Annotated in this window: 203 protein-coding genes, 2 tRNA genes and 3 pseudogenes (2 of these 208 cut by a window edge); 107 read left to right on the forward strand and 101 right to left on the reverse strand. The window is 66.5% G+C overall.

Annotation, left to right across the window (positions count from 1 at the left end):
- Positions 1–312, forward strand: the 3' portion of a protein-coding gene (locus tag ACQ5DX_RS11330) for a 2'-5' RNA ligase family protein (protein WP_430332706.1). Its footprint begins 216 nt before the window's first position; the window shows 312 of its 528 coding nt (coding positions 217–528); its start codon lies off the left edge, out of view; its stop codon occupies positions 310–312.
- Positions 313–427: 115 nt separating this feature from the next.
- Complete coding sequence (trxA, locus tag ACQ5DX_RS11335) at positions 428–799, forward strand: thioredoxin (protein ID WP_430332707.1); 372 nt, start codon at positions 428–430, stop codon at positions 797–799.
- 47 nt (positions 800–846) lie between these two features.
- On the opposite strand, the gene polA is transcribed toward trxA, so the two are convergent.
- Together polA and ACQ5DX_RS11345 are read right to left on the reverse strand one after the other, a co-directional pair.
- Positions 847–3,585 (reverse strand): DNA polymerase I, encoded by a 2,739-nt coding sequence (gene polA, locus ACQ5DX_RS11340; RefSeq protein ID WP_430332708.1) that lies wholly within the window; start codon positions 3,583–3,585, stop codon positions 847–849.
- An 81-nt stretch (positions 3,586–3,666) separates the two neighbouring features.
- On the reverse strand, positions 3,667–4,287 hold the full coding sequence (locus tag ACQ5DX_RS11345) for an ANTAR domain-containing response regulator (RefSeq protein ID WP_430332709.1): 621 nt from the start codon (positions 4,285–4,287) through the stop codon (positions 3,667–3,669).
- Positions 4,288–4,392: 105 nt separating this feature from the next.
- Between ACQ5DX_RS11345 and ACQ5DX_RS11350 the strand changes: the two genes are divergently transcribed.
- Positions 4,393–4,469 (forward strand) — tRNA-Leu (locus ACQ5DX_RS11350).
- 82 nt (positions 4,470–4,551) lie between these two features.
- Here ACQ5DX_RS11350 and ACQ5DX_RS11355 read toward each other — a convergent pair.
- A complete protein-coding gene (locus ACQ5DX_RS11355) occupies positions 4,552–5,853 on the reverse strand; it encodes a tyrosine-type recombinase/integrase (RefSeq protein WP_430332710.1) in 1,302 nt (433 codons plus the stop codon).
- A gap of 233 nt (positions 5,854–6,086) precedes the next feature.
- Between ACQ5DX_RS11355 and ACQ5DX_RS11360 the strand changes: the two genes are divergently transcribed.
- The 4 genes from ACQ5DX_RS11360 (at position 6,087) to ACQ5DX_RS11375 (ending at position 9,659) form a co-directional block, all read left to right on the forward strand.
- Complete coding sequence (locus tag ACQ5DX_RS11360; protein ID WP_430332711.1) at positions 6,087–6,344, forward strand: hypothetical protein; 258 nt, start codon at positions 6,087–6,089, stop codon at positions 6,342–6,344.
- Positions 6,345–6,594: 250 nt separating this feature from the next.
- Entirely contained in the window at positions 6,595–8,175 is a 1,581-nt protein-coding gene (locus ACQ5DX_RS11365) for an AAA family ATPase (protein ID WP_430332712.1), read from the forward strand.
- A gap of 252 nt (positions 8,176–8,427) precedes the next feature.
- Positions 8,428–9,444, forward strand: coding sequence for a hypothetical protein (locus tag ACQ5DX_RS11370; RefSeq protein WP_430332713.1), 1,017 nt, complete (start codon positions 8,428–8,430; stop codon positions 9,442–9,444).
- Positions 9,441–9,659 (forward strand): hypothetical protein, encoded by a 219-nt coding sequence (locus ACQ5DX_RS11375; RefSeq protein WP_430332714.1) that lies wholly within the window; start codon positions 9,441–9,443, stop codon positions 9,657–9,659. Before ACQ5DX_RS11370 ends, ACQ5DX_RS11375 begins: the two co-directional genes overlap by 4 nt.
- A 632-nt stretch (positions 9,660–10,291) precedes the next feature.
- Here the strand turns inward: ACQ5DX_RS11375 and ACQ5DX_RS11380 are convergent.
- The 6 genes from ACQ5DX_RS11380 to ACQ5DX_RS11405 form a co-directional block, all read right to left on the reverse strand.
- On the reverse strand, positions 10,292–12,751 hold the full coding sequence (locus ACQ5DX_RS11380) for a DEAD/DEAH box helicase (RefSeq protein WP_430332715.1): 2,460 nt from the start codon (positions 12,749–12,751) through the stop codon (positions 10,292–10,294).
- Positions 12,752–12,843: 92 nt separating this feature from the next.
- Entirely contained in the window at positions 12,844–13,836 is a 993-nt protein-coding gene (locus tag ACQ5DX_RS11385) for a HamA C-terminal domain-containing protein (RefSeq protein ID WP_430332716.1), read from the reverse strand.
- Between the two features lie 979 nt (positions 13,837–14,815).
- Complete coding sequence (locus tag ACQ5DX_RS11390) at positions 14,816–15,307, reverse strand: DUF6301 family protein (protein ID WP_430332717.1); 492 nt, start codon at positions 15,305–15,307, stop codon at positions 14,816–14,818.
- Between the two features lie 199 nt (positions 15,308–15,506).
- Positions 15,507–16,013 (reverse strand): DUF6301 family protein, encoded by a 507-nt coding sequence (locus ACQ5DX_RS11395; protein ID WP_430335630.1) that lies wholly within the window; start codon positions 16,011–16,013, stop codon positions 15,507–15,509.
- Positions 16,003–16,254: an integrase core domain-containing protein gene (locus tag ACQ5DX_RS11400; RefSeq protein ID WP_430332718.1), complete on the reverse strand. Its 252-nt coding sequence runs from the start codon at positions 16,252–16,254 to the stop codon at positions 16,003–16,005. Before ACQ5DX_RS11400 ends, ACQ5DX_RS11395 begins: the two co-directional genes overlap by 11 nt.
- A gap of 116 nt (positions 16,255–16,370) precedes the next feature.
- Positions 16,371–16,700, reverse strand: a complete 330-nt coding sequence (locus tag ACQ5DX_RS11405) for a transposase (RefSeq protein ID WP_430332719.1) — start codon at positions 16,698–16,700, stop codon at positions 16,371–16,373.
- Positions 16,701–17,321: 621 nt separating this feature from the next.
- Between ACQ5DX_RS11405 and ACQ5DX_RS11410 the strand changes: the two genes are divergently transcribed.
- The 4 genes from ACQ5DX_RS11410 to ACQ5DX_RS11425 all read left to right on the forward strand — a co-directional run bounded on the left by ACQ5DX_RS11410 (position 17,322) and on the right by ACQ5DX_RS11425 (position 18,857).
- Positions 17,322–17,744, forward strand: coding sequence for a hypothetical protein (locus ACQ5DX_RS11410; protein ID WP_430332720.1), 423 nt, complete (start codon positions 17,322–17,324; stop codon positions 17,742–17,744).
- Entirely contained in the window at positions 17,744–18,136 is a 393-nt protein-coding gene (locus ACQ5DX_RS11415) for a hypothetical protein (RefSeq protein ID WP_430332721.1), read from the forward strand. Before ACQ5DX_RS11410 ends, ACQ5DX_RS11415 begins: the two co-directional genes overlap by 1 nt.
- 71 nt (positions 18,137–18,207) lie before the next feature.
- Positions 18,208–18,621: a hypothetical protein gene (locus ACQ5DX_RS11420; protein ID WP_430332722.1), complete on the forward strand. Its 414-nt coding sequence runs from the start codon at positions 18,208–18,210 to the stop codon at positions 18,619–18,621.
- On the forward strand, positions 18,618–18,857 hold the full coding sequence (locus ACQ5DX_RS11425; RefSeq protein WP_430332723.1) for a hypothetical protein: 240 nt from the start codon (positions 18,618–18,620) through the stop codon (positions 18,855–18,857). The genes ACQ5DX_RS11420 and ACQ5DX_RS11425 overlap by 4 nt, the downstream gene beginning before the upstream one ends.
- 285 nt (positions 18,858–19,142) lie before the next feature.
- Here ACQ5DX_RS11425 and ACQ5DX_RS11430 read toward each other — a convergent pair whose 3' ends face one another.
- The gene (locus ACQ5DX_RS11430; protein ID WP_430332724.1) at positions 19,143–20,351 is read right to left on the reverse strand and encodes a tyrosine-type recombinase/integrase; all 1,209 of its coding nucleotides are present in this window, start codon (positions 20,349–20,351) and stop codon (positions 19,143–19,145) included.
- Positions 20,352–20,583: 232 nt separating this feature from the next.
- On the opposite strand from ACQ5DX_RS11430, the gene ACQ5DX_RS11435 reads away from it, so the two are divergent.
- Positions 20,584–20,814 carry an excisionase family DNA-binding protein gene (locus tag ACQ5DX_RS11435; protein WP_430332725.1) on the forward strand — a complete coding sequence of 77 codons (231 nt, stop codon included), beginning with the start codon at positions 20,584–20,586 and terminating at the stop codon, positions 20,812–20,814.
- Positions 20,815–21,221: 407 nt separating this feature from the next.
- Entirely contained in the window at positions 21,222–21,683 is a 462-nt protein-coding gene (locus tag ACQ5DX_RS11440) for a hypothetical protein (protein WP_430332726.1), read from the forward strand.
- A gap of 599 nt (positions 21,684–22,282) precedes the next feature.
- Here ACQ5DX_RS11440 and ACQ5DX_RS11445 read toward each other — a convergent pair.
- Complete coding sequence (locus tag ACQ5DX_RS11445) at positions 22,283–22,735, reverse strand: hypothetical protein (protein ID WP_430332727.1); 453 nt, start codon at positions 22,733–22,735, stop codon at positions 22,283–22,285.
- Between the two features lie 41 nt (positions 22,736–22,776).
- Between ACQ5DX_RS11445 and ACQ5DX_RS11450 the strand changes: the two genes are divergently transcribed.
- The 6 genes from ACQ5DX_RS11450 (at position 22,777) to ACQ5DX_RS11475 (ending at position 27,681) form a co-directional block, all read left to right on the forward strand.
- A complete protein-coding gene (locus tag ACQ5DX_RS11450) occupies positions 22,777–23,118 on the forward strand; it encodes a hypothetical protein (protein ID WP_430332728.1) in 342 nt (113 codons plus the stop codon).
- 38 nt (positions 23,119–23,156) lie between these two features.
- Positions 23,157–23,822, forward strand: coding sequence for a DUF7341 domain-containing protein (locus ACQ5DX_RS11455; protein WP_430332729.1), 666 nt, complete (start codon positions 23,157–23,159; stop codon positions 23,820–23,822).
- A gap of 763 nt (positions 23,823–24,585) precedes the next feature.
- Positions 24,586–25,212 (forward strand): BRO family protein, encoded by a 627-nt coding sequence (locus tag ACQ5DX_RS11460; RefSeq protein ID WP_430332730.1) that lies wholly within the window; start codon positions 24,586–24,588, stop codon positions 25,210–25,212.
- 11 nt (positions 25,213–25,223) lie between these two features.
- Positions 25,224–26,075 (forward strand): phage antirepressor KilAC domain-containing protein, encoded by an 852-nt coding sequence (locus tag ACQ5DX_RS11465; RefSeq protein ID WP_430332731.1) that lies wholly within the window; start codon positions 25,224–25,226, stop codon positions 26,073–26,075.
- Between the two features lie 116 nt (positions 26,076–26,191).
- Positions 26,192–26,563, forward strand: coding sequence for a hypothetical protein (locus ACQ5DX_RS11470; protein WP_430332732.1), 372 nt, complete (start codon positions 26,192–26,194; stop codon positions 26,561–26,563).
- Positions 26,564–27,243: 680 nt separating this feature from the next.
- Positions 27,244–27,681 (forward strand): hypothetical protein, encoded by a 438-nt coding sequence (locus tag ACQ5DX_RS11475; protein ID WP_430332733.1) that lies wholly within the window; start codon positions 27,244–27,246, stop codon positions 27,679–27,681.
- Positions 27,682–28,012: 331 nt separating this feature from the next.
- Here ACQ5DX_RS11475 and ACQ5DX_RS11480 read toward each other — a convergent pair whose 3' ends face one another.
- Positions 28,013–28,438 (reverse strand): DUF2510 domain-containing protein, encoded by a 426-nt coding sequence (locus ACQ5DX_RS11480; protein WP_430332734.1) that lies wholly within the window; start codon positions 28,436–28,438, stop codon positions 28,013–28,015.
- Between the two features lie 132 nt (positions 28,439–28,570).
- Here ACQ5DX_RS11480 and ACQ5DX_RS11485 point away from each other — a divergent pair, with 132 nt between their 5' ends.
- From ACQ5DX_RS11485 to ACQ5DX_RS11505, 5 genes are all read left to right on the forward strand, one after another.
- Positions 28,571–28,846: a hypothetical protein gene (locus tag ACQ5DX_RS11485; protein WP_430332735.1), complete on the forward strand. Its 276-nt coding sequence runs from the start codon at positions 28,571–28,573 to the stop codon at positions 28,844–28,846.
- Positions 28,847–28,908: 62 nt separating this feature from the next.
- A tRNA-Met gene (locus ACQ5DX_RS11490) sits at positions 28,909–28,980 on the forward strand.
- 185 nt (positions 28,981–29,165) lie between these two features.
- A complete protein-coding gene (locus ACQ5DX_RS11495; protein ID WP_430332736.1) occupies positions 29,166–29,588 on the forward strand; it encodes a hypothetical protein in 423 nt (140 codons plus the stop codon).
- Positions 29,589–29,594: 6 nt separating this feature from the next.
- Positions 29,595–34,376, forward strand: a complete 4,782-nt coding sequence (locus tag ACQ5DX_RS11500) for a hypothetical protein (RefSeq protein ID WP_430332737.1) — start codon at positions 29,595–29,597, stop codon at positions 34,374–34,376.
- A 138-nt stretch (positions 34,377–34,514) separates the two neighbouring features.
- Positions 34,515–34,727 carry a hypothetical protein gene (locus ACQ5DX_RS11505; protein WP_430332738.1) on the forward strand — a complete coding sequence of 71 codons (213 nt, stop codon included), beginning with the start codon at positions 34,515–34,517 and terminating at the stop codon, positions 34,725–34,727.
- A gap of 37 nt (positions 34,728–34,764) precedes the next feature.
- Here the strand turns inward: ACQ5DX_RS11505 and ACQ5DX_RS11510 are convergent, their stop codons facing one another.
- Positions 34,765–35,100 carry a hypothetical protein gene (locus tag ACQ5DX_RS11510; RefSeq protein WP_430332739.1) on the reverse strand — a complete coding sequence of 112 codons (336 nt, stop codon included), beginning with the start codon at positions 35,098–35,100 and terminating at the stop codon, positions 34,765–34,767.
- Positions 35,101–35,671: 571 nt separating this feature from the next.
- Here ACQ5DX_RS11510 and ACQ5DX_RS11515 point away from each other — a divergent pair.
- From ACQ5DX_RS11515 to ACQ5DX_RS11540, 6 genes are all read left to right on the forward strand, one after another.
- Entirely contained in the window at positions 35,672–40,666 is a 4,995-nt protein-coding gene (locus tag ACQ5DX_RS11515; protein WP_430332740.1) for a DEAD/DEAH box helicase, read from the forward strand.
- 11 nt (positions 40,667–40,677) lie between these two features.
- On the forward strand, positions 40,678–41,394 hold the full coding sequence (locus ACQ5DX_RS11520; RefSeq protein ID WP_430332741.1) for a hypothetical protein: 717 nt from the start codon (positions 40,678–40,680) through the stop codon (positions 41,392–41,394).
- A 192-nt stretch (positions 41,395–41,586) separates the two neighbouring features.
- Positions 41,587–42,171, forward strand: coding sequence for a recombinase family protein (locus ACQ5DX_RS11525; protein WP_430332742.1), 585 nt, complete (start codon positions 41,587–41,589; stop codon positions 42,169–42,171).
- Positions 42,172–42,709: 538 nt separating this feature from the next.
- Positions 42,710–43,216 carry a hypothetical protein gene (locus ACQ5DX_RS11530; protein WP_430332743.1) on the forward strand — a complete coding sequence of 169 codons (507 nt, stop codon included), beginning with the start codon at positions 42,710–42,712 and terminating at the stop codon, positions 43,214–43,216.
- A 988-nt stretch (positions 43,217–44,204) separates the two neighbouring features.
- Complete coding sequence (locus tag ACQ5DX_RS11535) at positions 44,205–44,396, forward strand: hypothetical protein (RefSeq protein ID WP_430332744.1); 192 nt, start codon at positions 44,205–44,207, stop codon at positions 44,394–44,396.
- A gap of 31 nt (positions 44,397–44,427) precedes the next feature.
- Positions 44,428–44,712 carry an XRE family transcriptional regulator gene (locus ACQ5DX_RS11540; protein ID WP_430332745.1) on the forward strand — a complete coding sequence of 95 codons (285 nt, stop codon included), beginning with the start codon at positions 44,428–44,430 and terminating at the stop codon, positions 44,710–44,712.
- A 378-nt stretch (positions 44,713–45,090) separates the two neighbouring features.
- Here the strand turns inward: ACQ5DX_RS11540 and ACQ5DX_RS11545 are convergent, their stop codons facing one another.
- From ACQ5DX_RS11545 to ACQ5DX_RS11555, 3 genes are all read right to left on the reverse strand, one after another.
- Positions 45,091–47,607: a DEAD/DEAH box helicase gene (locus ACQ5DX_RS11545; RefSeq protein ID WP_430332746.1), complete on the reverse strand. Its 2,517-nt coding sequence runs from the start codon at positions 47,605–47,607 to the stop codon at positions 45,091–45,093.
- A 161-nt stretch (positions 47,608–47,768) separates the two neighbouring features.
- A complete protein-coding gene (locus ACQ5DX_RS11550) occupies positions 47,769–48,563 on the reverse strand; it encodes a hypothetical protein (protein WP_430332747.1) in 795 nt (264 codons plus the stop codon).
- A 545-nt stretch (positions 48,564–49,108) separates the two neighbouring features.
- A complete protein-coding gene (locus ACQ5DX_RS11555) occupies positions 49,109–49,924 on the reverse strand; it encodes an alpha/beta fold hydrolase (protein ID WP_430332748.1) in 816 nt (271 codons plus the stop codon).
- 421 nt (positions 49,925–50,345) lie between these two features.
- Between ACQ5DX_RS11555 and ACQ5DX_RS11560 the strand changes: the two genes are divergently transcribed.
- The 4 genes from ACQ5DX_RS11560 to ACQ5DX_RS11575 all read left to right on the forward strand — a co-directional run bounded on the left by ACQ5DX_RS11560 (position 50,346) and on the right by ACQ5DX_RS11575 (position 53,526).
- On the forward strand, positions 50,346–50,798 hold the full coding sequence (locus tag ACQ5DX_RS11560; RefSeq protein ID WP_430332749.1) for a Zn-ribbon domain-containing OB-fold protein: 453 nt from the start codon (positions 50,346–50,348) through the stop codon (positions 50,796–50,798).
- Positions 50,795–51,991 (forward strand): lipid-transfer protein, encoded by a 1,197-nt coding sequence (locus ACQ5DX_RS11565; RefSeq protein ID WP_430332750.1) that lies wholly within the window; start codon positions 50,795–50,797, stop codon positions 51,989–51,991. Before ACQ5DX_RS11560 ends, ACQ5DX_RS11565 begins: the two co-directional genes overlap by 4 nt.
- A 100-nt stretch (positions 51,992–52,091) precedes the next feature.
- Entirely contained in the window at positions 52,092–52,751 is a 660-nt protein-coding gene (locus ACQ5DX_RS11570; protein ID WP_430332751.1) for a cysteine hydrolase family protein, read from the forward strand.
- 445 nt (positions 52,752–53,196) lie between these two features.
- Positions 53,197–53,526 carry a transglycosylase family protein gene (locus tag ACQ5DX_RS11575; protein ID WP_430332752.1) on the forward strand — a complete coding sequence of 110 codons (330 nt, stop codon included), beginning with the start codon at positions 53,197–53,199 and terminating at the stop codon, positions 53,524–53,526.
- 71 nt (positions 53,527–53,597) lie between these two features.
- Here the strand turns inward: ACQ5DX_RS11575 and ACQ5DX_RS11580 are convergent, their stop codons facing one another.
- The 13 genes from ACQ5DX_RS11580 to ACQ5DX_RS11640 form a co-directional block, all read right to left on the reverse strand.
- Positions 53,598–55,451 (reverse strand): ABC transporter ATP-binding protein/permease, encoded by a 1,854-nt coding sequence (locus tag ACQ5DX_RS11580; protein ID WP_430332753.1) that lies wholly within the window; start codon positions 55,449–55,451, stop codon positions 53,598–53,600.
- Positions 55,452–55,545: 94 nt separating this feature from the next.
- Positions 55,546–56,442 (reverse strand): acyl-CoA thioesterase II, encoded by an 897-nt coding sequence (locus ACQ5DX_RS11585; protein ID WP_430332754.1) that lies wholly within the window; start codon positions 56,440–56,442, stop codon positions 55,546–55,548.
- Between the two features lie 13 nt (positions 56,443–56,455).
- Complete coding sequence (gene pyk / locus ACQ5DX_RS11590) at positions 56,456–57,874, reverse strand: pyruvate kinase (protein ID WP_430332755.1); 1,419 nt, start codon at positions 57,872–57,874, stop codon at positions 56,456–56,458.
- Between the two features lie 72 nt (positions 57,875–57,946).
- Positions 57,947–59,452, reverse strand: coding sequence for a glutamate synthase subunit beta (locus tag ACQ5DX_RS11595; protein WP_430332756.1), 1,506 nt, complete (start codon positions 59,450–59,452; stop codon positions 57,947–57,949).
- The gene (gene gltB / locus ACQ5DX_RS11600) at positions 59,445–63,953 is read right to left on the reverse strand and encodes a glutamate synthase large subunit (protein WP_430335631.1); all 4,509 of its coding nucleotides are present in this window, start codon (positions 63,951–63,953) and stop codon (positions 59,445–59,447) included. The genes ACQ5DX_RS11595 and gltB overlap by 8 nt, the downstream gene beginning before the upstream one ends.
- A 353-nt stretch (positions 63,954–64,306) precedes the next feature.
- Positions 64,307–65,071 (reverse strand): NINE protein, encoded by a 765-nt coding sequence (locus ACQ5DX_RS11605; protein WP_430332757.1) that lies wholly within the window; start codon positions 65,069–65,071, stop codon positions 64,307–64,309.
- The gene (gene lgt, locus ACQ5DX_RS11610; protein ID WP_430332758.1) at positions 65,068–66,057 is read right to left on the reverse strand and encodes a prolipoprotein diacylglyceryl transferase; all 990 of its coding nucleotides are present in this window, start codon (positions 66,055–66,057) and stop codon (positions 65,068–65,070) included. The genes ACQ5DX_RS11605 and lgt overlap by 4 nt, the downstream gene beginning before the upstream one ends.
- 5 nt (positions 66,058–66,062) lie before the next feature.
- A complete protein-coding gene (gene trpA / locus ACQ5DX_RS11615) occupies positions 66,063–66,866 on the reverse strand; it encodes a tryptophan synthase subunit alpha (protein ID WP_430332759.1) in 804 nt (267 codons plus the stop codon).
- Positions 66,863–68,170: a tryptophan synthase subunit beta gene (trpB, locus tag ACQ5DX_RS11620; RefSeq protein ID WP_430332760.1), complete on the reverse strand. Its 1,308-nt coding sequence runs from the start codon at positions 68,168–68,170 to the stop codon at positions 66,863–66,865. The genes trpA and trpB overlap by 4 nt, the downstream gene beginning before the upstream one ends.
- A gap of 61 nt (positions 68,171–68,231) precedes the next feature.
- Positions 68,232–69,041 carry an indole-3-glycerol phosphate synthase TrpC gene (gene trpC, locus ACQ5DX_RS11625; protein ID WP_430332761.1) on the reverse strand — a complete coding sequence of 270 codons (810 nt, stop codon included), beginning with the start codon at positions 69,039–69,041 and terminating at the stop codon, positions 68,232–68,234.
- 79 nt (positions 69,042–69,120) lie between these two features.
- Positions 69,121–69,843: a TIGR02234 family membrane protein gene (locus tag ACQ5DX_RS11630; protein WP_430332762.1), complete on the reverse strand. Its 723-nt coding sequence runs from the start codon at positions 69,841–69,843 to the stop codon at positions 69,121–69,123.
- Complete coding sequence (locus ACQ5DX_RS11635; protein WP_430332763.1) at positions 69,836–71,437, reverse strand: anthranilate synthase component I; 1,602 nt, start codon at positions 71,435–71,437, stop codon at positions 69,836–69,838. The genes ACQ5DX_RS11630 and ACQ5DX_RS11635 overlap by 8 nt, the downstream gene beginning before the upstream one ends.
- Before the next feature lie 64 nt (positions 71,438–71,501).
- A complete protein-coding gene (locus ACQ5DX_RS11640) occupies positions 71,502–72,269 on the reverse strand; it encodes a dioxygenase family protein (RefSeq protein ID WP_430335632.1) in 768 nt (255 codons plus the stop codon).
- A 149-nt stretch (positions 72,270–72,418) separates the two neighbouring features.
- Here ACQ5DX_RS11640 and ACQ5DX_RS11645 point away from each other — a divergent pair, with 149 nt between their 5' ends.
- Positions 72,419–72,913 (forward strand): MarR family winged helix-turn-helix transcriptional regulator, encoded by a 495-nt coding sequence (locus ACQ5DX_RS11645; RefSeq protein WP_430332764.1) that lies wholly within the window; start codon positions 72,419–72,421, stop codon positions 72,911–72,913.
- Between the two features lie 25 nt (positions 72,914–72,938).
- Here the strand turns inward: ACQ5DX_RS11645 and ACQ5DX_RS11650 are convergent, their stop codons facing one another.
- Positions 72,939–73,118: a tautomerase family protein gene (locus ACQ5DX_RS11650; protein ID WP_430332765.1), complete on the reverse strand. Its 180-nt coding sequence runs from the start codon at positions 73,116–73,118 to the stop codon at positions 72,939–72,941.
- Between the two features lie 145 nt (positions 73,119–73,263).
- Between ACQ5DX_RS11650 and ACQ5DX_RS11655 the strand changes: the two genes are divergently transcribed.
- A complete protein-coding gene (locus ACQ5DX_RS11655) occupies positions 73,264–73,809 on the forward strand; it encodes a DUF488 family protein (RefSeq protein ID WP_430332766.1) in 546 nt (181 codons plus the stop codon).
- Between the two features lie 21 nt (positions 73,810–73,830).
- Here the strand turns inward: ACQ5DX_RS11655 and ACQ5DX_RS11660 are convergent, their stop codons facing one another.
- Positions 73,831–74,184 carry a DUF6480 family protein gene (locus ACQ5DX_RS11660; protein WP_430332767.1) on the reverse strand — a complete coding sequence of 118 codons (354 nt, stop codon included), beginning with the start codon at positions 74,182–74,184 and terminating at the stop codon, positions 73,831–73,833.
- A gap of 108 nt (positions 74,185–74,292) precedes the next feature.
- Here ACQ5DX_RS11660 and ACQ5DX_RS11665 point away from each other — a divergent pair, with 108 nt between their 5' ends.
- The 14 genes from ACQ5DX_RS11665 to ACQ5DX_RS11730 all read left to right on the forward strand — a co-directional run bounded on the left by ACQ5DX_RS11665 (position 74,293) and on the right by ACQ5DX_RS11730 (position 82,709).
- Positions 74,293–74,970: a hypothetical protein gene (locus tag ACQ5DX_RS11665; RefSeq protein ID WP_430332768.1), complete on the forward strand. Its 678-nt coding sequence runs from the start codon at positions 74,293–74,295 to the stop codon at positions 74,968–74,970.
- Between the two features lie 5 nt (positions 74,971–74,975).
- The gene (locus ACQ5DX_RS11670) at positions 74,976–76,022 is read left to right on the forward strand and encodes an SRPBCC family protein (protein ID WP_430332769.1); all 1,047 of its coding nucleotides are present in this window, start codon (positions 74,976–74,978) and stop codon (positions 76,020–76,022) included.
- Positions 76,019–76,423, forward strand: coding sequence for a gas vesicle protein GvpJ (gene gvpJ, locus ACQ5DX_RS11675; protein ID WP_430332770.1), 405 nt, complete (start codon positions 76,019–76,021; stop codon positions 76,421–76,423). Before ACQ5DX_RS11670 ends, gvpJ (ACQ5DX_RS11675) begins: the two co-directional genes overlap by 4 nt.
- Positions 76,420–77,202: a GvpL/GvpF family gas vesicle protein gene (locus ACQ5DX_RS11680; protein WP_430332771.1), complete on the forward strand. Its 783-nt coding sequence runs from the start codon at positions 76,420–76,422 to the stop codon at positions 77,200–77,202. Before gvpJ (ACQ5DX_RS11675) ends, ACQ5DX_RS11680 begins: the two co-directional genes overlap by 4 nt.
- A 4-nt stretch (positions 77,203–77,206) precedes the next feature.
- The gene (locus ACQ5DX_RS11685) at positions 77,207–77,452 is read left to right on the forward strand and encodes a gas vesicle protein GvpG (protein WP_430332772.1); all 246 of its coding nucleotides are present in this window, start codon (positions 77,207–77,209) and stop codon (positions 77,450–77,452) included.
- 3 nt (positions 77,453–77,455) lie between these two features.
- Positions 77,456–77,776 (forward strand): gas vesicle protein, encoded by a 321-nt coding sequence (locus ACQ5DX_RS11690; protein ID WP_430332773.1) that lies wholly within the window; start codon positions 77,456–77,458, stop codon positions 77,774–77,776.
- The gene (locus ACQ5DX_RS11695; RefSeq protein WP_430332774.1) at positions 77,773–78,189 is read left to right on the forward strand and encodes a gas vesicle protein; all 417 of its coding nucleotides are present in this window, start codon (positions 77,773–77,775) and stop codon (positions 78,187–78,189) included. The genes ACQ5DX_RS11690 and ACQ5DX_RS11695 overlap by 4 nt, the downstream gene beginning before the upstream one ends.
- Before the next feature lie 4 nt (positions 78,190–78,193).
- A complete protein-coding gene (locus ACQ5DX_RS11700; protein WP_430332775.1) occupies positions 78,194–78,958 on the forward strand; it encodes a GvpL/GvpF family gas vesicle protein in 765 nt (254 codons plus the stop codon).
- Positions 78,955–79,158 (forward strand): gas vesicle protein GvpJ, encoded by a 204-nt coding sequence (gene gvpJ, locus ACQ5DX_RS11705; protein ID WP_430332776.1) that lies wholly within the window; start codon positions 78,955–78,957, stop codon positions 79,156–79,158. Before ACQ5DX_RS11700 ends, gvpJ (ACQ5DX_RS11705) begins: the two co-directional genes overlap by 4 nt.
- A 62-nt stretch (positions 79,159–79,220) precedes the next feature.
- Complete coding sequence (locus tag ACQ5DX_RS11710; protein ID WP_430335633.1) at positions 79,221–79,496, forward strand: gas vesicle protein K; 276 nt, start codon at positions 79,221–79,223, stop codon at positions 79,494–79,496.
- Entirely contained in the window at positions 79,493–80,710 is a 1,218-nt protein-coding gene (locus ACQ5DX_RS11715) for a glycosyltransferase (protein ID WP_430332777.1), read from the forward strand. Before ACQ5DX_RS11710 ends, ACQ5DX_RS11715 begins: the two co-directional genes overlap by 4 nt.
- A gap of 163 nt (positions 80,711–80,873) precedes the next feature.
- Entirely contained in the window at positions 80,874–81,314 is a 441-nt protein-coding gene (locus ACQ5DX_RS11720; RefSeq protein ID WP_430332778.1) for an ATP-binding protein, read from the forward strand.
- A 47-nt stretch (positions 81,315–81,361) separates the two neighbouring features.
- Positions 81,362–82,087 carry a SigB/SigF/SigG family RNA polymerase sigma factor gene (locus tag ACQ5DX_RS11725; RefSeq protein ID WP_430332779.1) on the forward strand — a complete coding sequence of 242 codons (726 nt, stop codon included), beginning with the start codon at positions 81,362–81,364 and terminating at the stop codon, positions 82,085–82,087.
- Between the two features lie 196 nt (positions 82,088–82,283).
- Positions 82,284–82,709, forward strand: coding sequence for an STAS domain-containing protein (locus ACQ5DX_RS11730; protein WP_430332780.1), 426 nt, complete (start codon positions 82,284–82,286; stop codon positions 82,707–82,709).
- Between the two features lie 468 nt (positions 82,710–83,177).
- Here the strand turns inward: ACQ5DX_RS11730 and hisI are convergent, their stop codons facing one another.
- Together hisI and ACQ5DX_RS11740 are read right to left on the reverse strand one after the other, a co-directional pair.
- Complete coding sequence (gene hisI, locus ACQ5DX_RS11735; RefSeq protein WP_430332781.1) at positions 83,178–83,525, reverse strand: phosphoribosyl-AMP cyclohydrolase; 348 nt, start codon at positions 83,523–83,525, stop codon at positions 83,178–83,180.
- Between the two features lie 7 nt (positions 83,526–83,532).
- The gene (locus ACQ5DX_RS11740; RefSeq protein WP_430332782.1) at positions 83,533–84,753 is read right to left on the reverse strand and encodes a M20 metallopeptidase family protein; all 1,221 of its coding nucleotides are present in this window, start codon (positions 84,751–84,753) and stop codon (positions 83,533–83,535) included.
- 52 nt (positions 84,754–84,805) lie between these two features.
- Here ACQ5DX_RS11740 and ACQ5DX_RS11745 point away from each other — a divergent pair, with 52 nt between their 5' ends.
- Complete coding sequence (locus ACQ5DX_RS11745; RefSeq protein ID WP_430332783.1) at positions 84,806–85,717, forward strand: dihydrodipicolinate synthase family protein; 912 nt, start codon at positions 84,806–84,808, stop codon at positions 85,715–85,717.
- Here the strand turns inward: ACQ5DX_RS11745 and ACQ5DX_RS11750 are convergent.
- The 4 genes from ACQ5DX_RS11750 to ACQ5DX_RS11765 are packed head-to-tail and all read right to left on the reverse strand — an operon-like array spanning position 85,693 to position 90,032.
- Positions 85,693–86,604 (reverse strand): hypothetical protein, encoded by a 912-nt coding sequence (locus ACQ5DX_RS11750; protein ID WP_430332784.1) that lies wholly within the window; start codon positions 86,602–86,604, stop codon positions 85,693–85,695. The genes ACQ5DX_RS11745 and ACQ5DX_RS11750 overlap by 25 nt on opposite strands.
- A gap of 10 nt (positions 86,605–86,614) precedes the next feature.
- Positions 86,615–87,946, reverse strand: a complete 1,332-nt coding sequence (locus ACQ5DX_RS11755) for an MFS transporter (protein ID WP_430332785.1) — start codon at positions 87,944–87,946, stop codon at positions 86,615–86,617.
- Complete coding sequence (locus tag ACQ5DX_RS11760) at positions 87,943–89,010, reverse strand: dihydrodipicolinate synthase family protein (protein ID WP_430332786.1); 1,068 nt, start codon at positions 89,008–89,010, stop codon at positions 87,943–87,945. Before ACQ5DX_RS11760 ends, ACQ5DX_RS11755 begins: the two co-directional genes overlap by 4 nt.
- Positions 89,010–90,032, reverse strand: a complete 1,023-nt coding sequence (locus ACQ5DX_RS11765; RefSeq protein ID WP_430332787.1) for an NAD-dependent epimerase/dehydratase family protein — start codon at positions 90,030–90,032, stop codon at positions 89,010–89,012. Before ACQ5DX_RS11765 ends, ACQ5DX_RS11760 begins: the two co-directional genes overlap by 1 nt.
- A gap of 94 nt (positions 90,033–90,126) precedes the next feature.
- Here ACQ5DX_RS11765 and ACQ5DX_RS11770 point away from each other — a divergent pair, with 94 nt between their 5' ends.
- Both ACQ5DX_RS11770 and ACQ5DX_RS11775 read left to right on the forward strand, forming a co-directional pair.
- Entirely contained in the window at positions 90,127–91,488 is a 1,362-nt protein-coding gene (locus tag ACQ5DX_RS11770) for an L-serine ammonia-lyase (RefSeq protein ID WP_430332788.1), read from the forward strand.
- Positions 91,472–92,713 (forward strand): helix-turn-helix domain-containing protein, encoded by a 1,242-nt coding sequence (locus ACQ5DX_RS11775; RefSeq protein ID WP_430332789.1) that lies wholly within the window; start codon positions 91,472–91,474, stop codon positions 92,711–92,713. The genes ACQ5DX_RS11770 and ACQ5DX_RS11775 overlap by 17 nt, the downstream gene beginning before the upstream one ends.
- Here the strand turns inward: ACQ5DX_RS11775 and hisF are convergent.
- The 9 genes from hisF to hisD form a co-directional block, all read right to left on the reverse strand.
- A complete protein-coding gene (gene hisF / locus ACQ5DX_RS11780) occupies positions 92,710–93,483 on the reverse strand; it encodes an imidazole glycerol phosphate synthase subunit HisF (RefSeq protein WP_430332790.1) in 774 nt (257 codons plus the stop codon). The two genes, ACQ5DX_RS11775 and hisF, sit on opposite strands and share 4 nt — an antisense overlap.
- Positions 93,480–94,313 carry an inositol monophosphatase family protein gene (locus ACQ5DX_RS11785; protein WP_430332791.1) on the reverse strand — a complete coding sequence of 278 codons (834 nt, stop codon included), beginning with the start codon at positions 94,311–94,313 and terminating at the stop codon, positions 93,480–93,482. The genes hisF and ACQ5DX_RS11785 overlap by 4 nt, the downstream gene beginning before the upstream one ends.
- Before the next feature lie 14 nt (positions 94,314–94,327).
- Positions 94,328–95,062: a bifunctional 1-(5-phosphoribosyl)-5-((5-phosphoribosylamino)methylideneamino)imidazole-4-carboxamide isomerase/phosphoribosylanthranilate isomerase PriA gene (priA, locus tag ACQ5DX_RS11790; RefSeq protein ID WP_430332792.1), complete on the reverse strand. Its 735-nt coding sequence runs from the start codon at positions 95,060–95,062 to the stop codon at positions 94,328–94,330.
- An 82-nt stretch (positions 95,063–95,144) separates the two neighbouring features.
- Positions 95,145–95,780: an imidazole glycerol phosphate synthase subunit HisH gene (gene hisH, locus ACQ5DX_RS11795; protein WP_430332793.1), complete on the reverse strand. Its 636-nt coding sequence runs from the start codon at positions 95,778–95,780 to the stop codon at positions 95,145–95,147.
- A 9-nt stretch (positions 95,781–95,789) separates the two neighbouring features.
- Positions 95,790–96,944 carry an MFS transporter gene (locus ACQ5DX_RS11800; protein ID WP_430332794.1) on the reverse strand — a complete coding sequence of 385 codons (1,155 nt, stop codon included), beginning with the start codon at positions 96,942–96,944 and terminating at the stop codon, positions 95,790–95,792.
- Positions 96,944–97,096 (reverse strand): hypothetical protein, encoded by a 153-nt coding sequence (locus ACQ5DX_RS11805; protein ID WP_430332795.1) that lies wholly within the window; start codon positions 97,094–97,096, stop codon positions 96,944–96,946. The genes ACQ5DX_RS11800 and ACQ5DX_RS11805 overlap by 1 nt, the downstream gene beginning before the upstream one ends.
- A 4-nt stretch (positions 97,097–97,100) precedes the next feature.
- Positions 97,101–97,715, reverse strand: coding sequence for an imidazoleglycerol-phosphate dehydratase HisB (hisB, locus tag ACQ5DX_RS11810; RefSeq protein WP_430332796.1), 615 nt, complete (start codon positions 97,713–97,715; stop codon positions 97,101–97,103).
- 9 nt (positions 97,716–97,724) lie between these two features.
- Complete coding sequence (locus ACQ5DX_RS11815) at positions 97,725–98,852, reverse strand: histidinol-phosphate transaminase (protein ID WP_430332797.1); 1,128 nt, start codon at positions 98,850–98,852, stop codon at positions 97,725–97,727.
- A complete protein-coding gene (gene hisD / locus ACQ5DX_RS11820; RefSeq protein WP_430332798.1) occupies positions 98,849–100,171 on the reverse strand; it encodes a histidinol dehydrogenase in 1,323 nt (440 codons plus the stop codon). Before hisD ends, ACQ5DX_RS11815 begins: the two co-directional genes overlap by 4 nt.
- Positions 100,172–100,387: 216 nt before the next feature.
- Between hisD and ACQ5DX_RS11825 the strand changes: the two genes are divergently transcribed.
- The 4 genes from ACQ5DX_RS11825 (at position 100,388) to ACQ5DX_RS11840 (ending at position 104,755) form a co-directional block, all read left to right on the forward strand.
- Positions 100,388–102,013, forward strand: a complete 1,626-nt coding sequence (locus tag ACQ5DX_RS11825) for a GMC oxidoreductase (RefSeq protein WP_430332799.1) — start codon at positions 100,388–100,390, stop codon at positions 102,011–102,013.
- Between the two features lie 10 nt (positions 102,014–102,023).
- On the forward strand, positions 102,024–103,313 hold the full coding sequence (locus ACQ5DX_RS11830) for a glycoside hydrolase family 1 protein (RefSeq protein ID WP_430332800.1): 1,290 nt from the start codon (positions 102,024–102,026) through the stop codon (positions 103,311–103,313).
- Between the two features lie 49 nt (positions 103,314–103,362).
- The gene (locus ACQ5DX_RS11835; protein ID WP_430332801.1) at positions 103,363–103,980 is read left to right on the forward strand and encodes a LysE family transporter; all 618 of its coding nucleotides are present in this window, start codon (positions 103,363–103,365) and stop codon (positions 103,978–103,980) included.
- 88 nt (positions 103,981–104,068) lie between these two features.
- Complete coding sequence (locus ACQ5DX_RS11840; RefSeq protein WP_430332802.1) at positions 104,069–104,755, forward strand: hypothetical protein; 687 nt, start codon at positions 104,069–104,071, stop codon at positions 104,753–104,755.
- Position 104,756: 1 nt separating this feature from the next.
- Here the strand turns inward: ACQ5DX_RS11840 and ACQ5DX_RS11845 are convergent, their stop codons facing one another.
- A complete protein-coding gene (locus ACQ5DX_RS11845) occupies positions 104,757–105,227 on the reverse strand; it encodes an SRPBCC family protein (RefSeq protein ID WP_430332803.1) in 471 nt (156 codons plus the stop codon).
- A gap of 241 nt (positions 105,228–105,468) precedes the next feature.
- On the opposite strand from ACQ5DX_RS11845, the gene ACQ5DX_RS11850 reads away from it, so the two are divergent.
- The 5 genes from ACQ5DX_RS11850 (at position 105,469) to ACQ5DX_RS11870 (ending at position 111,921) form a co-directional block, all read left to right on the forward strand.
- Complete coding sequence (locus tag ACQ5DX_RS11850) at positions 105,469–106,113, forward strand: hypothetical protein (RefSeq protein ID WP_430332804.1); 645 nt, start codon at positions 105,469–105,471, stop codon at positions 106,111–106,113.
- Between the two features lie 216 nt (positions 106,114–106,329).
- Positions 106,330–107,610, forward strand: coding sequence for an amidohydrolase family protein (locus tag ACQ5DX_RS11855; protein WP_430332805.1), 1,281 nt, complete (start codon positions 106,330–106,332; stop codon positions 107,608–107,610).
- Between the two features lie 172 nt (positions 107,611–107,782).
- Positions 107,783–108,463, forward strand: coding sequence for a hypothetical protein (locus tag ACQ5DX_RS11860; RefSeq protein ID WP_430332806.1), 681 nt, complete (start codon positions 107,783–107,785; stop codon positions 108,461–108,463).
- A 4-nt stretch (positions 108,464–108,467) separates the two neighbouring features.
- Positions 108,468–110,462, forward strand: coding sequence for a YhgE/Pip family protein (locus ACQ5DX_RS11865; RefSeq protein ID WP_430332807.1), 1,995 nt, complete (start codon positions 108,468–108,470; stop codon positions 110,460–110,462).
- A gap of 82 nt (positions 110,463–110,544) precedes the next feature.
- Positions 110,545–111,921, forward strand: a complete 1,377-nt coding sequence (locus ACQ5DX_RS11870) for a glutamate decarboxylase (RefSeq protein WP_430332808.1) — start codon at positions 110,545–110,547, stop codon at positions 111,919–111,921.
- A 63-nt stretch (positions 111,922–111,984) separates the two neighbouring features.
- Here the strand turns inward: ACQ5DX_RS11870 and ACQ5DX_RS11875 are convergent, their stop codons facing one another.
- The 4 genes from ACQ5DX_RS11875 to nadA all read right to left on the reverse strand — a co-directional run bounded on the left by ACQ5DX_RS11875 (position 111,985) and on the right by nadA (position 118,367).
- Complete coding sequence (locus tag ACQ5DX_RS11875; protein ID WP_430332809.1) at positions 111,985–114,642, reverse strand: LuxR C-terminal-related transcriptional regulator; 2,658 nt, start codon at positions 114,640–114,642, stop codon at positions 111,985–111,987.
- A 247-nt stretch (positions 114,643–114,889) separates the two neighbouring features.
- Complete coding sequence (gene nadC, locus ACQ5DX_RS11880) at positions 114,890–115,750, reverse strand: carboxylating nicotinate-nucleotide diphosphorylase (RefSeq protein WP_430332810.1); 861 nt, start codon at positions 115,748–115,750, stop codon at positions 114,890–114,892.
- Positions 115,747–117,324, reverse strand: coding sequence for an L-aspartate oxidase (locus ACQ5DX_RS11885; RefSeq protein WP_430332811.1), 1,578 nt, complete (start codon positions 117,322–117,324; stop codon positions 115,747–115,749). The genes nadC and ACQ5DX_RS11885 overlap by 4 nt, the downstream gene beginning before the upstream one ends.
- Positions 117,324–118,367 carry a quinolinate synthase NadA gene (gene nadA / locus ACQ5DX_RS11890; protein WP_430332812.1) on the reverse strand — a complete coding sequence of 348 codons (1,044 nt, stop codon included), beginning with the start codon at positions 118,365–118,367 and terminating at the stop codon, positions 117,324–117,326. The genes ACQ5DX_RS11885 and nadA overlap by 1 nt, the downstream gene beginning before the upstream one ends.
- Before the next feature lie 102 nt (positions 118,368–118,469).
- Here nadA and ACQ5DX_RS11895 point away from each other — a divergent pair, with 102 nt between their 5' ends.
- Complete coding sequence (locus ACQ5DX_RS11895; RefSeq protein WP_430332813.1) at positions 118,470–119,204, forward strand: NUDIX hydrolase; 735 nt, start codon at positions 118,470–118,472, stop codon at positions 119,202–119,204.
- Positions 119,205–119,210: 6 nt separating this feature from the next.
- On the opposite strand, the gene ACQ5DX_RS11900 is transcribed toward ACQ5DX_RS11895, so the two are convergent.
- Complete coding sequence (locus ACQ5DX_RS11900; protein ID WP_430332814.1) at positions 119,211–119,765, reverse strand: TetR/AcrR family transcriptional regulator; 555 nt, start codon at positions 119,763–119,765, stop codon at positions 119,211–119,213.
- A 37-nt stretch (positions 119,766–119,802) separates the two neighbouring features.
- Between ACQ5DX_RS11900 and ACQ5DX_RS11905 the strand changes: the two genes are divergently transcribed.
- A complete protein-coding gene (locus tag ACQ5DX_RS11905) occupies positions 119,803–120,483 on the forward strand; it encodes a lysophospholipid acyltransferase family protein (protein ID WP_430332815.1) in 681 nt (226 codons plus the stop codon).
- A gap of 224 nt (positions 120,484–120,707) precedes the next feature.
- Here ACQ5DX_RS11905 and ACQ5DX_RS11910 read toward each other — a convergent pair whose 3' ends face one another.
- The 3 genes from ACQ5DX_RS11910 to ACQ5DX_RS11920 all read right to left on the reverse strand — a co-directional run bounded on the left by ACQ5DX_RS11910 (position 120,708) and on the right by ACQ5DX_RS11920 (position 123,934).
- The gene (locus tag ACQ5DX_RS11910; RefSeq protein ID WP_430332816.1) at positions 120,708–121,499 is read right to left on the reverse strand and encodes a hypothetical protein; all 792 of its coding nucleotides are present in this window, start codon (positions 121,497–121,499) and stop codon (positions 120,708–120,710) included.
- Positions 121,500–121,615: 116 nt separating this feature from the next.
- Entirely contained in the window at positions 121,616–122,473 is an 858-nt protein-coding gene (locus ACQ5DX_RS11915) for an alpha/beta fold hydrolase (protein WP_430332817.1), read from the reverse strand.
- A gap of 54 nt (positions 122,474–122,527) precedes the next feature.
- Positions 122,528–123,934 carry an MFS transporter gene (locus tag ACQ5DX_RS11920; protein WP_430332818.1) on the reverse strand — a complete coding sequence of 469 codons (1,407 nt, stop codon included), beginning with the start codon at positions 123,932–123,934 and terminating at the stop codon, positions 122,528–122,530.
- 82 nt (positions 123,935–124,016) lie between these two features.
- Here ACQ5DX_RS11920 and ACQ5DX_RS11925 point away from each other — a divergent pair, with 82 nt between their 5' ends.
- Positions 124,017–125,075, forward strand: coding sequence for a winged helix DNA-binding domain-containing protein (locus tag ACQ5DX_RS11925; RefSeq protein ID WP_430332819.1), 1,059 nt, complete (start codon positions 124,017–124,019; stop codon positions 125,073–125,075).
- A gap of 16 nt (positions 125,076–125,091) precedes the next feature.
- On the opposite strand, the gene ACQ5DX_RS11930 is transcribed toward ACQ5DX_RS11925, so the two are convergent.
- The 3 genes from ACQ5DX_RS11930 to bioB form a co-directional block, all read right to left on the reverse strand.
- The gene (locus ACQ5DX_RS11930; RefSeq protein WP_430335634.1) at positions 125,092–125,595 is read right to left on the reverse strand and encodes a DUF2567 domain-containing protein; all 504 of its coding nucleotides are present in this window, start codon (positions 125,593–125,595) and stop codon (positions 125,092–125,094) included.
- A 68-nt stretch (positions 125,596–125,663) separates the two neighbouring features.
- On the reverse strand, positions 125,664–125,909 hold the full coding sequence (locus ACQ5DX_RS11935; RefSeq protein WP_430332820.1) for a hypothetical protein: 246 nt from the start codon (positions 125,907–125,909) through the stop codon (positions 125,664–125,666).
- Positions 125,896–126,900 (reverse strand): biotin synthase BioB, encoded by a 1,005-nt coding sequence (gene bioB / locus ACQ5DX_RS11940; RefSeq protein ID WP_430332821.1) that lies wholly within the window; start codon positions 126,898–126,900, stop codon positions 125,896–125,898. The genes ACQ5DX_RS11935 and bioB overlap by 14 nt, the downstream gene beginning before the upstream one ends.
- Positions 126,901–127,075: 175 nt before the next feature.
- Between bioB and ACQ5DX_RS11945 the strand changes: the two genes are divergently transcribed.
- Positions 127,076–127,705: a TetR/AcrR family transcriptional regulator C-terminal domain-containing protein gene (locus ACQ5DX_RS11945; protein WP_430332822.1), complete on the forward strand. Its 630-nt coding sequence runs from the start codon at positions 127,076–127,078 to the stop codon at positions 127,703–127,705.
- Positions 127,706–127,836: 131 nt separating this feature from the next.
- Entirely contained in the window at positions 127,837–128,622 is a 786-nt protein-coding gene (locus ACQ5DX_RS11950; protein ID WP_430332823.1) for an IclR family transcriptional regulator, read from the forward strand.
- Positions 128,623–128,634: 12 nt separating this feature from the next.
- On the opposite strand, the gene ACQ5DX_RS11955 is transcribed toward ACQ5DX_RS11950, so the two are convergent.
- The 11 genes from ACQ5DX_RS11955 to ACQ5DX_RS12005 all read right to left on the reverse strand — a co-directional run bounded on the left by ACQ5DX_RS11955 (position 128,635) and on the right by ACQ5DX_RS12005 (position 138,244).
- Positions 128,635–129,375 (reverse strand): SDR family oxidoreductase, encoded by a 741-nt coding sequence (locus tag ACQ5DX_RS11955; RefSeq protein ID WP_430332824.1) that lies wholly within the window; start codon positions 129,373–129,375, stop codon positions 128,635–128,637.
- Positions 129,376–129,387: 12 nt separating this feature from the next.
- Positions 129,388–131,130, reverse strand: coding sequence for an IlvD/Edd family dehydratase (locus ACQ5DX_RS11960; RefSeq protein ID WP_430332825.1), 1,743 nt, complete (start codon positions 131,128–131,130; stop codon positions 129,388–129,390).
- On the reverse strand, positions 131,127–132,035 hold the full coding sequence (locus tag ACQ5DX_RS11965; RefSeq protein ID WP_430332826.1) for a 3-keto-5-aminohexanoate cleavage protein: 909 nt from the start codon (positions 132,033–132,035) through the stop codon (positions 131,127–131,129). The genes ACQ5DX_RS11960 and ACQ5DX_RS11965 overlap by 4 nt, the downstream gene beginning before the upstream one ends.
- The gene (dhaL, locus tag ACQ5DX_RS11970; protein WP_430332827.1) at positions 132,032–132,661 is read right to left on the reverse strand and encodes a dihydroxyacetone kinase subunit DhaL; all 630 of its coding nucleotides are present in this window, start codon (positions 132,659–132,661) and stop codon (positions 132,032–132,034) included. Before dhaL ends, ACQ5DX_RS11965 begins: the two co-directional genes overlap by 4 nt.
- Before the next feature lie 32 nt (positions 132,662–132,693).
- A complete protein-coding gene (locus ACQ5DX_RS11975) occupies positions 132,694–133,692 on the reverse strand; it encodes a dihydroxyacetone kinase subunit DhaK (protein ID WP_430332828.1) in 999 nt (332 codons plus the stop codon).
- Complete coding sequence (locus ACQ5DX_RS11980) at positions 133,689–134,123, reverse strand: hypothetical protein (protein ID WP_430332829.1); 435 nt, start codon at positions 134,121–134,123, stop codon at positions 133,689–133,691. Before ACQ5DX_RS11980 ends, ACQ5DX_RS11975 begins: the two co-directional genes overlap by 4 nt.
- Complete coding sequence (locus ACQ5DX_RS11985; protein WP_430332830.1) at positions 134,123–134,554, reverse strand: hypothetical protein; 432 nt, start codon at positions 134,552–134,554, stop codon at positions 134,123–134,125. Before ACQ5DX_RS11985 ends, ACQ5DX_RS11980 begins: the two co-directional genes overlap by 1 nt.
- Complete coding sequence (locus ACQ5DX_RS11990; RefSeq protein ID WP_430332831.1) at positions 134,541–135,446, reverse strand: 3-keto-5-aminohexanoate cleavage protein; 906 nt, start codon at positions 135,444–135,446, stop codon at positions 134,541–134,543. The genes ACQ5DX_RS11985 and ACQ5DX_RS11990 overlap by 14 nt, the downstream gene beginning before the upstream one ends.
- Positions 135,439–136,206, reverse strand: a complete 768-nt coding sequence (locus tag ACQ5DX_RS11995) for an SDR family NAD(P)-dependent oxidoreductase (protein ID WP_430332832.1) — start codon at positions 136,204–136,206, stop codon at positions 135,439–135,441. The genes ACQ5DX_RS11990 and ACQ5DX_RS11995 overlap by 8 nt, the downstream gene beginning before the upstream one ends.
- On the reverse strand, positions 136,203–136,748 hold the full coding sequence (locus tag ACQ5DX_RS12000) for a VOC family protein (protein WP_430332833.1): 546 nt from the start codon (positions 136,746–136,748) through the stop codon (positions 136,203–136,205). Before ACQ5DX_RS12000 ends, ACQ5DX_RS11995 begins: the two co-directional genes overlap by 4 nt.
- Before the next feature lie 140 nt (positions 136,749–136,888).
- A complete protein-coding gene (locus tag ACQ5DX_RS12005) occupies positions 136,889–138,244 on the reverse strand; it encodes an MFS transporter (RefSeq protein WP_430332834.1) in 1,356 nt (451 codons plus the stop codon).
- Between the two features lie 338 nt (positions 138,245–138,582).
- Between ACQ5DX_RS12005 and ACQ5DX_RS12010 the strand changes: the two genes are divergently transcribed.
- A complete protein-coding gene (locus tag ACQ5DX_RS12010) occupies positions 138,583–139,485 on the forward strand; it encodes a sulfite exporter TauE/SafE family protein (protein ID WP_430332835.1) in 903 nt (300 codons plus the stop codon).
- 3 nt (positions 139,486–139,488) lie between these two features.
- Positions 139,489–140,160: a FadR/GntR family transcriptional regulator gene (locus ACQ5DX_RS12015; protein WP_430332836.1), complete on the forward strand. Its 672-nt coding sequence runs from the start codon at positions 139,489–139,491 to the stop codon at positions 140,158–140,160.
- 54 nt (positions 140,161–140,214) lie between these two features.
- Here the strand turns inward: ACQ5DX_RS12015 and ACQ5DX_RS12020 are convergent, their stop codons facing one another.
- Together ACQ5DX_RS12020 and ACQ5DX_RS12025 are read right to left on the reverse strand one after the other, a co-directional pair.
- Positions 140,215–140,436: a hypothetical protein gene (locus ACQ5DX_RS12020; RefSeq protein ID WP_430332837.1), complete on the reverse strand. Its 222-nt coding sequence runs from the start codon at positions 140,434–140,436 to the stop codon at positions 140,215–140,217.
- 105 nt (positions 140,437–140,541) lie between these two features.
- Positions 140,542–140,877, reverse strand: coding sequence for a hypothetical protein (locus tag ACQ5DX_RS12025; protein ID WP_430332838.1), 336 nt, complete (start codon positions 140,875–140,877; stop codon positions 140,542–140,544).
- A gap of 168 nt (positions 140,878–141,045) precedes the next feature.
- Between ACQ5DX_RS12025 and ACQ5DX_RS12030 the strand changes: the two genes are divergently transcribed.
- From ACQ5DX_RS12030 to ACQ5DX_RS12050, 5 genes are all read left to right on the forward strand, one after another.
- On the forward strand, positions 141,046–141,909 hold the full coding sequence (locus ACQ5DX_RS12030) for an SDR family NAD(P)-dependent oxidoreductase (RefSeq protein WP_430332839.1): 864 nt from the start codon (positions 141,046–141,048) through the stop codon (positions 141,907–141,909).
- A 303-nt stretch (positions 141,910–142,212) separates the two neighbouring features.
- Entirely contained in the window at positions 142,213–143,550 is a 1,338-nt protein-coding gene (locus ACQ5DX_RS12035; RefSeq protein WP_430332840.1) for a hypothetical protein, read from the forward strand.
- Between the two features lie 50 nt (positions 143,551–143,600).
- The gene (locus tag ACQ5DX_RS12040) at positions 143,601–144,611 is read left to right on the forward strand and encodes a glutamate ABC transporter substrate-binding protein (protein WP_430332841.1); all 1,011 of its coding nucleotides are present in this window, start codon (positions 143,601–143,603) and stop codon (positions 144,609–144,611) included.
- Between the two features lie 4 nt (positions 144,612–144,615).
- Positions 144,616–146,949 carry a tetratricopeptide repeat protein gene (locus ACQ5DX_RS12045; RefSeq protein WP_430332842.1) on the forward strand — a complete coding sequence of 778 codons (2,334 nt, stop codon included), beginning with the start codon at positions 144,616–144,618 and terminating at the stop codon, positions 146,947–146,949.
- A gap of 118 nt (positions 146,950–147,067) precedes the next feature.
- Positions 147,068–148,198, forward strand: coding sequence for a lipase family protein (locus ACQ5DX_RS12050; protein WP_430332843.1), 1,131 nt, complete (start codon positions 147,068–147,070; stop codon positions 148,196–148,198).
- Between the two features lie 415 nt (positions 148,199–148,613).
- Here the strand turns inward: ACQ5DX_RS12050 and ACQ5DX_RS12055 are convergent, their stop codons facing one another.
- A complete protein-coding gene (locus tag ACQ5DX_RS12055; RefSeq protein WP_430332844.1) occupies positions 148,614–150,905 on the reverse strand; it encodes an ATP-binding protein in 2,292 nt (763 codons plus the stop codon).
- A gap of 385 nt (positions 150,906–151,290) precedes the next feature.
- Complete coding sequence (locus tag ACQ5DX_RS12060) at positions 151,291–152,613, reverse strand: lipase family protein (RefSeq protein ID WP_430332845.1); 1,323 nt, start codon at positions 152,611–152,613, stop codon at positions 151,291–151,293.
- A 301-nt stretch (positions 152,614–152,914) separates the two neighbouring features.
- On the opposite strand from ACQ5DX_RS12060, the gene ACQ5DX_RS12065 reads away from it, so the two are divergent.
- The 3 genes from ACQ5DX_RS12065 (at position 152,915) to ACQ5DX_RS12075 (ending at position 155,676) form a co-directional block, all read left to right on the forward strand.
- Positions 152,915–154,051, forward strand: coding sequence for a Cmx/CmrA family chloramphenicol efflux MFS transporter (locus ACQ5DX_RS12065; RefSeq protein ID WP_430332846.1), 1,137 nt, complete (start codon positions 152,915–152,917; stop codon positions 154,049–154,051).
- Positions 154,052–154,723: 672 nt separating this feature from the next.
- Positions 154,724–155,050 (forward strand): hypothetical protein, encoded by a 327-nt coding sequence (locus ACQ5DX_RS12070; protein ID WP_430332847.1) that lies wholly within the window; start codon positions 154,724–154,726, stop codon positions 155,048–155,050.
- Positions 155,051–155,214: 164 nt separating this feature from the next.
- Positions 155,215–155,676, forward strand: a complete 462-nt coding sequence (locus tag ACQ5DX_RS12075; protein ID WP_430332848.1) for a GtrA family protein — start codon at positions 155,215–155,217, stop codon at positions 155,674–155,676.
- Between the two features lie 478 nt (positions 155,677–156,154).
- Here ACQ5DX_RS12075 and ACQ5DX_RS12080 read toward each other — a convergent pair whose 3' ends face one another.
- Positions 156,155–156,493 carry a hypothetical protein gene (locus ACQ5DX_RS12080; RefSeq protein WP_430332849.1) on the reverse strand — a complete coding sequence of 113 codons (339 nt, stop codon included), beginning with the start codon at positions 156,491–156,493 and terminating at the stop codon, positions 156,155–156,157.
- 642 nt (positions 156,494–157,135) lie between these two features.
- On the reverse strand, positions 157,136–157,384 hold the full coding sequence (locus ACQ5DX_RS12085; protein ID WP_430332850.1) for a hypothetical protein: 249 nt from the start codon (positions 157,382–157,384) through the stop codon (positions 157,136–157,138).
- Positions 157,385–158,452: 1,068 nt separating this feature from the next.
- Between ACQ5DX_RS12085 and ACQ5DX_RS12090 the strand changes: the two genes are divergently transcribed.
- Positions 158,453–158,662 (forward strand): hypothetical protein, encoded by a 210-nt coding sequence (locus tag ACQ5DX_RS12090; protein WP_430332851.1) that lies wholly within the window; start codon positions 158,453–158,455, stop codon positions 158,660–158,662.
- Positions 158,663–158,811: 149 nt separating this feature from the next.
- On the opposite strand, the gene ACQ5DX_RS12095 is transcribed toward ACQ5DX_RS12090, so the two are convergent.
- Positions 158,812–161,070 (reverse strand): peptidase, encoded by a 2,259-nt coding sequence (locus tag ACQ5DX_RS12095; protein WP_430332852.1) that lies wholly within the window; start codon positions 161,068–161,070, stop codon positions 158,812–158,814.
- Between the two features lie 1,558 nt (positions 161,071–162,628).
- Between ACQ5DX_RS12095 and ACQ5DX_RS12100 the strand changes: the two genes are divergently transcribed.
- The 3 genes from ACQ5DX_RS12100 to ACQ5DX_RS12110 all read left to right on the forward strand — a co-directional run bounded on the left by ACQ5DX_RS12100 (position 162,629) and on the right by ACQ5DX_RS12110 (position 165,029).
- Positions 162,629–163,135 (forward strand): hypothetical protein, encoded by a 507-nt coding sequence (locus ACQ5DX_RS12100; RefSeq protein WP_430332853.1) that lies wholly within the window; start codon positions 162,629–162,631, stop codon positions 163,133–163,135.
- A gap of 86 nt (positions 163,136–163,221) precedes the next feature.
- Positions 163,222–164,385, forward strand: coding sequence for a sensor histidine kinase (locus tag ACQ5DX_RS12105; protein WP_430332854.1), 1,164 nt, complete (start codon positions 163,222–163,224; stop codon positions 164,383–164,385).
- The gene (locus ACQ5DX_RS12110; protein ID WP_430332855.1) at positions 164,376–165,029 is read left to right on the forward strand and encodes a response regulator transcription factor; all 654 of its coding nucleotides are present in this window, start codon (positions 164,376–164,378) and stop codon (positions 165,027–165,029) included. Before ACQ5DX_RS12105 ends, ACQ5DX_RS12110 begins: the two co-directional genes overlap by 10 nt.
- 156 nt (positions 165,030–165,185) lie before the next feature.
- Here the strand turns inward: ACQ5DX_RS12110 and ACQ5DX_RS12115 are convergent, their stop codons facing one another.
- Positions 165,186–165,524 carry a hypothetical protein gene (locus ACQ5DX_RS12115; RefSeq protein WP_430332856.1) on the reverse strand — a complete coding sequence of 113 codons (339 nt, stop codon included), beginning with the start codon at positions 165,522–165,524 and terminating at the stop codon, positions 165,186–165,188.
- Between the two features lie 175 nt (positions 165,525–165,699).
- Positions 165,700–166,467, reverse strand: a complete 768-nt coding sequence (locus tag ACQ5DX_RS12120; protein ID WP_430332857.1) for a DUF4386 domain-containing protein — start codon at positions 166,465–166,467, stop codon at positions 165,700–165,702.
- A gap of 560 nt (positions 166,468–167,027) precedes the next feature.
- Here ACQ5DX_RS12120 and ACQ5DX_RS12125 point away from each other — a divergent pair.
- Both ACQ5DX_RS12125 and ACQ5DX_RS12130 read left to right on the forward strand, forming a co-directional pair.
- Positions 167,028–167,339 carry an ArsR/SmtB family transcription factor gene (locus ACQ5DX_RS12125; RefSeq protein ID WP_430332858.1) on the forward strand — a complete coding sequence of 104 codons (312 nt, stop codon included), beginning with the start codon at positions 167,028–167,030 and terminating at the stop codon, positions 167,337–167,339.
- Between the two features lie 100 nt (positions 167,340–167,439).
- Complete coding sequence (locus ACQ5DX_RS12130; RefSeq protein WP_430332859.1) at positions 167,440–168,615, forward strand: MFS transporter; 1,176 nt, start codon at positions 167,440–167,442, stop codon at positions 168,613–168,615.
- A 341-nt stretch (positions 168,616–168,956) separates the two neighbouring features.
- Here ACQ5DX_RS12130 and ACQ5DX_RS12135 read toward each other — a convergent pair whose 3' ends face one another.
- Together ACQ5DX_RS12135 and ACQ5DX_RS12140 are read right to left on the reverse strand one after the other, a co-directional pair.
- On the reverse strand, positions 168,957–169,220 hold the full coding sequence (locus ACQ5DX_RS12135; protein WP_430332860.1) for a hypothetical protein: 264 nt from the start codon (positions 169,218–169,220) through the stop codon (positions 168,957–168,959).
- Between the two features lie 232 nt (positions 169,221–169,452).
- Positions 169,453–170,184, reverse strand: a complete 732-nt coding sequence (locus ACQ5DX_RS12140) for a hypothetical protein (protein ID WP_430332861.1) — start codon at positions 170,182–170,184, stop codon at positions 169,453–169,455.
- An 800-nt stretch (positions 170,185–170,984) separates the two neighbouring features.
- Here ACQ5DX_RS12140 and ACQ5DX_RS12145 point away from each other — a divergent pair.
- Both ACQ5DX_RS12145 and ACQ5DX_RS12150 read left to right on the forward strand, forming a co-directional pair.
- The gene (locus ACQ5DX_RS12145) at positions 170,985–171,467 is read left to right on the forward strand and encodes a hypothetical protein (RefSeq protein WP_430332862.1); all 483 of its coding nucleotides are present in this window, start codon (positions 170,985–170,987) and stop codon (positions 171,465–171,467) included.
- 153 nt (positions 171,468–171,620) lie between these two features.
- The gene (locus ACQ5DX_RS12150; protein ID WP_430332863.1) at positions 171,621–171,764 is read left to right on the forward strand and encodes a hypothetical protein; all 144 of its coding nucleotides are present in this window, start codon (positions 171,621–171,623) and stop codon (positions 171,762–171,764) included.
- A 529-nt stretch (positions 171,765–172,293) separates the two neighbouring features.
- Here the strand turns inward: ACQ5DX_RS12150 and ACQ5DX_RS12155 are convergent.
- The 3 genes from ACQ5DX_RS12155 to lepB form a co-directional block, all read right to left on the reverse strand.
- On the reverse strand, positions 172,294–172,827 hold the full coding sequence (locus ACQ5DX_RS12155; protein WP_430332864.1) for a hypothetical protein: 534 nt from the start codon (positions 172,825–172,827) through the stop codon (positions 172,294–172,296).
- A gap of 964 nt (positions 172,828–173,791) precedes the next feature.
- Entirely contained in the window at positions 173,792–175,342 is a 1,551-nt protein-coding gene (locus ACQ5DX_RS12160) for an alpha/beta hydrolase (RefSeq protein ID WP_430332865.1), read from the reverse strand.
- A gap of 670 nt (positions 175,343–176,012) precedes the next feature.
- On the reverse strand, positions 176,013–176,783 hold the full coding sequence (gene lepB / locus ACQ5DX_RS12165; RefSeq protein WP_430332866.1) for a signal peptidase I: 771 nt from the start codon (positions 176,781–176,783) through the stop codon (positions 176,013–176,015).
- Between the two features lie 148 nt (positions 176,784–176,931).
- Here lepB and ACQ5DX_RS12170 point away from each other — a divergent pair, with 148 nt between their 5' ends.
- From ACQ5DX_RS12170 to ACQ5DX_RS12180, 3 genes are all read left to right on the forward strand, one after another.
- Positions 176,932–177,291 (forward strand): hypothetical protein, encoded by a 360-nt coding sequence (locus ACQ5DX_RS12170; RefSeq protein WP_430332867.1) that lies wholly within the window; start codon positions 176,932–176,934, stop codon positions 177,289–177,291.
- A 94-nt stretch (positions 177,292–177,385) separates the two neighbouring features.
- Positions 177,386–177,808, forward strand: a complete 423-nt coding sequence (locus ACQ5DX_RS12175; protein WP_430332868.1) for a hypothetical protein — start codon at positions 177,386–177,388, stop codon at positions 177,806–177,808.
- The gene (locus tag ACQ5DX_RS12180; RefSeq protein ID WP_430332869.1) at positions 177,801–178,121 is read left to right on the forward strand and encodes a transcriptional regulator; all 321 of its coding nucleotides are present in this window, start codon (positions 177,801–177,803) and stop codon (positions 178,119–178,121) included. The genes ACQ5DX_RS12175 and ACQ5DX_RS12180 overlap by 8 nt, the downstream gene beginning before the upstream one ends.
- A gap of 428 nt (positions 178,122–178,549) precedes the next feature.
- Here ACQ5DX_RS12180 and ACQ5DX_RS12185 read toward each other — a convergent pair whose 3' ends face one another.
- Positions 178,550–179,320 carry an AraC family transcriptional regulator gene (locus ACQ5DX_RS12185; RefSeq protein WP_430332870.1) on the reverse strand — a complete coding sequence of 257 codons (771 nt, stop codon included), beginning with the start codon at positions 179,318–179,320 and terminating at the stop codon, positions 178,550–178,552.
- A 93-nt stretch (positions 179,321–179,413) separates the two neighbouring features.
- Between ACQ5DX_RS12185 and ACQ5DX_RS12190 the strand changes: the two genes are divergently transcribed.
- From ACQ5DX_RS12190 to ACQ5DX_RS12205, 4 genes are all read left to right on the forward strand, one after another.
- Complete coding sequence (locus ACQ5DX_RS12190) at positions 179,414–180,196, forward strand: sulfite exporter TauE/SafE family protein (protein WP_430332871.1); 783 nt, start codon at positions 179,414–179,416, stop codon at positions 180,194–180,196.
- Positions 180,197–180,451: 255 nt separating this feature from the next.
- Complete coding sequence (locus tag ACQ5DX_RS12195; RefSeq protein ID WP_430332872.1) at positions 180,452–181,186, forward strand: MBL fold metallo-hydrolase; 735 nt, start codon at positions 180,452–180,454, stop codon at positions 181,184–181,186.
- Between the two features lie 274 nt (positions 181,187–181,460).
- Entirely contained in the window at positions 181,461–182,228 is a 768-nt protein-coding gene (locus ACQ5DX_RS12200; protein WP_430332873.1) for a tyrosine-protein phosphatase, read from the forward strand.
- A gap of 70 nt (positions 182,229–182,298) precedes the next feature.
- Complete coding sequence (locus tag ACQ5DX_RS12205) at positions 182,299–183,228, forward strand: S1C family serine protease (protein ID WP_430332874.1); 930 nt, start codon at positions 182,299–182,301, stop codon at positions 183,226–183,228.
- 32 nt (positions 183,229–183,260) lie between these two features.
- Here the strand turns inward: ACQ5DX_RS12205 and ACQ5DX_RS12210 are convergent, their stop codons facing one another.
- The 3 genes from ACQ5DX_RS12210 to ACQ5DX_RS12220 all read right to left on the reverse strand — a co-directional run bounded on the left by ACQ5DX_RS12210 (position 183,261) and on the right by ACQ5DX_RS12220 (position 189,238).
- Complete coding sequence (locus tag ACQ5DX_RS12210; protein WP_430332875.1) at positions 183,261–186,680, reverse strand: BTAD domain-containing putative transcriptional regulator; 3,420 nt, start codon at positions 186,678–186,680, stop codon at positions 183,261–183,263.
- Positions 186,681–186,757: 77 nt separating this feature from the next.
- Positions 186,758–188,203 (reverse strand): MFS transporter, encoded by a 1,446-nt coding sequence (locus ACQ5DX_RS12215; protein WP_430332876.1) that lies wholly within the window; start codon positions 188,201–188,203, stop codon positions 186,758–186,760.
- A gap of 156 nt (positions 188,204–188,359) precedes the next feature.
- The gene (locus tag ACQ5DX_RS12220; protein ID WP_430332877.1) at positions 188,360–189,238 is read right to left on the reverse strand and encodes an EamA family transporter; all 879 of its coding nucleotides are present in this window, start codon (positions 189,236–189,238) and stop codon (positions 188,360–188,362) included.
- Between the two features lie 82 nt (positions 189,239–189,320).
- Between ACQ5DX_RS12220 and ACQ5DX_RS12225 the strand changes: the two genes are divergently transcribed.
- On the forward strand, positions 189,321–190,247 hold the full coding sequence (locus ACQ5DX_RS12225) for a LysR family transcriptional regulator (RefSeq protein WP_430332878.1): 927 nt from the start codon (positions 189,321–189,323) through the stop codon (positions 190,245–190,247).
- Positions 190,248–190,303: 56 nt separating this feature from the next.
- On the opposite strand, the gene ACQ5DX_RS12230 is transcribed toward ACQ5DX_RS12225, so the two are convergent.
- Together ACQ5DX_RS12230 and ACQ5DX_RS12235 are read right to left on the reverse strand one after the other, a co-directional pair.
- Positions 190,304–190,969: a DUF6875 domain-containing protein gene (locus tag ACQ5DX_RS12230; protein ID WP_430332879.1), complete on the reverse strand. Its 666-nt coding sequence runs from the start codon at positions 190,967–190,969 to the stop codon at positions 190,304–190,306.
- A gap of 364 nt (positions 190,970–191,333) precedes the next feature.
- Positions 191,334–203,984: an amino acid adenylation domain-containing protein gene (locus tag ACQ5DX_RS12235; protein ID WP_430332880.1), complete on the reverse strand. Its 12,651-nt coding sequence runs from the start codon at positions 203,982–203,984 to the stop codon at positions 191,334–191,336.
- A gap of 356 nt (positions 203,985–204,340) precedes the next feature.
- Between ACQ5DX_RS12235 and ACQ5DX_RS12240 the strand changes: the two genes are divergently transcribed.
- Positions 204,341–205,054 (forward strand): GAF and ANTAR domain-containing protein, encoded by a 714-nt coding sequence (locus tag ACQ5DX_RS12240; protein ID WP_430332881.1) that lies wholly within the window; start codon positions 204,341–204,343, stop codon positions 205,052–205,054.
- A gap of 333 nt (positions 205,055–205,387) precedes the next feature.
- Positions 205,388–206,233, forward strand: coding sequence for an SGNH/GDSL hydrolase family protein (locus ACQ5DX_RS12245; protein ID WP_430332882.1), 846 nt, complete (start codon positions 205,388–205,390; stop codon positions 206,231–206,233).
- 111 nt (positions 206,234–206,344) lie between these two features.
- Here the strand turns inward: ACQ5DX_RS12245 and ACQ5DX_RS12250 are convergent, their stop codons facing one another.
- The 3 genes from ACQ5DX_RS12250 to ACQ5DX_RS12260 all read right to left on the reverse strand — a co-directional run bounded on the left by ACQ5DX_RS12250 (position 206,345) and on the right by ACQ5DX_RS12260 (position 208,407).
- Positions 206,345–206,851 (reverse strand): FAS1-like dehydratase domain-containing protein, encoded by a 507-nt coding sequence (locus tag ACQ5DX_RS12250; RefSeq protein ID WP_430332883.1) that lies wholly within the window; start codon positions 206,849–206,851, stop codon positions 206,345–206,347.
- A gap of 670 nt (positions 206,852–207,521) precedes the next feature.
- Positions 207,522–208,097: a carboxymuconolactone decarboxylase family protein gene (locus ACQ5DX_RS12255; RefSeq protein WP_430332884.1), complete on the reverse strand. Its 576-nt coding sequence runs from the start codon at positions 208,095–208,097 to the stop codon at positions 207,522–207,524.
- Position 208,098: 1 nt separating this feature from the next.
- Positions 208,099–208,407, reverse strand: coding sequence for a hypothetical protein (locus ACQ5DX_RS12260; protein ID WP_430332885.1), 309 nt, complete (start codon positions 208,405–208,407; stop codon positions 208,099–208,101).
- 735 nt (positions 208,408–209,142) lie between these two features.
- Between ACQ5DX_RS12260 and ACQ5DX_RS12265 the strand changes: the two genes are divergently transcribed.
- Positions 209,143–210,021 carry a glycosyltransferase family 2 protein gene (locus ACQ5DX_RS12265; protein ID WP_430332886.1) on the forward strand — a complete coding sequence of 293 codons (879 nt, stop codon included), beginning with the start codon at positions 209,143–209,145 and terminating at the stop codon, positions 210,019–210,021.
- 222 nt (positions 210,022–210,243) lie between these two features.
- Here ACQ5DX_RS12265 and ACQ5DX_RS12270 read toward each other — a convergent pair whose 3' ends face one another.
- Positions 210,244–211,440: an amidohydrolase gene (locus ACQ5DX_RS12270; RefSeq protein ID WP_430332887.1), complete on the reverse strand. Its 1,197-nt coding sequence runs from the start codon at positions 211,438–211,440 to the stop codon at positions 210,244–210,246.
- Entirely contained in the window at positions 211,437–212,843 is a 1,407-nt protein-coding gene (locus ACQ5DX_RS12275; RefSeq protein WP_430332888.1) for an MFS transporter, read from the reverse strand. Before ACQ5DX_RS12275 ends, ACQ5DX_RS12270 begins: the two co-directional genes overlap by 4 nt.
- Before the next feature lie 134 nt (positions 212,844–212,977).
- Between ACQ5DX_RS12275 and ACQ5DX_RS12280 the strand changes: the two genes are divergently transcribed.
- Entirely contained in the window at positions 212,978–214,009 is a 1,032-nt protein-coding gene (locus ACQ5DX_RS12280) for an Lrp/AsnC family transcriptional regulator (RefSeq protein ID WP_430332889.1), read from the forward strand.
- A 136-nt stretch (positions 214,010–214,145) separates the two neighbouring features.
- Here ACQ5DX_RS12280 and ACQ5DX_RS12285 read toward each other — a convergent pair whose 3' ends face one another.
- Genes ACQ5DX_RS12285 through ACQ5DX_RS12295 form a run of 3 tightly spaced genes read right to left on the reverse strand, consistent with a single transcriptional unit; the run spans position 214,146 to position 217,086 of the window.
- Complete coding sequence (locus ACQ5DX_RS12285) at positions 214,146–214,826, reverse strand: LutC/YkgG family protein (protein WP_430332890.1); 681 nt, start codon at positions 214,824–214,826, stop codon at positions 214,146–214,148.
- Complete coding sequence (locus ACQ5DX_RS12290; protein WP_430332891.1) at positions 214,823–216,337, reverse strand: LutB/LldF family L-lactate oxidation iron-sulfur protein; 1,515 nt, start codon at positions 216,335–216,337, stop codon at positions 214,823–214,825. The genes ACQ5DX_RS12285 and ACQ5DX_RS12290 overlap by 4 nt, the downstream gene beginning before the upstream one ends.
- On the reverse strand, positions 216,334–217,086 hold the full coding sequence (locus ACQ5DX_RS12295) for a (Fe-S)-binding protein (RefSeq protein ID WP_430332892.1): 753 nt from the start codon (positions 217,084–217,086) through the stop codon (positions 216,334–216,336). Before ACQ5DX_RS12295 ends, ACQ5DX_RS12290 begins: the two co-directional genes overlap by 4 nt.
- 261 nt (positions 217,087–217,347) lie before the next feature.
- On the opposite strand from ACQ5DX_RS12295, the gene ACQ5DX_RS12300 reads away from it, so the two are divergent.
- The 3 genes and pseudogenes from ACQ5DX_RS12300 to ACQ5DX_RS12310 all read left to right on the forward strand — a co-directional run.
- Complete coding sequence (locus tag ACQ5DX_RS12300) at positions 217,348–218,079, forward strand: FadR/GntR family transcriptional regulator (RefSeq protein ID WP_430332893.1); 732 nt, start codon at positions 217,348–217,350, stop codon at positions 218,077–218,079.
- Between the two features lie 605 nt (positions 218,080–218,684).
- Positions 218,685–218,867, forward strand: a pseudogene (locus ACQ5DX_RS12305) (transposase); the annotation flags it as partial.
- A 2-nt stretch (positions 218,868–218,869) separates the two neighbouring features.
- A pseudogene (locus ACQ5DX_RS12310) lies at positions 218,870–219,258 on the forward strand (transposase); the annotation flags it as partial.
- Between the two features lie 833 nt (positions 219,259–220,091).
- Here ACQ5DX_RS12310 and ACQ5DX_RS12315 read toward each other — a convergent pair.
- The gene (locus ACQ5DX_RS12315) at positions 220,092–220,652 is read right to left on the reverse strand and encodes a hypothetical protein (protein ID WP_430332894.1); all 561 of its coding nucleotides are present in this window, start codon (positions 220,650–220,652) and stop codon (positions 220,092–220,094) included.
- 500 nt (positions 220,653–221,152) lie between these two features.
- Here ACQ5DX_RS12315 and ACQ5DX_RS12320 point away from each other — a divergent pair.
- Both ACQ5DX_RS12320 and ACQ5DX_RS12325 read left to right on the forward strand, forming a co-directional pair.
- Positions 221,153–222,281, forward strand: a pseudogene (locus ACQ5DX_RS12320) (acyl-CoA dehydrogenase family protein); the annotation flags it as partial.
- A 284-nt stretch (positions 222,282–222,565) separates the two neighbouring features.
- On the forward strand, positions 222,566–223,438 hold the full coding sequence (locus ACQ5DX_RS12325; protein WP_430332895.1) for an SGNH/GDSL hydrolase family protein: 873 nt from the start codon (positions 222,566–222,568) through the stop codon (positions 223,436–223,438).
- Positions 223,439–223,582: 144 nt separating this feature from the next.
- Here ACQ5DX_RS12325 and ACQ5DX_RS12330 read toward each other — a convergent pair whose 3' ends face one another.
- Both ACQ5DX_RS12330 and ACQ5DX_RS12335 read right to left on the reverse strand, forming a co-directional pair.
- On the reverse strand, positions 223,583–223,756 hold the full coding sequence (locus tag ACQ5DX_RS12330) for a hypothetical protein (protein ID WP_430332896.1): 174 nt from the start codon (positions 223,754–223,756) through the stop codon (positions 223,583–223,585).
- Between the two features lie 808 nt (positions 223,757–224,564).
- Complete coding sequence (locus ACQ5DX_RS12335) at positions 224,565–226,007, reverse strand: Ig-like domain-containing protein (RefSeq protein WP_430332897.1); 1,443 nt, start codon at positions 226,005–226,007, stop codon at positions 224,565–224,567.
- 69 nt (positions 226,008–226,076) lie between these two features.
- Between ACQ5DX_RS12335 and ACQ5DX_RS12340 the strand changes: the two genes are divergently transcribed.
- From ACQ5DX_RS12340 to ACQ5DX_RS12355, 4 genes are all read left to right on the forward strand, one after another.
- Positions 226,077–226,274 (forward strand): hypothetical protein, encoded by a 198-nt coding sequence (locus tag ACQ5DX_RS12340; protein WP_430332898.1) that lies wholly within the window; start codon positions 226,077–226,079, stop codon positions 226,272–226,274.
- The gene (locus tag ACQ5DX_RS12345; RefSeq protein WP_430332899.1) at positions 226,271–226,981 is read left to right on the forward strand and encodes a hypothetical protein; all 711 of its coding nucleotides are present in this window, start codon (positions 226,271–226,273) and stop codon (positions 226,979–226,981) included. The genes ACQ5DX_RS12340 and ACQ5DX_RS12345 overlap by 4 nt, the downstream gene beginning before the upstream one ends.
- A gap of 92 nt (positions 226,982–227,073) precedes the next feature.
- Positions 227,074–227,775, forward strand: coding sequence for a hypothetical protein (locus ACQ5DX_RS12350; RefSeq protein ID WP_430332900.1), 702 nt, complete (start codon positions 227,074–227,076; stop codon positions 227,773–227,775).
- A 71-nt stretch (positions 227,776–227,846) separates the two neighbouring features.
- Positions 227,847–228,650 (forward strand): hypothetical protein, encoded by an 804-nt coding sequence (locus ACQ5DX_RS12355; protein WP_430332901.1) that lies wholly within the window; start codon positions 227,847–227,849, stop codon positions 228,648–228,650.
- Positions 228,651–229,409: 759 nt separating this feature from the next.
- Here ACQ5DX_RS12355 and ACQ5DX_RS12360 read toward each other — a convergent pair.
- A complete protein-coding gene (locus ACQ5DX_RS12360) occupies positions 229,410–229,997 on the reverse strand; it encodes a hypothetical protein (protein ID WP_430332902.1) in 588 nt (195 codons plus the stop codon).
- A gap of 468 nt (positions 229,998–230,465) precedes the next feature.
- Here ACQ5DX_RS12360 and ACQ5DX_RS12365 point away from each other — a divergent pair, with 468 nt between their 5' ends.
- Positions 230,466–230,686, forward strand: partial view of a GNAT family N-acetyltransferase gene (locus ACQ5DX_RS12365; protein ID WP_430332903.1) — the beginning only. 838 nt of this gene lie beyond the right edge of the window; the window shows 221 of its 1,059 coding nt (coding positions 1–221); its start codon is at positions 230,466–230,468; the stop codon falls past the right edge of the window.

The raw sequence follows: 230,686 nt of genomic DNA on the forward strand, positions 1-230,686 counted from the left end.
CTCGGTGGTGTGGTCGTCTTCGGCGGACGCCGCCTGACACTCGCTCGTCTGGTGGTGCCGACCACGGAACTGCTCACACTGCAGCGGATCGTCTACGAACTGATGATGGACTGTGAGGGCGTCCCGGCGCACATCGTGCCCGGCGAATGGACGCCGCACGTCACGCTGTCGCGCCGGATCCAGGCGGTCGACCTCGGCACCGCCGTCGTCGTCACCCGCGCCGGCAAGCGCGACGTGGTCGGCACCTCCGACGGCGTCCGGCGATGGGATTCCGACGCCAAGCGGGAGTGGCTGATCACCCGCCGACCGTGACCGAGCACCGGCCGTGCCTGTCCGAGAAGGGGCATGCGGAAGAATTCTCCGGGCGGGAGCGTTGCACTGGCCAACGGACCAGACATCCGACCTACTCCCCGGAAAGGAACCCTTCGTGGCTACCCAGACCCTGACCCAGCAGAACTTCAAGCAGACCATCGAGGACAACGACATCGTCCTCGTCGACTTCTGGGCGTCGTGGTGCGGCCCGTGCCGCTCCTTCGCTCCCACCTTCGAGGCCTCGTCGGATAAGCACGCCGACGTCGTCCACGGAAAGATGGATACCGAGGCCGAGCAGGAGTTCGCCACCGGCGCGGGTATCCGGTCGATCCCGACCATCATGGCGTTCCGTGACGGCATCCTGGTGTTCAACCAGGCAGGTGCTCTTCCGCCGGCCGCCCTCGAGGACCTGATCACACAGGTCAAGGCCCTCGACATGGACGCTGTCCGCAAGGAGATCGCCGCTCAGTCCCCGTCCGGCAACTGAGCGACGCCCGACTACAGCCTTCACTGGGACGCCGTCCCGCGCACGAGTCAGTGCGCGGCGGCGTCCCAGCTGCGTCCGGTGCCGACGGACACCTCGAGCGGCACCGACAGTTCGATCGCGGTCGACATCTTGTCCCGCACCAACTGCTCCACTTGCTCACGCTCGCCGGTCGCGACCTCGAGCACCAGTTCGTCGTGGACCTGCAGGAGCATCCGCGACTTCATCCCGGCCTCCTGCAGCGCGCGCTGCACGTCGATCATTGCGACCTTGATGATGTCGGCTGCGGTGCCCTGGATCGGCGCGTTGAGCGCGGCCCGCTCTGCGACCTCACGACGCTGACGGTTGTCACTGTTGAGGTCGGGCAGGTACCGGCGCCGTCCGAACAGCGTCTCGGTGTAGCCGACCTTGCGGGCCTGCTCGACGACCTCGTGCAGGTAGTCGCGGACCCCGCCGAACCGGGCGAAGTACGCCTCCATCTGCTGGCGGGCCTCCTCGGTGGAGATCTTGAGCTGCGCGGCGAGGCCGAACGCGCTCAGACCGTAAGCCAGGCCGTACGACATCGCCTTGACCCGCCGCCGCAGCTCCGGCGTCACTTCCTCGATCGGCACGCCGAACGCCCGTGAACCGACGAAGCTGTGCAGGTCCTCGCCGGTGTTGAACGCCTCGATCAGGCCCTCGTCACGCGAGAGGTGCGCCATGATGCGCATCTCGATCTGGCTGTAGTCCGCGGTGAGGAGGGTCTCGAAGCCCTCGCCGACGACGAATCCGTCGCGGATCTGCCGTCCGGCATCGGTGCGTACCGGGATGTTCTGCAGGTTCGGCTCGGTCGACGACAGCCGGCCCGTGGCGGCGACGGTCTGGTTGAACGTGGTGTGGATCCGGCCGTCCTCGGCGACGGTCTTGAGCAGGCCGTCCACCGTCACCTTCAGTCGGGTGGCGTCACGGTGCGCGAGCAGGTGCTCGAGGAACGGGTGCTCGGTCTTCTCGAACAGCGACTGCAATGCGTCCGCATCGGTGGTGTACCCGGTCTTCGTCTTCTTCGTCTTCGGCATGTCCAGCTCGTCGAACAGCACCACCTGCAGTTGCTTGGGCGAGCCGAGGTTGATCTGCTTGCCGATCACCTCGTAGGCCGAGTCGGCCGCCTCGGCGACCCGCGCGGCGAACGTCGACTGCAGATCGTGCAGGTGTGCACTGTCGACGGCGATGCCCGTCGCCTCGAGTTCGGCGAGCACCGCCAGCAGCGGCAGCTCCATGTCGGCCAGCAGTCCGGTGGCCTCGATGTCGGCCAGTTCGGTGTCGAGCGCGGCAGCCAGGTCGACGACGGCCCGAGCGCGCAGGATCTCGCCCTCCGCCACTTCGGCGTCGGCGGCCTCTTCGTCGTCCAGCAGCGAAAGCTGTTGCTGCCCGGACTCTTCCACGCGCAGCTCGCGCTTGAGGTAACGCAGCGACAGATCGTCGAGGTTGAAGCTGCGCTGCCCGGGGCGCACGAGATACGCCGCGAGCGCGGTGTCACTGGTCAACCCCGCCAGGGTCCAACCACGGCCCCACAGCGCGTGCATCGCCCGCTTGGCTTCGTGCAACGCCTTCGGCTGCTCCGGGTCGGCGAGCCACGCCACGAGGGCAGCCTCGTCCTCGGGCGTCGCGGTGGTGGTCGAGATGTAGGCGCCCTCGCCGTCGGAGGCGGCGATCGCGACGGCGGTGACGTCGCCGCCGTACGGCGTTCCGGCGCCGACGACGGACAGGCCGTGCCGCTCTCCCGCCGACGCATGCTCCGCGATCCATGCCGCGACCTCACCCGGAGCCAGCGCGCGCCCGCGCACCTCGAAACCCTCCTCGGCCTCGGGTTCGGCGGAACTGAGGGTCGCGAACAGGCGGTCCCGCAGCACCTTGAACTCGAGGTCGTCGAACAGCGCGTGGATGCGTTCGCGGTCCCACGGCGCCAGCGCCAACTGGTCCGGCGTGTACGGGAGCGAGACGTCGCGCACCATCTCGGTGAGGTGCCGGTTGAGCAGGACGCCGTTGAGGTTGGCGCGCAGCGAGTCGCCGACCTTGCCGCGCACCTTGTCGACGTCGTTGACGAGGTTTTCGAGCGAGCCGTACTCGCGGATCCACTTGGCCGCGGTCTTCTCGCCCACACCGGGGATGCCCGGCAGGTTGTCGCTCGGGTCACCGCGCAGCGCCGCATAGTCGGGGTACTGCTGCGGGGTGAGGCCGTACTTCTCCTCCACCGCCTCGGGCGTGAACCGCGTGAGGTCGGACACGCCCTTGCGCGGGTAGAGCACGGTGACGTCGTCGGTCACCAACTGCAGCGAGTCGCGGTCACCGGTCACCACCAGCACTCGGTATCCGAGCGCCGTGGCCTGCGTGGTGAGGGTGGCGATGATGTCGTCGGCCTCGTAGCGCTCGATGGCCATCACCGGGATGCCCATGGCGCCGAGGACGTCCTTGGTGATCTCGACCTGGCCCTTGAACTCGTCGGGGGTCTTGCTGCGGTTCGCCTTGTACTCGGGGAACGCCTCGGCCCGGAACGTCTGGCGCGAGACGTCGAACGCGGCCGCGACGTGCGTCGGCTGTTCGTCGCGCAGCAGGTTGATCAGCATCGATGTGAACCCGTAGACCGCGTTGGTCGACTGCCCACTCTGCGTCTTGAAGTTCTCCGCCGGCAGCGCGAAGAACGCGCGGTAGGCCAGCGAGTGACCGTCGAGGAGCAACAGCGTCGGCCGGTCGGTGCCGGACACGTCAGCGGTCGCGGAGGCAGTGGAAGAGGAGGTGGTTGCGGGGCTCACGGTTGACCAGTCTAGGGAGCCGCGCCGACATCCACGCCCTTCCTCCCCGCGCGTCCGTCCTTCAGCACGCTCCGGACCCCGTCACTCGCCTGCGCTACCGCCTCCGAGCGTGTCGAGGACCACCTCGGCGACCGTCTTCATCGTCGTCCGGCGGTCCATGGCGGCCCGCTGGATCCACTTGAACGCCTCCGGCTCGGTCAGCCCCTGCGACTGCATGAGCATCCCCTTGGCCCGCTCGATGACCTTGCGGGTCTCGAGCCGCTCCGACAGGTTCGCAACCTCCCGCTCGAGCAGCGAGATCTCGGTGAACCGGCTCGCCGCCAGTTCGACCGCCGGCACCAGGTCCGCCTTCGAGAACGGCTTGACGAGGTACGCCATGGCTCCCGCGTCACGGGCCCGCTCGACGAGTTCGCGCTGACTGAAAGCGGTCAGGATCACCACGGGCGCAATCCTTTTCGCCGCGATCTCCGACGCGGCGTCGATGCCGTCCCGCCGTGGCATCTTCACGTCCATGATCACCAGGTCCGGGCGCAGCTCCTCGGCCAGTTCGACCGCCCGCTGACCGTCGCCGGCCTCACCGACAACGTCGTAGCCCTCTTCCCGGAGCATCTCGACCAGATCGAGACGGATCAGCGCCTCGTCTTCGGCCACCACCACACGCCGCGACTGTCGTTCCGTGCCCTGCGCGGGGGTGTCGTTCATGGTGGCATTCTCCTCTGATCGGCGCCCGCCGATCAGGGCGCGAACGCTTCGAGGGTACCGGTGGTTTGACTGTGGCCCGTGATCTTCTAGAGTGGGAACCCGCACGCCCTCGTATCCCAATTGGCAGAGGAAACGGATTCAAAACCCGTGCAGTGTGAGTTCGAGTCTCACCGAGGGCACCAGTATGGCCAGGTCAGGACCGGTTTTCGGACCGGTACCCCATGGGCGTAGGCCGAAAACAGCTCGCAGTAGCTCGCAGGCCCCCTATTTCGCGAGGTCGGCGAGCTGGGCCAACGCCTCATCGAGGATCGACCCCCGAGCGTTCGACTTACCCGTTAGCGCCGCCGTCCGATCGCCGTCGAGGCGGGTCGCGAGCGCGTCCAGCTCGTCGGGGAATAGGTGGCCGTAGCGGTCGAGGGTCAGCGTTGCCGTCTTGTGGCCCAGCATCTTCTGAACTACCTTCACGTTCGCGCCGGACTGGATCGCCAGGGACGCCGCCGTGTGCCGAAGCTCGTGAGGCACGAGCCCCTCGACTCCGACCGCCGTCGCGGCAGGGTCGAAGCGCCAACGGAACTCACCCGAGGACATCCACGAGCCACCCTTGCCTGGGAACACGAGCGCCGTTGCCTTCTGGCCCTCGACGACATCACGGAGCATAGAGACCAGGAACGCGGGCACCGGGACCGCGCGGGACTCGTGGCCCTTGGTGGTGCCCTCGACGAATCCGCTTGCCTCACCCGCCTTCTTCTCGTCAGCCGAGCGGGTCACGTAGGTCACCGAGCGCCGGACGGTCAGCCTCGCGCCGTCAAGGTCCACGTCGCGCACCCGGAGCGCGATCACCTCGCCGAAGCGCAGACCGCAGTAGGCGAGCACGTAGACCATCACCCCGAGGTCCTCGCACTTGCCCGCCAGGGCCTCGACCTGGCCGTGGTCGAGGTAGCGCCGTTCAGTTTCCTGCTTGCGCGGCATCGCGACGCCGACAGCGGGATTCACCGGTAGCAGCTTGAGCCGCACGGCTTCGTCGAGAACCTGTTTGAGCACCTGGTGAGCCTGAATCACGCGCGAGGCCGACAGCTTGCGCGCGACCATCGCCCGCCCCTGGCCGTCGTGAGCCGCTACCGCGTGCTTGCCCCGCTGCATCGCTGTGACCCACGCGCGTACCCCCGCGTAATCGACATCGGCCAGCGTCACGCCCTCCCACGTCGGCAGCACGAGCCCGTCGAGCAGCGACCGGTAGCCCGCGACCGTCTTCGGCTTGAGGTGCTCGCAGTGCCTCATCCACTCCCCCGCAACCTGTCCGACCGTGCGCGTGCCGGCGGCCTTGCCGACGAACTTGCCGGTGACGAGATCGGCGGTGTTCTGGTCGAGCCACGATTGCAGCTCGTCCCGATCGTTCGACACCTTGATGTGCTCGTGCCCGTCGTAGTCCACGAAGCGGGCCTGATACCGGGATCCCTGGCCGTACTTCGTTGACTTCTTGCCATCGCGGCGCATCCAACGGTCTTCAATCCCGCTCCGGCGGTTGCGCTTCGTCTTCGGCGTCGAGGCGCTCGTGGTGTCAGCCATGAGCGCAAACGTTATCCGAAACCAAACGGATTCAGCTCGCAGCTCGTAATTGTGACTTGAATCATATTGATCCGAACGCCCCTGATGGGCCGCTGTCTAGGCGATCAAACCTATCAACTCGCTGTCAGCGTAAGCGCTCAATTCTATTGGTGCCCAGCACATTTCATTTGCAGAATCAAGACGAGTCGGCGCACTCTATGCACAGACCACATCGAGACCAGAGCGAGGACCGAATGAGCACCACGGAGCCCCCGAACACCCCCGCCAGCATGGCCGACATCGGAGCGATCCCGCTGACCGTCCGGCGGTTCAACATCGAGGAGTTGAGCGCCATCACCGGATACACCGTCGCGAGCCTGCGCAACCTGCACCGTCAGGGCAAGGGCCCGCTGATGTACCGCATGGGAAAACGCCTGTACTGCGACGAGCCCGACCTACTCGCCTGGTCGATCAAGCAGAAGGCCGATACCGGCAAGGGCATCGGAGCGTAGGGCGCTCGACGCGACCTTCTCGACCAAATCCGGGGAGTGGAATTGACCGAGAGACAGGAACCGAAGTGTCCACAACAACGAGGAAGGCCCCGACCGTAATCGGGGCCCCCAGCGTTCATTTCCCCCACCCGCACCACCAGGTAGGAGACCGAGAGAACGCCCACCACGATACCCAGGCCGGTATAGCGGCGCTACTGGCTCATGCCCGCGAGTACAGCGCTGCGCTCGTCGCACTGTGCGGGGGTGTCCGATGAGCCTTCTGACACGTGACGAAGTGTTCGCGGAGCTCGCAGCCGATCTACTGGAGGCTCGCGAAGCCCGCCAGCGCCAGCGCGAACAGGACATCGACGAGTACCTCGCCAACCGGCGAGCGCTGCACTTCCCGAGCGAGGCCATTCGCGACGAGTACGTGCGGGTCCTCGACGACGATCCTGACGACGATGTGCCGGTCGAGGGTGGGTTCGACGGCGAGGTTGAGACTGCATCCGATCGTCTACTCAACCACGCGCACGCCGAGGGCCTGGTGTACGCGAGCGACCTCGACGACGGTCCGGTGGTGTTGTTCGCAGTGCTCGACGAATCGACGATGGCACTGTTCAGCCCCGAGCAGCGGGCCGCGTACCCCAAGGTCCGCGCGTTCCCCGCCTGCCCTGGTCTGGCCTTGCAGGACCTCGCCGGCCGATTCCACGCGGCGGGGCTCGACATCGACGACTACGCGCCAACCACCTCGACGACGTGGAAGCTGACGGCCGAGGAGTTCGAGACCTTGACCGACCCCGAGGTCCCCGCCGACGTGCCGGAGCCGAAGCGGAACGACGAACCGGAGACCGACGACACCCTCAACATTGACGAGGACGACCGCCGACTCTTGGGCCTGCTCGACTTCGAGGCTCTACTGTCCGGCGAGCAGGAGCCGAACGTGTGGCTCGTGCCGGGACTCATTCAGCGGGGGTTGCTGTATCAGCTTGTCGCCGCGCCGAAGACGGGTAAATCCCTGCTGGTCCTCGAACTCGCTCACCGGGTCGCCGCTGGCCTCGACGGGCTCACTGGAGCCGAGTTGCCCGAGGGAGACGCCAGCCCGGACGGCCCGGCATCGGTGCTGTACCTCGACGCCGAGAACTCGCCGAAGATCGTCGGGGATCGCCTACGCGAGATGGGAGTAGAGCCCGCCAGCCTCGCACGACTGCACTACGCGAGCTTCCCGGCGCTCGCGCCGCTGGACAGCGAGCGAGGGGCTGGGGACCTGCTCGCGTTGGCACGCCACGTCGATGCACAGCTCGTCGTGCTCGATACGGTCTCGCGGTTCGTCAGCGGCAATGAGAACGACGCCCAGACCTACCTTGACCTGTACCGGCTCACCCTAGCCCCGCTGAAACGTGAGGGCCGCGCAGTGATCCGGATCGACCACACCGGCAAGGATGCCGCGCTGGGAGCTCGTGGCTCGTCGGCCAAGGGCGGCGACGTGGACGTGAGTTGGATTCTCACCAAGGGCCAGACCCCCGCACGGGTCAAGCTCACCCGAGAGTTCGACCGGACGCACTCGCACCCCGACGTGATCGACCTACACCGGCGTCAAGCCCCGCTACGGCACGAGGTGGTGACCGGAAAGGTCTCGCTTGCCGACCTCGCAGTCGACGAGGTGCCGACACTCGACGACCTCGAGGATTCGGTGCGTGCGCTCGTCGAGGACATGAACGCCCGCAACGTCCCCTCGCGCGTGGGCCGGGACAAGGCTCGCGAGGCATACCTCGCAGCGGGTGGCGAGATCAAGGCCAGCAACGGCGTATGGGCTGACGCCGTGGCATTCCGAAAGCGGACGGCCCAGCTGTGACAGGCCCAGTCGAGCATGGATGTTTTCCCAGGTGGACAGGTTCGGCGAGAGAGCCACCCGCCGGGACAGGTTTTCTGTCCGCAGGCAGCGGGGACAGATACCCCGTTATCGCAGGTCATAGCTGACCCGGACAGCAACGGACAGGTTCCCCGCCGGTCCATCGGGGACAGGTGGGGGTGTGTACGAAGTACACCCCCACCTGACCGAGACCCGACACAGAGCAACAGCAGTCAGAGAGAAAGTGAGCTCGCAATGAGCGATCGCGACATCGTCAGCAAGTTCGAGAACAACTACCTCGACATCGAAGAGATCCCCGAGGAGAGCGACACCCTCGCCGACCTGGAAGCAGGTTGGACAGCGGCGCAGGTGCGCAACACCAACGCGAACATCGCAGCGATGCGCGAGCCGGAGCGTCGCCGACAGGAGGCAGCCGCGCGAGAGAAGGCAGAGCAGGAAGCGCGTCGGGTGGCCGCCGCCGGCGGGGAGACGGTCGCGACGGAACTGCGCGGCGAGATCGGCCAGGCCGTCGCCGACGTGATGCGCCTGGACCGGATCGCCGAGACCGCACGCAAGGTCGAACACCGGATCACCGAGGAAACCCGCGAGATGCTCGCGCGGGCCATCGAGGACCGTGACGCCGAACTCCTCGAAGCCGCCTGGTCGGCAGCGGCGAGCAAGACGAAGGTTCCGGCGATCGTCGAACCGATCTGGGAGTGGACGACGCGCGACGTGCCGGAGGCACCGCACGAACACACCCAAGGGGTGCGGTGGACCGCCGAGCGCCTGCTCGAACGTCTCCGGCAGCGTCAGGCCGTGGAAATGGGTGCGCGGGTGGCCGAGGTGCTCCCCGAGGTCGATCGGGTGCTCGTCGAGGCAGCCGAGAACATCCTCACCGCAGCGGGTTCGGCAGCGGACACCCTGACCGGCGCGGGCCTCACCGTCGAGGCCAGCGCCGAGCAGATCGTCGAGCACGGCGGGCCCGAAGCGGGGGCCGCATGGCGCGCATGGCGGGACGCCGTTGCCGCGTGGGGTGACCTCCAGAGCACGCGCCGCTGGGTGTACGCCGCAGCAGAGCGAGGGTTCGACGATAACGGCAGCGTGGCCTACGGCGACGGTGTGGCCAACCTCGAAGCGCGGGTGTGGGGTTCGCAGTTCGAGGGGGTAGGGGTCCCTGTGGGAGGGGTCGCGGGAGCGCTGGCCTGGTGGGCCGGCAACGGACGACCGGCACCGATCGGTGTCGGCAGCATCGAGGCAGGAGCGAGCAAGTGAGCAACGGACGCAGCAATCGCGGCATGGGTCGGTACCTCCAGGGGTCGGCACCCGTGGAAGGGGCCGACGACAACTCGAAGAACCCGGGCGTGGCGCTGACTGAGTCGGCGGTCCGAGACGCCGAGCAGCGAGCCAAGAGGTTCGAGAGCGCAAAGGGTCTCTCGTACAGCGGGCCCCGGCGCGGCATGGGGTACTACCTCGAAAGGGGCGAGTGAGCGTTAGGCCGTCAGAACGGCACGCAGCCCCGGTTTCGGCACCTTGCAATGGTGTCTGGCCGGGGCTTCGTCGTGTCACCAAGACCACAATTGATGTCCTCACGGGTACCCCATACCAGTGCTTGCAATGGGGCCGATGGACCATAGATCGCCCCGCCGGACGACGGTAGCCGTCAGCAGCACTCGCGTTGGATTCCGCCTCGACACAAACTAGCCAACGTCAGTGCCAACGAGTCCAACGTCTAATTGCTGTAGGTCATACGGTTGGTGGCGAGGTAGTGGCACGTCGGTAGAGACGGCGCAGGCTTCCATCGGCAGCATCAGAAGTACGAGAGGCATAACCGAGCCCGCCAGATACGCGCGTGGCTCGTCGTAAGGCCCTGCTGACGGCTTCCAGTAAGCTACGGATCGCCTACGCATCGTCAGTGCACCCCCGATCGCACCCGCGGCCGCCGAGGTCCTGTATCTCCCGCGAATGCCAGTCGAAGTGAACGAACGGATACCGCACGGATGCCGATGTCGACTTGACCGAGATCGAAGAACTATCTTCTCCGACTAGATGATCGATCACGCCACTTCACACTGCACGAGTAAGAGTAGGTGTGGCGCATTAATGCAACGCCAAAGACGACCTATCCAAAGAAGCGAGAAATTGAATCGCGTATCTCCCTAACTACCAAATCGGGGAGGCCTATCCCGTCCAGGTCGACACCTTGAAGCCACGCAATACATTCTTCTGGAGAGAGTTCGTCACGCATGACATGTTCAGAGAGCTCGACCGCACTCGTCCTCGAAAGGCCCAGACTCATCATGGATAGCTCCGTGGTGCGAGAGACACCCAATTCGAGCATCATCGCGATATCCGGAAAGGCGTTGGCCCCACGCTCACTGGCGGAAAGGTCAGGAAATACTTCACGTAGAGTTTCGATATAGCAAGCGAAATACAGCGGCGCTTCAAATCTCGCGAGCTGCTCAACGTCGCCCATCACATCGCGAATCGCTTTTGGAAGATTCGGCGACGTAGTTGTTTTTCGCAGATACTTGATGCGATCCTCAATTAGAAGCGACAGTGGCATGCCGCGCATCCACTTCACCAAGAGAATTGCCAACTGATACTGCCTACCCGGATGTGAGGAAAACCCACCACCCAAGTAACGATCGATTCGGGAAATAACGCTGACGTACGACTGTGCCGCGTCGAAACTTTCCGGCGGAGAAAGCAGTAGAGACTCTTTGTCCTCGTGTTGACGGAAGTAGTCGGCCAGCCGCTGAATTGCAAAAGGAGTGATTCCCGCGTGTCGCGCACAGAGTCTCGCTGAGACTGTCACTCCATTCAGGGCGGTAGACAACGAATCGCTGATCGCATCGATGCGGCTATCCAAGCCTTGCAACCAACTTATTGTTGAGAGTTCAACTCCCTCACGGTACCGGACCGCCAACGTGCTGACGAACGCCTCAAGATTCTTGTTCTTTCGCGCATCCGCAAGAGGCGCCCGCATTTCAATAAAGCGTATAAGGTCCTTGTCTGCGAGAGTTACATCGCTTGCGCGGGTTATGGGCTGGCGCACCCGGCGGGTCGGAACCGATTCCCACACCGACTCGACCTCGGTATCCACGCATACGATGTTGCCCTGAAATTCGACGCCCCATCGGCCAGCGCGGCCGGCGAGATTCCAGAAGTCTCCCGGAGACATCGGCGATGAATTCCCCTTTTTCGGTCCTCGAACGAAGAGATTACGACAAGGAAGATTGACGCCTTCCAATAGAGTCGAGGTACAGACCAGATAGTGGATCTTCCCAATACGAAACAGTCGCTCGATCTCTTCCCTAACTAGCAGCGGCATATTGCCATAATGAAAAGCGACCCGCTTGCGCAAGAAGGTTGAGAGTAGATACTTAGAGTGTATTGTCTTTTCAATTAGCTGGCGCAATGCAGCGATGTCTTCGTCCTCCGAAGTTTCGGAATCCGATGGAAGTAGATCCACTATCTGTCCAGCGACTGTCTCAGCATGATGCGCGCCATTCGCATAGACGACATTGCCAGAATGCTTGGCACCGAGGGCCACTGCAACGAGTGCAAGTCGCTTACTCACCGGGGACGGCCGTGCAGGAAGGGAAAAGGTTCCCAGATGCTCCTTTCGCCCATCGATCAGTAAGTCGGCATTCCAGCGCATAGGCTGTCGGTAAATCTGGTTGGCGTGAATCAGATTCTGGTTCACGGTCACAGATTCGCTGGTGATCGCCGTCGCCGATATCGCCGGCGAGCCCTGGAGCAGCAATTCTGGGTTTGCAGACAATGGGCTGGCAAAGATGAGTTTGACACCTGGGTTTCTGAGCAGCGCCTCATCAATAACACGCTGCAGGAGCAAACCTCGTGTGCCATCACCTACCTTCTGGGCCTCGTCAACGAAGATCAGATCAATGGTCACGTCCCTCAAATTCTGTTGGAGGACGTGCAGTCTTTCTTGCGTGAAAACGAATACACGTTTGGAACTACCGCCAATACGCGAATCCCACGGGAGCGTGAACACGTCACACTCGCCCCCGAGCTGTTCCGCCAGATCACGGCTAACTTCCTCAACTAGTGCGCGCGTAGGGACGACATATACGGCGGTAAACTCCGACTGCTGAATACTCCTTTGAATCCAAAGCTTTACTATGTACGATTTACCAACGGATGTGGGCGCGGACACACTCACCCAGTCGTTCTTCTCTGCGGCGTTCCAAAACTGAAGCTGAAATTCGTTCACTTTGGCCATGCCGCCGTTGTTTAATGGTACGGAAAGTCGCACACTCTGCCGAAGAATATCCATTTCAAGCGGTAAACTCACCCCTCCCAGTTCGGACTCATTCAAGAGGTCCTTCTTGACCGCCAAATCGATAGCCCGCTGATTTCCAAGGCGTTCTAGCAATACTCTCGCGGCCGAATGATGAGACGTTGTTGCGCCCCGCGATTGAATGCATGCGTGGGCTATTCGCAACGCGCCGTCGTGCGCCGGTTCGGTCGCGCCTGAATCGACGAGACTCGCGACGAAGAGCGCCCTATTCCAATCGATTGCATCGTCTTCATCTCGAGGCGTGATGTCCGGCAACGATATAAGGGTAGCCAGACGGGTGGTAGCTAAGACGCTACTCTTAAAGGCAGGCAGATTGACGACTTGGTCCCAATACTCCACATTATCCATTAATCTATGCCCAATGACTTAGCGATAGCGGTTCGGAATTGTTCAGACGAAGGTATCGGCAGGCAGAAGAACTCGATATGGAAAGACTCGATCTTCCGGAACTTCAACCTGGATTTCACGCCGGAGTGCCACTTCTTCAGTTCAGCAAGCACGGCCGCTTTCACTGTGGAACCGTCCGCGTCGAAGGGTGGCGAAAAATCGTCATGGGTGAATGCAACGAGGCACGCGCCGCGCATTTCAAGCTTCAAAGACTCGGGCGCATCCTCCGTGAAGAATCGTGCGAGCTTCAACGACATCTCCCGAGCACCTGCATCCAGGTTGTTTCTCGCGATCAACAGGTCCTGCCTCAGCGCGCCCCCACCCTCGTCCAATAGGTAGGGTGCGATGCTCGAAAAGCACTCCGATGCAGCTCCAGCGAAGTCATCGTAAACCTTCGACTCACCCCAATATACTGCGATGTTTCCGTTTTCGAGAGCCTTCGCGTGCACCCCATCGACGCCATTGATCATCAGATTGGTATTTGTCTTAAGCGGCATCTTGCAGAGTATTTGCGGTATCCCTAAACCGGTTTCGAGTAAGAAGTAGAGCAACAATTCGCCACCTTCACCCGATTTCGCGAGAGACGAAAACAGGCTCTTCGCCTCACTCTCAAGCCGCAGGATGCTGGAAGGCGACCTAGTCTTATTGAACTGCTCTCTTGCCTCCTCGATCTTCTCACGAGGAATGCAGTAGTCAATAACATGAGTGGCAAGACGCTCTGCAAGTGCGTTCATCCTGGGTCGTCCCATGGCATCGCACGCCAGCCAGTGCGTTCGGCAAGTAGTTTTCGTTCCGCCCAACAGCTCCGGCTCGCCGATCTCGTGAAAATAGGTGGCGACATCACTAGAGTCTCCTCTCGCGATGCTGTTGAGATACTCGACGAGCGAACTCTCCGCAGACTCGTCACTGGGTGGCAACGAGTCTGGAGCGCGGGCAAGATCGTCTACGGTCATGCAGCGAACCTACCGTCGAGTCTGTTGTGCGCGGTGCAGGACACGACATCAACGGCATCAGCTCAATCGTGCAGCTGTGGCCGGACAGAACAACCGGCTAGTTCGACCTCGCAGATCAGATTTCAACCAACCCGGGGCAGTCCCGGTACTCATCTTTGTGCAGGCGGAGGATTGAAGCGGCAGTAGCGGGGTACGCGGTTGACCGCCACCCTGGACGCTTAGGCCGAAATCGTCGTCGCCCACGCTTGGACCAGCGCGAGCGATGAACGGACCGACGTGCCGCATCATTGATTCGCACTCGCGCGTCCCGCTTCGGCGAGGCCCACTCGAATCTTGAGCGGCAGACGGTCGGAAAGTCGGCGGTTGGTGGCGGTCAGAACGCAGGCCACTCTGATGTCTGTGCCGTGATCTCGACGCGGACGATCTGGTCAATCATCGACGCGTCCACAGCCTGAGCTCCGATCAATCCGCTGTGGACGCCTCGCTGATCCTGCTTCTGCAATCGCTGTTCGCCCGCTGGGGAATACGTGACAACTGCTTGAGCGAGAGGTGGCCGACCTCGTCAACGATAAGCAGGCTCAGCGGTGCTGTCGGGCCAACTGTCCCGCTAAGTGTGCAGCTTTCAGACGAGTGACCCACTCGACAGCGGTGGCGACGGCGACATGGTGACCCTAGCTGGGCAGCATTCACTCCCTGGCCGAAGGCGAGGTGGCCGGTCCCGGACAGCCCACCAACGCGATACTGCGCGAGATTTTGCGGCTCCGCAGGAACGCCCCGGTGCCCGTACACGGTCGTTTCCAGCCGCAGGGGCCGGTTGTCTTGCGTCAAGAACTTGGCGGGGATTTACCGCGTCGAGAATGAGTACCTCTCTACCCTCCCGCTCGCCCGAATCACCGAGTAACTAGCCACCATTCGATGTGAGTGGTCCGATTCGCGTGAGGAGCGCGCAAACCGGATGCGATCTCGCCGACCTCGATCGCTAGACCTCGTCCTCGTACTCCGGTTCGGGCTCATCCATCCATGCCTGATACTTCGGACTCTTCAGATGCAGGTGGATCGCGCTGAAACCCAGGTTCAGTGTAATGACCGCTTTCGGCAGGTCCCACCGGATAGTTGCCTCTGGTCCGGGTTCGGCGCTCGTGGCTGTCCCCAGGAGGGCAGTAAATGCCACATCGAGGTTCGTGAACCCTTCGACCAGCAACGGGCGAACTTCTACCTTGGGAGTACCTATGTCTGCCAGGTCCGAGACGAAGGTCGAGATGTAGCGCATCGAACTGTTCCTGCTGAACATGTTCGCCTTCGGCCGGCTGACATGAAGGTTCGTCCGCATCGAGGCGCCGTTTTGATCCGATTCAACGAGCCCCCATCCGGCGTGCGAACAGAAGGGTTCCAGGTCGTCGACAGCCCAGGTCCAATCGAATTCTGCGGCGAGGCGGGCGATCCGGGTGGCGCCTTCAATGTCGACGTGCATGGGCGGGATGCTACTTTCTGCTCGACTGTCGTTCCGGCAACCCATGGACCGCGCTGATCCAGCGAGACACCGACGGTTGGTTCACATCCAATCCGACAAGGCCACTCGACGGCCTTTGCCCAGCCGAAATCCGGCCGCCAGGTACCGCCGTCGATATCGGCGTGCAGGGATCGAGGTGCTTGATCGGCGCGCTCGACGATCAGTCTTCGCCGTCCTCGTCCTCGTCCTCTTCGTCGTCCCATTCATCTTCGGGTTCGTCGGTCCACGCTTGGTGCTTGGGACTGACGAGGCGCATGGCGACGGCCCCGCGCCCAGCCGAGAGGATGATCACCACGTTCGGCAGATCCCAGCGAAGTGCCTTGACGACACCGGCGGTAACGGGGGTTCCCTCCCCGAACTCCGCGGCCATCGGCACGCTCAACTCACCCAGTAGCTCCGCCATCACCTCCGGCATGCTCGTACCAGGGTCGGTTACGTCGGTCACCGTCAACCCTATGATTTGGAGGGGTCCCCAAGTCAGTGACGCGTCGCCGCTGGGACGATTGATGTCGAGGTTCGTCGTGAGGGTGGCTGCGGTGTCGCAGAAGCGCTCTGCCTGCCAGCCCGCGGCGGCGCAGAAACGTTCGAGGTCCTCGGAGTCCCACGTCCAGTCGAAATGGGCGGCCAGGCGCGCGGTCCGGACCGCGCCTTCGATATCAGCGTGCACGATCAGCAATCATGCCCTTCGAGCCGAGAAGATGATCACCACATTCGGCAGATCCCAGCGAAGTTCCTTGACGATGCCAAGCGTTGTTCCCCGCTCCATCTCGGTACGCCTCACTCGGCGTCCGATTGGACAGTGCTTGGTGCGGCCGGATGGTGTTGTAGATGTGTCGGTAGCGGTGGAGTTCCATGTCGAGGGCATCGCCGTCACCGATGATGCCGCGGTAGAGGTGCGGCCCCTTCACCGGCTCACCGTCGCGATGTCTGGCGAGGCGCCGGCGGTAGGTGCGTTCGGCGATCTGAGCGAGTGGTGCGGACCTCGAAACCGGCAGCCCGGCTGCCTCTCTCAGGGATTCGAGGGTTACGAAGGGCCCTCGTCGACCAGCTTCGCGCCGTGCTGCCAGATCCGCAGCTGCACCGTCGCCTCCGCCAACGCCAGCTTGAGCTGCTCGTTCTCGCTGCGCAGGCGGCGTTCCTCGACGGTCCCGCACTGCCCGGCCGGGCCGGACGGTTGTTCCTCGAGCCGCTGGCGGCCGGCGGCGAGGAACTGCTGCTTCCACTTCGACACCGACATGTCCGACACCCCGTGCCGGCGTGCCGCCTCCGCACCGGACATCTCCCCGGACAGCGCCGCCAACACCACCCGCATCTTCACCTCGACCGGGATCTTCGTTCGCCGTGACCTCGCCACACGCCTCCCCCTTCCGGCTCGTGTCCCGGATCGTAAACGCCGGGAGCCTGCCAGAAAATCTGACGCACGAGACGGTTCGTAGGTCGAACGTGAATTCGTCTATCGACTCCGATCCGCAATCCTGCGGATCGGATGTGGGTATGTCCGCCGAACGATTCACGGCCTAGACTCGTCGCGACAGGACCACCGGTTCAGCCGTGCTGACTGTCCACTCCTTCGGCGGCCCGCCGATACGGATCGGGTGGCAGCGCGAGGGCGAGGGGCGCCGCAACTCGAACCGATTGTTACCAAGCCCGATGTCCGCAGCACTTTGACTGGGGTGGGGGGACCTCCCTCCTGCCTATGGTTGCGGGGCAGCCGCGTACTGCGGATTCCTGCGCGAGCGGTGCGAACCGTACGCCGATATGGGCCATTCTGGGCCAGAAATCGCCCTGATCAGCAGATTTACACTGGCCGACCAAGCCCTCCAGCGGGCCCACTGAGCTCACAGGGGTCCAACTGACGGCACGCGAGACCCGAAAGCGCTTGCCGCCATTGCGGTTTCACGATCGCCGATAATCCGGCTTGACTCGTAGCGATAGTCTGTACCTATCGACATATGGTGATTGATAGGTGTGAGGAATGGCTGAGACTGAGATCGAGACCCCCGGCGAGGTGATCGAGCGGGTGTTCACCGCGAAGGCCCGCGAGGCGGGATTCGAGTTCGACGAGGACGACCTGATCGTGTTGGCCCTCGCAGCGCAGACCGCCGAGGACATCGGCGCGTTGGATCGGAGTATCGCCACGAAGGGCGCTGTAATCGGCAGCGAGGCGAACCCGAAGCCGAACCCCGCCCTGACCGAGGTGCGACAGCAGCGCCTCGCGCTGGGCCGACTCATGGCCGACCTCGATCGCCGTCTCGGTATCGCCGCACAGGGCGGGTCGAGCGGGTTCCGTGGCAGGTACGACGGCGACGGCAGCCAGAACCAGCAGCGGGACGCCACGCGAGCACGACAGCGGGGCCAGGGTCGGCAGGCCCGCCCCGGCGCACTCAGGGGTGCGTGATGGCCAAGAGAATCGCCGCGACCGGCCACACCTGCCGGCAGGGAGAGCCGACGTTCGCGGACGTGCCGGAGCACCTGAGACCCAGCGGGTTCCGCTACTGGCTCGACCGGGTTCCCCGGCATCCCGACATCACGAACATGGACCACTGCGAGGCAGCGTTCGGTGAGGACATCGAGGGGGTCCGCTTGCTCGCCGCCCGCCACGCGCCGCACCGGCCCCCGGTAGACCCGCATTGGCGGTCACAGGTCGCGGAATCGGAGCAGTGGGAGGCGTACTACTCGTGGTGCGCCGAGCACGGACTCACCCTCGACGGCGTGGACGCCGGGAGCCGGGGAGCCGTACCGCGTGAATGGTCGTGGAGCGAGTTCCGACGCTGGGAGAATGCACAGTGATCCACCCTGATGCCCGCACGCTTGTCGTGCCGGCCCGCTGCCCTCGCGGACACGAGCTGACAGCCAGGACGGTGCACGTTCGCGTCGTCGGTGGACCGAATACAGCGCGCCCGACCGAGTGGACCTGTGTGCGCTGCGTTCGCCTCGACCTGTGGTGCGCGCACTACGACCACCACAACAACCCCAGCGAGCGGGGGAAGCCGATCCCGCCGGAGGAGATCACCGAGACCCGGTATCAGCGCCAGGTGGGTTGGATGGTCCGCGAGGGCAGGAACGTCGGTCAGCCCGCCCAGTGGACCGAGCGCCTGCACTTCGCCAGCGGGTGGGGATACGACCGCGAGGACCCGACGCCCGAGTTACGCCAGGCGATCCGCGAGGCAGCCGAGCAGACCGAGCGGGATCGGGCAGCCTCGCGGATCCGCAGCGAGCGGGAGAAGGCGAACGCCGACCTGTTGGCGCTGTGCCGGGGACGGGGTGCCGCGTGATCGTCCTACGTGTGTTCGGTCGCGAGGTGCTCGCCGTGGGCCGTCAGGACGACCTCGACCCCGGCGGGGCCGACCTGACCGGAGGGACGTTCGAGATTGCCGACGACCACCAGCAGCGAGACCCCGACGCCGAGGTCTACCTCACGAGCCGACGCCGACGACCTCCGATCGTTCGGCACCGGGCCGGCGAGCTCCAGTTCGGGTTCGCGGCGTCGGCTCGCAACAGCTCGCAGTAGCTCGCAGGAATCGCCGATAGGCTGTGTGCGCAAAGCTGACAGACTCAGATAGATATGATCGGGTTGTCAGCTCTACCAGCACGTTTGAGGGTCGAACAGGGTATGACAACCCGATCGATGCTATCCAGGGGAAACGCATTCACACGGATTCAAAACCCGTGCAGTGTGAGTTCGAGTCTCACCGAGGGCACCACGAAAGACCAGCAAGATGCTGGTCAGATTGCTGCAACGGGGGGCGTGGTCCCGCCCCTGGTCCCAAAGGGCCGCAACCACGCTCCTCGTCCACTAACTGAGCAGTGCAGCGAAGGCTTTCGCCGCATCAGCCTGCATGCCCGGGAGCACGTGCTGGTAGGTCCGCATCGTCGTCATCACGTCCGTGTGCCCCAGTCGCTCCGACACCACCTTGACCGGGACGCCTTCCTGAAGCAGTGCCGTCGCGTGAGTGTGCCGAAGGTCGTGCAGCCGGATCCGCGGAACGACGTCCTCCCCCAACGCTGCACCAGCGGCCACAACGTGGCGGTCGAATCTCGCCGAAAGCGTCTCCGGGTCTTGGTGCCCACCCGTCCCCAGGTGAACGAACACGTAGGCGTTAGGCCGCACCACCTCGAGGCCGAGGTTCAAGCGCTCCTTCCTCAGCTGCCGAAGGACACCGACCGTTCCTACGTCGAGGTCGACTACTCGCGGCCGGGCCGTCTTGGTCGGGCCGATGTATGTCCGGCGCCGGCCGTCTTCGACAAGCACGCCGACATGCCGGGAAATCGCGGCTGTCGCGTTGTCGAGGTCCACATCCGACCAGCGGAGCCCTACTAGCTCGCCGCGGCGCAGGCCCGTGTGCAGCAGCATGTGCCACTCGCGCCAGTCGCCTCGGTTCTCCCGCGCCCAGTCGAGAAACGCTCGGGCCTGCGTTGGCGCCCAGACCTGCATCTCCGGCGCACGAGCCTGACGGGCGGAGGGAGGCTTGGCCTTGTCGGCCGGGTTCACGACGAGCAGTCCATCCTCAACCGCGTCCTTGAGCGCCTTCTTCAGGACTGTGTGAACGTAGAGAACCGTTCGTGCCGAAAGTCCTTGGCGGCCGGCCTTGCTCCCGCGCCTAAACCCATCAGTCTCGAGCTGGTGGTAGAGGCCGGTCAGCCTGGCCCCGGTCAGGTCCGCAAGTGGCACGTCGCCGATGTACGGAACGACGTGCAGATCGATGTTCCGGCGATAGTTGGCAGCAGTCGCGGGGGCCAGGCGGAGAGACCGACCCCAGCTTTGAAGGTACTGCCCCACTGACAGCTTGCTCGGCTGGACGTACGTCCGGTCCTCGATCTGACTGAGTGCCTTGCGGAGCGCCTTCTGAGCCTCCTTGCGGGTCGTGAATCCCCGACGCTGGATACGCTTCGGTTTGCTTCCCTCAGCGGGCACGTAGAACCGAATCGCGAAGCGAACGCCGCGGGCCGTCGAGTACTCCGAGATCCCGCCCTCTCCTGCACCCCGACGTCGGCTCGTCACCATGCCGACCTCGTGCCACGACCGCGACTCTTGGCACCCTCACGGGCGGCTACGTCACGTTGCCGGAAAACCATTCTTCCCTCACTCACAGATTCTGGGGCCATAGCAACATCTCTAGGCGCATAGCGAAAGCTATTGCTCCACAATGGCTTTCGATACTTCACGAGCGTACTGTAGAGCACTGGAGATCCAAATCACGCACCCTTTCAGGGCGCCAAAGCACTCAGGAGAACTCTTGCCCTCCACGCAAAGTCAGGTCGAAGAAGCTGCCGTCAATGGTGCCGACCAACGAATCACCATCTCGGTTGAGGAAGCGGCCGGCCTCGTCGACGTACACCCCCGCACGATCCTCAGGGGGGTCGAGAAGGGGACGATTCCTTCCATCCGACTCGGCCGCCGGGTACTGATTCCCCGAAAGCCGTTCTTCGAGCTGTTCGGCGAAAGCGTGCCCAACGACGGCGCGTAGCTGTCCCGTGCCGTCTCCTGGATCTACAGAGCACCGTGTTGTGGCGAGGTGCCCGAAAGAGTGCCCAGCGGCCGGGATGCGCCGACAGGCACTGAACTACAGAACGCTTAACTGCAGGCCAAAGTGCGCAGTGAGCAGTCCGCCAACAGAAGAAGCGAAGGGGCCGCGCCTGGCAGCGCGGCCCCTTCCACGACCGAGTCTCCCGACACCCACTGCAGGGAGGTGAACCAACCCGAGGCTCCCAGCCACCGAGTCAAGATCGAGGTCTAGTGACGAGTGTAGGCGCATCTACCGACATCAGCGCCCAACCCCCCACCCGCGCCAGCAACACGACCGCGGCTCCAACCACCACACTGGCCCTAGCCTCCAAACTGGAGCTCCCACAATTGAATAGCCCGAGGTCCTCCTTGTCCGATCTTGCCCGCACCCTCAACTTCTCAAGACTCCTCGCCACCATCGAAGTCGCAGAGGACCGGTTCGGGGCGCCCAACGACGATCAGAGCGACCTCGACATCGACACCGCTATCAACGCCGTCATCGACGCTGCCAACTCGGCACCCTTGCCCCGGTGGTTCATCGGGCAGGCACCCGCCTTCGACTGGTCGGAGGGCACGTGCCGCCGAATCTATTGGCGCACCGTCGGCTCCGTCGAGATCGTCGGCGACGACATCGTCACGCCAGATGGAGTCGTCCGTCGGTCAGCAACAATCAGTCTCAACGGCAACACAGACGACCTCGACGCCAACGCTGCTCGGCAACTGGTCGGGGACTTGCAGGCCGCCGCACAGATCCTCAACGACTCGGCCGGCGACTGCGGCGTCATCGCGGCCGACGGTGACACCATTACCCGCACGAGTGAGGTCGAATGACCCCGCGAGAGACAAGTGGAGTCGACTCCGCACCCATCGTCGTTCCAGCCGAAAGAGAGCTCCGCCAGCTCTGGCCAGTCGCAGTCGCTCGAAGCAAGCGAAAGGAACTCCACGGCGCGACTGCCGGCGTCCTGATCGCGCTGTGGAGCTACTCGGACTGGACCAGAGGCGATAAGGCGCATCCAGGAGAGAAACTGCTGGCAAGCCTCGTCGGGGTCTCCGAACGGACAGTCCGCGACGCCATCAAGCGAGGAGTAGCTGCCGGGTACGTCGAACTGGTGAAACGTGGTGGTGGGCGCGGTGGGCGCGGCAAAGCGAACGTGTACCGATTGACGCTCCCGAGGGACGAAGCAGCTCGGCTCGCTATCGAGGCTCACCCCAAACGCGACGATTCATCGGAAGTCATCACTTCCGGTCAATCGGCTCATCGGGTGGACTCTTCACCGGAAGCCGTGCCTTCCGGTCAAACCGAGTGCGGGAGTGAGCTCGAGAGCGAAATGACCGGAAGTACCGGACGAATGACCGGAGTTCATGACTTCCGACTACCTACCAACTCCACCTACCAGAAAGAAAGAGAGGGGTCACCTTCCGGGGGTACGTCACCTGCGCGCGGGGGCGCGTGCGCGGAAGAACCCCCAAACCCCCCGCAGCCTGTTCCTGTCGAGCGCCCGCTGACGCGGGACGCCGACGACGAGCTGCCGCCGCTCCGTCGCGTCGAGGACGCCATGCGTGGATGGTCCAGCGGTGACGAGCGGAAACGGGCCGACACCATGCTCCGTGAAGGGCTGAGCATCTACGCGGTGATCGCCGAACTCCGCAAGGACCGCGACAAGGCCCGGCAGGACCAGCTCAATGCCCGAGAACAGCTCGAAGCAGTTGCCCGACGCCGAGCCATGGCGCCGAAGGCGAACCAGGCAGAAGCCAGAACGCCGGACCCCCAACGGCCCAAGGCCGAGGCCGAGCTCAACGAAGCCAGGAAACCACCCGCAGCACAGCCGCCCCCAACAAGCGACGAGCCGCCGGCACGGCCCGTCGAAGAAGCTCAATTGCACGACCGGATCCCCCGCAACTTCACATCACCGGAGACAGCACCATGCCCAACGGCCCCGAGCCCCGTCCCAGCATCCTGACCGTCGGCAGCGACGGAACACCAAACGGCGTCGTCGACGTCGAAAAGGTCCTCCTCGACGCCCACGCGGTAGCCCTTGAGCTCACGGCAGCGAGCCACGACCCGAACGCCTTTGACGCGATTCTCCGCCGCCTCCGTGACCGTGTCGGGACCGAAGCACTGCCGTTCGTCCTGCTGACTGCACTGCGATGGATCGTCCTCGAGCCACTGAACACCGCAATCGAGATCGTCGACAACGCGACGACGCTCAAGATGCGCACCTCCCTCCAGACCGCTGCCACGAGCGCCCGAAAGCGCCTGACGTAGACAGCAATCCCAGCACAACCAGGGAGCACCGCTTGCTCATGACCGCTACCCGCCACTCCACCACCGACAACGACCACCTGCGAGCCGCATGGCGAGCATTCGACGACGCCGTCGCCACACTTACCGGACCTCGTCACCAGATCCGTTCCGACGACGACGGGAACCGTCTCGTCGCCACCGCCGGATCGCTGTACGACGAGATGCAAGACAACCTCAGCGGCCAACAGGGCACCGCGTTCGGCGGCGTCGCCCGCTCCATGCCGCCGCTGTGGGTCGACGGCGTCGACTGGCTCCGACGCGTCGACGACACCGTCGCCGTGTGGGCCCCCGGCGCCACCGGCACCACATCCGACAAGCTGACCTACCTGCTCGGCTGGACATGGCAGCCCGCCGACTACCTCTGGCTCAGCACCGCGGCCGCCGAGATCCAAACCTGGGTCGTCGACGCCGAGGAGCTGATCGCCGGCCGTGGCCGCTTCACCGTCTCCGCCGCCTGCCCGGCGTGCGGGGAATCGGAGATCGTGCGCGTCGACAACGACGGCGAGCACGTCCGCGGCCCGGTGCTGCAGGTGTCGATGGCCGGCGCATCGTGCCTGGCCTGCCACCACGAGTGGGGCCTCGAGTACGCCCTCGCGCTCGCGAAGACCATCGGCTGCGACCCGCTCGACGGCATCGACCCGGGTGTCGTCAACACGGTTCGCTGATGTCTAGTGTCCAGCCGGCCAATGGCAACTTGGCCTGTTTTCCTGTGCCCACTTGCGGGGAACAGAAAAACAGGGCAAGGTAGGCTCGCGCCAGAAGTCTGTCCCGAACAAGGACATAAGAGCGCCTCAACGCGAGCCCGACTCCCCACAGGAGCGGGCTCTTCTTGTCTCCCCGACCGTTCCCGCTCCATGCGAGCCGCAACGGGCGGTCCCCGCATCGCACACACTCAGGAGAGGCCTTGCCTACTGCAGAAGAACGAACCCTCCACGCCCGCTTAGCGGCTCACAGCAGCTGGTCGAGGACCTCAGACCGAAGCGCCCGCACCGCCAACGCCCGATCGGCAGCAACAACCGCTGGTCAAGAACGTGCCCTCCGGCGCCTCGAGGCGGAGATCGACCCCGATGGCACCCTCGACCCCACCGAACGCCGGAAACGGGCAGAGAACGCACGACAGGCCGCACTGGCACGGGCCCAACTCAACCAGGTCAAGGCCAAACGACTCAGAGACCAAGCCGCAGCGCTCGACCGCCAAGCCGCAGCGGAAGCCGGACGCGCCGGCTGCCCGTGACCCTCGACCGGTCGAGAGGTGGGCACATCGACCGGTCGAAGCCGCACCCGTGCGCGCACGCGCGCGTCAGATGTCGGTCACACCTTCGGACACTCCCGGTTCGCCACCTAGGCCGCGATCACCCTGATCGTCGGCGTGATCGCCATCGCCACCGCCGTGAACGTCGCGCTCCTCGCCGTCGCCGGAGTGATCCAGTGAGCGGCAGCGCGGCACTCGACCGCATCACCCCGTTCCACTACGGCACCGAACGCGTCCGCGTCCTCGACATTGATGGTGAACCGTGGTTCGTCCTCTCGGATCTGACGAAGGTCCTCGGCCTTCGCCAGTACCGCACAGATCGCTTGGACGACGGAGTGATTCGGAATCACCCCATCGTCGACGGCCTCGGCCGGACACAGAACGCGACGATCGTGTCGGAGACCGGCATGTACGAGGTCGTGATCCGCTCCGACAAACCGGAGGCCGCCAGGTTCCGGAAGTGGATCACTGCGGAGGTGCTGCCGTCGATCCGCCGAACCGGCTCGTACGGCGCTGCGCCGGCGCTCACGGAGGACGAGATCGTCGCGCAGGCGCTCGCGATCACGACCCACAAGGTCGAAACGTTGACCGCAAAGGTCGCCGAACTCGAACCGAAGGCCGACTTCTACGACGAGCTGATGGAAGCGGACGGCACCTACTCGCTTCTTGCGGTCGCGAAGATCCTCGGCTGGGGCCGGCAGAGTATGGCCGGCTCAGCCCGCATGGAAGACGAAAACCCCAGGGCCAGAGGGCCTGGGGCCGCCCGTAACGGTGTGCCAGCACCGCGACATTGCATCCGTTGAAAGGAACCTTGATGCGCGATATCAGCCTACCGGACGAGGAATCGCCGTTTGACCGGATCCGACGCGTCCGGCCCGATGGTGCCGAGTTCTGGACTGCCCGCGAGCTCATGGCACTGATGGGCTACGCCCGCTGGGAGAACTTCATGACCCCGGTCGAGAGGGCGATGAAGACAGCCGAGAACCAGAACATGAACGCGGACACCATTTTCCTGCGATCCCAGGAAAAGACTGGTGGCCGGCCCCGCGAGGATTTCGAGCTCGCTCGCTACGCCGCGTACCTCGTCGCGATGAACGGTGACCCCAACATCAAGAACGTCGCCGAGGCTCAGCACTACTTCGCGATCCGCACCCGTGAGGCCGAGGTCGGCACGGTCGCGGACCGTGGCACTGTCCCGGACCTGTCCACGCCTGCCGGCGTGCTCGCGATGGCGGAGCGGTTCACCCAGACTGCGCGTCAACTCGTCGCAACGGCCGCGCGCGCCGACGCCGCCGAGCAGCAGCTCGCGGTCGACGCCCCGAAGGTCGAAGCGTACGAGCAGTTCATGGACTCCACCGGCACGTACGCGGTCGGCTCGGTCGCAAAGATGATCGGCTCGAGCCAGAACAAGCTGTACGCGGATCTACGGGCGTGTGGCGTGTTCATCGCTGGGGGTGCGATGCGGAATACCCCCTACCAGCGGTATATGCACCACTTCACAGTCAAGGCCACGTCGTACACCCGCAGCGACGGCACCGAGGGTACGAGCTACACGACACGCGTACGTCCGTCCGGCGTGGACTTCATCCGCCAGCGCGCCGGCACTATCGCCCCCAGCCGTGTGAACAGCGCAGCTGACTCCATCAACGAAAGGCACCACCATTGAACGACGCCCCGCACGCCACATCCGCCGACGACTTGAGCCTCCAACCCCTTCCAGAGGAACAGGTCGCGGGCGGCTCCCTGATCGAGCCCCTTCTCGCGTAGAAGGACCCGTTTCCCGTGAACGACATCCACGCATCCGACGACCCAGAAAGGGGGCAAGCGGCTGTCGAGGCCTCCGTTGAGGCGATCATCGAGGAAAAGCGCGCGAAGCAGCGGGCGCTCGAGGCGAACTCCTATGCCGCGGAGCGCGCTCGACGCGTCGCGGAACGTGACCGGAAGCTCACCGAGGCACAGTCCCACGCCGATCGGGAACGGAACGAGCTTGGCGCCGAGGCCAATCGACAGTTCGCCGCATACGCGCACTCACGTGGCCGCACGACCTTCGCGGACCGGTTGGCTGCGACCAGCGAGCGCTACATCGCAGACCATGAACGCCGGCAGGCGCGTGAAGCGTGGCTCCAAGGCGAGCGGCCGACTCCGGACGTCTAGTACGCCCAAGGCCGACCCCAACGCCAAATACAATGGATTGACCGCCCTGGCCGGCCCAGGGACCTCATGAGACCAGCAGGAGCCGTCCGTGCCGAGTGTCGATGCGTCGTCACCCCTCGAGGCCGTTCGTACAGCCGCCGCCGCGAACCGCGACGCGCTCCGAGACGCGGAGGGGGCCGCAACCACGCAGCGCGAAGCGATCTACCGCGCGGTCGACGGAGGAGCGACCATTGCCGAGGTCCAGCGAGCATCCGGGCTTAGCCGCGCCCGCGTGAACACAATCCTGAGTGCCCGCGTTACCGACCGCGCTGACCGGGTGCATGTGCTCCTCGAGGACGTCCGCAGGGCCTCGGAGACAAATCGGGACGCCCTTGAGGCGGCGGGCCAGGCCGCAGCGTCCCAGCGCACAACCATCCGAGCAGCGGCTGCTGACGGCGCATCGGTGTCCGACATTCAGGCAGCGAGCCAGCTGGGCCAGTCACGGGTGTATGCATTGCTCAGTGGGCGAGACACATAGCGGCGCGGCCCTTTTCGCAATCGCACACTCGACGGCGCATCCTCATCAAGAGCCAATTACACCCCCCTTTACATATTGCACAGGGGGGTGTAGGAATGTGGGAGTGCCCCAGCTTTCTGGCTGGTTGGCCTTTCATCCCCAATCCTGGCCCTGGAGGTCTCCCATGACTGCTGCCCCCTGCACTGCCCCCACCACTGCTGATCAGGCTGTTTCCCCTGTTCATTCCACAATGGGGGCGCCCCTGATGGTTGACTCCTTCCAGGAGCCTGGAGTGCACCTGGTGTCCCTGCAAGCTCAAATGGAGAATGGTCTGGTGGATTTGACCCCCCATGCTGCCGTGGAACTGGCCCTGCAGCTCATCTCCAATGCAGTGGGAGACTCTGGGATCTCTGAGTGGCAAGACCTGGGGAGCAGCAAGATCCTCTCCATGGAGGGAGCAGGTTCCACTTCCCTGGATGTGGTGTGGCAGCCCCTGAAAAGCAAGGGGATCACTGTGGTGTCAGATCTCCAGGAAGGCCCTGCCCAGGCCCTGGAAGGACTCACCCCCCAGCAGGCCAGAGTACTGGCAATGATGCTCCTGGAATCCTCCCTCACCTCCTGATCCACTCCCCCACTGTGCCCCTGCCTCTCAGAGACAGGGGCACAGTGCATTTCCCCCTCAGAGGTGTAGGGCCAGGTCCACAGCCGGCCAGGGAGACAACCAAGCCCCACCACCTATTCCAGGACCCAGGACCCAGGACCCAGGACCCAGGACCCAGGGCTCAGGGCTCAGGGCTCAGGGCTCAGGGCTCAGGGCTCAGGGCTCAGGGCTCAGGGCTCAGGGCTCAGGGCTCAGGGCTCAGGGCTCAGGGCTCAGGGCTCAGGAAGGGGTACTACCAAGCCCACAGGTCGTCACAACACCCACCACCTAGGCAAATGCACAGCCGACACACTCAATTGCCGGCGGCCTGCAGCTTCTTCCGCGAGCGAGAGAAGACGGCGCCCGCAATCCAGAAGCCGGCACCGACGAGAATCGCGATACCCGCCCAGTTCGCGCGACTGGTGAGGGCATCGTTACATGCCCACGCTCCGAGGAGGCTCGGGTCGGGCTGGGGATCCAGCACACTGCCACAGCTGATTCGTCCAGCCCGCACCTCGGTGACGAACAGGAACGCCGCGAGAAGAAGGCACGCGATCGTCAGCGCTCCGAACACCTTCTCTGTCGTCGCGTACAGACCCGCAAGGGTAACGGCGGCCGACGCCGGCTGCTGCGGCGCGTACGAGTGCGTGTGCTCAGTCCATCGAGTGCCGTCGTAATAGCGCAACTGGTGAAGGCCCGACGGGTCGGGATACCAGCCAGGCGCGGCAGGGTTGGTCATGACTGGACATCAAAGCAGACCAAGGAGTCTTTGAATTCTCGGGACGTGCATGTACTGCTCGCGGCCGCAGGTCGGCCTCGCTACTGTGGCCAGACTTTGAGGTCGCAGCGACGAAGCGCAGGACATGGGGGCGTGATGATCGAGGTTGAGGCCACGCACATCACGACGCGCCGCAACCCGGCCGCACTAGTCTGCGAGGTATTCCCCGGGGTGTACGTCGTCGACGGTGGAGGCGTGCACACCGTCCGGGAGGGCGGTAACGCCTTCGCGCCGCTCCCCGAAGGCCAGGACGATCGCACTTTCCCCGTCAACGAGACCCAGATGACGTTCGCGGAGATGTACGACACGAACCTGCGCGAGGCGGACGAGTTCGAGGAGGAGATCCGCGAACGGCGCCGCCGCCGGTAAACAGTCACACGAGAAGGGGCCCGCACCCGAGCACCGGGGTTGCGGGCCCTTTCGCGTTTCCAGGGCGTGTAGCTCAGCAGTAGAGCGCCGGTCCCATAAGCCGATGGCCGCAGGTTCGATCCCTGCCGCGCCCACAGAGCCCGCCGACCGAGGTCGGCGGGCTTTTTCGATCCCCGCGCCCGCGCCCGGGGTTCCCACTCCCACGAACCACGGTCGGCCAGGCGCCGCCGTGCACACCAAACACCGCGGCCAGGCGTCGCGGTGACCCCACCACCTTTCGCATCGTCGCCGCTGCCGACGGCGGCAGAACGGATCACCCATGGCTAAACAGCCCACCACCAGCACCGAGCCCACGACCACCGCCAACGAGCCCACCGAGAAGAAGCTGGGCAAATTCGTGCAGATCGAGCGGGAGGCGATGGCCGACTATGTCCCGCGCGAGCCCTACGTGATCGACGACGTCGAGCCGCCAATCGTGATCACCGAGCCCGTCGAGACGGGCCGGATCGTCGCGATCATCTCGTGCCTGAACCAGGTCGCGGGCGGTGTGCCCGAGGAGCTGGTGTTCGAGCCGATGCTCCGCGCCGTCTGCGGTGACGCCTACGACCGCGTCTGGACCGAACTGCTCGCCGACAAGCACTTCAACGTCACCGGCACGTTCATCGAGGACGTCCGCAAGCACTTCGCCCCCGACTATCGGACCGCAGCCCAGAGCAGCGGCGATGCTTTCGAGGGCGAGTGATGCCCCATGTCTCAGGCGTATGAGGCTGGAACCGCTCGACTAAACCTCTCTCCGTACTGGGGGACCTTCTTCCAGGACGTCGACGCCCGACTGCGGGCGTCGAGGTCCGAGTTGAAGGTCAAGATCGTCCCCGAGGGCGTCCACGAGTTCCGGGCCGGGCTCGAAGCGCAGCTGCGGTCGCTGCGGCCGACGATCAAGGTCGGTGTCGACCTCGACATGGGCGATCTCCAGTCGCGGCTGGAGACGCGGCTGGCGATGATGCGGCCCGAGGTCTCCGTCAAGGCGGACCTCGATACCAGCGCGGCCGAGGTGAAGATGGCGGCGTTCCGCGAGTGGGCGGGCCGCCCGATCCACATCAACGTCGACGTCGACACCTCGCACGGCATCGCCGGGGTCGCGGCGCTGCGCGCGTCCGTGCAGTCGCTGCACGCGATGCTCTCGAACCTGCCGCCGATTCCGCCGATCCCGATTCCCGGCCCGGGCGGTGGTGGCGGCGGCGGCTTCGGTGGCGCCGGGATCGGGGCCGCGTCGGTCGCGATGCGCGGCCTGGGCGCGGCCGCCGGTATCGCCGGTGCCGCGATCAAGGGCATCACGCTGCTGTCGCTGGTGCCGCTAATCGGTCAGATCACGAAGGCGGCCGGCGCGCTCGCGCTGATCCCCGCTGCAGCCGGCGCGGCCGCGGCGTCGATCAGCGCGATCGTCATCGGCTCGTCCGGCGTCAAGGACGCCTTCGAGAAGGGCTCCGAGGCGGCGAAGAACTCCGCCGAGGAGCAGGAGGCGTCCGCGAAGGCCATCGAGCAGGCCCAGCGTGGCGTTGCAGACGCGCAGAAGGCCGTCGCCCGCACCGCTGAGCAGGGCGCGGACGCGGTCTCCCGCGCCGAGCGCGGCGTCGCCGATACGCAGAAGGCGTCGCAGCGCGCGCAGGAGGATCTGACCCGGGCCCGCAAGGACGCCCAGGCGCAGATCGAGGATCTGAATCTGGCGCTGAAGGCGGCGTCGCTCAGCGAGGAAGACGCCGAGCTGTCGCTGCGTGAGGCCGCGAAGCGGATGCGTGAGGTCCAGATCGACCCGCGTGCCGGCCGGGACGAGCGGGACCGCGCGAATCTGTCCTACCGGCAGGCGATCCAGCGGCTCGCCGAAGTGCGGGCCCGCAACGGTGACCTGCAGCGCGAAGCCGAGCAAGCGAACCAGGCTGGTGTCGAGGGCGCCGAGAACGTCGTCGCCGCCAAGGAGCGGATCGCGGAGGCCGACCAGGCCGCCCAGGACGCGCAGAAGGAGCTCGCCCGCACCCAGCGCGACGCCGCCGAGGCCAACGCCGAGGCGCTGCAGCGGGTCGCCGATGCGCAGGAAGCGCTCGCCGAGGCGCAGTCGTCGGCCGGAAAGTCCCTCGACGAGTACAACAAGGCGCTGGAGAACCTGTCGCCGGCTGCGCGCGAGTTCGTTGAGATGGTCCGCGGGCTGTCCGGCGAGTGGAAGTCCTTGCGCCTCGAGGTGCAGGAGAGCCTGTTCTCCGGGCTCGGCGCCGAGGTCGTCAACCTGTCGGAGAACCTGCTGCCGACGTTCAAGACCGGGCTGTCGGGGATCGCGACCGAGATCAACGGCGGGCTCAAGACCGCGCTGCAGGATCTGGGATCGGAGTCCTCGAAGCTCGACTGGACGAAGATCCTCGAGAACACCCGTCTGTCGATCAAGCCGCTGATGGGCGGCCTGTCCGAGCTGCTGGGCGCCTTCCAGGACATCGCGGCGGTCGGGTCGGAGTTCCTACCCGGGATCTCGACCACGTTCGAGGAAACGATGAAGGGGTTCCACGAGTGGACCGGCTCGGAAGAGGGCCAGAACTCGATCCGCCGATTCCTGGAGACCTCGCTCGAGAAACTGCGCGAGGTCAAGGGTCTGATCGTCGCCGCGGGCGACGCGATTGCCGGAATCTTCCGGACCTCGGACGACGCCGGCAAGTCGATGGTCCAGTCGATGACGGACTCCCTCAATAGCTTCGCCGAGTGGATGAAGACCGCCGACGGCGACGCGAAGATGAAGCAGTTCTGGGACGACGTCCGCAAGTCCGCGGAGACCCTGCTGAAACTGGCCGAGAAGACCCTCGAAGTCCTGTCGAAATTCGACAAGGTCGCCTCCGTCTTCGGTCTCGGCAGCAGCGATGATCCGATGGCTCCCGGCCCTGCCGGGGCCCCTGGTGTCAACAACACCAAGGGCGGCAGGGGGCGGTGGGATGCGTTCAAGGACCTAGTCGGTGACATCCTCCTCGGAGACCAGAGTGAACCCGAGCCCGGTCAGGATGACGGCTTCAAGCTGCCAGGACAGCGGACTGTCGACGGCTGGGGTCGGTCGATCAACCGGTGGCTGCGCAACGACAACGACGAGGGCTTCATGCGGTCCCTGCGGACCGCGTTCGGCACCATGGACGATCCGCGGCAGGCCGAGATCGACGCCCGCAACGGGAAGAACGCGCGGGACAAGCAGCTCGAGGAGATCAAGCGGAAGTCCGATGCCGGCGAAGAACTCTCGGCCGAGGAGAGCAAGATCCTCCTCGAGAGCACGCAGGGCGGTGGACGTGGCCGCAGCATCGTCCGCGGCCCCAAATCCGGCGGCACCGACGGCGGCGCCGGGGGCGGCCTGTCGCTGTTCGATCCGGATAGCTGGCGTGAGAGCTGGGACGGGCTGACCGAGTCCGTCCGCGACGGCTGGGGCCGGCACATCCAGCCGGCTCTCTCCGGGCTCACGGCGAGGGCCGGGGAGATCGGCGGCTCGTTCCTGACGAACGTGAAGAACACCGCGACCGGTGCCTGGGACGGGCTGACGTCCGGGGTGCAGGACGGCTGGAACACCCAAATCATGCCGGCGTGGCAGGCGCTGCGGACCGATGGTCTCGGTGGTCTCGCCGACCACTTCACCTCGAAGATCACCAACGGCGCGGTCACCTCGTGGCAGGATCTGCCCGGCAAGATCGGCGAGGGCGTCGGCAAGATCGTCACCGAGCACTTCCCGGGACTGAAGACCGGAATCGACAAGGTCAGCGAGTTCTTCGCCGGCCTGCGAGACGGCATCCGCCGGATCTGGAACGACATCCTTTCCGACGTCGGCGGCGCCGTGAACGGGATCATCGACCTCATCAACTGGGGTGTCGGTGGCCTGTGGAGCAAGGTCGACGGGTTCCTCGGCGGCAAGCTGCCGGACTGGCACGACATCGCGCACGTCTCCTGGGGCGGGAACGCCGGAAAGGGCGAAGGCCCGAAGAAGACGGTCCCGGGCATGGAGACGGGTGGCTTCGTGCCGCTCGAGCCGGGCACCCAGTGGGGCAAGGACGGCGTGCTGCGTGTCCTGGCGCCGGGCGAGTTCGTGTTCTCCAAGCCCGCGGTCGACGCCGCCGGCGTGGAGAACCTGTCCGCGTTCAACGCCGCGGCACGCGGCGGCAGCCGGCCATCCACCGAGGGCATGTTCGCGATGGAGTCCGGCGGCCGCGTCACCCGGGACGATCCCGCATGGGACGCGATCCGGCGCGGCCACGACTTCGTGAAGGCACAGGACGGCAAGCCGTACCAGTGGGCAGGCCCCCGGTTCGTCGGGGACTCGTTCGACTGCACCGGCCTGGTCATGGCCGCTGCGGCGACGATCCTGGGCCAGAACCCGTGGCAGCGTTACGGCTACACGGGCTCGTTCAGGGGTGGTCAGCCCGGCCCACTCGGGTTCCAGCCGGGCAAGGGTGCAGGTCTGACGATCGGCATCTTCGACGATCCGGGTGGCGACGGCGGCGGTCACGCGGCCGGCACGCTCTCGGGTGTCGAGGGTCTGCCTGACGTGAACATTGAGTCGTCGGGCGGTGAGGGCGTCCGCTACGGCCGTGGTGCTCGTGGCGCTTCGAACTCGATGTTCCCGTGGCAGTTCCACCTGCCGATCGTCGATGGCGCGTTCGTCGACCCGGGCCCCGGCGGCGCGGGTGGCGGGCCGACCCGCGATGAGCAGACCTCGCTGGTCGGGCGGTTCATCGACGGGCTGCTGAACCCGATCCGCGACAAGATCCGCGAGGTCATCGGCGCGCCGCCTCCGGAGTTGAAGGCGGTCCCACCTGCCCTGTTCGACAAGATGATCGACCCGGTCAAGGACTTCATCGTCGAGAAGACCAAGGCGCTCGACGTCGTCGTGCAGGGTGTCGCCGACCTCAAGGACGCGATCCTCTCGCCGGTGAAGTCGCTGGGGAACTTCCTGTTCCACCGCGACACCGGCGGCAGCCTGCCGCCCGGCTACAACCTGGTGCTCAACGAGACCGGGAAGGACGAGTATGTCCTGAACCCGGAGCAGTGGGATCTGATCGGGCAGCTCGGTGATACGGCTCGCAAGTTCGGGCCGTTCCTGGCTGCGTTCCTCGGGACCGAGTACGTCCCGCCGTCGGCGGAGGTCGCCACGTACGCCGACTACCAGGCATATCTCGCCGGGAAGGCCTCTGGGACCAATGGTTCGGGTGGCCCGCTGCCGGCCGAGGCGCAGGCAACGTATGACCAGTACGGCGATCCGACGTCTGCTGCGATGCCCGCGTTACTCGCGACGTCGCCGCAGATGCAGGCGCTGGACCTGGTCGATGCGTACGCGGTGAAGGGGCAGGACTGGTTGAAGCAGACGCAGGTCGATCTGATCGACGACCTGTTCTCGCCGCTCGGGATGTCGAGCGTCCAGGTGGGAACCATTGTGACGCAGGACGTTCCGGCAGCCATGACCCGTCTGCAGCGGATCGCCGACATGCACGCCCGCGGATACAACCGCACAACAGGCCGCTGACCACTCGATCGTGCGAGAAGGCCCGCCCCGCCCAGATATCCTGTGCGGGGCGGGCCTTGAGGTCTTCAGACAGGGCCCAGCGTCGACGACCCACCAGGAGGTCAACACGTGCGGTGGAACCGCAAGAGAGGAATCCGGTTGCCTCTCAAGACCACGCCGATGACGGTGGAGGTACCCGACGACGCCATCGAGCTACTCGCCGAGATGGCCGACGAGCAGGCCTCGACCATGACGGCCACTCTCGCCCGCTCCATCCGCATAACCTTGTTCATCGAGAGGGCCCGCAAACGGGGCGCAACAGTGATCCTGCAGGAAGTGGACGGCACCCGGCGCCAGGTCGTCTTTACGTGACCGACGCTGACCCGCTAGTGCGAACAACTGGAAACCGCTACACGATCCGTTCAATGATGTTCACCGTCACCTGCGGGACGGTCATCTGACCACCGAGGGCCGTGTCGTACGTAATCGAACCGTCGACGACGACGAACATTTTCACGATGTCGTCCTGCACGATGTCGGCGACCGTCGCAGCATCGCGCGCATGAACGACGGTGTTCTGGCTGTAGCCCCATGAACTGTCCTGAACAGTGGCCGCGGTGTTAGCCCGGAAGTTCGTCTTCCCGGTTGCGGCATCGAACTGAGTGACCTTCCCGTACAAGATGACCTTGCGATCTTTCCCCGCGTCGGGGTCCTTCACCAGCAAGGCGAGGTCACGGTCGCTCAACTCGCTGTACGTCGCCGGGTCGAGCCGGGCCGGATCAGCCGGGGCTGACGAGGTCCTCGACGAACTCGGAGACGGCGGGCTGTCCCCGCTTGCACCGAACGCGGCCGTGCACGCCACCATCAGGAAGAAGACAGCGGCCACGCCTCCGATGATCTTCGGCCACTTCGCCTTCTTCTTCGGCGGCGGGTACCCGTAACCAGGAGGGTTCCCGCCCGCCGGCGGCTGCGAGTAACCGGGCTGAGGTGAAACGCCATGGCTATTAGGCTGCGCGCCGTAGGGCGGATAGGGAGGCGGAGGAGGAGGCTGAGACATCGGTGTGGGTGTCCATACAGTAAAACCGGCAAGTCGGTTCGTATCTCTAGCACACCGTGTATGCCCGGTTCACGAAGTTGACCAGCTCGAGTCGCTGAACGGCGCCAGCTCAGAACCCAGCAAGTTATCGATGCCATTGCCCCCACAGGCCGACGCACACCGCATAGCTGGGGTTCGGTGCACCGACGGGTAACCTCAGCGCGCGATCAATTTCCGACGTGCCGACGACGACTCGGAACGCTGACGGGCAGGAGCAGGGGTGGCAACTTCCATTCACGAGGTGATCGAGGCCTTCAGGAAGGCACCCAGCAACTCCGAACGTGGTACCAAGTTCGAGCAGTTGATGGTCCGCTACTTCGAGCTGGATCCGATGCTCTCGCAGCAGTATGACGCGGTGTGGCGGTGGATGGACTGGCCAGGTCGGGACGGCAAGCCGGACACTGGGATTGACCTGGTGGCTCGGGAGCGGGATACCGGGGCGTTCACGGCGATTCAGTGCAAGTTCTACGAACCCACTCACACCCTCGCGAAGAGTGATATCGACTCGTTCTTCACCGCGTCGGGGAAGAAGCCGTTCACGAACCGGGTGATCATCTCCACCACGGACCGGTGGGGGAAGAACGCCGAGGACGCGCTAGATGGGCAGAACGTGCCGGTGCAGCGGATCGGGTTGGCGGAGATCGCCGAGTCCCCGATCGACTGGGACATCGCATGGCCCCACGGTGAGCTACAGGTCACGCTGTCGGAGGCGAAGCGTCATGATCCGCGCCTACACCAGCAGGCCGCGATTGATGCGGTGTTCGCAGGCTTCGAGGCCGGCAACGACCGCGGCAAGCTGATCATGGCCTGTGGCACGGGTAAGACCTTCACCGCACTGAAGATCGCGGAGCGCACCGCCGACGAGAACAAGGGCAGTGCCCGGATCCTGTTCGCGGTCCCGTCAATCTCGCTGCTCTCACAGACTCTGCGGGAGTGGACCGCGCAGACCCAGCTGGATCTGCGTGCGTTCGCGGTGTGCTCAGACACCAAGGTCTCCCGCGCCGCGGAGGACATGGGCATCCATGATGTCGCGATCCCGGTTACGACCGATCCGGCCACCCTCGCGGCAGAGATGGGCCATCGCAAGCGGGCCAAGGGCCTGACCGTGGTGTTCACGACCTACCAGTCTCTGCCGGTGGTCGCGAAGGCGCAGCAGCAGGGTGTCGACCCATTCGACCTGGTGATCTGTGATGAGGCACACCGCACGACCGGTGTCACCCTCGCTGGCGAGGACGAGTCGAACTTCGTGAAAGTCCACGACGCCGAGTTCCTGAAGGCCGAGTGTCGGCTGTACATGACGGCGACACCACGCCTGTTCGACGACAAGGTCAAGGACCAGGCCGCCGAACACTCGGCCGAGCTCTGCTCGATGGACGACGAAACCGTCTACGGCCCCGAGTTCCACCGCCTCTCGTTCGGCGACGCGGTCGAACGCGGGCTGCTCACAGACTACAAGGTCATCGTGCTGACGGTCGACGACAAGCTAATTGCTAAGCCGATGCAGCAGCAGCTCGCTGGCGAATTCAGCACTCTGCAGCTCGATGATGCGTCGAAAATCGTCGGCTGCTGGAACGGCCTCGCCAAGCGTGCCGGGAAGACACCGGACGGGGCCGGGTTCGCGCCCGGGGAGCCGCCCATGCGGCGGGCGGTGGTGTTCGCCAAGGACATCGCCGCCTCCAAGCAGGTCGCGGAGGTCTTCCCGTCCGTGGTGGATGCGTATCGGGACCTGCTCGAGGAGAACGAAAACGACGGGCACGCGGTGTCGTCGACGAATCGTGATCTGGCGTGCTCGGTGCATCACGTGGACGGCACGTTCAACGCCCTGCAACGCAACGCCGAACTGTCGTGGTTGAAGGCCCCGGTGCCGGAGGGAGAGTGCCGGATCCTGACCAACGCCCGCTGCCTGTCCGAGGGCGTGGACGTGCCCGCCCTGGACGCGGTGATGTTCCTCAACCCCCGCAACTCCGTCGTGGATGTGGTGCAGTCGGTGGGGCGGGTGATGCGTAAGGCCGAGGGCAAGGATTACGGCTACATCATTTTGCCCGTCGCCGTCCCCGCCGGCGTGAGCCCGTCGCAGGCACTCTCGGACAACCGCCGGTTCAAGGTGGTCTGGCAGGTCCTCAACGCGCTGCGCGCGCACGACGACCGGTTCAACGCGATGGTCAACTCCATCGCCCTCAACGCCGCCTCCGACACCAAGACCGGTAAGGGTTCGGATCGGTTGATGGGCGATCACATCGGCCCGGTCACCGATAGCAGCGAATCCGTTGGCGGCACCGGCTCTTCCACCGATGTCGCCAGCACCAGCACTGCCGATGCTTCCGGTTCCGTCGCCGATGGTGGCACCGATGGTGGCCAGATGGCGACCCAGATGGCGTTGTTCTCGCTGTCGGAGTGGCAGGAAGCGATCGTCGCGAAAATCGTCGACAAGGTCGGCACCCGTGCCTACTGGGAGGACTGGGCCGCCGACGTCGCGGACATCGCGGCCGCCCAGATCACTCGCATCCGTGCCCTCCTCGACGGAGCAGACGCCGAGGTCGCGACGGCGTTCGAACGGTTCCTGCAGGGTTTGCGGGACAACCTGAACGACTCGATCAGCCACGATGACGCGATCAGCATGCTCTCGCAGCATCTGATCACCAAGCCGGTGTTCGATGCCCTGTTCGCAGACCACGACTTCGCCTCCCACAACCCGGTCTCCCTCGTCATGCAGACCATGGTCGACACGCTCGGGGACTCCGGCCTCGAGGCCGAAACCGCGAAGCTGGAAGGCTTCTACGATTCGGTGCGGGTGCGGGCTGCGGAGGTGACTACCGCGGACGGCAAGCAGCAGGTGATCGCGGACCTGTACGAGAAGTTCTTCCGCATCGGCTTCCGCAAGCAGTCGGAAGCCCTGGGCATCGTCTACACCCCCGTCGAGGTCGTCGACTTCATCCTCCGCGCCGCCGACCAGGCCTCGCGGGATGCGTTCGGTCGCGGCTTGACCGACGAAGGCGTCCACATCCTGGATCCGTTCACCGGCACCGGCACGTTCATGACTCGCCTGCTGCAGTCCGGACTCATCGACCCGGAAGATCTGGCGCGCAAGTACGCGAACGAGTTGCACGCCAACGAGATCATGCTCCTCGCCTACTACATCGCGGCGGTGAACATCGAGTCCACCTACCATGCCCTTCTCGGAAAAGAGGCTGCAGCAGAGTACAGCCCGTTCGAGGGCATCGTCCTCGCCGACACGTTCCAGATCACCGAGGACGGCGACAGCCTGGACGCGGTGATGTTCCCGCAGAACAACGACCGCATCGTTCGCCAGAACGCCACCCCGATCAATGTCGTGGTGGGCAACCCTCCGTACTCGGTGGGACAGGCATCCGCGAACGATCTGAACGCGAACATCGCCTACCCGACTCTGGACGGCAGGATCGCCGACACGTATGCCAAACGGTCGACCGGCACGAACAAAAACAGCCTCTACGACTCCTACCTGCGCGCGTTCCGGTGGGCGACCGACCGCATCGGCGATTCGGGCGTCGTCGCGTTCGTCTCAAATGGTGGCTGGATCGACGGCAACACCGCCGACGGCATCCGCCTGTCACTGGCCGACGAGTACTCCCGCATCTACGTCTACAACCTGCGGGGCAACCAGCGCACCGCGGGCGAGCTCTCCCGCAAGGAAGGCGGCAAGATCTTCGGCTCCGGCAGCCGCAACACCGTCGCCATCCTCATCGGCGTCAAGAACCCGACCCAAACCGGGCCCTGCGAGATCTTCTACCGCGACATTGGCGACTACTTGAGCCGCGAAGACAAGCTCCGCATCGTTGATGACAGCACCCTCACCAGCATCGACTGGCAGACCATCGCCCCAAACAGCCACGGCGACTGGGCCAACCAGCGCAACGACGAATTCGAGGTATGGCCGACGATTGGCGATAAGAACGCCAAGCCGGGACAGGTCACCGTCTTCTCGAACTTCTCGCGAGGCCTTGAGACTACCCGTGACGCGTGGGTCTACAACTACTCGCGCGCCAACCTGACCGCGAACGTGCGCCGGATGATCGACAACTACAACTCCCAGCACACCCCGTTCGCCGAATACTGCCGCATGAACGGGATCACCCGACCAAATGAAGCTGCCGTCACCGCCTACCTCACCGCGAAACCCCAGGCCGCACAAGCGGATTACATCAAATGGTCTCGAAGCCTGCGCACCCACCTCGCCCGCCGAGCCGAGGTCGCACCCAGGCACGCAGGACACGTTGTCGGCCTCTACCGGCCATTCAGTAAGCAGCACACCTACTTCGACAAGCACCTCAACCACGAGCGGTCGCAGCTCCCGTCGATGTTCCCGACTCCTCACCACGAGAACGTCGGGTTCTACGTCGTAGGTACGGGGTCCGACAAGCCGTTCTCGGTTCTGATGACCAATGCCATCCCGGACCTGTCCTTCTGGGGATCCGGCAGTGGTCAGTTCTTCACCCGCTGGACCTACACCGAGACCGAATCCATCGACGGTGAGCTGGACTTCGCATCTACTGATTCAGCCGACGTCGACGAGTATGGCTACCGGCGGATCGACAACATCACTGACGGAATCCTCGCGCTCTACCGCGCCGCGGTCGGCGACCAGGTGACCAAGGACGAGATCTTCTACTACGTATACGGTCTGCTCCACGCCTCCGACTACCGCGAGAACTACGCGACGGATCTAAAGAAGATGCTCCCGCACATCCCGACTCCGACGTCGCGGGAGCGCTTCGAACAGCTCGCTATCGCTGGCCGCCGGCTCGCCGACCTACACATCGGATACGAGGAGGTCGAGCCGTACGCCCTCGATCTGCAGCTCAAGAAGGGCGCCTCCGCTGAGGACCTTGAGACATGGCGGGTGTCGAAGATGAAGTGGGGCAAGGCGAAGGACCCTGAAACCGGCAAACAGGTCGACGACCGCACCACCATCGTCTACAGCGGCAACATCACCATCGCCGGCATCCCAGAGGGGGCCGAGCGGTACATGCTCGGCTCCCGGTCGGCGTTGGCGTGGATCATCGACCGCTACCAGGTCAAGACCGACAAGGCATCCGGGATCGTCAACGACCCCAACAACTGGCCCGACGAACACGACGACCCCACCTACATCGTCGACCTCATCAAGCGCGTAACCACCGTCGCGGTGGAGACTGTGAAGATCGTCGATGGCTTGGCCGTTTCTGGCAACGGATAACCGTACGATGGGTGGCACAGTCAGCCGCGTCGGCCGCCTGGCTCACCGCCTGGGCAACCGTCGGTTTGGTCGTAGTGGCGATTCTGACGGCGCTGTACGCGCGCCGTCAGCTGAACGAGGCAGCGGAAGCCCGGGAGCAGGCACGGGAGCTGGCCGACGAAGTAGCGCAGCCCTACGTCGTCGCCTTCATGGAGCCAAGCGCAGCGAGCCCTCAACTGATCGATCTTGTCATCCGGAACTTTGGTCAGACCGGCGCAAACAACATTCGGGTGACCTCCTCTCCAAAGCTCCAACAGAGCAGCGAGTCCGGCGCTCCACCGGACGACGTCGTGCTGCCAAAACCTATTCCGTTCTTGGCTCCCGGCCAGGAGTGGCGAGTGTTCTGGGACTCGGGGCTGACGCGCAAGGATTCAGGTCTCCCCGACAGCCATACCGTCGTCGTCACCTACGCAGACTCCCAAGGCCGCAGGTCAAGCTCCGCATCTGTCCTTGACTTTCAAGCTCACGAAGGGCGCTCGTGGGTCGATGTGAAGTCGATTCACGACGTAGCCAAAGCACTAAAAGAAGTCGAGAACCTCCTCAAATCCTTCAAAGAGGGGCCCCGCGGCGGTGTAAACGTCTGGGTGCGCTCGGGTGACGCCAAGGACCAACACACACAGGAGCATCTCGCTCCTTCCGCCGGTCGCCAGGACAAGCTTCGACTTTCCGCGATGAAGCGTGATGGCTAGATGCCGCCTCTGGCCCGACATCGCAGCTGGCAGCGTCTCAGAAACGATGGGTACCTGAGACTTGGCCGGCGGCGCCGGCCGCCCACCGACCTTCCTGGCCAACACACCGGTCGAGGCGTCTCGCAAACCCGTCTCCCAACCCCTAGTCTCACAACACCGCGGTGAACGGGATTGTGAGAGAAGGGGACAGTTATGGCGACGATTGGCTATGCCCGCGTGAGCACGGCGGACCAGAATCCGCAGCTTCAGATCGATGCCCTGGAAGGTGCCGGCGCCGCCCGGATCTTTACCGACCACGGCGTCAGCGGCGCGAAGACCGAGCGGCCGCAGCTCGCGGCTTGCCTTGACCATCTTCGCGAAGGCGACGTCCTTGCCGTCTGGAAGCTGGACCGGCTCGGCCGCGACACCACCCACGTCCTGCAGATCGTGGACAGCCTCCACGAACGTGGCATCGGCTTCCGGTCACTCACGGAAGGACTGACGACCGAGGGTGCGATGGGGCGGGCCATACTCACCGTCATGGCGGCGTTCGCGCAGCTCGAGCGCGACACCATGATCGAGCGGACGCGTGCCGGACTCGCTGCGGCGGCCGCGAACGGACGTCTGGGTGGGCGCAAGCCGAAGTTCGACGCCAGCCACGCCGCTAGGGCGCGGGAGTACCGCGACAAGGGTATGAGTGCGCCCGAGATTGCGAAGCTCCTGGACATGTCCCGAGCCACCGTCTATCGCTTGCTGTCGGAGACAGACCTAGACACTAGACATCAACGCAACAGTTAGACACCACTTCTGGGGGCCCACCATGATCGTGCAGTGTCGCGGTGTGGACGCTTCATGAATCGACAAGGAGCACCATCCCGCCTGGGTCACACGCAAGGGCGTCGTCGGCGTCTGGTGCCGGGATTTACCGATTCTCCTGGCCTCCCCCACGGCGTCGAACTAGCATCGCCTGAGCGCGCACCGCGCGCGAACGACTTCAGGGGAACTGCCAAGAATGCTTGCTCGATCAGCCACGCCCCGACGCGGGCGGACCGTATGGGCGCTTGGCGCCGCTGCTGCAGTGCTCCTCGCCGCGGGTTGTAGCACCGCGCCCGACATCGGCATCACTGAGGCTGCCGCGTCCGCATCGTTGTCCTCGACCATCCTGTCGAGCTCCCCCAGTGCTCCCACGTCGACATCCGAGAACCCGCTCGCGACGCCAACTCGGGCCCCCTCGGCCAATGAGCCCTCTGCGGCCACCTACGCGCAGAATCAGGGCGCTGCAGCCACCGGCGCGCAGACCAAGGACCCTGCGGCGACTTCTCAGGGTTGGACCTGGTTGACGCCAGCCGGCTACGTCCTTGCGGCCTTCATAGCCGGCGGCTTCTTGCTCTACAATAACCGCCGCGATCCGTTTGAGGCCCTCAAGACACTGGTAGACATCCACAAGGACCTACCCGATGAGTTGCCCCAGAAGGCCTTGCTTCGAGTCACGATTGCAACCGAGATAGAGCGTCTAACTACGCGCCTCCCGAGGTTCAGTAAGGGTGGAGCCCAGAGCGTCCCCAACGCCGCACCAGAGGACGACCTCGATCTCGTTGCCATCTTTGAGCAGGCACTTGACGAACCGCAAGGTGATCTAGTGACTGACGCTTCAACCGCATCGCCGCCTCAGGAGGCGCAATTGAACCGGGAGCTAGTCGGGGCGTGGAAGCTGACGAAGGAGATCGAGACTGAGCGAAGCCGGCAACTCACCACCCGAATCGCCCTAACGATCGCGATGGTGTTGTCGGCTCTGGCGGCCTTCCTCACGTCGGCTAACTGGGGCTCCATCTGGCCCTTCTAACACGCAGGGCCCGGTCAACTCCGGGCATCCAGGGTGCAGCAGGCCGAATGTGCCCGCGCCCGTCCTGAGCAAGGATGTTTCGCATCACGGGAGGAGTATCGCCGGCTCAAACTCCGCGGCAGTCGGGCACAGCTCCATTCGAATTGGAGTCGGCCGGGTGCGAAGTCCTCGCGAAGGATATCGAACCGGTCGCCCAACGCCGGTGATTCACGCTCCGCGTCGGTCGCGGGATGGCGTTCGTAGTGTGACCTTCGCAAGTTCGCGGCGGGATCCCGCGTCGACCATGCCGATGAGGACTCGTTCGACGACGTCGCTTCGAGGCGAGCTAACCTTATGCAATCTGGCCGCGGCCACCTGAGGGTTGGCGCATCCTTTTGGCGTCGATGCCCGAACGGCGTTAGGACTATCGGGTGCCGACCTGGACACTAGACATCAAAGCAACCGGTAGACAACGCTTTTGACAGGCAACCACGATCGGGCAGTATCGCGGTGTGAACGCTTTGGGGACCGACAACGGACAGCAGCCCGCCGGGGCAGCACCCGGGGATGTCGTATCAGCGTCCGGTGCCGCACGACTGCTCAAGGTGGGTCGCTCCACGATCCAGCGCAGACTCGCGGACGGGAGCCTCCCATCAGCGGTGAAGGGCGCCGACGGCTGGGAGATCCCTGTCGAGGAACTGAGGGCCGCAAAGATCGGGCCCGGCACTGATCGAGCCGGCCCCGTTGCTGCCAGCGAGCTTTCCGGACTGCTCACTCCGTCAAATTGCCGAGCGGTCCGTGACCCGCACCTACTGGCTCACGAACTTCGAGCGGCACGGTTGGAAGCCGAAGTCGAGTCGGTACGCCGAGCGGCCGCCGAACAGCTTGCCACCGAGCGAGAGCGGCATATCGAGCACCTTCGTTCAGTGATCAATGCACTCCTTGTGCACCGCCAGCCGGCCAGTGGAGGTTGGTGATGGGCTGCCCGTGCTGCTCCGACGTGTTCCAGGTGACCGTGAACATCCCGAACGAGGACGTCGCCAAGCTGACCAAGATTGCGAAGCGTCACCGCTCGAACCGCACCTCCGCACTGGTCCGCGCAATCCGCATCGCCTCCTACATCGACGACCAGATGGCCGACGAAGCCCGCGTCGTCATCGTCGACAAGGACGGCAAGGAACACGAGGTCGAGTTCTGCTGAGCAAGCTATGCCGGACCACTACGGTGATCGTGTGGCCGAAGATGCCGAGATTCCTACGAGCGTGCGCGAGGACATCTCCGCCAGCACAGTTGAGACCGAACTACTGCGCCTGCGCGCCGCCGCGATGGCAACCCTCCGGGCCCACATCAACGAACGAGGTTGGGACGACGCCGAGAGCGCACGACGGCTCGGTTTCACCCTCAGGTCGTTTCGGGAGCTCCAGCGCGGCCACCTGCACGCCTTCAACCTTGAGGAACTAGTTCGCGCCGGAGCGACGGCCGGACTGCACGTCCATCTCGACGTACGCCCCAGCTGAAGCCCAGCAAGCTCCTGCGCTGGGCGTTTTGTGTCCCCAAAACGTGGTCCGGCCATTGTCCGGTGACAGGACGATCGGAAAGGCTCTGCTCGCCTCGTACGTCCAGTCGCCTTAACCCTCACCCGAGGCAACATCCGGGGAAAGAGCCTGGAACCAAAACGGATGACACATCGTCCTAATAAGTGTCGGGACTCTCCAGCTTCTACCCCGACGACGGGCCCGCACCGCGGGATCGCGGTGCGGGCCGGCCTGCCCAGACTTCACGGAGCTTCTCCGAGTTCTCTGTGTACGGGCGGAGCCTGAGGACAGGCTGCCGCACCGCTGAACTCAGTTGTGTCCCCTCCTGCTCGAGTAGGCCTTTCGTCGGCGATCAGAGTTCTAGGTTCTTCTCTTCGGAACTTCGGAGTACGTAGTGAACAGCGTGCCTGCTGTCAGCTTCCCAGCGACAAGCTGCTTACTAACGGCCTGTTCGTCGCCCCAGCTGCCCATACCGTCAGCAAGGGCAACCGCGAAGTTGACCACCGCAAGCTTTAGTGCTTCCAGTTTCGAAGGTGTGACCACCCGCATGCCATCCACCAGTATCCCTTGATCATGCGGTACGCGGCTGGGGTGAACCATTACGGGCAAGCTCTCGACGCCAGCAGTGTGCTCCTGGTCCCAACGAACGCTTCCCCCGAGCTGGTCGAGGTCCTTCTTCGCGATCGTCTCGGTAGTTGCCCCCGTCTTCAGCTCGATCACAGCGTGGCGCTTGTCGCTCAGGACCCAGTGATTGTCAGGCCCAGTGCCATAGACCTTCTCGGGCCTGGTGCTATCGAAACCGAGATGGTCGCCGAGCCGCATCCAGGCATGTTCGGCCTCATCGGTTCGTTCCTCATCCCACTGAATCGAATCTACGAGGGACTTCACACCCAGCACCAGCGACATACCGTCGCCATACGTCTCTTTGAGGTAGGCCGCAGCACCACGCGCCTGGACGACCACGGGCTTCTTTGCCGCGAAGGAGACACCTGCGATCGGACGAAGAACGTACGGATTCAGTTGAACAGCCGCTGCAAGCTGGATCTGCGCCGCAGCCTTGTCGATGAAGTGGAGATAGGTCGCCTTCTGCTCCGTCAGCCAGCCGCGCAGCTCTTGGTCATTGGTTGCATTGATGGAGTCCTGAATCGCCCGGGCAGCTTCGCTGAACTGTCCTGCTGCGGCGAGACCGAAGGCCTCCCTCCCTGCAATGGCCTCTTTCCGGACAACCCCAGCCTCGTCGTACCGGACCTCAGCGACTGCCCGCCGGCTGCGCTCCACCCAGTTTGGGTCGCGATTGAGACACAGCGCGACGACCTCACGCACCGCGTCCAGCCCCTTGTCCCTGATCTGGGTCGCCACGTCACGACTCAATTGAAGCTGCGCCCGGGTGGCCGGCGAGAAGAGGGCAAGCGAATTCGCATCGTATGTGGCTGCGGCCAGATCTGCACCGAGCAGCAGCACAGCGCAGTAGTCGTCGCTGTCGCGGACGCCACGACCCATGCCCTGCTCAATTCGCTGCATATCGCGGGTTCTGCGCACGCGGCTACCGCTGAGCGCCACGGCTTCCCGCCGCTCAACAGCGTCCATTGGCTGCGGTATTCCGTCGAGGATCAACAACTGACAGGCGGCGCGAGGTAGGTCGACGCCGTCGTACTTGTTGACAAGGACTACGAGGCCCACGTGACCAGCTTTTAGGTCTTTGACTCCCTCTTCAAGATCGCCGACACGAAGAGTCTTGTCCGCGAAGGGCGCCCACACCTTTGCAGCCTTGTTGCTTGGAACAAGAACAACGACGTTGATCGGCGGCGCCTCAACCACGCCATCGCCGTCACGGTCTCCGACGGAGAACTGTTTCGCGAGTGTCCGAACAGCACCATCATCGAGGCGAGGGTTTAGCGAGATCGGGGCAAGAATCAACCGGTCGCCGAGATCGGCAGCGCTGCCAGGAGTCACAGGGCGGGCGACAAGGTCTGGGTCCGCGTCGAGGTCGGTAACGAGGACGCTGTCGTCCGACAGCGTCGCCGTCAAGTAGACCCGTCGGCGCGCCTTAGCGAATGACGGGATCTTGGCGATCGGCGGGCACGGTGGTCGAATCTCAATCTGGCGGGGCGTCACAGTCGCTGCACAGACGCTGAGGACATCCGCGATGAGCGGCCAGGTGAACTTGAACTCGTCCTCCAAGCGGTGGGGGTGGAGGATCCGCATAACCTCTGCAATACGATCAGCCCACGACCAGAACGGAATCCGGGCGGTGGCTCCGAACTCCTTCGCTTTGATGTCCTCCCAGACGTTGTGGGACTGTGCACGCAGATCCGACTCAAACAGGTCAAGAAGTTGGCCGTACGCCTGGTGGCCGTCGGGGATACACAGCCGAAACTGGCCTTCAGTAACCGAAAGCGCAGCATGAGCGTCGTCAACAATGACGATTCCGAGGTCAAGCGGCTCCCGATCACCGCCGACAACACCGAAGACAGACTTGCCGTTGACCAGACGCTGGAACGTCGTCACCAAGATGGACTCTTGGGCTCGGAAGCCGAGGTCATCTGGATCACTCGTGTTCGCGAGACCAAGCCGGTCAGCTTCTTGCCTAACCCGCTCCGCGAGGTAGCTATCAGGCGCGAGATAGACGGCCGGACCGATGCGCTCGTTGAGCGTGCTTTGTGCGATGAGTAGACCTGCGACCGTCTTGCCGCCTCCAGTGTTCTGCTTGATGACGATGTCGCGGTCATCCCGGCGCGGAAACCACTTCTCCAGGACTTCGCCCTGTTCTTGGCGCAGGTACGGCCAAGGCTTGTTCACGATTGCCGCGTAGATGTCGCGCGGCCGCAAGATGGCATCGGTACCGCTTGTACCGACCTGACTCCAGTCTAGGGACATTCTTCCCCTTCATTCGAGGTCCGGATCTCCCCTAGTTGCCGCGGACCATGAAGAGTTGATCATGCACGGAGCGTGCCTACAGGTCCTGCATCGGGTGTTCAAGTCCCGCATGACAGGCGGAGCCATGGACCATGGCCGCACGTGCCTCGGCTACACCTTCATCACGGCCTCAACTCGTATGTGATGCTGTGCGGCCGGCTCGTCCTCCGCACCTGGAAGAGACAATGAGCACGCTCGATGGTCCGAATCGCGGTCCCTACCTGGCCCAAAACCAGCTGGTAGCTCGGCGACACCTCGGCTCGATGTACGGTCGGTCCGACTTGCACTCGGTTGGTCTGCGGAATGAGCCCCACGGTTGCCCACGTTGAGCCATGCGAGAAGCCAGAGCACACCTTCCACGACAGGTAGACCGAACCGCCGTCCCCCGCGAAGTCATCGATCGCCTTCATGACAGACGTGTAGTCCGGAAACTTGCACTTTCGGCGTGGCGAGCCTGAGTCAGTGACCATTTGCTTGATCCCGGGCTCGTGATCGAACGGGTCGCGCAGATCCTCCGGCAGCATTGCCTGAATCGACTTCTTGTTGCTGCAATCGTCGATATGGAGGCCCACGAGACGTTCCAGCCGTGTCTTTCGATCATCTGGCTCCAGCAGCCAAACGGCGGTCGCGGCCGACTCCAGCGCGGCGCGCAGTAGAGCGAACGGGGCGTAGAAGTGCGTCCCGCTAATCACGAGATCACGGACGCCCGCCAGATAGTCGACCGCAACCTTCAACCGTCGGGTCGCGAGAGTGTCAACCCACACGTCGGGGACCTGCGCGCGATCACCTGCGAGATCACTGTCCTGTTCGACGGGATACGGATCATTGCTTTCAATGAGGTCCAGAACCTTGGCTGCTTGGTTCATCCGCTCAATGATCTTCTCGCGCCAGCGAACGTCGTCAGACTCTGCGGTCATCCGTTCATCCTTTCAACACCGACCTGGACCGCCGGCCCCAAGGCCACGCTGACGCGGTTGACGAGTGGCGCCCTGGCAGCGTCGTCTCCAGACGCGCCGACACGCGATCCGGTTCGTGGTCCCAAACGTGGTCCCGCCCTCCAGTCGTCTCAAGTCATCTAGAAGACTCTCAGTGACCATGGCGACGGCACTGAACTGCAGCTCAGGTCACCTACAGTTCCGTCAAGGTACCCAGAATTCAGAACGCCGATGGAAGTTCGAGTCTCACCGAGGGCACCACGAGCGACCGGTCGGCCGATCGCCGATACCCCAGGGCGAGACCACCAAACCGGCGGTCTCGCGTCTCCACCGATCGACATTTCCCAGTCTTGTCATATGCGAACCGCAGTCGCCCAAGAGCTTCCGTCTACCACCCCGCTCCGCACCACCCAGGTCGGCACGCGCCTCCCCTCGCCCCAGCCGCCCCGAACAGTGGGGTGTCGGCGAGGAAGCAGGACCTCGCCGGCATAGCGGCGCGAGCCGAATCGATCCGATCGGTTCGCGCATCACCCCAACTCGGCGAGCGAGTCGAGGATCTCCTTGTAGTGCAGCTGGGCGAAGAAGTGTCCTCCCATGCCGATATTCAAGGTGGACTTGGGAATTCGCCTCGCCAGCTCCGACACCCATTCCTTGGGGACGAGTCGGTCGGAGTCGCCCCACCACACGTCGACCGGGACCTCGAGGTCCTCCGGCGCGAAGCCCCAGGGCCGCGACCACGCGCGGTAGTCCTCGACCACGCCGGACGGGATGCGTAGCCCCTCGCCGGTCATTTCGACCAGTTCGTCGAGGACGTTCTCCACCACCTCGGAGTCGGTCGATCCGACGGAGCGTGCCAACACGCGCGCGAATTGCTTCGGCATGGACCGGGACAGGAGTCCCATGCCCCGAAACCATCCGGAGGCCAGGCTGGGACATCGCCTCGAGATCTGCGTGCACCAGCGGTCCATTGCACCCAACCGGGCGATCGCGCCCTCCTCGGCGAGCGGCAACGCACCCGCGACGATGGCGACGCGACTGGTCCTCGATGCCAGCGCATAGCCGAGGCCGGCGGCGTACTGGCCGCCCATCGACCATCCCAGCACACCTATGCGCTCGACGCCGAGGCGATCGAGTAGTTGTTCGACGTCGTCGGCCCAGTCCAGCACGGTGCGTCCCGGGCTTGGGTCCGAGAGCCCGATCCCGGGTCGGTCCGGGGAGATCAGGCGGACGCCGGCGGCCGCGGCGATCGGGGCCGCCGCCCGGACGTCGAGCCGACACGACAATTCCCCATGGGCATTGACCACGACGAATCCGTCTGCGGGACCGTAGTCGGCGAATCCCATCGACCGACCGTCTCGCAGACTGATCACCCGATCCTCCGGCCTGACAGTCACTCTGGGCACTACGCACCTCCGACGAGTTGCGATCACGATAACGGTCGGTCGCCCGACAGTGACGAACTTCCAATTGTTCGGCTGGCGTGTGTCGCCGCAGGACAACGCGTTGACCGGCCGATTCTCGACAGCGGTGTCGCGTATGGTCGTTTGTTCGGATTTCGGATCCTCGCGTGTCTCCCCGGCGAGTCCCACTGGCCGGGCGGAAACCGGCGCCGCGGCGGCCCCCGCCACGCTCCGACGGGCACCCGGTCCGGTGGATGGGATCGCACATCGGGAATCAGTTAACTCATGCCATACTGCAACCCGTTCCATTGCCGGTCACCACACGCGACCGGCCGATCAGGCTCGACAAGCAGATGAGGTTTGCATGAGCGACACCGCCACACCGGCCGTCGAGGGCTGGTTCACCACCGGGCCGGAGCCGGCCCTGATCGGCACCAAGTGCCGGTCCTGCGGAAACATCGCGTTCCCGCGGGAAGCCACCTTCTGCAAGAACCCGGCCTGCTCCGGTGAGGAGTTCGACGACGTCGAGCTGTCGCGCCACGGCAAGGTGTGGTCGTACACCGACGCTCAGTACAAGCCGCCGGCCCCGTACATCTCGAACACCGATCCGTACGTGCCGTTCGCGTTGGCCGCGGTCGAGCTGCCCGAGGGACTCGTCGTGCTCGGCCAGGTCGCGGACGGCTACGGCGTCGCGGACCTCAAGGTCGGCAACGATGTCGAACTCGTCGTCGAGACCCTCTACACCGACGAGACCGGAGACCGCAGCATCTGGCGCTGGAAGCCGGTCGCGGCAGCAGAGAGCGGGGCACAGGCATGAGCGCGAACAATGATGTGGCCGTCCTCGGCGTCGGCATGCATGCCTGGGGCAAGTGGGGACACTCGTTCGTCAAGTACGGCGTCGCCGCCGCGCGCGCCGCGCTGGCCGACTCCGGCGTCGACTGGAAGGACGTCGACCTGATCGTCGGCGGCGAGACCGTCCGCAACGGTTACGGCGGATACGTCGCCGGCGCGACCTTCGCCCAGGCCCTCGGCTGGAACGGTGCCCGCGTCGCGACGTCGTACGCGGCGTGCGCGACCGGCGCGCAGGCCCTCGACACTGCCCGTGCCCGCATCCTCGCCGGCCTCTCGGACGTCGCGCTCGTCGTCGGCGCCGACACCACGCCGAAGGGCTTCCTGGCCCCGAACGCCGGTGAGCGCTGGGACGATCCCGACTGGCTGCGGTTCCGCCTGATGGGTATGACCAACCCCGCGTACTTCGCGCTCAACGCGCGTCGCCGCATCGATCTGTACGGGGCCACCCCGGAGGACTTCGCCGCGGTCAAGGTCAAGAACGCCAAGCACGGCCTGAACAACCCGAATGCGCGCTACCGCAAGGAGGTCGACGCGGCGGACGTGCTGGCGTCGCCGATGGTGGCAGACCCGCTGCACCTGCTCGACATCTGCGCGACGTCCGACGGCGGTGCCGCGATCATCCTCACGTCGATGGAGTACGCCCGCAAGAAGGGAATCGTGGATCCCGTTCGGATCAAGGCGATCTCGACGGTGACGCCGACGTTCCCGCAGACGATCATGGACATGCCGAACTTCTCCACCGAGTCCGCGTCGGCAGTTCCCGCGCCGGAGCGCACGTTCAAGGAGTCGATCGGCTACGCGGCCTACGAAGAGGCCGGCATCTCCCCCGAGGACGTCGACGTCGCCGAGGTCTACGACCTCGCCACGTCGGTCGAGCTGGACTGGATCGAGGATCTGGGCCTGTGCAAGCGCGGCGAGGCCGAGCACCTGCTGCGCGCGGGTGACACCACCATCGGTGGCCGCATCCCGGTCAACCCGTCCGGCGGTCTGGCCTGCTTCGGCGAGGCTGTTCCCGCTCAGGCGCTGGCCCAGGTCTGCGAGCTCACCTGGCAGCTGCGCGGTCAGGCCGAGGGCCGTCAGGTCGAGGGCGCCCGCGTCGGCATCACCGCCAACCAGGGCCTGTTCGGACACGGCTCGTCGGTGATCGTCTCGGTCTAGGCCGAGCGACCCGGATCTTCACCGCCGAAACGCTCCCCACTCCTCGGAATGGGGAGCGTTTCGCGTATCCGTCGAGTACCCCTGCGGCTAGGTTCGAGTCATGACCGATCAGCGGACCGATCTCGATGACCACGTTCGCCCACACCTGAATTCGTCGGCGCTGCTGGTGATCGACATGCAGAACGACTTCGCCGACGACGGGACCTACCCGGTTACGGGAACGACCCGAATCGCGCCCCGGCTGCGGGAACTCGTCGCCGCGTACCGGCGGGCGGGCCGCCCGATCGTGCACGTCGTGCGCATCTACGACGGCGACGACGTCGATCGCGTGCGCCGGACCGCGATCACCCGCGGCGACGCCCGCCTCGTCCGGCCCGGCACGCCGGGATCCCAGATCATCGCCGGGCTACTGCCGCCCGGTTCGGCGCCACTCGAACCGAACCTGCTGACCGCGGGCGACTTCCAGGTGATCGGTCCACACGAGGCAGTGATGTGGAAGCCACGATGGAGCGCCTTCCACCGCACCGGCCTGGACACGCACCTGGCGGGATCGGAAGTCGACACCGTCGTCGTCGCCGGGTGCAACTTCCCGAACTGCCCACGGGCGACACTGTTCGACGCATCGTCGCGCGACTACCGCCTGGTGCTCGCGACGGACGCCACCTCTGGTCTCACACCGGACCGCCTGGCCGATGCCCGGTCCATCGGAGTTGTGCCGTTCACGGTCGCCGAGATCATGTCCGCCGTCGCCGACAGCTGACGAATCATTCTGTGCCGCTTGGACACCGATGGGTGACTGGCGCCGATTGGGGCATCCGACGAGGACGCACCGATCACGAAGAATCAAGAGTGTTGCACGTCACAGTAACTCGGTGACCCTGATCACAGAATGTACGGCTGTTCAATCTTCGCCGCGGCCCGAATCAACCAAACGACCTGCGCACACGTCGAGATACTGCCGAGAATCCGATACCGACGTGCCAGAAAATCGACGGGTGACGGACTGATCGATCCGTCCTAGCGTCGTGGCCAGCTCGAGTCGACCGAGCACACCGTCCCGCTTCACAACTGTTCTGGCCCAGCGGGACCGGAATCGAAGCCCTTTCAGGGGCACGGCGAGGGAACCAGCTCCGGCTGACCCGACAACCGTCACCAGGTCAGTATCACCGGAGTCCTCGCCATCAACCACGGAGAGGACATCACACATGTCGAAGTTCACCCGCACACGAACCATCGGCACCATCGCGGCCTCTGCAGTACTCGTCACCGCGCCGCTCGCGCTTTCCGCAGCTCCCGCCAACGCCGCCGGCGGCGGCTGGGATGCGGTCGCGCAATGCGAGAGCGGCGGCGACTGGGGCGCCGACACCGGCAACGGCTACTACGGCGGCCTACAGATCAGCGCCGGCACGTGGAACGCGTACGGCGGAAGCGGATTGCCACACAACAACTCCCGCGAATCCCAGATCCAGGTAGCCGAGTCGATACTCGCGAACGAGGGCGCCGGCGCCTGGCCGTCGTGCGGCCAGTACCTCTGACCTCACGGCAAGGCCCTTCGCGCATCCCTTCGCGCGAAGGGCCTTCGGGCCGTTCACCTTCCGGACCGACCTCAGTTGACCGCGACTTCGGAGAGCCGCCACGGACCGTCGCCGAGCAACTCCAGACGGCGGGTGTGATGTTGGTCGACGGTGCTGCGATGGCTGACGCTGAACAGCATGCACTCAGGCACCTCATCGCGGACGAGCCGGTACAGCTGGTACTCGAGCCCCTCGTCGACCGCGGATGTGGCCTCGTCGAGGAAGGCCACCTGCGGCCGGATCAGCAGGATCCTCGCAAAAGCCAATCGCTGCTGTTCACCGGGCGACAGGATCGACGCCCAGTCCTCCTCCTCGTCCAGGCGACGCACCAGGTGACCCAGCGAAACCTTCTGCAGCACGTCCCGGATGACGCTGTCGCCCAGATCCGCCGCGAGCGCCGGATACGCCACCGCGTCACGCAGATCGCCGAGCGGCAGGTACGGGAACTGCGACAGGAAGATCGCCTCCGAACCCATCGGCCGGCGGACCGTCCCGTCCACGTACGGCCACATCTGGGCGAGCGCGCGGAGCAGCGTCGTCTTGCCACTGCCCGAAGCCCCCGCCACCAGCAGGGCCTCGCCGGGTGTCAGGCGCAGATCCAGCTCGTCGACGAGGGGGCGGCCGTCGGGCAGGGTGACGCTCACGGCGCGTAGCTCCATCGCGCCGTCGAGGTGTTCGGTGCGCAACGCCGGCAGCTCCCGCGCCCGGTCGTCGGCGGTGATCAGTCCGTTGAGTCGGATCAGACTCGCCCGGTATCCGGCGAACGTGGCGTACGACTCCCGGAAGAACGACAGCGACTCCGATACCTGACCGAAGGCCTGCGCGCTCTGCGTGATGTCGCCGATCGTGATCGTCCCGGCGAAGAAGCGCGGGGCCTGGATGACGATGGGGAACACCACCGACACCTGACTGACGCCCAGGTTGAAGCCGTTGAACTTCACGGTGCGGAAGACGAGATGCCACGCGTTCGAGATGACGGCGGTGAACCGTCCGAGCAGTCCGCCACGTTCCATCGATTCACCGTTGTAGAACGCGACACTCTCGGCCCGGTCCCGTAGCCGCACCAGCGCATATCGGAAGTTGGCGGTGAATCGCTCCTTGAGGAAATTCAGCCGGATCAGCGGATGCCCGACCCAGAAGGCGATCGCGGTCGCGGTCAGGATGTAGACGTAGACCAGCACCACCATCGCCCGCGGAATTTCCACGCCGAAGAACGTCATCGGGCCGGACAGGTCCCACAGGATCTTCGTGAACGCGACCACCGACGTCACGGCCGTCACCAGCCCCATCGACAACGACTGCGACTCGGTGGTCATGTTCGTGATGTCCGCTTCGATGCGCTGGTCGGGGTTGTCGATGCCCTTGCCGATGAACCGCGCCCGGTAGTACGCGCGACCGCCCATCCAGTCCGACGACACCCGGTCGGTCAGCCACATCCGCCACCGGATCACGAACGCCTGTCCCACGTAATAGTCGAGCATCGACCGGATCACGTGGATCGTCGCGAGCACCGAGAACACGACAATCGAGCGCCAGAACGCCGACTTCGCGTCGTTCAGGACGCCGGCGTCGCCGCCGGAGAAGCCCTGCGCGGCGTACTGCAGGGCGGTGTACATCTCGTTGCCCTGATACGAGATGAGGATCGTCACCCGAACACCCATCACGGTGAGGAACAGCATCACGGCAACCGTCAGCCATACCCGCCAACTCTCCCGTCCCGAGAAGTAGGCGCCCGAGATGGTCCAGAACTGTCGCCCCCACCGGGTGTACCGGGTGAGGAGAATTCCGACGAGTATCAAGCAGACGAACGCGATCGCGAACGCTCGGGACGTCCAGAGCAGACTCGCGACTGCCTCGTGATTCCAGTCGATCGGTTCGTTCCGCATGAGGCTCCCCCATCGACGATGGCGTGCCGTGTCTGGAGAACCAGAATTCTAGCGACCGCGCACGTCGTGGCGGAGCGTCATTGCAGAATCGCGATCACCGACGGGCCGGGAAGTGCCGGATCACGCCCTCCTGCACGACGGTTGCGATCAACTGGCCGTCCCGTGTGAAAAACCGTCCGGTCGCCAATCCGCGCGAACCCGATGCAACCGGCGATTCCGTTGCGTACAAGGCCCATTCGTCGAAACGGAAGGGGCGATGGAACCAGATGGAGTGGTTGACGGTCGCGGCCACGATCCGGTCGAGGCCCCAGGACAGGCCGTGCGTGGTGAGAATCGAGTCCAGCACCGTCGTGTCCGACGAGTAGGCCAACGCGGCGCTGTGCACGCCCGCCTCGTCCGGCAGCGGACCATCGGTCCTGATCCAGACGCGGTTGTGGTTCAATCGCTGCCCCGCCCCCTTGAGCACCCACGTGGGATCGTTCGCGTAGCGCATCTCCATCGGCTTGAGCGCATCGACGAACATGCGCAGCGAATCCTCGTACCCCACGATGTGGTCGTCGAAGGACGGCAGCTCCTCCGGTCCCTCGACGTTGGGGATGTCGGCGCTGTGCTCGAGCCCGGTGCCCCAGTCCTGGAACGCGGCGAACATCGAGAACACCACGTGCCCGTCCTGGTAGGCCGTGACCTGGCGGTTGGCGAACGCCCGCCCGTCGCGATGCCGGTCGACGCGGTACTCGATGGGCGCCTTGACGTCGCCGCCCCGGATGAAGTGCGCGTTGATCGCGTGGACCGGACGGTCGCCGTCGACCGTCCGATCCGCCGCCACCAACGCCTGCGAGACCAGCTGTCCGCCGAAGGTCCGGCTGCCGACCTGCGCCGGGTGTCGACCGAGGTAGGTGTCCTCGCCGATCTGCTCGAGATCCAGGAGCGCCAACAGCGTCTCCAAGTCGGCCGATCGCGCCGGACGCAGACCTGTCCCCACGTCGCTCACCCAGGTACCCCCTCTAGTGGTCTTCCTCCCCGATCCGGTGGACGTGGATCAGGTTGGTCGAGCCTACTGTGCCGGGCGGGGATCCCGCGACGATCACCACCAGATCGCCCCGGTTGTACCGGCCGAGCGACAACAGGGCGTGATCGACCTGGAAGAACATCTGATCGGTCGACGCGACCGGATCGACGAGGAACGTCTCGGTCCCCCACGACAACGCCAGCTGGCTGCGCACCTCCGGCAACGGCGTGAACGCCAGCAGCGGCAACGGCGAATGCAGCCGCGCCAGCCGGCGGACGGTGTCCCCGGACTGCGTGAACGCCACCAACGCCTTCGCGTCCAGCCGCTCCCCGATGTCCCGGGCCCCGTACGAGATCACCCCACGCTTCGTGCGCGGGACGTGCGTCAACGGCGGCACCCGCGCCGGATCGGTCTCCACCGCCTCGAGGATCCGGGCCATCGTCTGCACCGTCTCCATCACGAACTTGCCCACCGACGTCTCACCCGAGAGCATCACCGCGTCCGCACCGTCGAGGACCGCGTTCGCCACATCCGACGCCTCCGCCCGCGTCGGACGCGAGTTCTCGATCATCGACTCGAGCATCTGCGTCGCCACGATCACCGGCTTCGCGTTCTCGCGGGCGATCTGGATCGCCCGCTTCTGCACCAGCGGCACCTGCTCGAGCGGCAACTCCACACCCAGATCACCGCGGGCCACCATCACCGCGTCGAACGCCAACACCACGGCCTCGAGATTCTCGATCGCCTCGGGCTTCTCGAGCTTCGCGATCACCGGCACCCGCCGCCCGACCCGATCCATCACCTCGTGCACCAGCTCGACATCCGCGGGCGAACGCACGAACGACAGCGCGATGAAATCCACCCCGAGACGCAGCGCGAACTCGAGGTCCTCGATGTCCTTGGTCGACAACGCCGGCACCGACACGTTCATCCCGGGCAGCGAAACACCCTTGTTGTTCGACACCGGGCCGCCCTCGGTGACCCGGCACACCACATCGTCACCGTCGACGGACTCGACCACCAGGCCGACCTTGCCGTCGTCGACCAACAGGCGGTCACCCGGCTTCGCGTCCTGCGCGAGCTGCTTGTACGTGGTCGACACGCGGTCGTGGGTGCCGTCGCAGTCGGCGACGGTGATCCGGATCTGCTCACCGGTCTCCCACACCGTCCGGCCCTCGACGAAACGCCCCAACCGGATCTTCGGCCCCTGCAGGTCGGCCAGAATGCCCACCGCACGCCCGGTCACCTCGGATGCCTCCCGCACCCGCCGATAGTTGTCCTCGTGATCCGCGTGTTCACCGTGACTGAAGTTCAGTCGCGCTACATCCATTCCGCTCTCGACGAGCTCACGGACACGGTCACCGGTAGCAGTAGCAGGGCCAAGAGTGCAGACAATCTTCGTGCGTCGGGTCACGAGGAAAGCCTAGTCAACTTCAGGAACGAACTCTATTCGGCGGGCGAACACCGAATGACGGCCGCGTGATCATCAGACGACGGTCAACGGTAGCGCCGTCGGGTGCACCGGCGCGGGCAGCTCCGAACTGCCGGTCAGATACGCGTCGACGCCGTGTGCGGCCGACCGCCCTTCCGCGATCGCCCACACGACGAGCGATGCACCGCGATGGGCGTCACCGCACACGAATACGCCAGGGGCAGACGTCTGCCAGTCGGACCCGCACGAGAGCGATCCTCGCCGATTCGTCTCGATCCCGAGCCCCTCGAGCAGTGGCCCGGTCTCCGTACCTTCGAATCCGATCGCGAAAAGGGCGAGATCGCAGGGTAATTCGATCTCCTCGCCGACCGGCACGATGGTGCGCCGGCCCGCAGCGTCGCGTCCGAGCCGCACCTCCGCGAGGATCATCGACCGGACGTGTCCATCTTCGTCGCCCAGAAACCGTTGGACCGCAACCTCGTAACGCCGTACCCCGCCTTCGGCGTGTGCCGGCGACGTGCGCAGCACCATCGGCCACGCCGGCCACGGCAGGGTGGATTCGTCCCGCTCGGTCGGCAGTGCCGGGTGGTAGTCGAGCTGTGTGACCGACGACGCACCCTGACGGTGCGCCGTGCCGAGGCAGTCGGCTCCGGTGTCCCCGCCACCGATGATCACGACGTGCGCGCCCCGCGCGCTGATCGGCGTCGGTCCGTCGCCCTCGCACTCGTGATTGGACGCGACGAGGTACTCCATGGCGAGGTGGACGCCGTCCAGATCCCGGCCGACCACGTCCCGGTTGTCCCGCGCCGCGAGCGCACCGGTGGCCAGGACCACCGCGTCGAACCGTGCGGTCAACGACGGCACGGGCAGTTCCACCCCGACCTCGACATCGGTGACGAAATGAGTTCCCTCCACCCGCATCTGCGTCAGCCGCTGGTCGAGGACCGACTTCTCGAGCTTGAACGCCGGGATGCCGTACCGCAGAAGGCCTCCCAGCCGATCGTCGCGCTCGTACACGGTGACCTCGTGTCCGGCGCGGGTGAGTTGTTGCGCGGCAGCAAGTCCCGCCGGGCCCGAGCCGACGACGGCGACGTGCTTGCCGCTGTGCAGGGCCGGGAGCACCGGGCCCACCTCACCCTTCTCCCACGCGGTGTCGGCGATGGCCTGCTCGATCCGCTTGATCGTCACACTCCCGGTGGTGTGCGTGTCCGCCAGTGAGAGCACGCATGCGGCCTCACACGGCGCCGGGCAGATCCGCCCGGTGACCTCGGGGAAGTTGTTGGTCGCGTGCAAACGCTCCGCCGCGGCGTCCCACCGCCCCCGCCGCACCAGGTCGTTCCATTCGGGGATCAGGTTCCCCAGCGGGCATCCCGCGCCCTCCGAGTGACAGAACGGGATTCCACAGTCCATACAGCGGGTCGCCTGCTCGGACACCTCGTGGGCTCGTTCGCCCGCCGACTGCGGCTCGTACACCTCGCGCCAGTCGCCGACGCGTTCGGACACCGGGCGCTTGCGCGCCTCCTTCTTGCCGATGTGCAGAAACCCCTGCGGATCAGCCACGAGCCGCCTCCATGATCGCGGTGTCGACGTCGAGACCTTCGGCCCGGGCCATCCGGGTGGCCTCGAGAACACGCTGGTAGTCGACGGGCATGATCTTGGTGAACAATGCCGAGCGTCGCGGCCAGTCGGCCAGGACCGAGGCCGCGACAGCCGACCCGGTCCACCGCAGATGCTGCTCGACGACCACCCGCAACCACTGCAGGTCGTCGCCGTTCGGCGCCTGCAGCGTCACCATGGACTGATTGATCTTCGTGGGATCGGCATCGAGCACGAACGCGATCCCACCGGACATGCCGGCCGCCATGTTTCGGCCGATCGGCCCCAGCACCACGACCCGCCCCCCGGTCATGTACTCGCACGCGTGATCGCCGACGCCCTCGGCCACCGCCAGCGCGCCCGAGTTCCGTACGCAGAAACGTTCGCCCACCAGTCCGCGGTAGTACGCCTCCCCCGACGTCGCACCGTAGAGCAGAGTGTTACCCGCGATCACCTGCGTCTCCGGGAGGAACAGCACATCCTCGGCTGGCCGGACCACGATTCGACCACCCGAAAGCCCCTTGCCCACATAGTCGTTCGCATCGCCGACGAGATCGATCGTGATCCCCGGCGGCAGGAAGGCCCCCAGCGACTGCCCCGCCGATCCGTCGAGCTGGATGCGGATCGTGTCGTCGGGCAGCCCCGCCGCCCCGTACCGTCGGGTGACCTCCGATCCGAGCAGCGTCCCGACGGTGCGGTTGACGTTGCGGACCGGCAGTTCCAGGCGGACCGGCAGGGCGTCCTCGAGGGCGCCCTCCGCGAGCTGGATGAGCGTGCGGTCGAGCGCGAGATCGAGGCCGTGATCCTGGGCGCGCACCCGCCGGCGCTGCGGGACCGCACCGCCCGTCTGCGGCACCTCCGTCGCGAAGATCGGGCTCAGGTCCAGACCGCAACTCTTCCAGTGCGCTACCCCCACCGCCGTCTCGAGCATCTCCGGATGCCCCACCGCCTCGTCGACGCTGCGGAACCCGAGGTCCGCGAGGTACTGACGGACCCCCTCGGCGACGAACCGGAAGAACTCCTCGATGAACTCGGGCTTTCCGGTGAACCGCTTGCGCAGCTCCGGATTCTGGGTCGCGACCCCCACCGGACAGGTGTCGAGGTGGCACACCCGCATCATGATGCAGCCGGCCACGATCAGCGGCGCCGTGGAGAAGCCGTACTCCTCGGCGCCGAGGAGCATCGCGACGACGACGTCGCGCGCGGTCCGCAGACCGCCGTCACACTGCATCGTGATCCGGTCACGCAGTCCGTTCATCACGAGGGTCTGCTGCGCGTCGGCCACGCCGATCTCCCACGGCAGCCCCGCGTGTTCGAGCGAGGTGAGCGGCGACGCGCCGGTCCCGCCGTCGTGACCGGAGATCAGCACGACGTCGGCGTGCGCCTTGCTCACCCCCGCGGCCACCGTGCCCACGCCGACCGAGCTCACGAGCTTGACGTTCACGCGCGCGTTCTCGTTCGCGTTCTTCAGATCGTGGATCAGCTGAGCGAGGTCCTCGATCGAGTAGATGTCGTGGTGTGGTGGTGGCGAGATCAGACCCACGCCCGGGGTGGAATGGCGCGTGCGCGCGATCCAGGGGTAGACCTTGAAAGCCGGAAGCTGGCCGCCCTCACCGGGCTTGGCGCCCTGGGCCATCTTGATCTGGATGTCGCTGGCGTTCACGAGGTAGTCGCTGGTGACGCCGAAGCGGCCGCTCGCCACCTGTTTGACGGCACTGCGACGCAGTGGGTCGTACAACCGGTCGACGTCCTCGCCGCCCTCCCCCGAGTTCGACCGCCCGCCGATCCGGTTCATCGCCACCGCGATCGTCTCGTGGGCCTCGGCGGAGATGGACCCGTAGCTCATCGCGCCGGTGTTGAACCGAGAGAAGATCGCCTCGGCCGGTTCGACTTCCACCAGCGGGACGGGCGGGCGCAGGCCCCGCCGGAAGTCGAACAGCCCGCGCAGCGTGCCGCCCTCGGCCGAGAGCCGATCCACCTCGGCGCTGTACCGCGCGAAGACGTCCTCGCGCCCGGTCCTGGTGGCGTGTTGCAGCAGGAAGACCGTCTCGGGCGTGAACAGGTGCAGTTCGCCGCCGCGGCGGTACTGGTAGATGCCGCCGACGTCGAGGCGACGGTGCACGAGCGACGTCGGATTCTCCGGGTGCGCGGCGCGGTGACGCATCGCCACTTCGCGGGCCAGGACGTCGAGCCCGACGCCGCCCAGGCGACTGACGGTGCCGGTGAAGTACTCGTCCACCACGTCCCGCGAAAGTCCGATGGCCTCGAAAACCTGTGCGGCGGTGTACGACCCGACGGTGGAGATGCCCATCTTGGACATCACCTTCAGCACGCCCTTGCCCAGTGCCGTGAGGTAATTCCGAACAGCGACCGAGGACTCGACGCCGGTCAGCTCGCCCTCGGCGACGAGGTCCTCGATCGACTCCATCGCCAGGTAGGGGTTCACGGCCGCGGCGCCGAACCCGATCAGCAACGCGATGTGGTGCACCTCGCGAGCGTCGCCCGACTCGACCACGAGTGCCACCTTGGTCCGTTCCTTGGTGCGCACCAGATGGTGGTGCACCGCGGACACCGCCAGCAGCGACGGGATCGGGGCGCGCAGATGGTCGGAGTCGCGGTCCGAGATCACCAACGTCCGGCACCCGTTCGCGATCGCTGCGCTCGCCGCGTCGCGCAGGTCGTCGATCGCCTCGGCCATGCCCTCGCCGCCGCTGTCCGCTTGGTACAGGGCATGCAGCACTGTGGTCGCGAAACCCGGAAGGTCGCCGTCGGCGTTGATGTCGATGATCTTGCCGAGTTCGTCGTTGTCGAGCACCGGCCACGACAACACGATCTGGCGGCACGACGCGGCGCTCGGTTCGAGCAGGTTCTGCTCGGGCCCCATCACGCGTCGCAGCGACGTGACGATCTCCTCACGGATCGCGTCCAACGGTGGGTTGGTGACCTGTGCGAACAGCTCGACGAAGTAGTCGAACAGCAGACGCGGACGTTGTGAGAGCACCGCGATCGGGGTGTCGGTCCCCATCGATCCGAGCGGCTCGACACCCGACGTCGCCATCGGCGACAGCAGCACGCGCTGCTCCTCCTCGGTGTAACCGAACTCCTGCTGGCGACGTACCACCGACTGGTGGTCGTGCGGAATCCGGCCCCGGCTGGGTACCGACCGCAGATCGAGCAGCCCGGCGTGCAGCCATTCCCGGTACGGCTGTTCGGCGGCCAACCGCTCCTTGATCTCGCCGTCGGGAACGATACGTCCGGCCTCGGTGTCGACCAGGAACATCTCGCCCGGTTCGAGGCGCCCCTTGGCGATCACCTCGGACTGGGGAATCGGCAGCACACCGCTCTCGGAGGCGAGCACGACGCGACCGTCGGAGGAGTGCCACCACCGTCCGGGCCTCAGCCCGTTGCGGTCGAGCACGGCACCGACGATGGTGCCGTCGGTGAACGTCATACAGGCCGGGCCGTCCCATGGCTCCATCAGCGACGCATGGAACTGGTAGAAGGCACGGCGCTGATCGGTCATCGACGTGTGGTTCTCCCACGCCTCCGGAATCATCATCAAAACTGCGTGCGGCAGCGAACGTCCCCCGAGATGCAGCAGCTCGAGAACCTCGTCGAACGAGGCCGAGTCGGAGGCGTCCGGGGCGCAGATCGGGTACAACCGGTCCAGGTCCCCGGGGATGAGATTGCTCGCCAGCATCGCCTCACGCGCCCGCATCCGATTGCGGTTGCCGCGCACGGTGTTGATCTCGCCGTTGTGCGCGATGTAGCGGAACGGGTGCGCGAGCGGCCACGACGGGAAGGTGTTGGTCGAGAACCTGCTGTGGACGATGGCGATCGCGCTGGTCACGCGCGCGTCGCGGAGTTCGCGGAAGTAGAGGCCCAGCTGTGCGGTCGTCAGCATGCCCTTGTACGTCAGGGTCCGGCTCGACAGCGACGGGAAGTACACGCCGGTTCCGTTGTTGCCGATCTCCGCCGTCACCCGCTCGGCGCGCTTGCGCAGCCCGTAGACCCGCCGGTCCAACTCGACGCCGGCGATGCGGACACCGTCGAGCGGTGGCGGCGCCACGAACAGGTAGGTCATGTGCGGCATGCACGACAGCGCCGTCACGCCGACGTCGGCGCCGACCGGGTCGACCGGGACGTCCCGCCAGCCCAGGATCTCGACATCCTCGTCCTCGGCGATCACGTGGATCCGCCGCCGCGCGGCCGCCCGCAGTTCGGGGTCCTGCGGCAGGAAACAGATCCCCGCGGCGAACGTCTCGCTGCCGTCCGGCAGCGGCGTCGGCAGGTCGAACTCGACGAGGTCACGGAAGTACGCGCCGGGAAGCTGGATCAGGATGCCGGCACCGTCGCCGCTGTTGACCTCGGCACCCGCGGCACCGCGGTGCTCGAGGTTGTCGAGCGCGAGGAGCGCGTCCCCGACGATGGCGTGCGAGCGGCGGCCGTGAACGTCGGCGACCATCGCGACCCCGCAGGAATCGGATTCGCGTTCACGGACGTACAGGCCGCGTGATTCGGGTTGCCGGGAGTACAGCACCGATCACCTCCACACCGGCCCACGGCAAGCTCCGGTGAGCTGCGCTGCGGGACCATCGCGCGTCGCGCACTTCTCGGGCGGCTCCCTGACGGGGCCGCCAATTACGGGTGCTGACTGCATCGATCGGGGTCCACCGGCACTGCTGTCGACCCGTGAAGGTTGCCGAGTTCCATACCCGGCCGGGTCAGTTTACCGCGCGAAGGCCACCCGAAGCGACGGCGAAAATGCGGACCGCCCGCGCCGTAGAACGACGCGGGCGGCACGAGGAGAACCAGCGGTCAGCTTCGGAGTTTGCGCCCCTGACCATCGCGAACGGTGCCGACCAGGATCATGATGCCGTCGACCACCGCCCACACCCAGATGCCCAGCGCTCCGAGTCCGGGGATGAGGAACAGCGGGAGAAACAACGCGGTGAGCGGGAGCAGGACGAGGGCGAGCAGGCAGCATCCCCAGAATCCGAGCAACTGCATCAAGCCAAGTCCGGTGTTGCCCGCATAGAGGCGACCGACGCCGGGAACCCAGAAGAACGACAGCACGAGCTGCAGCAGCCCGGCGGTCACTTTCGACTTCTCCGAGAACGGCTCACCGGTCACCGGATCGCGCCCGAACGGCGCGCTCGGATCTCCGTAAGCACCGTAGGCGCCCGGGTACGGCTGCTGGTACCCCGCTTGGTAGGTCGGTGTCGGATAGCTCGGGCCGGTCGGATAGGCCGGCCCGGGCTCCCCGAGCGTCGCTCCGTACTCGGGGTGCGGCGTTCCGTAGACGGGGCCGGTCGGAGGCAGGTGTTGGTCGCCGGCCGGCGGCGGATAGCTCGGTCCGGTCCCCCAACCCGGGCCGTTGCCGACGCCCGAGAACGTGTCCCAGCCCGGGCCGGCGCTGTTTCCACCCGACGGCGGCACCGCGGAGGTGCCCGACGTCGACTCGGTCATGGACGCGTCCGCGGTCGCGTCGTAGTCGAACGGCGAACCGAACTCGGGTGGCGTCGGCGTGGACGACGTGTCCTTCGCCGGTTCGTCACCGGTCGGCTTGGCCGGATCGGTCATTTCTTCTCCCCCTCTTTCGCGGACTGATCACCGTCGATGCGATCCGACTGTCCGGATTCGTCGTCTTCGGCGTCGGCAGGTGCGGAGCCGAGCGCAGTCCCCGATTCCTGGCCGCTCCCCTGGTGCGGCTTCAGCGCGGCCGGATCCTCGCGCCCCTTCTTGGCCAGGACGAAGTAGGCCACAGCACAGACGAAGACGATCGCCGAGGTGAACGAGTTCACCCGGATGCCGAGGATATGGGTCGCGTGGTCGGAACGCATCAGTTCGATCCAGAAGCGACCCGCGCAGTATCCGGCGACGTAGAGCGCGAACAGTCGACCGTGGCCGATCTTGAACCGGCGGTCGACCACCACCAGCAGCACCACGATGAGCAGGTTCCACACCAGCTCGTACAGGAAGGTGGGGTGGACCACCTGCTGCACGACACCGTTCGACACCCCGTCGAGGGTGTCGACGCGACCCGCCGAGTCGGTGCGTTCGTAGATCTCGAGCCCCCACGGAACCGTCGTCTCGCGTCCGTAAAGTTCCTGGTTGAACCAGTTGCCGAGACGCCCGATCGCCTGGGCCAGGATGATGCCCGGCGCGATGGCATCGGCGAACGCCGGCAGCGGAATCCCGCGTCGGCGGCAACCGATCCAGGCTCCCACGCCACCGAGTGCCACCGCGCCCCAGATTCCCAGGCCGCCCTGCCACACCTTGAGCGCGTCGACGGGGACCCCGCCGGGGCCGAAGTACGTCGACCAGTCCGTGATTACGTGGTAGAGCCGACCACCGATCAGACCGAACGGCACCGCCCAGACCGCGATGTCGAGGACGGTGCCCTTCTCGCCGCCCCGGGCGACCCAGCGACGGTCGCCCCACACGATCGCGACGATGATGCCGGCAATGATGCACAGCGCGTAGGCGCGCAGGGCCAGCGGCCCCACGTACCACACGCCCTGCGGTGGGCTCGGGATGTAAGCGAGAAGGTCCGTCGAAGTCGCCATCGAAGTCACGGCGCCACGGTAGCCGAGCGCACGCCCTCCGCGAGTTCGGCGGTGAGCGCGCGCACCGCGCCGAGACCCTGCTCGACCGCCGAGACGATCGCCGAGCCGACGATCACGGCGTCCGCGTAGGACGCGATCTCCGCGGCCTGCGCACCGGACCGCACGCCCAGGCCGACACCGACCGGGATGTCCGAGTGCGCCCGGATGCGCGCCGTGAGTTCGGGCGCCATCGACGAGACGGTGTCACGCGCACCGGTGACACCCATCGTGGAGGCCGCGTAGATGAAGCCGCTGCTGGCGTCGAGCGTCATCGCCAGCCGCTCCTCGGTGGACGACGGCGCGACGAGGAAGATGCGGTCGAGGTGGTGCCGCTCGGACGCCTCCATCCACTCGCCGGCCTCCTCCGGGATCAGGTTCGGCGTGATCATGCCGAGGCCACCGGCGGACGCGAGGTCGCGGGAGAAGGCGTCGACGCCGTACTTGAGCACCGGGTTCCAGTACGTCATCACGACGGCCTTACCGCCGACCGACGCGATCTGCTCGACCACAGTGAACACGTCGCGGACCCGCACACCGTTGCTCAGTGCGGTCTCGGCGGCCGCCTGGATGGTCGGCCCGTCCATCACCGGGTCGGAGTAGGCGATGCCGACCTCGATGATGTCGCAGCCCGAATCGACCATCGCCTTGAACACGTCGATGGACGTCGGCACGTCCGGGTAACCCGCGGGCAGGTAACCGACGAGGGCCGCGCGGTTCTCCTCCCGGCACTGGGCGAACGTGGGCGCCAGGCGTGAATCTCGTTGGCTCACTTGGCCGAACCTTCCTTCGAAGCAGTCGCAGCGTTGTCGTCGAACAGACCGAACCACTCGGCGGCGGTGTCCATATCCTTGTCGCCGCGACCGGACAGGCTCACGACGATGATCGCGCCCTCCCCGAGTTCGTGGCCCAGCTTGAGCGCACCGGCCACCGCGTGCGCGGACTCGATCGCCGGGATGATGCCTTCCGCGCGCGAGAGCAGCAGCAGCGCGTCCATCGCCTCGGTGTCGGTGATCGGCTCGTACGACGCCCGTCCGGTGTCCTTGAGGTACGCGTGCTCGGGGCCGACGCCCGGGTAGTCCAGACCCGCCGAGATCGAATGCGACTCGATGGTCTGTCCGTCCTCGTCCTGCAGCAGGTACGAGTAGGCACCCTGGAAGGCGCCGGGAGTACCACCGGTGAAGGTGGCGGCGTGACGCCCGGTCTCGACACCGTCGCCTGCGGCCTCGTATCCGACCAGCTTGACCGACGGATCGTCGATGAACGCGTGGAAGATGCCGATCGCGTTCGATCCACCGCCGACGCAGGCCACGACCGCGTCGGGCAGACGCCCGTCCGACGCCAGAACCTGCGCGCGCGCCTCGAGACCGACGACGCGCTGGAAGTCGCGCACCATCATCGGGAACGGGTGCGGTCCGGCGGCGGTGCCGAAGCAATAGTAGGTGCGGTCCGCGTTGGTGACCCAGTCGCGCAGCGCCTCGTTGATCGCGTCTTTCAGGGTGGCCGAACCCGTTTCGACCGACACGACCTCGGCGCCGAGCAACCGCATCCGGGCGACGTTGAGCGCCTGCCGGGCGGTGTCGACCGCACCCATGTAGACAATGCATTCGAGTCCGAGCAGTGCACACGCGGTCGCCGTGGCGACACCGTGCTGGCCGGCGCCGGTCTCGGCGATGATCCGGGTCTTACCCATGCGCTTGGCGAGCAGGACCTGCCCGAGCACGTTGTTGATCTTGTGAGACCCGGTGTGGTTCAGGTCTTCTCGCTTGAGCAGGATCCGAGCCCCACCCGCGTGCTCGCGCAACCGGGTCGCCTCGAAGATCGGCGACGGACGACCCGTGTAGTCGCGCTGCAGCCGGTCCAGTTCGTTCAGGAAGGAATCATCGGCGCGCGCCTTCTCGTACTCGGCCGTGACCTCCTCGATGACCGCCATGAGCGCCTCGGGAACGTGCCGTCCGCCGAAAACCCCCCAGTGGCCACCAGGATCCGGCTCGTGACCGGACCGCTCCGTCAGACCGGCGCTGGCAGGGGGCAGATTTCCGCCCTTGGAGACGAGGGCGTCATTGCGTGAAGTCACCCCTCCAGTCTGCCCCAACGCCGACGAGAACGAGTGGTCGGGTCCCCGTCGGCGCGACGGATCAGCGGGCCGGCTTGGGGCACGACGGATGCGCGCCCGCGGTCACCAGTTCTGCCACCGCAGCCCGCGGGTCACCGCTGGTCACCAGACCCTCACCGACGAGCACCGCGTCCGCGCCGGCACCGGCGTAGGCGAGCAGGTCCGCGGTGCCGCGCACCCCGGACTCGGCGATCTTGATGATGTTGGTCGGCAGACCCGGCGCGATGCTCCCGAACGTGTCCATGTCGACCTCGAGGGTCTTGAGGTTGCGCGCGTTCACGCCGATGACGCTGGCGCCGGCCTCGAGCGCCCGGTCCGCCTCCTCCTCGGTGTGGACCTCGACGAGCGCCGTCATGCCCAGCGACTCGGTGCGGTCCAGCAGCGAGGTCAGCACGCTCTGCTCGAGTGCCGCGACGATGAGCAGGATGACGTCCGCGCCGTGCGCCCGCGCCTCGTGAATCTGGTACGGACCGACGATGAAGTCCTTGCGCAGGATCGGGATGTTCACCGCGCGACGGACCGCGTCCAGATCGGCGAGCGAGCCGTGGAACCGGCGCTCCTCGGTGAGCACGCTGATCACCCGCGCACCCCCGGCCTCGTAGGCGGCCGCCAACACGGCGGGATCGGGGATATCGGCGAGCGCCCCCTTGGACGGGCTGGCCCGCTTCACCTCGGCGATGACACCGATACCCGGAGCGCGCAGCGCGGCTGCCGCATCCAACGCCGGCGGCGCAGCGGCGGCAGCGGCCTTCACCGCGGCGAGGTCGAGAACGGCTTCGCGGGCGGCGACATCGGCGCGCACCCCGTCGAGAATCGAGTCGAGAACGGTCATCGTGGCTCGAGTCCTTTCCGGCATGTCAATACCGATGTGAGGAACCTCATCGGATCTTGACTCAGCCTAGAGGTCGCAGTTATTCGCCCTCCGGGCGGGTACCCGCAGGACCGGTGTCCTTGCTCACATCGTCCGCCCGCGGGCTCGACCCGCCGCTGGCCGGACCGTCACCGGCACCTTCGACGGTGGGGTCCTCCCCGGCGTCCAGCGCGTCCCACAGCATGCGCTGCGTCGGGGGTTCCGCCTTCCCGTCGTCGGCCCCGCGTTTCGTCGCGGCCTCCCGGCGTGCGGCCGGGCTGTCGTACTTCGACGAGAGTCCACCTGCCGCAGTCGGTTTGCGGATCAGCACGATCGCGGCGGCGAGCGCGACGACCGAGCCGAACAACACCAGCAGCGCCGGTGCCGTCGACACGTCGACGGCGGTCACCTGGGTTCCGACGCGGTCGAATCCGGCGATGTCCCCGGCTCGCTCGTTCGACGCCTCACCGGTCAGCAGGCCGATAGCGGGAATCGCGGCGACGACTGCGACGACGGCAACGAGCACCCCGAGCACCCGGACCATCCAGCCACGCACCGCGAATGCGGCGGCGATCGCGGCCACGAGGACGAGCGCCAGCGGCGTCGTCGCGGCCGCCCACGTGCCACCGTCGAGGTTCGTGGTCCGGTCCTCGCCGAGTCCGTCCGACGACGTGACCGTCACCCACGTCATGCGCGACGAGCCCCACAGGCACACCGCAGCGACCGCGAGAAGCAGCGCCGCGATCCCGACCGCGCGACGTCCGCCGGTCTTGTTCTCACTCACCGATGTTCACCTCCGAGCGGTCCCCGAAGGGCCGCAGCGTCTGCGCCGCCGCGATGGCGCTGAGAACCGCCATCGCCTTGTTCCGGGACTCGGTGTCCTCGTAGACGGGGTCCGAGTCCGCCACCACGCCGGCACCGGCCTGCACGTACGCGGTGCCGTCCTTGATCAGCGCCGTACGGATCGCGATCGCGGTGTCGGCGTCGCCGGCGAAGTCCAGGTAGCCGACGATGCCGCCGTAGATCCCGCGCCGCGTCGGTTCCAACTCGTCGATCAGCTCCATCGCGCGCACCTTCGGAGCCCCCGAGAGCGTGCCGGCCGGGAAACACGCCTTCACGGCGTCGAGAGCGTGCTTGCCCTCGGCGAGGCGACCGGTCACCGTCGAGACCAGGTGCATCACGTGGCTGTAGCGCTCGATGTGCCGGTAGTCGTGCACCTTCACGGTACCGGGCTCGCACACCCGGCCCAGGTCGTTGCGCCCGAGGTCCACGAGCATCAGGTGCTCGGAGTTCTCCTTCTCGTCCGCGAGCAGGTCCTTCTCGAGCAGGATGTCGTCCTCCTCGGTGGCACCGCGCCAGCGCGTCCCCGCGATCGGATGGGTCGTCGCGACGCCCTCCTTCACGGTCACCAGCGATTCCGGGCTGGACCCGACGATCGAGAAGGAAGTCTCACCGTCCGCGCCGGGGACCTGGACCAGGTACATGTACGGGCTCGGGTTCGACGCCCGCAGCATCCGGTAGACGTCGATCGGCTCTGCGGCGCAGTCCATTTCGAAGCGCTGCGACAGCACCACCTGGAACGCCTCACCGGCCTCGATCTCGCCGATGAGCCGGCGCACGTCCATCCCGAAGCTCTCGGTGGTGCGCTGTCGCCGGTAGTCGGGCTGGGTCCGGGCGAACGTCGACACGGTCGACGGCGCGGGCGCGGCGAGCGCGTCGGTCATCCGGTCCAGGCGGGCGACGGCGTCGTCGTAGGCGGCGTCGACCCGTTCGTCGGACCCGTCCCAGTTGACCGCGTTGGCGATGAGCGTGATCGCGCCCTCGTGGTGGTCGACCGCCGCGAGATCGGTCGCCAGGAGCATCACCATCTCGGGGATCTGCAGGTCGTCCACGGCGTGGCTGGGCAATCGCTCGATGCGCCGGACCGCGTCGTAGCCGAGGAAACCGACCATGCCGCCAGTCAACGGTGGCAGGCCGGGCAGACGTTCGGACCGCAGCAGTTCGAGTGTGCGACCGAGCGCGACGAGCGGGTCACCGCCGGACGGGGCGCCCACCGGGACGTTGCCGAACCATGCGGCCTCGCCGTCGCGGACGGTGAGGGCGGCCGGGCTGCCCGCACCGATGAACGACCAGCGCGACCAGGATCGGCCGTTCTCGGCCGACTCCAGCAGGAAGGTACCGGGGCGGCTGCCCGCCAGCTTGGTGTACGCCGACAGCGGGGTCTCGGCGTCCGCGAGCACCTTGCGGACGACGGGGACCACGCGATGCTCGACCGCGAGCGCGCGGAACTGCTCGCGCGAGGTCGTCGAATCGTGTGGGGCCGCCCCGTCCGGGGACGCCGAGGTTGCTGCTGGGATGGTGGTGGACTCGCCGCGCATACATCCATCATCCCAGGGGGACCGATCACGGCCGCCGCCACGGGTCCCCAACGGGGGCGTGGCGTCAGTCGACCTGGATCGACCGCTTCGCCAGACCCAGCCAGAATCCGTCGATCACCTGCTTCGCCGCCTGCTCCGGGTTACTGGACGCGCCCAGCGTGACGAACAGCGGCGCGAAGTGCTCGATCGTCGGGTGCGCGTAGGGCATGCCCGGCGCCTGGGTACGGAAGTCGATCAGGCCTTCGACGTCGCCGGTCGCAAGACGCTCCCCGGCCCACGCGTCGAACTCGGCGGACCAACCGGGTGCGTCCGCGTCGGGCGACGGGTCCCGCAGGAACGGCAGCCCGTGCGTGGTGAATCCCGATCCGATGATGAGCACGCCCTGCTCGCGCAGCGGGCGGAGGCGACGCCCGAGTTCGAGCAGTCGCTGCGGGTCGAGGGTGGGCATCGAGATCTGCAGGACCGGCACGTCGGCGTCGGGGTACATGACGGTCAGCGGCACGTATGCGCCGTGGTCGAGGCCGCGGCGCGGGTCCTGGTACACCGGTTCGTCGTCCGGCATGAGCGCGGCCACCTGCCGGGCGAGGTCTGGAGCCCCGGGCGAGGAATACGTGACCTCGTAGAAGCGGCGCGGGAATCCGCCGAAGTCGTACACGAGCGGCGTTCCGGTCTCGGTGGCGCCGATTGTCAACGGCGCCGACTCCCAGTGCGCCGAGACCACCAGGATGGCGGTCGGACGGGGCAGGTCAGCGGACCACTGGGACAACTCCGCGACCCACCGCTCGCTGTCGACCAACGGCGGGGCACCGTGGCTGAGGAAGATCGCCGGCATGACGCTCACATGAACTCCTTTGTTGAAGCTTCAAGTTAACATGTGATTCAACGCTTCCGCCAGGCACTTGTTCCCCGCCGCACTCCCCGCCTCCCGGGTTTGACACCCTGGAGGCGAGAATCGGCATCCAGTGATCGGAGATCGACCCGATGGGCGCGCAGGACAGCACCGGCACCAAGTGGCTCACCGATGCCCAGCAGGACGCGTGGCGGGCGCTCGTATCGCTCGTCACGCGTCTGCCCGCTGCCCTCGACACGCAACTGCAGCGCGACTCCGACCTCACTCATTTCGAGTACTTCGTCCTGGCGGTGTTGTCCGAGTCGCCGGATCGTCGGCTGCGTCTTTCGGAGCTGGCGGGCCAGGCGAACGCGTCGCTCTCGCGCCTGTCGCACGTCGTCACGCGGCTCGAGAAGCGCGGATGGGTGCGCCGCGAGTCGGTGGCCGGCACCCGCGGCGCCTTCGCCGTCCTCACCGACGACGGCATGGCCAAGGTGGTCGAAGCCGCACCCGGGCACGTCGACACAGTGCAGGCACTGGTGTTCGAGGGCCTCGACGACGATCAGGTCGCCCAGCTGTCCGCGCTCGGCAAGGCGCTGGTCGTGCAACTCGACAAGGGCATTGCCGCCGGCACCGGCAAGGCCTAGCCAGGAACTTCAGCGGGCGGCGCGATCAGCCCAGGGGTACGCCGCCGACGCCCCAATTCTCACGCGGCACCTCGGTGATGGTGACCCAGACCTTCGAGGGATCCTTGCCCGCGGCGTCGGCATACGCCGTCGTCACCGCGGCGATCACCGCCCGCTTCTGCTCGGCGGTGAGGCCCGGGGTCTGACTGATCTGAATCATCGGCATGAACGGGATTGTGTCAAACAGCGCCCGAACGGGCCCATCGACAGGCTCGTCTCCCCACGCGTGTGGCAACACTTGGTGATCTGATGGGAGCGAGCAATTGCCACCCGTTCCATCGAGACCACGCGGTTCGCGAGGTGAGATCGCCGTGTCGCTGCTGACGGTGGGTCACGGCCGCCTGGGGCGCACGGAATTCGTCGCCTTACTCGGTTCGGTCGAGGCCGAATCCATCGTGGACGTACGGCGATTCCCGCGAAGCTCACGCAATCCGGACATGAACCTGGCGGCGATGACGGAATGGCTTCCGGCCGCCGGCATCGACTACCGCCACGACGTTTCACTGGGTGGACGTCGACGTCTGGCTGCCGGTGCCTCGGTCGAGGATCCATGGTGGCGGGTCGCGCAGTTCGCCGCCTACGCCGCGCACACGCGGACCGCCGCGTTCCAGGAGGCGATCCAACGGCTGCTTCAGCAATCGTCCCGGTCCAGGACAGCGATCATGTGCAGCGAGAGCCTGTGGTGGCGCTGCCACCGGCGACTCATCGCCGACGTCGCCGTCCTTCGGTACGACAGGTCCGTTCTTCACGTCATGCCCGACGGTCATCTCTCGCCGCATGCGCCGGCGGCCGGTGCCCGGCTGAGTCCGGATGGGTTGGTGTACTGGGATTCTCCGCCGCCCGACCCGGAAAGCTGATCCAGCCGCGGGTCATGCGGGCTACCAGACGCCCGCCGCCATCAGGATGAGCCCCACGACGACGATGACGAAGACAACCACGATGGCGGCGACAATCACCATCGTCGCCACGCCGGTCGCGGGGAAATGACCCCTGGTGTCCGGTTCGTGCTCCGACACGTCGGAGGTCCCTCCCGATTCCGGCGGCGTCGACCGAGTGGGTATGCCCCCGCCCGGCGCGAGATCAGGTGTGTCCCGACGATCAGCGTCCGGTCCGTGAGACGCTCCCGGTTCGGTCATGACGGCCTCCTCACCACGCTCCGCGTGTACCCGTTCTCGAGTCGTTTCATTCCCGACCCGCGATTCTTCTGCCGGCCGTCCGGACTTTTCCGCCATTTCGTGTTTGCGGCCGCACCGCGCGGGCTAACCATCCCGTGAGTCGGCGTCGATCCGGACCGGCCTGGCACCGGAGACCCGTCTGCACCCACAGAGGAGAGGACGGTCATGAAAGGTGGCATGCGCGTCGCCCTCGCCGTGGCGGCCGGCTACTTCCTCGGCCGTACGCGCAAGATGAAGGCCGCGCTGATGCTCGCCGGCGCAGGAGCGACCGGTCGGCTTCCGAGCAATTCACGGGAGTTGGTCCGCGAGGGCGTCAAACGACTCGGCGATTCCGGGGAGGTCTCGAAGCTCGTCGAGAGCGTGCGCGGCGAATTGACCGACGCCGCCAAGAACGCCGCGATCGCGGCAGCGAGCAACCGGATCGACGCCCTGACGAATCGGATCGAAGGAACGACCGAGGGTTTGGCCAAAACGACCGAGGGCGTGACCAAAGGGGCCGAGGGCCTGACCAAAGGACTGACGGGCGTTCTCGCACCAGAGGAGGAGCACGAGGACACCGAAGAATCCGAGCCTGACGAGAGCAGCACGCGAGAAAAGGAAACCGCGGGCGATCAGGAGGACGAGGACACCACCGAGCACGATACGTCCGAGCATGCCGAGGCACCCCGGCGCCGAAGCACTTCGCCTCGGACGAGATCCACTGCGTCGCGCAGTGGCACGCCCCGAACTCGCAAAACCGCCCAACCGAAGGCCGCCCAACCGAAGACGACCCAATCGAAGACCCGGACGAGTGCACGATCTGCCGCGTCGGACGACGCGCCGGTTCGCCGGACCGGGAGGTGAACGGCGTGTCCACGACCGAGGAAGAAAAGACGTCGACAGGCGGTGCGGACCTACTCAAGGACTCGCTCAAGCACCTCGCCGGCGCAGTCGCCGAGAAGGGTGTGAAGTCGCTGACCGACACAGTGGCGTCGACGGTGGGGAATCTCGACGCATTCACCGAAGGCGGTGGCAAAGGGGGACTCGCGACCGCGGTGACGGGATTGGCCCAGGGCGAATCTCCGGCAAAGGTCGCGATGAAGGCAGGGTGGTCGAGCCTCACCGGCAAGCTCAAGGAGAAGGGCCGCGACCTCAAGGAGACCCTGACGGGAGGCAAAGGCAAGGGGAAGGGCAAGGGCCGCAAGTTCGTCAACATCGTGGAACAGATCGACATCGGGGCTCCGATCGATCTTGTGTACGACCAGTGGACACAGTTCACCGATTTTCCCGGATTCATGAAGAAGCTCCAACAGGTCGAGCAGGTCTCGGACGAGAAACTGCAGTGGAAGGCGCAGGTCTTCTGGTCGCATCGTTCGTGGGAGTCGACGATTCTCGAGCAGGTTCCCGACGAACGCATCGTGTGGCGGTCCAAGGGAGCCAAAGGCTATCTCGACGGCGCCGTCACCTTCCACGAACTCACACCCGGCCTGACTCGGGTTCTGGTGGTCATCGAGTACCACCCACAGGGCTTCTTCGAGAAGACCGGCAACATCTGGCGGGCTCAAGGCCGTCGGATCAGACTGGAGCTCAAACACTTTCAACGTCACGTCATGCTGCAAACCGTGCTGCACCCGGACGACGTGGAGGGGTGGCACGGGGAGATCCACGACAGTCGAGTCGTGCCGCCCGAGGAACTGGAAGAGCAGGAAGAACTCGAGGAACCGGAAGAAGAGGAACCCGAGGAAGGAGAGGAAGACGAGCAGGATCGCGACCGCGCAGACGCGGACGATGCTGCTCCGGACGAGCCGCCCGATGACGAGTGGGAGGACGAGCAGCCGTCCGACGACGAACGTGACGACGAACAGGAGGCGGCGCCGCGGACGAGGCGACGCCGGGAGCAGGAGGCAACCCGATGACCATCGTGCAGGGCGGTGGAGGCGCAGGTGGAGGACCGAGTTCCGGCAGCCTGGCCGACGTGATCGACACAATCCTGGACAAGGGGCTCGTCATCGACGCCTATGCACGCGTGTCTCTGGTGGGCATCGAAGTCCTCACCATCGATGCGCGGGTCGTGGTCGCCAGCGTCGATACGTACCTGCGTTTCGCCGAGGCGGTCAACCGGTTGGAGATCTCCAGCACCGAACCGCAGGGTCTACCGGGCATGGTGCAGGGCATGACGCAGGGCGCTGCCCGGTCCAAGTCCAAAGGCGCGATCGAAGCCGCCGGAGAGAAGGTGGCCGACTTCCTCGGCAGCATCGAGGAGGCCCGCGAGAAGCAGCCACGAGGACGATCCCGCGGAGGCAGGGAGGAGCAATGACAGACGCGAAATCCGAGCCCGGGGACCGCGCCACAGCGGTATATGTCTACGGCCTGGTGCCGGCGGATGTCGAAGTGAAACCAGACGCGACCGGTATCGGCACACCGCCTGCCCCGCTTGACACTGTCGCGTTCGACGACATCGCCGCGCTCGTCAGCGATGTCGACCCGGACGCGCAGCTGGGCACACCGGACGATCTGCGTACCCATGCGAGGATTCTCGACACCACTGCCACGGTCGCACCGGTGCTGCCGTTCCGGTTCGGTTCGGTGATGACCGATACCGACGCGGTGGTGTCCGAACTGCTCGAACCGTACCGGGACGAGTTCCATGAGGCACTCGACGAGCTCGAAGGGCTCGTCGAATACGTGGTGAAGGGCAAATACGTCGAAGACACCGTCCTGCGCGAGATCCTTTCCGCGGACGGCGAGGCCGACCGGCTCCGGGAGATCATTCAAGACCAACCGGAAGAAGTCACGCGCGATGCGCGACTGGCCCTCGGCGAGCGGATCACCCGGGCACTGTCTACCAGGCGAGACCATGACACGCAGCAGTTGGTCGAGGCGCTCGATCAGGTGGCGAAGGACGTGCGGGTCCGCGACGTGACGGGCGACGAGGATGCTGGTTCGGTAGCCGTATTGATCGCCACGGACGACGTCGATTCTCTCGACAAGACGGTCGAGCGTTTGACCCAGGACTGGCAGGATCGAGTCGATCTCACCGTCCTCGGCCCGCTTGCAGCCTACGACTTCGTGAAGACACGAGCCCCCGGAACCTGAAGTCATGGGCATCTTCTCAGCAGTCCTCGGACTTCCGCTGGCGCCGGTACGCGGCGTGGTGTGGATCGCGGAGATCGTCCGCCGACAGGTGGACGAGGAACTCTACAGCCCGGCCGCGTTTCGACGTCGCCTCGAAAACATCGAGGAGGCAAGAGCTTCGGGGCAGATCTCCGACGAGGAAGCCGCGGCAGCCGAGGAGCAAGTCGTCGCCATGATGACAGGACGTGGCACAAGCGGCGGAACGGAGTGAGGCATGTCCGGCCCACGAGATCCAGATGCGGCACCGTCCGACACCGGCGCGAGCGAAGATCTGACGGCACCTCAGGCCGCCGCCGAAGCATCCCGCCAGATCGCCGAACTCACCGGACGCCCACCCGTCGGAGCCGTATCGGTCACGCCTAGCGACGAAGGATGGTCCGTCGAGGTCGAAGTCGTCGAGGATCGTCGAATTCCTTCGTCATCCGATGTCCTGGCAATCTATGCCGTGGTTCTGGACTTGGATGGAATGCTGCTCTCCTACAGGAGAATTCGTCAATATACGCGCGGCCGGTCGTCCAGGGGCGCGGAGCAGTGACGAGGGCCGGCGGCGGAGCCGGATATCCGCAACCGTACAGCCAGGGCCTCGGCGGCGCCGGACACGAACCGGCGAATCTCGCCGACATCCTCGAACGGGTCCTGGACAAGGGCATCGTCATCGCGGGTGACATTCGGGTCAACCTGCTCGACATCGAACTGCTGACCATCAAGCTCCGGTTGGTGATCGCCTCGCTGGAGACAGCTCGCGAAGTCGGAATCGACTGGTGGGAGCACGATCCCTGGCTCACCGGACGCAGCAACGACCTCGAGTTGGAGAATCAGCGACTGCGAGACCGGATCGAGGCACTGGAATCGCGAAACCGCGCCGCTGCAGACCTCACCACCTCATCCCAGCAGCCCGTGGAGGCCGAGTTGGCGGACGACGAGGAGCAGCGTCATGACCCCGAATGAGGGCGTGTGGGTCTACGCGGTCACAACCGACGGCTCCTTCCCCGGCGGCATCTCCGGAATTCGGGGCGTGGCAGGCGAGCCATTGCGCATCGTGGCCGACTCGGGCTTGGCGGCCGTCGTCGGGTCGGTCGCCCTCGACCAGTTCGGCGAGGATGCACTGCGCCGCAATCTCGAGGATCTCGACTGGCTCTCGGAAACCGCACGCAGTCACGACGCGGTCGTTGCCGCCATCTGTGCGGGAGGCGCAACCGTGCCCCTGCGCCTGGCGACGGTGTACTACGACGACGAACGCGTGCGCACCATGTTGCGTGAGAGCTCAACCGAACTCGACGAGGCGCTGGAACGGATCGCAGACCGCACGGAATGGGGTGTCAGGGCGTACGGCAATCGCGGCACGCTGACCGAGAAGCGAGAAGCGTCGCAGGAGACCGGCCGACCTTCGGGGACGGCATACCTCATGCGCCGGCGGGCGCAGGCCGCGGCGCGGGAAGACGCGGAGTCCACCGCCGCGATGCATGCCGACGAAATCTACGCGGAGCTGGCTGACCTGTCGGTTGCCGCCATCAGGCAGCCCCCCTCTCCTCCGAGTCTGGCCCCCCGCCAATCGTGGGAGATCCTCAACGCGTCCTATCTCGTCGACAATCAGAAGACACGCGAATTCGCTTCCGCCGTTGAGGCCGTCAACGACCGTATCGACGACGTCGAGACCATCCTCACAGGCCCGTGGCCACCGTATTCGTTCACCGCGGTCGAATCGGGCGAGCGATGAGCTCCCCCGCGTACCCCGATCGCCGGGTCGCGCTGGTGGACTTGCTCGATCGTGTTCTCGGCGGCGGCGTCGTGGTGTCCGGGGAGATCACTCTCTCCATCGCGGACGTGGACATGGTCCACATATCGCTGAGAACGCTGGTGTCGTCGGTCAGCGCCCTCAACCCGCCGCCGGGCCGGACACTCGAGAGCGAACAGTGAAGGACGGTACCGACGCCACACACCCGACGGGGGACGATTCGTCGCCCGCGCAAACCTCGTCGTTGCGGCAACGGATCGATTCGGATCCGGAGTCCGTCGAGCGCGGCCTCGTCGCGTTGGTGCTCACGTTGGTCGAGTTGCTGCGGCAACTGATGGAGCGACAGGCTCTGCGCCGTGTCGACGCCGGCGACCTGTCCGATGCGCAGATAGAACGCATCGGCACCACGCTGATGCTGCTCGAAGAGAAGATGGAGGAATTGCGTGAGCATTTCGGACTCACGCCTGAGGATCTGAACATCGACCTGGGGCCGCTCGGCCCGCTGCTGGCCGACGAATGAAGATCGCGATGGTGTCGGACCACTCGAGTCCACTCGTCGCGATGGGCGGAGCGGACACGGGCGGACAGAACGTCCATGTGGCCGCCTTGTCCGCGACGTTCGTCAGGCACGGCCACGAGGTCGTCGTCTTCACTCGTCGGGACGACGAGTCGGCGCCGGAACACGTTCGCGCGCCGGACGGATATGCCGTTGTCCACGTGTCGGCCGGCCCGCCTCGGGCAGTGCCCAAGGACGAACTTCTGCCGTACATGCAGGAATTCGCGTGCGGCCTGCGTGACCACTTCGCTGCGTCGGAATTCGACGTGGTGCACTCGCACTTCTGGACGTCCGGGTTGGCAGCGCGGCTTGCCAGCCGCATCTGCGGTGTCCCCCTCGTCCACACGTTCCATGCATTGGGCACCGTCGAGAGGCGCTATCAGGGAGCCGCCGACACGAGCCCACCGGAGCGAATTTCGCTGGAATGCAAGATCGGACAGAGTGTGGATGCGGTGGTCGCCACATGCTCGGACGAAGTGTTCGAACTGGTTCGAATGGGCATTCCTCGATCACGGATCGCGGTGGTGCCCTGTGGAGTCGACATCGACGAGTTCCGGCCCGACGGTCCCCGTGCGCCCCACGGGGAGCGCCTTCGCCTCGCCACGGTCGGGCGCCTGGTCCGACGCAAGGGCTTCGACGTCGCCATCCGCGCATTGGCCACATTGCCGAACACCGAGTTGGTGATCGCGGGTGGGCCGGCGACGGGCCCGGTGCACGAGGACGAAGAGGGCCGACGACTGCTCGAACTGGCAGGCGACCTCGGTGTGCGCGGGCAGCTTGCCATGCCCGGCAGAATTCCCCACAATCGGATGCCGGAACTGCTGCGGTCCACCGACATAGTGGTGTGCTCACCGTGGTACGAACCCTTCGGGATTGTTCCCCTCGAAGCGATGGCGTGCGGAAAGCCGGTTGTCGCCAGCGCTGTGGGCGGACTGACCGAGACCGTCGTCGACGGTGTCACCGGGATCCATGTTCCCCCGAGGAATTCCGACGCCCTCGCGCGCTCACTACGTTCGTTGCTCGCCGAGTCGTTCCGGCGGGAGGAGTTCGGGCAAGCGGGCCGGGATCGGGCCGTGCAGCGGTACTCGTGGAATCGGGTCGCGGCAGAGATCGAACACGTCTACGAGGCCGTGGTGCGGGGCACGGTCCCACGAGCGGCCGGCGGTGTCGGGCGATGAGCGCCGACGGCCGACGGACGCGTCGCAGAACTCCCGGCCCATCCGGTCTCGGAACCGCTCTACCGCAGGTTTGGAATCGACTGGCAGTGGGAACTTCTGAATCGTCGAAGCCGATGGAACCACCCGCCACTGCACCGGGTCGGGTCGCTCGGAACGAGGAATCATGAGTCAGACCTACGCAAGTCCGAGTCGGTCCGAGAACTTGGGGCCGGTCATCGAACTGCGGACCCCGGCCGAGGCCTCGCAACTGGCCCCTATCCGCGGGGTGTCCGCGGCCCTCGCCGGACAGTGCAACATGAACCTCGATCAGATCGCCGATCTGCAGCTCGCCGTGGACGAGGCATGCAGCGCACTCTTTCGAATCGCAATCCGTGAAACGGAGATCGTCTGCCGGTTCCGACTGTCCGCCGATACCTTCCAATTCTCCGCCGGCGTCGCGACCGCCCGGTCGGATGTCGACTGGCCGTACGAACGTCGATTCGGTTGGCACGTCCTTCGCACCCTTACCGACGAACTGGAATTGCACCGACATCACGGCAATGGAGACGGCAGCTCCTCGACTGTCGTGATCTCGTTCACCCTTCACGGCGGTGACATGACGTGAGCCGCCGGGTCACCGACAGGCCGGACGAGTACAGCGATGTCAGACCGATGTTCCGATCGCTGAGGTCCTTGGCCCCGGACGATCCGATTCGTCGAGACCTGCGCCGGGACATCATCACCCGTTGCCTACCACTGGCCGAGCACATCGCGCGCCGGTTCGACCGCCGCGGAGAGCCGTTCGACGATCTGATGCAGGTGGCCAGCCTCGGCCTCGTCAACGCGGTGGATCGCTTCGATGTGGACCGCGGATCCGACTTTCTCGCATTCGCGGTCCCGACCATCATGGGCGAGGTACGCCGGCATTTCCGGGACGCCGGCTGGGCGGTTCGTGTTCCGAGGAGGCTGAAGGAACTGCATCTCGACGTCGTCAAGACGACATCGACGTTGTCTCAGCGCCTGGGGCGCGCCCCGACCACTCGGGAGATGGCGGTCGAACTGGGTGTCAGCGAGGACGACGTCCTCCAGGGGCTGCAGGCGGCGAACGGCTACCGAACCCTGTCCGTGGATTCGGGAGCCGTCGGTGCCGGTTCGGGGCTGACGCTCACGGACGTGCTGGGCGATGCCGACAGCGACCTGGCCGGGGTGGAGGATCACGAGGTACTGCGGGTCCTCCTCGAGAACCTGCCCGATCGAGAACGCACGGTTCTACTTCTGCGGTTCTTCGGGAACCAGACACAATCACAGATCGCCGAACGGATCGGCGTCTCCCAGATGCATGTTTCCCGCATCCTGTCCGACACGCTGGCGAGGCTGCGCGAACAGGCGGAGAGGTGACCTTCTCCGCCGGTCGTTCATACCGAAAACGCACGAAGTGCTCGGCACGGCGCCCGGCGTAAAGTCTGTGGCAGAAGCGGAGAAGGTTGAGCAAACAGCCTGTCGCCATCCTCGAGGCAGCTTTTCGACCGTCGCCGGGCTGGCGGCGAAACGAACGTAGGCGGGGAGACCCGTTCGAACCCGATGGAGGCACGGCGTGCCTGGTTTTCCGATATCTGCAAGCACCCGGGTTCGAAGGGACAACCAGGCGACGGCGAGCGAGCAGTCCACGGCGACACAACCCGGTACAGCGCTGGTCGTCGAGTTCACTGCCAACCTCGACCTCAGTACGCTGCAAAGCTTCCGTTGCGCATTCAGCAATCTGGTCGACGAAGTCACTTCGGACGGCTTCTCCACCGGCGACCTCATCATCGTCGATCTGTCACGGATCGACTTCGTCAGCATCGATGCCACATCCGCCCTCGTCGACGCGAAGAAGCTTGTCTTCGATCGGGGGATCGACTTCAAGCTGGTCACCTCGACGCGCGGGGTCGAGCGCGCCCTCGCAGCGACCGGAGCACGTCAACTCTTCACCTGCTACCGCACGGTCGAATCTGCCGTGGGGACCGACCGCACGCGGTAGGCGTGTCCCGGCGGCTCGCCGGATACGGCGAACTCACGCTGGCCCTGCACTATCCGTGTCGGCGCACTCACTGCGACGGTTCAGGAGAAACTCGCCGGAATCCTGCGGCAAATGCGCAGCGCCGACGCGATGCTCAAAACGCTGTCGCCCCAGGCGCTCACGCGCTGACCGTGCCCCGCGGACTGAGCGCCTCGTCGAGAGCTGGCTGGTCGCCGAGGTCCACATCGAGCCGCACTTCAGAGCCCGTTTCGTCCCGTTGCGCGATCCTCGATCGCGGGCGTAGCGTCGGCGATGGCCGCCGTTCGACATCGACAGCGACGGTCGGGCGACACGTTCGGGGCAACGCCACACACTTCGGCGCGGTGGGGGTCGTGCAGAACCCGCCGACGTGATCCGTCGACAGACGCTGCAGCGGCGCAGTCCACAAGACCGCTGCCGCCCCACCCCCGAACGCGACCAGGACCCGCGTCAGGACTCGGCGGCGAGCAGCACGTCGGTGTCGAAGCAGGTGTGCGTGCCGGTGTGGCACGCCGCACCCTCCTGGTCGACTATCAGCAGCACGGTGTCGCCATCGCAGTCGAGGCGCACCTCGTGCACGTACTGGGTGTGGCCGGACGTCTCGCCCTTGACCCAGTACTGCTGCCGCGAGCGGGAGTAGTACGTACCCTTACGGGTCTCGAGCGTGCGCGCGAGGGCCTCGTCGTCCATCCAGGCGACCATCAGGACATCGCCGGTGGACTTCTCCTGGGCGACCGCGCTGAACAGCCCGGCTTCGTTGCGCTTGAGACGGGCGGCGACAGCGGGATCGAGGCTCATGCGACCGTTATACAGGCACGGCCGCATCCGACTCAAAGTCCGCCGCCAACTGCCGCAGCCGGTCGATCGCCCATTCCGTCTCGAAGCGCACACCACGCTCGACGACCGCATCGTCGAACACTGCGAACGGCGAGTGGTTCGACGCGGCGACGCTCGGATCGCGGTCTGAGGGGCAGGCCCCCAGCAGGACGAACGCTCCCGGCACCCGGTCCAGGAACCAGGAGAAGTCCTCCGATGCCGTGAAGGGCCGGTCCATCACGTCGACCGCGTCCTCGCCGAACAACCGGCGCGCCGTGGCGATCGCGAAATCTGCTTCGCCGTCGGCGCTGACGGTGGGCATCGCAACGTCCTCGAGCTCGACCACGGCCTGGACGCCGTGGACGGAGGCCACGCCGTCGGCCACTCTGCCGATCAGCGCTCGCAGCTGTGCCGTGTCGTCTGCGGTGAACGCGCGGGCGGTACCGCTGACATGTGCGGTGTCCGGAATGACGTTGCCGCTGTGCCCGCCACTGATCTGCCCGACGGTGGCGACCACCGGCGTCAGCATGCCGAACGTTCGCGTGATCGCGGTCTGCAGCGCGGTGACGAACTCCGCGGCGGCCACGATGGGGTCCCGCGCGGTCTGGGGGGCCGACCCGTGCCCGCCGCTGCCGTTGAACCGGGCGGTGAACGTGGTGGACGCCGACATCATCGCGCCGCGCCGCATCCCGAACACACCGCGGGGCAGATGGTACGAGAAGACGTGCAGTCCCAGCGCTGCGTCCGCCCGTCGGCCCGCGGCGTCGAGCACGCCCTCGGCGAGCATCGCGAGCGCGCCGCCCCAGTTCTCCTCGCCGGGCTGGAACACGAACACCACGTCGCCGGCCAACGCGTCCCGCCGCGCGGCGAGGCGGTGCGCGGCACCCACGAGGATCGCCATGTGCAGATCGTGCCCGCACGCATGCATCGCGCCGTTGCCGGACGCGAAGTCCAGTCCGGTCGCCTCTTCGACAGGGAGCGCGTCCATGTCGGAACGGACGAGCACGGTCGGCCGGAGGCTGCCGCGTACTGCGCGGCCGCGCAGCACCGCCGTCACCGACGTGGTCGCCGATCCGGTGGAGATCTCGAGATCGAGTCCGTCGAGGGCGGCGAGAATTCGCGCCTGGGTCCACGGCAGGTCGAGTCCGACCTCGGGGTTGCGATGCAGTTCGCGACGCAACAGGATCAAGTCGGGGATCGGTGTGGTCATCGGTTCGTCTCCTCTGCGGTTTGGATGGTCTCGGATGTATAGGGTCGGTGGCATGGAGTGGTTCGGTGTGGCGCGAGAGTGGTCCGGGCACGCCCGCGGACGCCTGTTCTCCGCCCCCGCAACGCCGTTCGACGCGGCGGGGACCGCGCGGCCCGAACAGGCGTCCGACTACTTTCGTGCGCTCGTGGCGTCCGGTGCGGACGGCCTGGCGATCGCGGCACACACCGGGCGTGGCCCGCATCTGGACGCGGCCGCGAAATCCGAGCTGATCCGCGTGGCCCGGGGCTCGGGGGCGGACGTGATCGTCGGGGTCGAGACCGCCGCCGACGCCCGTGCGGCGGCTGCCGCCGGCGCGGACGCCCTCCTGGTCTTCCCGGCCCCTGGCGACGCCGCGTCCGTGCTCGGTCGATTCGACGCGCTGTGGGACGCCGCCCGCCTGCCACTCGTCGCTTTCGACCTGTACACCGCGCCGTACTCGGATGCGGTGTTCGGCGCCCTGGTCGACCACCCCGCCGTCGCGGCGGTCAAGCTCGCCCGGCTTTCGGACGCGGTGGCGTGCCAGGACCGGATCGCCGTCGTCCGCGCCCGCGGCAAACTGGCGATCACGGGCGAGGACAGGATGTTCGGCGCCTCGTTGACGTGGGGCGCCGAGGCGGCGCTCGTCGGAATCGCCGCGGCAGCAGTAACTCTCACGCGCGCCGTGCTGGACACGTTCGGCGGGAACGACCTGTCCGCATTCCTCGACGCCTCCCGACGGCTCGACACGTTCGCGGCCGCGACGTTCCGCGAGCCGTTCGACGGGTACGTGCAACGCATGGCCTGGATCGCGCAGACCGAGGGACTACTTCCGGACCACCTCGTCACCGACCCGTTCGCGCCGGTACTACCGGAAGGTGAACGGGCACGCGTGCTCGAGGTGTTCGCCCACACCATCTCCTGTCAATCGCGCCCGCGGGCGAGCTGAGCCGCAGTCACGGTCGTGTCGATCACCGCACGACTGCGTTCCCACGGCACTGGAGAGCGGGCGCCGCCGGCCATCGCCAGCACCGCCCGCATGCAATCGAGATAGCCGAGACCGAGGTAGTGGTCCGTGCCGTCGAGTGTCGCCCGGTGGACGCCGGAGGCCGTGTGGATCACCACTTCGTAGTGCTCCCCGGTCCCGGTCCCGACGACGTCGGCGCTGACCGACACGGCGCCGGACGCGTGGGCGTGGACGGCCATGACGTTCTCCGAGATGGTGCGGTCCCCCGGAATCCGTGAGCAGACGCCACCGAGCGGTGTGACAGCTCGCCCCAGGACGGTGTCGAGCATCTCCCACGCGTGCAGTCCCATCGAGATCGCCGTCCCCCCACCGTCGTTCGGATCGTCCTGCCATCGACGCTCCGCGGTGGTGAAAACGTCGATCGCGTGGCGCACCGACACGTGCGCGGCGACGGGATCTGCTCCGTCGACCTCGGCCGCCAGTGCGCGGACCGCCGGCGCGAATCGCAGCACCGAGGTGGTGAGGAAGCGCTCGGCGCGATCGCGGACCGCGTGATCCGATGCGGCCAGGCTCGGCCGGTCGGTGGCGGGAACCTTGTTGAGGAAGCACGCGACCCCGCGATCGAGCACCGCGGACACGACCGGAACGACGCGCCGCGGCCGCGGCGTGACGATCACCAGGTCCGGGCCCCAGTCCAGCAACTCCGCCAGCGTCCCGAACGGGGCTGCGGACCACTCCCGGCCGAAGTTCTCGCGCCGGGAGTGGTCGTCGGCATCCCAGACGGCGAACTCATCCGCCCCCAGCAGTCGCGCGTTACGCGCGTCGCTGAACGGGTGCGAGTGGGCCACCCCGGCGAAACCGATTCGCATGCAGTCTCCTTCAGTTCATGTCGACGTCACGCGTCTCCGGGCTCAGGACAGCGCCGATCACCGTGAGCAGACCACCGAAACACAGCAGCACCACCGCGGTGTACGGCAGCGGCATGAACGTCGACAGCCCGCTCTGGATGTAGGCGTAGAACGCGGGGATCACCATGCCGAGCGAGTACCCGAGACCGTACCCCGACGCCCGCACACCCAGGGTGAACCGTTCGGTCAGGTACGTCGTCAGACAGCCCCATGGCACGCTGATGAGCACGGTGACCGAGATCAGCAGCACCAGCACGGTCCCGAACGTCCGGACGTTGCCGGATGCGATGAGGGTGTACGGGATCGGCGCGACGAACATGCACAGCAGACCACCTGCGATGAGCATCGGCCGTCGCCCGACCCGCTGCGACAGCAGGCCACTGCCCATATACACGGCCACCACGATGGCGTTGGCGATCACCAGGGCCAGCGTCGTCGAGTTCGGGCTGAGCTTCGCTTCGCTCTTCATCAGTCCCGGCAGCACGGTGGTGAGCATGTAGCTCGTGAACCACAAGCCGGTGGTGAGGACGAAGACCTGCAGGAAGTCGCGACCGGACCGGCCCTTGAACAACTCGACGATCGGGGTCTTCACCTTGTCCGACTGCTGCCATTCCTCGCTGTCCTCGACGTTGCGGGAATACCAGACGGCGAAGCCCACCGACAGCACGGCTCCGACGAAGAACGGGATACGCCAGCCCCATTGGACGTAGGCCGAGTCGATTCCCTGCGCCGGCATGACCTGCAGCAGCCCGAGCGTGATGAGCGCGATCGAGCAGTAGGCCAGCGGGAAGCCCGTGGAGATGATCGCGCCGTTGAGTCCGCGCCGCTCTTTTCGGCTCTGCTCGAGCGCCGTCGGTGTCGCCGAGGTGTACTCGCCGCCGAGGAACACACCGTCGATGAAGCGGAGTGCGATGAGCAGGATCACCGCCGTGATGCCGATCTGCTGGTAACCCGGCAGCAGTCCGATCGCCATCGTCGTCACGCCGAAGCCCGTGACCGAGACGACGGTGATCCGGCGGCGCCCGAACTTGTCGGCCAGATGCCCGAACAGCATGGCACCCAACGGCCTACCGATCAGTGTCGCGGCGAAGACCGACCCGTTGATGAGTGCGATCGTGCCTGCCGACGCGCCGGTGGCCTGGAAGTACACCGATGCCGGCGCCAGCACGATCACCGGCAGGTAGATGTCGAACAGGTCGACATAGAACCCGAGCCATGCCCCGAAGACCGCCTTCCGCGCGCGATCGGTTCTACCCGCATCCGGGGTTGCGGTGGAAGCGTCGTCGACCGTTGTCGAGCTCATCCCAACCATCCTTCGAGTCCTGCGGCGATGAAGCCGTCCTCGTCTCGCAGCCATTCGTACGCATCGACCGTTCTGGTCAGCTCGTCGGCCTGACCGGCCGACAGTCTCTCGTCCGGATCGATGCACCACGTGCCCGCCAGCAGACCCTGCCGGCGCAACACCTCGTGCACGCCGGCGATCACACCGGCGAAATTGTTGCGCACGTCGAACACCGCGGCATTCGCGTCGGTCACCGCGGCCGCCATCGAGAGCGCCCGAGACCGCGCGGACTCGTCACCCGCCCATGCCTTCTGGACGAGTTCGTGCAGGTGGACCGCGGTTCGGGTCCATACCGCCCAGTGCCCGAGCAGGCCGCCGACGAACCGTCGGCTCACGGGGCCCGCCGCTCCGGCGACGTCGAACGGTGTGAGCAGATCGGCGACGATGTTGTCGTCGTTGCCGGTGTAGAGCGCGACGTCGTGGCCACGGTCCGAGTCGACGATTCCCTGCACCAGCTCGAGGGTCCGGTACCGGTCGAACGGCGCCGCCTTGACCGCGACCGTGGACGGCTGATCGGCCAGCCGGCGCCAGTACTCACGGGGAAGGTAGCAACCCCCGACGGCCTCCTGCAGGTAGAACCCGATGACGGGCAGCACCTCGCCGACCGCCGCGGACCGGTCCAGGAGGTAGTCGACGTCGCGATCGGCCAAGCCGCCCGGCGACACGAGGACCGCGTCGTAGCCGAGCTCGTGGGCCAGTTCCGCCTCCGCGACAGCCTGTTCCGTGGGCCCGGCGACGCCGGCGATCCGCAGGAAGGCCCGCCCACCGACGCGGGCGTCGAGCTCCTCGGCCGCCAGTTCGAGGACCGGACGCAGCAGCCCGACTTCCGGGCGGCGGATCTCGAACTGGGTGGTGTGCACACCCACCGCCACGCCCCCCGCCCCGGCGTCGACGTAGTAACGGGTGAGAGCCCGCTGTCGACGCTCGTCGAGCGAGCGATCGGCGTCGAGAGCCAGCGGGTGGGCGGGAATGACGGTGCCGGCGTGCAGAAGCGCGGCCGCGGTTTCCGAGCGCATCGTCGTCATCAGAACTTCCCGTCCCGCCGCTCGAACTTCGTCGGCTTGTTCCACAGCGTGCCGCCGGCGCTCATCCAGGTCGCCTGCATGTCGATGAGCTGACCCAGGCTGCGGTCCGGGTAACCGAACAACGTGTGGCACTTCGAGGCGTTGTTGAGCAGGCTGGTCTCGCCCTCCGCGCCCACGAAAACCGGCTCGACACCGAGCTTCTCCCCCAGCTGTCGGGCGATCGTGCGCACCGACGCCGTCTCGGGCCCGGTCAGGTTCAGCACGAACGGCAAGGTGTCGGCGTGGCCGAGGCTGCGCAGGATCACCTCGTTCGTGTAGCGCTGCCACACCACGTTGACGACACCGATCGACAGGTCCACGGGCTCGCCCCCGGCCACCCGGCGGGCGATGTCGGCGACGACGCCGTACCGCGGCTCGCACGCGTAGTTCAACCGGATCAGCGCGACGCGGGTCCCGCGGGTGCGCGCACCGTGTGTGAAGACCTGTTCACGGCCACGGCACGTGATCGCGTACTCCCCGACCGGACCGGTCTCGTCGGTCTCCAGGGGCCCGCCCGTCATCGGCGACGTCAGCGGGTACACGTTGCCGGTCGACAGCGCCGTGATCCGCGATCGTGCGTACCGCCGCGCAACGTACGCGGGGAGCACCGTGTTCGTCATCCAGGCCTCGTCCGACTTGGTAGAGGTACCGAACTTCGCACCGACCAGGAAGATCACCTCGCTCGCGTCGGGCAACCCGTCCACCGCGGCCGGGTCAGATAAATCGGCCATGACCGTTTCCACGCCGACCGCGTCCAGGCGGGCCCGCGCATCAGCGTCACCCCACCGCGAAACAGCCATCACCCGCAGGTCGCCACGGCCGGCCTCGTCGAGCGCCCGCCGCGCCATCGTCGCGACACCGGACCCGATCTTTCCACCGGCACCCAGCACGATTACGTCACCGCTCCACGCCGCCGCCTCGGCGACGAGCTCCGCGCCGGGGCGCCCGAGCTCCCGCTCGAGCTCCTTCTCGTCCACGAACATCGAACTGCCCTTCTCCAGATGGACTATTTTCGGTCAGGACCGTAATAATGTTCCAAGTGTGGTGTCAAGCACAATCGGAAGGAAACCTGGACCAGTGACCGTGAGCGTGTTCGACCTGTTCTCGATCGGGATCGGTCCGTCGAGTTCCCACACCGTGGGCCCGATGCGGGCCGCACGCAGGTTCGTCAGCGAGCTCGAGCACCGGCACGAGCTCGAACTGGTCCGGCGAGTCCACGTCCTGCTGTGCGGGTCACTCGGCGCCACCGGCCGCGGACACGGATCGGACCACGCGGTCGTGGCGGGTCTGTGGGGCGCCGAGCCCGAGACCGTCGACCCGTCGATGCCGGCACGGTGGCACGCGACGGCCGTCGCGACCGGGTATCTCGATCTCGCCGGACGACACCGAATCCCGTTCGACGACCCCGATCTGATCCTGGACGGGTCCGTGCGGCTGCCGGGCCACCCCAACGCCATGGTGGTGACCGCGGAACTGGCCGACGGGTCCCGACGCGAGCGCACGTACTACTCGGTCGGCGGTGGATTCGTCACCGAGCACGGCGAGCCGCCCGCCACTGTCGACAGCTCCACCACCGTCCCCTATCCCTTCGGCTCCGCCGCCGACCTCTTCGCCCACGCCACCGAGACCGGTCTGCGCACAAGCGATCTCGTTCTCGCCAACGAGTGCGCCCGCGCCCCGGCCGACGACGTCACGGCGGGCCTCGACCGGATCTGGACGGTGATGCAGGAGTGCGTGGAGGCGGGGCTGCACACCGACGGAACCCTCCCCGGGCCGATGCGAGTGCGCCGCAGGGCACCCGACCTCCGCCGCCGACTCGAGAACATCGATGCCGCGGCCGACCCCTTGCACCGGCTCGACTGGGTGAACGCATTCGCCATGGCGGTGAACGAACAGAACGCCGTCGGCGGGCGGATCGTCACCGCCCCCACCAACGGGGCCGCCGGGATCGTCCCCGCGGTGTTGCACTACTACGACCGGTTCGTGCCCGCCGCGAGCCCGGACGGAGTCCGCCGGTTCCTGCTCACCGCGACGGCGATCGGCGCGCTCTACAAGGACAACGCATCCATCTCGGGAGCCGAGGTGGGGTGCCAGGGCGAGGTCGGTTCGGCGTCGTCCATGGCGGCCGGCGCACTGTGCGAACTGCTCGGCGGCAGTCCCGCACAGGTCGAGAACGCGGCCGAGATCGCGATGGAACACAACCTGGGCCTCACGTGCGACCCGGTCGGCGGATTCGTCCAGATCCCGTGCATCGAGCGCAACGCGGTCGCGGCGGTCAAGTCGATCAACGCCGCCCGCATCGCACTGGCCGGTGACGGCACGCATCACGTCAGCCTGGACACTGTCATCAAGACCATGCGCGAAACTGGAGCGGACATGCAGTCCAAGTACAAGGAAACGTCGATGGGGGGTCTCGCCGTAAATGTCGTCGAATGCTGAGCCCGCGTACCGGATCGGGGTCGTCGGGCCATCCGATCTGGTGTCGCTGGTCAAACGCGTTGCCGCCCTGGAGTTCACCGATCACCTCGTGGTGCCCCTGACATACCGCAACGAGGAGCAGGCGCTCGACGTGATCGCCACGAACCCCGACGTCGACGCGCTCTTGTTCACGGGCGTGATCCCGTACACGCTGGCACAGGCGGCCGGCGTCGTCACGAAACCGGCCGCGTACATCGACTACACGGGGGCCACGCTGTACGGCGCCCTCGTCGAACTGATGTCCACGGGACACGACCCCGCCGTCGTCTCCATCGACACCCTCACGCGTCCGCTGGTGGTCGAGAGCCTTACCCACGTCGGCATCGCGACGGACCGGATCGCGACCCTGGAGTACCGCAACGGCATCGACGCCCAGCGCCTCGCCGCCTTCCACCGGGAGCACGCACGGCAGCATCCCGGGGCGGTCGCGATCACGTGCGTGCGGTCGGTGTACGAGCTGATCCGGGAGGACGTGGACGCGATCCGGTTGGCGCCCGCGATCGCGTCGGTGCGTACCGCGCTCGAGGGCCTCGCCATGGAGCTGGCGGGCCGGATTTCGTCGGACGCCCAGGTGGTCCTCGGCATGATTGAGCTCCCCGAGGTTGACGACCGGCTCGTCGACGACGTGCGGGCGCTGGCGGGAAGTGTGTTCCCCACCGGCCCGTCGAGTTACGTCCTGGTCAGCACCCGTGGCGTCCTCGCCCAGCACACGTGCGACTGGACGGTGATGCCGCTCCTCGAGCAGCTGGCCGAACGCCACACCTGGGTGCGGATCGGGCTGGGCGTCGGCCGTTCGGCCGCCGATGCGGAGGCCCTGGCGCGTCGAGCGGTGGACCGCTGTCGCACCGCAGGCCCGTTCACGGCCGTCGTCTCCGTCGGCGCCGGCCGCGACTTCGTCATCACCGACACCGACTCCGACCGGTCCGAGGAGCCGCTCGACCTGCACGTCGCGGCACGCCGGGCGGGGCTGTCCCTCGCGACGCTGGTCAGACTCGAGGCTGCGGTGGCGGCACACGCCGGCGAGGTCACCGCGGCCGACGTCGCCGCGGCGCTCGGAATCGAACCGCGCTCGGCGCGACGGACACTCAAGCAGCTCGAGCGCGCGGGCCTGGCGCGGGTGGTCGGCACCGTCGGCAGTGGTGCCGGACGCCCCGCGGTCCGGTACGCGCTTCGGCTCGAGGCCTAGCGGACGACGATTCCTTCGGCACGCATGGACGCCTTGACGTCCCCGATCGTCATGTCGCCGAAGTGGAAGACGCTGGCAGCGAGGACGGCGTCGGCGCCCGCCTCGACGGCTGGCGCGAAGTGCTCGACGGCACCGGCACCGCCGCTGGCGATCACCGGCACGTGCACCGCGGCGCGGACGGACCGGATCATCTTCAGGTCGAAGCCGGCCTTGGTGCCGTCGGCGTCCATCGAGTTGAGCAGGATCTCCCCCACGCCCAACTCAGCCCCGCGGATCGCCCACTCGACGGCGTCGATGCCGGTGCCGCGCTTGCCGCCGTGCGTGGTGACCTCCCAGCCGGACGGGGTCGGCTCCTGTCCCTCCGGGACGGTGCGGGCGTCGACCGACAGCACGATGCACTGCGAACCGAACCGCTCCGACATCTCCCGCAGCACCTCGGGGCGCGCTATGGCGGCGGTGTTGACGCTCACCTTGTCGGCGCCGGCGCGCAGCAGACGGTCGACGTCCTCGACGGTGCGCACACCGCCACCGACGGTGAGCGGGATGAAGACCTGCTCGGCGGTGCGGGTGACGACGTCGAGCATCGTGCCGCGGTCGCCGCTGGACGCGGTGACGTCGAGGAAGGTCAGTTCGTCCGCACCCTGGGCGTCGTAGGTTGCGGCGAGTTCGACGGGATCGCCCGCGTCACGCAGGTTCTCGAAGTTGACGCCCTTGACGACGCGGCCCGCGTCGACGTCGAGGCACGGAATCACTCGAACAGCCAAAGTCATTGTGGTGGCCCTCCTTCAGGCCGCTTCTCCGGGTCGCCCAGAGAGTGGAGAATGTCGAGCAGTTCGCCGTGCACGCCGGGTGCGGCGGCGAGGACGGAACGCGAACCGACGTGCCAGTCGTCCCCGCGCAGATCCGTCACGATGCCCCCGGCCGCCCGCACGAGCGCGACACCGGCCGCGTTGTCCCACACGTGGTGACCGAACACGACCGCACCCCCGAGAATTCCGGCGGCGGTGTAGGCGAGGTCGGCGCCCGTGGATCCGTGCATCCGGATCCGGGACGAGACGCGGCTGAGCTGACCGAGCAGTTCGAAGCGGTACGGGCCCGGGATGCGGCCACGGCTGTCGATGTTGAACGCGCCGAAGCCGATCATCGCGGCCGACAGCGAACTCGGCTCGAGCCTCGGCAGCGCGACACCGTTGCGGTACAACGGACCGCCCTGTGCCGCCGCGAACCGTTCGCCGGTCAGCGGCAGCCACGTCAGCCCCAACACGGGGACCCCGTCGCGCAGCAGCGCGAGCAGCATGCCCGCGGTGGGCAGGCCGGCCGAGTAGTTGAACGTGCCGTCGATCGGATCGAGGATCCAGACGTCACCGTTCGCGAGTTCGGGCCCACCGAACTCCTCGCCGTGGACCTCGATACCGGTGCGACGCTCCAGTTCGGCCGACACCGCCTTCTCCAATTCGAGGTCGACGGCGGTCGCGAAATCCTTGGGGCCCTTGCGGACCGCACTGGGGGCGCCCAGTCCCTCGACGAACCGGTCCCGGGCACCGTCGAGGACGTCGCTCGCGATCGCGAGCAGCTCGAGCGGATTCCGGGACAGGCTCATCGAGGGGATCGTTCCTAGCGCGAGACCGCGGCCAGGGCCTCGGGAAGCGTGAATCGTCCGGCGTAGAGCGCCTTTCCGACGATCGAACCCTCGACGCCCTGGTCGACCAGACCGGCGATGGCCTCGAGGTCGGCGATGGTCGAGACACCACCCGACGCGACGACCGGTGCATCGGTGGCCGCGCACACCGCGCTGAGCAGCTCGAGGTTCGGGCCGGTGAGGGTGCCGTCCTTGCTGACGTCGGTGACGACGTAGCGCGAGCAGCCGTCGCGGTTGAGGCGCTCGAGGACCTCCCACAGGTCACCGCCGTCGGACACCCAGCCGCGACCGCGCAGGCGGTAGTCGCCGTCGATCAGCTTGACGTCGAGGCCGACGGCGATGCGCTCACCGTGCTTGGCGATGGCGCGGGCGCACCAGTCCGGGTTCTCGACGGCGGCGGTTCCGAGGTTGACGCGGGCGCAGCCCGTCGCGAGGGCGGCCTCGAGGGACTCGTCGTCGCGGATACCACCGGACAGCTCGACCTTGACGTCGAGCTCACCGACGACGGCGGCCAGCAGCTCGCGATTGGATCCGCGGCCGAATGCGGCGTCGAGGTCGACCAGATGCACCCACTCGGCACCGTCGTTCTGCCACGCGAGGGCGGCGTCGCGGGGCGCACCGTAACTGGTCTCGCTCCCCGCCTCTCCCTGAACGAGGCGAACAGCTTCACCGTTGGCGACATCTACAGCAGGCAAAAGGACCAGGCTCACTGCGCCGATCCTAGTGGGTCATCGCCCGCGACCGGGTTCCGGGTCGTCACCGGGCTCGTCGCGGCGACGACCCCGGCGTTGGTCACAGATTGCGGACCCAGTTCTCCAGCAGCTGAGCACCGGCGTCACCGGACTTCTCGGGGTGGAACTGGGTGGCCGAGAGCGGCCCGTTCTCGACGGCCGCGAGGAATCGGTCCCCGTGCTCGGCCCACGTCAGCTTGGGCGGCGCGATGAGCTCCGACGGCGGCAACTCCCACTTGCGCACGCCGTACGAGTGCACGAAGTAGAAGCGGGTGTCGGGGTCCATTCCGGCGAACAGCACGCTGTCCTCCGGCGCCTCGACGGTGTTCCAGCCCATGTGCGGCAGAACGTCGGCCTCGAGCCGTTCGACGGTGCCGGGCCACTCGCCGCAGCCCTCGGCCTCGACGCCGAACTCGACGCCCCGCTCGAAGAGGATCTGCATGCCGACGCAGATTCCCAGCACCGGGCGCCCGCCGGCCAGTCGCTGGCCGATGATCCGCTCACCCTTGACCTTCAGCAGGCCCTCCATGCACGCGGCGAACGCGCCGACGCCGGGCACCACGAGACCGTCCGCGGCGAGAGCGATCTGCGGGTCCGCGGTCACCTCGATCTGCGCACCGGTGCGCGCGAGCGCGCGCTGGGCGGAGTGCAGATTTCCGGAGCCGTAATCGAGAAGGGCAACCTTGCGTGCGGTCATGGGAGAACTCTATCGGGGACGCGACCCGGCCCCGCGCGCCGCCAGGGCGACGGGCGCGACGGCCAGGGCGACGACGGAAGCCAGCGCGAACACCGCCGGGTAGCCCGCCAGCCCGGCGACCACGCCGAGCGCGAGCGAGCCGACGCCGGTACCGCCGTCGTACGCGATGTTCCACGCGGCGCTGGCCGCCCCGACCCGGTCACGCCCGGCCGAGGCGAGGAGCGTGAGCAGGGCCTCGTTCTGGACCGCCCCGAAGCCCGCGCCGAACGCCATGGCACCGGCGATCAACGCGACATCACCGCCGCCGATGCCGGCCACCGCGAGCGCCAACAGACCCATTCCGATCGCGGCGAGGACGAGGGCAGGCACCATGGTCCGGCCCGCGCCGATGCGGTCGGCGATCACGCCGGCACCGTAGCGGCCGACGAGCATCGCACCGGCGGACACCGACAGCGCGATTCCCGCGACGGCGGCACGGTTCTCCGACGCGATCGGCAGCAGCGAGGACATGCCTCCGTAGGCCGCGGCGACCACGAACATCGACAGGCACGGAATCACGAGCACGCGCGGCGACAGGCCCTTCCGACCGGTCGGAAGCCCCGGATTCGGGACCGCGGGTAATCGGGTGATCGTGAGGAGCGACACCAGGGGAACGGCCGTCCCCAGCCCGAACACCACGGCGTGGTGGCCGGACTGATACAGCGCCAGCCCCAGCGGCAGCACGATCATCTGGGCGGCCGCGATCGCCACACCGTTCGCGCCGGTGACGCGGCCGAGCAGGTTCGGTGGAGCCAACTCGGCCAGCAGTCCGATGCCGGCGACAGTGACCAGACCGAATCCGATGCCTCTGATCGCGGAGATGATCAATGCGGGTGTCGTCGCAGTGCTCCACAGGAATGCGAGCGACGGCAGCCCCAGCAGCAGACAGCCGACGGCGAGTACCGCCCGATAGCCGACACTGCGCAGCAGCGCCGGCACCTTCAATTGGGTTGCGACTGTGGTCGCCATGAACACCGCCGTCGACGCGCCGGCCGCCGCATCGGAGCCACCGCCGTCGGCAATCGCCAACGGAACAACCGGCAACAACAGCGACCAGCCACCGAACGTGGTGGCACCCATGAGCAGAGCAACCAGGATCCCGCGAGCCCGCAGGAGTTCACGCATCAGATCAGCCGCAGGATTCCCGACGCCGCCGCAAGGATCGCGAGTGCCACGAGCACGCCCGAGGCCAGCTTGTTCACTTTCCACATCGCGAATGCGCCGCCGATGGCGAAGCCCGCCGCGAGGAACAGAATGTAGATGAAGACCGTACTCATGGTTCTACAGCGCACCCTTGGTCGACGGCACACCCGAGACACGGGGATCGGGCTCGACGGCCTCGCGCAGCGCGCGGGCGACGGCCTTGAACTCGGCCTCGGTGATGTGGTGCTGGTCGCGGCCGTACAGCACGCGCACGTGCAGCGCGATGCGCGCGTTGAGCGCGATCGACTCGAACACGTGGCGGTTGATCACCGTCGAGTACGGCACACCCGGGTAGCCCCCGATCACGCTGTGCAGCATGTGTTCCGGCTCGCCGGTGTGGACACAGTACGGGCGCCCCGAGACGTCGACCGATGCGTGCGCCAGCGTCTCGTCCATCGGAATGAACGCGTCACCGAAGCGCCGGATGCCGCGCTTGTCACCGAGCGCCTGCCCCAACGCCTGGCCGAGCACGATTGCCGTGTCCTCGACGGTGTGGTGCGCGTCGATCTCGACGTCGCCCTTCGCCTGGACGGTCAGATCGAAGCTGGCGTGCGCGCCGAGCGCGGTGAGCATGTGGTCGAAGAACGGGATTCCTGTCGACACGTTCACGATTCCGGTGCCGTCGAGGTTCAACTCGACGACGATGCTCGACTCCTTGGTGGTCCGCTCCACCCGTGCGATCCGATCACTCATCGCAGTCCTTCAGCCCTTCAGTTCGGTGGACGCAAGTTTCCTGCTGACGCGCAGCAGTTCGTCGTTCTCGGCGACCAGGCCGATCGTGGCACGCAGATGGCCCGGGATGCCGACGTCGCGGATCAGCACTCCCTCGTCGAGGTAGTGCTGCCACGTGCGCGCCGCGTCCTCGAAGAGCCCGAACAGGATGAAGTTCGCGTCGCTGGGCACGACGGTGTAGCCCATCTCGGTCAGCTCGGCGCTCACCCGATCTCGCTCGGACGCCAGTTCGGCCACGCTGCCGAGCGTCTCGTCCGCGTGGCGCAACGCGGCGCGCGCCGCGGCCTGCGTGACGACCGACAGGTGATAGGGCAAGCGCACCAACAGCATTGCGTCGATGAATGCCGGCGCCGCGACCAGGTAGCCGAGTCGGCCACCGGCGAACGCGAACGCCTTGCTCATCGTCCGGCTCACCACCAGCTTGGTGGGGAACTCGTCGATCAGGCTGACCGCGCTGGGCACCGACGAGAACTCGGCATACGCCTCGTCGACGATCACGATGCCCGGAGCGGCGGCGAGGATCGGCTTCAGGTCCTCGAGCGGGATGCTGTGCCCGGTGGGGTTGTTCGGGCTGGTGACGAAGACGATGTCCGGTCGACGCTCCTCGATCACCCGCACCGCGGCCGCGGTGTCGAGCGAGAAGTCGTCGTGCCGCGGGGCCGCGATCCACTCGGTCTGCGTGCCGGTGACGAGCAGCGGGTGCATCGAGTACGACGGCACGAAGCCGATCGCGCTGCGGCCGGGCCCACCGAACGCCTGCAGCAACTGTTGCAGCACCTCGTTGGAGCCGTTGGCCGCCCACAGGTTGGACACGTCGAGCGTCACACCGGTCTGCCGGGTCATGTACTCGGCCAGATCGGTGCGCAGCGCGACCGCGTCCCGGTCCGGGTAGCGGTGCAGGTCCGCGGCGGCCGCGCGCACAGCCTCGGCGACGTCGTCGACCAGCGCCTTCGACGGCGGGTGCGGGTTCTCGTTGGTATTGAGCTGCACCGGCACCGTCAACTGCGGCGCGCCGTACGGGGATTGACCGCGCAAGTTCTCCCGGATGGGCAGATCGTCGATACCGACGGCCGATCCGGGGACCACCCCGGCGCTCACTTCAGTGCCTCGAAGCGCAGCCGCACAGCCTCGCCGTGCGCCGGGAGGTCCTCGGCGTTGGCGAGGGTGATGACGTGGCCCGAAACCTCCTTGAGAGCGGACTCCGAGTAGTCGACCACGTGGATGCCACGCAGGAACGTCTGCACGCTCAGGCCCGACGAGTGCCGCGCGCAGCCGGCGGTGGGCAGCACGTGGTTGGAGCCGGCACAGTAGTCGCCCAGGCTCACCGGCGCCCACGGGCCGACGAAGATCGCTCCGGCGGATCGCACCTGCGCGGCGACCGCGGAGGCGTCCTCGGTCTGGATCTCGAGGTGTTCGGCGGCGTAGGCGTTGACGACCTTCAGGCCCGCGGCGATGTCGTCGACCAGGACGGTGCCGGACTGGCTGCCGCGCAGCGCGGTCTCGACACGCTCGCGGTGCTTGGTCAGCTCGAGCTGCGCGGCGAGCGCCTTGTCGACGGCGTCGGCCAGCTCGGTGCTGGTGGTCACCAGGACGCTCGCGGCCATGACGTCGTGCTCGGCCTGGCTGATCATGTCGGCGGCCACGTGCACCGGGTCGGCGGTGTGGTCGGCCAGGATCGCGATCTCGGTCGGGCCGGCTTCGGCGTCGATGCCGACCAGTCCGCGGCACAGGCGCTTGGCGGCGGTGACGAAGATGTTGCCGGGGCCGGTGATGAGGTCGACCGGGGCGAGTTCGCCGCCGTCGGTGTCGGTGCCGCCGTAGGTGAGCAGCGCGACGGCCTGCGCACCGCCCACCGCCCACACCTCGTCGACGCCGAGCAGCGCGGCCGCGGCGAGGATCGTCGGGTGCGGCAGGCCGCCGAACCCGGCCTGCGGCGGCGAGGCGACGACGAGCGACTCGACGCCCGCGGCCTGCGCCGGGACGACGTTCATCACGACGGACGACGGGTACACCGCGTTGCCGCCCGGCACGTACAGGCCGACCCGCTCGACCGGCACCCACCGCTCGGTGACGGTGCCGCCGGGGACGACCTCGGTGACAGTGTCGGTGCGACGCTGATCGGCGTGGACCTTGCGGGTCCGCTCGATCGCGACCTCCAGCGCAGCGCGGACGTCGGCGTCCAGCTCGGCGAGCGCACGGTCCAACTCGGCGCGCGGGACGCGGACAGTCTCGGGGCGAACCCTGTCGAACTTCTCGCCGTACTCGAGCGCGGCCTCGGCGCCACGGTCGCGGATGTCCTCGACGACGGGACGGACCTGATGCAGCACCGCGTCCACGTCCACTCCGCCACGAGGCAGCGCACCTCGGAGCTCAGCGGTGGAAGGGGTACGACCGCGAAGGTCGGTGCGGGCAAGCATGAGAGGTCCTCTCTGGAGAACGGGGTTTACACCGATTATCCGTGATAGGCGCAAGTTGCTTTCGTTCCGGCCCCACGCGCGCGTCGAACGGATCCCCAACCGCGCTGAGCGGTACGCCTGAACTGCGATTTATGCGAAAGACACCCCACTGGACACGTGTCCACCATAGAGTCCCGACCTGCGAGACCTCGTCGGACGCACACGCAGGGAGCCGCCGTGACCCCACACCTCGATCCGCCCGTATCCGCCCGCGCCGGAGTAACGCGGCGCGCGTTCCTGGGAGGCGTCGGCGGCACCGCTGCGGCCACCCTCGCGGCAGCCACCGCGCGCACGGCCGCCGCCGCTCCACCGCAGGGCCCCGCGGTGACCGAACAGCGGCGCCGTGCCGTCGTCGTCGGCAGCGGATTCGGCGGCGCGATCGCCGCGACGCACCTCGGGCGGGCCGGCGTCGACACGCTGATCCTCGAGCGCGGCATCTGGTGGCCCACCGGACCCAACGCCGAGACCTTCCCGCACATGTTCGCGCCCGACCAGCGCTCCGCCTGGTTGCAGCCGCACCCGGTGATGACCGGCGCTCCCCCGGCGGTGTTCGCGCCGTTCACCGGGATCATGGAACGCATTCCGGGCAACGGCATGGACGTCCTGTGCGGCGCCGGCGTCGGCGGTGGCTCGCTGGTGTACCACGGCATGACCATGCAGCCGAACGGCGCAAACTTCGCCAAGTGCGTCTCGTCGTCGATCGACTACCAACTGATGGACGAGGTCTACTACCCGCGGGTGGCGCGCATGCTGCGCATCGCGACGATCCCGGACGACGTCCTCGCGAGCCCGCAGTACCTCTCGTCGCGGCAGTTCCTCGACGCCGCCGCCGCGCAGGGTCTCGACACGTTCCGGGTCCCGATGCCGATCGACTGGGAGTTCGCCCGCCGGGAACTGCGCGGCGAGATGCGCCCGTCGTACACCAACGGTGACGTGATCTACGGCGTCAACAACGGCGGTAAGAACTCGCTCGACGTCACCTACCTCCCCGAGGCCCAGGCCACGGGGCGGGTCGAGGTGGCGCCGCTGCACCGGGTGAACGACATCGAACGCGGCCAGGACGGCACCTGGGTGGTGCACTGCGACCGCATCGGAACCGACGGCACCGTCCTCGAACGCAAGCGGATCGTCACCGACGCCCTCTTCCTCGCGGCGGGCTCGCCCGGCACCACCCGCCTGCTGGTGAAGGCGCGCGCGAAGAACCTCGTCCCCGACCTGCCCGACGCGGTCGGCACCGGGTGGGGCAACAACGGCGACCGGATCTTCATGGTCACGCGACTCGACAACAGCCCGGGCGCGTGGCAGGGCGGGCCGGCGTGCGTCGGCGTCAAGGACTGGAACAACCCGGCCGGGGCGCTCACCATCGTCACCGGCCCGGTCCCGTTCCCCGTGGACGTGCACACGACGTCGGTGATCGGGTACGGCGTGGTGCCGGGCCTGGGCGTGTGGAATTACGACCCGAACCGTGACGACGCCGTCCTCACGTGGAATCAGGCGTACGACCGGGGGCTCACCGACGCGATCCGCGCGCGGATCGAGCAGATCGTCGGCGCCGGGTTCGGCGTCATCGCGGCCGACGTGAATGCGTTCGACACCAACACCTTTCACCCGCTCGGCGGGGCGCCGCTCGGTTCCGTGTGCGACGACGCCGGGCGTGTGCACGGACAGCGCGGTCTCTACGTCCTCGACGGCTCACGCATCCCCGGTTCGACCGGCGCCTGCAATCCGTCGATGACGATCGCGGCGCTGGCCGAGCACAGCATGGACACCCTCGTTCCCGCCGACGTCGGCACCGTCTTCTGAAGGAGCAACCGTGAAGACCGTCCTGCGCGCCGCAATCGTGGCCGTCGCCGCGGCACTGCTCGCCGCACCCGCGGCGCACGCCACGCCACTCGGCGACGACTTCCTGTGGGGAGTGGCCACGTCCGGCTTCCAGTCCGAGGGCTCGTCGCCGGACAGCAACTGGGCGCGCTACTCGGCGTCGGGCCAGACCCACGACAAGATCGGCAACGCGGTCGACTTCCGGCACCGCTACGCCGAGGACATCGACAACGCCGCCGCGCTCGGGGTCGACGTGTTCCGGTTCGGCATCGAGTGGGCCCGAGTGCAGCCGAGCCCGGACACGTGGGACGAGGCCGAGTTCGCGTACTACGACGACGTCGTCCGCCGGATCCGTGAGCACGGGATGACACCGATGATCACGCTCGATCATTGGGTGTATCCGGGCTGGATCGCCGACCGCGGTGGCTGGGCCGATCCGCGGACCGCCGACGACTGGCTGGTGAACGCCGAGAAGGTCGTCGAGCGCTACCGGGACGCCGGCGCGATCTGGATCACCTTCAACGAGCCGACGACGTACGCACAGCGGGAACTGACCTTCGGCGGAATCTCGTTGGGCGACGCACCGAAGATGTTCGACGGCCTGGTCCGCGCCCATCGCGCGATCTACGACCGGATCCACGAACTCGATCCGCGCGCGCGGGTCGGCAGCAACCTGGCGTTCATCCCCGCGGTCTTCGGGGTGCTCGACAACCTGTTCGTCGACCGGGTCACGGACAAACTCGACTTCCTCGGGATCGACTACTACTACGGCGTCTCGCTCGACAACGTTTCGGCGATCGCGGCGGCCACCGACCGGTTCTACGACGTGGTCCCGCAACCGGACGGGATCTACCACGCGCTCATCGCGTACCACCGCAAGCTGCCCGGGATGCCGCTGTACGTCGTCGAGAACGGCATGCCCACCGACGACGGCAAGCCCCGCCCCGACGGGTACACCCGCTCGGACCACCTGCGCGACCACGTCTACTGGATCGAGCGGGCCCGCCAGGACGGCGCCGACGTGATCGGCTACAACTACTGGTCGATCACGGACAACTACGAATGGGGTTCGTACCGTCCACGATTCGGCCTCTACACGGTGGACGCACTCACCGATCCGACGCTCACCCGCCGGCCCACGGACGCCGTCGCCACGTATCGGACGATCATCGAGGACGGCGGCGTGCCGGCCGACTACCGTCCGGTGATGGCGGAGGCGTTCTGCTCGCTCGTCGATCCGCCGGCCAGTTGTCTCGGGTCCGGATCGTCGGGCGGCTCGTGATCGCACCCGCCGCCGGACGCAGACACCCACCGGAGTACATTTCTCGCCCGTGTCGTGGCAGGTCTGGTTGGCGTTCTTCGGCGCCAGCTGGGTGATCAGTCTGTCACCGGGGGCCGGCGCCATCGCGTCCATGTCGACGGGGCTGCAGCACGGCTTCCTGCGCGGGTACTGGAACATCCTCGGCCTGCAGTTGGCACTGCTGATGCAGGTCGCCGTCGTGGCCGCGGGGGTCGGTGCGCTGCTGGCAGGTTCGACGACGGCATTCCTGATCGTCAAATGGTTCGGCGTCGCCTACCTCGCGTATCTCGGGGTGCGGCAGTGGCGCTCGGCGCCCGCACCGATCGAGGCCGAACCGGACGAGGGTCACACCACGGCCGCCGGGCTCGTGCTGCGGGCGTTCCTGATCAACTCCAGCAATCCGAAGGCGATCGTCTTCATGCTGGCGGTACTGCCGCAGTTCCTGGATCCAGCGGCGCCACTGCTACCGCAGTACGCACTGATGGCGGCCACGATGGTCGCCGTCGACACCGTCGTGATGACCGGGTACACGGGCCTCGCCGCGCGGGTGCTGCGGCTGCTGCGGTCCCCGCGTCAACAGCAGGTCACCAGTCGCGTCTTCGCGGCCCTGTTCTTCACCGCCGCCGCGGCGCTCGCGACCGCGGTGTGACACGGCGCGGCCGGAGTTGTGCCCTACCGCCGCGGACCGTTCCGTGCCTACGCTGACGAGGCAGCATGCCCGACAATCGGGAGCGACCATGACCACCAGTCCGCGAGACCTCGCCGAACAACTGCCCGTCCTCCCACCGGGCGACGAGTTCGAACGGTTCGCCGGGTACGGGGTAATGGGTCTGCCGTTCGCGACCGGATACTACCTCGCTCTCCGGCACTTCCCTGCGAGCTCGATCGGTCCCGGCTACGACTCGGTGTGGTACCGGGATCCGGCCGGCCGGTGGGTCATGTACACCAGCGGCGCGCCGGAGTCCGCTTGTCCGCGCTACTTCGGGCAGGCGCTGGCGGAGTCCCGAACCGCGGACATCGCTGTCACCTGGACCGGACCGGACGAGTTCCACGTGACCGTCGACGACACGATCGACTGGTCGGTGGCGCTGACCCGCTCCCTCGCCACCCGCGCGATGAGCGCGGCCGGGTCACTGCTCCCCGCCGCACTGTGGCGCAACGACCGCGTGCTGACACTGATGTCCCGGGTGGCCGGTCCGCTGCTCGGAGTGGGCCGGGTCGGCTTGACCGGCCAGGCCCCGAACGGGCAGTCGTTCCGGGCCAATCCGCGCCGGTTGTGGGCCGTGCAGCGCAGCCACGCGACGGTCGACGGCGTCGACCTCGGAACGCCGGGCGCCCTCGCGGAGCAGACCCGGCTCGGTGGGTTCTGGTTGCCGCAGCGCGGCATGTTCGCGATCGGCGAGGCGTACTTCACCCCGGCGTGAGTCACCCGTCGGCGTAGCGCGCCCGCAGGTGTTCGAGGGTCGAGGTGATGCCCTCCTCGTTCTTCGACCGGAAGCCCATCCACTCCACCCACTGCGGGAACCGGACCATCGAATAGTCGAACACCTCGGTCACCTCGGTGTGCCCGGGAGTGGTCTCCTCGAACTCCCACCGCCAGTGGTGCCCCAAGGGGTGTTTCCATTCGACAACATGCCCGTCCTCGAAGTCGACCACCCGGCTCGTGATCCGGTACGGCGCGCCGTACATCTTCATCGAGACGGTGAACGTGGCGCCGTCGTCGAGACGGTCCGGGCCGGAAACGGTGTGCTGCACGGTCCCGGACCCGTCGAGCTCATGGTGGCGCCGCGGGTCGGCAATCAGGTCGAAGACCGTCGAGGCGGGTACATCGACGGTGACCCGACGGGCGATTCTTCGCGGTCCGCGATCGACCGCAGTGACGTTCGACTCGCTCATGCGTCCACGGTACGTCGCACGGAGTCGGTCGGCACCCTGGCGGGGCTGTGAGCGCTCGTTCGGCAGCCGGTATCGCGTCGAGCGCAACGGGCATTCAGTGAATGTAATACCAACGTACGTACGCACGGTCGTCGAATCGCAACCGTCTTTCCCTGCACGACAAGCTTATTCAACCGCCCCTCCCGCAGCTCGTTCACCGGAAGCCACACATCGCCAAAGATCGCGACCTATACTGCCGCACATGCTGATTCACCCGACTCTGCGGATGCAATCGTGGGGATTCACGATCGGGTCTCTACTTTTCGCGCTCGGCTCGGCGCCGGTGCTCGCTCCGGCCATCGGGACGGCCGCCGCCAACACGGCCTTCTTCGTCGGCTCGTGGTTCTTCACCTACGCCGCGTTCATCCAGTTGATCCTGAGCGGCGCGGCCACGACGATGACAGATAGCGGCAAGCCGGCGATTCGCGCGGAGTGGCTCGCCGCCGCGACCCAGTTCCTGGGCACCCTGCTGTTCAATATCAGCACCGGCGCGGCGCTGCACGCCCACACCATCTCGGGTGAGCAGCACCTGGTCTGGAAGCCTGACGCGGTGGGTTCGATCGCCTTCCTGATCAGCAGTTCTCTGGCGATTCTGATCCTCACCCGCGCGAAGTGCTACTGGGCTCCGCGCTCGCTCGACTGGCAGAGCACCTGGCTCAATGCCGTGGGTTCGCTCGCGTTCGGACTGTCGGCCGTGGGAGCGTTCATCACGCCGTCGGGCGGCGTCGAAGACGCATCCCTTGCCAACGCCGGCACCTTCGTGGGAGCCCTGTTCTTCTTCGGGGCTTCCGCCATCTTCCTCGGTACACCACGGAGCCCGTCGAAGGAGCCGGTCGAGTCCATCTGACCCAGGTCCACGGCCGATCCTGCTGCCGCGACGCACTGTCGCGCGGCAGCAGGATCGGCCGTTTGCGCCGGAACCCTTTGCGTGACAATGACACTTGTCGATCCCGTTTCGACGGCCTCGCAGGCAAATCCGGACAACTCGGAACGGGTGATATAGGGGGTTATTTCCGTCCCGCCGGCGATCACCCCGGACCGCCCGCTGTTAGCTTTGCGAGGTATGACGACTCCTCCGGAAAGCAAGAAGCGTTTACTGTTTCGCGACGTCCGGGTGTTCGACGGCGTATCGGCAGAACTCAGCAATGGGGACGTACTGATCGACGGCAACAAGGTCGCCGCCGTGTCGACGTCCCCCGTCGGGGGCGAACCCGGCAGAGACACCGTCGTCATCGACGGCGGCGGCCGGGTATTGATGCCCGGCATGAGCGATGCCCATGTCCATCTGGTGGGCAACGCCAATTCCTACGTCGACCTCTTGATGGGCACGGAGGGACACATCACCCTCAACGGTGTCGCCGAGGCAAAGAACATGCTGATGAGAGGGTTCACCGCGGTTCGCGACATGGCCGGCGACACCGCGAGCATCAAGTCCGCCATCGATCGCGGTCAGTTCCTCGGGCCCCGCATCTATCCATGTCAGGCAGCGATCTCGCAGACCAGCGGTCACGGCGACTTCGGCAACGTCTACGACACGCCCTCCGCTCTCGGTGGTACCGAGAATCGCTCGGAAACAATCGGTTTCATGCGGATCGCAGACGGCGAGGAACGAGTCCTGGCCGCTGTGCGCGAGCAGCTCAGGAAGGGTGCATCGCAGATCAAGCTGATGGTCGGCGGCGGCGCCGCCTCGACCTACGATCCTCTGTACACGGTGCAGTTCACGGACGGTGAACTGCGGGCAGCGGTCGACGCCGCAACCGACTACGGCACCTACGTCGCGACCCATGTCTACAACGTCACCGGCATCCGGCGCGCGATCGACGCCGGCGTCAAGTCGATCGAGCACGGCCACCTGTCCGACGAACCGACGGTCGCGTTGATGGCCGAGCGCGACGTCTGGCTGTCGATGCAGCCGTTCGCGGAAGAGGATCACCACTACCCCGACCCCGACCGTGCCGAGAAGAACCGGCAGATCTGCAGCGGCGTGGACCGGATCTACGGCTGGGCCAAGAAGTACGGGGTGAAGGTGGCCTTCGGCACCGATCTGCTGCTCGAGCCGCAGTTCGCGAAGCGACAGAGCCAGATGGCGGCCCGACTGGGTGACTTCTACAGCAATGTCGAGGCGCTGCGCATGCTGACCTCGGGCAATGCAGAGCTCTTCCGGCTCGCCGGTGAACGCGATCCCTACCGGGACGCCCCGTTCGGGGTCGTGGCGCAGGGGGCCTGGGCCGACCTGCTGCTGGTGGAGGGCAATCCGCTCGACGACCTGAGCGTGCTGGCCGACCCGGAGAAGTACCTGTCGGTGATCGTCAAGAACGGCGAGGTCGTCAAGAACAGCCTGTGACTGTCCGACGGCCCGTGGGCCGATCCGACGTCGGTTTCGAAGTAGTGAGGGACAAGGACAGCATCCGAACATGTCGCCGTTCGCCGAGCGACGAGGGACTGTGGAGTGCGAATTGGTCGAAACACAGGTCGAGGGGTACCAACCCCCATGGGAACCGGTCTCAGGAACTTTGGTGTCCGCCAGAGCAATCGAACTCGACGGCCCGTGGGGCCACGTGTTCGGGCCGCTCGATCTCGACATCGACATCGGTGGAGTGACCGTCCTCGCCGCACCGTCCGGTGCCGCCCGCACCGCCCTGTTGATGGCACTGTGTGGACGGATGCGTCTGACCGCCGGATCCCTCACGGTCCTCGGGTTCGAGGACAAGCCCATGGCGGTGTTCCGCAACTCGACCATCGCGTGCCTCAACGAGTTGGACGAGGTCCGCCCATCGGTCACCGTGCGCGATCTCGTCACCGAACAACTGAGGTGGGACTCGCCGTGGTACCGATTCGTCCCGCGCGTGGGGACGAGCGGCGTCGAGGAGATGTGCAGCGAGGTGTTCGGCGACGTACCGCTGCCGCCGCTCAACGCGTTCGTCGATGACCTGCCCGAGATCCAGCAGTTGTTGTTGCGGATCGCCGTCGCAAACACGCGACGACCTCCTCTACTCGTCGTGGGCAGGATCGACAAGATCGCCGATGACGAAGAGCGCCTCATGGTTCTGGAACGGCTTGTGACACTTGGCCAAAACCAGTCCGTGATCACCGCCGACGTGAATCCTTTCCCACCGGGGAGTTCAGTGCGCGCGGTCGTGGACCTGCACCAGCTTCTGAACGCCGGCGACATCGGCGTCATGACCGAGGCGAGGTAGGCCGATGCTTGCAGGAATTTCCCTGGGCAGCGATTCGAAGCGCTACTTCCGTGGCACGATGCCGCGAATCGCCATCATCACGATCATCCTCATGCCGTTGCTCTACGGCGCGATGTACCTCTGGGCGTTCTGGAATCCGTTCGGCGCGGTGGACAAGATCCCGGCCGCGATCGTCAACAACGACACGGGCAGGACGGCGGACGGCCAGCAACTCGACGCCGGCGACCAGGTCGTGAAGTCCCTGATCGCTTCCGGCCAACTCGACCTCGCGGAAGTGTCCCAGGAAGACGCCGCGAAAGGCCTCTCGGACGGCAAGTACTACTACACGATCACCCTTCCCGAGAACTTCAGTGCCGCGGTCTCGTCACCGAACGGCGACCACCCCGAGAAGGCAGATCTCATCTTCACCTTCAACGACGCGAACAACTATCTCGCGACGATCATCGGCCAGGACGCGTCGGAACAGGTGATCAATCAGGTCAATTCGACCATCGGGGCGCAGGGCGTGGGGCAGGTCCTCACCGGCCTGCAGAGCGCCGGGTCCGGCCTGGGGAAGGCCGCGGACGGCGCCGAACAGCTCGCCACGGGTATCGACCAGGCCAACAGCGGCGCCGATCAGCTGGCGTCCGGGGCCCACACCCTCGCCGACAACATGGTCACGGCGCGAAACGGCTCGGACGCCCTGGCTGCGGGCGCCTCCCAGCTGGCGGCCGCGGTCGACGGCGTGGCCGACCCTCTGCTCAACGCGCTCGATGGGAGCGCACTGCCGAACGTCGGCGGTCAGGTGGCGCAGCTGCGCCAGTCGCTCGCGGATCTCGCGAACCGGGTCCCTGGCGCGGAACAACCACCGACACAGACGGTCCAGGCCGTCGAGCAGGTGATCAACGTCCTCAACCGCAGTTCCGATCCGATTGTGCAGCAGGCCGTCGCAGCGCTCACACCACTCACCCGCCCGGCCGCTGCTACCGCTGGAACGGCGGATCTGCGTGGGGAACTCGAAGCGCTGCACTCCGACGCCCAGGCACTCGAATACCAGCTGACCGATCCGAACAGTCCCCTACAGAGCGGCCTAGCAATGCTGCAGAACGGCGGCCTCGCCTCCGACGTGCGGCAGCTACGTAACGGTGCCGACCAACTCAGCTCCGGGGCCGCGACGCTCAGTCAGGGCATGGGGCAGCTGACGGACGGCAGCTTCCAGCTGGCCACTGGCGCAGACCAGCTCGCGGCCGGAACAGCTCAGTTGCAGTCCGGGTCGAAGGAACTGGCCTCCGCCCTGCAGCAAGGCGCGGGTCAGGTACCGAGCTGGACCGACGATCAGCGCACCGCAACGGCCGAGACACTGTCCACTCCGGTCGCGCTGCAGCAGGAGTACACGAACGTGGCTCCGACGTTCGGAACCGGATTCGCACCGTTCTTCCTGTCGTTGGCGCTCTTCGTCGGCGGCATAATCACGTGGATGCTGTTGACCCCGTTGCAGTCCCGCCCCACCGTGGGTGGCGTCGGACTGTACCGGACCGTGCTCGCGTCGTACTGGCCGGCGCTCCTGGTCGGCATCCTGCAGGTGGTCGTGATGTACACGGTCGTGCACTTCGGCGTCGGACTGGACGTCAAACACGTCCTCGGCACGATCCTGTTCCTGATGTTGATCTCCGCGACGTACCTCGCGATGATCCAGGCGTTCAACGCGCTGTTCGGAGTCGCGGTCGGCCGCGTGGTCACCTTGGCCTTCCTCATGCTCCAGCTCGTGTCGGCGGGTGGCATCTACCCGGTACCGACGACCGCGACGCCCTTCCAGGTGATTCATCCGTTCGACCCGATGACCTACACGGTGAACGGTCTGCGTCAGCTCACCGTCGGTGAGCACGTCGACTCACGACTCTGGACAGCCATCGCCGTGCTGACGGGCATCCTGCTCGTGAGCCTCACTGTCAGCGCTCTCTCGGTCCGCCGTAACCGGCGGTACACGATGGAGCGCCTGTATCCACCCATCGAGGTCTGATCCCCGACCGACGCCGGGAGTTCCTGACACAATCGCGTCACCCGTTCCATCCACAGATCGTTCGAAGTATGGAGGAGAGAAGATGTCGAACAACTTTGCCGCTCCCGCTGAGACGCTCGCACCCGCGTACACGGGACGGCTCGGAACCGACCCAATCCCCGCCTTGCGAATGCCCAAGGCCGAGACCGAGCCCGAGGCCGCCTACCGCTTCATCCACGACGAGTTGATGCTGGACGGAAGCTCGCGCCTGAACCTGGCCACCTTCGTGACCACCTGGATGGACCCGCAGGCCGACCGCCTGATGGCGGAGACGTTCGACAAGAACATGATCGACAAGGACGAGTACCCCGCGACCGCCGAGATCGAAACCCGCTGCGTCAACATGGTCGCCGCCCTGTTCAACGCGGAGGGCCTCTCCGAGACCGATCCGACCTCGGCCACCGGAGTCTCCACCGTCGGTTCGTCCGAGGCCGTGATGCTCGCGGGCCTGGCACTCAAGTGGAGGTGGCGGGCCGCCCGCCGGGCGGCCGGCAAGGACACGGACCGCCCGAACCTCGTCCTCGGCAGCAACGTCCAGGTGGTGTGGGAGAAGTTCTGCCGCTACTTCGACGTCGAGCCGAAGTACCTCCCGATGGAGAAGGGGCGCTACGTCATCACGCCCGAGCAGGTGCGGGAGGCGGTCGACGAGAACACCATCGGTGTGGTGGCCATCCTCGGCACGACGTTCACCGGCGAGCTCGAGCCGGTCGCCGAAATCGCCGCAACGCTCGACGAGTTGGCGGCTGCGGGCGGCCCCGACGTACCCATGCACGTCGACGCCGCGAGCGGCGGATTCGTGGTTCCCTTCCTGCATCCCGAGCTGGAGTGGGACTTCCGCATTCCGCGGGTCGTCTCCATCAACGTCAGCGGCCACAAGTACGGGATGACCTACCCCGGAATCGGATTCGTCGTGTGGCGCTCCAAGGAGCACTTGCCGGAGGACCTCGTGTTCCGAGTGAACTACCTCGGCGGGGACATGCCGACGTTCACGCTCAACTTCTCGAGGTCCGGCAACCAGGTCGTCGGGCAGTACTACAACTTTGTCCGGCTCGGGGTCGCCGGCTACACGCAGATCATGGAGTCGCTGCGCGACACCGCGCTGATGCTGTCCAGCGAGATCTCGAAGATCGACAACATGGAGATCATCACCGACGGCAGCGCCATTCCGGTCCTCTCCTTCGAGGTCGTGGGCGATCCCGGCTTCACTGTCTTCGACATCTCCCACGAACTGCGGGCGCGCGGCTTCCAGGTCCCCGCCTACACGATGCCGGCGAACGCGGAGGACGTCGCCGTACTGCGCATCGTGCTGCGGGAAGGCTTCAGCCGCGACCTCGCGTGGAAGCTCGTCGTCGCGATCAAGGACGTCATCGGACGTCTGCGCGCCGGTAACGAACACGCTGCGCAGGCCTTCTCGCACTGAGGCACCGGGGCGGGGCGCCGGTCGCCCCGCCCCCGCCCCGCGCCGGTGTCAGGCGGTACCGGGTCAGAGCAGCCGACGACGTGCCGCGACCTCCAGCGCCTCCGCACGGCTGGATGCGTCGAGCTTGCGGTACACGTTGCGGGTATGGGTGCGAACGGTGTTGAGCGAGACGTGCAACTGTTGTGCGATCAGGCGCAGCGGCTTACCCGTGCGCAGTTCAGCGAGAACGACTTTCTCGGTTCGGGTGAGCCCGGGGTTGCGCCCCCGGTGCGCCTCCACGAGTTTTGCGCGCACGTGGTCGAGGAAGGCGCCGGTGTAGTCGCCTCCGGGAGGGGTCTCCGCGAGCAGTTCCGCGGCATCGCCCCCGCAGTCGACGAAGGGACTGACGATCCCACCCGGTTCGGCGAGCGTGAGCGCCCGTCGGACCGCGCGCATCGCGTCGGCCGGACGATCCTCGCGGCGGGCCACGACGGCATCCAGTATCGAGACACGCACGGCGAGCGCGGGATGCACGAACTCGGCCGCGTCCAGCACCGGGTCGAGGAACCGGCGAGCGGACGCCGGATCCGCCTGCGCGATGCAGATCATCGCTCGCGCCACCTGGACGTCGAGGTTCTCACCGAACGCCCGGTGCGCCGTGTCGACGACCTCGGCCGCGAACGAAAGCCGCCCCGCGTCCAACAGCACCGCGATAGCCGGCGTGACGAGTGTGTTGCTCAGCCCCTCCTGGGCGCCCCGCGTGAGCAGGCCGACAAGGGCCCGTCCGACAGCGTCGGCCTCGTCGACGGTCGGAACCGGATTGCGCCGCGCCTCGAGGATCGCGAATGCGACCTCGGCGTGACCGCCCGAGATCGGCGCGGTGGTCCCGTCGGGGCGCTGATGGCGTCCCGATCCGGCCGCCAGCGCGTAGACCGGGCTGTCGTCGGGCAACCGCTCGCTACGGAGATACCTGTCCATGCAGACGGCAGCCGCGCACTGGAAGGTGTCGATCCGATCCAGCTGACCGTGATCGACTGCGTAACGGAGGGCTCGCTCGGCCCGGGTGGTCATCGTCACGAGATCTCCACGAACCCCGGACAAAATGGAAAGCCTTGCCAGACAGCGCATCACGAGCCGTGGATGCGCACCGAGGTCGGCGAACGCCAGCGCCTCCCGAAGAAGTCGCTCGCTGCCGATCGGATCGCCCGTGAACATGAGGACGGCGGCGCGCTGGATTGTCACGTAGCAGTCGAGATCGACGTTGCCGGTCTTCGCCTGCACGTCGTGCACGGACTCCGTTGCGGTCGGCATGGGACGACCCGAAATCACGGCGATCTCGACACCCAGCGCGGCCGTGAAGGCCGCGGCGAGAGCCGGCCGGAGCGCAACCGCGTCCGGGGCGAGCGCGGTACCGAAGTGCGCCCGCGCCGCGTCGGGATAGTTCCGCTCGAGCGCCTCGAGCGCCCGGAGGAGTCGGACGCCCTGCTTGTCGCCGTGCCGGTCTGCGAGAAGGTCGAGGATCGCATCGCCCTGCCCGTCGAACACCGCGGCCAGCCCCAAGCTGTACATGAAGTCCGCGATCGCCAGTTCGTCGCCGGCCTCGAGCAGGTGCTCGAGGGCGACGGTCGGCTGTCGGGAATCCACGAACCAGCGTCCCGCCGCCGCATGTAGTCGAGACAGACGATCCGGGTCGGCAGAGCGCAGATGCGATCGCGTGTATGCGCGCAGCAGTGGGTGCCACGCATACTGCACGTCGTCAGCGGTCGCGAGCCGCCGGATCGGAATGCACCAGCGTTCGCGCTCCTCCAGTGCCAGGTCCACATTCGCGCGGTCCAGGCAGGCGGCCAGTTCGGTCCCGAACTGATCGACGATGCTGGTGGCCTCGACGAACCGCCACAGCTGCCCGGGTACCACCGAGACCATCTCCCCGACCACGTAGTCGGCCAGCGGCTGCGGGTACCGGGCGAGATCGGCAATCCCGCTGGCGACATCGCCATCGGCACCGAGGCGGGTCGCCGCGACGCGCAGCGCAAGCGCCCAGCCTCCGGTCAGATCGAGCACCGCGTCGAGTTCCGTCGCTGAGAGGGCACAGCGATGCTCGGCGAAGATCGCGGCGGCCGCAGTGCGATCGAGCGCGAGGTCCTCCCATCCGATCGGCACGAGGGAGCCGTCTGCCACGTACCTCACCCATGGAAGCGGCGGCGAGAACCGTGCTGCCAGGACCACCGTCAGGTTCGGCGGCGCCGCATCCAACAGATCTTCCAGCAGTCGGAGCGCGGCAGTCCGCGTGAGTACGTGCGCATCGTCGAGCACGAGGACAGCTGCGCGGCCCGCCTCGGCGACGGCCCGCACGGACCCGAGCAGCGAACCGCCGTTCGAGGAGGCACCGTCCGGCGCGACCAGGCGATCGAGCGCCGCACCGAGCTTGTCCTCCAATGCATTCGGATCATCGTTCAGATCGGCGCCCAACCTCACCCACGCGACCGCGGGCCCGTCGTCTTCCCCGACCCGTGCCGTCCAGTCCGCCAGCAACGTCGACTTTCCGGTGCCCGCCGGCGCACAGACGAGGACCCTCCCCGTCGTGGACCGGGCGACGACGCCATCGAGCACGGCATACAGATCCTCGCGAGGCTGAACCGTGACGGACAGTCGCGGCGGAAGGAAGTCCGAGCCATCGGCGATCGCACGCTGCGAGGCCGGCCGAACATCGGACGTCGCGCGATTGGAAACCTGCTGCGCCACAGCACCCCTCCGCTCGTCCTGCCCACACTCCCCGACAAATGGTTCTTACCAGACGATCCGGTCATCGAAGCAAAGATCAAGATCAACTGCGGGCAGGTACGAACCGGGCGGACATCCGAATCCGGGTCGCCACCAGCCCGCGCCACTCCGGGACCATACCGCGCATTCCCGAGCGCAAGGGGTCAAAACGGCCTGTCTCCGGGCCGGTGTCGCCACCGAACCGGAGACAGGCGATGAGAAGCGACGACTACATGTCCAGGCCGAGATCGAGCACGGTCACGGAGTGCGTGAGGGCACCAACGGCGAGGTAGTCGACACCCGTCTGCGCGTAGTCCGCGGCGACGTCGAGGGTCAGGCCTCCCGAGGACTCGAGCTTGGTCTTCGGCGAGACGGCGTCCCGGCGCTGGACAGCGGTCTGGGTCTGCCACAGCGGGAAGTTGTCCAGCAGAACCAGTTCGACGCCCTCGGCGAGGACCTCGTCGAGCTGGGCGAGGGTGTCCACCTCCACCTCGCACTCGATGTCCGGCGCGACGGCACGCACCGCGCGCAGTGCGGCGACGACGGACCCCGCCGCGGCCACATGGTTGTCCTTGATGAGGGCAGCGTCACCGAGGCCCATCCGGTGGTTGACGCCGCCGCCGACGCGCACCGCGTACTTCTGCAGACCACGCAGACCCGGCAGGGTCTTGCGGCTGTCACGAATCTTGCAGTCGGTCCCGTCGACCGCGTCGACCCACGCAGACGTCGCGGTGGCGATGCCGGACAGGTGGCACATCAGGTTCAGCATGGTCCGCTCGGCGGTGAGTAGACCCCGCGTCGGCGCGCTGACGGTGAGCACCGCGTCACCGGGCTGCACGCGGGTGCCGTCGGCGACCCGGTCCAGGACCTCGTAGTTCCCGGCGCCGATCACCTCGTCGAGCACCGTCAGGCCCACATCGATGCCGGCGACCGTGCCTACCGACCGGGTCACTACCGCCGCCTTCGCGACCGCGCCCTCGGGGACCGTCGCGACCGACGTGATGTCGGGGCCGTAGCGGAGGTCCTCGTCGAGCGCGGTGCGCACCAGCGCGAGCGTCTCCTGCGGATCGAGTCGGTCCTGCGTGCTCATCGTGCTCCTGTCACTTGCATTTCGGGTACTTCCAGTTCGCCGTCACGGCCGATACGCACCGGGATGCTGCGCCGGAACTCCTCCGACGCCTCGGGGTAGTCGACACGCGTGTGGCAGCCGCGGCTCTCTCGTCGCGCCGACGCCGCCAGCACGAGCGCCGACGCCGCCACGGTCAGCGCGGTGTCCTCGAGCGCACCCCCGCTGCCTGCGACCGCGACACCGCTTGCCGCCAGTTCGGTTGCGGCACTGTCGAGTCCGTTGCCGTCGCGCATCACGGAGGCGTGCGCGGTCATGAGCGCTTGCACCCGCTCGCGGGGGGCCCGCCGACGGAACGGCAGCAGTAGGTCGGTGGCCTCGACGGAGACCTCGGCGCGCTCGACCGCGGCCCGGCCGACGCGCTCGCCCACCACCAGGCCCTCGAGCAGGCTGTTGGACGCCAGGCGGTTCGCGCCGTGCAGCCCGGTGCGGGCCACCTCGCCCACCGCGTACAGCCCGGGAACCTCGGTGCGTCCGTGCACGTCGGTGACGACACCCCCGCACGAGTAGTGCGCGGCCGGCGCCACCGGGATCAGCTGTTCGGCCGGGTCGATACCCGCGGCCAGACACGACGCGGTGACGGTCGGGAATCGGCTCGCGAATCCCGGCAGGTGCCGGGCGTCGAGGTAGACGTGATCGGTGCCGGTCTCCCGCAGGCGGCGGGCGATGGCCCGCGAGACGACGTCACGCGGCGCCAGATCGCCCTGCGGATGCACCCCGTCGGTGACCGATCGGCCGTCCATGTCGACGAGCCGGGCGCCCTCACCACGCACGGCCTCGCTGATGAGGGGACGGCGGCCGACGCCGCCCGGGGCGTAGAGCACCGTGGGATGGAACTGGACGAACTCGAGGTCGGCGACGGTCGCGCCGGCCTCCAGCGCGAGGGCGATGCCGTCGGCGGTCGACCCCTCCGGGTTGGTGCTGCACGAATACAGCTGCCCCAGGCCGCCCGTCGCGAGCGCCACCGCGGGGGCGTGGATGACGCCCAGCCCCTTCTCGGACAACACGATCAGACCCGTGACGCCGCGCCGGTCGGTGGTCACGCGGGCCGCGGCGGCACCGAACAGCACCGGCATCCCGGCCGCGTTCAGCGCCCGCTGCACCTCGGCGCCGGTGGCGTCCCCACCGGCGTGGACGATCCGCCGCGTGCTGTGCCCACCCTCGCGGGTGCGCGAGACGTTGCCGTCGGAGCCGACGTCGAACACGGCACCCAGCGCGGTGAGCGCGGCGAGCGCCTCCCGTCCGGACGACACGATCGACCGCACCGCCGCCTCGTCGCACAGGCCGGCGCCCGCGACGCACGTGTCACCGGTGTGCGAGTCCACCGAGTCGGTGCGCGGGTCCCCCACCACCGCGATGCCGCCCTGCGCGTACTGGGTGGCGGTGTCGGTGGGGCCGCCCTTGCTCACCACGAGGACCCGGAGACCCTCCTCGGCCGCGGTCCGCGCTGCCGTCAGCCCGGCGACACCGCCGCCCACGACGACCAGGTCCGCCCGTGCCTCCCACACGACGCCGTCACCCCCGGGTCCGGCGACCATTACTCCCCGCCGCCGGGGTTTCCGATCTCGATCATGCGCTGCACGGACTTTCGTGCCCGCTCGGCGACGTCGGGGGCGACGTGGACCTCGTCCTTGCCCTCGACGAGGCACCGCAGCAGCGCGGCCGGCGTGATCATCTTCATGTACGGGCACGACGCGCGGTCGTTGACGGCCTGGAAGTCGACGCCCGGCGCGGCCTTGCGCAGCTGGTGCAGCATGCCGACCTCGGTGGCGACCAGGACCTGACGGGCGCCGGTCTCGCGGGCCGCGTCGAGCATGCCGCCCGTCGAGAGGATCTTGACCTTGTCCTCGGGGACGAAGCCCTCGCCGGCGAGGTACAGCGCCGAGGTGGCGCAGCCGCACTCGGGGTGCACGAACAGCTCGGCGTCGGGATGCGACTTGGACTTCGCCGTCAGCTCGTCGCCGTTGATCCCGGCGTGGACGTGGCACTCACCGGCCCAGATGTGCATGTTCTCGCGCCCGGTGACGCGCTTGACGTGCGCACCGAGGAACTGGTCGGGCAGGAACAGCACCTCGCGGTCGGGGTCGATCGAGGCGACGACCTCGACCGCGTTGGACGACGTGCAGCAGATGTCGGTCAGGCCCTTCACCTCGGCAGTGGTGTTCACGTAGGACACCACCAGCGCGTCGGGGTGCTCAGCCTTCCACTCGCGCAGCTGGTCGGCGGTGATCGAGTCGGCAAGCGAGCAACCGGCCCGCTCGTCCGGGATCAGCACCGTCTTCTGCGGGCTGAGGATCTTGGCGGTCTCGGCCATGAAGTGGACGCCGCAGAAGACGATCGTGTCCTCCGGCGCCTCGGCCGCGATGCGCGAGAGCGCGAGCGAGTCGCCGACGTGGTCGGCGACATCCTGGATCTCGGGCAGCTGGTAGTTGTGCGCCAGCAGGGTCGCGCCGCGCTCCTTGGCGAGGCGACGGATCTCGGCGGCCCACTCGGGGCCGGCCTGGACACCGGTGTACCCACCGGGGCCGTCCTGGATCTCCCGAGAGTCATCGGCCCACAACGGCGGAATCGTCGAAGTCATGGCCACTCCTTCTTCCGGAACCCTTCGTCGGCTCCGTCACTACAACCCGGGCGGGCTGGCCCGAATTTCCGAAATCGAGGTTTTCGACTTAGGATCGAAAACATGCCACATGGTAGCACCGTCCACGAAGTGCTCACCGCGGTGTTCCAGGTTCGGCCGGCGCCGGAAACCATCACCGCAGGTGACGGCCATCACGATACGAACTGCTGCCGTACCGACGAACTGATGGTGCTGTTGTGGCAGCGCGCCCTCGACCCCGAGAAGGGCACCTGGTCGCTGCCCGGCGGCGCCCTGCGCGACGACGAGGACCTCAAGACGTCGGCTCGGCGCCAACTCGCCGAGAAGGTCGATGTGCGCGAGGTCGCCCATCTCGAGCAGCTGTCGGTGTTCAGCGATCCGCGCCGAGTCCCGGGCGACCGCCGGATCGCCTCGACGTACCTCGGCCTAGTCCCCCTCCCCGCCGATCCGCAGCTTCCCCCGGACACCGGCTGGCATCCCGTCTCGGCGCTACCGGAGATGTCGTTCGACCACGGCACCGTCGTCGAACACGCCCGGACGCGCCTGGCGGCGAAACTGTCGTACACCAACATCGCGTTCGCTCTAGCGCCGGACGAGTTCACGATGTCGACCCTGCGCGAAATCTACTGCGCCGCTCTGGGTTACCAGGTGGATACCACGAACCTGCAGCGGGTCCTCACCCGGCGCGGCGTCATCACCGCCACCGGTTGCACCGCGCGATCGGGCCGCTCCGGCGGGCGGCCCGCAGCCCTCTATCGCTTCACCGACTCGCAACTGCGGGTGACCGACGAGTTCGCCGCGCTGCGGCCGCCGGTCTGATCCGAATCATCTCGGCGACAGACTGCTTCGCACCACCCGCTCGATCAATGCCCAGCGGTCGACACCCTCGGCAGCGAGCTCGAGCGACCCCGTGGACGCAAGCACGGCGATACCGTGCACGCCGACCCACAGCGCCGCCGCATCACCCTCGACGTCCCGACTTCCGGTTTCGCGCTCGATCATCGCGACCAGCCAACGAAACAGGGGTCGCGAGACGTTCCGCAGTTCCGCACCGGACCCCTCGAGGAGATCGTGCCGGAACACCAGGGTGAACATCGCCGGTCGCGCCACCGCGAAGTCGACGTAGGCCTCGGCCACGTCGACCAGATCGTGTCCCGGCCGCCCCGCCGCCCCGGTCAGCGCCGCCGAGAGATCGGTCAACCCCACCTCCGCAATCGCCGCGAGCAGACTCCGATGCGTGGGAAACCAGCGTCGGGGCGCGCCGTGGGAAACGCCGGCGCGGCGGGCGATGGCGCGCAGTCCGACGTCCGCCGAGCCGGTTTCCTCGAGCAGTTCGATGCCCGCTCTCACCAGCGCCTCTCGTGTTCCTTCGATCGTCACGTAGACAGTGTCTCCCATTTCGAGGTAGACAGTGTCTATGCCCGCACCTGCCAACTGCGCCTACCTGTTGTGTCGCTACCTGCTGATCGGACCCGCACTGCACCTGATCGGTCGGCCGAGGATCCTGGGCCGCGAGCACGTGCCGCGCCGCGGACCGGTCATCCTGGCGGCAAACCACCTGGCAGTGCTCGATTCCTTCTATCTGACGCTCGCCGCCCGACGGCCCACCGCATTCCTCGCGAAGACGGAGTACTTCGATGGCACCGGTATCGCCGGAGCGCTTCGGCGACGGTTCTTCTCGGCGCTCGGCCAGGTACCCGTCGATCGCGCCGGCGGATCTGCGGCATCACCGGCGATCGACGCCGCGGTCAGGATCGTCCACGGAGGCGGCGTATGGGGAATCCACCCGGAGGGGACCCGTTCACCGGATGGCCGGCTCTACCGGGGCCGCACGGGAGCGGTCCGCGTCGCGATGGAAACCTGCGCGCCCATCCTCCCGGTCGCCATCACCGGAACCGGACACGACTCGTCGACACGATGGTGGCAACGACGCGTCACCGTCGAGATCCTTCCGCCGCTGGACCTGACTCCGTTCCGGAGCGCTGGGCCGGACGGCGTTCGCGCCGCGACGGACGCCCTCATGCACGAGATCGGCCGCCGCACGGGCCAGGAGATGGTCGATGCTTACGCGAAATCGTGGTCGCCGCAGTTGAATTAGACACGCCGCGGCGTGATCACCCGTCGGCGAACACACAACCGGGAAGCGCGTCCTGATGCTGGACGCGTTCTGTCGGCACAAGGGGGCATCGTGGAGATGCTCGTCAGACTCCTGAGCGCACCCATGCAACCCCGATGACCTGCCGACACCGACGCGCCGCCGACCGGACGACGACCGCCCGACGTTGACCAGGCCGTGTGGTCTGCGAGCACTCGGTCGGTCGGCTACGGGCGCACGGAGTCCAGGCCGGATTCGCTCCCGCCGAAGACCGACCCGCTCGAGCCGGTCGAACCCAGCCCCACGGATCCGCCGAACGCCGGGGTGTCCACGGATTCGCGCACATACGCGTACATCTGAGACGGGGCGGTGGAGGTGCCACCGAAATAGAAGCCCGAGTACCACTTTCCCGTTTCGGCGGCGCCGCCGGGACAGAAGCGGGGCAGCGTGGCCGTCTCGTGGATCTCCCGACCGCGGATGGTGCCGTCGATCGCGAAACGGTAGCTCGAGCCGTCGATCCGGATCGAGTACCGCAGGGGCTCCTTGGCCACGAGGTCGTCGTGGGCGAGGGTCACGAGCGGGCTCTCCGGGTACTGATGCACGCCGTCGGCATTGGCGTACGGTACGAGTTCGAGGACCCGCGGCGCGGTGTCGATGCGCCACCTCCAGCCGAACATGGCGCCGTTACGGGCGAGATCGAAGTCACCGCAGTCCGAGAAGCCGGGCAACTTGTTCCAGTCGAACTGGTCGTCGGGTTGGGTGGGCGAGGTGAGGACGTACTCGGCCGTGGGCGTCAACACCAGGTCGTACGTCCGCGACGTTCCGCCCGGGCTGACCCAACCTGCCAGGGGCCCGGCAACACCGGCAGGGCGATACACCGAAGCGCTGTGTGCGCCCTGCTCGATGGTGTAGCTCGACCACCCGGCCGGCGTGTCGGGGGCACGGCAGCCGGTCAGCCCGAACGTCGCGATCACCATGGCAGCGGCGACGCCGGCTGTGCGGATCATCTTGCGGCTCATGCTCCCTCCCCCATTTCGGTGCCGCGATGATTGCACACGACCGGTCCGCCCCGCCCCGTTTCGGGGAGTTCGCGTCAGGGGCAAGACGGCGACGACAAATGACGTCCTGCGCAGCCCTACCCCTCGCGGAGCAGGAACTCGAGCGTGACGCGCTCGAAGGCCTTCTTGGCCTCGATCATCACCCAGTGCCCACAGTTCGGGAAGACGTGCAGTTCGGCGTCGGGTATGAGCCGCAACGGCATCATCGCCATGTCGAGCGGGCACTGCCGGTCGTCGAGGCCCCAGGTCAACAGGGTCGGGCACTTCACCCTGTGCATCATCGACCAGTATGGCGGCGCATCCGACTGGGCCATCGCCTGCTGTTGAGCCGCAAACGCTTTGGAGCCGTACATCGCGGCCAGCGTCCGGTGCGACGCCGGATCGGCCGCCGTCTCCCAGCGTTCCTCGATCCGCTCCTCGGTGATCACGGCCGGGTCGTACACCATGCATCGCAGCCAGCGGACGAGGTTCTCGCGGCTGGGCTCGTCGGCGAAGTCCTGCAGCAGACGGGTGCCTTCGCTCGGGTTCTGGCTGAAAATGTGGGGACCGATCCCGCCGATGGCCACGAGCTTGTCCACCCGCTCGGGATGGCGCATGGCCACGTTCGTGCCGACGACGCCGCCCATGGAGTTGCCGATCATCGCGGCAGATTCGATGCCGAGTGCGTCCATGAACCGGGTCACCGACGACGCCGCGGTGAGCACGGGATGTCCGTCGACAGGGTCGCTCACCCCGAAGCCCGGGAATTCGAGGACGTAGCAGTGGAAGTGCTTCGCGAACACGTCCAGATTTCCTCGATAGTTACGCCAGCCGCTGACGCCGATCCCGGATCCGTGCAAGAGCAGCAGCGGCGAACCGTCACCGGCCTCGTGGTAGCGCAGCACCCCCTTGTCGGTGACCAGTTCCCGCTTCGTCCCCTCGTATGTCACGTCCATTCCGCGAGACTAGAACACGTTCCAATTCCGTCGGGTCGAAATCGGCATCTGTCGTCAGCGGTCGGATGTCGGACGGTGTGCGAGCACGATCAGGAGGGTGACCGCGGTGATTCCCGCACCCACCCAGGCGGCGACGGTGTACCCGGTCTCGCTCGGAAAGACCTCACTCGTCCATGCCGCGAGGATCAACCCGCCGAGGGCGCTGCCGATCGAGAAGCCGACACTGCGCACCACCTGATTGACGCCCATCGCACTGGCGGTCTCGGCCTTCGGGGTGGCGGCGAGGATCACCGCCGGCATCGCCGCGGAGAACGCGCCGACACCGAAGCCGAGGACGCTGATCGCGACGACCGGCTCGGCGAGATGGTCGCGCGCGATCGCGAACGTCACGAACGCGACGAGGATCACGCCTGTACTGGCAGCCAGGAGGGCACGTGGGCCGAACCGTCGCTGCAACATCGGCATGAACTTGCCGGCGACGAACCCGAGCACCGAGAACGGGACCAGCACCAGACCGGCTTGGAAAGTGCTCAGGCCGAATCCGTAGCCAGTCGCCGCCGGAGTCTGGACGAATCGGGTGATGAGGCTGAGCAAGAGGTACATGGCGACGCCGCCGATCAGCATCGCCAGGTTCGCAGCGGCCACCGCTGGATGCCGCAGCGCTCGGACGTCGACGATCGGGTGATCGATGCGAAGTTCGAGGACGGCCCACCCCGCGAGGAGGAGCAGCGACACGACGAGGACGCAGGCGGCCAGTCCGGCGTGCCGGCGCCAGAGATCGGTCTCGCTGATCACGGTGAGCAGCGCCAGCAGTGCGGCGCCGAGCAGCAGCGCCCCGCGCAGATCCACCTTGCTCGTGGGCCGCGGCGGCGCGAACGGCATGGCCCGTACGGCGGCGACCAGGGCCGCCACCGTGACAGCGAGGCCCAGCGCGTACGCGGCGCGGGGCCCCCACCAGTCGGTGAGGATCCCAGCCAGCGGATAGCCCACCCCGATACCGGCGGTGGAGGCGACGGACAACAAGCCGATCGTGGCGGCCGACCGTTCTTCGGGCAGATGGTCGCGGGCGGTGGCCATCATCAGTGCCGTCAATCCGAGTCCGACTCCCTGCATCGCACGCCCGACGAGCAGTACCGGGAACGGCACGGGAAGAGCGGTGAGGGCGCTACCGGCGGCAACGATCGACAATGAGGTGATCACGACGGCGCGGCGATGCGGTCCGGAGCCGAGTCGGCCGACCACCGGCGTGGTGACCGCACCGGACAGGAGAGCGATGGTCAGCGTCCACTGCGCCGCGGCGAGCGAAACGCCGTAATCGGTGGAGACAGCCGTGATGAGCGGTGCCCCGAGACTGCCCACGACGGCGACCACGAGTCCGATGAACACCAGCGTCGCAACCAGAAACGACTGCTTACGCCGAGAGGCGTCGGTGGTCGACTCTGCTGCACTCCGCGTCGACATCACCGACGCAGCCTATCCCCGCCGATTCGCTCGACCATCCGGTGTCGCGGCGATTGTCGGTGGCCGCCGCTAGGTTCGCCGCATGACGACGGTGCGTGAACTGGCTCTGCTGCGTCTGGTCGCGCAGCGGATCGCGGGTCCCGGTTTCGATTCGGCGGTGGAAACCGTGCGCTGGCTGACCGCGGCGCAGGCCCAGGACTACCCCGGCGCGCTCGCCTCGATCGCGCTGCGATCCGGACTCCAGGGCCGCTCGTCGATGATCGCGGCGTTGAACGCCGGCGAAGTTGTGCGGTCGTGGCCGATGCGGGGAACGCTGCACTTCGTCGCGGCGGACGACCTGCCGTGGATGCTGAGCCTCACCGGCGCACGCACCCTGTCGAGCGCCGGCGCCCGTCATCGCGCGCTCGGCATCGACGAGTCCACCGTCGGGCACGCGCGTGAGATCGCGCTCGACGTCCTCGACGGGACCTCGCTCGAGCGCGGCGACCTGATGAAGGCATGGGAGCGGGCCGGGATCGAGATCGCGAATCAGCGCGGCCCACATCTCCTCTGGACGCTCGCGCTGACCGGCGTCGTCTGTCTGGGTCCGGCGCGCGACGGCAAGCAGCATGTGGTGCGCGTCGATCAGTGGATCGACAGTCCGCGCGAACTGGACTCCGATGCCGCCCTCGGGGAATGGGCGCTGCGCTACTTCCGCAGCCACGGGCCGGCGACACTCGACGACTTCGTGTGGTGGACCAAACTGACGGTGCGGCAGGCGCGGGCGGGGCTGGCGCTGGCATCCGAGCATCTCGAGCGCCTCTCGGTGGCCGGCGTCGACTACTTCCTCGACCGGGCAACCCCGGATCTCCTGGCCGCACACCGGCGGGTGGCGCGCGGGGTGTTCCTACTGCCCGGATTCGACGAGTTCATCCTCGGCTACCGTGACCGCAGCGCAGCGGTGGACCCGGAGTTCGAAGACCGCCTCCATCCCGGCGGCAACGGCATGTTCCAGCCCACCGTCGTCGACGGCGGTCGAGTGGCCGGAACCTGGAAGCGGAACGGGCGAGGCGGCGCCGCAAGGGTCCTCGCGACCCCGTTCACCGAGTTCTCCGCCCGCACCGACAAAGCTATCCCGCGTGTATTCGCGGCACTCGCCTGACGGGCGCCGGCGACCGTTACAGGCGCTCGTCGGCTTCCGCGGCGACCGGGGCTTCGCCGGGTTCGGATTCCTCGTCGCCGACCCCCAAGTCGTCGTGGGGGCTCAGCGACACGAGCAGCAGGTAGACCAGCGCCGCCGCAAACGGCTGCACCACGAGCACCATCGGTGTCGACAAGCCGGGGGCCTCCGAGATGATCGTGCCGACCGCGGGGTTGTCGGGAGCCGGGAACCGCAGCCGCGCCACCCCCATCCCCACCAGCGCGGCCACGCCGGCACCCAGCGCCGAGCCCGCCATCAGCGCTGCGACCGCCCCGGGTCCGCGCGACCGTCGCATCCCCCACACCACGACCGCCGACAACACACCGAGCACCAGCCCGATACCGACGAAGATCGCGACCGCGTCGAACCGGTGCAGACTCTCGGCCGTGAGCACGACGCCGCGGTCCTCGGCGACGACGAGCAATCGCTCCGCCGGCGCGAGAAACGCCCAGACGGCACCGGCCGGAATGCCGAGGACCATCAGCGCCGCGACGATCCTCGGGACGGCTCGCAGCCGGGGGCGTCGGGGTGTCGTCACACCATGCGACGTTACCTTCGGCCGAGCAGCGTCGAGTCGAGGACACCGTGCCGGGAGCACTTGGCCCACCAGCCGTCGGGGTTGACCTGGACCACCATCCGCCGCCCGCACTGCTCGCAGAACCGTGGCGGTTCGAGTCCCAGCTGGGCCGCCGCGGGCGTCGGATCGTCGACGCCGGCGACGACCCTGCGGCCGGTGAACGGGTTGTAGCGCTCGTCCACCGCTGCGGCCTCGCTCACGGTGTCAGAGGGTCGCATTGAGAGCCTTGATCGGCATCTCGAGGTCGACCAGCAGGTCCAGGTCACTCTCGGCGGGCCGCCCCAGCGTGGTCAGGTAGTTGCCGACGATGACGGCATTGATGCCACCGAGCATGCCCTGCTTGGCACCGAGGTCGCCGAGCGTGATCTCCCGTCCGCCGGCGAACCGCAGGATCGTGCGCGGAAGCGCGAGACGGAACGCCGCCACCGACTTGAGCGCCTCACTCGCGGGCAGCACGTCGAGATCACCGAACGGCGTGCCGGGGCGGGGGTTGAAGAAGTTGAGCGGCACCTCGTCGGGTTCGAGGGCCGCGAGGTTGGCCGCGAACTCCGCGCGCTGCTCGACGCTCTCCCCCATGCCGAGGATGCCGCCACAGCACACCTCCATGCCGGCCTCGCGGACCATGCGCAGCGTGTCCCAGCGCTCCTCCCACGTGTGGGTGGTGACGACGTTCGGGAAGTACGACTCGGCAGTCTCCAGGTTGTGGTTGTAGCGGTGCACGCCCATCGCCGCGAGCTGGTCCACCTGCTCCTGGGTGAGCATGCCGAGCGAGCAGGCGATCTGGATGTCGACCTCGTTGCGGATCGCCTCGATACCGGCCGCGACCTGCGCGAGCAGCTTCTCGTCGGGGCCGCGGACCGCGGCGACGATGCAGAACTCGGTGGCACCGGTCTTGGCGGTCTGCTTGGCGGCCTCGACCAGGCTCGGGATGTCGAGCCACGCCGCCCGCACCGGGGACTGGAACAGGCCGGACTGCGAGCAGAAGTGGCAGTCCTCGGGGCAGCCGCCGGTCTTGAGGCTGATGATGCCCTCGACCTCCACCTCCGGGCCGCACCACTTCATCCGCACGTCGTGCGCGAGCGCGAGCAGTTCCTCGAGGCGGTCGTCGCCGAGGCGCAGGACTTCGAGCACCTGCTCCTGGTTCAACGCCTCGCCACGCTCGAGCACCTGGTCGCGGGCGATCGCGAGAATGTCGGGGGCCTGGGTCACTGCAACTCCTCGGGTGCGAACAGTCCCGAGACCCGGGACCGGACGGATACAGCAACGAGCTCGGTGCCGGACTTGAACACCGTACAAGTTGAACGGCGTTCACGTTAGAGCCGCGGTGGATTAGTGTCAAAGAAAAGGCCCGTCCGACCCCGATCCGAACCGGAGGAGCAAGGCAGTGCAGCTACGACGCGGCGATGTCCTCGACGGCGCCATGGCGATCCTCGACGAGTACGGCCTCGCCGATCTCACGATGCGCCGACTCGCCACCTCGCTCGGCGTCCAGCCCGGCGCGCTGTACTGGCACTTCCCCAACAAGCAGACGTTGCTGGGCGCGATGGCGGACCGCATTCTCGAGGGCGTCGACGCACCCGTGTCGTCCGAAGGATGGGACGAGGGGATCACCGAGCTGGCGCACCGGCTGCGGGCGGCCCTCCTGTCGCATCGCGACGGCGCCGAACTGGTCGCGGCGACGTACGCCTCGCGCATGACGTCGAACCTCGCCCGCGAGAGCTTCGTCGGCGCGGGGGTGCGTGCCGGCCTGCCGCGCCCCTACGCCGAGCTGGCGGCGTACACGCTGCTGTATTTCGTCCTCGGCCACACGGTCGACGAGCAGTCTCGGGCGCAGATGGAAGCGCTGGGCGCGCTCACCCGCACCCCTGCCTCACCCGACACCGAGACCGCCGCCGACCTCGGCACCGACGAGGAACTCCTCGACGGCGACCCCCAGGTGCGGTTCGACTTCGGTCTGGCGCTGTTCGTCGACGGCGTCCGCGCCCGGCTGGGCGAACCCGCGACGCGGCGCTGATTCACCGGAGATCCACCGCGCCCCTGGGTGTTCCGCGTGCATCACTGCCGAGTCAGCGACCTGGACCCCGACCGGGATCCACGGCCCGGGCGACTCGACAGCGAGGCCCCCGGGCACCAGAATGGTGTGCCGTGAGTCCCGTTCATCGGGCCGACGGTGAAATCACCGCGATCGGCCGCACCACCGAAATTCTGAAGACATTCCGTGACAGCCCAGGCGTTCTCAGCGCTGCCGCGCTGGTCCGGCGCAGCGGAATGGCGAAGACGACGGTGCACCGGATGCTCGGCGATCTTGTTCGGGTCGGGCTGCTCGAGCGGGTCGGTAAGGACTACCGGCTCGGCCTCCTGCTGTTCGAGCTCGGCGAATCGGTTCCGCGGCAACGGAACCTGCGCGAAGCCGCGCGACGGCATCTGTCGGCGCTACGCGAGGCGACCGGTCACAACGTCGGTCTGTGCGTGCTCGACGGATTCGAGGTGGTCTACCTCGACGTGTTCCGTGGTGACGACGGCCCCCGGTTGCCGCAGCAGATCGGCGGGCGGTGGCCGGCTCACGCGAGCTGTTCGGGGAAGGCGATCCTGGCGTTCTCCGAGTCGGGTGCGGTGTCCCGACCCGGAACTCTGAAGGCGTACACCGACAACACCATCACCGATCCGGTCGAGCTCGATCGTGAACTCGACCGAGTCCGCCGCCGCGGCGTGGCCTTCGACCGCCAGGAGGCGATCCGGGGCATCGTCGGGGCGGCGGCTCCGATCTTCGGCCCCGGCGAGACCGTTCTCGGGTCGGTGTCGATCTCGGGCATGGCCGGGCGGATCAATCTGACCCGCATCGATGCGGCGGTGCGTACCACCGCGGTCGCGATCTCCGGGGACCTGTCGCACGCACAGTCCGTCGTGCGGCCGGTGCTGCAGCGCCGCTGACGGATCGTCCGGTCAACCCCGGCCGGCGAACGGCATCCGGTTGGCCATGACGGTCATGAACGGGATGTTGACGTCGAGCGGAAGTTCGACCAGGCGCACGACCGCGTCGGCCACGTGCCGGGCATCGAAAGTCGGCTCGGCGCGGTAGGTTCCGTCGGCCTGGCGAGCGGAGACTCCGACCGCTTCGGTCATCGCCGTGGCGGCGTTGCCGATATCGATCTGGCTGCAGCAGATGTCGTGATCGCGGCCGTCGAGTGCGATCGACTTCGTCAAGCCGGTCACGCCGTGTTTGGTCGCGGTGTACGCGACACTGGCCGGTCGCGGCGTGTGTGCCGACAGGGAACCGTTGTTGACGATACGGCCGCCGCGAGGTGACTGCGCTTTCATCATGCGGACCGCCTCGCGCGCGCACAGGAATGCTCCGGTCAGGTTCGCCATCACCGTCCGATCCCAGTCCCCCGGGTCGATTTCGTCGATGCTTCCGGAGGGGCCGAAGGTTCCGGCGTTGTTGACGAGCACGTCGAGCCGGCCGTAGGTGTCGCTCACGCGCTCGAACAGGTTGCGTACCGACGACGCCGACGACACGTCGGCGGGGACCACCACGGCATGCGGGTGACCCGCGGCGGTCTCTTCGAGTCGGCCGCGACTGCGGCCGGTCAGCACGACGTGATGGCCGGCGTCGAGCAGCCCGGTCGCCATGGCCTGCCCCAGACCGGACCCGGCACCGGTGATGATGATGACGAGTTCCTTCATTGTTGCTCCTGTTCAGTGGTTGTCGCCGTGCACCGCGGTTCCGCGCTTGCCGACCAGGAAGTCGAAGTCGACGCCGCGGTCGGCCTGCAGGACGTGATCGACGAAGAGCCTTCGGTAGCCGCTGGTTTCGGTGACCGGAGCGGGCTCGCACTCCTCGGCACGGGCATGCAGTTCCTTCTCGTCGACGAGCAATCGCAGATGTCCTGCGGGCACGTCGAGTTCGATGAGGTCGCCGTGGCGCACCAGTGCCAGCGGTCCCCCGACCGCCGCCTCGGGCGCCACGTGGAGAACGACCGTGCCGAACGCGGTTCCGCTCATCCGGGCGTCGGAGATCCGGACCATGTCGGTGACGCCCCGTTCGAGCAGCCGCTTCGGCAGCGGCAGGTTTCCGACCTCCGGCATTCCGGGCGCCCCGACGGGGCCGACCCCGGTGAGCACGATGATGTCGCCGGGTTCGATGTCGAGGTCGGGGCAATCGATCCGGGCCCGGAAGTCGTCCATGCCGTGGAAGACGACGGCGCGGCCGGTGTGCCGCACGAGGTGTGGCGAGGCGGCGGACGTCTTGATCACGGCACCGTTGGGCGCGAGATTGCCGGTCAGCACGGCGATTCCGGCTTCCTTCCGCAATGGTGCGCGCCGCGCGCGGATGACGTCGTCGTCCCAGACGGGCGCGGACTCGACGTTCTCGCCGAGAGTCCGTCCGGTCACGGTGCGTGCGTCGGTGTGGAGCAGATCGCCGAGTTCGGCGATCACGGCGGGCAGTCCGCCCGCGTAGTAGAAGTCCTCCATGAGGTAGTCCCCGGACGGCATCAGATTGACCAGGAGCGGGATGTCCTGCGAATGCTCGGCGAAGTCGGACAGTTCGAGGGGAACCTCGAGCCTGCCCGCGAGGGCGAGGAGATGCACGACGGCATTGGTGGAACCGCCGATCGCGGTGTTCACCCGAATCGCGTTCTCGAGCGACCTGCGGGTGACCACCGCGGACATTCGCAGATCCTCCCGGACCATCTCGACGATCCGAACCCCGCTGTCGCGGGCCAGAACTCGCCGCCTCGAGTCCACCGCGGGTATCGCCGCGTTTCCCGGCAGGGTGAGCCCGAGCGCCTCGGCGATCGCTGCCATCGTGGAGGCGGTGCCCATGGTGTTGCAGTGTCCGGGCGAGCGGGAGGTCGCGGATTCCGCTGCCCGGAAAGCGCATTCGCTCATCGTTCCGGCACGGACCGCCTCGCTCATGGCGAACACCGACGTTCCCGAACCGATGGTGCGGCCCTCGTGCCGCCCGTTCAGCATCGGGCCCCCGGACACCACGATGGTCGGGAGGTCGCAGCTGGCCGCGCCCATGAGAAGTGCCGGTGTGGTCTTGTCGCACCCGCCGAGGAGGACCACGCCGTCGATCGGGTTGGCGCGGATGGACTCCTCGACGTCCATGCTGACGAGGTTGCGGTAGAGCATGGTGGTCGGGCGGACGATGGTCTCCCCGAGCGAGGTCACCGGGAACTCCACCGGAAAACCCCCGGCCTCGATGACGCCGAGTCGGACCTGCTCGGCGAGTTCGCGGAAGTGTGCGTTGCACGGCGTCAGTTCGGAGTAGGTGTTGCAGATGCCGATGACGGGACGCCCGTCGAACATTCGGTCGGGGATGCCCTGATTCTTCATCCAGGACCGGTGGATGAAGGCGTTGAGGTCGTTGCCGGCAAACCACTCCCGCGACCGCAATCGGCGCTCCCCCGATCTCGTGGCGGTGTCACTGCTCATTCGGTGCCCTCGATCGATCCGACCCTGTCCAGTCCGAGAATCGCGCGGGCCTCGTCCGATGTGGCGGGTGTCAGGCCCAACGACTCGACGATGCCGACAATGTGCTCGACGAAGCGGACGTTCTCCGTCGGCTCACCCGGTACGAGGCACGGGCTGTCCTCGATTCCCACGCGCACATGGCCGCCGAGCAGCAGCGCGTGAGTGAGCCCGCGCATCTGCTCGGCACCGCTGATACTCACGGAGAACACCGCATCGTCCGGCAGGAGTCCGATCATGTTCTGGAGGATCTCCGGGGTGTACGGCAGGGCGTTCTGGAACGTGCGATCGAGCCCGAGCACCATGTTCACCAGGTGCGGTCCCGGTTGCCCCGCGGTCAGCGTCCGGATCTCCTGCAGCAGATGGGAGGGCCCGAACGCCTCCCATTCGGGTGCGATCCCGCGGGCGCGCATTGCAGCGGCCAATTCGGCGGCGCGACTGGGTGGGGTGTCCATGAGCACCTCGCCGGACGGCGACGAGATGTAGGCGGTGATCGCGTCGAGGGTGCACGTGTCGGCGCCGCCGTCCAGACCCGCGAGGCGCGCGACCCAGTCCACGATGCGGGTGCCGTCAGCACGGGTGCGCACCATGTCGCCGTTCACGCCACCGCCGGTCGAGTTGTTGATCACGATGTCGCACCGTGCTCGGACGAGATCGTTGATGCGCCGGTAGATCTCGCCGTCGCACGTCGCCTCGTCGTCCGGGCGGCGGGCGTGGAGGGCCACCATCGACGCGCCGGCGGCCTGGCAACGTGCGACGTCGTCGGCGATCTCCTCGGGTTGGGTGGGGACGTAGCGATGGTCGGCCTTCGTGAGGAAGCCGCCCGTCGGTGCCACCGTGACGATGACCTTGTCGCGCAACGTGTTCACGCCTCCCCTCCCGCTGTCGGGGCCGACGCGAAGAACATCGCGATCGCACGGGCGCCGGGATCCACGACGCCGCGGGCGTGGTCGCCGACGTAGCTGGCCCGCCCGCGCCGGGCGACCAGGTCGCGGGTCGACTCCGCGCCCTGCTCGGCGGCATCACGGGCCGCAGCCAGCGCCGGCAGCAGGTCGTCGGAGCGTGCCGCCCCGGCGAGGAGTGCCTCGGTGGCAGGCACCATGGCGTCGACCATCGTCTTGTGGCCCACGTCCGCCTTGCCGAGGCGTCGGACGGACTGGGTGGCGGTGTCGATCGCCGCGGCGAGGTCGGTGACGCTGACGGCAGCACCTCGAACGTCGGCGATGCGCCCGAACCAGAGTCCGAGGAGTGGTCCGCTGGTTCCGCCGGTGCCCAGGAAGGCGTCCGAGACACGGGTGAAGACCTCGCCGGGGCGGGTGGGCGGGTGGGCATCGATCTCGGCCAGTGCGGAGCGCACGGCGGATCGCAGGTTGAGCCCGAAGTCGCCGTCGCCGACCTGGCGATCCAGTTCGGTGAGGTTGTCGACTTCCGCCTCGACGTAGGCGGCGAACCGCACGATCCAGGCCCGGGTCGGTTCGAGCTGCAGTGTGGTCATCTGTTCCTCCAAGTTTCGAGCCATCGCCGCGATCACCACGTCAGCGCCGGTGTGCGTACCGGGTCGTCCCACAGCTCGACGAGATCGTCCGAGGCACGCACGAGGGTGATCGACAGTCCGTGCATGTCGAACGACGTCACGAACGAACCCGCAAGCAGCCGGATGTGCCCGATCCCGCGTTTGTCCAGCGCCCGGACGAGTTCGCGGGTGGCGATGGCGGGCTCGAGTTCGTGCGTAGCACCGAGGCCGTTGACAATGGCGATCACGTCGTCGCCCGTGCCGATCGGTCCGCCTTCGACGAGCTGTTCGACGAGGTCGTCGACGAGCTCTGCCACCGGGGCAAGGGGGCGGGTGCCCCGGCCTCGTTCGCCGTGGATGCCCACACCGAACTCGATCTCGTTCTCGGCCAGGTCGAACGACGGCCGGGTGTGACCCGGTGGTGTGCCCGCCCGCAGCGCGACGCTCAGCGTGGACGAGGACGCCACGACCCGTCGGCCCAGCTCAGCCACCTCGTGGAGCGTGCGCCCGCGTTCGGCGGCGGCACCGCAGATCTTCTCGACAGCGAAGACGGCGGCGGTGCCGCGGCGGCCTGGACCGTCGTCGGCAACGTCGTCGGTGGCGAGATCGTCGTCAACGACCACGATCTCGACCTCACGATCACCGTCGAGCAACTCGGCAGCGATGTAGAAGTTGAGCATGTCGCCGGTGTAGTTCTTGACGATCAGCAGCGCCCCGTGGCCGGTCTCGACGGCCTCGACCGCCGCCCGGACCTGCAGGGCCGTAGGGCTGGAGAAGACTGCGCCCGGCACGGCGGCGTCGAGCATGCCGGGGCCGACGAACTGCGCGTGCAGCGGTTCGTGTCCGGCGCCGCCGCCGGACACCAACGCCACTTTCGGCCGGCCGCGGCCCGCGCGCACGACGTACGCGGGATCGGCGTGGCACACGATGGTGTCCGGGTACAGCAGTTGCAATCCCTCGAGCGCCTCCCGGGTGACGTCCTCGGGTTCGTTGACGAAGTGCCGGGTGGTCATGAGTTCTCCTCGACTGTTTCGACGCGCTCCGGCGCGATGCGCTGGGCGAATGCTCTGACGCCGGATCGGACGGTGTCCCCGACCCGCAGCCCCGCCTCGTATGCGGGTCCGTTGACGTACGAGAGGACGCCGTTGTGCCACATGTCCATCCCGTTGCTGATCTCCGCGGAGTCGTGGCCGACGGCGGCGCCGGGGATGCCGGCCTCCCCCATCGCGACGATGCCGGAGATCCCGGCCGATTCCTTGCCGATGCCGGCGTCGTTGAAGACGGCAAGCGCACAGTCGATCTCGATGGCCAGGCGCCCGGATTCCTGCCCCCCGTTCGATGCGGCGACCAGGATCCGGCCCCCGTCCCCTGTCTCCACCTGGGACATGCTGTCCATGACGACGATCTTCCTGCCGTTCTCCGACCCGATGATGCTGCGGAACATCACCATTCCTTTCGTGCGGTCAGTTCCAGGAGTTGCTCGCGCAGTGGTGCGCCCACCCGGATTCCGAGTCGCTGCGCGACCTCGTTGACGTAGCTGACGATGCCGTGTTCCCACCCGTCGGTTCCGTCGCCGATTCGTGCGGTGTCATGGGAGACACCGATGCCCGCGATCCCGTCGGCGGATACCGCGGCGAGCCCGGCGACGCCGGCCCGGTTCTTGCCGATCCCGGCGTCGTTGCACACCACGACGGCGACGCCGAACGAGGTGGCGTACTCCCCGGCGCTGACGCCGCCGTGGGAACCGGTGACGAGGAAGTCGCCGGACTGGGCCGGGCCGGCGAACGCGATCGAGTCCGACACCCAGATCCGGACACCGCCGCCGGAGTCGTAGACCACTTCGGGTTCGGCTCCCGATGTCTCAACGAGTCGCACGACGGGTCACCCCCAACAGCTCACGCGCCTGCTCGGGAGTGGCGGGCTCGCGCCCGTGGCGACGCGCGAGGTCCGCCACGTGCGCGACCAGTTCGGGGGTGGACGGATACCCGAGTTCCGCATAGTGATGATCACCGGCGCCGATCGCCACGTGCCCACCGCGGACGATTGCTTCCTCCGCGGCCTCGAGCACGCTTCCGCGGTAGGCGGACACGATCCATTCGACGGGGACGCCGACAGGGAGCAGGTCGAGCTGGGCCCGCAGACCTGCAACGGATGCCGGGTGCGCGGCGGGGAATTCGTCCCCACCGAGGATGAATGCGACGACCACGGGCGGTGGTAGTGGCCGGGACCGGGCATGCGCGACGATCGCGCGCGTCCAACTGACGTTGAACGAGGTCAGGTACGGCGTCATGCCCAGTTCCGCGGCCCGGTCCAGTAGTTCGGTCTGGGTGCGGGTGTCGTTGAGGAACACCCTGTCGTCGGTGACGAACCGTCCGGACCGCGGGTCGACGAGATCCATTGCCGCGAGGCCCATGTCGACGACCAGGAAGTCCGAGCGGGTCTGGGGCTGCGCCTGGTTCGGGGCGAGGTTCGACAGCCGCTGCGTCACCGAGTACCCGGGCACGTTGGCCATCGACGGCGCCAGCAGCAAATCGGTCGCGGCGCGGACGTACGCGATGATCTCGCCGTAGGTTCGCGTCGAGTGGTCTACGCCGCCGTCGGGGGTGCGGCCGTGAAAATGCATGAGGGACGCCCCGGCTGCTCGGGAGGCCGCTGCGGTGGCGGCGATCTCCGCGGGTGTCCACGGGATGTGCGGGTTCGGTTCCCGCATCGTGTTCTCGTTGACGTGGATCCCGATGACGACGGGCTTTCCGACGGGGTCACGCATCGCGGTCTCCTGCCGAGACGCGCCATCCGGCGCCGATGGACTGGCCGCCGTCGACGGTCCAGGTCTGTCCGGTGACGAAGCCGGCGCCCGGGCCGGCCAGGAACGTGATCACCTCGGCGATCTCGTCCGGTTCGGCGTAGCGGTGCAGCGGAATAGCCTGCAGGATGGCGGCTTTCGCCGCGGGATCCTGCGCCTTGATCGCCAAGGTAGTCAGGGTGGAGCCGGGTGCGACACAGTTGACGCGGATACCTTCTTCGGCCAGCTCGAAGGCGAGTTGGGTGGTCAACGCGACGACACCTCCCTTCGACGCCGAGTACGCCGCCCGGTCCTGGCTGCCGCGCAGTCCCGACACCGACGAGATCGTCACCACCGAGCCGCCGTGAGCGCCGAGCAGGTCGACGAACGCGCGCGACACCGTGAAGGTGGCGACCAGGTTGACTTCGAGCGTATGCCGGAACGTGTCCGGTGCGGTATCGCGAAGTGGTGCGTTGCGGGCGACGCCGGCGCACGTGACGACGGCGTCGGCCCGGCCGAACCGCTCCGCCGTGGCCGCCACGAGACGGGTGACCGCGGCGTCGTCGGTCACGTCGATCTCCACGTCGAGCACGCCCGGCCGTTCCTGCGTCGTCCAGTCCCGGGATCCGACCGGGGCGAGGTCCGCCGCGACGACGTCCCACCCGAGTCGCAGGAACCGCGCACAGGCGGCCCGTCCGATCCCGGAGGCCCCGCCGGTGACGACCGCTACCTTGCGCCCCGTCACCCGAGCACCGTCCTCATGTCGCGCACGGCGTCAGTGCCGTCCCAGTCGACTGCCGCCGCCGCGACGGCGCGGAAGAGGTCGCCCTTGCGTCCGCTGATCTCGGACAGCTCGAGCACCGTGCCCGGGAACGGGCCCTCCTCGAAATAGGCGAAGCGTTCGTCGGGTGCACCGCTGCCGGACAGGCCGCTCTGCAGTTCGGTCAGCCCGAGGTCACGCGCGGCGTCCAGGTGTCGATCGAAATCGGTGGTCCAGTACGCGACGTGCTGGAGTCCGGTGTGCCCGCGCCCGCGGAAGTCCTTGAACGCGGACGGTTCGTCGTTGTGCTGCTGAATGAGTTCGATCTGGGTGTCGCCGCTCTGGGCGAGGGCGACGCTGAATCTCGGGCTGCTCGGGACACCGCGGAACCGGAAGTCGTTCAGCGGCTGATCGTCGATGTGGAAAAAGGGTCCGACGCCGAGCTTCTCGGTCCAATGTTTCATCGCGGCGTCGATGTCGTCGACGACGTAGCCCAGCTGCCGAAGCGGGCCGAAGATTCTGCTCATGATCACCTCGTGTGTCGAACACCGCCGGAAGGAGCACGACGGTGTGAAGTCGTGTCGAATGTTGTCGTCCGACCTGGACGATCGGAACGCGCGCGTACCGATCAACGGGACTTTCGATGAATCAGGTCCCGCGCGGCGTACTAGCGGTCGGTTCCGACGAGTTCCTCGGGTTCGGCCGGTCGGACCACGGTCCGAGACGGGCGCGTCGCGTATTTCAGCGTGAGCACGATCGCCGCGGCGAGCGCGAGGACCAGCGAGTACACGCCGATCGCCGGCGTGAAGCTGCCCGTCGCGTCCTTGATCCACCCGGTGACCTGCGGGCCGAAGTATCCGCCGAGGTTGCCCATTCCGTTGATCACGCCGAAGCCGGCCGCGAGCGCCACGCCGGTGAGGAAGCTGGACGGCATCGTGATGAAGATGCTCATGGAGCTGTAGAGACCGATACCGGCGATGCAGAATCCGATGATCGCGACGACCGGTGTCTCGAAGAAGGCTGCGGCGATGGCGAATCCGAGTGACGCGACTCCTGCCGCGATCGCGAAGTGGACGGGACGCTCGCGGCGCCTATCCGAGTGCCGAGTCCACCAGATCATGGGACCGATCGCGAGCAGGGCCGGCAGCGCGGCAATCCAGCCGACCTGCGTTGTCGTCATTCCGAACTGCTTGTAGATCTGCGGCATCCAGATCTGGAAACCGTTCAGACTGAATGTGAAACAGATGAAGACGAGGATCAGGACGAGGACCCGCGGGTGGACGAGTCCCTGCCAGAAGCTGTGCGAGCCGGACTCGGACGCGGTGTCCGCCGCCTCCTCGTCGAGCTTCTTCGTCAGCCAGCCCCGCTCCTCAGCGGTGAGAAACTCGGCCTGGGCGGGCGAATCCCGCAGCACACGGAAGCACACGAACGCCATGATCACCGCGGGAATGCCGGTGAGGATGAACACCCACCGCCAGCCGGACAGCCCGAGGAACCCGTCGATGGTCAACAGATACGTCGTGATCGGGGTTCCGAGACCGGAGATACAGATGAACGTCACGATCCAGGCCATCGCGCGCCCACGGTCCGCGTTCGGGAACCACCGCGAGACGAAGTACAGCATGCCCGGCGAGAATCCCGCCTCCGCGATGCCGAGCAGCACACGGCAGATGACCAACGTCGTCGCGCCCTGGACGAAACCCGTCGCGATCGTGACGATGCCCCAGGTGATCATGATTCGCGTGATCCATCGGCGTGCCCCCACCCTGGTGAGGATGTAGTTGCTCGGCGGCTCGCAGATCGTGTAGCTCCAGAAGTAGATGCCGGCCGCGAAACCGAACATCGACGCGGAGATTCCCAATTCCTGATTCATCGTCAGTCCGGCGACGCCGATGTTCAGACGATCCAGATAGAGAACGATGTAGGCCAGCCCGACTACGGGCATGAACCGCAGCATGACTTTGCGGACAGCGCGGGCCCCCAACGGGTCCACGACCTCGTCTCGTACTACTTCTCGACGCATGTTCCACCTCGTGACTTCGCTCGCATCACTGTGATGCGCGACACGAGAAAGATGCGCGCTGCATCCGCGCTTGCCCACCGGAAAGTTCCGATCATCGGTCCTTCCTGTAGGCGCGACCCCGCAGACGTTACGGCGTCATTCGATGCCGTCAGCACCGCTCTGCCTCACATCCGCAATCGCGGCTCCGCGCCGGGCCGGGCAACCGCCCCCTAAGGGACCACCCGCGATCATCCGGCCGGGACCTACCCCGCGAGGTTCGCAGGATTCATCCGTTGACTACTTGTCTGACAACTACTACTTTGCTCCTCGTAGCCCACCCACCTGACAGGAGCAGCACGATGAGCACGACAATCACCTCGGTTCCGCGACCGAGCGACGACGCGGGCGGTACCAAGACCGAACTGGGCGTCGGATTCGTCGGCGGCGCGATCGGCGGACTCCTCGGTGGCGGCAGCGGTGTCTTCTTCGTGCCGGCACTCGAGAAGCTCACATCGCTGCCCCGCCCCACCCTGCACGGGACGGCGGGCGCCGCGAACATCGCGGTGACCGGGATCGGTGCGGCAACGTTCGCATTGGTCGGCGGCTCGGTGGACATGCGCGCCGGAACCGGACTCCTCGTCGGCGGAACGCTCGGTGCGTTTCTCGGCGCGAAGCTGATTCTGCGGATACCCCATCGGGTCCTGCGCTGGTTGTTCGTCGCAATCCTGCTGGCGACCTGCACCAAGCTCCTACTCGACACCGCGGGACTCGACCCGCTGCAGGGATCGGCGATAGTGCCGGAATCACTCATCGCCAGCCTCTGGTTCACGGTCCCGGTTTCGCTGATCGTTGGTTTCGTGATCGGCGCCTGGGCAGCCGGGATGGGGCTCGGCGGCGGGCTCCTCGCGGTCCCCGCGTTGATGCTGCTGTTCGGAACGGATCTGCAGACCGCGGAGGGAACGTCGCTGCTGATGTTCTTCCCCAACGCGATCGTGGGGACGATCGTGCACGCCAGGCAGGGCACCGCCTCGATCCGCCTCGCCACCGTCCTGAACATCGGAGCGCTACCCGGCGCAGCCATCGGTGCACTCATCGCGCTGTCCCTCGACCTGAAGGTCCTCGGGGTCGTCTTCGCGGGATTCTGCCTGCTCGTCGCGGCGCGGGAACTGTATCGGATGCGCGGTGAACGCACGCGTCTCGCGGCCTCCCTCAGCCGGGCCACCGATAGCATGGCGACGGAGATGTCACCGACCGAGGAATGACCGATGGATGCACTGACGCGGGTCCCGCTGTCGCAGCAGGTCGCGCAGGCGCTGCTCGACGAGATCGCCACCGGCCGCTGGGAAGTCGGCGAACAGCTGCCCGGCGAGATGGACCTGGCCGGACGGTTGGGCGTCGGGCGTTCCACGATCCGCGAAGCGATCCGCCAGCTCGCAGCGCGTGGGGTGCTGACCACGAAACAGGGCGTGGGTGTCTTCCTCACCTCCGCGACACCGGTCGAGCCCTGGGACCGACTCGCGCAGGTCGGCGCGATCGCCGAGGTACTGCAGGTACGGGTCGCCATCGAGTCCCGAGCCGCAGCCCTCGCCGCCACGAACCACGACGACTCCGACGCGGGCGCGATCCGGCGGGCCCTCGCCGACCGCAACCGGATTCTCGGCGGCGACCCGGCGGAGCTGGCGGCGGCGGACATCAGTTTCCATCGTCGAGTGGTGGCCGGCGCGCACAACAGCCTGCTCATCGCGCTGTTCGACAGCCTCCAGCAGCGCCTGGTCGAGGCGATGACCGACTTCCTCGCCCTGGTCCCGGCCACCCCGGAGGACGCCGACGAGCACGCCGAGGTAGTCGAGGCCGTCCTGTCCCATGACGCCGAACGCGCCGAGGATCTGACCCGACGTCACCTCCTCGGACTGGCGCGTTCGCTGACGGACATCTGAGGCCCGCGCGGCCACAGGCGGCTCAGCGACGGGCACCCCGGCCCGACCGCCGTCTCACGACCGTGAGAGGTCGCCACGATCCTCGGCGGCGAGTTCCGATCGCGTCCGCGAACGCGGCGCGAGCACGGACGTGCACAGGAAAGCCACCACCGCGAATCCGGCTGCGACAAGGCCCATCTCGCCGGATCCGGCGGTTCCGGATTCGAGTACGACCCAGATCCAGAACCCGGAGACCAGCAGGAAGACGCTGGCGGCCGAGCAGGTCGCGAACCGCATCCGCCAGCACCGTTCGCTCCGAGCCGGCCAGTGCCGAGTCGACTCGATCGCGAGATAACCGGCAAACCACACGGGGCGCTCGGATCGACTACGTCCAGGCGTCGGTCACCCGGCGCCGTCACGGCGTTCGGACACGACCAGGCAGATCATCTTGTCAGCCGCCACGAGGTCTGCGGTCTCGACATCGCCGGCCTCGAGCAGCGCCTGCTCACGCGCACCGAGGGCGTGTATCGCCTGGGCCAGTTCCTCCGGCTCCATTGCCCAGGCCGCCGCGTGCACGGGCGACGACGTCATCCGGCGATGGGCCCGCCACTCGTGCCAGGCAAACCCCAGCAGCAACAGGACCGTCAGGACGATCGGGATCGCCGCCAGCACCACCAGCCAGGTCGGCGGGGCGACCATGTCGCCCGAGTAGTCACCGCTGTATTCGCCGAGACCCATACACGCATCCCCCCAACGCCGTTCTGTCGGACGTACCGATGTTAGGTCGTCGCCGAACTCGTCCGGCAGCATCTCCCACTCGATGGGTACGAGCGGTGTGAGCCGTGCCGCACGGAACTAGCGTCCGACGCGGTGGTGGGACAGCCCCACCCGACTCTGGAGGTAGAGATGACACTTCCCCTCATCGGCCAGTCCGCCCTCGTCCTCGGCGGCGCCGGCGGCATCGGTGGGGCCGGCGCCCGCGCGCTCCTGGCCGCGGGGGCGTCCGTGACGATCATGAGCCGCGACGAGAACCGGATCTCGACCTTCGCGGCCCAACTCGAGCAGGAGGCACCCGAGGGCACGACCGTCGACTACATCGCCGGCGACTCCCTCGTCGAGGCGGACGTCGCCGACGCGGTCGAGCGTGCCCGGCACGAGCGCGGGCTCGACATCTGCGTCAGCACGGTCGGACGTGGCAGCACGATTCCGTTGCTCCTCAACAACGCCGACGACTTCACCGCAGAGTTGCGCACCAACATCACCAGTGCGTTCGTCGCCATCAAGGCGTGCGTCCCGGCGATGGCCGAGAACGGCGGCGGGTCGATGATCTTTACCTCGTCGGTGATCGCCGCACAGACCTTCCCCTACATGAGCGGCTACTGCGCGGGCAAGGCCGGTCTCGAGGCGCTGGTCCGCACGGCCGCAGACGAATTCGGCCATCTCGGAATCCGGCTCAACTGCATCCGGCCGGGCCTGGTGAACTCCCCCGACAACCCGAAGGTCGCGGCCAGCTTCTCCGGCGAACGGGCGTCGGCCTTCCTGGACCAGACGCCCCTGCGCCGCCTCGGGGTGCCCGACGACATCGCAGGCGCGATCCGCTTCCTCGCCGGACCGGAATCGTCCTGGGTGACCGGAACCGCGGTCACCGTCGACGGCGGAGCCCACATGCGGCGCGCACCGGACATCCAGCAGCGGCTGCGCGACGAGCACGGCGACCAGGTGGTCGACGAACTGCTGCGCGGCCGGATCCCTGCCGACCTCCGCGGATAACGACGGCCCCCGGCTGCCGTAACCGACATCACACCGACCTCGACGGAATAGACCACGGAGGGGCGGCGTTGTGATGTCCGGATCGGTGCGCTCCGTGTCCCCCGGGCTCAACACATTGCCTTCGCAGAGTTCCGTCCGGCTGGAGCTGCGTTGCGCCTTTCGCCGTGAGGCGACCGAGCGCACCGGTCCACCCTCTTCGCACACCGTGACGTACGAAACCTCCCCGGAGTAGGAAGGAAGTACGGGTGAGACGGCCACGAGTCGCTGCCGGTCTCGACCCCTCACCCGGGGAGGAGTACACCGGTGTTGTCCCGCCGCGGCTCCGGTACGTCCGCTGCGGCCCCGACTCTGGACGAGGCGCGTCTCGTCGATCCCGAGCCGCGACCCCTGTCAGCGCGCAGAATCGCCGCCTCGACCCCCGGCAAGCTCACGCTCGTCGGAGTGGGGTTGATCGCGCTCGTGCTCGCTGCCGGCGCGCTCACCTCCGTCGCCATCGTCGCCCGCGAGCAGCGGATCAACACCCTGCACCTGGTGACCGGGCCCCTCACCAATTCCACTCAGGAGCTCTACAGCTCCCTGTCGATTGCCGACGCAGCGGCCACCGCCGGTTTCCTGTCCGGCCGGGTGGAGCCGGCGGCGATCAGGAATCGCTACAACCAGGCGATCGGCGAGGCGTCCACCGCACTCGTCTCGACGACGAGCGGCGTCACGGCGAGTGACACAGAGGCGGCGGAGCTCTCGAGAAACCTGTCGGTCTACTCCGCGATCGTGGCGACCGCACGCGCGAACAGCCGCGTCGGAAATCCGATCGGGGTCTCGTACCTGAACGAGTCGTCCGCGCTGATGCACGACGCCATGCTGCCGACGGCCGAGCACCTGTATACGAAACACGCAGAGGCCCAGGCGAACACACAGCGGCACCTCGCCCAGCCTCCTTGGGTCGCGCTGGCGCTGTGCGTCGTGGCGCTGATCGCACTGATCGTCGCGCAGCGCTATCTCGCCAGACTCAGCCGTCGCCGGATCAACCCGGGCCTGATCGTGGCGACCGCCTTGATGGCGCTGCTGGCGGTCTGGCTGTCGGTCGCCGGACTGTTCTCGGTCAACGCCAGCGCACACGACATGGCGGCCGCCGAAACGACGGACGCGCTCGTGCGGGCGCGCATCCTGGCCCAGCAGGCCCGTGCCGACGAGACGCTGGGGCTCCTCCGGCGCGACACCGACACGCAGAGCGAGCAGGACTACACCCGACACATCGCGGACCTCGAGCGGATTCTCGGCGAACAACGCACCACGCCCGCACCGACCGACGCGTCCGGGCGTGCCGTCGGCGATGCCGTCGCCGCACTCGACGGCTGGCAGAAGGCCCACCGGGATCTGCGCGATCGCCTCGGCGCCGGTGACTATGTCGGGGCGGTGGCCGTCGCGGTCGACGGCGGACCCGACGGCGCGCCGGCGCAGTTCATGCGACTCGACGACGCCTTGCGCGGCGATATCGGGAGCCTCCGAGAAGAGGCCAGCGGGTACACGTCACGCTCGTGGACCTCACTCAGGCTGCTGGACGTCGGCGGTGCGACGCTCGGTGTGCTGTGCGGGTTCGCGATCGGCGCCGGACTCTGGCCTCGACTCAGCGAGTACCGGTGACCGCGCGCGTACAAAGGATAGGGAAAGCCACAGTGCGCACAGGTCACGCAGTGAGCAGGACACGAACGTCAGCAGGAAGGGCGCGGCGGCCGACAGGACGTCGCCGGCTGATACTGGCGTGTGCGGTCGGCGCGAGCGTCCTGACCGGGTGCACCACCGTCCACACACCGCCACTCGCGCCGGTCGGCAACTACACCGCTCTCCCACTGCCGAGCGGAGCCCAGGTCCTGCCTCCGGCGACGACCACGGTTCCCGGAGTCAGCGCATGCGATGCCACCGCCAGCCTGCGCCCGAACCCGCCGGGAGTCGTCACTGCGGGCCCCAAGGTGTCCGAGATCCAGGCACGCGGGCGTGTGATCGTCGGTGTCGACCAGCGCAACTACCTGTTCAGCACCAGAGACCCTGTCACCGGCAACATCGAGGGCTTCGACGTGGACATCGCCCGTGAGATAGCCCGCGATCTGCTCGGCGACCCGGGCAAGGTCGAGTTCCAGATGATCAACCCGGCCGACAGGATCCAGGCGGTGCAGAACTCCACCGTCGACATGTTCATCATGTCCACGACGATGACCTGCTCTCGCGCCGAGCAGATCGCCTTCTCCGCCGCATACTTCCGGGCCGGCCAACGGTTGCTGGTCTCGAACGACTCCGGGATCCGCCAACCCGCGGACCTGGCGGACAAACGAGTCTGCACGGTGGGAGACACCCCGACGATGTACACCGTGCAGCGGCTGATCCCGAACGTCGAGGTCGTCGCTGTAGCCGACTGGGACGACTGCCTGGTCGCCCTCCAGCAAGGACAGGTCGATGCGGTCGCCACCGACGATGCCCTGCTACTCGGCATGGCGGTGCAGGATCCGAACCTGCAGATCGTCGGTCCCGTGATGGAGGTCGCGCCGTACGGCATCGGCTTCAACAAGAAGGACGACGACCTGGTCCGCGCAGTCAACGGCACCCTCGAGCGAATCGGGAGGGATGGCACGTGGACGAGCATCTACAACCACTGGCTCGCCGGCCTCGGACCGTCGCCCGGTCCCCCCGCTCCTCACTACCGGGACTGAGCGGATGACTCCACCGATGAACCACGAGGCCGACGACGCGGCGACCCATCACACCGAGGCTGCGAACGCCGCCGCGGCCGACACGGCCGACACGGCTCCGTCCGCCCGCGAGACGGACCCGACCACCACCGGCGTGACGCGCGCTGCGCCGGCGCCCGGACGGTCGGGCCGGAGCAGACGACGCAGGCCGCGGGTGACCTCCGGCCGCCGTCTCATCGGCGAAGGACTGGTCGAGATCCCCGTCATCGCCCCGCTCGACCCTTCCTCCGCGATGCTGAGCGAACCGGTCGTCGCCGAGAGCAGGCGGTACTGCACGAAGTGCCACAAACCCGTAGGACGCGCGCAGGAGGACGAGCCCGCGCCGAGCCGGGGGGTGTGCAGCGTGTGCGGCACCCCCTTCTCGTTCCATCCCCAGCTCGAACCCGGCGAACTGGTCGCCGGCCAGTACGAGGTGCAAGGTTGCATCGCCCACGGTGGTGTCGGCTGGATCTACGTCGCCATCGACCGGAACGTCGACGATCGCTGGGTGGTCCTCAAGGGGCTGCTACACGCCGGCGACCCCGAAGCACAGGCAGTGACGATCGCCGAGCGACGCTTCCTGGCCGAGGTCACCCATCCGGGCATCGTCAAGATCCTCAACTTCGTGGAGCACCCCTCCGCGGACGGCCGCCCGATCGGATACATCGTGATGGAGTATGTCGGGGGCACCACGCTCAGGGATCTGCTTAGGGCGACGTCGAAACGGGCGGCGCCGCGACGGATGCTGCCGCTCGATCAGACTCTCGGCTACATCCTGGAAGTCCTGCCGGCGGTGAGTTACCTGCACTCGATCGGGCTGATCTACAACGACCTGAAGCCCGAGAACATCATGATCAGCGAAGGACAGGTCAAACTGATCGACCTGGGCGCCGTCGCCGCGATCGACGGCAGCGGATACATCTACGGAACCCCCGGCTTCCAGGCCCCCGAGATCGTCACGACCGGGCCGAATGTGGCCACCGACATCTACACCGTCGGACGCACCCTCGCCTCGCTCACCGTGAACCTCCCTTCGAAGCACGGCCGACTTCTCGACGGCCTTCCCGATCCGGCAGACGAACCGCTCTTCCGACAGCACGAGGCGTACTACCGCGTGCTGAGGCGCGCGACGAATCCGGATCCTGCGCAACGCTTCTCATCGATCGACGAGTTGTCCACGCAGTTGACGGCACTCCTCCGGGAGATCTCGTCCGCACAGTCCGGGGAACCGCGACCAGGGCTGTCGCACCAGTTCAGTCCCACACGCGGCAACTTCGGCACCGATCTGAGTGTCCGACGGACGGATGTATTCGTCGACGGCCGACCCCACGACGGGCGACCGAACCCACTAGTACTGGGTCGGGCCTTACCCGTTCCGCTGGCTGACCCCACCGATCCTGGGGCCTCGCTGCTCACAGCAGCGATGCAAGCCCCGCCTCGTGAACTCCTCGGGACCCTCCGCGTCGCGCAGGAGCGGAGTGCCGCCGCTCGCCACGGTCGACTCGAGGACAGCCTGGAACTGCGCCTGATGGAGGTGCGCGCACGCCTCGACCTCGGCGAGGCCGATCGGGCCGCTGATCTGCTCGACGAGCTCGCTCGGGAACGCCCGCACAGCTGGCGGATCAGCTGGTATCAGGGGTTGTCCGACCTGTTGCGGGGCGAGTTCGAGGCGGCGTTCGCTCGCTTCGACAGTGTGTTCTCCGCGGTACCCGGCGAGTCGGCACCGAAGTTGGCGCTGGCCGGAACCGCCGAACTGCTGATGACCCGGCATACCGGCGACCCTACGATCGTCGACTCCGTTGCGGCCCAAGGACACTGGCGGCGGATCGCCGAGCGCCACTACCGGACGGTGTGGCAGACGGACCACAGTCTGGTCAGTGCCGCCTTCGGCCTCGCCCGCCAACTCGAGGCCCGCGGCGATCAGCCGGGCGCCGTGCAGGTCCTCGACCAGGTGCCGTCGGGCTCCCGACACTTCGGTGAGGCCCGGTTGACGACCGTTCTGGTCCTGGTCAGCCGTCCGGTCACCGAGATCGGCGAATCCGACCTACGCGAAGCGGCCGATCGCGTCGAACGGCTCCCGGAGACGGAATCACGGGCACTGCAGATGCGTGCGTTGGTGCTCGGTGTCGCAGTGGATTGGCTCGTGTCCGGCCGGTCGGCCGGATCGGATCCGATCCTGGGCGTCGAGTTCACCGAGCGTGGCCTGCGCGCCGGCGCCGAGGAGGCGCTTCGGACTCTGGCCCGCGGCACCGCCACGCGCACGCATCGTTACACCCTCGTGGACCTCGCGAACGCGATCAGGCCCAAGACCTGGGTGTAGCGGCGTTCGCGCTCCGTCGGTCATGGTCGCGCGATCGGCCGTATCCGGGTGACACGCGTACCGAGGAGCGCACAATGGAGATGCACGGCGGAAGCGGGCGGGAGCCGAAGGTGGCGCGATGATCCGACGACTGGTGGGCCAGGTGGCGCTGGCACTCGCGGTGGCAGCCGCGAGCCTCGGCGTCGCGCCTCCGGGCGTCGTCGCGGCCCCCGCCGATACCGTCCCCGGGGTGGTCGTAAACACCAGCGACCTGGATCGGGCGGCGTGGATCCCGGGCGCCACCAGCGGCATCCGCGTCACCTACTGGACCATCGGTCCGCTCGGCCGACCGGCGCTGAGCACCGGCGCGGTGTTCCTCCCGCCCGGCGATCCTCCGCCCGGCGGCTGGCCGGTGGTCTCGTGGGCACACGGCACCGTGGGGCTGGCCGACCGCTGCTCCCCCACGGTCACCGGCAAGATCGGCGGGCCCTATCTCGGGCACTGGCTCTCCCAGGGCTACGCAATCGTCGCGACCGACTACGTGGGACTCGGAACCCCGGGCGTGCACCCCTACCTCGACGGATCCTCGGAGGCGCACAGCGTCGTCGACATGGTCCGCGCCGCGCGCGCGGTCGAGCCAAGCCTCTCGCCGCACTGGGTGGTGCTGGGTCAGTCGCAAGGCGGCCAGGCCGCGATGGTCACCGCGGCCCTCGCGACGCGGTACGCACCGGAACTGGACTACCGCGGCGGGGTCGCGACCGGGGCGCCGTCGAACCTGGAGAATCTGACCCCACTGGTCCGCCCAGGCTTTCCCAAGCTTCCCCTTACCGGCACCACGGTGTTCATCTCGTACGTCATCGCCGGATTACGCGCCACCCGACCGGATCTCGACATCGACAGCTACCTCACCGACGTCGGCCGCACCGCGGTCGCGGCCGCCGAGACGGAGTGTTACGAGGAGATGGCGCCACAGCTGCAGAACGTCTCGATCGGCGACCTCGTCGTCCGCCCGCTCGACGACCCGGTACTACTGACGGCGATCCGGGAGATGCTCGGTGTGCCCACGACCGGCTACGACCGCCCGGTGTTCCTGGGTCAGGGTCTGACCGACGACGTGGTGCCGGCGCCGCTGGCCCTGAAACTGGCCGCGGACCTGGCGGTGAATCGCCAGCCCGTCACGTTCCGGACATATCCCACCGGACATCTGCAGACGATGCTCGCAGCACTCCCCGACACGACACCCTTCGTGCGCGGGCTGTTCGGCGACTGAGGTCGAGCGGGAAACCGCCCGCATCCAACCAAGCGGCACAACGATATTCGGAGTCAAATCCCGCGCCGCGGCCGTGAAGCCATGTTCTTGGAGTCGTTACAGCATGCAGGTGGACGAAGATCTTGTACGTTGGGGCATGTGCCGTGGCTTTTGGTGTCACTCGTCCTGCTACCTGCAGTTGCTCCGTATCTCGGGCTCGGCGTGCTGACGGCGATCGGGCAACGTCGACGCAGCGCCGGATTGTTCGTGACGTCCGGAGCAATCGTGTTCTTCCCCGTCTACTGGGTCGTCTGGTACGTGCACGACACCTGGCCGTCGACCAGGCGATCGGCCGCCACCCCAAGACCCACACCTTGCTGACGGGCATACCGCTTGTCGTCGGCCGACGCTTGTTCGACGGAGGGACACGAGTCACTCACGTACTGCCCGTCTGCTTGACTACCCATGCGGCGATCTGGGTGCGGGAGTGGAACCCCAGCTTGGCGAGAACATGCTGGACATGCCCTTGAACCGTGCGTTGCGAGACGACGAGTTCGGCGGCTATCGCCTTGTCGGTCAGTCCCCGGGCGACGAGCGTCGCGACCTCGTATTCCCGCCCCGTCAACTCTCGTCGTTGCTTCCTCGATTCCGCTCTGCCGTGGGCAGACTCGCCGAGTGCGTAGGCCGCAGCTGCAGCGAGGCTCAACGAGCTCGCCCGTCGGCGCACCGCTTCCAACTCGATTTCCCCGAGCGATTGCTGGATGCTCTGCGCACAGTGCCGGTGATAGTCGCCGCCCAGCGAGAGGAACAGGACCACGGAGCTGCCCGCCATTCCTATCGTTGCCTCCGCCGCTGCCATCAGGGTGGCTGCGCGGGTCGCGTCACCTCGGGTGTCGGCCACCCACGCCAGTGCCTCCAGACACACCGCCGTCATCAACGGATCTCCGCGCGCCCGGGCAAGCCGAATACCCTGCAGCAGAGTCTGTTCAGAGCTATCGCAGTCACCGATTCGCCACAGCGCGACTCCACTTCCCCAGTGCGCATGCGATCGATACGTCACCTCGCCGCGAGCCTCGGTAATCGCAAGCACCTGCCGGAAGCTCTCGAGGGCATCCCCGTAGTCACCTGCGAGCATGTGTGCACGTCCGAGTCCCAACAGGATCTCGACCTGGGTGGTGATGTCATGCTCGGAGACGAAGGCATCGAGAGCCTGCCCCAACATCGACAGGGCCCGGGAGACATCGCCCGTGGAAACGGCGAGGAACCCATCGGCATGCGCCGCACGAGCTTGGACTATCGGTATCGAGTTCCGCGCTGCGAGGTTCCATAGTTGCGCGACGGCGGAGCGACCGGCATCGAAATCTCCCTGCAAGTCCGCCCAGACGCTCTCCACCAAGAGGCCACGCGACTTCTCGAGATCGCTGTGCTCGTCATCGGTAATCCGGTTCAATGCACGCTCACTCCAGTGTCGTCCCTCGCTCAGCATGCCGCGCGCGAGCCAGAACCGGAACAGCGAGTTGACGAATGCGAGCGATCCAGCACCATCACGACTTGGGTCGGACATAGCAAAAGCCAAGGCTTGGCGCAGATTCGGCAACTCGCGCGCGAGACGGTCGATCGACACCTGTTGGTCTTGACTTATCCATCTCTCGTCGGCACGACGCGCCAATTCGAAGTACAGATCCCGGTGCCGTCTACGCCACTTCGCCGCCTCGTTCTGTTGCGCGAGCATCTCGCGCCCATAGTCACTGACGGTGTCCAGCATGCGGAACCGTACTGCGTGGTTCGTCTCGTCCCTGATGAGAATCGACTTGTCGATCAAGGAGGTCAGCACATCGAGGACCTGGACCGTCCCCGGACCAGAGCTCAACAGCTGTTCCGCTGCATCGAGTTCGAAACTGCCTGCGAAGACGGAAAGATGCGTCCACGCGTTCCGTTCAGTGCTGGAACATAACCTATAACTCCAGTCGACAGCCGCCCGAAGAGTCTGATGCCGGGCGTCGACGCCGCGTGGCCCGCCGGTCAGCAACGCGAAGCGATCAGCCAACCGCTGCGAGATCTGCTCCGGCGACAACGAACGCACTCGTGCTGCCGCGAGCTCGACCGCCAACGGAATACCTTCCAAGACTGCGCATATTCGTGAAACGGCTTCGTAGTTCTGGTCCGTTATCGTGAAGCCCTGAACCACATCAGCAGCGCGCTCGGCGAACAGGGCCAGCGCGTCATCGCCATGCCCCTGCACCGACAGGCTCTTCTCGTCGACGGCCGGAAGCGGCAGGGGCAGCACCGGCAGCACCGCTTCCCCGTCGATGCCGAGAATTTCACGACTCGTCGTCAGAATCCGCAGGCCCGGACAATGCCGTAGAAGACCTTCAACCAAAGCTGCGATGGCCTGGACGAGTTGCTCACAATTGTCGAGGACGAGCAGGAACTGACGCGGTCCCAGATATTCGATGAGAAGCTGGATTTGCGTACGACCGGGCTGCGCACTCAAACCCAACGCTCCCGCTACAACCCCAGCGACGAGCGATTCATCCTGCAGCTCCGCCAACTCGACCAACCCGACCCCGTCCGGAAACGCCGAACGAACCGCGTGTGCGACGTGCAGCGCCAGCCGTGTCTTGCCGACCCCGCCAATTCCGGTCAAAGTCACCAACCGACTGATGCCCAGCAGACGCCTTGTTTCCTTCGACTCCGCGCGGCGATCCACAAAACTCGTCAACTCCAACGGCAGAGTTGCGGCCCCACGGGCAGCCGGATCCGCTAGAGGACCCCGCCGCGACGCCTCGGCAGGAGCCTCCGACCTGTGCGCAGGATCGCTCCCCGCATCTCCCCCACCAACAGGGTGCTCCGGTCGCGATGCCATAAATCATGAATACCCTCAACATCGACCATCGACAATGAGCGTCGAACAGAGCGGGAGCTCGGCTAGTGAGTCGATTTCTCGGCCCGCAGCCGCTAGAGCGTGTCTGACAAATGTCCAGCCCCGGCAAAGGGTGTTCACCACCCGCAGGCAGACCGGGATGTGGCTCAATGACCGCTGGGTCACCGCCCGCGATCACCCAGCGCGATTCCATAGTCGTTGTGCGCCGCATGATCTCGCGCCTCCCGTGTCAGCCGGTCGTGTGGCGGACCGGGTCGAGCGGGTTTCCGGGTGGGATGTGGCCGCAGTTGGTGGGCGCAGGTATGCCGACCATGCGGTCATGGAGCCAAGAGAGAGCACCCGGCAGCCAGAGCAGTGCGCCCGGAACATGGCTGAGGGTGTCGTACTCGTCGTATTGGATGGCAAGGCCAGCATCGCAGTAACGATTGGCGAGGGCTCGCACATCAGCGGCGACCATGATCCCGTCGCCCCGACCGACACCCGGGCCGCCAGGTGGGGTGCCCTCGAGAGCGCCGTTGCCGGCTTGGGCGATGAACATCGGGATCGTGGGAATCGGTGCGGTGCCCATGTTGATCTTGTTGACCGTATCGACATACTCGGGAACCGAGTTGGGGTCTTCGTACTCGGGCTTGACCATCTCCCGCCAGGTCAAACCGGGGTACTGCGCAATGACATTGGCGATCGATGCGTCTTCGAGCCGAGCCACCACTTCGCGCCCGCGGTCGCTGAGATACCGGTCGAAGTCGACATCGTACGAGCGTGCGACGCCGACGACGGCCATTCCGACCACGCCGCCCCATCCGAGGCTCCCGCTCGCGTATCGGAGATTGTTGGCGGGATTCACGAGGACCCCGCCCTGGGCCGCTCCGATGAGGTCTTCGTTGATCTCCGGTGCATACGCGGGCGCAAGGATCGACGCCCAGTTGGTGGCGATCGAACCGCCCGAATAGCCCATCAGGCCTATCCTGGCGTCCGCGGTGATCCCTGCCTCGGGCACACTACGGGCGGCCCGCAGGGAATCAAGGGTCATCGTCCCGTACTCCGGCCCAGCGGCGAAGTCGGCATCCGGCCCCTCCGTGTCCGGTATGACCACCGTGTAGCCCAGCGCCAACAGCGGCCCGAACAGGGCCGCTTCGCTGGATGCAAGCGTGCCCCCGAGCCCGAAGTTGCGGCCACTGGGGGTCCACCCACCGATCGGGCTGTTGCCGGCGATGGCACGCGACGGGCCGTCGTCCGGATTCAGCGAGTCGTAGAAGGACTGGTACGAAACGACTTTCCCCGGTTCGGCATTCGGTGGCCGCAGGATCGAGGTCACGTTCGCCGACGGTCGCCCGAGCGCGTCCGTCGAGCGGTAGAGGACCTGAATTGCCTTCAGTGGTGTGGGGACGTTCACGACGGAGTACGGCAAAGTCCGCGTCTTCAGAACCGTGCCGGGTGCGTACGACGACAGAGGTGCCGCGCCGTCGTACCGGTAGAACGGATCCGCCACCGGCTGTGCAGTCGATGTCGGCGCGGCGAGCGCCGTCAGTGCGATCGCAAGCAGAGCGACCATGGAACGTGAAACCCATTTCCTCCTCATGTGCCCCCCTCGAGCCTGTCGTTGCCCACCCCACCAAAGCACTATGTGACCTGGATCATAGAGCAGCCGTTGCTGGTGGGTAGCCGACTAGCTGTTGTGGGCTGGGACGTTGAAGACGCAGGGTTGTGCCACGGCTGGGGTGGAGTTCGTGACCACCGGTGTGGTGGAGCTAGTGTTGGCGCCATGGTGAAGCCTGAGACAACCAAGGTTGGGGCTTTCGGTCACGCCGTCAGCCCCCTGAACCACTGAGTTCTCAGTTCGCACCCCAGCTACCTTGCCGCGTGGGGCAGTGCTTGCCGGCCTGGTGCCGGACATTGCCGCTAGTTTCGATGTCTCAATCGGGTCAGCTGGTTTTCTCACGTCGGCCTTCGCTGCCGGAATGATCGTCGGGACGCCGCTGATGGCAGCGCTGGCACGCCGGTGGCCCGCCCGGACAACCCTCCTGTTCTTCGTGGTGATGTTCGCGGTGACGCATATCGTGGGAGCCGTCACTACGAGTTTCGCCGTACTGCTGGTCACCCGGGTGATCGCCGCCCTGGCCGACGCAGGATTCCTCGCCGTCGCACTGAGGGCCGCGGCCGCACTTGTCGCAGCCGATCGCAAGGGGCGCGCGCTGGCGGTCCTCCTCTCGGGCACGACAATTGCCACCGTCGCCGGAACTCCCGGCGGCGCGCTGCTCGGCACGCTTCTCGGCTATCGGGCAACCTTCTGGACGATCGCATTGCTGTGCATTCCCGCCGCTATCGGTGTCGGCAAGGGCATCCCGGCCGATGCCGGAGAATCCATGCCGGACACTCCAGCCCTTGTATCTCTTCGGACCGAATTCGCCCAACTCACAAAGCCAGGTTTGATCCTGGTGATCCTCCTCGCCTCCCTGGTCAACGCCGCCACCTTCGCCACCTTCACCTTCCTGGCGCCGATCGTCACCGGCACAGCAGGCCTCGGAGAGCTCTGGGTTCCCGTGGTGCTGACGGTCTTCGGTGCTCGTTCCTTCGTCGGTGTCACCCTCGCGGGACGGTTCTCGGACCAACGTCCCGGTATCGTCATCGCGGTCTGCGGACCGGTGCTCTTGCTCGGCTGGATCGCGTTGGCGACTCAGGCTGCGCACCCAGTGGCGCTTCTGGTCCTGGCGTTCACACAGGGCGCGCTGTCCTTCGCCTTGGGCAGCACCGTGATCACGAGGGTGCTCTATGAGGCTGAGGGCGCCCCGACCATGGGTGGGGCCTACGCGACGGCCGCGCTCAACATCGGCGCTGCCGGCGGGCCCGCTATCGCCGCAACAACCCTCGGTTCTCATGCCGGCAACCTCGGGCCCGTGTGGGCCAGCAGCTTCCTCGTCGCGGTCACGCTGGTGATCGCCTTGCCGCTGTTGCGGGTCATCGCACCCCGTGTCGGCCAGGTGATCCGATGACCCACGCCAACGCCCCACTGAGCATCGAGGGCCGAAGACGCGGGCTGCCTGGGATTGCCTGTGCAGGCAGCGGCCGCGCACGTGGGGCCTGGAACCGGTGGGCTCGGTTGTAGCCGCTGCGGCCGTGTTCGCCGTTGTGGCTGCGGTGTTGGTGAGCTGGATGCGCTCGAGTTGTTGTCCCACAGGAAGGTTCACCGCCGTTGTCACGGCCTGACAGGTGTCGATCAGGAATTGCCGACCCGGTGTGCAGAGCGCTTCCCCTTCCAGGGCACATCCGGCACAGCCACACCCGGTTTGCCCGACCAATGGTGGCCCCACCGTCCTCGACGCGATCTGCGCCCTCGACCCCAAGTAGCCAGGACGGCGATCGAGCGGGCGGATCACGCCGTCGCCTGCCGCAATATCCCTCAGGTACCCGCCGTCGACCGGGGTGAGTGCGTCGCCCTCACGCGGGAGCACGAGTTCACGTCCGGTCCGGTGCCGCGGCACACGTGGGGATGCTTCCTCGACGGTGGACGGGGCGATCCGTTGTGGCGCATCACCAGATGACAACGCGGGGCAGGGACAACATTGCACGTCACTGGGAAGCCGATGCTAGAAGGAGCCGACACGCATGCTGTGCCTCGGCCGACTGTAGCTGGTAGCAGTGCCTGCGCCATTAGGCTTCTCACCATGATGGGCGAGAGTTCGACGGCCAGGTGGACTCCGATGCTCCTCGGCATCATGACAGGGTCAGCTGCGGCCCTGCTGCTCAACCTGCTTGCGATCAGAGCCCTGCGCGACATGTGGGACGTCGATCCGCAGCCCTCGGCCGGCGCGATGTACTGGGTGTGCCTACTACTCCCTCTCGTCGCGGGCATCGTGGTTGCCACGGCGATCTGGCTACTCCATCGGCCCGCTCGCCCCGTAGCGGAAGCCTTCCTCGCAACCTACGTTGTAGTCGGGCTCGGAATGGCCGCGCTGCAGAACTTCCTGGACACCTTCGCGGACCACATGTGAGGCCCGTCCACCGTCCTGCCATTGATCACCACCCACCATTCCATCGGAAGAATCCGCCCGATCACACTCGCCGGCGGTAGCATGGCGCAGTGTTCCTGACTCGAACTGTCGCTTCTCGGATTCCGGCTCGGTTATTGTCTGTGTGCGTCCGCCACGCCGAACTCGTGAAGTTCCTGACGGTGGGGTCGATCGCGTTCATCGTCACATCAGTGCTGTTCTTCGGCTTGAAATGGACGGTTCTCGAAGGGAAGCCAGTCACCGCGAACGTCATCGCGGTGCTACTCGCGACCGTGCTGTCTTACGTACTGAATCGAGAGTGGGCGTTCACAGCCCGCGGTGGACGCGAGCGTCGACACGAAGCCGCACTATTCTTCGTCGTCGCCGGAGTCGGCCTCGGAATCAACCAGCTACCGCTGGCGGTGTCCCGGTACGTTCTCGCTCTACAGACACCGCACGTATCGATCGTCATCGAGAACATCGCCGACTTCATCAGCGCCACCATCATCGGCACGCTCCTCGCGACCGTGTTCCGCTGGTGGGCAATGCGCAAGTTCGTGTTCCCCGACCCTGTGGCACCTCCACGAGAAGACCCCGTGGCTCCGAAGGGGATCGAGTCAGCTTCCTGAACCCGATCGGCGCAACGCGTTGTCCGTACGGTCATGACGAAAGCCAGCCGGCCATCAGTCAAGCTCCCGCGCCTCAGTTTGCGACGCTTGACACATGGGGTACGCCAGCAATACCTCCAACACTGGCGAAGGTTTCCCAGCTGAAACCGGAAGCGGCCGAGTAACTTCAACGGAAGTCTATGGACAACCAGAATGTTCCACGCCTTCAGCCGGGCAATCAGAACCCAAAAACCAGCCGGACCGATTCACAGGGAACACGCCAGACAGGGCGGTGCCCCCGGAGCTGAACCGGGGGCACAACCGTTCTCGAGATCAGTTCTTCGCCACCGGGTTGTTGCAATTCCGCTCAGCCGGATTCGGCCTGGTGTCCACGATGTCCTTCGGCATGGCGGCACCCTCGTCCGCAGTAGCCCCGCTGCGGTGACCGATCGGTCGACACCGCAGGATGCGGCGCCGACCCGAAAGTCGATTCGCTGAATCAACCCCAGGAGCTGGACAGCACGCGCAAGGAGCCGAATAGCAGGTGTGCTGCAGCGAGGTCCACAACGGTGATCGGTCGCAGGGGGCACGGGCGGAAGCCCGTTGAGATGCCGCCCGCGTGAGCTTCCCGACACTCAGTGATCTGCTGCGGGGTGAAGGTCTGGTTGAACCGATTAGCGTCCCAGATGGTCTCAGCGGAACCCGGCTGGAAGTAGCTGCTGCCGCTTGCGGGAAGGCTCCCGCCATCGATGGCGCCTTGCGCGTGGGCGACTGCAGGGGCTGCTGCCAGGAACAGCCCCGCGGTCAGGATTGCGGATCGGGTCAAGGTGAGTCGCATGGTGGTCAGCTCCCTACGAATTGCTTATCGCGTACTGGCCGATATCGGCTCGCCTTACTATAAGTAGCGATTCTATCGATCGAACGATGCTTGGAGAAGTCGACAAACACGCGGCCACGACTCGAGTCGAGTTGATGCAGTCGCGAAAGGCGAGCCATCCAATTAACATTCGCGTGTCTGCAACGCTTTTTCCATGCAAACCATGCGCGCGCATTCCGATCAATCCCCCGTACGCTCAGGGAGTATCTGCCCCCGAAATCGACGGCGTCACAGGGTGATCGATCGTCCGCGATCCACGCAATACCAGCTCGCACAGGGCTGGCCGGGTGAGGCTAGTTCGACCAGGTGTGGCATAGCCTTGCGGAGAAGGCGAATAATTCTTGGCATCAATGACTTCAGGTTGGCGTCGGTAGGTGCGCAATGGAGAGCGCCTCCACGCGCCGTACATTCGGCAGCACCGGCGAGGGTGGCGAAGAGGCGGCCTTCCTTTTTCTTGATAGTATGAGTTATCCAGAAAACAGGGGTTCAAGCAGTTGACCATGAGCCCGCCAAGCGCTGCGAATCGTCATCGTGGCTGGCCAATCGTCAAGATAGTTGGCCGCTTCGCCAACTTGTTGGCCGTTGGTCACGATGGTTGACCAGTCAGCGCGAGTGTAGCTGTGTCTCCAGCCGTGGGTCTGCGTGGATCGCTGCCAGCCGCTCGAGGTCCGTGGACACCGCGAGGGTGTCTTCCTCGTCGACGCCCGTGGCGGCACACCACGAATGATCCTCGGGCCACCAGAAGTTGGGTGTTCGAGAAGCGAACGTGGGCTCGTCGATCTCTCGGGTCGCTGAGGGCACCAGATACTCCCAGCCCGCCTCGTCGCGGACCCGCGCTGCCCCGGCGTCCACGAATGTCCGCCATCCTCCCCACAGCAGACCCATGTGCGCGTCGTCCAGGTGCTCGTAGACGGCGTCGATCCACTCGGGCGGAATCTAGCCGGCGTCAGGTCGCATGTCGAAGACACCGTCGACAGGGTGCGTATTACGGTCGCACCCGACGCTGACCAGACTAGACACCATGCCGATCAGATGCGACTTGCCCTTTCCGCAGCCACCGAAAAGGCGGCCGACTCTGTTGCACTCGGGTGCACCGATGGTGAACTGCGGTACCGACGTGACATTGCGTCCGGCTGCGGTTTCGGGTTTATCCAGGACGATTGCCCCTACTGGGGTGGGGCGTTGTCCCCTAGTTCCGGTGGGACCAACGGGGGCATGGTTGTGGGCACATTGGATTTCGTGTTCGACCCAGGGGGAATGTGAAGCGGTTTCTGCCGTACTTCTCGAAGGTTGTGACGGCCGAGAAGGTGTATCACGTGTTTCTGGACTGTCCACGTGGGCAGCGTATTCAGCGGGTGAACCGCGCTGCTGGTGTCGGTCCTGGTGGGCGTGAGTACCCGAAGTGCTCTACGTGTCGGGAATGGGACGAGGAGGTAAGGGAGGAGAGAAATCGTATCCGTGAGTGGCTGGGCTGGAGTTCGATCCCGCCATCGAAAGCGGACAAGGACTCGGATTCGTTGTGAGTGTGGGCGCTTGGGAGTTGAAGGCCCGCAGGGAAGGCCTAATGGTCTGTCCAGTACTCCGCCAGCTCAATTCGAAGTACGTTGGCTCCTGTCTCCAGCCACTGAGTCGATCGACAGCGCTCTAACGCATCTCGGGAGGATGCTCAAAGACGAGTCGGACGCCGACCTCGCCCGCTCGGCGACCGTCACGAGTTTCCCGCGGGGTTCTTGATCGGGACCAGAGCGCGGGCAGACCGGACCGCGGCGAGCGCCGACTTGGGATGCCGTCCCGGCCAGCGCGCCGTCGGGCAGGCTGCGGGCTTCAGTTCGTCCCCAGCGGCAGCACCGGCACCTGCTCCCCCGGCCGTCTGCCGGCGCTGAGCATCTCGAGCAGAGGCCACCCGGTCCGTGGACGGTCTTGGCGAAGCAGGAGATCGCCCGCCGCCGGAATGCCGCGGACGCGAATGTGTTGTTCGAGCTCGGCGGGACGCACAGCGCCTCCTATGGATGCCCGCCGGTCACTGCCAAATCGACACCTGCGGAAGCGGTCTACGAACGGTCCTGTGTGATCGTCGGCGGTAAGTGGCACGGCTCTGAAGTCCCCGACTGGCATGCTCTGTTGTCGTGACGACCCTCTGCTGGTGCTGACGACATGGATGCTGGATCCTGCGCCGGCGCTCGGGACGACAGGTCCAGCAGAGGACGATGCTGCCAGAAGTTCGGCGCGATCTGGAACTTCCGAGCCGACATTCCGCCTACAGCATCGGGGCGGGCGGGCTATTTCGCCACGCGCTCCCACATCTGTATGTAGGCCTCTGCTCCACGGCTCATGTCTTCGATGATCTGATCACCATCCGGGCCTGCCGCGTTCCTCATGTCTGCAATCCAGTCGGGGATCAGCCCGTACTGGGCGACACCATCAGTGTTCAGGTCGAACACCCGCTCGCCCGTCCGTTGCCGATCCATCACCGTGCCGCCGTCGAAGGTTGTGTACGGGTAGATGAGAGGACGCACAGCAGCGTCGCTGCGGGGCGCGGCTTGTGGGCCGAATCCGTTGGTGTCGGCGCCGTATCCGAACCCGAAGTAGTACTTGTCGCTGCGAACCTGTCTAGCTTTGCGCCAGCCCTCCACGAAGCCGGGCTCTCGATCGGCTTTCGGGTCCTGACCGGATTCGCGCTTCTGTGGATCAAGTTGGCTTGCGTACAGTGCCACGAATCCACCGAGATCGTAGATCCGCTTGTAGAACAGCGGATCCGCCCAGCTGTGGCTTGATACGACGCCCGAGTAGCCGGCGTCCTCGAGGATTCTCAAGGTCGTGTCCGCTGTCTTGACGCTCATGTGATCGATGTCGATAATCATGCCGCGATCCATCATTGCGCGAATCATGTGCTCGCCGAGCGATGTCAGACCGCGGGTGTTGCAGAGTGGGCCTTCGGGATAGATCGGGGTGGTGATCCCCGGTGGCAGCGCAGCCAACGCATCCGCGGGACCGGCACCGACGGACAACACTGGATTGTCGTGTTCAGGTCCCGTACAGGGCTCGGCCTCCCAGAATCTGCCTGTGCCGAGGAAGTTGCCGGCATTGACGGCGACGCCTTGAATCCCGGGATCGAATCGCACACCGCCGAAGGCATTGTCGAATTTGTGGGTGACGATCATCTGACGGACACCGAGCCGGTATACCTCGTCGAGGCCGCGGTCGACATCCTCCTCGGTGCACTGGGGAACACCGTCGCGGATTCCACAACCGAAGGGCTCCGACACCTCGATCCCCAGTGTCACCGCGAGCTTCCCCGCGGCCGCGACTTCACGCGCCTCTCGAGGTGAACTGACGATCCGGAACCACCCGCGCCCGGGACCGCCGTACTGGGCGTCGACGTAGTCCTGCATCGCGTGCGCCTGCGCAGCCTGCGCGCGCACAGTGTCCATGTCGTTGCAGGACTGATTCTTGAGCGGGTAGACCTCGCACAAGACGTGATTGTTGACGAGCAGGTTGGTGAAGATGCGCAAGCCGCCGCGCCACGCTCGCTCGACCCACTTGAAGTATGTCTGCTCGTGGGTGAGCGAATCATGCGCAGGCCAATCCGTGAAGGTCGGCCATCCGGTGGTGTCGTGTGTCTCGAACGGGCTGCCGTGCGAGATGACGTTCTCGAGCACCGCGGTGAGCCCATCGCCGCCGTGGTCGGGGCAATCCCGCAACGCCACGGTAATTCCTTGCGGGTCGAATGGGGTGCCGCAGTGGACTTCCCCGCCGATGAACAGGTCAGCGGTCATGTGCACATGTGCGTCGATGAAGCCGCGCACCTCACCGTTCGACCCGGTACCGGACAGAGGAACTCCTGCGGCATTGACCTCGGACTCAGGAAAGTCGGCACAGCCAGAGGTTGGGACGAGAACAAAACGCCCGCCTCGGGGATCCAGTCCAGGCTCGGTCGAGTACAAGCGACCGGCGTGCTCGGTGAGCTGGTTCCCGTTGCTCGTTGCGGTAATGCTGTACACACCGTCTGTGTACGTCAGGGTCCAGTCCGTCGACCGGGTTGCATCCCGGGTAGCTACGACGGTGTTCCCGTTGTCGTGGGCGAGCAGGTCTCCGCCGGGGCCGTAGAACATGAACCGGCCGAGCTGCGCCGCGTGCAACCGGAACACCTCAGCGTCACGCGGGGCCGCCGCGTCGACGCGGTATCCGTCCGGGGAGAGCCGGGCGAATGCGCCTGATTGGTCGGACTGAAGGGCAAAGCACCCGTTCGCGAGTCCAAACACCGGATCCTCACCGGGACCGGTGGCAACAGTTGCATGCGTCGCGGCGCCGGTCACCATGGCACCGAGAACAAGCATCAGACTGAGAGCGACGACTGTCACTCTCCTGTACGGGGATCTCACTGCGACGGAACCCCTTCCATGGACTGGAATGGCGGACATCTCTGCCGAGTTGGTTCGCAGCGTAGGGCGCCCTTCAATCGCTTGTCCATGTTTCGGCAAACAACGCCAACTTCGATGACCACAATCCCACCGTGTCATCGCCACATCGATTGTCATACCGCAGGTCAGAAATCCGAAAAATGACAACAACATTGACCATTCACAGCAGTGTGAATCGTCATGGTGGTTGGCCAATCGTCAAGATAGTTGGTTGCTTCGCCAACATTGTTGGCCATTGGTCACGACGGTTGGCCCGCGGGCAGCCCAGTCAGCGTGAGTGCAGCCCGTCTCCAGTCGCTCCAGGTCCGTAGCTACTAGGGTGTCTTCCTGGTCGACGCCCGTAGCGGCACACCATGAATGATCCTCGGGCCACCGACGTCGTAGAAGCTCATTCGCGGATTCAACTGTGTACCACGGACGGCAGCGACCTGCGCCCACGACACCGGTGTCGAATCACGGTCGAGGCTGTGCCACTGGTAGGCGGGATGCAGGATCTGCGGAACATGCGGATGCCGCCCCGTCAACCCCCCGAAGGCGTGTCGTACGGATACGGCACCAGCCACGACACCGCACCGTGTCGACACTGCCGGCCCTTCCGATTTCCCCGGTCAGCCAACGATCATGAGGAGTACGACGATCACATGTTCGACGCTTCCAAGCGGCGCCGCGAATCCGAGTGCCCGCAGTCTGGCGCCCCTTCCAGACGAGAGCGAGGAAGAAGGGTAGGCAGGCAAGGCCGTTCTGGACGACTCGGACTGGTCGACGACAGTCATGCCCCTTCACACTTCCCTGACGCGGCCGTCCGCCGCCGACGACGCGGCCTGGCCGGCCGAGGACGCCGTGACCGACGCTCCACCCGGACGGGTCGACGACCTCAGCATCATGCCTATTGATCACCCCTGGCCACAGGCCCGCTGGTCTCCAGGGTGAGTACATGGCCGGACATGAGCAGCGCTGGCATTGGGCGCCTGAGGAACTAGTGCTCGTCTCAGGTCCGGACGTCAGCCTCTGGATCGCAAATATGTTGTGAGGCAAATCGTTCGACGTCGGAAGACTCGTGCCGCCGGTGTTCGACGCGTACGCTCGCATCTTCCACCCCATCTATCTCCGTGGCGGCGGCGAGTGGACTCGAATCAACTGGGCTTACGGTCGCCGAGGAACACGGAACCATCGTTCACGCCGCGATGAGCTGGCAGACCATCACCGGGACCCACCGGCCTGGCGACGATCTGGAAGAGGGCTCCCTGCCGCAGCCGGAGGCCCGCGCCCTCGCGACGATCCTCCGCGACCACACCGCCAGACCGGATGAATGTTGGTTCGCGATCTGGGACGGGTACGGAGACTGCCAACGTACTGAACCGAAGTCGGGCGCAAATACCGTGGATATGCGCAGGTTCCGGGTAGCTGTCACTCTCGAGCACGCGCACCTCTCCGCGTTCGACAACCTGTTGAGTACCCCTCCCGCACCCACGGTGTCTCGACCGGGAAGGCCGTGCGCTGATGGGAGCTGAACGTGTTGCTAGGGGTTGCCGGATCGGCCGCGCATTGGGGAGGTATTTGCGCGTCGGTGACGCCGCTCCGACGATCCGGCCATCCACATCGGTGGGTCCAGCCCCACCCACAAGTGTGGCTGGACCTGTACTCGCGGAGAGGCCCGCTCCCTAGCGTGGGGCACATGACAGCTTCGAAAGTGCCCGGTGACACCAGCAGATCGGTGGAAAACGAGGATGCCGTCCGCCGCGAGATGCACGCGACTGTGGGGAATTGCGTCTCGCTTTTCGGCGCGGGCAGCGTGATCGTGTTCGTAAGTCTCGTGGCGGTCAGCATGGTTCAGTACTTCGACGTTCAGGAGACGACGACGTTCATGTGGGTACGCGCGAGTGTCCTACTCCTCGCCTCGCCCCTCATCTGGCGGCTCACCGCGAGCGCTACTCAGGGGTCGGTTAAGAGCTTCGAACGGCTACGCATCATCAGCACCGTCTTACCTGTCGCGATCGTCGTTGTGGATCTGGTCCCGGGTCTGTGCACGGCGTGGTACGCCGTGATGCAGGGTCTCTCGGTGGTCCCGCTGATGTGTGCAGCGCTCCTCCTCAGCCGCACGCGCTCGCGAGTTCAGGGTGCCGTCTCGGTAAAGTCCTCAGCGGAGAGGGCGCAGGGAGGTTGCGAAGCGTGCGACGAGTAGCCTCCTGGCTCGTGGCCACGGCGATTGGGCTCGGACGGTCGGGTTTGCTCGCCGGATTGACTCTCGCTACACCCATTGTCACCCTGATGCCGGCGCTGATCGGCTGGCTGCTGGGATCTCCATGGTCGTGGGTCAGCCCGTGGTCGTACGCCGGGCTGGTGATGATCTCGGGTCTGCTGTGTCTCGGGCTGGCTCCGCTGGTGGCCGGGGCATCGCGGACGCTGCTGTCAGAGTGGCATGGCGTGGACATCCCCGACGGCTACCATCCACGGCCAGAGCTCGTGCAGCTCGCAACCGGCTATTGGTGGAATGGGCACACCTATGAGCGTTCGCGGCGCGATGCCGAGATGGATCAACGCCGTCGGCGTTTTGCCGAACCGGCGTACTGGCGTGATGTGCGCTGGGTCGTGGTTGCCGCATGTACGGTCGGCATCGTCTGCGCTGCGCCGTTCGCGGTGTTGGCTACGTCGATCGTCGCGCTCGCTCATCCGTCCCCTTCTCATGCCGTCATCGCACTGGGCCTGATCGCGGCCGGGCTCGTCGCGGGGCGGTTCGCCTGGCGCATCCTCGGCCCGGTGGGCGATCGGTGGCTGAGACTGTCCGAGCGTGCGGCGTTGGCAGGACGCGTGCGTCGGCTCGAGGTCGAACGGGCGGACCAGACGATGGCGCATGCCGCCGAGATCCGCCGGATCGAGCGCGATCTCCACGACGGGGCACAGGCGCGGCTGGTTGCAGTTGGTCTGTCTCTGGCGGTCGTGGAGAGGTTGATGGACACCGATCCTGCGCAGGCGAAGGCCGTACTCAGCGAGGCGCGGAGTGATACGTCAGCTTCCCTGGCGGGCCTGCGCGAGCTCGTCCGTGGCGTCTACCCGCCGGTTCTTGTCGAACGCGGCCTGGTCGAGGCCATTCGCGCCCTAGCCCTGGACACCCCGATGACCGTCCACGTTACGGGCGAGATTGGCCGGCGACTCGAGAGCCCGATCGAGTCGGCTCTCTATTTCGGTGTCTCCGAGCTGATTGCCAACGCAGCCAAGTACGCCAGATTTGCCGAGGTGCAAATCGTGATCGTGCAGGGCGAGGGCTGCCTGGTCCTCTACGTGGAGGATGATGGCCCCGGTGGTGCGACGGTCACGTCCGGTGGCGGCCTCGACGGCATCCGCCGACGACTCGCGGCGTTCGGCGGCACGCTCGCAGTGGACAGCCCTGGCGGAGGGCCAACCGTGGTCAGGATGGAGCTGCCATGCGGATAGTCATCGCCGAAGACCTCTTTCTGCTCCGCGACGGCCTGACCCGTCTCCTGGAGTCATACGGACACCACGTCGTAGCCACAGCAGGGACTGGCCCGGACACGCTCGAGGTCCTGCTCGCCCATCGCCCAGACGTCGCGGTCGTCGACGTACGCATGCCGCCGACGAACACCGACGAAGGACTCAAGGCGGCGCTCGCCGCGCGGAAGGAGGCGCCCGGGCTACCGGTGGTCATCCTGTCTCAGCACGTCGAGCAGCTCTATGCCCGAGAACTGCTGGCTGATGAAACGGGTGGTGTCGGCTACCTTCTCAAGGATCGTGTCTTCGAAGCTGACGAATTCCTGGACGCACTCACCCGTGTCGCCGCCGGCGGCACCGCCATCGACCCGACCGTCGTTGCCAAGCTCCTCGGCGGTCCGACCAGACGACCGCACCTGGCCGAGCTCACCGAGCGCGAGCGGTCCGTGCTTGCGCTGATGGCCGAGGGACTCTCCAACACCGCCATCGCCCAGCGCCTATTCCTCAGCGAGAGTGCGATCAGCAAGTACACCACGACGGCCTTCGACAGGCTGGGCATCGGCCGGGAGGTCAGCGTCAACCGGCGAGTGCTCGCGGTCCTGCGCTACCTCGACGGCCGTCACGAGTGACGGCTCAAACCTCGACTGCTGCAAGCCCAGGTGAACTGGCTCCGGACGGGTCCAGTCGACAGTGGTAGCAGCGATTGCGCCGGCAACAAGTTCACCAACCGTCGCCCACGCCACGCTTCAGGGTGCAGGGGCCCCCGCGTCGCGTCAGTGCGAATCTCAGCCGAGTACCCGGTCCACCAGACCCATAGCCGCCTTCAACCCAACAGCCGGATGCTGTTCCCGCAATGCCCTGACTGCAGAAACGCGGTCCGACGTCGACGCGACCGCAGCCTCCACATCCGCCGCCGGAACATCCTCCGGCTCAACCACCGTACGCACCGGCTTGTCAGCACCGCGCCCACTGAGGACGCCCACACATTGCCGGCCAGGACCCGCCACGACGAACACCCACAACCCCAGGCGAACCCAATGCCACACCGACGGGTCGTCGAAAGCCTCCTCGACGAAGAAGACCCCCAGGAATAGCCAAGCCACCAGCAACACGAACGGCACCACGCATCCAGCCGCGACTTCACACCACGCCAACTCACCCGCCCCGTACCCCCACCTAAACACACCAAACGGCCCCCACACCCGAACGGTGTGGGGGCCGAACCGAACCGCGCGAACACGATTGACCAAACTCACCAGCGGGACCGGCCCGGCGTCCAGGGGCCGGTCCCACCTGGCATCAGATCGGATCGAACACCGGGGCCGACGCATCACGCTCGCGGACCGGCGGCTGCACCACGACGGGAGTGGGCAGGAACCCCCGGGCGACCAGCCAGACCGCGAGCGCCAACTCCCACAGGGCGATCGGGAGTGCGGCCAGAACGGCGACCGGCGCGACGGGGCTGTAGCCGCCCCACAGGATCGCTGCGTCGGAGGCCAGCAACAGCGGAGCGCCGACGAGCCCCAGCATGGGGATGGCTCGCGGTACGAGGCCGGAGCGGTACAACACCGATCCGAGGCATAGCGCGCTGATGGCCGGCATGAGGCTTTGTCCGAGCAGGAACGACCGGTCATGGACCGCGACCAGCGTCTGTCCCGCCGTCAGCAGGGAGGCGGGGTCGGTCAGCGCGGCATCCTCCCGCAGAGTGACGATCGACAGCAAGCTGGCGACACCGATCAGGATGAGCCCACCCTCGATCACCCGAGAGGCGACGAACCCCAGGGCCGCAGCCTCGCTGTGCCGCCTCGCAATCGGGAACAACACCACGGCCGTGCCGACACACGACAGTGCCAGCAGCACCTCGAGGCACGCGCCGGCGAGCACGCCGGTGGTGCTGCCTGCCCCGAGTACGAAGTCCGCGTGGTCGAGCACCGGCTGGTAGAGGGCGACGGTCGGCACCGAGGTCAGGAAGGTGACCAGGTACAGCGCTCCGGCGACGAACGCGGTCCGCCTTCCGGGTGTCTGTGGACGGTAGCGCGGGGTTGGCGAAGACGCGGCGATGTTCATCGAGTGACTCCTCAGGGACGAAGGTGTACGTCGTACACCACGAATGAAAGAACCATAGGTGTACCTCGTACACCTGTCAACGGTCACCGGCCCACGCACGCCCGCCACCTGGCCAGACAGGGTGGGGCACAAGTCGAGGAGCAACCGGATGTCGACCCAGGCGCAGACCCGTTGACGGGTTCGCCCATGAACGGTCGAACTGGCCGCAAGGGTGTTCTCGTCGGCCCACGCATGCGCATCCGACAATCGAGCTCTCCTCGTCAGGTGCCGGCCGGTGCCCTCGCGGTGAAACAAGACTGCCGCCAGCAAGTACCGCAGCGATGCCCGGTAGAGGGATCGAAGACCGCGCGACCATCCGCTACGGCGTCGTGGTCACGAGCGACCTACTTGACTGCGACATCGTCGGCGGTCATCCGCCCGGATACGCCGCGGGTGCATCTCTCGGGTTCGACCGAGCCTTCTCGTCGAAGGTCGGCCCCACTGGCTCTTCGGGCTTGACTTCGCCAGTCGTATCCATAAAAGTAGATTTGTTCTGATTGGCGGGAGGTGAGGTGCGGTCCATGGATGCTCTGGCGATCTTCAAAGCGCTCTCCAACCCGACTCGCCTGCAGATCATGGAGTGGCTGAAGCATCCCGCGGAGTACTTCGACGAGAACTCGTACACCCAGCAGGATCTCGGGTTCCACATCGGCGTCTGCGTCGGTGACATTCAGGCCCGATCCGGTCTCGCACAGTCGGTGATCTCGGGCTATTTGCAGGGGATGAAAGAGGCCGGCCTGCTCGATTCCGAACGCGTGGGCAAGTGGACGTACTACCGGCGAAACGAAGCTCTGATCGATGAGTTTCGGGAGTTTGCACGCACCGATCTGTGACCGTTCGGTTCCGTCAGGCCTCTCGGGCGATGGAACATATCTACATATCTAGTTATTTATCTATCCAGTGCCGACTGCGGCACGGTGGGAGGCCTTCGTCGTGAAGTCGAAATTGGTGATTCCGGTCCTGGCGTTGGGCGTATTCGGAATCATCACAACCGAAATGGGGGCCATCGGGGTCCTGCCGCAGATCTCCGAGAGGTTCGGCGTCGCCCCGTCCACTGCGGGGTGGTTGGTCGGCGTGTTCGCGCTCGTCGTGGCAGCGACCGGTCCATTCACGACGCTCTTCACGTCGGCGATCAACAGGAAAACCGTTCTGTTGGTGGCGATTGCAGTGTTCGCAGTGTCCAACCTGATCTACGCGACGACGTCGAGTTTCGAGGTGATGTTCGCATTCCGGATCATTCCCGCCGTCGTGCATCCGGTCTTCTTCGCGGTGGCACTTGCGAGTGCGGTTCGCTTGGTGCCACCGGCCCAGGCTACTGCTGCGACGACCAAAGTGTTCGCCGGCGTCACAGTCGGATTCGCCTTCGGGGTGCCGCTGACTTCGTTTCTGGCCGAGAACTTCTCCATGTCGGCAGCATTCGCCTTCGGGGCCCTGGTAAACCTTCTTGCGTTCATCGGAATCTTGGCACTACTACCGTCGACGCCGGTGACGCAACGGATGTCGTACGGCGCACAGGTCGGGATTCTGCGACGGCCACGGGTGTGGCTGACGATCCTGTCGGTCACGTTGACCTTTGCGGCCATGTTCTCCGTGTACGGCTACTTCGCCGAGTACCTGGGTGATGTGACTGGAATGAGCGGATCGTGGATCAGCGCGATGCTCCTGGCTTTCGGCATCGTCATGATCTTCGGCAACTTCGTTTTCGGTGCCATGCTCGGGAAGAGCGTCGTGCGAACGGTTGTGGCCTTTCCACTCCTGTACATCGCGATGTACCTGATGGCCTATCTCGCGGGTCCCTATCTCGTGCCGATGGTCGCCGCCGTGTTGATCTGGGGAGTGGTGCACTCGGGCGGACTCGTCATCTCGCAGAGCTGGATGGGCAGAGATGCGGCCGATGCACCGGAGTTCGGGAACAGCTTGTTCATCTCGTTCTCCAACCTGGGGATCACGATCGGGACTGTCGCCGGTGGCTGGTGTCTCGAACATCTGGGAACACACCACACAGTCTGGGCCGGAGTTGTTTTCGCTACCCTCGCGCTGATGACAATCGCCGCTCGGCTGTCGCTCGGACGAGTTCACAGCGAAAGCAGTGCCACAGTTCCGGTGTAGGTCTTCGGTACCGTGTGCTGCAGGCCAGCCATCGGCGGCGAGGTGAGGCGACAGCTTGGTCGGGTGTCCGGTCCAGCGTGCGACGAGCAATGCCGGTGTGACGTGCGGCCGAGGGTACCCCCCTCCGGGGTCCTCGAGCACGCGGCAATCACAACCCCCCCAATTAATCCGCCTTTCCCACCAAAACTGCCCCCACACCCGAATGACGGGTGCAGGGGCAGCGGACGGCTCGGTTCAGCAGATCACCACTGCTGTGTGACATCGAAGCGGCAGCGCAAGATCGCAGGATCGTTCACGTCGAACTGGATGTAGCGCCCACGAGCCACAGCCTCGTCGATCAACTACTGAGTCGTGGCATCCACATACGGCAGCGGAGAGTCGTAGATCGACCCCTCACCGATCCACTCCTGCGGAACAACGCGGTCGATCACGTGGCCGACACCCCGATCACGCAAAACCCGGGTCTCGTTGTGGTCGAACGAGATCCCCTGGTAGCCCTCCCCCGCACGCAAGTAGGCCGCCGACGCGGTACCGGACGCAGCGACCATCAGCCCGGCCGCAGCAGTAGGAATCAGAGCAGCAGCGACCATACGAATGCGAGACATCAAGCGCTCCCCTCCAGGCACACCAGCCAAATTACCGGCCGGTAGGTTCCTATCGATTCACACGAAGCGGAGGCTCCCCACCACCCTGGCAGCCTCCGAGCCGCCCGCCGGAACATGCCATCCGCACTGTTCAGACCACGACGACACCCCCAGAGTCTTCTTTCGGCAGTGCCTATGTGGGCAGAGCTACCAGCATGCGCTGAGCTCTGCCCACATTCTTCCCGGAGCTGAGTCAGCTCATGTTGCCGAGCACATTGGTCAGGATTCCGCCGACCACGTTGGTGATCGAGCCTTGCGGATCAGTGACGGATCCGAAGACCTGACCCGATCCTGTGTTCACCGAACCGAAGCCCAGATCCTCGAGGCTGCCCGAGCCTGCCTCGACGGGGTTCGGCTGACGGATGGTGACGCATACGCCCATCGGGTTGATGTTCCAGTTGCCGGCCGCGAGCACGATATTGGTGCCGGCGCCGCTGTCGAGTTGAGTGCCGACAGCGGCGTTATCCGGGACCTTGTAGGTGGTTTCCAAGGCGATGATTCCGCCACCTGCTGTGGTCCACCCGCCGCCCTTGGCGATGACGGAATTGTTGCCAACAAGGGCGGTACCGGTGATGTCCTCCCACTTCTGATCCCCGATAAGCCATTTGACGTTCAGACGAGCCTTCACCAACTGGAAACCTGCCGGGTGGAAGTCACGGATCTCGTTGACAAGTGCCCCCGAACCGGACACCTTGGTGATGTAGGTGACGGTTTGTCCCGGCGCGACAGTGCCGTCGCCGACAACCTCTTTGCTCACGGTGTATGGCGTCCAGAGGGAGCCGGCCCACTTGTCAGTGACCGACTGGTTAAGCGCGCATGCGGGTGCGGCCTGTGCGACCGAGGCTCCGAGCCCAACAGTGATGCCGGCGGCGAGAAGTGCCAGAGAGGCGGTTGTGGCTACGACATGGCGGAGTGAGCGTGACATGTAGAACTCCGTTCGAGTGTAAAGATCGTGAATGCCAGGCAAAACGATAGCCACTTCTGCTGAACGAGTGTCCAACTTGACGAGATGTCGAGTTGGACAGCGGGTACCAACCGTCTCCACCGGGAAAGGCGAACACCACTCTTCCCTGCCGCATGGTATTGAATCTCCGTGCGGATCCGGCGTGGTAGCTCGGGCGACGCTCTCGGTGCCACGGCCAAGTCGAGTCAGCGGAGATGAGCCGGGGCGAAGCCCAGGGTGAATTCCTCGTTCCGGATGGCGTGGCTACCGCCTCTGCCGTGCTCCGGGCTTAGCTTCGGACAAATGGACCTAACGGGCATACAGCGAGCGATCGCGGCGGGCGCGGTCAGCCCCGATCACGGAGCGAACGACGCTCCGTCACTCGGTGATCTGCTGGAATTCCCCTCACGACGGGAATCAGATCACTGTGCCGCGATGAGGGCGGCGCAGGCCCGCCATCCGAGCTCGAGGTCTGCGCCGCGACGACCGCGACTACGCGTGGTCGACTGACCGCGGCTCATCGGCCCAGTCCGGGGTGCTGTAGCCGCGACCTGGCGGCTGGTAACCCCTGGGCCACGCGGCGGCATGGCAGGGCGGTAGATGGTCACATAGTTGGCGGAGTCGTCACTCGAGTTGGCGGATGGTCGCGCGCGTCGCGACGTCGTCAGAATGCGCTCGGCATTCACCGGGCCTCACAGTGGACGCAGTCGGCACGTATGGTCCGCGCATGGGGACCTCATCGAAACGCGTCCGACCACCCTTGCGCGCTGGTCGGATCTGTGGTGACGTTCGTTGTTGCCACGAGCTGGCTGCTGCTCACGGCACCTGGCCAGGTGCCGTCGCACTTCGAAGGATCCGGAGAAATCACCGAATGGATGGGACTCGGCCAGTACGTCGCCATCACCAGCGCTTTCGTCCTCGGCACATCCCTCGTTTGCGGTGGTGTCCGATGGTACATCCTCAAGATTCCCGAGAGTGTTCTCAATCTGACTGGCCCGCGCCAGAATTACTGGGCACGACCCGAGAACAGGCACGAGTTCAACACCAGAATCATCGCTGATGTCGAGCGGACCGGCGCCTTCCTCACTCTCACCGTCGTCGGGGTGACAATCCTATCCAGTATCAACGCCTCCGGCGTGCAGGTGCCGTTCTGGATCATGCCGACTGTGACAGTGTTCTTGCTGCTACTGGCACCCGGATACGCGGGATTCGTTGTGTACTCGGGCCGATACAGCCCACCACTGCCTCCATCTCGCTACCCGTGACCATGACTCGCCTACCGCCGGCCCTGTGCGGGCCGCGACGACGCATGCGGGTCCGGGCTCCACAAGGGCAGTCATCAGCACAGGGACTGACCGCGGAAAGTCGTTCGCCCGGCACCTGTTACGGTGACGATCGGCAGCAGACGAGGGGGATGCATGCAGCAACCGACTTGGCGGGGAATGACTTTCACGGAGATCATCCGAACCTGGATCCGCTATCAGCGAGCACGCCTCGCCTGGAGCATCCCCATCCTGACCTTCGCCGCGGTCATGTCCTACATCCTCCTGCGCGTCAGCTAGGCACACAACACCACGGTCCCGAACACGTCATATCTACAGCTCGGGGTGATGGAACGACTCCTCCACGCCGACTAGCAGCAGTCATGCCGGGGAGCGGGCCCCGAACCGCCAAAGCGGAATCCGCGAATACGCAAAGCCCTCGCACTGCTCGGCATCGTCGTCGCATCATCGTTGTGGATCTTGCTCGGGTACCGAGCCCGAGAATCCGAAGTAGCATGACCCACTCGTCACCCGTGGCGCGCACACTTCGCAGGTCCGAGGTATCGATGGGCAACGATGTAAACCGGCCACGCACCCAGACGACGGATTCAGACGATCGGGGTAGAGCGCACCTGTCGGCGCGGCGCAGTCGATGTGACGAGTCACCCCTTCAAAGGTTCGGTGCCCCTGGCATTCTCAGCCAGGGGCACCCACCTTGGACACTGCCACGCGACCGAATGCGCGCCGGTCATTGCCACGATCAAGCTTGTCGGAGACGTCGACGCTCACGGCATTCGCCCGGCCCCTGCAGGTCAGGGCATTCGTTCGCCTACTGGCCGGGTGTGACGTCGAACGCAGGCACGTTGTAGACGTCGCTGGTGGTGGCCAGGGAATTGTGTCCACTCGGCGACGGGGTGCTGGCGCGCAGGTTCACCGCCCAGTTGAGTGATCCAAGGGGGCCGCAGCCGGTGGCTGCGGGGACCGCGAAGGTGGTGTCGGTGTGCGGTACGGCCGGGAACACGGCTCCGGGGGTGCCGCCGCCGATCGGCTGGGACGGCGGGTTCCCGGTGGTCTTGAGATTCAGGGTGATCGGGTTGGATTCCGAGCCGAGATAGCAGTTGTTGCCGAGTAGTGCGTTCTCGAGCTTGAGCCGAACTGGCATCGATACGGCGGCGTCCATCACGTCGACGAACGGTGTGCCGACGGCTTCGACTGTCGATTGGATCTGGGTGAGGTTCAAGGGCGTATCGATGCCGAGCGCACCGCCTGGCACGGTGATGGGGTTCGAGGTTACGCCGAAATTGGTGCCGGGCTCGGGGAGGAAGACGTCCTTCCAGTCGTCTCCGTCCTCGACGTAGGTCACTCCGCCCGCGATCTTCAGGCTGCCGTCCGGGACCGGTACTTTCAGCCCGCCGATCTACATTTCGCCGCCGCGAACGACGACGGTCACACAGGTTCCGATGTCGTCACCGGCGACCGGGCACTTTCCCCACCCGTCGAACGTGAGGGGGTCTGACGTCGGATTACCGGAGGAACCGAGGGAGCTGGTGCTGAGGCTGCCCAATGAGCCGGAGACCGGGCTGCCCGATGAGTCCGAGCTGCTCGAGTTCTCCGAGTCCCCCGACGAATCCGAACTGCTGGAGCTGCCCGCGCTTCCGCCCCCCTGTGGAACCTGTTCCGGCCGAGGCTATCCCACCGCCAGTGAACGCCAACGCGGAAGCAAGGGCGACTGCCGCACCTGCGTGCATAACTGAGCCTGACGACCTGCTTTTCATTTGCACTCCCTCTACGTATCGGGGTGTCGAGCTAGGACTGGTCACATCGGCACGTGCTGCAGATCACATTCCGGCCCGTGGCATGTACGCTATCCGGTCTCAATCTCGCCTGTCAGGCGATTACTAGAAATCGGATACTCAGTATCTTTTTTGTGCGGTGATGAGGGAACTGCCGAAAGTCGGTGCGCTAGAAGCCTATTCTCGAAGGCTGCGCGTGCTTCGATGCGCTGGCAGTCCCCCACCGGACCACATCGCCCCGGCTACGATCCAGAAGGATCGCGCCCAACGACGTAGGTCAGGTCATGTTGCAGCTGCTCGAGGACTGGCTGCGGTGTCGATCGGGTGACGATCCAAGGGGATCGCCTCGTCGTTGTTCGGCTGGACGAGAGTGCCGGAGCACTTCCTCCATGGTGGCGCGTAGTCCCCGGCGGCAGGCACATCCCCCACTTGATCGGTCACCTGCTCGACATTGCGTGCGCTTCGGGCCTGTAGTCGAATCGCCTGCCACGCATGGGATCCGGCTGCCGACTCGAGGGGACCGGCGCTCGCGCGCTACAACGGCGCAGTTATCGGTGCCTCCGGGGCACGGGTGACGGTGGTGGCCCCGGTCAGCAGGTAGTCCGTGATCGCCGTGTCGACCGTGGTGTTGCCGCCCTGGATGGCGGCTCCGTGGTCCCCACCCTCCACAGTCACCAGGTGCGCGTCCATGTCGCGGGCATGCTGGACACCGCCGTCGTACGGCGTCTGCGGGTCCCGCAATCCCTGCAGCACGAGGGGCGCAGTGGCCAAGCCCTTGTTGCCGATTTCCGGTAGCGCGGTGACTGGAGGTGCGCCGGCGCAGCCCGCGCCCGCGCTGTAGCCGTAGCCGATGGCGTCGAACAGGTCGCCGGTGACGAACGTCGAGAAGAGCCAGCCCGGGAGCCGCTCCGGCCGCGGCGCGACCGCGTTCTCGTTGCAGAGCACGATCGCCTGCATCATCTGGGCCCGGATGATCGAGTCGAGTTGGTTCTCGGTGACGTCGCCAGGCGCCGCCCCGGGAAGCGCCCCGATTCCGTCCCGGATGACGCGGGCGACCATCGGCCAACTGTTCCGGGCGGGAAGCGTTTGGCGTGTGAGGGCATAGATGCTCGACGCGGATTGCGTGTGGGCCGGATCGGCGAGACGACGCACGAACGCCTCGAACTGGACCCAGGCGGGACCGGTGAGGTCGATACCGGCACGGTAGGCGTCGGCGATGTTCTCGAGACCGGGCGGGACATCGCCGATCTGGGCCGGTGGGGAGGCGACGGTGGGGTTGCCGCCCGCCTCCTCGACAATGCGGTCGGACCAGCGCTGGTACACCTTCAGTGGGGTGTCCCCGAGGCCATAAGTCGCGTCGTTGGCCGCGATCCATTCCATGAGGTCGTAGAAGCGGGCCTTGTAGCCGTCGTTCTGGTGCCACAAGACGTCGTTCCACATCCAGTCGCGATCGACCGCCGAGTCGAGCACCATTCGTCCCGTGTGCTGTGGGAACAGGGTGGCGTACGTCGAGGCGAGGATCGTGCCGTACGGCAGGCCGTAGATGTCGATCACGCCGGCGCCGAGCGCGATCCGCACCTGCTCCCAGTCGCGGGCGGTGTTCTCGGTCGTGATGTACGCGGTCGCGCCGGGCGCCCCTCCGTCGCATGCCAGACGCGCTGGCCCACCCGCGAAGCCGACATTCATCGCGGCCAGTAACTCCGGGGTGACGGCACATTCCACCGCACCGGCGTGCGTGAGGCCCCGTGGCTGCACACCGATGAAGTCCCACTGCCGGCGGATCTGTTCGGGAAGCGCCTGCGCGAGCAGGTTGTTGGACGCGATCGCGTCGCCGCCGGGCCCGCCGGGGTTGGTGAACAGCACGCCCCGCCGTGCTCCCGGGTCCTCGGCGCGGCGACGGGTGATGAGGACGTCGATCGATCCGGCCGCCGGGTTCGCATAGTCGCGCGGCACCGTCACGGTTCCACACTGGTCGGTGCCCGGGTCCAGCGCGTACTCGGCGGGGCACGGACCCCACACCAGTCCCCCGCCGGCCGGATCTGCGGCAGCCGACGGTACTGCAACGGAGGTGAATCCGATCGTCACACCGAGCGCGACGGCTCCGAGGCGAACACTCCGACCGGTACGGGACCGCGATCTCCGAATACTGTTCCCCGAGTTCAGCACATCCACGACGGTAGTACGCGGCGCGTGACCGCTTTCCGCCGAAACGACTCAGCCCGTGTGCGGCTGGCGACGCGTTCGGCGATCGGCTTGAACGTAAGTGCGATACCCGAAGGCTGCCGCACTCGCCACCACGCGGTATCCACGGATTGACTGCTGTACCCCAACCGAAGTCAACGTCTGCGCTCAGCGCCCATCTCGCTGGGCACAGCCCGAATCAACCGATCGTCCTGCTGTGAAGCTTCTCCCCTGACCGGGATCTGCCGCCGGCGCATACATGCCGACACGTGCGATCGACTGAGAGACGTCTCCCCGAGGTCATCTCGAAAGCGGTTGCGTGTACTGACGAGTCGTACGACGAAGATCTACAGCCTGGCGATGTGCTTGGTCCGGAGGAACTACCGGGTCGATGCCTCAGGTCCTTCGGATCGGCGTTACCACCTTCAGCGCCGCAAAGATCAGGACGATGAATATCGCCGCAAACACGACCGTTGCAACGAACGCTGACAACAACGGGTCCTACCGACATGGCCTGCTGGCTGGCCCCGTGAGGGTTCGCCGTCCAGGACCCCGTCGCGCGACCGTCGACCCATTACTGCTGCGGGTCGACGGCGTGCACGATTCCCCACCGCGACGGCGGCAGCACGATCAGCCGCACCTTGCCGACGATGTTCGACACCGGGATCGCGCCGTGGAGGTCGTCGTTCATGTGGAACCGCGAGTCCTTCGAGTTGGCTCGGTTGTCGCCCATCACCCACACACTGGAATCCGGCACCGCCACCGGGCCGAAGAAGATCCCCTGGCACGGGACCGCGTTGCGAGGTGATGTCCGGCTGTCGATGTATGGCTCGACCAGCAACTTGCCGTCGACCTTCACCCCTTCGTCGCCGGGTAGGCACTGCACCGTCTGGCCGGCCACCGCGACAACGCGTTTCACGAGATCGTTCTCGTCGGGCGGCACCACGCCCACTACCGAACCGGCATTCTGGATCCCGCGCAGGACGGGATTCTCCGAACGCCGCGACCGATAGTCGTCGTTCCACGACGGTGGACCCTTGAAGACCACGACGTCCCCCGGTTCGGGATCGCCGAAGCGGTATGCGATCTTGTCGACGACGATCCGATCAGGGGTGCACCCCGTGCAACCGTGCAACGTCGGTTCCATCGATTCCGAAGGAATAAGGTAGACCCGGCCCACGAACATCTGGAGCAGGAAGCTCAGGAGCAGCGCAACCGCGACGAGCACCACAAGCTCACGCCATATCGAACGGTGCCGCCCGCGCGGCGACTCGCCACGGTCGTCGACTCGATCGTCCGATTGCGGGTCGTCGGATGCAGGATCAGGCCCCCCAAATTCCGCCATCCGCCAAACCTATGCGAAAGGCCGTCCCGAGACCTCATCGCCCCGGACATTTTCTGACCGAAGACCTGGCCGGTACCGGTCGGCAATCCAGGTAGCCGTCGTCCGCACGCACGCACCGGTCTTCAGCGGCCGTGACTATGGTCCTTCCATGACCGAGCGCACTGATGATCCCGAACCAGGCGGTGCGCCGGTCCGCTCTCCCGCCTTCCGGTGGGACCTAGCCCTCCTCGGTTCGCTACTGGGCGCAGTCGTGTGCGCCGTGGGGTACTGGCCGGCGAACGCCGATCTGCGCGACGCACTCGATGTTCAGTCGTTCCCGCCGCGTGGCGGCACCTATTGGCTGTGCTGGTTGCTGCCTCTCGCGGTCGTGGCCGCCGTCGTGGGAGTACTGCTGGTCCCGCGGAGTTCTCGGCCGTTTGCCAGTGGCTTCCTGGCCGGCCTCTTGCTGGTCGGCATTGTCATGTGCGCCTTCGGGTATTCGGTGGACAGCATGCCGTTCTACATGTGATCAGTGCTGTCTCTTGCCGTTCCGGAAAGCGAAATATAGGCTTTCCGTTGTGGAAAGTCACTTTGATGATTCAGCACCCCAGCAAGCTGTCGAGTTGCTTGATGCACTGCAGACGGACCGTGATCGACTCGTCGAGAACACGCGGGTGCCTTGGCCGCTGCTGGCTGCGTTCGGCGGGGTTGGCGCCTGGTGGGTTGCTGCGGCGGCCTCCGCTCGGCCGGGCGAGGACTATGAACCGTCAGCCTCCAGCTGGTTGGCTCTGGTCGCAGTGCTCGTCATCGCCTACCTCCTTCGGCGGGAGACCGGTATCGGTTTCCGCGCGATGGGCGCGACGGCGGCATGGGCGGTGGTCGGGAGCATCGCGACGTGCTTGATCCTGTTCAGCGTGTCGCTGGCGCTGGTGTCCCTCGATCTCCACTGGGCTGTCGTGCTCACGAGTCTCGGCGCTTTCGCCGTGACGACTCTACTTTCGGGGGTCGCGTATCGCTCGGCACTCGGAAAGATCCGCCGTGGCTGAGGCCGCATTCGACGAGCTGATCCACGCGCCCATCAGACTCCGAATCTGTGGACTGCTCAGACCCGTCGACCGGCTCGACTTCGCGGTGATGCGTGACGCATTGAAGATTTCGGACGCCACCCTGTCCAAGCACCTCAAGGCATTGGTCGTTGCCGGATATGTTTCGTCGACAAAGGCCGCCTCACTGGATCGGAACGACGCTCGCCGCCTGACGTGGCTGTCCCTCACCCCGACTGGTCGCGCTGCCTTTAACGCGCATGTTCGCGCACTCCAGGAAATCACCGGCTTGCCCGACAGGCGCGGTATCCAATAGCGCCCTTCGAACATCGTCGGATACTCGGACGTGTGTTTGCCGGGATAGCAGGGCCATTCGAGCGCGTACCGCCATCGTGCACGACCGAGCGGATTCCATCAGACGTAGAAGAGGCACCTCAGCAGCAGTGCGCTTCAGTAGCGTTGCACACGACATATGGTGAGCGCGTTACGAACTCGCCAGGATCTCGAGTTCCGCGCTGTCGGCGCCGCCGTCACCGGCGACACGGTCACGCCTTTGGGGTCGACCGCGCCAATCGATATCAGTCCGACCCCGTCCCGGCGGAACCTCCAGGGAGTGGCAGTCCACGGAGTTGATCCGGCAGGGTGGCCGAGAGCAACCGGGCCGCCACCTCGTCCGCACCTGACTGAACGGGGTGGCTTCGAGATATCGACGAATTCGGCCTTCGCCCCAGGGCGCTGGGGAGATCACCATTGGTTGAACCTGAACGTGCTCGGGGATGACCCGGTGACGCGGTGGAACATGGTCGAGAACGCTGACGGGGTCGCGTAGCCCAGATCAGCGGAAACGGTGGACACAGCGTCTCCCGCGGCGAGCCGCCGGACGGCGTGCAGCACGCATGCACGGCGTTGCCATTCACTCACGCTCATCGATACCTCGTGCCGGAACTTGCGGTGAACGGTGCGTTCGCTGGCACGAACCGCTTCGGCCCACCACTGCGCCGAGGTACGGATGTCAGGGTCACGAAGGAAGAGTTCGCACTGCTTCCTCAACGTCGGGTCAGTGGGCAGGGGAAGTTCGAGTGGCAGTGACGCTGATCGCGCAATCTCAAAGAGTGTCAGCGACAGGAGGGTTGCATCCCGCCCTCGAGCCGGATGGTCAACCGCTAGTTCTGTGGCCGCCGCGAGCAATTCACGGAGCAACGCCGATACCTCCACGACTGCGCACGTCGCCGGGAACCATGGCACTGCGGCAGGTTCGATGTACAGGCTTCGCGTCGACACTCCCCACATAGTGACCGCATGCTCGATTTCCGCGGGGATGAGCACAGCCCGCTCCGCCGGCACGATCCACGTCCCGTGCTCAGTGGTCACATCCATCACACCGCCCACACCGTAGAGAACCTGAGCGCGGCGATGGCGATGCGCTTCAAGCACACAGCCATACGGGTAATCCGTGCCGATCGCCAAGACCGCACGGTCGAGCTCGTCGTAGTCCTCCAACCGGCCGTTACGCACGTAATCGACGATAGCTACCGTGTGTCTGAAACTCGAATGATTTCGGCAATCCATCGAATGCCCGACACTTCCCCGCCGCCTACCGTGAGCGCAGTGACACACAACCTGCCGCTCCTCCTCGCCTTCGGCCTCCTAATCGGGGTGACAACCGTCCTGTTCGGCTTCGGCGGTGGATTCATCGTGGTCCCCGTGATCTACGGTGTAGCCGGGGATCGTCCCGATGCCATGCACATTGCGGTCGCCACCTCGACCGCCGTCATGATCGTCAACGCCTCCCTCGCGACAATGACCATTCGCTCCCGCGTGCTCGCATATCGCGAGTATCTTTGGCCGCTAATCGGTTTCATTGCAGTCGGGACTGCGATCGGCGCAGTGGCCGCCACTCGAGCATCCGAGTCACTCATCCACGTCTTCTTTGTCGCGTATCTCATCGTCACGATCGTCGACAGCGTCGTCCGCGCGGGTTTCCTCGACGCCTCGAGTGACACGCCCCGTCCTCTCGGACGACACGTCGCCAGCATCGGTGGCGTCGGGATCGGCGCGATCGCCAGCTTCCTCGGCGTCGGCGGAAGCATCATGACCGTCCCGCTCCTGCGCCGCAGACAACTGCCAATGGCAACTGCAACTGCTCTGGCCAATCCGCTCACGATTCCCATCGCGGTGATCGCCACAATCGTGTACGCCTTTGGACGCGACGGAACCGCTCCCGGGACTCTCGGCTACGTCGACCTTCTCGCCGGCGGCGCACTACTGGCCGCATCCCTTCCGACGATCGTGGTCACCAGGAGACTCGTCCGGCACGTACCCGATCGCCTCCACGCCCACGCCTACATCGTGCTACTTGTCGCGAGCCTCGTCGCGATACTCGCGACCTGACAAGGATTCTCGTCGACATCGCCAAGCCATGACCCCGCTGCACCGGATCGCCTGGCGTCACGGGGACGGCCAAGGTTTCCACCCGGCATGCCGGTCACCGCAACCCGGGGTCACTCGGATTCGGGGCTGTAACCGCACCCGCTTCACGGCGGCACCTCCACGTCCGCCATCGGCACCGCGTGCCGGTAGGTGACAGCTCCGCACAGCCGCAGCATTCAGACCGGACATGGCGCAGAATGTTGGACCGTGACGACTGTGGATGAAGTAGCGCCCAGCGTGTTCCGTGCCACCGGGACCGATGTGAACGTCGTGATCCTGCGGGACGGCGACGCCCTGACGCTGATCGACGGCGGCTATCCCGGCGATGTCCGCGCCGTCGAAAGCGCAATCCGTTCGCTCGGTCGACGTCCGGAGGATGTGCGGGGCATGCTCCTCACCCACGCGCACATCGACCACATGGGTGCGATCGTCGCCTTCCACGAACGGCACGGAATTCCGGTGTTCACCGATCCGACGGAGGTCGCCCACGCGCGAAGGGACTATCTCGAGCAGGCCACCGGCAAGGACTTCGTCCCGAGGCTGCACCAGCACGGCGTGCTGCCCTGGCTGCTGCGGATCGCCCGGGCCGGAGCGACCCGGTCGCTTTCCATAGGCGACGCGCGGGCCCTCGCGTCGAATGCCCCGCTGGACCTGCCCGGCGCCCCGGTCCCGGTCGCGACCCACGGCCACACCTCCGGTCACACCGCCTTCCACCTGCCGCAGCACGGTGTGGTCGTCACCGGCGATGCACTGGTCACCGCGCATCCGCTGTCCAAGATCCGTGGACCGCAACTACTCCCTCCGGTCTTCGATCATGGAATTCAGGACACCCTGGAGGCCCTCGATCATCTCGCTGTTCTCGACGCCGAGACTGTTGTGCCGGGACACGGCCCTGCCGTGTTCATGCCCATCGCGGCAGCCGTCGAGCAAGCGCGCGGGCGAATCCGCTGAGATCGGGGTGAGAGGTTCATCCCCTTTTGAACCACGAACGGTCACCAACCGTTCACCGGGCGGCCAAGGTTCCGCCAGTTCCTTCGCGCAGCATTCGGTCGTTCTGTTGCGAGTGTCTGAAGGAGAACCGTTGAATTCCCGTCTCAAAGTTGTCGGTGTCGCTGCCGCGTTGACAGTTGTCCTTTCCGGATGCACCCAGTCGACTGGCAACGACACCGCAACTGCCCCAACAGCGCCGGTGAGTTCGACGTCGCTGCCGGCAAGTTCAACCGCAATGGTTCAGACTCCGAGACTTCTGTCCATCAACAACTTCCGCGATCTCGCCGGGCCCGACGGCGGCTACATCACCTCGGACGGACGTCGGGTTCGAGAAGGCGTGCTCTACCGTTCGAATGCACTGACGGCAAACGACGCGGACGCCGCCGTTTTGGACACCCTCGCTGTGAAGGCCGTATACGACCTCCGCACCACCGCGGAGATCGAGAAGAGTCCGGATCGTGTTCCGACCGGGGCGCGCTACACGCATGTCAACATCATCGGGGATGCCGCGAGCGGATCCGTCACGTCGTCGGTGGATCTCTCCACCCCGGAGAATGCCGCGGCAGTGCTCATCGATGCGAATCGAAAGTTCGTGACCGATCCGGCGATGCGCGCGCAGTTCGGAACTCTGCTGACCGACATCGCGACAACCGACGGTCCGCAGGTCTTTCACTGCACCGCGGGCAAGGATCGGGCCGGATGGACCAGTGCGGTTCTGCTGAAGATCGCCGGCGTCGACGACGCGACGGTGATGAGCAACTATCTCCTCACCAACGAGTATTCGAAGGATTCGATCGACGCGACTGCCGCCCAGATCACCGCCGCGAAGGGCGAGCAGGCCGGCGCGGCCATGAAGGTTCTCATGGGTGTCTCCCCCGAGTTCCTGCAGGCCGGGTTCGATGAGATCGCCGCCAATTTCGGCACGTTCGACAACTATCTGACGACCGGAATCGGGCTGTCGACCGACACCATTGCCGCGTTGAAGACCAAGCTCACCGCGTAGGCCTTCCGAACGACTTCGCTCTGCGCGAACGTCGGTATGACCGACGCCGACGAGGACGTTCGATACCGGTATGAGTGGAGATTCGGAGCCACTGGACGCCTTCTCCGAAGCCGTGATCCATGTTGCTCAGCGGGTGCTCCCGAGCGTCGTCAGCCTGCGGGTCCGGACGCGCCGCGGCACCGGAGGTGGGAGCGGGTCGGTGCTGACCTCTGACCGCTACATCCTGACCAGCGCCCATGTTGTCGACGGGGCGAGGCAGGCCGAGGTGACGTTCTCCGATGGCGGTGAGGTGATCGCAGACGTCACGGGCCGCGACACCCTGTCCGACCTTGCGGTCCTGCGGGCGAGGGGTGACGTGCCACCGGCCGTGACCCGCGGCGATGCCGCCCAGCTGCAGGTCGGGCAGCTGGTCGTCGCTGTCGGGAGTCCACTCGGCCTTGCCGGTAGCGTCACCGCCGGCGTCGTCTCGGCACTGGGTCGGTCGCTGCCTACCCGGTCGGGCCGAGTGATCGACGAGGTCATCCAGACCGATGCCGCCCTGAACCCCGGCAACAGCGGCGGGGCGCTCGCCGACAGCTCCGGTCGCCTGGTCGGGGTCAACACGGCCGTGGCCGGTGTCGGCGTCGGGCTCGCCGTGCCGATCAACGCGACGACCGAGCGGATCATCGCCTCCCTGATGCGCACGGGACGGGTGCGTCGTGGCTGGCTCGGCATCGCCGGAATGCAGGTGCCCCTGCCGCCGGAGCTCACCACCAAGCTGGGCCGCAGGCGTGGCGTCCAGGTGGCCCAGGTGGTTCCTGGGAGTGCCGCGGCGGCGGCCGGACTGCACACAGGCGACATTCTCGTGGCGATCGACGAACGCCCCATCGCGACCGCTACCGATATCCAGGCGCTGATGGTCGAGGGCACCATCGGTCGGCGCGTCGAGGTCACCGTGTGGCGGAACGGAGCACTCGTCGATGCCGTCGCCGTCCCGCGTGAACTCGCCGACGAGCCGTGACCGCCCGACAGGGAGCCGAGCACCCGACCTGATCAGTCGAGCAGCGACCGCGCCTGCGCCGCCAGCCCGCGCATCCCGCGGCGCTGTGCTTCGTCGGCGACGGCAGACAGTTCGTCGGTGCGTCCCGGCGTATCGGGAACGAGTTGCGCACGAAGCAGCCTGCACCGCAGCAGTGTCGGCACGCCTGATGTGCGGTACGCGATCTGCTCGGCCTGCTCCAGCATCGCCGACGCCTGATCGGTGTGCCCCAGCATCGCGTGCAAGCGCGCCGATGCCTCGGCCACCGCGCCCACGACCCCCACCTGCCCGACGATCGCTATGCGGTCCACGAAGGGTGCCAGATGTCCGAGGAACAGTTCGGCGTACTCGAACAGCGACAGATCGGCGACGACATGGGCGAGCAGTGTCTGGTGTCCGAGTGTGGTCCACACGTCCGGACCCGGATCGTCCGCCCAGCGCGCGAGTCCGTCGACCGCGGCCTGCCGGTCGTCCCGGGCCGCCGCGATCGCGATGGTCCACGCCCACGGCTCGACGAAGCCGGGCGTCGTGTCGGCCAGCCGACCCTGCTCCCACTTCAAGGTGTTCTGCGCGAGGTCGGAGCTGCCCGCGGTGTACAGCTCGGTCTGCAGGTGAATCTGCGAGGCCGTATCGTACTGCCGCGCAGCCTGTTCGAGGTCGCCACGCCACTCCGCGAGCGTGCCCTCCATCCACCTGAGCTGGACTCGGACCACGGGAAGTCGCAGGAGGTCGCACCCGACGATGCCCTGCCGCACGTGGGCGGCGGCGGCCTCGGTGTTCGCGAGATTCATCTGCGTCATGCTCGCGACCGTATGCACGATGACGTCGTCGACCCGCGACTGCTGGTGCGGCAGTTCCAGAAGTTCGGTCGACAGCTCGAGCGATTCGTGACCGTGGCGGGCCACTCCGGAGAACAGAAGTATGCGCCCCAGCAGCGCGTCCGCGAGCACATCCGGGTCACCCTGGGCGCGAGCCAGTTCGAGCGCACGGCGACTCATGCCGTCGGGCACCGTCGAATCGGGGTGGTAACAGCTGCCGACCGCGAGCGCGGCGAGGACCCGGGCGTGCGCGACGGGATCGGACGCGACGAACGGTTCCAGCGCCTCGAGGCGTTCGAGCAGCGGTCCGGGATCCCGGCCGTACGACACCCACGGCCACGCACCGGCCGCGCGCAGCAGGGCGGCCGCCAGTCGGCCCGCGCCCGCGGTGCGGCCTTCGCGGACCGCGTCGAGCAGACCGGCTCCCACGACGTCGAGCACGGTCTGCCCGCGACCGGCTCGGGCGAGCGCTTCCACGCGGGCCACCAGCAGGTCGTCACGGTCATCCGGCGACTTTTCCGCCGCCGGTAGTTGATCGAAGATCTGCACGGCGATCTCCCACCAGTGCGCAGCCGTCTCCGAACTCCATCGGTCCGTGGCCTCCCGCGCCGCGACGGTGCACGCGTCGAGTACATCGCGCGGATCCACCAGCGGCAGCGCGGCGCACAGGTGCTGGGCGCGTCGGCTGGCACGGTCGGCATCCGACGAATCCAGCAGGATCTCGGCGACACGTGCGTGAATTCGCTGACGCCGCAACGTCGGCATGGCCGCAAGCACCTCGTGCCGCAGCAGTCCGTGGGCGAAAACGTACCCTCGAGCTCCGGGCGCCGTCACGATGATGCGTTCGTCGGCCGCCTCGTCGAGGTAGTCGGCAAGCGTGTCCAGGTCGAGACGGGACGCCGCGGCCAGCAGGTCGACCTCGACGGCGTCACCGAGCACCGCCGCGGCTCGAAGTACCTGCAATACATCAGGTTCCACGGAGTCGAGGCGCCTGCCCAGCACTGACCGAACGGCCGTCGGAATCCCGTCGCCGAGTCGCTCCTCGCGCGGCAGCCGCGCGTATTCCGAGACGAACAACGGGTTGCCGCCGGTCCGTTCGGTCAGGACCCGCACCTCGGCCGGGCTGAGCCGCTCCCCCGCGACGTGGCAGGCGAGCTCCTCGACCTCGTCCGGGTCCAGTGCCGGCAACGCGATGTGCCGGTTGCCATCCCCGCGCAGCACGGCGTCGACGAGCTTGCCGACGGCCGTGCCGATGCCGGTGTCGCGCATCGTCAGCACGAACCACACCGGGCGGTGCCGGAGAGCCCCCACCAGATAGGTCAGGCAGCCCAGTGACGTCGGATCCGCCCACTGGATGTCGTCGATGACGATCGTCAGTGCGGGCTTGCCCGCGACCGCCATCTCGATCACCTTCAGCACCCGCTCGTACAGGGCGAACCGCGCCTCGTCCGGATCGACGTCGGTCGGGGCCACCAGCACCGCGTCCGCGTCGCCGCCGAGCTCCCGCACCATCCGGCGGATCGGCCACCAGGGCGGCGCGCCGTCGTCCTCGGGGCAGCGGGCCCAGACCGCGGACCCGCCCGCCGCCGCCGTCCGGTCAGCGCACTCCTCGGCCACCCGTGTCTTGCCGATCCCGGCCGGTCCGGTGAGCGCCAGCCACCTGCTCTCCCCGGCAACGACGTCGTCGAGTGTGTGCTCGATCAGCAGCCTTTCGCTGCGGCGCCCGACGAACACGCGTCCCGAGTCCGCCTCTGCGGCGGTTTCCTCCGACTCGGACGCGTCACTGTTCGAGGACGGCGACACCGGGGGCGGAACCTGCTCCGCCCCGGTCCATCCCGGTGTGCGGGGCCAGGCCTCGAGATCCGGGTCGTGGCGAAGTATCGCGCTCTGAAGTGCGCGCAGTTCGGTGCCGGGCTCGAGGCCCAACTCGCTGTCGAGCCGCTCGGCGTGCGAGCGGTACCAGTCCAATGCCTCCGACGATCTGCCCGCCCGGTGCAGGGCGAGCATCCGGAGCCGGCAGGTGCGGTCTCGATAGGGGAACTCGCTGCACAATTGAGCGGCCTCGACGAGGGCGGGTGGGACCCTCCCGAGAGCGAGCTGGGCGGTGATCCGGGTCTCCCGGCATTCGATCCGTACCTCGTCGAACCCGGTGGCCTCCATCTGAACCCACGGCTCGTCGGCCAGATCCTCGAGCAACGGCCCCCGGATCGCCGTGAGCGCTCGGTCGGCCGTCTTCAGCGCCGGTTCCCACGCCCCGTCCTCCGCGAGACGCCGCGCATCCTCGGCGTCGTCGAGGAAGGTCACCAGATCGACCTCGTCGGTCGAGACGTCGAGCACGTACCCCGGTGGTTGGCGCACGATCGACGAGGTGGCTCCGGTCTCGACGCGGAGCACCCGGCGCAGGTTCGAGATGTAGGCCTGGATGCTCGCGATGGCACTCGCAGGCGCGTCGTCGCCCCAGAGAGCCTCGACGAGGCGGGCGGTGGACACCACCCGCCCCCGACCGAGGAGCAGGACCGCGAGGACCGCGCGTTGTTTGCGCGGCCCCAGATCGAGGAGCTCGCCACCGGAGTCGGAGCGGGCCACCTGGAGGGGTCCGAGCAGCCGATAGATCATGCGTGGACTCCTCGTACCCGCCGACTCCGGACTGCCCGAGTGTAGGGACCGAGAGGCGGCGGTGTACGAGAAAACGCTCATCGAAGTGCTGACACGACCTCGCCGGCACCGTCGGCGCCGCGACGCGCGGAACGGCGCGCGGGCAGTGTTGCCGCGCAGACCAGCGCTCCCATCGCCGCGACGAGCGCAGCGACCATCAGCGCGGCGTGCAGACCGGAGACGAACTCCTCCGGCGATCCCCCCGGCAGCATCGACTGCGCGGGCAGCAGGACCCCGAGACCGGCCACACCCACCGCGATCCCGGTCTGGCGGAACGCGTCGTTGATACCGGCGGCCAATCCGACGTGATCGGCAGTGCTCTCGCCGAGCACGAGCCCGCTCATGACCGGGTTGAACAGGCCGGCGCCCACCAGTGCGACGACGAGCCCGGGCAGGATCGCGTACTTCGAGCTGGACACATCGACCACGGTCATCATCACCAGGCCTACGGCCACCGATACCAGCGAAGCGGAAAGCGTGACCGACACCGAGATTCGGCCGTCGAGTTTCGCGGTGGCGCCCGCGACGACGAACATGGCGACCGTCGCCGGCAGATACACCAATCCCGCCTCGACAGGCGACAGGTGCAGAACGTTCTGCAGGTAAATCGTGGTGTAGACGAACACCGCGAACAACGACGCCGAGATCGCGAAGGCCGCGACCTGCGCGCCCGCGAACGCCCGGTTCGTCAGCAATTGCGGCGGCAGCATCGGTTCAGGCGCCCGCAGTTCGTATCCGACGAATCCGATCAGCGCGACGGCACCGACGACGAGGGCGACAATCGTCGCCGGCGAGGTCCATCCGACCTCGTTGCCGCGCAACAGCCCGAAGACGACCGCCCCCAGCCCGACGCAGACGAGGAGCTGTCCGATCAGGTCGGCACCGCGCGGGTTCGGGTCCCGCGACTCCGGCACCCACCTGACGGTGACGGCGAGAGTGAGGAGTCCGATCGGGACGTTGATCAGGAAGATGGCCCGCCAATGCACCAATTCGGTCAGCAGCCCGCCGACCAGCGGACCGATCGCGAACGCCCCGCCGATCGTGGCGCCGTACGCGGCCAGCGCCGTCGCGCGCGCGGGCCCCTTCTCGAACACGTCGGCGAGGAGCGCGAGCGAGCACGCGAACAAGACCGCGGCGCCGACCCCCTGCACGGCGCGTGCGACGTCGAGCACCCAGATGTTCGGCGCCACCGTGCAGATCAGTGAGGCCGCGGTGAAGAGCACGATGCCGACCTCGAACACGTAGCGACGCCCACGCCGGTCGGCCAACGATCCGGCACTGAGGACCACGGTCGCCAACGCCAGCGTGTAGGCGTCGACGACCCACTGCAGCCCGCTCACGCCGGTGTCGAGATCGACCGCGATGGAGGGCAGGGCGGTGTTGACCACGGCGATGTCGAGCATCAACATCGCCGTGGTCACACAGACCACGATCAGGGTTGCGCGTCGCGTGGCGACGCCTCTCGGAAGTGTCTCGACCGGCATCTGTCGTCCTCGCTGTGTCGTGGTGGCGACGCGAGGGTTCTCGCGCCGTCACCACCGTGGTCCCGCCCGCTTGGCTGTCACCGGGCGAAATCCTTGGAGGCGCCCCGCCGGACCCTCGAGCTGCCCTGGACATGTGCATGCCTCCGTCGCCGGCCGCTACTCCGATCCGGGCGAACGCACCGCAGGCGTTCTCGCGCCGCCACGTTGCGCGCCGATCCCTGCGGCCACGACGAAGCCGATGCCGAGGACGGCCACGGGATTCGGGATCTGCCGGAGCGCTACGAGTCCGATGAGGGCCGCAATCGCCGGTTCGACGCTCATCAGCGTGCCGAACGTCCCCGCGTCGAGGCGGCGCAGCGCAAGCAATTCCAGCGCGTAGGGCACCACCGGGAGCAGCACCGCAAGACCGAGGCCGAGGAGAACCAACTGCGGTGTCAGGCGTTCGATGATGTCTGGTGCCGCGACCATCGTCGTGACAGCCCCGGCGACCGGTATCGAGATCGACAGGCCGGCAAGGCCGTCCACCTCGTCACCGACCCTTTGCGTAAGCAACACGTACGCCGCCCAACACACGGCAGCACCCAACGCGAACCCTGCGCCCGTCGGATCGACCTCGCCGCTCCACGGCTGTGTCAGCAGCACGACGCCACCGCCGCCGACCAGCGCCCACAGCCTGCCGGCTCCGCGGGTTCGGGTCACCGCGATTCCCAGGGGACCGAGAAACTCCAATGCACTCGCCGTACCGAGAGGGATCCGTGACGCCGCGGCCATGAACAGCATCGTCATGCCGGCGGTGACCACGCCCAACGCCGCCGCGGAACGAAAGGCGCGGCGCGTGAACTGCGCTGGACGTGGTCGAACGATCGCGAGGAGCAGGAGGCCGGCCCACGCGAGCCGTAGCCACGCGGCACCGGTTGCGCCCACCTGGTCGATGAGCGCGACCGAGGCCGCGAGACCCAGTTGCACGCACAGCATCGCAGAGACTGCCATCCCGGCCCCGGCCCGCGCTGCGCTTCGGACCTCGATCGTTGTCATCACGTCAGTGAAGCGAACTCATCCGTCGGAATCCACGCGAAGATGGTGGACTAATCGTTTAATGATCCTGAACAATGACGGCATGGATCTACACCGACTCCGCATCCTTCTCGAACTGTCCCGGTGGGGTTCGATGCGCGAGGTCGCCCACGAACTCGGAATGACCACATCTTCCGTCTCCCAACACATTGCGGCGTTGACACGAAGGATCGGCACACCACTGACAGAGCCCGACGGTCGCCGGGTGCGCCTGACGCCGGCGGGTCGCCGACTCGCCGAGCACGCCGTGACTATCTTGGCGGCCGTCGATGCCGCGGTACTGGATCTCGATGTGGATGCGGCCCCAGCGGGAACGGTGCGCGTAGCCGGCTTCGCGTCCGCCATTCGGCGCTCGCTGTTGCCGACCATTGAGCGCCTCGGGGCAGCCGAATCTGCGGTGACGGTCATGATTGCCGAACACGAGCCGCTCGAGGCTCTCGAACTGCTTGCCCGCGACGACGTCGACATCGCGCTCACCTACGACTACAACCTCGCTCCAGCGGCACTTCGCAACGACTTCACCGCAACCCCGCTCTGGAGGATGGAATGGGGCCTCGGCACGCACGCGGCCCAGCGCCCCGGTCCGCTGCCCTCCTACGCAGACCACAACTGGATCGTCAACTCACGCAACACTGCAGACGAAGAGGTGCTGCGCATCCTTGCCTCCATGGCCGGCTTCACCCCTCGGATCACCCACCACATCGACAGCCTCGAGCTCATCGACGATCTCATTGCCGCGGGCCACGGCATCGGTCTACTGCCCCTGGAGCGCATCCCTCAGCATTCACAGGTGCGGGTCGGGAGAATCGACGATCTGGAGGTGATCATGCGAACCTACGCCGTAATTCGCCGCGGTCGCGAACAATGGCCGCCGCTGCGGCTCGTACTCGACGAGCTGAGCACCGAGGATCCGGCACGATGGCCATCGTCGTCTCGGGACGCCGAAGGTCGAAGCTCTACCGGTAGCTGAAATCAGTTGCGCCCCAATTCCACCAACGACCATCGAGCCACTGTCACACCGAACCGTCATGTCTGCCGGTCCGGACTCGTGTCCGCGGTGAACTCCCCCACCACCAACTCTGTGATGCTGCTCCGGATCGGGCCCGGGACGTCGTGCGCAAACTTCTTCAGATAGGCGTCGACCCACTCGCTCCGATGCGCCAGAAATGGAAAGTCGGAGCCGACCATGTTGCGCACCGCCAGAATAGGAAGCGGTGCGTCCAGCGCAGGGAACGCCTCGTTCCGCAGCCCGGGCGTGGTGCATCCCGGATAGAACTGGCCGAGCATGAGTCCTTCCCGGACGAACTTGGTCTTGCCTTCGCGTTGCGCCTCCTCGATCAGCGAGTAGTCCGAGACGTCGGGGAATACGAGGAGCACGGCCTTCAGGAGCGCATCGTCGCCGTCAACCGGTGGCAACTCGGGAAAGACACTGAACACCTCGTCCACCGCCGCCGTCATCTGCTGAAGATCGACGTCGCCGCCATCGATGAATCCGACCCAGAACAGTCCTCGCGAGATCGACGGATGGGTGAACGGGCAGACCGGACCCGATCTCCCGAGATCTGGATGCGGTCGAATCAGGTAGTCGCAAACCCACCTACGTAGCACCTCGGAGCACCGATGCTCGACACCCACGACCGCGCCCGCGTCCGTGCCCGCGCCGAACAGCTTCTCGAGTCGAATCGCGGTCATTTCTCCTCCTGCCCGGTCTCGCATCGCACCACCGCCCGACGCGGGAAGGTACCGGCGAGAGGAAAGGACCGATGGCGCTCCGCGCCACACGCAAAAGCATGTTCTCCGGCTCGACTGCGGTGCGTCCACACCTGGCGACCAGGCGAAAGACCGACTACAGACACTGCTTCGGCGGGTGCCACGAATAGCTGAAGTCCTGAGGAACCCTCTCGGTGAATCGCTGTCCTCCAATGGGACTGCCGGGTCCGGGGCAGCCAGGAATCGACGAGTACGACCTGACATCCATTCGGCCCGCTCGACGCCTCCACGGTAGTCCGCGCCGAAGGGTCGAGCAACGAGTGCACGGTCGGTGTCGTGCTGCGCATCATTCGGGTGCCCCACGCTGTCGGTCAGCCAGATTCAAGTGCCGGTTGAGGAGGGGGCCCACGACCGAAAGGCCTTTCGCGCTCGCCAATTTCTCGTGACTCGTAGGGACTTGGTACTCGTGTATGTCACCGATGATGTACTTTCGCCAGCCCGCCGCCCCGGTCTCACGGTTGAGACCGTGATCGTCGATCGAATCTGTCGCCACGCTGAAGTACGCGACCGCCGCATCCTCGAGAGTCGACGGCCGATGCGCGCGAGCACACTGGACGAGGTCGCCGTACTCCCGGTAGAGAGTCTCGAGGTGATCCGGAGTCAGTGACGCAAAGAGTCCACCCTTCGCACGCAGCAGCCGTGCGGCCTGCTCTGCCGTCGTGGCCGACTCCCCGTCGTCGGCCAATTCCACCCCACCGAATTCCGCGAGCAACCTTGCGACCGTAGGCATCTCATCCTCGAGCCCGGCTTCGGACGGCGCGCGGCTGTCCATCATGGAAAGGGTGAGCACCTCATCACCATCGCGACGAAGTTGGACCGCCATCTCGTGCGCAATCTGGCCCCCCACCGAGTAGCCGAGCAGGTGATAGGGACCGTGTGGCTGCACAGACCGGATCTCCCGGACGTAGCGGCGCGCACGGTCGTCGAGCGATCCGAAACGTGCATCGGGATCGGTCAGCGCGGGTGAATTGATTCCGTAGATCGGTCGGTTGTCGTCGACGTACTGCACCAAGCCGCTGAAACACCAGGCCAGCCCGATGGCGGGATGTATACAGAAGAGTGGCTTCCGACTGCCCGTGGCACGCAGTGGAAGTAGAACCGCGACCGCAGAACCAAGCCCGGCGTTCTCGACGGTCTCGGCCTCGTGCGTTTCGATCCGGTGTGCCAGCGACTCGGGCGTCGAATGTGTGAGGATCCACTCGACCGGTACCTCCCTGGAGGTCGACTCCCGCAGTCGCGCGGCCACCGCCGTGGCCGTCAACGAGTTGCCGCCGAGGGTGAAGAAGTTGTCGTCCGCGCCGACCCTCGCCACGCCGAGTTGGGCCGCGAAGGCGTCCGCGACGGCGGATTCGCAGCCCTCCTTCGGAGCCCGGAACTCGCTGCTGCCCGCCGCAAAATCCGGCGCCGGCAACGCAGCACGATCAACCTTCCCGTTCGGCGTCACCGGCACCGCATCGACCACCACCACCGCCGCCGGAACCATGTGCGGAGCCAACCGCTCCCCTACGAACGCGAGAACCTCACGCACATCAAGATCCACACCCACCTCGGGAACCACATACCCGACCAACCGATCACCAGCACCCTCGACCGCACACACCGCCGCAACCGCACGCGCCACCCCCGCACACGCAGACAGAACCGACTCGACCTCACCCAACTCGACCCGGAACCCCCGAACCTTCACCTGCAGATCCGAACGACCCACATAGTCCAGAACCAGCCCCCCATCCGACAACCGCACCCACCGCACCAGATCCCCCGTCCGATACATCCGCCGACCCGACCCCCCAAACGGATCCGCAACAAACCGCGCCGCCGTCAACCCCGCCCGATTCCGATAACCACGCGCCAACGCCGAACCCGCCAGATACAACTCCCCAACCACCCCCACCGGCACCGGCCGCAACCACCCGTCCAGAACACACTCCTCCACACCCCGAATCGGACCACCAACCGTCACCCGATCCCCAACCGCCATGCGCGCGCTGGAATTCGATTGGATCGTCACCTCCGCCGGACCGTAGGTGTTGAAGATCCGCCGGCCGAACGCCCACCGCGTCACCAGCTCCGGCGGACACCGCTCACCACCGAGCACGATGGTCCGGAGATCGTCGAGCCCCACCGGGTCGACCGTCGCCAACAGCGTCGGCGTCAACGCAACGTGAGTCACCCTCTCCCGCTGCAGAATCCGAACCAACTCGGCACCGCCGAACACCGCCGGCGGCACTACCACCAGCCGCCCACCGAACCCGAACGCCCACAACTGCTCGAGCACCGCCGCGTCGAAACTCGGCGACGCCACATGCAACACCCGCGCATCGGGACCCAACCTGAACCGAACGCCCTGCTCCAGCACCAGATTCGCCAACCCCCGATGCGTCACCACCACCCCCTTCGGCACCCCTGTCGACCCGGAGGTGTAGATCACATACGCCGGATGATCAGGTGTCAGCGCAGCGGCCCGTTCACCGCCCGTCACCGCCGTCGCGGAAAACCCCGCCACCTCCGCCTCGACAGATTCGTCGTCGAGCACCACCCACGGCACCATCCGAGGCAACCCGCTCGAAACGTCCTCACGCGTCAGCCCCAGCACGGCACCCGAATCAGCGAGCATGTGCTCGAGCCGAGCCGACGGATACCCCGGATCCAACGGAACGAACGCCGCCCCCGACTTCGCGACCGCCCACACCGCCAACACCGACTCCAGCGACCGCGGCAACCCCACCGCCACAGAAGACTCCGGACCCACACCACGACCGATCAACCAGCGCGCCAAACGATTCGACTGCTCGTCCAACTCCTTATACGTCCACCGGCGATCACCACACACCACCGCCACCGCACCCGGATCCCGCGCCGGCCACACCGACAACAACTCCGGCAACACCCACCCCGCGACCCCCGATCCACCCGACACCGATACCAACTCCCGATGCTCGGCCGGGGAGAGCAGATCCAGCCGGGCCAGCGGCAGGTCCGGGTCGGCGACGACGGTATCGATCACCCGCAGGACGCGCTCGAGGGTCCCCTCCATCGTGTCGTGGTCGAAGATCTCGGGCAGGTACGAGATTCGCAGGCGCAGTCGCGTATCGACGTCCGCAACCAGGCCGATCGGATAATGCGAGGCGTCGGTCCCGCTCACCCCGACCACCCGAACCCCGGCAACGTCGGTTTCCGCGGCGATCCCGCTCCGATCGACCGGATAGGACTCGAACACCGACATCGTGTCGAAAACCGCTCCCGGCCCGGCAACCCGCTGGATGTCGGCCAGACTCACGTAGTGATGATCGAGCAGCGCGGCCTGCTCCGCCTGGATCCGGTCGAGTAGCTGTCCCAGACTCTCTGCGCTGTCGAGCCGGACGCGCACGGGCAGTGTGTTGACGAACAGGCCGATCATCGACTCGACGCCCTCGAGCTGCGGGGGCCGCCCGGATACGGTCGTACCGAACGTCACATCGTCCCTGGATGTCCACGCGCCCAAAACGATCGCCCACGACACCTGGAGCACAGTGTTGACGGTGATCCCGCGAGCACGCGCAAGAGAGGTGAGCGCCGCCGTCCGTTCCTCGGTCAGGCCGGCGACCACCTCCCGTGAATCGGAGTATCGACGACCCGGGTCGGCCGGCGCCACCAACGTCGACTCGTCGGCCTCGTCGAAGACGCGAGCCCACGTCTCGAGTGACAGGTCGGCGTTCTGCCCACCCAGCCAGGCCAGGTAGTCGCGGTACGGGTACGCCCGCGGCAACACCGCGGCATCTCCGTCAGCGCCATAGAGCACTACCAGTTCGCGCAACAGCAGCGGCATCGACCAACCGTCGAGCAGCAGATGATGACTGGTGAGCACCAGTCGGTGACGCTCGGGTCCGGTGGTGACCAGCATCCAGCTCAGCAGTGGCGCCCGAGCCGGGTCGAACCGGGTCGCCCGGTCCGCGCGCAGCATGCGGTCCAGCTCGGTCCGGCGCATGCCCGCGTCCTGCCGGGAGACATCGACCTCCGTCCAGCGCGCCACGACGTGGTCCTGGACCACCTGTACCGGCCCGGCGGCGGTGTCGGCGACGAACGCGGTCCGCAGGTTCGGATGCCGTTCGAGCAGCATCTCTCCCGCACGCCGGAGACGGGCCGGGTCGACATCTCCGTGCAGTTCGAGGACCAGCTGCACCACATAGGCGTCCGCGGACTCCTCGGACACCGACGCGTGGAACAGCAGCCCCTTCTGCAGCGGGGAAAGCGGCCACACGTCCGTCATGTCCGGATACCGGTTCTCCAGCCGTTCGATCTCGGGCTGCCCGAAAGTGACCAGGTCGAAATCCGACGGTGTCCGTCCGCCCGCCCCGGGGGCCTGGGCATGCGCGGTCAACGTCGCCAACATCGCGCACCACGACCCCGCCAGCTCACCGACCTCGGCCGATGTCAACACACCACTCGGGAACGACCACGTCGCGCGCAGCCGCGGCGCACTGGCGCTACCGACCGTCAGGGCGTTGATGTCGAGCACCGCCGACACCGGCATGTCCGGATTCTGTGCACCCGAGAGGTCGTCGGCGTCCTCGACCGGGACCCAACCGGCCTCACGCCCGCCGTCAGGGATCCCGCCGGCGACCCGGCCGAGGTAGTTGAACGCGACCTGTGGCGCCGGCAGGTCCCGCAACGCCGACCCAGTGCCGTCGTTGAGATAGCGCAGCAGTCCGTAGCCGATCCCGTGATCCGGGACCGCGAGGAGTTGCTCCTTGACGGACTTGACAACCGCACCGGCGGCCGGCCCACCGGAGTACGCATCGTCGAGGTCGATACCGGAAAGATCCAGGTGCATAGGAAAACTCGTCGTGAACCAACCGACTGTGCGGGTCAGATCCGAGCCCGCGACCACACCCTCCTCGCGCCCGTGGCCTTCCAGCCTGAAGAAGACCTCGCGGGCCGGGGATTCCCGCGACGCGGCAGCGCGCTCCCGCTGCCACTTCGTCACCACGATCGCCAACGCGGCCACCAGTCCGTCCCCCACCGCGCCATGGAAGACCTCTGGCACTGTGGTCAACAGCGCCTCGGTGACGTCGCCGGGGAGTTCCACGCGGACAGTTTCCGCCGTCGAATTCACGTCGATCGTGGAGTCGAGGGGCCGGGACCCGATCAACGGATCGTCCCCGGCAGCCATCGCCCGCCACATCTCGAGTTCCGCGACCCGCTCCGGCCGGTGGGCCGCCTCGACCAGCCCGTGCGCCCACCTGCGCATCGACGTCCCCACCGGCTCGAGCTCCGGCTGTATTCCCGCCGCGATCTGCGACCAGGCTGCGGCCAGATCCGGCACCAGCACCCGCCAGGACACCCCGTCGACCGCCGAATGATGAATCACCACCAGGATGCGGCCGCGGTCCGCCTCCTCCACAGGATCGAACCAGACCACCTGGATCACGACCCCCGCAGCCGGGTCGAGCCGGTCCGCGGCAGCGGTCAACTCCGCCGCCGCCTGCTCGTGGAACGCGGCGGTTCCCTGGTTCGCCGCCATCGCGACGCGGTGGATGACATTGTCGGCCCGAATCGTTCCGGACGGCTGCACCTCCCACGTCCAGGCCCCATCCGTCGAGGGCTGCACCCGGGCACGCAGCATGTCGTGCCGATCCAGCAACGCCTGCACCGTGCCCGCCAAGGATCTCCCGTCGGCCCCCGGCGGCAAACCCAGCATCAGCGACTGCGAGAAGCGGCCGAACCCGGACTCTCCCCGTTCGAGCAGCCACCGCATGATCGGTGTCAACGACACCTCACCGACACCACCACCGGCGAGCTCCTCGAGCACCTGGGCCGAGCCACCGTCCCCGAGGACCGCAACGTCCGCCAGCCTCGCCACCGATCTGCATTCGAACACGTCCCGCGGCGAGAACACCACTCCCACCGCCTTCGCCCGCGCCGCCAACTGGATCGACATGATGCTGTCTCCACCGAGCGCGAAGAACGAATCCTCCACCCCCACCCGGTCGACACCGAGCACCTCCCCGAACAGCCCCGTGAGTACCTTCTCGATCTCGGTGCCCGGAGCCCGGAACTCGCTGCTGCCCGCCGCAAAATCCGGCGCCGGCAACGCAGCACGATCAACCTTCCCGTTCGGCGTCACCGGCACCGCATCGACCACCACCACCGCCGCCGGAACCATGTGCGGAGCCAACCGCTCCCCCACGAACGCGAGAACCTCACGCACATCAAGATCCACACCCACCTCGGGAACCACATACCCGACCAACCGATCACCAGCACCCTCGACCGCACACACCGCCGCAACCGCACGCGCCACCCCCGCACACGCAGACAGAACCGACTCGACCTCACCCAACTCGACCCGGAACCCCCGAACCTTCACCTGCAGATCCGAACGACCCACATAGTCCAGAACCAGCCCCCCATCCGACAACCGCACCCACCGCACCAGATCCCCCGTCCGATACATCCGCCGACCCGACCCCCCAAACGGATCCGCAACAAACCGCGCCGCCGTCAACCCCGCCCGATTCCGATAACCACGCGCCAACGCCGAACCCGCCAGATACAACTCCCCAACCACCCCCACCGGCACCGGCCGCAACCACCCGTCCAGAACACACTCCTCCACACCCCGAATCGGACCACCAACCGTCACCCGATCCCCAACCGCCATGCGCGCGCTGGAATTCGACCAGATTGTCGTCTCGGTCGGCCCATACAGGTTGAACATCGACCGCCCCTGGGCCCACCGAGTCACCAACTCCGGGGGGCAGGCCTCACCGCCCACCATCAGATTCCGCAACGACTCCAATCCCGTTGCATCAGCGGAAGTCGGAGTCGACAAGGCTGTATCCAACGAAGCCAAGACCGTCGGGGTGAGAATCGCATGAGTCACACCCTCGGCATCGAGTAGCTGGGCCAATTCCTCACCGCCGTACAGGGTCGGCGGCGAGATCACCAGCCGCGCACCCGCACCGAAGGCCATCGTCTGCTCGAACACTGCCGCGTCGAAACTCGGCGACGCCACATGCAACACCCGCGCATCGGGACCCAACCCGAACCGAAATCCCTGCTCCACCAAAAGATTCGCGAACCCCCGATGCGTCACCACCACGCCCTTCGGCGCCCCCGTCGACCCGGACGTGTAGATCACATACGCCGGATGATCGGCCTCCAGCCTCGCCGGCCGCTCCGCATCGCTCACCGACCCGGCCGACAACTCCGCCAACTCCACCTCGACCACCGGATCGTCGAGCACCACCCACCCCACCGACTCCGACAGCCGATCCCGCCACTCCGCGACCGTGACACCCACCGTCACAGCCGAATCCGACAGCATGTGCCCAATCCGACCAGCCGGATACAACGGATCGACCGGCACGAACGCCGCACCGGACTTCGCGACCGCCCACACCGCCAGCACCGCCTCCAGCGACCGCGGCAACGCCACCGCCACACACGACTCCGGACCCACACCACGACCGATCAACCAGCGCGCCAACCGGTTCGACCGGCCGTCGAGCTCGCCGTACGTCCAACTCCGGTCTCCGTACACCACCGCGACCGCACCCGGATCCCGCACCACCGACGCCGACAACAACTCCGGCAACACCCGCCCCACAACCCCCGGCCCACCCGACACCGACACCAACTCCCGATGCTCGGCCGGGGAGAGCAGATCGATCTCCCCGACCCGCGCCGAAGGCGAGGAAGCGACTTCCTCGGCAATGCGGAGGAATCGGTCCGCGAAGCGCTGCACCGTGTCCGAGTCGAAGATGTCGGTAGCGAAGCCGAAGGAAGCCGACATCCCGAGAGGAGCGTCGTCGACGGGGTCGAACTCCTCGGCGAGGCTCAGATGCAGGTCGTAGCGGGCGATGTCGAGATCGACATCGACAGGCTCGACCGTCAGCCCCGGCAAGGCCAGGTTCGGCATCTCGATGTTCTGAAACTCCAGCATCACTTGGAAGAGCGGTGAATACGCCGTCGACCGAACGGGATCAACGGCATCGACCACTCGGTCGAAAGGTACCTGTGCGTGGACGAGGGCATCGAGATCGCATGCGCTGACCCGTCCGAGGAGGTCCGTGAACGAACACCCGGGCTCCACCTGCGTCCGCAGCACGACGGTGTTGACGAACATGCCCACCACATCGTCGAGCGCCGCCTCGCCTCGCCCCGCCGTCGGCGTGCCGACCGCAATGTCCGTGCTCCCACTCAACCTGCTCAGCAGCACGGCGAGCAGCGCATGCATGACCATGAACATCGTCGAATGATGTTCTCGTGCAAGATCGTGCAGCCGCTGATGCAGGTGCGCACCGATGTCGAAGCGAGCTTCGTCTCCCTGCATCGACCGCCACACCGGATGTGGTCGGTCGGTCGGCAACTCGACGGGCGGCGGCATCTCCGAGAGCGCCGACCGCCAGTACGTCAACTCGCGCGCGAGCGGCGAATCCGGTTCGGACTCACTGCCGAGGACGCGGCGCTGCCACAGGCTGTAGTCGGCGTAGGTCACTGCCGGCGGCGCCCAGTCCGGAGCCCGTCCGTGCAGGCGGGAGGTGTATGCGACCGCCGCGTCCCGCGCCAGCGGCGCCGTCGACGAACCGTCCGCGGCGATGTGGTGCAGCACGATCGCCAGTACGTGTTGATCCGGGCCGAGCCGGAACAGTGCCGTCCGCATGGGTATCTCGTCGGTCAGGTCGAAACCGGCGGCGGCACACCGTACCAGGTGCGCCTGCAGTTCCGCCTCTCCGAATACGGGCACCGGCGTGAGGTCGAAATGCACCTGCCCTGGTGGCACCACCACCTGGTGGGGACCGTCCACGGACTGGGGGTAGACCGTCCGGAGCGTCGCATGCCGATCGACGATGTCGGCAAGCGCCGACCGCAGCGCCTCGGTGTCCAGGTCGCCCGACAACCGGAGCGCGATGGGAACGTTGTATGCGGGCGACGACGTATCCAGTTGGTTGACGACCCACATTCGCTGCTGTGCGAGGGAAACCGGCACGCTGTCGGGCCGAGGGCCCGCGGTCAGTGCCGGTCGGGGCGACGATCGAACGTCGATGCCATCGATGCCATCGATCCGTGCCGCGAGCGCAGCAATGGTGGGCGACTCGAACAGGTCGCGGATATCGATGCTCCGATCCAGCGCCGAGTTGATCCGTGTGACCGCCTTGGTCGCGACGAGGGAGTTTCCGCCGAGATCGAAGAAGTGCGCATCGACACCGAGGTGGTCGACCGCGAGCACCTCGGCGAAGACTACTGCGATTGCCTCCTCCGTCGGTGTTCGCGGCGGCCGCGACTCGGTGTGCCTGGTCCCGAAGTCCGGTGCAGGTAGTGCGGCGCGATCGAGCTTGCCGACCGGGGTCAGCGGAATCTCGTCGAGCAGTGTGATCGCCGCGGGCACCATGTGGTCCGGCACCGCCGCACGAACCTGGGCCGTCAGCTCGGCGGGGTCGAGGACGTGCTCGGCGGTGGGGAGCACGTAGGACACCAAGACCGGGTCGCCGGTCGGGCCGGCCCGGCTGAGGGTCGCGGCGAACCTCACGTGCGGGTGGGCCGTCAACGCCGCATCCACCTCGCCGGGCTCGGTCCGGACGCCACGAATCTTGACCTGGAAGTCGGACCGGCCCACGTACTCGAGCGTCAGGTCTCCCTCCCGATCGCGCAGCCACCTCACCACATCCCCGGTGCGGTAGAGGCGTTGTCCCCGTGCACCGAACGGATCAGCGACGAATCGTGCAGCCGTCTGACCGGCCTGATTCCGATACCCACGTGCCAGGCCCGCACCGGTCAGATACAGCTCCCCGGCCACACCGACCGGCACCGGTCGTAGCCGCTCGTCGAGCACCAACTCCTCGAAGCCCCGGATCGGGCCGCCGACTGTCACCGGTTCCCCCGCCGACCCGATCGCTCCGAGGTTCGCCATGATGGTCACCTCGGTCGGGCCGTAGCCGTCGAACATCGAACGGCCAGGCGCCCACTGCGCCACCAGCTCCGGGGAACACGCCTCACCCGCCACCTCGAGGTACCGCAAGCAGCCGTGGCCCGTGGGGTCGACCGACGACAATGTCGACGGTGTCAGGACCGCATGGGTGACGCGGCCACGATCGAGCAGCGCCGCCAGTTCGTCGCCGCCGTACACCGTCGGTGGTGCGATGATCAGGCACCCGCCCGACGCGAACGCCCACACCAGCTCGAACACCGACGCATCGAAACTCGGGGAAGCGAAGTGCAGGACGCGCGCACCGGGCCCCGCCGCGTACCGGTCGCGTTGTTCGGCCACCATGTTCGCCAAACCCCGATGCGTCACCACCACCCCCTTCGGCACCCCAGTCGACCCGGACGTGTAGATCACATACGCCGGATGGTCAGGTGTCAGCGCAGCGGCCCGTTCGCCGTCGGTCACCGCCGTCGCGGAAAACCCCGCCACCTCCGCCTCGACAGATTCGTCGTCGAGCACCACCCACGGCACCGTCCGAGGCAGCCCGCTCCACACGTCCTCGCGCGTCAGCCCCAGCACGGCACCCGAATCAGCGAGCATGTGCTCGAGCCGAGCCGACGGATACCCCGGATCCAACGGAACGAACGCCGCACCGGACTTCGCGACCGCCCACACCGCCAGCACCGACTCCAGCGACCGCGGCAACCCCACCGCCACAGACGACTCCGGACCCACACCACGACCGATCAACCAGCGCGCCAACCGGTTCGACCGGCCGTCGAGCTCGCCGTACGTCCAACTCCGGTCTCCGTACACCACCGCGATCGTGCTCGGGTCCGTGCCCACCGATGCCGCGAACAGCCCCGGCAAGGTCGTCGCGGGCAATGCCGCCGCCCCGGATACCGGCGTCAGCTGCTCGCACTCCCCGGGGGCAAGCACATCGACGTCGCCGACCGGGGCCGACGGATCTGCTGCCGCATACTCGAGAATGCGCGCCAGCCGATCGACGAATGCCCGCATTGTCGCCGAGTCGAACAGATCGGCGGCAAACGCGAGATCGACCGACAGTCCCGACGGTCGACCGGAGTCGGTGAAGCTCGCACCTACAGTCACCTGCAGATCGCAGAGTTCGGGACAACAGGCCTCGGGTGCTGCGACCGACACGTCGGCGACCGCGGTCCGCTCGGGACGGTCGGGCCCGAGGACCACCTGTACCAGCGGCGGGCTGTCCGGTGCGCGGCCCGGGGCGACGGCCTCGACCACCCGGTCGAACGACACCCCCGCGTGTGCGAACGCGCCGCGTTGACTCTGCTTCACCCGGTCCAGCAGATCTGCGAACGAGAGTCCTGGATCCACGTGGGTCCGCAACACTACGGTGTCGACGAACGCGTCCGCCCCGTCGTCGAGCGCGGCGTCGACCGGACGGGAAGTCGGCGCACCCACCGCGATGTCGTGGGAGCCGCTCACCCGGGCCAGCAGTGCCGCCAGTCCCGCATGCATCGTCATGAACATCGTCGCGTCGTGCTCGCGAGCGCGCTGCTCCAGCGTGCGATGCAGTTCCGCACCGAGCGCGATCCGGAGGTGTCCGGGCTCCGGGGACCGCTGTTGCGGCCGCCGCCGATCCGTCGGCAGCCCGAGCCGGACCGGCAGCCCCGCCAGCGTGCGGCGCCAGTAGTCCAGGTCGCGCGCTGCTGCCCGCCGACGCTCTCCTTCCCTCGCACTCTCACGGTGGACCGTCGCTATCGGTGCCTCAAGGCCAGCCGCCAGGAAGTCCGCGATCACACCCACGAACAGCTGCTGATGGCGCCTCAGCTCGGCGCTGCGGTAGCGGAGCGGATTTCCACGAAACTCGACGAACGTCTTTGCGGGTGTACCCCTTTGGTAGACGTTGATCAGCAAGTCCTCGATCGGACCGGAGGTGAGCACGTGAAATTCGCCGGTCACCGAACCGAAATCCAGCTCCTGACGGAAGAGCATCACGTTGACCATCGGCGCGGCGGCCCGATGCGCCTCGGCACCGACGCTCACCTCTCGCGCAATCTCGGCGAGATTGCTGCGCTGGTGTCGCAACGCGCCCATCAGTTCCAGACCCACCCGCTCGACCAGATCGCCCACCGTGTCGCCGGGACCGACCCGAATCCGGAGCGGAACGACGTTGACGAACATCCCGCCTGAATGCCGCAACACCGCCGTGGTCCGCCCGGATACCGGGACATCCACGCGAACCTCCTGCCGGCCCGTCATCCGCGAGAGGTAACAGGCGAAGGCGGCGATGATCACCGCAGCGGACGTTCGGCTCGCCCGACCCTCGGAGTCCTCGAGTCGGGCGACCGTGTCCTTGTCGAGCGATGTGGTCACCAGCATGTCGCGGGCCACCGCGGCGCCGTCTCGGTCGGCCAGACTCACGGGCGCCGCCAGCCCCTGGAACCGCTCGATCCAGTACGCACGGTCCGCGTCGAACCGGCTCGAGGCTCGGTACCGACAGTCGAGTTCGTACAGCGTCCGCAGATCGGCAGCCCTGCTGGGTTCCGGTTCCCGACCCGACGCCGCAGCCGAGTACAGAGCCGCGATGCGGTTGACCACCGTCATCGCGGCATACCCGTCCAACGCGACATGGTGGGCACGGCTGTACCACAGGTACTGCGCATCGCCGACCCGCAAGATCGTCGACACCCCCAGGTCGTGGAGCGGGTCCATCGGACTCGACCGGTCCTCGAGCATCCACGCATCCGCGGCCGCCACCGGATCGCTCTCTCCACGAAAATCGATGAACCCCACTGAGTTGTCCAACGACGGGTCGACAACTTGCCTGGGCTCCCCGTCGACCTCGATCAGCCGGAGGAAGGCGCCCTGAACCTCACGCCCCGCAGTCACGGCCGCCCATCGGAACAGGTCTAGATCGAGGTCTCCGTGGAACTCGACGTACTGAGCGATGCAGTACGGAAGGTGTGGGGCCAGGCGCTGCGCGAGCCAGACCTCGTACTGCGCCGATGACAGCGGAAATGGTTCCAGGGCAGCAACTTCCATGGAAGAAGTCCCGAATCCGCTTGAAGTCGGCTCCGCCTGCTCGTCCATCAGAGTGCAATCTGGTCGTGTTGCATCAGGCGGCACGTCACGACGCGCAATTGTGCCGACCTGCTCGACGAGTGCCCGATATCGGAACAGCGGTGGAATCTTCTCGCTCGAACGTGCCGACCGCGCCACCGGGTCCGGGGTGGTGAAGTGACGCCTGTGACGTCTCGGGCCACTTGGTGGCCGCTCACCCATTTTGCCAGAGCGGCCAGAAGCGCGCCAACCGACCGAAATGCTCCATGCCGACAGCGCCCGGTGTGGATAGCCTGGAAGCGGTGGCGGCGACGAGCGGCCAGGGAGAACCGAAACCCATGAGTGAACAACGACTGGTCCACGTGTTCGAGGAACTGGCGGACGCCCTCGTACCCGGCTTCGACACCGTCGATTCTCTACGAATCCTGACCGACCGAACCGTGGAACTGGTGGCGATCGACGCTGCCGGCATCCTGCTGACCGATGAACGCGGGCACCTCGCTTCGGTGGCGTGCACCACCAAGTCGGTGCACACCCTCGAGCAGTTGGAGCTGGCGGACGCCCGTGGCCCCTGCTACGACTGCTTCACCACGGAGCGCCCCCTCGTCAACCTCGGACGCGACGCAACCTCGGCGCGCTGGCCACGGTTTCAGCACCTCGCCGACGAGGTCGGCTTCGGGGCCGTCCATGCCGTTCCGTTGCAGCTGGGAAACCAGGTGATCGGGTCACTGAACATGTTCTGCGTCGCCCCCGGTCGACTTCCCGCGCAGGACGTCGACACGAGCCGGGCGCTGGGGCGCATCGCCACCATCGGCCTGCTACACGAGCGCACCACGCGCAGCGCGCAGGAAGAGGCCGCCCAACTGCGACAGGCGCTGACCAGTCGGGTAATCATCGAGCAAGCCAAAGGGATGCTCGCCGAATCTGCCGGATGCACCCCGGCGGTGGCATTCGAAGCGCTCCGCCGCTACGCCCGAACCCATGGCCGACCGCTCCACGACATTGCCGCAGAAGTCGTCGACGGCACCCTGATTCCGCCGACTTCCGGCTGAGCCGCGCGGCGCGCCCAGACACATCCGAACGGCACACCGGCACCGGTTGGATCAACCACCTCGGCCAGGTGAAGCCGATCCACGACCCACCGCCCGGTTCGAAGCCGTCGCAGGCACTCGGTGCCACCACCCCGCCATCCACTACAACCGCCAAGTCCGGGCGATCAGCCGCAACGCCCGGACTGCCTGCAAGAAACGCACTGGTATCGGACATGGAGTTCGGCCCCCACGACGTGAACCGACACGCTCGCGGATCAGTCCCCCTCCCCGACGTCACGATGCTCGTCACGGATACTGCTGATCATGAGAAGGCCAGTTGGAGTTCGCGCCACAGTGACCGCAGCCATCGTCGCGACCGTTGCAGCAGTTTCACTTACGCCGCCAGCCATCGCGGCGGGCGCCCCGGCGAACTCCACGGTGCGGTACGTCGCGCTCGGTGATTCCCGCGCCGCCGGACCGTCACTCGACCGGATCGCAGACACCAACGGGTGCAAACGCTCCGACCTCGGCTATCCGAACCTCGTCGCGCGGGGAGTGAACGCGGCGGGGTTCCTCAACCTGTCGTGCTCCGGTGCACGGACCGAGAACGTGACGAACACCCCGCAGCAGACGTCGACCGGTGCGGTGCCTCCGCAGATCGACCGGATGCCGTCGGACACCACGCTCGTGACGCTCAGCATCGGCGGAAACGACATTCGCTGGCCCAAACTCATCTCCCAGTGCTACGCCAATGGACCCGGCGGTGACGCCGGATGTCGCACCAATCCTGCGTTCACTCGCGACGCGGTATCGGCCCTGGCGGCTGTCGGTCCGAAGGTGTGGTCGACGCTCACGGCGATCAGAGTGAAGGCACCATTTGCTCGCATCATCCTCGTCGGGCACGGCGGAATCGTCGGCGACCACGGATGCTGGCCCAACCTCCCGATCAGCGACGCCGACGCCATCTGGGCCAAGGGCTTCTTCGCGATGTTCAACGGTGTCCTTGCGATTGCGGCCGCGACGTCCGGTGCCGAGTTCGTCGACGTCGCCGCAGGGGCGCAAGGACACGACGCGTGCGCCGCTCCCGATCAACGGTGGTTCGAAGGACGCCAAGCCCGCCCGTCCACGAGCCCGCTACACCCGAACACCGCGGGCATGGCACACATGGCGCGTCAGGTGCTCGCAAAGGTGCACCACTAGCCCTCGACAGGAAGCATGACTTCTTCCAGCCTGGGTCGGCTGCAAGCGTGACGTCGGTTCGAACAGGCCCTGCCTTCATAGGGCGTCGCTGAACGAGCACAAGGTTCCGGGTCAGCGCGCTCCAACCGGCTGCGGTTCGAGATGGGCAGTTACTTCATTCGGAGTGACGAGAATTGAGGACGCCACTGTCATACGCGGGTCGCCGTCCGCAGTACGGAGGCGAGTCTCGATGTCGAGGAACACCGCGACTCCGCGCTCGGTGACGCCAGTGACCGTCATCGATGCGGTGAGGACATCGCCGGCCAGAATCGGAGCCGTGACGGTGATCTTCTCGTTCGTGTGGATCGGCGTGCGCGTCCCCGTGTCGACCCCGAACCTCGGATCGGCCATCATTTCCCTGATCAGAGTCGCGGTAACCACAACAACGAAAGTCGGTGGAGCAACAAGGTTCGCGTATCCGGCCCTCTTTGCGGCGCCGACGTCATGATGTGCCGGATCCATCGCGAGGACTGCACGAGCGAACTCGCGTACCTTTTCTCGACCGACTACGTAGTTGTCGGCGGATCGGAACACGATACCTGGGGTGAGCAGCCTCAGTTGTCCGGAGCTCGTGATCACACTGAGCATCATAGGCAGAGGAGCGCACCAGGCTACGGGAGTTCGCCAATATCGCCGCTGTTCGTCCAGATTCTCTGAAATACAATGAATATCAGGGCATGTCACGCCGGTCGACTGCTTCGATGTCGCGTCACGCCACCACTTCGATCATGCCCGGCAACGGGTAGGGTTGCCGAATTTGTAACCGGCGCAACCACTCCAAACCGGCGATGACTGACCCCCCAAAGCTGATCCCTCTTTCTCCCCCGCTCGGTTGAGATGCCGGGTTGCTGTCGCCAACGCGTATGGGGGCGCCCGCCGGTCGGTAGCAGCCGCTGACGCGAGACAAGGGACTGTCATCTCCGTCTGTCACAGCGCCTGAGGCGGACCACAAGGGCATCGCCCCAGAACTCCTCCCAGGGAATTCCATGCGATCGGTCACACGATTTGAGTCCAGCAAGACAGCCGATACCATTGCAGTAGCGCGGGTTTGGCGAGCTGGTACGAGCCGCGCACCAGCGGTGCGGGGCGAGGGTCAGCGGGACCGGCGTCACGCGGGTAGCGGCCCTGACGATGCGAGCGTGGGCCGGCGGCTCGACCCGACATCTGATCGAGCATGTACTGGTCAGGGCGGGCTACCCACGTGGTGACGTGCGGAACCCAGAAGTCGATACCGCCGATCAATGCCCGCCTAGCGATATCCGCGTTTCAAAAGGTAGCGGGCACCGGAATCGATCGCTGCCGGGTTCGCAACGCTGAAGTCGAATGCGTCCGCCAGTCGGTCCATGATGTTGAAAGCCAGGCACACAGCCAAAGCATCTTCAATCTGGTCGGCCGAAACACCCCGAGCGAGTACGGCCTGGATATCCTCGGGGGTGACGCAGTGCTCCAGGGTGAGCTTGCCGAGCAGGGTCAGTGTCGCCCGGAGCTTTTCGTCGATCGGCGCCGTCGTCACATCGGAGAGGGTCGCTGCGACCTTCGCATTGTCGTCGAACCACAAGCGTGATGTCGCCGAGTGAGCGGCGACGCAGAATGGGCTCTGGTTGACCTTCGACACGAAGGCTGCCATCAGCTCGCGATCACCGACCGACCACGTTGATGGCCCGCGCATCGCTGCGTGGGTGAGTTGACCGCCACCGTAGAACTCTGGGCGATACATCGCCAGCCTTACCGCGTCGAGAACCGGCTGACGTGATACCAACCGAATCAGCGCGAACAGGGCTTTTGTGCGAAGGCGCTGGTTCCGATCGAAAAGGGCGAGTCTCATCTCACGACTCCCTCGTTGCGACGGCAAGCGCAGCCAGCGCGTTCGCATACTGCCGGCTGGCTTGGCCGACCGCGGCGCACACCACGACCTCGAAGATCTGGTCCTCCCCGAGCCCCGCGGCGCGTACCGCTGCGACATCCTCGTCAGTCACGGTGTGGGCGGCGAACGCAACCTTGTCGATCAACGTCCGAACCGGCTCACCGAGATCGCGGTTGCCGAAAGCAGCTCGACGCAACTCGGTCGAAGCCGTCCCGTCGCCATCGATGACTCGCGTGACGAGTTCCTGATGCAGAGCAGCAAAGTCAGACATGGTGATCAGAAGTCCCCCAAGCCGTATGCAAACGCCACCTGAAGTTCCGCACCGAATAGAAGTAAGCATCGAAGTGCAGCCGTGGCCTGGCCGCGGTGCCTGATGCGCAACGCAATACGGACTCGTTCCGTCATCTGGCATCGAGTGATGCCAGGCGTCGCGCTTGTTCACCGCGACCACGCGTATCGACGGAACCGCGAGCTATGGCCCAGACCCGAGACGCGGATCGGGTGACCTCGGCGCTTCACCTGGCCGAGCACACGCTCGACGCTACTCAGATCAATCACGGCGTCAACCCTCACGAATCAGGCCTGCCGGAAGTAGGTAAAAGGAACGGCACCGCGCGCAGGGTCCAGGGCGCGGTGCCGCCCGACCCGCAATCTACCGCGCGTGCAGCGCGGGTGCACCGCAGGCATCAACGTCGCTAAGAGCCGCGGCGATCGTCAACTCCCTGAATGATGAACGCCCCGAGGGATACTCGGGGTGGTCGGTGTGGCCTACTTCCCGCGCGCCACAACGCACCGTACGCCGAGTGTGACGACAGGACACGGATGCCATGCGGGGCGCGCCGCACGGGCAACTGCCAGACGCCGGCTTGTGGCGGCTAGCGTGGTGATCTTCGACGCACTACTCGGTGACGGTGTCGGCGGAGTAGTGGGATTATTCCGTGCAGCCGACAGTCTTGGCAGCGCTCGGGGGTTGTGACGTAGGCCGTTGGTTCGGTATACGGGACGTATGACTTCAGGGAGTTCGTTGTCAGTCGTCGTACCCGCGTTCAACGAAGAGAACTACATCGGTGCCTGCCTGGAGGCGCTGCTCCTCCAGGCAGGGGATATCGACGAGATCATTGTCGTCGACAACAACTCCACGGACCGCACCGTCGAGATCGTCGAGAGGATCGCAGCACGAAATCCCATCGTGCGGTTGGTCCGGGAGACCACTGCGGGGGCTGTGCATGCGCGCAACGCCGGCTTCGACGCGGCACAAGGAGAAATCCTGGGACGGATCGACGCCGATACACGTGTCGAATCGGGTTGGGCTCGCGCTGTTCTCGACTTCTTCCAGCGTGCGGACACGACCGCGGTTGCTGCAGTGACAGGGCTGAGTAACTCGTATGATTCCCCGTATCGTTCCCTCAAGGGCTGGTACATCCGTCGATTGGTCGACACGGGCGCCCTCGGTGGCGAACAGCGAATTCGGAATCTTCACGGCGCCAACATGGCACTGCGAAAGTCCGTTTGGGAGCGGGTCGGGCGGTCGACGAGTACCGATCCCGATGTACACGAAGATGCCGATCTGGCCCTCTGTATCTGTGATTGCGGTCTGGAAATCGCCCAGCTGTCGCAGATGCGAGCGGACGTGTCCCCCCGCCGTGCGCTGACTCCACCCCGCGAGTTCGGGCACTACCTCCGCGCGGGAGTCACGACGCTGGAGCGGCACAACGCGATGACATCCCGCTATCGCCGGCTGCTGCGCCTGCATTGGTTCACTCATCTCGGCGCCTACCTGGCGTACCGGCCGTACGATCCCGATCGACATCGGTTCACGCTGCGCCGGTTGATCTTCGGGGGTCCCGCACGGACGATGCCGGTGACGGCCACGGTCCGAGGCTAGACGGTATGAGTCACGGTCGGTGTTGAGCCAGGGGTTGCGGGCCGGGGCCTCACGCAATCGTCCGGAGTTTGTGCTGTCTACGCAGAGCACGTCGATGGAACTGCCGGGGATCCTTGCCACTCAATTCGTTGAGAACTGGTCGCCTGAAGAACGCGACAGGCACGCATTCGGGGTCGCAAGTCGACGACCGTTCCGGCGACCGGAAGCGGCCGTCGTGCCCGCCTACTGTTCCCTGCATGACGACGAAGTGCGGTTGTTGAGCCGTGTCCGCTGCCGGGAATCGAGCCCGATTTCCGCACCGACAAGTGCAAGTGCTGCTGCCCCATCGAGCACGGCCGCGTCGGCGGAGGGCGACGTACCGTGCTCGGCGAACTCCGCGGTGTGGTGCGCTGCTCCACCGACGTCGTAGCCGATCGTGGGGTGAATTGCCGGGATCACCTGCGAGATGTTGCCCATATCGGTGGACGCGATGTGCTCACCGGCACGAGAGATCGGCGTTCGTCCCAGTCGTTGCAGTGCGCGCACGTAAGCGCCGGTCAGGAGGTCGTCCTGCAGAAGATCTGCAAACTCCTCGCCACAGGTGGCGACGGTCAGATCGGTCCCGCTGGCGATGGCGCCGGCCTGCAGGCACGCCTGGACCCTGGACTGAGTCCGACGAAGTTGGGCGAGCGTCTTTGCTCGAATCTCCACTGCGGCTGCGGTTTGCGCCGGAATCACGTTCGGAGCCTGCCCACCTTCGGTGACAATGAACGAGACGATTACGCCGGGTTCGAGTTGTTGCCGCAGCAGGCCGATGGCGTGGTACGCGATCGAAATGGCATCGAGAGCGTTCACACCTTCCCAGGGGGCAGTGGCGGCGTGGGCAGGCTTGCCCATGTATCGCACCGTCAATTGGGTCATGGCGAGCGACGAGCCACCGACCTCGTCCTGGGCGCCGGCGTGCACCATCATGGCGATGGCGACATCGTCAAAGATTCCTTCCCGCAAAAGAATTGCCTTTCCACCACCGGCTTCTTCGGCTGGGGTGCCGACCAACTTGACCCGGAGTCCGAGCTGATCGGCCACCTCCGCGAGTGCGAGGGCACCGCCGACAGCCGCGGCAGCGTTGACGTTGTGGCCACAGGCGTGCCCGATCCCAGGCAGGGCATCGTATTCCGCGCAGAAGCCGACCGTCAGTTCGCCTGCACCGTAGGTTGCGGTGAACGCGGTGTCCAGGCCGCCGACACCGCGTTCGACGGTGAATCCGGCCGCGGTCGCGAGAGCGGTGATCTTTCCGCATGATCGAAACTCTGCGAATGCGATCTCGGGTTCCCGGTGAAGGCTGTGACTCAGTTCGAGGAGCCGGTCGGACCAGCGCGCGACGGCCGCCTCGATCGCCGCAGCGACTTCGTCCACGGCGGTGTCCTGGGCCGCGGTCACCGCTGAGCCCCTCGCGTCCGGTAACACAGGCCCAGTCCCGCGCCGACCAGAGCGACGCCGGCGCACACGGACCACAGCCAGAGATACGCGCTCAGGGTGACACCGGCAGAGGTCTGGTGCGCTGAGATGATCGCCCCCACCACCGAGGCTCCGATTGCTGCGCCGAAGGACAGTGCGAGCTCGTTGATACCCGCCGCCATCGCGGTCTCGGTCTCCACGACGGACTCCACGCAGAGCGCACGAGTCGAAGCCTGGTATCCGCCGAAGCCGAGTCCGAGCAACGCGATCGCCACGAGGTACTGCGAGGCCGTGTCGTGCCACACCAGCAGGCTCAGAAACGCGGCCGCGATGACGACTCCGGAAAGCGCAAGCGTGTAACGCTCGCCGAGCCTACGGAGCAGCGTTGCGGTGGACAGCGAACTACCCAGCGCGAACACGTTCAGCGCCAGAACGACCAGCGCAATCGCTTGTGGACCGTAGGACAGACCGATGCCGGACCGGGCGGGTGACGAGCCAAGGAAGATTGCGTTGGCGCCGAAGAACCCGATTGTCGAGAACGCCAGGCAGAAGGTGATGCCGGAAACGATGGCTACCGGCGGATTGGTCAGCATCCGCATGTTCACCAGCGGCGTCATCGATCGCGAGTCGGTGGCGATCCATGCCGCGAGCATGACCAGTCCCACGACCAGCGCGCCGACTGTGCGCGGGGAGGTCCATCCCCACTCGCCACCGATCGAGAGCGCAGTGACGACCCCGACGAGCCCTGAGGCCATCAGCACGAACTGCAGGACGGGAAACCGCTCACCGGTGTGAGGCGAGCCGTCCGGAAGAACCATGCCCGCGACAACGGCCAGAACCGCCACCGGCACCGCCGCCCACAATCCCAGTGTCGCCGAATGCTCACTGAGCGAACCCGAGACGACCCCACCGAGGCCCACCGAGGCGGTCAAGACTCCGACCAGAATGCCCACTCCGGATCGCCGGTGTTCCGGGGCCCGGTACCGCAGGATCCCGATGAGCAGCGGCATGAAACCGACGACCGCGGCCTGTAGGACGACACCGACGGAGAGGGTGAGCGAATTCGGTCGGACTGCCATCAATAGAGTGCCGGCAGCCACGAGGGCGATGGAGACGCGCAGGTAACGCCGGTACCCGTACGAGTCTCCGAGCTTCGCCAACAGCGGCGTCCAGACAGCGAACGCAAGCTGGGAAAGCAAGTAGATCCGAGTCTGCCCCGCTTGGGTGATGTCCAGGCCCTCGCCGAGCGACGGCAGCAGGGGCGTCAGGTATCCCTGGGTGACGCCGCTGAGCAGCTCGACGAGTGCCATCGAGCCCAACAACGCGGTGATCGGCAGCCGCCGCTGATCGGCCACGTCTGCGCCTGGTGGTGATTGTGTCGACATGATTGAACCTCGACAGTGGAAGGGGCCTGGAGACCAGGATGCGCCGGAAGCGCGCACACCACTGTGGGTGGCCCACATCACCCGAGCCCGGAAATGACCGATAATTGACACGAGTGATTGGCAGGATGCCTGAGATGAACGCACAGGTCGGGTCGGAGCTCGATATTGCGATCGTGGACGCACTTCAGATGAATCCGCGCGCCGACTGGGCCGAGATCGCGCAGACACTGCGGCATACTCCGAAAACACTGGCTCGGCGCTGGCGCCACCTGTCCAATGACGGCTCGGCCTGGATCGCGCTCGTCCCGGGCCCTGCATTCGTCCGTTACGGGTGTGCAGCCTTCGTGACGGTCACGTGCCGACCGCAAATCAAACGCGCGGTCGCTGCTGCCTTGGTCGCCGAGCCGGCGATTGTCTCGGTGTCGAGCACGTCGGGTGACGCGGACTTCCTCCTCGATGTCTTCGTCCCCACACTCGACGGCCTCACCCGGCTGATCGACGAACGAATCGACCCCATCGAGGGGATCGTCTCCGTGACCGCGATGGTCGCGCTGGCAACCTTCCGCGAAGGCTCACGCTGGCGGGTGCAGGCTCTCGACCTGCGCCAGTCCGCTCTCCTGAGTACGCGACGCCCGGTCAATCCGCGACGACCCGTGCCCCCGCTCGACGACCTGGACCGCCGGCTACTCGAAGGCCTCATCCATGACGGACGACGATCCTGGACCGACCTCTCTGAACACTGCGGAACTACCGGGCCAACCGCCCGTCGTCGTGTCGAAAGGATGATCGACTCCGGCCGTATCGCGCTGCGCTGCGAAGGCGCCCCAGCCATCACCGGGCCCGTCGTACCTACGACGTTCATGATCGCCGCACCACCGGACCAGTTGAACACCATCGGCGATTCTCTTGCCAGTCTCTCGAAATGCCGTGTTGTCGAGGCGATCACAGGCCGTTCCAACGTTCTCCTGACAATGTGGCTCAGGTCCACCACGGACATCGCCGCGTTCGCGGCCGCATTGGCCCGCGAACACCCCCGGATCGCAATCACGGACACATTCGTGGCCCTCCGAACCTACAAACGGGGTGGATTCCTCCTCGACACCGAGGGACGTGCCAGAGATGTGGTGACGTCGGCCTCACTCTTCGCCGACGTCGACGTTCCGTAGAGCAGTGCGAGGCCAGGGCAGTGATTGCGCGGATCGACCATCTCGCGTCCACCACTCCAGCGCAGTTTGAACTTTGCAGTCGACTTACGCCCGCCCACAGTGCATGTCGGATACATCGGACCGCACAAGGACACGCTCAATAGGCGGCGATAGCGGGCTCTGAGCATCCTTCGTCGGGCGCCGACGAGGAACGGCGGTCCACGATCACCACGTGCAGGTTCCGGGGCCCGTGGACACCCTCGACGCGTTCGAGTTCGATGTCCGACGTCGCTGACGGCCCGCTGATCAGCGTGGTGGGACGCTCGGGCACCAACCGGCCGAGCGCCTCGGGGACGCCGACCTCGACGCTGTCGATCGTCACGACGCACACGTGGAGGTCCGGGACCAGGGTCAGCGCCCGGCGGCCCTGGTCGGGGCTGCCGTCCAGGAAGATCGTGCCGGTCTCGGCGCACGTGACAGCCGACGCGGTCACGACGCCGTCCAGGTCGGACAGCTGCGGGGCCGGCACGTCGGACGAGTCGACGACCACCTCGCCATCGAACCGCGCCAGCCACGAATCGTTCAGTCCCGCAGGCACACCGACGCGGCGTACATCGAGGTCACCCAGCACGCCCGCCAGCACGCCGGGCAACTCGTCGACGCCACTGCGATGCACCACGGCCTTGTAGTCGACGAGCCGATCGACCAACAGCTCGACGCATTCGTCGTCGGGCATCGTCCGACCCGTGCGGTAGTTCCGCGGAACCTCAACCGCGGCGGGCGGTGCGAGCGTCAGCGCGTCCCGGATCCGGCCCATGATGACATCGCGTGAGCTCACTGCTGCGCCTCCTTGCGTGCGTTGTCGATCGCGGCGCGTCCCTCGGCGGTATCCCACCACTGCCGGAACGTCTGCTTCGGCGGTGCGGGGATGTCACGGGCGTCGGTCCACCCGTTGAGCGGTGGGGGCAGCGTCGAAATCTTGCCCTTCTTCCCGGCCATCACTCGCCCGAGTCCGGCGGCCTTCTGCGCCACCGTGAATCGCTTGGCCGACGACATCGCGATCGACGCGGCCTTCATCGCGGCTGCCTCGGCACCGAAGCCGGACTGCTGCACCTTCTGGTGGCGCAGCTCCACCAGCAGCGACGGAATGTCGATCTTCACCGGGCACGCGTCATAGCAGGCTCCGCACAGGCTCGACGCGAACGGCAGGGTCGAGTTCGGGTCGCCCTTGCCGTCCATGCCCGCCAGCTGCGGGGTGAGCACCGCACCGATCGGCCCCGGATACGTCGAGCCGTACGCGTGCCCACCAGTGCGCTCGTAGACGGGGCACACGTTCAGGCACGCCGAGCACCGGATGCAGTTGAGCGCCTCCCGGCCCACACTGTCGGCGAGCGCGGCCGTGCGGCCGTTGTCGAGCAGAACCAGATGGAAGTCCTGCGGCCCGTCGCCGGGAGTGACCCCGGTCCACAGCGACGTGTACGGGTTCATCCGCTCCCCCGTCGACGAGCGCGGCAGCAGCTGCAGGAACACCTCGAGATCCTGGTACCGCGGAATCACCTTCTCGATGCCCATGACGGTGATGAGGGTCTGCGGCAGCGTCAGGCACATGCGGCCGTTGCCCTCGGACTCCACGACCCCGAGCGTGCCCGTCTCGGCGATGCCGAAGTTGGCTCCCGAGATTGCCACGGGCACCGTCATGAACTTGTGCCGCAGGAACTTCCGCGCGGCGGCGGCGAGATGTTCGGGATTGTCGTCCAGCTCCGGGTCGACGTGGGCCATCTCCCGCAGGAAGATCTCCCGGATTTCCGACCGGTTGCGGTGGATCGCGGGCACCAGGATGTGCGAGGGCTTGTCGTGGCCGAGCTGGACGATGAGCTCGGCCAGGTCGGTCTCGTAGGCGTGGATGCCGTTGGCCTCGAGATGCTCGTTGAGCTCGATCTCCTGCGTCGCCATCGACTTGACCTTGATGACCTCGTCCGAGCCCGACGCCTTCACGAGATCGGTGACGATCGCGTTGGCCTCATTCGCGTCAGCGGCCCAATGGACGGTGCCGCCGCGCGCGGTCACCGCGGCCTCGAGCTGGTCGAGCAGCTCCGGCAGCCGGCCCATCACCTCGGTCTTGACGGCCGAGCCGGCGTCGCGCAGATCCTCCCAGTCGGGCAGCTCGCCGGTGACGTTCAGCCGCTTGGCCCGGATGGTGTGCGTGGCTTTGCCGATGTTGCGGCGCAGCTGGGTGTTGGCAAGCTCGTGGTGCGCGGCGGACGGGAACGTCTCCTGGCCGCGCAGGAACCCGACGCCCTTGGGCGCACGCGGCGGGAACGCCGGCAGCCCCAATGCAACCCCGCTCATGCGGTCACCTCCAGGTTCTCCGTCGACGCCAGGATCTCCGCCAGATGCACCGTGCGAGCACCCAACTGCAGCCGGGACATCCCGCCCCCGATGTGCATCAGGCACGACGAGTCACTGGCAGAACAGAATTCGGCCCCGGTGTCCGCGACGTTGCGGATCTTGTCGGCCAGCATCGCCGTCGACGTCTCCGCGTTCTTGATCGCGAACGTGCCGCCGAACCCGCAACACGAGTCGGCCTCCGGCAGCTCGACCAGATCGATCTCGCGCACCGCCCGCAGCAGTTGCAGCGGCTTGTCGCCGACGCGGAGCATCCGCAGCGAGTGGCAGGTCGGGTGATAGGTGACGCGGTGCGGAAAGTACGCGCCGACGTCCGTCACTTCGAGCACGTCGACCAACAACTCCGACAGCTCGTATGTCTTCGCCTTCACCACGTCGACCTGCCCACAGAGCGATGCGCTCCCGTACCGCCTGGCGACGATCTCGTGCTGGTGCCGCACCGAACCGACGCACGAACCCGACGGCGCTACGACCGCGTCGATCGAGGTGTCCCCGAAGTTGTCGGCATAGTTCTGCACCAGCGGCAGGGCGTCGGGCTGATAGCCGGTGTTCACGTGCATCTGCCCACAGCAGGTCTGTCCGGGCGGGAACACCACCTCGTGACCCAACCGCGTCAGCAGCAGCGCGGTGGCCCTAGGTGCGTTCGGGAACATCGTGTCGCCCAGGCACGTGGCGAACATCGCAATGCGCATGCAGGTCTCCGAGATCGAACGTCAATGTGGTCAGACCACAGTAAGCCATGGTCAGAGCCTCGACGCAAACCCACGATCGCGACCAGCGCCGCTACCCGAGCGCGCCGCGCCCGGCGCACGAGGCTGTCGCCTCGAGCAAGCCAGTCCGACCGGACCGCCTCGATCGGCACGTGGCTCGCCTGCAGTCGGCCCCGGTCCCGAGCTGGATGCTGCCGTGATCGGACTCGGACGCGATCGCCACACGGCCTAGGCTGACGTGTCATGACGTCCGAGTCCCCGAGCAGCGACCTGACGACCGCGTCGCACCCCCGCGCCTGGGAGCAAGTACTGAACACGGTCGAGGCCATGATGGTCTCGGGAGAACTGCTGCCCGGCCAGCGCCTCCCCGGCGAGAGGACCCTCGCCGCCGATCTCGGCGTCGGGCGCTCGTCCGTCCGAGAGGCGCTTCGCGTGATGGAGGCCCTCGGCCTGCTCAAAGCACAGACCGGGTCGGGACCGAACGCCGGCGCGATGATCGTTTCCCGCCCCACCGGCGGGATGACAATGCTCATGCGCATGCAGGTTGCCGCGCACGGATTCCCGGTGTCCGACGTGGTGCAGACCCGTCTGGTGCTCGAATCGGAGGTGATGCGCACCCTCGCGCAGACACCGTCCGCGGACCTGACAACCGCCGTCGAAATGCTCGACTCGATGGACGAGCCAACGCTGACCGCCGACGAGTTCCTCGTCCTCGACGCCCAATTCCACGTCGCGATGGCGGACGCGGCGGGCAACCAGGTCATCGCGGCGATGATGGCGGGCCTGCGCGCATCGATCGAGTCGTACGTGGTGGCCGGCGTCGACGTAGCCGCGTGGCCGGGAACCTGCACGCGTCTGCGTCACGAACACCGCGGCCTGGTCGATGCCGTGGCCAAGGGCGACGCGCCCCTCGCGCAGAATCGGATCGTCGCCCACATCCGCGGCTACTACGAAGGCGTCCGCACGGACTCCTGAGCCACGATCACCACGTGCAGATGCCACGGGGTTGCCTTTGTTGCGCAGATGTGCCCCTGGTTGGACGGACCATCGTTCGCGACTGCGTGCGGGTATGCCGTGACACTTCCTGCGCTGACGCCGATTTCGATCGACCACCCGCTTCTTCATCCCGGAAATGGCGCCGGGCCGCCAGGCCCGACCGTACGACACAGCCGCGACAGTGCCGGTGACACTCTCGTCGCGTCGGGCAATGTTCCCGTGACGTGGTCCGGACTACTCACTCACGCCGCCGTCACCGGGATTCGCGGCCGTCGACGACCACGGCACCGTCGACTTCCTGGTGAGCCTGGCGCGCGCCTGACCGTGACGGCGCGCAGCAACGGCATGATCGCCGTAATTCCTTGCTGTGCAGACTTCCTTGCTGCGCAGACGTTTACTGCGTCACCGCAGACCTGTCCCGTCGGCGGTGTTCCGTCCGGGAACCCGAACGGCCGCCTCAGGGGTACGCACAGGCTCACCATTTCAAATCGGCCGATGGACCATGTTGTCGGACCCGTGTCCCACCTTGACTGAACCCAACTGTGTCGCGGCAAGGTTGATGTGCCTGCACGGAGGGCCGCCAAGATGCCGCCCGCCCAGACCTGTTGGCGTTCACCGCGTTCCCGAAACAGATCTGGCGGCAGATCTGGTCGAACAACCCGCAAGTGAGGTTGAACAAGGAGATCCGTCGGCGCACCGACGTCGTCGGCATCTTCCCCGACCATGCCGCCTTGATCCGTCTCGTCGGCGCAGTCCTCGCCGAACAGCAGTGGTCAACGTCCACGCCCTGGTCGCGGTCGGGGTCAACGCCGACGGCTACCGCGAAATCCTAGGCGTCGACGTCACCTGCGACGAGGACGGCGCTGGCTGGCTCACCTTCTTCCGTTCCCTGGTGGCCCGCGGCCTGTCCGGGGGTGAAACTGGCGACTTCCGACGCCCATGCCGGCCTGGTCGCGGCGATCGGCGCCACCCTGCCCGGCGCTTCCTGGTAGCTTTGCCGCACCCGCTATGCGGTGACCGACATCAGATTGGTATGACGAGTGGATCGAAGGCCGCCGCTACCTCGGACTCGACGTCCTCGCCCACGCCCGCGGCGACAAACCCGCCGACACCACCACGGAACCCGCGGAGGGGGTCACACCCGCACTGACCGCTTGACCCAGTACCGAGGAATCACGCGATGACCTCGTACACCACGCATTTGGACTTGACCGATTCACCTAGGTTTTCGGTGTAGCGCTGCGATCCGCGCGGCGTGATCTGGCCTGGCCGATTCCGGCAAACCTGACCATTTACTCTGCCTGCTTGTTACGGTTCGATCGGAGCTGGAATAGGCACATTGACCGGTCATTCCAGCTCCACCCCACTTTCGACCCGACCCGGATCATCGACGGCATCAACGCTCGCGAATCCGGCCGACGCGGAACATGGGGCACCGCGCGGGTTCAAGGTCACGGCGCCGCCCACGGGGCCATGGTGCCATCACGCATGCAGCGCTGGTGGCGCTGTGGACAGTGGCCTGATGCGAATCGCGGCGGCAGTGTCGCGGGGGGCCGCACGCCGTTGCTACGACAACGTGGCCGCACACGACAGAGGCCGTCGATTACCCCTAGCGACTATTGGCTGGCCGTAGCAGAAATCAATGCCGCATGCACCGCGGCAACGATCGGACAGGCACCCAACCGAACTAGTTCAACGGAGACCTTCGGTCACTCCCGCGCTCCTACCAGGCAATCATTGGACAGATGTCCATTATCCGCGTGGCCTGCAAGAACTCACCCGACAAACGATTGAAAGCGAATTGCCCGAAATCGCATCCGCCGCGCACCTCGGATTGGTAGCGTGCCGATCGCGCGATCAAGATCGCGCACCACAACCGGTCCTTCGGGGAAGGACCGCAACAGAGGAGAAAAGTATGGGTACCGACACGAACAGCAACCCGCTCAGCGCCCTGCTCGCCGCCCTGCTCGGCGCACTCGACGGGCTCGACCTCACCAGTCTGCTGGGCTCGCTGGCGACCCAGGAGCAGTAGCGCAGTAGCCCGTCTCCGCGATCAGGGTAGCGGGCCTCGATCGGCAGGATGAGAAGTGCGACCAACACATCCGAACCGAACGAGGCCCGCGTGTCCCACCGGCGGCCGGACCGTCCAGAGACGGCATGTCATCCCACTGCCCACCGGTGATCGTCACCTTGACATCGGGAGTCTCGACCGTCGTGACGATCACCCCAGCGACGGTCGTCGCCACCGGGAGGGTGTAGGCGACGCCACCGGCCTTCTCGAGTTCGGCGTCCGGAAGGACGACGAGCTGGCCGGCCTCGACGTCCCGCACCGCCGAGACCTCTCCGGTCCCGGGTTCGATGAGGACCTCGACGACACGAATCTCGCTCAGATCCGTGACGCCGTAGGGGATCTCCCAGTTGCACAGCACGCCGTACTCGTCGACCGCGTTCGACGGACTCTCCTGCAGCCCAGCGATGTACGGTGCGACCGCAGGGGCAACATCGCTGCAGCTCGCGAATCGCGCCAGCGCATCCGCTCCCGAGGCGCTCACTGCGTCCTCCTGGGCGACCGCGATCCTTTCGGCTTGGCGTCCCGGGCCGCTTTGTCGGTGTCGTCGGAACCGCAGGCACTGACTGCTGCGACGAGAAGAAGCGCCACAGAAACAAACCGAGCATTTCGAATCATGCAATTCATCAAGGTGGTCGGTCGACCGAGAGCGCCGATCGCGGGTCATCGTCGGATCATCGCTGATGGAACTCGGCCAGCGGTGCGCGCACGGGTACGCGACGGGGAGAGCAGAGGTGATCTGCGACTGGGAGAGAAGGCTGACCGCGTTCATTGACTCGATGCGGCTTCGCCAGCTACTGATCTCGGTGTAGGCAGGCAGCGCTTCGCCACGAAGCGTGCACGAGCCGCACGTTGTGCGGGTGAGCCTTCCCTCTGCGCACATCTCGGCGGCAGACACTCTCATGTTCGCCGCGGCCAGTCCCATGATCTCGCCGGCGAGGGTGAGCATGTCCAGTCCGAACTAGACCTCCGGACTTGCAGTCAGATGAGCAGATGCGGAAAGCCGGCGACCCGCACTTCCACCCGGCGGTACTCGAAGACCTCAAGGCCGAGGCGAAGCAGCGAGGCTTGTGGAACCTGTTCCATCCACATCCCAGAACGGGCGCCGGACTGTCCAACCTCGAATACGCCCACTCGCCGAGATCATGGGCCGCAGCCACCTCGCGCCAGAAGCCTGCAACTGCAGTGCCCCCGACACCGGCAACATGGAGGCACTCGAGCTTTTCGGTACAGACGAGCACCGGGAGAAGTATCTCCAACCGCTTCTCGACGGCACCATGCGGTCGGCGTTCGCGATGACTGAACCAGCGGTGGCTAGCTCCGACGCCATTAACGTTGAGCTATCGATGGTCAATGACGGTGACGACTACGTCCTCAACGGCCGGAAGTGGTTTGCGTCCAACGCACTTCATCCGAACTGCAAGGTGCTGATCGTCATGGGCAAGACCGAACCGAGCGCGCCGACTCATCGACAGCAATCGATGATGGTGGTCCCGATCGAAGCTCCCGGCGTCACCGTCCTGCGCAACCCGCCGGTATTCGGATACCACGACCGCGAGGGCCACGGAGAAATCGACTTCAAGAACGTGCGGGTTCCCACCAAAGACGTACTCGAGGGAGACGGAGAGGGCTTCGCAATCAGTCAGGCGCGCCTCGGCCCTGGCCGCATCCACCACTGCATGCGCGCGACCGGCATGGCCGAGCGTGCCCTGGAACTGATGTGCCAGCGCGCACAGTCGCGAGTCACTTTCGGCAAGCCGATCGCTGACAACGCCAACGTCCAGGACTGGATCGCGGAGGCGCGCTCGACATCGAAATGATCCGCCTGCTCCCCCTCAAGGCCGCATACCTGATCGACACACTCGGCAACAAGGAAGCACAGACGGAGATCGCCGCGATCTAAGTCGCAGCCGCCACAATCGCGCTGAAGATCGTCGATCGCGCCATCCAGGTACACGGCGGCGCTGGCGTCACCGACAACTTCCCGCTCGCACCGGCGTACGCACACCTGCGCTCCATGCGTTTGACCGACGGGCCCGACGAGGTTCACAAGCGTGCCATCGCGCGACGCGAACTGCGTCGGCACCGCAATCTCCGACCGGAAGGGCTCTGACCGTCACCCGGCATCAGAATCCAGCCGGCCGGCAGTGCCGCAAGCGTTCCGACATCCTGACTGTTGCCATCGACCGGCAACGAACCCGAATTCCCTCTCGTCGAAGGTTCCCGCAGGCCGGCGCGGTGCTCAGCGCGACGCCCCGGAGCAGTTGGCCATCTATCGGCACCCGCGTGATTCAACCACCCCAATTTCCTTGAACAGGCGCGTATGTTGCTGCCCCATAGATGAGATGCGCTCCACATCCGATCGCCTCAGGGCGGACATCGACAAGGAGAGACACCATGACGACAAGGCTCAGAGGTAGCCTCCGGAACGCGGTGTTGGCCGCTCTCGCGGCCACTACGACGGCCCTTGCGCTGGCCACACCGGCATCCGCACAGCCAGGTGCCGTCGAGTACGTCAACCTCGGCGACAGCTTCAGCGCCGGGTCGGGGGTCTTCCCCACCGCCCCGGGGCAGCCGCTCCAGTGCTGGCAGTCGGAACGGAACTTCGCCCACATCGTGGCCGCCGAACTCAACTACCGGCTCACCGATGTCAGCTGCGGCGGCGCGAAGACCGAAGACTTCTACGCACCCCAATATTCAGGCACCCGAGCACAACTCGACGCGCTGTCACCGTCGACCGAACTCGTCACCGTCATGATCGGCGGAAACAACAACAACACCTTCGGCGGCGCAATGGCATCCTGCATCGCCGCGGCGGCGACGAATCCGGGCGCCCACAACCCCTGTCAGGCACGCTACGGCGACAGCCTGACCGAGCCGGTCGTCAGCCGGACCTACCCAGCCCTCGTCCGCGCCCTTGATGACATTCACGCCCGCGCACCGTATGCCCACGTCGTCATCGTCGGATACCCGTGGCTGCTTCCACCGAGCGGCGGCTGCTTCCCGCAGCCGATCGCGCCGGGCGACGTCCCTTACCTGCGCGACCTGCAAGCGACACTGAACGACGCTGTGCGGCGGGCGGCCGCTGAGACGGGCACGACCTTCGTCGACACGGCGGCTGTGTCGGAGGGCCGGGACAGCTGCCAGCCAGTCGGGGAGCGGTGGATCGAACCGATGCTCTTCGCCACGCAGCCGGTTCCCGTGCACCCGAACGCCGACGGCGAACAAGCACTCGCACGCGAAGTCATCAGCGCGATCGAGAACAACTAGCCCGGTCCCGGCCAGCGGCGGCGGTAGTGGGGCTTGGTTGCTGCCGAGCCTCACTACCACTGACCTGCCTTCTGCGTCTCCGGGAGACAACCGGAGCGATGCCGCGGTCACAGCGAGTGGTGCGCTGCAACAACACTGGAACGGCTAGAGATCCTCTGTACGAATTCTGAGCAGCAAGAGGTCAGCATGGGTGAAGCCGGCACCGCGAGGGAAGATGCTCGAGGTGCCGACGACGACGTCGACCGGTGTGGTGAGTTGCCGCAGGACCGGGGACTCCGGGAACGACTCGGCCCAGCCGTCGAGGCCTGGTCCGGTCATCGTGCCAACTTCAGGGCCGCTGGGGCTTGCCTTGCGTCAGGAAGATGGCAGTGATTCAGCACAGTGTCGGTCGGGAAAGACGGTTACGGGTCGACTCACCGGTCTCGTAGTCATAGTTCAACAGCACCTGCCGCTGGGCTGGACGGCCGGCGCGACTCTGTCGGGGTGAGTGCGCCGACCCACGACCCGGACTGGGCTAGGGTCCCGAACGTTGCTTCAGTTCTGTGGTGACCGTGACGCAAATGCTGGCTGGACCACACCGGGCGTCGAAGCCCGCGCAATTTACGACAACTCCCAAAAAGTAATCGCGCATCGTAGGGAATTTCAGCTGAATAGCTGACCAGCAGACCCGCGTCTGACGTCGATTGTTCTGATTGAAACACCAATTCCTTGACAGTTGAAACCCGACCCTTTAGAAGGAATTTCAAAAACCGTGGACTCAAGACCTTGGTCACCGCGGGCGGCCACTTCGTCGCCGCCGTCATTGAACGCATAGCCTGATCCCGATATGCCAAAATACCCGGGTCCTGGGTGCGAGTAAACCGAAGGTCGACGTGTAAGCCGAGATCAGCGATAGCGTCTTGACTTGCAGGTGGGCGGGCCTCGGTGAGTGCCCGGTTGCGAAGGTCGGAGTCGAAGCGCAACGGCTTGGCCGAGCGAACCTATCAGTCAGCTCCGGACCTGGACCTTCGCCGCTACCAAGTGACTTAGCGGATCTCAAGACAGACGCCGTCGGCCTCAGCGACCTCGCCCGGCGCACCTACGCTGGAGTGCCGGGCGAGGTTCGTGCGGAGAAAGCCGCCGTGGGTCAGCTGCCGAAGCCGGAGGTCAGTCCCTCGAGTGAGCCGAAGGAGCCGGTGCCTCCACCGGTGATCGGCGGATCCAGGGCCGGGTTGCTACCAGTGACGACCACGCTGACCTCGCCGGAGGTGGCATCGCTCCACTGCTGGTAGCCGGCGGTGAAGCCCGTGAATTCGGCGTGGTAGCGGTGAGTTGTGGTCCGCGGCGCCCGCGCGATGACATCGTTCAACACGATTTCGTTCCCGGCGGGCAGGGCTACAGGCTCGCCCACGGGCTGGCCGTCGCGGTAGAGCTGCACCGTCGCCTGCGCCGGGTAGGGGCCGGCGGGCTTGGTGAGGTTCGCCGTGATGGCCACCGCAACATCGCTGGTGGTTTCCTCACCGAGCTTGGCGCGGACCGCACCGAACTGGAGGGTGTTGAAGGCGGTGATATCCGCGGTGTTGGTCACGGTGATGGGAGTGGAAGTGCTCGCGGCCACGTCCCCGTCGACGCCCGCGTACTGGGCGACCACATTCCGGACTTGGTCCGGCTGCCCCTGCGCAACCGGGGGGAAGGTGTAGTCCAGGGTGGCCACACCACTGGCGTTCGGGACCGCGGTACCGAGGACGTTGCTGTCTGCGTCGAGGAACTTCACCTGGCCTTGCGGAAGCGAAGCAACCGCGCCGTACTGGGTTCCGACCTGTGCTGTGAACGTGGTCGGCTGACCCGGGCCCAACCGGCTGACGCTGCTGGTGAGCGTGGTGGTGGAGGGCAGCAGGACCGGGTCGAGGTCATCGACGACGGTGGTGGTCAGCGCGGCCGCCTCGGGGCCGGAACTGCACTGCGCCGGTCCCCACGGGCTGCTGCTGCGGACCCACTGGAGATCCGTCGAGGCGGCGGTGCCGTCTCCGGTGTGCTCCTCGTTCGCGCCGGGCAGTCCGATGCTCATCGTTGCGCCCGGCTGCGCGGGGGCGCGCAACGTGATGTCGACCTTGGGGAGCCGGAAATTGGTGTTCTGGGCAACCGTCGTGCCACCGGTTGAATTGATCGAGGTGCTGGTTCCGAATCGGGCCGAGGCGCCGCCCCAGATCCGGGCCACCGTGCCGTTGGGATCGGTGAGTTTGGTCTGCGAGTTCACCCGTATTGCCGAGCGTGCGGCGCCACCGAGGCCCGTGTCCCCGCCCGCCAGGCTGAGGCCCAGGATGGTGGCGTTGGTCGGTAGCGCGTAGTCGAGGGTCAGGCGGTTGATCACGCGCGTGTTGTTGCGCATCTGTCCCGGTTGCACCGAGACGGTGAAGATCTCGCCGGGGGCGACCGCTTCGGGGTAGGCCACGGTGAACGAGTTCGGCGAGACGACCGAGTTGCCGGCGTCGACTCCCAAGCAGGTGAATGTCACCTCCTTCTCATCCGTGATCGTTGCGGTTTGCGCGCCGGCGGCCGGTACCACGGCCGTGGTGGCAACGATCGCCATGGCGGCTCCAGCTAACGCCGGTCCGGCTTTTTTCATCAACATGTGAACTCGCCTTCGACTACGGGACAGATGGGTGTCGATCTCTGGGCACGGCTGTATTTCAACACAATTACGATGCTCGGTGACAAAAAACACATTAATTGGGCGAAAGTTGGCTATGGTGCAGCAAGCTCGGGTGCCGCACCTACTCGCGGCTATTACGGCCATCACAGCTTTTTTGCGAACTCGGGCGTGCTCACCACTACTGCGAGGAGCAAGAAATCATGACAGCAACACCGAAACCGGCCCGCCGGATCGCCGTAACCGCCCTGGCCGCCGCCGCGGCCCTCGCCACCGGCGCGGGAGTAGCTTCCGCCCAGATCCCTGGCGAAACCCGGCCGACCACAGTGTTCCCCGTCGACGATCACCGGATACAGCTGGCCGTCGACGGACCCAACGTCAGCACCGGAACCGTCAGCGGTTCCATCCAGAACAACACCGACAGCAACCTCACCTGCACCGGGCTCGACGGCGGTCCGGCAGGCACGGTGACAAGGGACACCATCGTCGCCAGGTCGGTCGACTTCCACGCCGAATTCCCCTACTCCCCCCTGGCACCGATGGACATCACCGTGCAGGGTGGCGACAGCCAGCAGTTCGGTTTGGGTAGCGCGGCCGGCGCGGCAGGCAGTATGGCGGGGTTGTTGTGGCCCGATCTGGCTGCGCTGAACGTCATTTCGGCGGAGTACGACGAAGCACGACTCGCCGGCCAAGTCGGCAAGATGGCCACCTCGGTGACCATCCCGGCCCGCACCAGCCAGCCGTTCACCGTCAACCTCGACCGTGCCAGCGTCGGCGGCTGGACGGATTTCAGCACCGGTGTCTTCCTGACATGCGTGCTGGACGGCCAGCGGTACGTCTTCCACGGCTACGAGAACGGCCGCCCCGCCCACCTCCCCGAAGCTGACGGCGGCACCCGTTTCCTGGGCAGCTGAGTTCACTGCATCCACCCCTCGGCGACCCTGTGGCGCCGACCACCCGACTCCATCTGGCTGTGACGACGGCCAGACCACGAGGAGAAGCATTCATGAGAATATCCGTCAAAACCGCGGCCTGTGCCGGAGCCGCCGCGGCTACCCTTGCCGCCACCACCGTGCTGACCGGCGGCGTGGCCGCCGCCTACATCCCCGGCGCCAACAACAACGGCGTCGTGGTCATCACCGACAGCGACCTGGTACAGGTCACCGTCAACAACAAGGCACCGAACGCACCCCAGGTCACCGGGACGATCAAGAACACCGGAGACCGCCCGCTGCAGTGCGGCACCCCCCAGAAGGACGGAACACTGGGTCCGGGTCAGGTCACCGAAGCCGACATCGTCACCCGCGCGAAGGACTTCTACAGCACCCACATCTTCGAGCCCGGCGGATTCGCGATTCCGTACGGCGGCGGCGTGCAGACCGCCGGAAGCCTGTACAACATCCTGCCTGCCAACAGCAGTCTCACCGGTTCTCTGCTCGGCGACTCCGGTGCAGAGATGTTGAAGCTCCGCGAGATGCAGGAGGACGCCCGAGTCGCCGGCCACACCGGGGACCCACGAGTCGGCACTGCCACCACCTTCACGCTCAACGCAGGCCAGACCTCCAACTGGGTCGCGGACCTGGCTCCCTCCACGACCGGTGACCGTGGTGAATGGCAGGCGGGCGCCATGTTCTTCTGCCGCAACACCACCGCCCCCGTCGACAACTTCGTCTTCGCCGGTTACGAGCCCACACCCGAGGAGCCGTGATGCGCCACCCAATCTCCGAAACATCACCGACTCTCGGTCATCCGCAATCCCCCGAATCCGCTAGGAGTCACATGGCCACCACCTTCCGTCGGGCCGCCGTCGCGACCACCGCGGTCGCTGGACTGGCACTGGCCGGCGCCGGCGTCGCCGGGGCGGCAAACGTCATCCCCGGCGACACCGACCCCGGCATCACCATCATCACCAGCCAGCCCGGCGTCACCGTGACGATCGACTCGGTCGACCGCGCCACCGGAGCGGTCTCCGGCACATTCGTCAACAACTCCGGGATGAACCTCAACTGCACCGCACCGAACCCGAATCCCAATCTGCAACGCGGCGGGACGGTCAGCACCGCCACCGTGGTCCGGGACTCGCTGGACTACTACACCCAGTACCAGAGCGACCAGGCTGGGACCATCGCCGCCGGTAGCACCGTCCTCATTACGAAAGTTGGCGTGACCGTTCCCTTCTGGCCGCTGCTCCAACTCGTCCCCACCGGCAGCCTTGCAGGCTCGCTCAGCGACGGCACGGCCGAGTCAGCCGCCATCGTCAACGCCCACACAGACGCCAAGATGCACGGTCTCGCGGGCGAGGTTGGGACCTTCACGGTCAACAACGGAACGACCAAGGCATGGAACACCACCCTGAGCCCGGCGGCGATCGGTGAACGCAGCACCGACGAACTCGGCGCGATCTTCGTCTGCCGCGTCGGCACCACGGCGAACGTTCCGCACTACGCGTGGGTCGGATACGAAAGCGGTGAACCGCCTGCCCCCGACACCGACTCCGGCAGCCTCACGAACGGATCGCTCGGCTCCTCGCAACAGGCCCCCGGATCTGCCGGCCTAGGCAGCGCAGGCTCCAGCGAAGAATAGAACCACGACAACGGCGAAAAGACGGTTGCTGACAGCTGACCCGCCGAGGCCGACCACCGTCGTCGGCCTCGGCGAAAGGCCGCTGCCATGCGTCGAAAAGGGGACCAACACGACCGCACCAGCCACGCGGGCTGCCTAACCCAACCTGCGACCCGCTCGTGCGGCAGTCCCCTCTCTGCAGATCAGCGTTGGAGCCGGCCTCCCGCGCTGGCTGGATCTTGTCCGATGAAAACTGCAACGAACGCCGAAACAGAGCCCTGCGCGTCACCAAAGACGCAGTACTGGCCCAGTCGATGCATGCAATCACGTCAGGGATCGCCTGTCTCGGCAGACGCCCGACCCGCTTCGGACACCAAACGCCCTGGGCCTCGTTACGCGGCTTCCGCGCCCACATCTCTGTCAGCTTCGGCGCGGACAACTCGAACTCCCGCGCGGATCGACCGTGACCTCGCCCGCCAGGAGACGCCGCACCACCTCGAGCTTGAAGTCGCCCGATCGTGCGGTCACTAGCGCTCATCTGTCACGAACCGCCACCGGTCATGCAATCGCCTGACAGCCGCCCCGCTCGCTCCCACCGCCGTCGCGACCTTGCGATCACCCGAACCAGCTTCGAATAGCACTATCGCCGCAACACGTTTACTCCTCGTACAACCAACTTCGTCCAAGCATGACACCGCTCCCCGTAAGTCGGAACTCGACTTCTCAGTCCAACTTCTGGAGAGCAGTCCACGTTTGCGCCCGCAACGCATGAAAGGACCCTCACGTGTCGAGGGGAACGTTCCAGATCATCAGTGCGGTGAATTGCCAATCCAGTACCGGGCGGTCGAACCCGATGGCACCGTGAGCGTGCACGACCGAGCGCAGCTGGACGGCCCACGCATCGCCTATCGGGTCGGCGTGAACGATCCTGAGCGTGCTGGTGAGGGTGTCGCTTTCCTGGACCGGTCCGGTGTGGTCGCACGAGTGCCAACCGAGTACGGTCACCAGGCTCGGTAGAGCTCGTGTCGCCTGCGCGAGTGTGATGCCGATCGTGTGTCCGCCGCACACCAGACGGGAGCCGGCAATTCGCTCGTCGTGATGGACGGTGGCGATCTCCACACGTTCGGTCCCGATTGCCCGGAACATATTCGCCACATCATGTTTCGCGATTTGTTGCGCAGCCATTCCGACGATCGCGACAGGTACGCGCGCGCCAAACGTGAGGCGGACAGTGCCCCACAGACAGTGATGGAGTACAACAAGCGCAAGAGCGCCGTGATCGCCGACATCTACAACCGCGTCTTTCGCGCGGCGGGCCTTCGCTGACGCGCACCTGCGGCCGGCAGTAGCCCACTGAACAGCCAACATCCGAACATTCTGTCCGTCAGAAGAACTCGTCGAGGAGCGTGCAGAAGGCGATCTCCTTAGTGTCGATCCGGTCCCTGCCGTAGCGCTCCATGAACCGATGCGCATACCGGGGCCGGTTGCCTTCCTTTACGGTCGATCCGAGACCAACTGCAGATCAGTGCTATTCGTCGATCTTGCATATGCGCTCGATCCCACGACTACACGCCCTCGTCCCCCGGGCACCTGTAGCACTTGACCACGACTCATCGCGACGCAAGATCCAATCGGTGGACGAATATTCACTCGAAATGCCCGATGGACACGGGTACCCTTGCCGAAGTGTCGGTATCGTCCCATTCGAGCGTGTCTCGTCTGCATGGCCGCGCGCAACGGGACCTCCGCCGCTGCTTTCGGACTGCCGCGCAGCTGTCGGACGGCCGACGTCGTCGACTTCCAGTTCTGCGATACGGCAACATGAAAGGACAACGGATGGACTCCGGTCAGCTGTCGGCATCCCAACTCCCACTCAGCGCACGAGTCAGCGCACCCGACACCGTGGAGACCCCTGCGGTCGGCGGGGATCTGACTTGGCGGGCGACCACGAAGGATGACATCTCAGCATTGTTCGAACTCGTCCGCGCCGCCGGCGCGGTCGATCATCCGCGTGTCCTCGTGATGATGGACGAGCTCGAAGAGGACTTCGCGAGCGC

It is taken from the genome of Rhodococcus sp. ACT016 (genome assembly GCF_050477185.1).
GTDB lineage: Bacteria > Actinomycetota > Actinomycetes > Mycobacteriales > Mycobacteriaceae > Prescottella.

Coding starts and splice junctions, on each gene's coding strand:
- ACQ5DX_RS11345 (WP_430332709.1), bottom strand. CDS start 4,287: ATGAACGACACCCCCGCGCAGGGCACGGAACGACAGTCGCGGCGTGTG.
- ACQ5DX_RS11355 (WP_430332710.1), bottom strand. CDS start 5,853: ATGGCTGACACCACGAGCGCCTCGACGCCGAAGACGAAGCGCAACCGC.
- ACQ5DX_RS11360 (WP_430332711.1), top strand. CDS start 6,087: ATGAGCACCACGGAGCCCCCGAACACCCCCGCCAGCATGGCCGACATC.
- ACQ5DX_RS11365 (WP_430332712.1), top strand. CDS start 6,595: ATGAGCCTTCTGACACGTGACGAAGTGTTCGCGGAGCTCGCAGCCGAT.
- ACQ5DX_RS11370 (WP_430332713.1), top strand. CDS start 8,428: ATGAGCGATCGCGACATCGTCAGCAAGTTCGAGAACAACTACCTCGAC.
- ACQ5DX_RS11385 (WP_430332716.1), bottom strand. CDS start 13,836: ATGACCGTAGACGATCTTGCCCGCGCTCCAGACTCGTTGCCACCCAGT.
- ACQ5DX_RS11390 (WP_430332717.1), bottom strand. CDS start 15,307: ATGCACGTCGACATTGAAGGCGCCACCCGGATCGCCCGCCTCGCCGCA.
- ACQ5DX_RS11410 (WP_430332720.1), top strand. CDS start 17,322: ATGGCTGAGACTGAGATCGAGACCCCCGGCGAGGTGATCGAGCGGGTG.
- ACQ5DX_RS11415 (WP_430332721.1), top strand. CDS start 17,744: ATGGCCAAGAGAATCGCCGCGACCGGCCACACCTGCCGGCAGGGAGAG.
- ACQ5DX_RS11430 (WP_430332724.1), bottom strand. CDS start 20,351: ATGGTGACGAGCCGACGTCGGGGTGCAGGAGAGGGCGGGATCTCGGAG.
- ACQ5DX_RS11450 (WP_430332728.1), top strand. CDS start 22,777: ATGCCCAACGGCCCCGAGCCCCGTCCCAGCATCCTGACCGTCGGCAGC.
- ACQ5DX_RS11455 (WP_430332729.1), top strand. CDS start 23,157: ATGACCGCTACCCGCCACTCCACCACCGACAACGACCACCTGCGAGCC.
- ACQ5DX_RS11465 (WP_430332731.1), top strand. CDS start 25,224: ATGCGCGATATCAGCCTACCGGACGAGGAATCGCCGTTTGACCGGATC.
- ACQ5DX_RS11475 (WP_430332733.1), top strand. CDS start 27,244: ATGACTGCTGCCCCCTGCACTGCCCCCACCACTGCTGATCAGGCTGTT.
- ACQ5DX_RS11480 (WP_430332734.1), bottom strand. CDS start 28,438: ATGACCAACCCTGCCGCGCCTGGCTGGTATCCCGACCCGTCGGGCCTT.
- ACQ5DX_RS11495 (WP_430332736.1), top strand. CDS start 29,166: ATGGCTAAACAGCCCACCACCAGCACCGAGCCCACGACCACCGCCAAC.
- ACQ5DX_RS11500 (WP_430332737.1), top strand. CDS start 29,595: ATGTCTCAGGCGTATGAGGCTGGAACCGCTCGACTAAACCTCTCTCCG.
- ACQ5DX_RS11525 (WP_430332742.1), top strand. CDS start 41,587: ATGGCGACGATTGGCTATGCCCGCGTGAGCACGGCGGACCAGAATCCG.
- ACQ5DX_RS11545 (WP_430332746.1), bottom strand. CDS start 47,607: ATGTCCCTAGACTGGAGTCAGGTCGGTACAAGCGGTACCGATGCCATC.
- ACQ5DX_RS11550 (WP_430332747.1), bottom strand. CDS start 48,563: ATGACCGCAGAGTCTGACGACGTTCGCTGGCGCGAGAAGATCATTGAG.
- ACQ5DX_RS11555 (WP_430332748.1), bottom strand. CDS start 49,924: ATGGGATTCGCCGACTACGGTCCCGCAGACGGATTCGTCGTGGTCAAT.
- ACQ5DX_RS11560 (WP_430332749.1), top strand. CDS start 50,346: ATGAGCGACACCGCCACACCGGCCGTCGAGGGCTGGTTCACCACCGGG.
- ACQ5DX_RS11565 (WP_430332750.1), top strand. CDS start 50,795: ATGAGCGCGAACAATGATGTGGCCGTCCTCGGCGTCGGCATGCATGCC.
- ACQ5DX_RS11570 (WP_430332751.1), top strand. CDS start 52,092: ATGACCGATCAGCGGACCGATCTCGATGACCACGTTCGCCCACACCTG.
- ACQ5DX_RS11575 (WP_430332752.1), top strand. CDS start 53,197: ATGTCGAAGTTCACCCGCACACGAACCATCGGCACCATCGCGGCCTCT.
- ACQ5DX_RS11580 (WP_430332753.1), bottom strand. CDS start 55,451: ATGCGGAACGAACCGATCGACTGGAATCACGAGGCAGTCGCGAGTCTG.
- gltB (WP_430335631.1), bottom strand. CDS start 63,953: ATGGTCGCCGACGTTCACGGCCGCCGCTCGCACGCCATCGTCGGGGAC.
- ACQ5DX_RS11605 (WP_430332757.1), bottom strand. CDS start 65,071: ATGACCGATCCGGCCAAGCCGACCGGTGACGAACCGGCGAAGGACACG.
- lgt (WP_430332758.1), bottom strand. CDS start 66,057: ATGGCGACTTCGACGGACCTTCTCGCTTACATCCCGAGCCCACCGCAG.
- trpC (WP_430332761.1), bottom strand. CDS start 69,041: ATGACCGTTCTCGACTCGATTCTCGACGGGGTGCGCGCCGATGTCGCC.
- ACQ5DX_RS11635 (WP_430332763.1), bottom strand. CDS start 71,437: ATGCGCGGCGAGTCCACCACCATCCCAGCAGCAACCTCGGCGTCCCCG.
- ACQ5DX_RS11640 (WP_430335632.1), bottom strand. CDS start 72,269: ATGCCGGCGATCTTCCTCAGCCACGGTGCCCCGCCGTTGGTCGACAGC.
- ACQ5DX_RS11645 (WP_430332764.1), top strand. CDS start 72,419: ATGGGCGCGCAGGACAGCACCGGCACCAAGTGGCTCACCGATGCCCAG.
- ACQ5DX_RS11650 (WP_430332765.1), bottom strand. CDS start 73,118: ATGCCGATGATTCAGATCAGTCAGACCCCGGGCCTCACCGCCGAGCAG.
- ACQ5DX_RS11660 (WP_430332767.1), bottom strand. CDS start 74,184: ATGGCGGAAAAGTCCGGACGGCCGGCAGAAGAATCGCGGGTCGGGAAT.
- ACQ5DX_RS11665 (WP_430332768.1), top strand. CDS start 74,293: ATGAAAGGTGGCATGCGCGTCGCCCTCGCCGTGGCGGCCGGCTACTTC.
- gvpJ (WP_430332770.1), top strand. CDS start 76,019: ATGACCATCGTGCAGGGCGGTGGAGGCGCAGGTGGAGGACCGAGTTCC.
- ACQ5DX_RS11680 (WP_430332771.1), top strand. CDS start 76,420: ATGACAGACGCGAAATCCGAGCCCGGGGACCGCGCCACAGCGGTATAT.
- ACQ5DX_RS11685 (WP_430332772.1), top strand. CDS start 77,207: ATGGGCATCTTCTCAGCAGTCCTCGGACTTCCGCTGGCGCCGGTACGC.
- ACQ5DX_RS11690 (WP_430332773.1), top strand. CDS start 77,456: ATGTCCGGCCCACGAGATCCAGATGCGGCACCGTCCGACACCGGCGCG.
- gvpJ (WP_430332776.1), top strand. CDS start 78,955: ATGAGCTCCCCCGCGTACCCCGATCGCCGGGTCGCGCTGGTGGACTTG.
- ACQ5DX_RS11715 (WP_430332777.1), top strand. CDS start 79,493: ATGAAGATCGCGATGGTGTCGGACCACTCGAGTCCACTCGTCGCGATG.
- ACQ5DX_RS11720 (WP_430332778.1), top strand. CDS start 80,874: ATGAGTCAGACCTACGCAAGTCCGAGTCGGTCCGAGAACTTGGGGCCG.
- ACQ5DX_RS11725 (WP_430332779.1), top strand. CDS start 81,362: ATGTTCCGATCGCTGAGGTCCTTGGCCCCGGACGATCCGATTCGTCGA.
- hisI (WP_430332781.1), bottom strand. CDS start 83,525: ATGAGCCTCGATCCCGCTGTCGCCGCCCGTCTCAAGCGCAACGAAGCC.
- ACQ5DX_RS11740 (WP_430332782.1), bottom strand. CDS start 84,753: ATGACCACACCGATCCCCGACTTGATCCTGTTGCGTCGCGAACTGCAT.
- ACQ5DX_RS11745 (WP_430332783.1), top strand. CDS start 84,806: ATGGAGTGGTTCGGTGTGGCGCGAGAGTGGTCCGGGCACGCCCGCGGA.
- ACQ5DX_RS11750 (WP_430332784.1), bottom strand. CDS start 86,604: ATGCGAATCGGTTTCGCCGGGGTGGCCCACTCGCACCCGTTCAGCGAC.
- ACQ5DX_RS11755 (WP_430332785.1), bottom strand. CDS start 87,946: ATGAGCTCGACAACGGTCGACGACGCTTCCACCGCAACCCCGGATGCG.
- ACQ5DX_RS11760 (WP_430332786.1), bottom strand. CDS start 89,010: ATGACGACGATGCGCTCGGAAACCGCGGCCGCGCTTCTGCACGCCGGC.
- ACQ5DX_RS11765 (WP_430332787.1), bottom strand. CDS start 90,032: ATGTTCGTGGACGAGAAGGAGCTCGAGCGGGAGCTCGGGCGCCCCGGC.
- ACQ5DX_RS11775 (WP_430332789.1), top strand. CDS start 91,472: ATGTCGTCGAATGCTGAGCCCGCGTACCGGATCGGGGTCGTCGGGCCA.
- hisF (WP_430332790.1), bottom strand. CDS start 93,483: ATGACTTTGGCTGTTCGAGTGATTCCGTGCCTCGACGTCGACGCGGGC.
- ACQ5DX_RS11785 (WP_430332791.1), bottom strand. CDS start 94,313: ATGAGCCTGTCCCGGAATCCGCTCGAGCTGCTCGCGATCGCGAGCGAC.
- hisH (WP_430332793.1), bottom strand. CDS start 95,780: ATGACCGCACGCAAGGTTGCCCTTCTCGATTACGGCTCCGGAAATCTG.
- ACQ5DX_RS11800 (WP_430332794.1), bottom strand. CDS start 96,944: ATGCGTGAACTCCTGCGGGCTCGCGGGATCCTGGTTGCTCTGCTCATG.
- ACQ5DX_RS11805 (WP_430332795.1), bottom strand. CDS start 97,096: ATGAGTACGGTCTTCATCTACATTCTGTTCCTCGCGGCGGGCTTCGCC.
- hisB (WP_430332796.1), bottom strand. CDS start 97,715: ATGAGTGATCGGATCGCACGGGTGGAGCGGACCACCAAGGAGTCGAGC.
- hisD (WP_430332798.1), bottom strand. CDS start 100,171: ATGCTTGCCCGCACCGACCTTCGCGGTCGTACCCCTTCCACCGCTGAG.
- ACQ5DX_RS11840 (WP_430332802.1), top strand. CDS start 104,069: ATGACCACCAGTCCGCGAGACCTCGCCGAACAACTGCCCGTCCTCCCA.
- ACQ5DX_RS11845 (WP_430332803.1), bottom strand. CDS start 105,227: ATGAGCGAGTCGAACGTCACTGCGGTCGATCGCGGACCGCGAAGAATC.
- ACQ5DX_RS11850 (WP_430332804.1), top strand. CDS start 105,469: ATGCTGATTCACCCGACTCTGCGGATGCAATCGTGGGGATTCACGATC.
- ACQ5DX_RS11855 (WP_430332805.1), top strand. CDS start 106,330: ATGACGACTCCTCCGGAAAGCAAGAAGCGTTTACTGTTTCGCGACGTC.
- ACQ5DX_RS11865 (WP_430332807.1), top strand. CDS start 108,468: ATGCTTGCAGGAATTTCCCTGGGCAGCGATTCGAAGCGCTACTTCCGT.
- ACQ5DX_RS11870 (WP_430332808.1), top strand. CDS start 110,545: ATGTCGAACAACTTTGCCGCTCCCGCTGAGACGCTCGCACCCGCGTAC.
- nadC (WP_430332810.1), bottom strand. CDS start 115,750: ATGAGCACGCAGGACCGACTCGATCCGCAGGAGACGCTCGCGCTGGTG.
- ACQ5DX_RS11885 (WP_430332811.1), bottom strand. CDS start 117,324: ATGGTCGCCGGACCCGGGGGTGACGGCGTCGTGTGGGAGGCACGGGCG.
- nadA (WP_430332812.1), bottom strand. CDS start 118,367: ATGACTTCGACGATTCCGCCGTTGTGGGCCGATGACTCTCGGGAGATC.
- ACQ5DX_RS11895 (WP_430332813.1), top strand. CDS start 118,470: ATGCCACATGGTAGCACCGTCCACGAAGTGCTCACCGCGGTGTTCCAG.
- ACQ5DX_RS11905 (WP_430332815.1), top strand. CDS start 119,803: ATGCCCGCACCTGCCAACTGCGCCTACCTGTTGTGTCGCTACCTGCTG.
- ACQ5DX_RS11910 (WP_430332816.1), bottom strand. CDS start 121,499: ATGAGCCGCAAGATGATCCGCACAGCCGGCGTCGCCGCTGCCATGGTG.
- ACQ5DX_RS11915 (WP_430332817.1), bottom strand. CDS start 122,473: ATGGACGTGACATACGAGGGGACGAAGCGGGAACTGGTCACCGACAAG.
- ACQ5DX_RS11920 (WP_430332818.1), bottom strand. CDS start 123,934: ATGTCGACGCGGAGTGCAGCAGAGTCGACCACCGACGCCTCTCGGCGT.
- ACQ5DX_RS11925 (WP_430332819.1), top strand. CDS start 124,017: ATGACGACGGTGCGTGAACTGGCTCTGCTGCGTCTGGTCGCGCAGCGG.
- ACQ5DX_RS11930 (WP_430335634.1), bottom strand. CDS start 125,595: ATGGTCCTCGGCATTCCGGCCGGTGCCGTCTGGGCGTTTCTCGCGCCG.
- ACQ5DX_RS11935 (WP_430332820.1), bottom strand. CDS start 125,909: ATGCGACCCTCTGACACCGTGAGCGAGGCCGCAGCGGTGGACGAGCGC.
- ACQ5DX_RS11955 (WP_430332824.1), bottom strand. CDS start 129,375: ATGAAGGAACTCGTCATCATCATCACCGGTGCCGGGTCCGGTCTGGGG.
- ACQ5DX_RS11960 (WP_430332825.1), bottom strand. CDS start 131,130: ATGAGCAGTGACACCGCCACGAGATCGGGGGAGCGCCGATTGCGGTCG.
- dhaL (WP_430332827.1), bottom strand. CDS start 132,661: ATGACCACACTGCAGCTCGAACCGACCCGGGCCTGGATCGTGCGGTTC.
- ACQ5DX_RS11975 (WP_430332828.1), bottom strand. CDS start 133,692: ATGACCACCCGGCACTTCGTCAACGAACCCGAGGACGTCACCCGGGAG.
- ACQ5DX_RS11980 (WP_430332829.1), bottom strand. CDS start 134,123: ATGTTCCGCAGCATCATCGGGTCGGAGAACGGCAGGAAGATCGTCGTC.
- ACQ5DX_RS11990 (WP_430332831.1), bottom strand. CDS start 135,446: ATGCGTGACCCCGTCGGAAAGCCCGTCGTCATCGGGATCCACGTCAAC.
- ACQ5DX_RS12000 (WP_430332833.1), bottom strand. CDS start 136,748: ATGAGCAGAATCTTCGGCCCGCTTCGGCAGCTGGGCTACGTCGTCGAC.
- ACQ5DX_RS12005 (WP_430332834.1), bottom strand. CDS start 138,244: ATGCGTCGAGAAGTAGTACGAGACGAGGTCGTGGACCCGTTGGGGGCC.
- ACQ5DX_RS12010 (WP_430332835.1), top strand. CDS start 138,583: ATGAGCACGACAATCACCTCGGTTCCGCGACCGAGCGACGACGCGGGC.
- ACQ5DX_RS12015 (WP_430332836.1), top strand. CDS start 139,489: ATGGATGCACTGACGCGGGTCCCGCTGTCGCAGCAGGTCGCGCAGGCG.
- ACQ5DX_RS12020 (WP_430332837.1), bottom strand. CDS start 140,436: ATGCGGTTCGCGACCTGCTCGGCCGCCAGCGTCTTCCTGCTGGTCTCC.
- ACQ5DX_RS12025 (WP_430332838.1), bottom strand. CDS start 140,877: ATGGGTCTCGGCGAATACAGCGGTGACTACTCGGGCGACATGGTCGCC.
- ACQ5DX_RS12030 (WP_430332839.1), top strand. CDS start 141,046: ATGACACTTCCCCTCATCGGCCAGTCCGCCCTCGTCCTCGGCGGCGCC.
- ACQ5DX_RS12045 (WP_430332842.1), top strand. CDS start 144,616: ATGACTCCACCGATGAACCACGAGGCCGACGACGCGGCGACCCATCAC.
- ACQ5DX_RS12050 (WP_430332843.1), top strand. CDS start 147,068: ATGATCCGACGACTGGTGGGCCAGGTGGCGCTGGCACTCGCGGTGGCA.
- ACQ5DX_RS12060 (WP_430332845.1), bottom strand. CDS start 152,613: ATGGTCGCTCTGCTTGCGATCGCACTGACGGCGCTCGCCGCGCCGACA.
- ACQ5DX_RS12070 (WP_430332847.1), top strand. CDS start 154,724: ATGATGGGCGAGAGTTCGACGGCCAGGTGGACTCCGATGCTCCTCGGC.
- ACQ5DX_RS12080 (WP_430332849.1), bottom strand. CDS start 156,493: ATGCGACTCACCTTGACCCGATCCGCAATCCTGACCGCGGGGCTGTTC.
- ACQ5DX_RS12095 (WP_430332852.1), bottom strand. CDS start 161,070: ATGACAATCGATGTGGCGATGACACGGTGGGATTGTGGTCATCGAAGT.
- ACQ5DX_RS12100 (WP_430332853.1), top strand. CDS start 162,629: ATGACAGCTTCGAAAGTGCCCGGTGACACCAGCAGATCGGTGGAAAAC.
- ACQ5DX_RS12105 (WP_430332854.1), top strand. CDS start 163,222: ATGCCGGCGCTGATCGGCTGGCTGCTGGGATCTCCATGGTCGTGGGTC.
- ACQ5DX_RS12110 (WP_430332855.1), top strand. CDS start 164,376: ATGCGGATAGTCATCGCCGAAGACCTCTTTCTGCTCCGCGACGGCCTG.
- ACQ5DX_RS12120 (WP_430332857.1), bottom strand. CDS start 166,467: ATGAACATCGCCGCGTCTTCGCCAACCCCGCGCTACCGTCCACAGACA.
- ACQ5DX_RS12125 (WP_430332858.1), top strand. CDS start 167,028: ATGGATGCTCTGGCGATCTTCAAAGCGCTCTCCAACCCGACTCGCCTG.
- ACQ5DX_RS12135 (WP_430332860.1), bottom strand. CDS start 169,220: ATGTCTCGCATTCGTATGGTCGCTGCTGCTCTGATTCCTACTGCTGCG.
- ACQ5DX_RS12140 (WP_430332861.1), bottom strand. CDS start 170,184: ATGTCACGCTCACTCCGCCATGTCGTAGCCACAACCGCCTCTCTGGCA.
- ACQ5DX_RS12150 (WP_430332863.1), top strand. CDS start 171,621: ATGCAGCAACCGACTTGGCGGGGAATGACTTTCACGGAGATCATCCGA.
- lepB (WP_430332866.1), bottom strand. CDS start 176,783: ATGGCGGAATTTGGGGGGCCTGATCCTGCATCCGACGACCCGCAATCG.
- ACQ5DX_RS12170 (WP_430332867.1), top strand. CDS start 176,932: ATGACCGAGCGCACTGATGATCCCGAACCAGGCGGTGCGCCGGTCCGC.
- ACQ5DX_RS12200 (WP_430332873.1), top strand. CDS start 181,461: ATGGTTCAGACTCCGAGACTTCTGTCCATCAACAACTTCCGCGATCTC.
- ACQ5DX_RS12205 (WP_430332874.1), top strand. CDS start 182,299: ATGAGTGGAGATTCGGAGCCACTGGACGCCTTCTCCGAAGCCGTGATC.
- ACQ5DX_RS12210 (WP_430332875.1), bottom strand. CDS start 186,680: ATGATCTATCGGCTGCTCGGACCCCTCCAGGTGGCCCGCTCCGACTCC.
- ACQ5DX_RS12215 (WP_430332876.1), bottom strand. CDS start 188,203: ATGCCGGTCGAGACACTTCCGAGAGGCGTCGCCACGCGACGCGCAACC.
- ACQ5DX_RS12220 (WP_430332877.1), bottom strand. CDS start 189,238: ATGACAACGATCGAGGTCCGAAGCGCAGCGCGGGCCGGGGCCGGGATG.
- ACQ5DX_RS12225 (WP_430332878.1), top strand. CDS start 189,321: ATGGATCTACACCGACTCCGCATCCTTCTCGAACTGTCCCGGTGGGGT.
- ACQ5DX_RS12230 (WP_430332879.1), bottom strand. CDS start 190,969: ATGACCGCGATTCGACTCGAGAAGCTGTTCGGCGCGGGCACGGACGCG.
- ACQ5DX_RS12235 (WP_430332880.1), bottom strand. CDS start 203,984: ATGGAAGTTGCTGCCCTGGAACCATTTCCGCTGTCATCGGCGCAGTAC.
- ACQ5DX_RS12240 (WP_430332881.1), top strand. CDS start 204,341: ATGAGTGAACAACGACTGGTCCACGTGTTCGAGGAACTGGCGGACGCC.
- ACQ5DX_RS12255 (WP_430332884.1), bottom strand. CDS start 208,097: ATGAGACTCGCCCTTTTCGATCGGAACCAGCGCCTTCGCACAAAAGCC.
- ACQ5DX_RS12260 (WP_430332885.1), bottom strand. CDS start 208,407: ATGTCTGACTTTGCTGCTCTGCATCAGGAACTCGTCACGCGAGTCATC.
- ACQ5DX_RS12265 (WP_430332886.1), top strand. CDS start 209,143: ATGACTTCAGGGAGTTCGTTGTCAGTCGTCGTACCCGCGTTCAACGAA.
- ACQ5DX_RS12275 (WP_430332888.1), bottom strand. CDS start 212,843: ATGTCGACACAATCACCACCAGGCGCAGACGTGGCCGATCAGCGGCGG.
- ACQ5DX_RS12280 (WP_430332889.1), top strand. CDS start 212,978: ATGAACGCACAGGTCGGGTCGGAGCTCGATATTGCGATCGTGGACGCA.
- ACQ5DX_RS12290 (WP_430332891.1), bottom strand. CDS start 216,337: ATGAGCGGGGTTGCATTGGGGCTGCCGGCGTTCCCGCCGCGTGCGCCC.
- ACQ5DX_RS12295 (WP_430332892.1), bottom strand. CDS start 217,086: ATGCGCATTGCGATGTTCGCCACGTGCCTGGGCGACACGATGTTCCCG.
- ACQ5DX_RS12300 (WP_430332893.1), top strand. CDS start 217,348: ATGACGTCCGAGTCCCCGAGCAGCGACCTGACGACCGCGTCGCACCCC.
- ACQ5DX_RS12325 (WP_430332895.1), top strand. CDS start 222,566: ATGACGACAAGGCTCAGAGGTAGCCTCCGGAACGCGGTGTTGGCCGCT.
- ACQ5DX_RS12330 (WP_430332896.1), bottom strand. CDS start 223,756: ATGACCGGACCAGGCCTCGACGGCTGGGCCGAGTCGTTCCCGGAGTCC.
- ACQ5DX_RS12335 (WP_430332897.1), bottom strand. CDS start 226,007: ATGGCGATCGTTGCCACCACGGCCGTGGTACCGGCCGCCGGCGCGCAA.
- ACQ5DX_RS12340 (WP_430332898.1), top strand. CDS start 226,077: ATGGGTGTCGATCTCTGGGCACGGCTGTATTTCAACACAATTACGATG.
- ACQ5DX_RS12345 (WP_430332899.1), top strand. CDS start 226,271: ATGACAGCAACACCGAAACCGGCCCGCCGGATCGCCGTAACCGCCCTG.
- ACQ5DX_RS12350 (WP_430332900.1), top strand. CDS start 227,074: ATGAGAATATCCGTCAAAACCGCGGCCTGTGCCGGAGCCGCCGCGGCT.
- ACQ5DX_RS12355 (WP_430332901.1), top strand. CDS start 227,847: ATGGCCACCACCTTCCGTCGGGCCGCCGTCGCGACCACCGCGGTCGCT.
- ACQ5DX_RS12360 (WP_430332902.1), bottom strand. CDS start 229,997: ATGTTGGCTGTTCAGTGGGCTACTGCCGGCCGCAGGTGCGCGTCAGCG.